Annotated in this window: 184 protein-coding genes, 2 tRNA genes and 2 riboswitches (1 of these 188 only partly in view); of the genes, 60 read left to right on the forward strand and 126 right to left on the reverse strand. The window is 40.8% G+C overall.

Annotated elements, in window-relative coordinates:
• The 7 genes from ATK78_RS05655 to ATK78_RS05685 all read right to left on the reverse strand — a co-directional run.
• On the reverse strand, window positions 1-2,806 hold the 5' portion of the coding sequence (locus tag ATK78_RS05655; RefSeq protein WP_133575056.1) for a hypothetical protein. Its footprint begins 539 nt before the window's first position; 2,806 of the gene's 3,345 nt are visible here — the first part of the coding sequence; it begins with the start codon at window positions 2,804-2,806; its stop codon lies beyond the left edge, outside the window.
• A 278-nt stretch (window positions 2,807-3,084) separates the two neighbouring features.
• Entirely contained in the window at window positions 3,085-3,729 is a 645-nt protein-coding gene (locus tag ATK78_RS05660; protein ID WP_133575057.1) for a DUF6266 family protein, read from the reverse strand.
• A gap of 367 nt (window positions 3,730-4,096) precedes the next feature.
• Window positions 4,097-5,647: a DUF6850 family outer membrane beta-barrel protein gene (locus tag ATK78_RS05665; RefSeq protein WP_133575058.1), complete on the reverse strand. Its 1,551-nt coding sequence runs from the start codon at window positions 5,645-5,647 to the stop codon at window positions 4,097-4,099.
• Window positions 5,648-5,664: 17 nt separating this feature from the next.
• Window positions 5,665-6,924 carry a DUF4876 domain-containing protein gene (locus tag ATK78_RS05670; protein WP_133575059.1) on the reverse strand — a complete coding sequence of 420 codons (1,260 nt, stop codon included), beginning with the start codon at window positions 6,922-6,924 and terminating at the stop codon, window positions 5,665-5,667.
• Between the two features lie 6 nt (window positions 6,925-6,930).
• Window positions 6,931-9,765 carry a TonB-dependent receptor gene (locus tag ATK78_RS05675; protein ID WP_133575060.1) on the reverse strand — a complete coding sequence of 945 codons (2,835 nt, stop codon included), beginning with the start codon at window positions 9,763-9,765 and terminating at the stop codon, window positions 6,931-6,933.
• 33 nt (window positions 9,766-9,798) lie between these two features.
• On the reverse strand, window positions 9,799-10,416 hold the full coding sequence (locus ATK78_RS05680; RefSeq protein ID WP_208112303.1) for a hypothetical protein: 618 nt from the start codon (window positions 10,414-10,416) through the stop codon (window positions 9,799-9,801).
• A 40-nt stretch (window positions 10,417-10,456) separates the two neighbouring features.
• A complete protein-coding gene (locus tag ATK78_RS05685) occupies window positions 10,457-12,655 on the reverse strand; it encodes a HEAT repeat domain-containing protein (RefSeq protein WP_208112304.1) in 2,199 nt (732 codons plus the stop codon).
• Window positions 12,656-12,902: 247 nt separating this feature from the next.
• On the opposite strand from ATK78_RS05685, the gene ATK78_RS05690 reads away from it, so the two are divergent.
• Both ATK78_RS05690 and ATK78_RS05695 read left to right on the forward strand, forming a co-directional pair.
• The gene (locus ATK78_RS05690) at window positions 12,903-13,763 is read left to right on the forward strand and encodes a hypothetical protein (protein WP_133575062.1); all 861 of its coding nucleotides are present in this window, start codon (window positions 12,903-12,905) and stop codon (window positions 13,761-13,763) included.
• Window positions 13,756-14,934 carry an APC family permease gene (locus ATK78_RS05695; protein ID WP_133575063.1) on the forward strand — a complete coding sequence of 393 codons (1,179 nt, stop codon included), beginning with the start codon at window positions 13,756-13,758 and terminating at the stop codon, window positions 14,932-14,934. The genes ATK78_RS05690 and ATK78_RS05695 overlap by 8 nt, the downstream gene beginning before the upstream one ends.
• 86 nt (window positions 14,935-15,020) lie before the next feature.
• Here ATK78_RS05695 and ATK78_RS05700 read toward each other — a convergent pair whose 3' ends face one another.
• The 8 genes from ATK78_RS05700 to ATK78_RS05735 all read right to left on the reverse strand — a co-directional run bounded on the left by ATK78_RS05700 (window position 15,021) and on the right by ATK78_RS05735 (window position 22,527).
• A complete protein-coding gene (locus tag ATK78_RS05700) occupies window positions 15,021-16,004 on the reverse strand; it encodes a TerC/Alx family metal homeostasis membrane protein (protein WP_243732451.1) in 984 nt (327 codons plus the stop codon).
• Between the two features lie 62 nt (window positions 16,005-16,066).
• The gene (locus ATK78_RS05705) at window positions 16,067-17,029 is read right to left on the reverse strand and encodes a hypothetical protein (RefSeq protein WP_133575065.1); all 963 of its coding nucleotides are present in this window, start codon (window positions 17,027-17,029) and stop codon (window positions 16,067-16,069) included.
• A gap of 9 nt (window positions 17,030-17,038) precedes the next feature.
• A complete protein-coding gene (locus ATK78_RS05710; RefSeq protein WP_133575066.1) occupies window positions 17,039-18,136 on the reverse strand; it encodes a toxic anion resistance protein in 1,098 nt (365 codons plus the stop codon).
• A gap of 20 nt (window positions 18,137-18,156) precedes the next feature.
• The gene (locus ATK78_RS05715; RefSeq protein ID WP_133575067.1) at window positions 18,157-18,771 is read right to left on the reverse strand and encodes a TerD family protein; all 615 of its coding nucleotides are present in this window, start codon (window positions 18,769-18,771) and stop codon (window positions 18,157-18,159) included.
• 6 nt (window positions 18,772-18,777) lie between these two features.
• The gene (locus ATK78_RS05720) at window positions 18,778-19,332 is read right to left on the reverse strand and encodes a TerD family protein (RefSeq protein WP_133575068.1); all 555 of its coding nucleotides are present in this window, start codon (window positions 19,330-19,332) and stop codon (window positions 18,778-18,780) included.
• Between the two features lies 1 nt (window position 19,333).
• Entirely contained in the window at window positions 19,334-20,170 is an 837-nt protein-coding gene (locus ATK78_RS05725; RefSeq protein ID WP_133575069.1) for a phosphoribosyltransferase family protein, read from the reverse strand.
• The gene (locus tag ATK78_RS05730; RefSeq protein WP_133575070.1) at window positions 20,167-20,862 is read right to left on the reverse strand and encodes an HAD family hydrolase; all 696 of its coding nucleotides are present in this window, start codon (window positions 20,860-20,862) and stop codon (window positions 20,167-20,169) included. Before ATK78_RS05730 ends, ATK78_RS05725 begins: the two co-directional genes overlap by 4 nt.
• Window positions 20,863-20,988: 126 nt before the next feature.
• Window positions 20,989-22,527, reverse strand: a complete 1,539-nt coding sequence (locus tag ATK78_RS05735) for a SulP family inorganic anion transporter (protein WP_133575071.1) — start codon at window positions 22,525-22,527, stop codon at window positions 20,989-20,991.
• A gap of 82 nt (window positions 22,528-22,609) precedes the next feature.
• Between ATK78_RS05735 and ATK78_RS05740 the strand changes: the two genes are divergently transcribed.
• The gene (locus ATK78_RS05740) at window positions 22,610-23,446 is read left to right on the forward strand and encodes an oxidoreductase (RefSeq protein WP_133575072.1); all 837 of its coding nucleotides are present in this window, start codon (window positions 22,610-22,612) and stop codon (window positions 23,444-23,446) included.
• Window positions 23,447-23,458: 12 nt separating this feature from the next.
• On the opposite strand, the gene ATK78_RS05745 is transcribed toward ATK78_RS05740, so the two are convergent.
• From ATK78_RS05745 to ATK78_RS05755, 3 genes are read right to left on the reverse strand one after another with little or no spacing between them, the layout of a single operon-like run.
• Complete coding sequence (locus ATK78_RS05745; protein ID WP_133575073.1) at window positions 23,459-24,022, reverse strand: helix-turn-helix domain-containing protein; 564 nt, start codon at window positions 24,020-24,022, stop codon at window positions 23,459-23,461.
• A complete protein-coding gene (locus ATK78_RS05750; RefSeq protein WP_133575074.1) occupies window positions 24,019-24,231 on the reverse strand; it encodes a heavy-metal-associated domain-containing protein in 213 nt (70 codons plus the stop codon). The genes ATK78_RS05745 and ATK78_RS05750 overlap by 4 nt, the downstream gene beginning before the upstream one ends.
• A 22-nt stretch (window positions 24,232-24,253) precedes the next feature.
• The gene (locus ATK78_RS05755) at window positions 24,254-26,491 is read right to left on the reverse strand and encodes a heavy metal translocating P-type ATPase (protein WP_208112319.1); all 2,238 of its coding nucleotides are present in this window, start codon (window positions 26,489-26,491) and stop codon (window positions 24,254-24,256) included.
• A gap of 133 nt (window positions 26,492-26,624) precedes the next feature.
• On the opposite strand from ATK78_RS05755, the gene ATK78_RS05760 reads away from it, so the two are divergent.
• From ATK78_RS05760 to ATK78_RS05785, 6 genes are all read left to right on the forward strand, one after another.
• Window positions 26,625-27,857 carry a multidrug effflux MFS transporter gene (locus tag ATK78_RS05760; protein WP_243732452.1) on the forward strand — a complete coding sequence of 411 codons (1,233 nt, stop codon included), beginning with the start codon at window positions 26,625-26,627 and terminating at the stop codon, window positions 27,855-27,857.
• Between the two features lie 593 nt (window positions 27,858-28,450).
• Window positions 28,451-29,614 (forward strand): hypothetical protein, encoded by a 1,164-nt coding sequence (locus tag ATK78_RS05765; protein ID WP_133575075.1) that lies wholly within the window; start codon window positions 28,451-28,453, stop codon window positions 29,612-29,614.
• A 73-nt stretch (window positions 29,615-29,687) separates the two neighbouring features.
• Window positions 29,688-31,226, forward strand: coding sequence for a DUF4833 domain-containing protein (locus ATK78_RS22700; RefSeq protein ID WP_166664831.1), 1,539 nt, complete (start codon window positions 29,688-29,690; stop codon window positions 31,224-31,226).
• Between the two features lie 43 nt (window positions 31,227-31,269).
• Window positions 31,270-31,854 carry an RNA polymerase sigma-70 factor gene (locus ATK78_RS05775; protein WP_166664832.1) on the forward strand — a complete coding sequence of 195 codons (585 nt, stop codon included), beginning with the start codon at window positions 31,270-31,272 and terminating at the stop codon, window positions 31,852-31,854.
• A gap of 9 nt (window positions 31,855-31,863) precedes the next feature.
• Window positions 31,864-32,820, forward strand: a complete 957-nt coding sequence (locus ATK78_RS05780) for a FecR family protein (RefSeq protein ID WP_133575077.1) — start codon at window positions 31,864-31,866, stop codon at window positions 32,818-32,820.
• Window positions 32,817-34,562, forward strand: a complete 1,746-nt coding sequence (locus ATK78_RS05785) for an STN and carboxypeptidase regulatory-like domain-containing protein (RefSeq protein WP_243732453.1) — start codon at window positions 32,817-32,819, stop codon at window positions 34,560-34,562. The genes ATK78_RS05780 and ATK78_RS05785 overlap by 4 nt, the downstream gene beginning before the upstream one ends.
• Here the strand turns inward: ATK78_RS05785 and ATK78_RS05790 are convergent.
• From ATK78_RS05790 to ATK78_RS05820, 7 genes are all read right to left on the reverse strand, one after another.
• On the reverse strand, window positions 34,555-35,250 hold the full coding sequence (locus ATK78_RS05790) for an SIR2 family NAD-dependent protein deacylase (RefSeq protein WP_133575078.1): 696 nt from the start codon (window positions 35,248-35,250) through the stop codon (window positions 34,555-34,557). The two genes, ATK78_RS05785 and ATK78_RS05790, sit on opposite strands and share 8 nt — an antisense overlap.
• 178 nt (window positions 35,251-35,428) lie before the next feature.
• Window positions 35,429-36,022, reverse strand: coding sequence for a DUF6580 family putative transport protein (locus ATK78_RS05795; RefSeq protein ID WP_133575079.1), 594 nt, complete (start codon window positions 36,020-36,022; stop codon window positions 35,429-35,431).
• A 76-nt stretch (window positions 36,023-36,098) separates the two neighbouring features.
• Window positions 36,099-37,208, reverse strand: a complete 1,110-nt coding sequence (locus tag ATK78_RS05800) for a cell surface protein (protein WP_243732454.1) — start codon at window positions 37,206-37,208, stop codon at window positions 36,099-36,101.
• A 25-nt stretch (window positions 37,209-37,233) separates the two neighbouring features.
• Entirely contained in the window at window positions 37,234-38,346 is a 1,113-nt protein-coding gene (locus ATK78_RS05805) for a YncE family protein (protein ID WP_133575080.1), read from the reverse strand.
• A gap of 23 nt (window positions 38,347-38,369) precedes the next feature.
• Window positions 38,370-39,593, reverse strand: a complete 1,224-nt coding sequence (locus tag ATK78_RS05810) for a YncE family protein (RefSeq protein WP_243732455.1) — start codon at window positions 39,591-39,593, stop codon at window positions 38,370-38,372.
• 2 nt (window positions 39,594-39,595) lie between these two features.
• Complete coding sequence (locus ATK78_RS05815; protein WP_133575081.1) at window positions 39,596-41,650, reverse strand: TonB-dependent receptor plug domain-containing protein; 2,055 nt, start codon at window positions 41,648-41,650, stop codon at window positions 39,596-39,598.
• A gap of 95 nt (window positions 41,651-41,745) precedes the next feature.
• Window positions 41,746-41,945, reverse strand: a riboswitch (cobalamin riboswitch).
• A gap of 2 nt (window positions 41,946-41,947) precedes the next feature.
• Window positions 41,948-42,826 carry a polyphosphate kinase 2 family protein gene (locus ATK78_RS05820; protein ID WP_133575082.1) on the reverse strand — a complete coding sequence of 293 codons (879 nt, stop codon included), beginning with the start codon at window positions 42,824-42,826 and terminating at the stop codon, window positions 41,948-41,950.
• Between the two features lie 139 nt (window positions 42,827-42,965).
• Here ATK78_RS05820 and ATK78_RS05825 point away from each other — a divergent pair, with 139 nt between their 5' ends.
• The 5 genes from ATK78_RS05825 (at window position 42,966) to ATK78_RS05845 (ending at window position 52,278) form a co-directional block, all read left to right on the forward strand.
• A complete protein-coding gene (locus ATK78_RS05825; RefSeq protein WP_133575083.1) occupies window positions 42,966-43,349 on the forward strand; it encodes a BlaI/MecI/CopY family transcriptional regulator in 384 nt (127 codons plus the stop codon).
• Window positions 43,349-44,875 (forward strand): M56 family metallopeptidase, encoded by a 1,527-nt coding sequence (locus ATK78_RS05830; protein ID WP_133575084.1) that lies wholly within the window; start codon window positions 43,349-43,351, stop codon window positions 44,873-44,875. Before ATK78_RS05825 ends, ATK78_RS05830 begins: the two co-directional genes overlap by 1 nt.
• Window positions 44,876-44,885: 10 nt before the next feature.
• Window positions 44,886-46,325 (forward strand): TlpA family protein disulfide reductase, encoded by a 1,440-nt coding sequence (locus tag ATK78_RS05835; RefSeq protein WP_133575085.1) that lies wholly within the window; start codon window positions 44,886-44,888, stop codon window positions 46,323-46,325.
• Window positions 46,326-46,595: 270 nt separating this feature from the next.
• Complete coding sequence (locus ATK78_RS05840) at window positions 46,596-49,040, forward strand: transglycosylase domain-containing protein (RefSeq protein WP_133575086.1); 2,445 nt, start codon at window positions 46,596-46,598, stop codon at window positions 49,038-49,040.
• A gap of 67 nt (window positions 49,041-49,107) precedes the next feature.
• Window positions 49,108-52,278: a basic secretory protein-like protein gene (locus tag ATK78_RS05845; RefSeq protein ID WP_133575087.1), complete on the forward strand. Its 3,171-nt coding sequence runs from the start codon at window positions 49,108-49,110 to the stop codon at window positions 52,276-52,278.
• A 36-nt stretch (window positions 52,279-52,314) separates the two neighbouring features.
• On the opposite strand, the gene ATK78_RS05850 is transcribed toward ATK78_RS05845, so the two are convergent.
• Entirely contained in the window at window positions 52,315-52,665 is a 351-nt protein-coding gene (locus ATK78_RS05850; protein WP_133575088.1) for a GIY-YIG nuclease family protein, read from the reverse strand.
• 134 nt (window positions 52,666-52,799) lie between these two features.
• Here ATK78_RS05850 and ATK78_RS05855 point away from each other — a divergent pair, with 134 nt between their 5' ends.
• A complete protein-coding gene (locus ATK78_RS05855) occupies window positions 52,800-53,576 on the forward strand; it encodes an XRE family transcriptional regulator (protein ID WP_133575089.1) in 777 nt (258 codons plus the stop codon).
• A 160-nt stretch (window positions 53,577-53,736) separates the two neighbouring features.
• On the opposite strand, the gene rplT is transcribed toward ATK78_RS05855, so the two are convergent.
• The 8 genes from rplT to ATK78_RS05895 all read right to left on the reverse strand — a co-directional run bounded on the left by rplT (window position 53,737) and on the right by ATK78_RS05895 (window position 61,709).
• Complete coding sequence (gene rplT / locus ATK78_RS05860; protein ID WP_133575090.1) at window positions 53,737-54,081, reverse strand: 50S ribosomal protein L20; 345 nt, start codon at window positions 54,079-54,081, stop codon at window positions 53,737-53,739.
• Between the two features lie 74 nt (window positions 54,082-54,155).
• On the reverse strand, window positions 54,156-54,356 hold the full coding sequence (gene rpmI / locus ATK78_RS05865) for a 50S ribosomal protein L35 (protein WP_090783772.1): 201 nt from the start codon (window positions 54,354-54,356) through the stop codon (window positions 54,156-54,158).
• Between the two features lie 29 nt (window positions 54,357-54,385).
• The gene (infC, locus tag ATK78_RS05870; protein ID WP_133575091.1) at window positions 54,386-54,955 is read right to left on the reverse strand and encodes a translation initiation factor IF-3; all 570 of its coding nucleotides are present in this window, start codon (window positions 54,953-54,955) and stop codon (window positions 54,386-54,388) included.
• A 13-nt stretch (window positions 54,956-54,968) separates the two neighbouring features.
• Entirely contained in the window at window positions 54,969-56,894 is a 1,926-nt protein-coding gene (gene thrS, locus ATK78_RS05875) for a threonine--tRNA ligase (RefSeq protein ID WP_133575092.1), read from the reverse strand.
• Between the two features lie 76 nt (window positions 56,895-56,970).
• Window positions 56,971-57,708 (reverse strand): (Fe-S)-binding protein, encoded by a 738-nt coding sequence (locus ATK78_RS05880; RefSeq protein ID WP_133575093.1) that lies wholly within the window; start codon window positions 57,706-57,708, stop codon window positions 56,971-56,973.
• A gap of 12 nt (window positions 57,709-57,720) precedes the next feature.
• Window positions 57,721-59,043: an MFS transporter gene (locus ATK78_RS05885; protein ID WP_133575094.1), complete on the reverse strand. Its 1,323-nt coding sequence runs from the start codon at window positions 59,041-59,043 to the stop codon at window positions 57,721-57,723.
• Window positions 59,044-59,081: 38 nt separating this feature from the next.
• Window positions 59,082-59,795 (reverse strand): head GIN domain-containing protein, encoded by a 714-nt coding sequence (locus ATK78_RS05890; protein ID WP_133575095.1) that lies wholly within the window; start codon window positions 59,793-59,795, stop codon window positions 59,082-59,084.
• 21 nt (window positions 59,796-59,816) lie between these two features.
• Complete coding sequence (locus ATK78_RS05895; RefSeq protein WP_133575096.1) at window positions 59,817-61,709, reverse strand: RecQ family ATP-dependent DNA helicase; 1,893 nt, start codon at window positions 61,707-61,709, stop codon at window positions 59,817-59,819.
• 71 nt (window positions 61,710-61,780) lie between these two features.
• Between ATK78_RS05895 and ATK78_RS05900 the strand changes: the two genes are divergently transcribed.
• The gene (locus ATK78_RS05900) at window positions 61,781-65,017 is read left to right on the forward strand and encodes an amidohydrolase family protein (RefSeq protein WP_133575097.1); all 3,237 of its coding nucleotides are present in this window, start codon (window positions 61,781-61,783) and stop codon (window positions 65,015-65,017) included.
• Between the two features lie 74 nt (window positions 65,018-65,091).
• On the opposite strand, the gene ATK78_RS05905 is transcribed toward ATK78_RS05900, so the two are convergent.
• Window positions 65,092-65,547, reverse strand: a complete 456-nt coding sequence (locus tag ATK78_RS05905; RefSeq protein ID WP_133575098.1) for an SRPBCC family protein — start codon at window positions 65,545-65,547, stop codon at window positions 65,092-65,094.
• Window positions 65,548-65,610: 63 nt separating this feature from the next.
• Window positions 65,611-66,801: a BaiN/RdsA family NAD(P)/FAD-dependent oxidoreductase gene (locus ATK78_RS05910; protein ID WP_133575301.1), complete on the reverse strand. Its 1,191-nt coding sequence runs from the start codon at window positions 66,799-66,801 to the stop codon at window positions 65,611-65,613.
• Between the two features lie 57 nt (window positions 66,802-66,858).
• On the opposite strand from ATK78_RS05910, the gene ATK78_RS05915 reads away from it, so the two are divergent.
• On the forward strand, window positions 66,859-67,998 hold the full coding sequence (locus ATK78_RS05915; RefSeq protein ID WP_133575099.1) for a 5-(carboxyamino)imidazole ribonucleotide synthase: 1,140 nt from the start codon (window positions 66,859-66,861) through the stop codon (window positions 67,996-67,998).
• Window positions 67,998-68,489, forward strand: a complete 492-nt coding sequence (gene purE, locus ATK78_RS05920; protein WP_133575100.1) for a 5-(carboxyamino)imidazole ribonucleotide mutase — start codon at window positions 67,998-68,000, stop codon at window positions 68,487-68,489. Before ATK78_RS05915 ends, purE begins: the two co-directional genes overlap by 1 nt.
• On the opposite strand, the gene ATK78_RS05925 is transcribed toward purE, so the two are convergent.
• Window positions 68,486-68,992 (reverse strand): YqgE/AlgH family protein, encoded by a 507-nt coding sequence (locus tag ATK78_RS05925; protein WP_243732456.1) that lies wholly within the window; start codon window positions 68,990-68,992, stop codon window positions 68,486-68,488. The genes purE and ATK78_RS05925 overlap by 4 nt on opposite strands.
• Window positions 68,993-69,096: 104 nt before the next feature.
• On the opposite strand from ATK78_RS05925, the gene pdxH reads away from it, so the two are divergent.
• Genes pdxH through ruvB form a run of 3 tightly spaced genes read left to right on the forward strand, consistent with a single transcriptional unit; the run spans window position 69,097 to window position 71,750 of the window.
• Window positions 69,097-69,747 (forward strand): pyridoxamine 5'-phosphate oxidase, encoded by a 651-nt coding sequence (gene pdxH / locus ATK78_RS05930; RefSeq protein WP_133575102.1) that lies wholly within the window; start codon window positions 69,097-69,099, stop codon window positions 69,745-69,747.
• 53 nt (window positions 69,748-69,800) lie between these two features.
• Window positions 69,801-70,694 carry a 3-hydroxybutyryl-CoA dehydrogenase gene (locus tag ATK78_RS05935; protein WP_133575302.1) on the forward strand — a complete coding sequence of 298 codons (894 nt, stop codon included), beginning with the start codon at window positions 69,801-69,803 and terminating at the stop codon, window positions 70,692-70,694.
• A 33-nt stretch (window positions 70,695-70,727) separates the two neighbouring features.
• Window positions 70,728-71,750 (forward strand): Holliday junction branch migration DNA helicase RuvB, encoded by a 1,023-nt coding sequence (gene ruvB / locus ATK78_RS05940; RefSeq protein ID WP_133575103.1) that lies wholly within the window; start codon window positions 70,728-70,730, stop codon window positions 71,748-71,750.
• Window positions 71,751-71,767: 17 nt separating this feature from the next.
• On the opposite strand, the gene ATK78_RS05945 is transcribed toward ruvB, so the two are convergent.
• Window positions 71,768-71,977: a hypothetical protein gene (locus ATK78_RS05945; RefSeq protein ID WP_133575104.1), complete on the reverse strand. Its 210-nt coding sequence runs from the start codon at window positions 71,975-71,977 to the stop codon at window positions 71,768-71,770.
• A 79-nt stretch (window positions 71,978-72,056) separates the two neighbouring features.
• Between ATK78_RS05945 and queG the strand changes: the two genes are divergently transcribed.
• Window positions 72,057-72,998: a tRNA epoxyqueuosine(34) reductase QueG gene (gene queG / locus ATK78_RS05950; RefSeq protein WP_133575105.1), complete on the forward strand. Its 942-nt coding sequence runs from the start codon at window positions 72,057-72,059 to the stop codon at window positions 72,996-72,998.
• Between the two features lie 3 nt (window positions 72,999-73,001).
• Here the strand turns inward: queG and ATK78_RS05955 are convergent, their stop codons facing one another.
• Window positions 73,002-74,009 (reverse strand): 3'-5' exonuclease, encoded by a 1,008-nt coding sequence (locus ATK78_RS05955; RefSeq protein WP_133575106.1) that lies wholly within the window; start codon window positions 74,007-74,009, stop codon window positions 73,002-73,004.
• A 227-nt stretch (window positions 74,010-74,236) separates the two neighbouring features.
• Here ATK78_RS05955 and ATK78_RS05960 point away from each other — a divergent pair, with 227 nt between their 5' ends.
• Genes ATK78_RS05960 through ATK78_RS05975 form a run of 4 tightly spaced genes read left to right on the forward strand, consistent with a single transcriptional unit; the run spans window position 74,237 to window position 82,047 of the window.
• Window positions 74,237-76,189, forward strand: a complete 1,953-nt coding sequence (locus ATK78_RS05960; RefSeq protein WP_133575107.1) for a DUF3857 domain-containing protein — start codon at window positions 74,237-74,239, stop codon at window positions 76,187-76,189.
• A gap of 8 nt (window positions 76,190-76,197) precedes the next feature.
• Window positions 76,198-78,171: a DUF3857 domain-containing protein gene (locus ATK78_RS05965; protein WP_133575108.1), complete on the forward strand. Its 1,974-nt coding sequence runs from the start codon at window positions 76,198-76,200 to the stop codon at window positions 78,169-78,171.
• Window position 78,172: 1 nt separating this feature from the next.
• Window positions 78,173-80,140, forward strand: coding sequence for a DUF3857 domain-containing protein (locus ATK78_RS05970; RefSeq protein ID WP_133575109.1), 1,968 nt, complete (start codon window positions 78,173-78,175; stop codon window positions 80,138-80,140).
• A 2-nt stretch (window positions 80,141-80,142) separates the two neighbouring features.
• Entirely contained in the window at window positions 80,143-82,047 is a 1,905-nt protein-coding gene (locus ATK78_RS05975; RefSeq protein WP_133575110.1) for a DUF3857 domain-containing protein, read from the forward strand.
• Window positions 82,048-82,054: 7 nt separating this feature from the next.
• On the opposite strand, the gene ATK78_RS23050 is transcribed toward ATK78_RS05975, so the two are convergent.
• The 7 genes from ATK78_RS23050 to ATK78_RS06005 form a co-directional block, all read right to left on the reverse strand.
• Window positions 82,055-82,177: a hypothetical protein gene (locus ATK78_RS23050; RefSeq protein WP_262712164.1), complete on the reverse strand. Its 123-nt coding sequence runs from the start codon at window positions 82,175-82,177 to the stop codon at window positions 82,055-82,057.
• On the reverse strand, window positions 82,177-82,698 hold the full coding sequence (locus ATK78_RS05980) for an NlpC/P60 family protein (protein WP_133575111.1): 522 nt from the start codon (window positions 82,696-82,698) through the stop codon (window positions 82,177-82,179). Before ATK78_RS05980 ends, ATK78_RS23050 begins: the two co-directional genes overlap by 1 nt.
• A gap of 6 nt (window positions 82,699-82,704) precedes the next feature.
• Window positions 82,705-85,317, reverse strand: a complete 2,613-nt coding sequence (gene mutS, locus ATK78_RS05985; RefSeq protein ID WP_133575112.1) for a DNA mismatch repair protein MutS — start codon at window positions 85,315-85,317, stop codon at window positions 82,705-82,707.
• A gap of 86 nt (window positions 85,318-85,403) precedes the next feature.
• The gene (locus ATK78_RS05990) at window positions 85,404-86,129 is read right to left on the reverse strand and encodes a menaquinone biosynthetic enzyme MqnA/MqnD family protein (RefSeq protein ID WP_133575113.1); all 726 of its coding nucleotides are present in this window, start codon (window positions 86,127-86,129) and stop codon (window positions 85,404-85,406) included.
• Between the two features lie 6 nt (window positions 86,130-86,135).
• Window positions 86,136-86,744 carry a histidine phosphatase family protein gene (locus tag ATK78_RS05995; RefSeq protein WP_133575114.1) on the reverse strand — a complete coding sequence of 203 codons (609 nt, stop codon included), beginning with the start codon at window positions 86,742-86,744 and terminating at the stop codon, window positions 86,136-86,138.
• Window positions 86,744-87,937 carry an aminofutalosine synthase MqnE gene (gene mqnE, locus ATK78_RS06000; RefSeq protein WP_133575115.1) on the reverse strand — a complete coding sequence of 398 codons (1,194 nt, stop codon included), beginning with the start codon at window positions 87,935-87,937 and terminating at the stop codon, window positions 86,744-86,746. The genes ATK78_RS05995 and mqnE overlap by 1 nt, the downstream gene beginning before the upstream one ends.
• A gap of 208 nt (window positions 87,938-88,145) precedes the next feature.
• The gene (locus ATK78_RS06005; RefSeq protein ID WP_133575116.1) at window positions 88,146-88,637 is read right to left on the reverse strand and encodes a lipocalin family protein; all 492 of its coding nucleotides are present in this window, start codon (window positions 88,635-88,637) and stop codon (window positions 88,146-88,148) included.
• A gap of 117 nt (window positions 88,638-88,754) precedes the next feature.
• Between ATK78_RS06005 and ATK78_RS06010 the strand changes: the two genes are divergently transcribed.
• The 4 genes from ATK78_RS06010 to ATK78_RS06025 all read left to right on the forward strand — a co-directional run bounded on the left by ATK78_RS06010 (window position 88,755) and on the right by ATK78_RS06025 (window position 94,015).
• Window positions 88,755-89,870, forward strand: a complete 1,116-nt coding sequence (locus ATK78_RS06010; RefSeq protein ID WP_133575117.1) for a trans-sulfuration enzyme family protein — start codon at window positions 88,755-88,757, stop codon at window positions 89,868-89,870.
• Between the two features lie 191 nt (window positions 89,871-90,061).
• Window positions 90,062-90,174: riboswitch (SAM riboswitch) on the forward strand.
• A 225-nt stretch (window positions 90,175-90,399) separates the two neighbouring features.
• Window positions 90,400-91,707 (forward strand): O-acetylhomoserine aminocarboxypropyltransferase/cysteine synthase family protein, encoded by a 1,308-nt coding sequence (locus ATK78_RS06015; protein WP_133575118.1) that lies wholly within the window; start codon window positions 90,400-90,402, stop codon window positions 91,705-91,707.
• On the forward strand, window positions 91,707-92,765 hold the full coding sequence (locus tag ATK78_RS06020; protein WP_133575119.1) for a homoserine O-acetyltransferase family protein: 1,059 nt from the start codon (window positions 91,707-91,709) through the stop codon (window positions 92,763-92,765). The genes ATK78_RS06015 and ATK78_RS06020 overlap by 1 nt, the downstream gene beginning before the upstream one ends.
• Window positions 92,766-92,773: 8 nt before the next feature.
• Window positions 92,774-94,015: a homoserine dehydrogenase gene (locus tag ATK78_RS06025; RefSeq protein ID WP_133575120.1), complete on the forward strand. Its 1,242-nt coding sequence runs from the start codon at window positions 92,774-92,776 to the stop codon at window positions 94,013-94,015.
• Window positions 94,016-94,091: 76 nt separating this feature from the next.
• Here ATK78_RS06025 and ATK78_RS06030 read toward each other — a convergent pair whose 3' ends face one another.
• Genes ATK78_RS06030 through ATK78_RS06040 form a run of 3 tightly spaced genes read right to left on the reverse strand, consistent with a single transcriptional unit; the run spans window position 94,092 to window position 99,482 of the window.
• Window positions 94,092-95,495: a dihydrolipoamide acetyltransferase family protein gene (locus ATK78_RS06030; protein WP_133575121.1), complete on the reverse strand. Its 1,404-nt coding sequence runs from the start codon at window positions 95,493-95,495 to the stop codon at window positions 94,092-94,094.
• A gap of 50 nt (window positions 95,496-95,545) precedes the next feature.
• Window positions 95,546-96,793, reverse strand: a complete 1,248-nt coding sequence (locus tag ATK78_RS06035) for a competence/damage-inducible protein A (protein WP_133575122.1) — start codon at window positions 96,791-96,793, stop codon at window positions 95,546-95,548.
• Window positions 96,794-96,803: 10 nt separating this feature from the next.
• Complete coding sequence (locus tag ATK78_RS06040) at window positions 96,804-99,482, reverse strand: putative LPS assembly protein LptD (RefSeq protein WP_243732457.1); 2,679 nt, start codon at window positions 99,480-99,482, stop codon at window positions 96,804-96,806.
• 98 nt (window positions 99,483-99,580) lie between these two features.
• Here ATK78_RS06040 and ATK78_RS06045 point away from each other — a divergent pair, with 98 nt between their 5' ends.
• The 3 genes from ATK78_RS06045 to ATK78_RS06055 are packed head-to-tail and all read left to right on the forward strand — an operon-like array spanning window position 99,581 to window position 102,291.
• The gene (locus ATK78_RS06045) at window positions 99,581-100,459 is read left to right on the forward strand and encodes an N-acetylmuramoyl-L-alanine amidase family protein (RefSeq protein ID WP_243732458.1); all 879 of its coding nucleotides are present in this window, start codon (window positions 99,581-99,583) and stop codon (window positions 100,457-100,459) included.
• A 14-nt stretch (window positions 100,460-100,473) separates the two neighbouring features.
• A complete protein-coding gene (locus ATK78_RS06050) occupies window positions 100,474-101,322 on the forward strand; it encodes an N-acetylmuramoyl-L-alanine amidase family protein (protein WP_133575125.1) in 849 nt (282 codons plus the stop codon).
• 15 nt (window positions 101,323-101,337) lie between these two features.
• On the forward strand, window positions 101,338-102,291 hold the full coding sequence (locus tag ATK78_RS06055) for an MlaD family protein (protein WP_133575126.1): 954 nt from the start codon (window positions 101,338-101,340) through the stop codon (window positions 102,289-102,291).
• Window positions 102,292-102,343: 52 nt separating this feature from the next.
• Here the strand turns inward: ATK78_RS06055 and ATK78_RS06060 are convergent, their stop codons facing one another.
• The 5 genes from ATK78_RS06060 to ATK78_RS06080 all read right to left on the reverse strand — a co-directional run bounded on the left by ATK78_RS06060 (window position 102,344) and on the right by ATK78_RS06080 (window position 109,127).
• Complete coding sequence (locus tag ATK78_RS06060; protein WP_133575127.1) at window positions 102,344-104,365, reverse strand: sensor histidine kinase; 2,022 nt, start codon at window positions 104,363-104,365, stop codon at window positions 102,344-102,346.
• A gap of 112 nt (window positions 104,366-104,477) precedes the next feature.
• Window positions 104,478-105,848 carry an alginate export family protein gene (locus ATK78_RS06065; protein WP_133575128.1) on the reverse strand — a complete coding sequence of 457 codons (1,371 nt, stop codon included), beginning with the start codon at window positions 105,846-105,848 and terminating at the stop codon, window positions 104,478-104,480.
• Window positions 105,849-106,005: 157 nt separating this feature from the next.
• Window positions 106,006-107,949, reverse strand: coding sequence for a sigma 54-interacting transcriptional regulator (locus tag ATK78_RS06070; RefSeq protein ID WP_133575129.1), 1,944 nt, complete (start codon window positions 107,947-107,949; stop codon window positions 106,006-106,008).
• Between the two features lie 11 nt (window positions 107,950-107,960).
• On the reverse strand, window positions 107,961-108,764 hold the full coding sequence (locus ATK78_RS06075; protein ID WP_166664833.1) for a sensor histidine kinase: 804 nt from the start codon (window positions 108,762-108,764) through the stop codon (window positions 107,961-107,963).
• 111 nt (window positions 108,765-108,875) lie between these two features.
• Window positions 108,876-109,127 (reverse strand): hypothetical protein, encoded by a 252-nt coding sequence (locus tag ATK78_RS06080; protein WP_133575131.1) that lies wholly within the window; start codon window positions 109,125-109,127, stop codon window positions 108,876-108,878.
• A gap of 52 nt (window positions 109,128-109,179) precedes the next feature.
• On the opposite strand from ATK78_RS06080, the gene ATK78_RS06085 reads away from it, so the two are divergent.
• From ATK78_RS06085 to ATK78_RS06100, 4 genes are read left to right on the forward strand one after another with little or no spacing between them, the layout of a single operon-like run.
• Window positions 109,180-109,962: an alpha/beta hydrolase gene (locus tag ATK78_RS06085; RefSeq protein ID WP_133575132.1), complete on the forward strand. Its 783-nt coding sequence runs from the start codon at window positions 109,180-109,182 to the stop codon at window positions 109,960-109,962.
• 30 nt (window positions 109,963-109,992) lie between these two features.
• Window positions 109,993-111,759, forward strand: coding sequence for an amidohydrolase (locus tag ATK78_RS06090; RefSeq protein WP_133575133.1), 1,767 nt, complete (start codon window positions 109,993-109,995; stop codon window positions 111,757-111,759).
• 29 nt (window positions 111,760-111,788) lie between these two features.
• A complete protein-coding gene (locus ATK78_RS06095; protein WP_133575134.1) occupies window positions 111,789-112,808 on the forward strand; it encodes an MBL fold metallo-hydrolase in 1,020 nt (339 codons plus the stop codon).
• 15 nt (window positions 112,809-112,823) lie between these two features.
• Window positions 112,824-113,762: an alpha/beta fold hydrolase gene (locus tag ATK78_RS06100; protein ID WP_133575135.1), complete on the forward strand. Its 939-nt coding sequence runs from the start codon at window positions 112,824-112,826 to the stop codon at window positions 113,760-113,762.
• A gap of 79 nt (window positions 113,763-113,841) precedes the next feature.
• Here the strand turns inward: ATK78_RS06100 and ATK78_RS06105 are convergent, their stop codons facing one another.
• The 4 genes from ATK78_RS06105 to ATK78_RS06120 form a co-directional block, all read right to left on the reverse strand.
• Entirely contained in the window at window positions 113,842-114,753 is a 912-nt protein-coding gene (locus ATK78_RS06105) for a ribonuclease Z (protein ID WP_133575136.1), read from the reverse strand.
• Entirely contained in the window at window positions 114,753-115,139 is a 387-nt protein-coding gene (locus ATK78_RS06110; protein WP_133575137.1) for an STAS domain-containing protein, read from the reverse strand. Before ATK78_RS06110 ends, ATK78_RS06105 begins: the two co-directional genes overlap by 1 nt.
• Window positions 115,140-115,234: 95 nt before the next feature.
• Window positions 115,235-116,185, reverse strand: coding sequence for a phosphoribosylaminoimidazolesuccinocarboxamide synthase (locus ATK78_RS06115; RefSeq protein ID WP_133575138.1), 951 nt, complete (start codon window positions 116,183-116,185; stop codon window positions 115,235-115,237).
• Between the two features lie 34 nt (window positions 116,186-116,219).
• Entirely contained in the window at window positions 116,220-117,185 is a 966-nt protein-coding gene (locus ATK78_RS06120; RefSeq protein ID WP_133575139.1) for a PhoH family protein, read from the reverse strand.
• Window positions 117,186-117,287: 102 nt separating this feature from the next.
• Between ATK78_RS06120 and ATK78_RS06125 the strand changes: the two genes are divergently transcribed.
• From ATK78_RS06125 to ATK78_RS22705, 3 genes are all read left to right on the forward strand, one after another.
• Window positions 117,288-118,067, forward strand: coding sequence for an SAM hydrolase/SAM-dependent halogenase family protein (locus ATK78_RS06125; protein WP_133575140.1), 780 nt, complete (start codon window positions 117,288-117,290; stop codon window positions 118,065-118,067).
• Between the two features lie 55 nt (window positions 118,068-118,122).
• A complete protein-coding gene (locus ATK78_RS06130; RefSeq protein WP_133575141.1) occupies window positions 118,123-118,635 on the forward strand; it encodes a hypothetical protein in 513 nt (170 codons plus the stop codon).
• A gap of 165 nt (window positions 118,636-118,800) precedes the next feature.
• Window positions 118,801-118,947: a hypothetical protein gene (locus ATK78_RS22705; protein ID WP_166664834.1), complete on the forward strand. Its 147-nt coding sequence runs from the start codon at window positions 118,801-118,803 to the stop codon at window positions 118,945-118,947.
• A 39-nt stretch (window positions 118,948-118,986) separates the two neighbouring features.
• Here ATK78_RS22705 and ATK78_RS06135 read toward each other — a convergent pair whose 3' ends face one another.
• The 10 genes from ATK78_RS06135 to rpsO all read right to left on the reverse strand — a co-directional run bounded on the left by ATK78_RS06135 (window position 118,987) and on the right by rpsO (window position 130,471).
• Window positions 118,987-120,231 carry a DUF1015 domain-containing protein gene (locus ATK78_RS06135; protein WP_133575142.1) on the reverse strand — a complete coding sequence of 415 codons (1,245 nt, stop codon included), beginning with the start codon at window positions 120,229-120,231 and terminating at the stop codon, window positions 118,987-118,989.
• 57 nt (window positions 120,232-120,288) lie between these two features.
• Window positions 120,289-121,239: a D-2-hydroxyacid dehydrogenase gene (locus ATK78_RS06140; protein WP_208112305.1), complete on the reverse strand. Its 951-nt coding sequence runs from the start codon at window positions 121,237-121,239 to the stop codon at window positions 120,289-120,291.
• A gap of 11 nt (window positions 121,240-121,250) precedes the next feature.
• Complete coding sequence (gene serC, locus ATK78_RS06145; RefSeq protein ID WP_133575143.1) at window positions 121,251-122,315, reverse strand: 3-phosphoserine/phosphohydroxythreonine transaminase; 1,065 nt, start codon at window positions 122,313-122,315, stop codon at window positions 121,251-121,253.
• Window positions 122,316-122,359: 44 nt separating this feature from the next.
• Complete coding sequence (locus ATK78_RS06150) at window positions 122,360-124,759, reverse strand: TonB-dependent receptor (RefSeq protein WP_133575144.1); 2,400 nt, start codon at window positions 124,757-124,759, stop codon at window positions 122,360-122,362.
• Between the two features lie 5 nt (window positions 124,760-124,764).
• Window positions 124,765-125,436: a ribulose-phosphate 3-epimerase gene (rpe, locus tag ATK78_RS06155; protein ID WP_133575145.1), complete on the reverse strand. Its 672-nt coding sequence runs from the start codon at window positions 125,434-125,436 to the stop codon at window positions 124,765-124,767.
• 232 nt (window positions 125,437-125,668) lie between these two features.
• Entirely contained in the window at window positions 125,669-126,910 is a 1,242-nt protein-coding gene (locus ATK78_RS06160) for an RNA polymerase sigma factor (protein ID WP_133575146.1), read from the reverse strand.
• On the reverse strand, window positions 126,911-127,258 hold the full coding sequence (locus ATK78_RS06165) for a YciI family protein (RefSeq protein WP_133575147.1): 348 nt from the start codon (window positions 127,256-127,258) through the stop codon (window positions 126,911-126,913).
• Between the two features lie 31 nt (window positions 127,259-127,289).
• Entirely contained in the window at window positions 127,290-127,742 is a 453-nt protein-coding gene (locus ATK78_RS06170; protein WP_133575148.1) for a carboxymuconolactone decarboxylase family protein, read from the reverse strand.
• 146 nt (window positions 127,743-127,888) lie between these two features.
• Window positions 127,889-130,039: a polyribonucleotide nucleotidyltransferase gene (gene pnp, locus ATK78_RS06175; protein WP_133575149.1), complete on the reverse strand. Its 2,151-nt coding sequence runs from the start codon at window positions 130,037-130,039 to the stop codon at window positions 127,889-127,891.
• A gap of 153 nt (window positions 130,040-130,192) precedes the next feature.
• Window positions 130,193-130,471: a 30S ribosomal protein S15 gene (rpsO, locus tag ATK78_RS06180; RefSeq protein WP_133575150.1), complete on the reverse strand. Its 279-nt coding sequence runs from the start codon at window positions 130,469-130,471 to the stop codon at window positions 130,193-130,195.
• A gap of 126 nt (window positions 130,472-130,597) precedes the next feature.
• Between rpsO and ATK78_RS06185 the strand changes: the two genes are divergently transcribed.
• Window positions 130,598-131,017, forward strand: a complete 420-nt coding sequence (locus ATK78_RS06185) for an acyl-CoA thioesterase (RefSeq protein WP_133575151.1) — start codon at window positions 130,598-130,600, stop codon at window positions 131,015-131,017.
• Between the two features lie 2 nt (window positions 131,018-131,019).
• A complete protein-coding gene (locus ATK78_RS06190) occupies window positions 131,020-132,447 on the forward strand; it encodes an MATE family efflux transporter (RefSeq protein ID WP_133575152.1) in 1,428 nt (475 codons plus the stop codon).
• Here ATK78_RS06190 and ATK78_RS06195 read toward each other — a convergent pair.
• Together ATK78_RS06195 and ATK78_RS06200 are read right to left on the reverse strand one after the other, a co-directional pair.
• Complete coding sequence (locus tag ATK78_RS06195) at window positions 132,437-132,847, reverse strand: DUF983 domain-containing protein (RefSeq protein WP_133575153.1); 411 nt, start codon at window positions 132,845-132,847, stop codon at window positions 132,437-132,439. The two genes, ATK78_RS06190 and ATK78_RS06195, sit on opposite strands and share 11 nt — an antisense overlap.
• Window positions 132,848-132,927: 80 nt before the next feature.
• Window positions 132,928-133,509, reverse strand: coding sequence for a Crp/Fnr family transcriptional regulator (locus ATK78_RS06200; protein ID WP_133575154.1), 582 nt, complete (start codon window positions 133,507-133,509; stop codon window positions 132,928-132,930).
• 122 nt (window positions 133,510-133,631) lie between these two features.
• Here ATK78_RS06200 and ATK78_RS06205 point away from each other — a divergent pair, with 122 nt between their 5' ends.
• Window positions 133,632-134,396 (forward strand): DUF3575 domain-containing protein, encoded by a 765-nt coding sequence (locus ATK78_RS06205; RefSeq protein WP_133575155.1) that lies wholly within the window; start codon window positions 133,632-133,634, stop codon window positions 134,394-134,396.
• Between the two features lie 55 nt (window positions 134,397-134,451).
• Here ATK78_RS06205 and ATK78_RS06210 read toward each other — a convergent pair whose 3' ends face one another.
• A complete protein-coding gene (locus tag ATK78_RS06210) occupies window positions 134,452-135,438 on the reverse strand; it encodes a D-alanine--D-alanine ligase (RefSeq protein ID WP_133575156.1) in 987 nt (328 codons plus the stop codon).
• Between the two features lie 275 nt (window positions 135,439-135,713).
• Here ATK78_RS06210 and ATK78_RS06215 point away from each other — a divergent pair, with 275 nt between their 5' ends.
• The 6 genes from ATK78_RS06215 to ATK78_RS06240 all read left to right on the forward strand — a co-directional run bounded on the left by ATK78_RS06215 (window position 135,714) and on the right by ATK78_RS06240 (window position 140,463).
• Complete coding sequence (locus tag ATK78_RS06215; RefSeq protein ID WP_133575157.1) at window positions 135,714-136,484, forward strand: PASTA domain-containing protein; 771 nt, start codon at window positions 135,714-135,716, stop codon at window positions 136,482-136,484.
• A gap of 14 nt (window positions 136,485-136,498) precedes the next feature.
• Window positions 136,499-137,554 (forward strand): endolytic transglycosylase MltG, encoded by a 1,056-nt coding sequence (gene mltG, locus ATK78_RS06220; RefSeq protein WP_133575158.1) that lies wholly within the window; start codon window positions 136,499-136,501, stop codon window positions 137,552-137,554.
• A 2-nt stretch (window positions 137,555-137,556) separates the two neighbouring features.
• Entirely contained in the window at window positions 137,557-137,964 is a 408-nt protein-coding gene (locus tag ATK78_RS06225) for an acyl-CoA thioesterase (protein WP_133575159.1), read from the forward strand.
• A 9-nt stretch (window positions 137,965-137,973) separates the two neighbouring features.
• Window positions 137,974-138,966 carry a YihY/virulence factor BrkB family protein gene (locus tag ATK78_RS06230; RefSeq protein ID WP_133575160.1) on the forward strand — a complete coding sequence of 331 codons (993 nt, stop codon included), beginning with the start codon at window positions 137,974-137,976 and terminating at the stop codon, window positions 138,964-138,966.
• A gap of 94 nt (window positions 138,967-139,060) precedes the next feature.
• Window positions 139,061-139,147, forward strand: a tRNA-Ser gene (locus ATK78_RS06235).
• Between the two features lie 80 nt (window positions 139,148-139,227).
• Window positions 139,228-140,463: a tyrosine-type recombinase/integrase gene (locus ATK78_RS06240; protein ID WP_133575161.1), complete on the forward strand. Its 1,236-nt coding sequence runs from the start codon at window positions 139,228-139,230 to the stop codon at window positions 140,461-140,463.
• Here the strand turns inward: ATK78_RS06240 and ATK78_RS06245 are convergent.
• The 17 genes from ATK78_RS06245 to ATK78_RS06325 form a co-directional block, all read right to left on the reverse strand.
• On the reverse strand, window positions 140,432-140,986 hold the full coding sequence (locus ATK78_RS06245) for a hypothetical protein (RefSeq protein ID WP_133575162.1): 555 nt from the start codon (window positions 140,984-140,986) through the stop codon (window positions 140,432-140,434). The genes ATK78_RS06240 and ATK78_RS06245 overlap by 32 nt on opposite strands.
• A gap of 169 nt (window positions 140,987-141,155) precedes the next feature.
• Entirely contained in the window at window positions 141,156-141,527 is a 372-nt protein-coding gene (locus tag ATK78_RS06250; RefSeq protein ID WP_133575163.1) for a hypothetical protein, read from the reverse strand.
• Window positions 141,528-141,998 (reverse strand): M15 family metallopeptidase, encoded by a 471-nt coding sequence (locus ATK78_RS06255; RefSeq protein WP_133575164.1) that lies wholly within the window; start codon window positions 141,996-141,998, stop codon window positions 141,528-141,530.
• 91 nt (window positions 141,999-142,089) lie between these two features.
• The gene (locus tag ATK78_RS06260; protein WP_133575165.1) at window positions 142,090-145,350 is read right to left on the reverse strand and encodes a phage tail protein; all 3,261 of its coding nucleotides are present in this window, start codon (window positions 145,348-145,350) and stop codon (window positions 142,090-142,092) included.
• Window positions 145,350-147,464: a sialate O-acetylesterase gene (locus tag ATK78_RS06265; protein WP_133575166.1), complete on the reverse strand. Its 2,115-nt coding sequence runs from the start codon at window positions 147,462-147,464 to the stop codon at window positions 145,350-145,352. The genes ATK78_RS06260 and ATK78_RS06265 overlap by 1 nt, the downstream gene beginning before the upstream one ends.
• Window positions 147,464-147,988 carry a hypothetical protein gene (locus tag ATK78_RS06270; protein WP_133575167.1) on the reverse strand — a complete coding sequence of 175 codons (525 nt, stop codon included), beginning with the start codon at window positions 147,986-147,988 and terminating at the stop codon, window positions 147,464-147,466. The genes ATK78_RS06265 and ATK78_RS06270 overlap by 1 nt, the downstream gene beginning before the upstream one ends.
• Window positions 147,988-152,043 carry a tape measure protein gene (locus ATK78_RS06275; RefSeq protein WP_133575168.1) on the reverse strand — a complete coding sequence of 1,352 codons (4,056 nt, stop codon included), beginning with the start codon at window positions 152,041-152,043 and terminating at the stop codon, window positions 147,988-147,990. Before ATK78_RS06275 ends, ATK78_RS06270 begins: the two co-directional genes overlap by 1 nt.
• A gap of 3 nt (window positions 152,044-152,046) precedes the next feature.
• Window positions 152,047-152,262 (reverse strand): hypothetical protein, encoded by a 216-nt coding sequence (locus ATK78_RS06280; protein WP_133575169.1) that lies wholly within the window; start codon window positions 152,260-152,262, stop codon window positions 152,047-152,049.
• A gap of 23 nt (window positions 152,263-152,285) precedes the next feature.
• A complete protein-coding gene (locus ATK78_RS06285) occupies window positions 152,286-152,795 on the reverse strand; it encodes a hypothetical protein (RefSeq protein WP_133575170.1) in 510 nt (169 codons plus the stop codon).
• A gap of 54 nt (window positions 152,796-152,849) precedes the next feature.
• Complete coding sequence (locus ATK78_RS06290) at window positions 152,850-153,359, reverse strand: hypothetical protein (RefSeq protein WP_133575171.1); 510 nt, start codon at window positions 153,357-153,359, stop codon at window positions 152,850-152,852.
• A gap of 6 nt (window positions 153,360-153,365) precedes the next feature.
• Window positions 153,366-153,779, reverse strand: coding sequence for a hypothetical protein (locus ATK78_RS06295; RefSeq protein ID WP_133575172.1), 414 nt, complete (start codon window positions 153,777-153,779; stop codon window positions 153,366-153,368).
• Window positions 153,780-153,808: 29 nt separating this feature from the next.
• Complete coding sequence (locus ATK78_RS06300; protein WP_133575173.1) at window positions 153,809-154,237, reverse strand: hypothetical protein; 429 nt, start codon at window positions 154,235-154,237, stop codon at window positions 153,809-153,811.
• Window positions 154,228-154,557 carry a hypothetical protein gene (locus ATK78_RS06305; protein ID WP_133575174.1) on the reverse strand — a complete coding sequence of 110 codons (330 nt, stop codon included), beginning with the start codon at window positions 154,555-154,557 and terminating at the stop codon, window positions 154,228-154,230. The genes ATK78_RS06300 and ATK78_RS06305 overlap by 10 nt, the downstream gene beginning before the upstream one ends.
• On the reverse strand, window positions 154,557-154,880 hold the full coding sequence (locus ATK78_RS06310; protein ID WP_133575175.1) for a DUF6706 family protein: 324 nt from the start codon (window positions 154,878-154,880) through the stop codon (window positions 154,557-154,559). The genes ATK78_RS06305 and ATK78_RS06310 overlap by 1 nt, the downstream gene beginning before the upstream one ends.
• A 5-nt stretch (window positions 154,881-154,885) precedes the next feature.
• A complete protein-coding gene (locus tag ATK78_RS06315) occupies window positions 154,886-155,971 on the reverse strand; it encodes a major capsid protein (protein ID WP_133575176.1) in 1,086 nt (361 codons plus the stop codon).
• Window positions 155,972-155,978: 7 nt separating this feature from the next.
• Window positions 155,979-156,572 carry a hypothetical protein gene (locus tag ATK78_RS06320; RefSeq protein ID WP_133575177.1) on the reverse strand — a complete coding sequence of 198 codons (594 nt, stop codon included), beginning with the start codon at window positions 156,570-156,572 and terminating at the stop codon, window positions 155,979-155,981.
• A gap of 10 nt (window positions 156,573-156,582) precedes the next feature.
• Window positions 156,583-157,224, reverse strand: a complete 642-nt coding sequence (locus tag ATK78_RS06325) for a hypothetical protein (RefSeq protein ID WP_133575178.1) — start codon at window positions 157,222-157,224, stop codon at window positions 156,583-156,585.
• A 101-nt stretch (window positions 157,225-157,325) separates the two neighbouring features.
• On the opposite strand from ATK78_RS06325, the gene ATK78_RS06330 reads away from it, so the two are divergent.
• A complete protein-coding gene (locus ATK78_RS06330) occupies window positions 157,326-157,715 on the forward strand; it encodes a hypothetical protein (protein WP_133575179.1) in 390 nt (129 codons plus the stop codon).
• Here the strand turns inward: ATK78_RS06330 and ATK78_RS06335 are convergent.
• The 7 genes from ATK78_RS06335 to ATK78_RS06365 form a co-directional block, all read right to left on the reverse strand.
• Window positions 157,705-158,757, reverse strand: a complete 1,053-nt coding sequence (locus ATK78_RS06335; protein ID WP_133575180.1) for a hypothetical protein — start codon at window positions 158,755-158,757, stop codon at window positions 157,705-157,707. The genes ATK78_RS06330 and ATK78_RS06335 overlap by 11 nt on opposite strands.
• A gap of 2 nt (window positions 158,758-158,759) precedes the next feature.
• The gene (locus ATK78_RS06340) at window positions 158,760-158,966 is read right to left on the reverse strand and encodes a hypothetical protein (protein WP_133575181.1); all 207 of its coding nucleotides are present in this window, start codon (window positions 158,964-158,966) and stop codon (window positions 158,760-158,762) included.
• Between the two features lie 78 nt (window positions 158,967-159,044).
• Window positions 159,045-159,116: transfer RNA gene (locus tag ATK78_RS06345), tRNA-Met, on the reverse strand.
• Window positions 159,117-159,163: 47 nt separating this feature from the next.
• Window positions 159,164-160,540 carry a phage portal protein gene (locus tag ATK78_RS06350; protein ID WP_133575182.1) on the reverse strand — a complete coding sequence of 459 codons (1,377 nt, stop codon included), beginning with the start codon at window positions 160,538-160,540 and terminating at the stop codon, window positions 159,164-159,166.
• A complete protein-coding gene (locus tag ATK78_RS06355) occupies window positions 160,540-160,860 on the reverse strand; it encodes a hypothetical protein (protein ID WP_133575183.1) in 321 nt (106 codons plus the stop codon). Before ATK78_RS06355 ends, ATK78_RS06350 begins: the two co-directional genes overlap by 1 nt.
• A 5-nt stretch (window positions 160,861-160,865) precedes the next feature.
• The gene (terL, locus tag ATK78_RS06360) at window positions 160,866-162,317 is read right to left on the reverse strand and encodes a phage terminase large subunit (RefSeq protein WP_133575184.1); all 1,452 of its coding nucleotides are present in this window, start codon (window positions 162,315-162,317) and stop codon (window positions 160,866-160,868) included.
• On the reverse strand, window positions 162,314-162,766 hold the full coding sequence (locus ATK78_RS06365) for a hypothetical protein (RefSeq protein WP_166664836.1): 453 nt from the start codon (window positions 162,764-162,766) through the stop codon (window positions 162,314-162,316). Before ATK78_RS06365 ends, terL begins: the two co-directional genes overlap by 4 nt.
• A gap of 256 nt (window positions 162,767-163,022) precedes the next feature.
• Here ATK78_RS06365 and ATK78_RS06370 point away from each other — a divergent pair, with 256 nt between their 5' ends.
• The 10 genes from ATK78_RS06370 (at window position 163,023) to ATK78_RS06415 (ending at window position 166,815) form a co-directional block, all read left to right on the forward strand.
• Entirely contained in the window at window positions 163,023-163,349 is a 327-nt protein-coding gene (locus ATK78_RS06370; protein ID WP_133575186.1) for a hypothetical protein, read from the forward strand.
• Window positions 163,350-163,390: 41 nt separating this feature from the next.
• Window positions 163,391-163,876 (forward strand): XRE family transcriptional regulator, encoded by a 486-nt coding sequence (locus ATK78_RS06375; RefSeq protein ID WP_133575187.1) that lies wholly within the window; start codon window positions 163,391-163,393, stop codon window positions 163,874-163,876.
• Complete coding sequence (locus tag ATK78_RS06380; protein ID WP_133575188.1) at window positions 163,873-164,202, forward strand: hypothetical protein; 330 nt, start codon at window positions 163,873-163,875, stop codon at window positions 164,200-164,202. The genes ATK78_RS06375 and ATK78_RS06380 overlap by 4 nt, the downstream gene beginning before the upstream one ends.
• On the forward strand, window positions 164,199-164,624 hold the full coding sequence (locus ATK78_RS06385) for a hypothetical protein (protein WP_133575189.1): 426 nt from the start codon (window positions 164,199-164,201) through the stop codon (window positions 164,622-164,624). The genes ATK78_RS06380 and ATK78_RS06385 overlap by 4 nt, the downstream gene beginning before the upstream one ends.
• On the forward strand, window positions 164,621-164,860 hold the full coding sequence (locus ATK78_RS06390; RefSeq protein ID WP_133575190.1) for a hypothetical protein: 240 nt from the start codon (window positions 164,621-164,623) through the stop codon (window positions 164,858-164,860). Before ATK78_RS06385 ends, ATK78_RS06390 begins: the two co-directional genes overlap by 4 nt.
• 22 nt (window positions 164,861-164,882) lie before the next feature.
• Window positions 164,883-165,164, forward strand: a complete 282-nt coding sequence (locus ATK78_RS06395) for a hypothetical protein (RefSeq protein WP_133575191.1) — start codon at window positions 164,883-164,885, stop codon at window positions 165,162-165,164.
• 99 nt (window positions 165,165-165,263) lie between these two features.
• On the forward strand, window positions 165,264-165,593 hold the full coding sequence (locus tag ATK78_RS06400) for a hypothetical protein (RefSeq protein WP_133575192.1): 330 nt from the start codon (window positions 165,264-165,266) through the stop codon (window positions 165,591-165,593).
• Between the two features lie 49 nt (window positions 165,594-165,642).
• The gene (locus tag ATK78_RS06405) at window positions 165,643-166,335 is read left to right on the forward strand and encodes an SOS response-associated peptidase (RefSeq protein WP_133575193.1); all 693 of its coding nucleotides are present in this window, start codon (window positions 165,643-165,645) and stop codon (window positions 166,333-166,335) included.
• Window position 166,336: 1 nt separating this feature from the next.
• Window positions 166,337-166,546, forward strand: coding sequence for a hypothetical protein (locus tag ATK78_RS06410; RefSeq protein WP_133575194.1), 210 nt, complete (start codon window positions 166,337-166,339; stop codon window positions 166,544-166,546).
• 2 nt (window positions 166,547-166,548) lie between these two features.
• Entirely contained in the window at window positions 166,549-166,815 is a 267-nt protein-coding gene (locus ATK78_RS06415; RefSeq protein ID WP_133575195.1) for a hypothetical protein, read from the forward strand.
• Here ATK78_RS06415 and ATK78_RS06420 read toward each other — a convergent pair.
• The 31 genes from ATK78_RS06420 to ATK78_RS22715 all read right to left on the reverse strand — a co-directional run.
• The gene (locus tag ATK78_RS06420) at window positions 166,805-167,023 is read right to left on the reverse strand and encodes a DUF6965 family protein (RefSeq protein ID WP_133575196.1); all 219 of its coding nucleotides are present in this window, start codon (window positions 167,021-167,023) and stop codon (window positions 166,805-166,807) included. The two genes, ATK78_RS06415 and ATK78_RS06420, sit on opposite strands and share 11 nt — an antisense overlap.
• 24 nt (window positions 167,024-167,047) lie before the next feature.
• Window positions 167,048-167,185 (reverse strand): hypothetical protein, encoded by a 138-nt coding sequence (locus ATK78_RS22710; protein WP_166664837.1) that lies wholly within the window; start codon window positions 167,183-167,185, stop codon window positions 167,048-167,050.
• A 6-nt stretch (window positions 167,186-167,191) separates the two neighbouring features.
• Window positions 167,192-167,539 (reverse strand): hypothetical protein, encoded by a 348-nt coding sequence (locus ATK78_RS06425; RefSeq protein ID WP_208112306.1) that lies wholly within the window; start codon window positions 167,537-167,539, stop codon window positions 167,192-167,194.
• 25 nt (window positions 167,540-167,564) lie between these two features.
• Window positions 167,565-167,762, reverse strand: coding sequence for a hypothetical protein (locus ATK78_RS06430; RefSeq protein ID WP_133575198.1), 198 nt, complete (start codon window positions 167,760-167,762; stop codon window positions 167,565-167,567).
• A 2-nt stretch (window positions 167,763-167,764) separates the two neighbouring features.
• The gene (locus tag ATK78_RS06435) at window positions 167,765-168,217 is read right to left on the reverse strand and encodes a hypothetical protein (RefSeq protein WP_133575199.1); all 453 of its coding nucleotides are present in this window, start codon (window positions 168,215-168,217) and stop codon (window positions 167,765-167,767) included.
• A gap of 49 nt (window positions 168,218-168,266) precedes the next feature.
• Entirely contained in the window at window positions 168,267-168,479 is a 213-nt protein-coding gene (locus ATK78_RS06440) for a hypothetical protein (RefSeq protein ID WP_133575200.1), read from the reverse strand.
• Between the two features lie 152 nt (window positions 168,480-168,631).
• Window positions 168,632-168,826, reverse strand: coding sequence for a hypothetical protein (locus tag ATK78_RS06445; protein WP_133575201.1), 195 nt, complete (start codon window positions 168,824-168,826; stop codon window positions 168,632-168,634).
• 10 nt (window positions 168,827-168,836) lie between these two features.
• Window positions 168,837-169,187, reverse strand: coding sequence for a hypothetical protein (locus tag ATK78_RS06450; protein WP_133575202.1), 351 nt, complete (start codon window positions 169,185-169,187; stop codon window positions 168,837-168,839).
• Entirely contained in the window at window positions 169,184-169,720 is a 537-nt protein-coding gene (locus ATK78_RS06455; protein ID WP_133575203.1) for a hypothetical protein, read from the reverse strand. The genes ATK78_RS06450 and ATK78_RS06455 overlap by 4 nt, the downstream gene beginning before the upstream one ends.
• The gene (locus tag ATK78_RS06460) at window positions 169,717-170,085 is read right to left on the reverse strand and encodes a hypothetical protein (RefSeq protein ID WP_133575204.1); all 369 of its coding nucleotides are present in this window, start codon (window positions 170,083-170,085) and stop codon (window positions 169,717-169,719) included. The genes ATK78_RS06455 and ATK78_RS06460 overlap by 4 nt, the downstream gene beginning before the upstream one ends.
• 374 nt (window positions 170,086-170,459) lie before the next feature.
• Complete coding sequence (locus ATK78_RS06470) at window positions 170,460-170,906, reverse strand: ASCH domain-containing protein (protein ID WP_133575206.1); 447 nt, start codon at window positions 170,904-170,906, stop codon at window positions 170,460-170,462.
• Window positions 170,903-171,541: a hypothetical protein gene (locus ATK78_RS06475; RefSeq protein ID WP_133575207.1), complete on the reverse strand. Its 639-nt coding sequence runs from the start codon at window positions 171,539-171,541 to the stop codon at window positions 170,903-170,905. The genes ATK78_RS06470 and ATK78_RS06475 overlap by 4 nt, the downstream gene beginning before the upstream one ends.
• The gene (locus ATK78_RS06480) at window positions 171,538-171,741 is read right to left on the reverse strand and encodes a hypothetical protein (protein WP_133575208.1); all 204 of its coding nucleotides are present in this window, start codon (window positions 171,739-171,741) and stop codon (window positions 171,538-171,540) included. The genes ATK78_RS06475 and ATK78_RS06480 overlap by 4 nt, the downstream gene beginning before the upstream one ends.
• 310 nt (window positions 171,742-172,051) lie before the next feature.
• Window positions 172,052-172,669, reverse strand: coding sequence for a hypothetical protein (locus tag ATK78_RS06485; protein WP_133575209.1), 618 nt, complete (start codon window positions 172,667-172,669; stop codon window positions 172,052-172,054).
• Window positions 172,670-172,850: 181 nt separating this feature from the next.
• Complete coding sequence (locus ATK78_RS06490) at window positions 172,851-173,261, reverse strand: hypothetical protein (RefSeq protein ID WP_133575210.1); 411 nt, start codon at window positions 173,259-173,261, stop codon at window positions 172,851-172,853.
• A gap of 166 nt (window positions 173,262-173,427) precedes the next feature.
• A complete protein-coding gene (locus ATK78_RS06495; RefSeq protein ID WP_133575211.1) occupies window positions 173,428-173,916 on the reverse strand; it encodes a DUF1643 domain-containing protein in 489 nt (162 codons plus the stop codon).
• A 14-nt stretch (window positions 173,917-173,930) separates the two neighbouring features.
• Complete coding sequence (locus tag ATK78_RS22985; RefSeq protein ID WP_243732459.1) at window positions 173,931-174,263, reverse strand: hypothetical protein; 333 nt, start codon at window positions 174,261-174,263, stop codon at window positions 173,931-173,933.
• Window position 174,264: 1 nt separating this feature from the next.
• The gene (locus ATK78_RS06505; protein WP_133575212.1) at window positions 174,265-175,128 is read right to left on the reverse strand and encodes a P-loop NTPase family protein; all 864 of its coding nucleotides are present in this window, start codon (window positions 175,126-175,128) and stop codon (window positions 174,265-174,267) included.
• Window positions 175,052-175,894: a hypothetical protein gene (locus ATK78_RS06510; RefSeq protein ID WP_166664838.1), complete on the reverse strand. Its 843-nt coding sequence runs from the start codon at window positions 175,892-175,894 to the stop codon at window positions 175,052-175,054. Before ATK78_RS06510 ends, ATK78_RS06505 begins: the two co-directional genes overlap by 77 nt.
• Window positions 175,895-176,074: 180 nt before the next feature.
• Complete coding sequence (locus ATK78_RS06515) at window positions 176,075-176,308, reverse strand: helix-turn-helix domain-containing protein (RefSeq protein ID WP_133575214.1); 234 nt, start codon at window positions 176,306-176,308, stop codon at window positions 176,075-176,077.
• Window positions 176,309-176,430: 122 nt separating this feature from the next.
• On the reverse strand, window positions 176,431-177,363 hold the full coding sequence (locus ATK78_RS06520; RefSeq protein WP_133575215.1) for an adenine nucleotide alpha hydrolase family protein: 933 nt from the start codon (window positions 177,361-177,363) through the stop codon (window positions 176,431-176,433).
• A complete protein-coding gene (locus ATK78_RS06525; protein WP_133575216.1) occupies window positions 177,360-179,267 on the reverse strand; it encodes a DNA cytosine methyltransferase in 1,908 nt (635 codons plus the stop codon). Before ATK78_RS06525 ends, ATK78_RS06520 begins: the two co-directional genes overlap by 4 nt.
• The gene (locus tag ATK78_RS06530) at window positions 179,267-181,780 is read right to left on the reverse strand and encodes a DNA methyltransferase (protein ID WP_133575217.1); all 2,514 of its coding nucleotides are present in this window, start codon (window positions 181,778-181,780) and stop codon (window positions 179,267-179,269) included. The genes ATK78_RS06525 and ATK78_RS06530 overlap by 1 nt, the downstream gene beginning before the upstream one ends.
• 36 nt (window positions 181,781-181,816) lie before the next feature.
• A complete protein-coding gene (locus ATK78_RS06535; protein WP_133575218.1) occupies window positions 181,817-183,508 on the reverse strand; it encodes a DEAD/DEAH box helicase in 1,692 nt (563 codons plus the stop codon).
• A 222-nt stretch (window positions 183,509-183,730) separates the two neighbouring features.
• Window positions 183,731-184,072 carry a hypothetical protein gene (locus ATK78_RS06540; RefSeq protein ID WP_133575219.1) on the reverse strand — a complete coding sequence of 114 codons (342 nt, stop codon included), beginning with the start codon at window positions 184,070-184,072 and terminating at the stop codon, window positions 183,731-183,733.
• A 68-nt stretch (window positions 184,073-184,140) separates the two neighbouring features.
• The gene (locus ATK78_RS06545; RefSeq protein ID WP_133575220.1) at window positions 184,141-184,794 is read right to left on the reverse strand and encodes a hypothetical protein; all 654 of its coding nucleotides are present in this window, start codon (window positions 184,792-184,794) and stop codon (window positions 184,141-184,143) included.
• A 13-nt stretch (window positions 184,795-184,807) separates the two neighbouring features.
• A complete protein-coding gene (locus ATK78_RS06550; protein WP_166664839.1) occupies window positions 184,808-185,248 on the reverse strand; it encodes a KTSC domain-containing protein in 441 nt (146 codons plus the stop codon).
• A gap of 4 nt (window positions 185,249-185,252) precedes the next feature.
• A complete protein-coding gene (locus tag ATK78_RS06555) occupies window positions 185,253-185,666 on the reverse strand; it encodes a DUF7448 domain-containing protein (protein WP_133575222.1) in 414 nt (137 codons plus the stop codon).
• A gap of 1 nt (window position 185,667) precedes the next feature.
• Window positions 185,668-185,850, reverse strand: a complete 183-nt coding sequence (locus ATK78_RS06560; RefSeq protein ID WP_133575223.1) for a hypothetical protein — start codon at window positions 185,848-185,850, stop codon at window positions 185,668-185,670.
• Window positions 185,850-186,542, reverse strand: coding sequence for a hypothetical protein (locus ATK78_RS06565; RefSeq protein WP_133575224.1), 693 nt, complete (start codon window positions 186,540-186,542; stop codon window positions 185,850-185,852). Before ATK78_RS06565 ends, ATK78_RS06560 begins: the two co-directional genes overlap by 1 nt.
• A gap of 158 nt (window positions 186,543-186,700) precedes the next feature.
• Window positions 186,701-187,200: hypothetical protein (locus ATK78_RS22715; protein ID WP_166664840.1), on the reverse strand; the 500-nt coding region annotated here is incomplete at its 5' end.

A 187,200-nucleotide genomic window follows, 5' to 3' on the forward strand; every position in this document is an offset into this window, starting at 1 on the left:
AATTTCCGTCAAATCCGACAGGACCGGTTTCAAAACTTTTATGGTAAACTTCATTTGGAGAGGCGTTCTTTACTTCGGTCAGCAAATTACGGCCTGTGGCCGACCAGGTTAAATTGGTTTTTGTACCGCGGTCATTCATATATGACAATAAATTACCAGCGTAATCATAGTCCACAAACTTAACCCTGAGTTCCTCCGGCTCGTTCATATATTTTGTTTTAATCAATGAAGGAAGGATCAGATTGGCATTACTGGGCCAGTACTTACCAAAAGTACTTGTAGTGGTTTGCTGCAAAACGTTATTTACATAGGTCTTTTCAACAATCGGCTCATCGATCATGTTCCGGCCAATCATATCGATGTACGGATCAGTTATACCGAGTGAATCGATCATTTCATGTGGAAAAAATTTCTGCACCTTTTTTATCAGTCCATTGCTATTTACAGAAATGGTCTGTGTTGGCTGGTTTATAGATGCATTGGTGTAATTATAATTGTTCACCTGCTCCATCACATTGCTACCAGCATAAACCCTGGTGGTATCGGCAATCAGCATGCTGTAGCCGGCCTGAAAATCCCTTCTGTAGATCATGTAGTGGGAAGCAGCACCAGTCCCTATAAACTCATCCCCGCCAACCTGCACCACATCGTTAAAGATCTGGCTGGACCTGACAGTATCAGTATCCACATTCGGGTAATAGGTATTGATGGTTTCCTGCAGCATCGAATATTGACCTGGTGAGGTGGTTTTATAAGTTGCATAAGAAGCAAGGTCACCAAATCTCCAGTCCGAGCGGTCATCATAAGAAATCGTTGTCCCGTTCATATAGTAAGGCGTAGAAAAAGGATTGTTGCCACCGCTATTGCCCAGATTGTATGTATAGACCGTCTTGCCTGCAACACCGAAATTGGTATATTCTGAAACCTCCGGATAAACCACCGCATTACCCTTAATGGTAATGTCAAAATTCGGATTTGACGAAATGACCCGCTTCCTGTAAGTAGCCGGGTTATAATAAGTGTTGTTTATAAAAAAGCAACCATGTTCATAGTCGTACGCAATGGCCGGAACATGTTCAATTACGGTTTGCTGAAGAAAATACGGATTGTTTGCACCGCCATAGATCCAGTTTTTCAGGTAACCGCTGCCATTCTCGTTTTTTCCGTAACGGAATTCACGCACCTTGTTTTCAGTACCGCTGGTTTCTTCCCTGATCTTATAGATCCTTAAGCCCCCCACATTTTTAAGCTGACCGGCATAGTCATCCATCGCCTGGTTTAGCTGGTACTCAAAATGCATCACGCCACCTGTTGGATAAGTAATACCGATCAGCGCCCGCGCCTGGGCATATTCCAGGTAACTGTTCCGGTTTGCATCACCAAAGGTATGGTTGGCATTTACATAGTTCTCATCCGTTGAATTATTTAACAAATGGATGGTCTGGGGCTGGATCAGGGTGGTATTGGTGGTTATACCGTTATAATAACCCCAAAGATCTATTCCGTAGTTTGCATGAAAAGGGAGATGGTTACCATTATAGGTAAAGGTATATTTTTCAGGGTTCAGGGTCTGTGGGTCTAAGACTGTAACCGAGTTCAGCATCGTCCGTCCCTGCTTCTCGGTACCATTAACCGGGTTCATCGCCACATCTTCGGTATAAGAGAGGTTGATCTCCTTAACCAGTTCATTAGCCAGGTTGTACACCAAAATACGTTTGATGCACAAATTAGAAAACTGGGTACCCGGTACATAATCCCGCTCAAACACGACTTTGCCCTGGTCAAAATTGATCTCATGCAGGGTCACTACATCGGTAAGGGTAGGTATAGCGCCGCTACTTGCTGGAAAAGCACTGGCCAGCGGCTCTGGATTATTTGGGTCAACATAAGCATACCGCTGGCTCATCCCGGCGATGGTTTTAATCACCATCGGACGCTTCATCCGGATGGTAGGCACATCATACAATGCACCGCCACAAAGTATCAGCTGTGGTGGATGAACTGTATTATAAGCATCCATACTGGTAGAATCCAGGATCTCGTAACTGTGCGACTGCGGGGTCCTGGCCAGGATCGGCTCTACCGTTTTGGGATAATAACTGAATGATACTGAATCCGTTGAATTGGCATTCACGATCTTCCTTGCTTTCCAGGCCGAAGTAGTGATGAAGTAATTGTCACGCTCCACAAAATCCCCGCCACCAAAGTAATATTTAAGGCCTTTGTCATCAGTGATCTGAAAGTCGTAACCAGGCACGCCATATCTGACCTGCACCGGTTGAAAAGGTATGGTTTTAATGGTATAATTTGAGTTACTGCCCCAGTTCTTACAGAAATAAAAAGTGCCCGAGCGGGTCGGTGTAGAGAAATAAAAATCATCAGGCTGTTCGTCTGCGGCACCAAGGGCCCAGGTATGGACATAACTGGTATTGTACCAGCTGCCAAGCTGTGCGTTGTTCAGTAATTTCTCTTCATCGGCAGGGCCGTTCCTGCTCCGGCTCAGCTGAGGCTCGGCCTTTAATGACCAGCCAAGTCCGAACATGCCTGAAGGGTCATGGACCTTGATCCCTGAGGAATGGTAATTCAAACTGATCGGGATCTCAATATCCCCCTGTTTAATCGTCCATAAAGGAATAGAAATTGGTACCAGCCCACGAGAATAATCTACCGGGTAGTTGATCGATTTGATCAGGCCGGCCGTTTGTGGTGATGCCGGTGCAGCGGATTTAAAGAAACTGGTTTGAGCCAGGGCTGGTAAAACAACTAAAGCGGGTAAAATGGTGAGACAAATGGCTCTGAGTTTCATTAGTGGTAAGTTTAATAACCTCACACACTAAAAACTGTTCTTTTCAGAAGAATTAAAAGAAATGAGACGTTAATTTTTAATACGCTAAAGGTAAATACATTAGAAACAAATACCAAATAAATTATAAAAAAATATGCTTATGTGAGCATCGCATAATACGATATCCACATAAGCATAAATTTGAATATAATCTGTTTATTTAATAATCTATCTTCTGCATTTTTAAATTATAAAACCAAGTTTTAGGAAAATATATTTTAATTATTTTTTTTACCCCCCTAAAAAACAACAGCATGCCCCGCATATACGCTATTCGAAATGCCCAGCTTATCGTCAGAAATAAAAGAAATATAAGCATGCAGTTTATGACCCTTGAAAGATGAGGGTAGCTCCATTACATCACTGCCTTCATTTCTGCGGGCACCACTAAGGGTGTAATAAGAACTTTTTAGTGCAGGTACATAGACAAGTAACATGGCCCGGGTCCATTGCTGATCAAACCTGTTGCGTTCATCAACATCCCAGCTAAACTTTAACCCATTTTCTACCGCTGCTACTCCAGGGTTTTCCGCAGCGGGAAGATCTCCTTCGGTTAGCCTTACTTTGGGATAATCGATAGTCTGATCCGGGTACGTTCCAGTGATACTGTTTCGAATCTGGTATGATTTTGCCGCATTGTTTGCGGTACGGGATAAACCCTTTACCGCCTGGTCAAAGCCCAGTGCAACAAATGGGGTCATGCTGTTGATCATCTCATTCGCAATAATAAGCTTTTGACATACGCCCAGTTGCTTTGGTGAAAGAGGGACTGTTCGTTTTTTCTTGCATGGTTTAACAAATGCTTCGCCATTCCTGATAAAACATTCAACTGGTCCCAGTTTACCCGATACCCCTCCAAGAATTCCATTTCTAATTCGTGCCATAATTTTAAGTTTAATGATTAATTAAAACACAACACACTGACAACTAATTTGTTTCGATCTGAATTCTACCATAAAGAAAACATATTTCTTTTTGTAGCCTGGGTATAAGTACACAATCATTGGGTTTTTACGCCCAATGTCCGAAGACTCTCCAAAGATTCTCCGGAAATAAGGCACTCATTTATAATTACCTTATAGGAAATTTTCAGATGGTATAAAATCCTTAATCAATTAAAAGATGAGATTCAGATGTTAATAAAAGGTCAAACAAACAAGAATATACTACGCTAAATTTAAATTCCATAAAAATTACCACAAAAAAAGGATGCCTTTTCAGACATCCTCATAACCTAAAATACGTAATACTTTAAAAGTTTACACCAACATTAAAGCCAGCAAAAATCCGATCGTTAAATTGGTAGCTATTGGTAAACTGAGCCTGGATCTGTGCCTTTATAAACAACATATTCTGACTATCGTTTTTAATTTTCTGAGAATAAACCAATGGCACACCGATCGACGCATAACTGGAGGTTAGGTACCGGAAATCATTTTGTTCCAAGCCGGTAACCGTTGGATAGTCCGCATGTGCCCCTCCGTAATTATAAACACCAGAGATATTGGCGTTATAACCCAAATCCAATCCAACAAGTAATTGCTTTGATTTCTTATCAGCCAATGCAAGGTTCTTTTTAATACCAGCATTAAACAATACGTTTTCCGCCTGCTTTACAGAATTTGGCAACAAGTACTCATCGTTTAATTTCTCATAAACTGCCCCTGCACTTAATTTCCAGGAATAAGCATTTCCTTTATTGCTTGTCAAATGATATTGTACCCCAGCCTGCTCCGTAGAATAGGTAGACCGTACACTTTTAAACAAAGTTTGCCATCCCATCTGACTGGAAGAATTATCACGCTGTGTAACATACTGGATCCCATCCATATTGCGGTTGCAATAATTAAAATCCAGGAAATGTGAGGTTTGGGTACCCTCCTTAATAAACGCCAATTTGGCTTTCCAAATGTGACGCAGCACAGATGCTCCATCTCTGGGCACTTCGAAAGATACCTGCAGGTCTTCTGCTTCTACACTGTAGTCTGCACTCAGTAAAACATTTACGTTGCCGGCATATTGGTATTGAAATCCTCCACCCAAGGCATCACCTATGTAGTTGTTAGAACGGCCGCCACCTAAATAATTCACAGCAGTACCCAAACCCAGTAATTCATAATATTGCTGGTCTACACTGTTATTTACATTACTGCCATAAGATTCTTCTTTGACATTACTGTAGACAAAATTAAGTCCTAAATGGTGCTTTTCTGATGGCGTATACACTACACCCGGTGAAAGGGACAAATTATAGAAATAATTTTCAGAGCGGATGTCCCGCTGTTTTGCACCACTTGAAACTTTATAAGACCCTGCAAATCCGAAAGAGAACTGGTCGTTATAGGCCGGACTTGCTATGTTAAACTGCATCTCATAATGCTGGTTGTTCCAATCGCTTGGGTTCAGATCCGCAATGATGTAAGGCATTCCCCTAAAAGGATCAATAATGGATGCATTGTAATTCGCATCTTTGATCTGGTCTCTGCGGTAATCAAAGCTACCACTCAAATAATAATCCTTGATCCGGTAATTTCCTTCTGTATGCACGGTCTGGCGATTCCCTGAGCCGCCTTGTTGCGGACGGCGAAAGTTGCCATCATAAAGCTCATAACCTACGCTCAGCGTCGAGTATTGAAAGGGTTGATCAAACTGCAGACCAGCAGGGTTTGAAGTTTTTTTCCAAAGGCTTCTTTGACTGAGCATTTCAAGAGCAGCCGGACCTGTTGTCTGTTCTTGTGCAATGGCCAGCTGACTGGAAAATACAACTAAAAGGCAGGCACATGTATTTTTTATATATTTCATTCGAATTCTTTTCATTACTATTTAATTGTATGGTTCCACGATGGCATTCTTGAGCCGTGACGCCTGAATTGAGGCACCACACCCCGTTCAAAATCATTAGTACTGTTGTTGGTATCCATCAGGATCGGCGTACCGTCAGCATTTACTACAGCCACCTTACGGGCTACTCCCAAAGAATTATAAGTAGCGCCAACATAGGTCATACCCGCATCCAGTACGGAAGGAACACGTTTAGCATTGATTAAATTTTCATTATTACCTGCTTCAACAGCGTCCAGGATATAGCGGATCGGCACCTTGGCATATTGCATGGTAGCCGTACCGGCCAGGTTCCTCGTACGCAGGTTTGCATTGTTTACAGGATCATAGGTTTCTCCGGCTGGTACTTTGAAAATGACATACGCCCCGCCAAAAACCGAAGTAAGGTATTGCGGCAAGGTACCTTTAGAAGCACTTGCATTGTAGAATACATGTTCCATATCTACAGCCGGCTGATCCGGGAAGTTTGCATTGTTCATGTTGAACTCAAATTCTGAAGATGATCCGTCAACAGGAGAATTGACATTGTACTGCGGCAGTTTATGGTTGGCCGCGAATTGCGAGATCACAAAGGATTCTCCAGCCTGCAGCGGGTATTGCGTACCCGTTCCCGGCACTTTCCAGATCCGTTCTGCATACGCATAGTCACTGCCATCTGCCGCTGGCCACAATGGCAAAGTAGTTGTAGCTGTGGTTGGTGTTAAGTTGGCAAAGCAAAGTCCATCCAGATAGATTACCTTATCAGAGTTGTTATAGATCTCATAAAATTGATTCCTGAAATAGGTTCCTGTTCCCGGAACCGGACTTGCGCCAGTACCTGCATAAAATATTTCACTAATGATGAGCGGACTAACCTTAAGTCCGTTTACAGGGATCTCTATAGCCTCACCATTCTTTACAATGGCATAGTTGATCTTGCTGCCGCTCAGGTAAAATGCATCACCTGCACCATCTTCTACCCTGCCGGATATATTGATGCTGTAAATGCCGGGAATCAGCCCGTCGATGGTTGTAATATTGGCACCAAGTTCCTTCTCCAGTTTAAAGCCTTCAGCAAAGTTTTCAAAAACGATCTTAAGTCCCTGCGTGCTGGTTACCCCAGCCAATTGAGAAGGGGCGGTAATGTTTACTTGATAACTACCTGCCTTTTCCGCATCACCTGCATTATTAATCTTCTTACAGGAAGCAGAAAACAGGGTAAGGATGGCGAGCGCAGTAATGATATGAATTGATTTCATGACCTCTTATTTTATTTTAAGTGATAAACCCAAACCGAAGAACAACCTGCTGTTACGCTTAATGAAAGTACCTGGATTTCGTTTAGATTCTGTAATTTGATAATACCTGAACATGTTGTTGGCAAAGAAGGATACCCGTAGATAGTCTTCGATCTCCTTGGTCAGGTTAAAATTGAAGTTCAATAGTGGAGGATAGGATTCCTTAATGGCCTGACTTGGATTGGTTGGACGGATCAATGTCTTGAATTGATCTTCTCCTGCCCTGCTTGCATCAAAGTCGTAGATCTGTCCATCAATTTTTGAAATGTATTTTACCGGGATAGAATCATTACCAAACTTAGTTTGATTGCTTTCATTCCAGGTAACCTGGGTAGTCAGCGTAACCACAAAACCCAGTTGAGGAATATTATGCGTACTTCTGAGTGCAGTTACAAAACTTTGATTGTATTCTTTGGCCATACCTTTTTCATACAAGCCGATATGGGTTCTTCCTGCACCGCCAGTTGTACTCTGGCCATCATAAAAGAAATAATCATTGCTATAGCTTTCGGTTCGTATATAAGCACCGTTTAGCGTAAAAGCACTCCTGATCGCATCAAAACGACCTAAGTTTAGATCGGCTTCAATCCCTTCGGTATTAGCCACCTGCGCATTATTAGGCATATAAAATTTAGCCAAAACCGGGTTGCTTTGACTCAGCTGGTAAACAGGTTGTGCAGCATTTGCACGTACATACTCATTGTAGGTTACCGGTTTATACCCATTAACCGTATTACTCAAGGCATATCCATTATTCAGTCTTTCTCTAAATCCGGTAACTTTTAAGGTAGCCTGGCTTACCTTTAAGGTGAAACCTATTTCAGACTTTTTATTCTTTGCAATTTTAAGATCCGGATTTTCTGTACTAAAAACACGTGTGGTCGTCATATAAACCTGCTGGTCTGCAGGGATAGCTGATGCCGTCTCATTGATGTTTACATATTCAAAGTAAGCATCTTCCGGAGATAAATGCAGAATGGCAGGAGCCTTTGCCAGCTGCCCATAAGCACCATTGATACTGAAAACACGGGGAACAATATCCAATGAGGCATTGATCCGTGGAGAAAGGGCATTTCTATTTCCAGAAAAACGATCATAACGTAATCCTGCCACCAATAGCAAATGGTTCTCGCCTATTTTGGCGTTCAGCTGATCTTCAGCAAATAAACCAAATTGATCCAGTCCTGCAATATCCTTATAGACCCTTTGTCTGAATGAGGCATTTACAGCACTTAGATTCCGGTATGGAGGAGCTGTATCTGAAAAGGTCTTTCCATCACCGTAATTTTTATCAGACTTGAAATCAGCACCCAGTAACCACCTGTGATTAGTAACACCAACTCTATTGAAAAAGGTAGCTACAGTTTTAAAGTAAGTATTGAATTCTTTACCATTGATATCATACCTGCCCAAATAAGCACTTGGCAATGCAATGGCATACAGCGACTGATCTGCAGGACTGATATTTGTCAATTGTTGTCCGTTTGTATCAAAAACAGGGGTATTTGGCTTATTGGTAAGGATGGCTCCATCCGTATAGGTCATGGAGTATGGCGAAGTTGCTGAAGTGTACAGGGTTTCGTAATAACTATCCTTAACCGTATAACCTACACGAGCTACATAATTAATTGCACGCAGCCATGCATTATCGAAACTGAGGTTTCCGCGGGTATTAAAAATGAACCCCAGATCCTGCCCTTTTGAACTGATCTGATTAACCAGATCATCCGGGTTTGGCTTCCTGGTATCTTTCCCGTACAGGAGGTCTAATGAAGTGGTAGACTTCAGGTTATCAAAAAAAGTATTGCTGTATAAAGCGGTTCCGGTAATTTTTTTATAGTTGAGATAGCTTTGCACCGGACTGGTTACATTGCTCGCATAGTCAATACCCAGGTTTAAAGCTCCTTTCTTAGCACCAAGATCTAAGCCTTTGGTAGCAGAGAACTGATATAAATTGGAATTGGTCCTTACGTTGATGTTCAATGGCTGTGCACCGGCTTTGGTATTAACCAGCATTACGCCAGCGGTTACGTCGCCATATTGAACACCAGGAACACCCCTGATAATTTCAACCGATTCTACATTGTCGAGCGAAACCGTCCTTACATCAAAACCTGCACCTGGAGATGCACCACCGCCTAATGAACCCGAAGCCCCACTAACTGCAGGCGACATGGTTTGGAGGTTGGCATTGTTAGAAACAGGTGCTCCGTTTATGATAATCGAGGTACCAAATGCATTCAGGTCCTGTGTAGGTGAACCCACATTACGCAGCGTAATCTGCTTCGCATTGGCCAGGTTTGGATTGATGGTTGGGCCGCCAGGCAATAAAGAAAGCAGATCGGTTAAACTCGCTGCCTGCAAGTGATCTATCGCACTCCTGGATATCTTTGAAGAAGTACCATTGCTATTGTCGGTATTGCTTGCCGTTACATTCACTTCCTTTAATCTGAAATCGGCCTCGGCCAAATAAAACTTCAGATCCAGATCAGATTGAACATCAATTAAAGTGTCTAATGTGATCTTTCCTAAATAACTCAAACTAAGTTTTACCTTACCAGAAGGAACCCTGGTAAAAGAAAAGCGGCCATTGGTACTGGTAGCAGCGTTGATCCCATATTCGCTGATAGAAACAGTAGCAGAAGAAATTGGTGTTACCGGTCCCTTATTTCCTTTTTGTTCATAAACAGTTCCGCCAATCGTAAAGTTTCTTTTTGTATCCTGGGCAAAGGAATTGATCCCTGCCAGCAGGCACAGAAAAACCAGGATTAAATGTTTAAAGCAGGATAAATATTTTATCATAAATTGTATATAATTTTAAAAATGGTTAACTGATTACATTCCATGTTCATGACCCATACTTTCCGGGTTTAACATGATGTGTGCTTTATAGGTACCTCCATTCATCAGCCAGGGCATACCCGGAACAGATGGTAAAGTAGGCAGACCAGTGCTTTCTCCTGTGGCATAAGGCACATAGACCACATATCTGCGCAATGCATTTTTGATCTCTCCGGTTGCCGGATCAAGGTTTTTTTCATCACCCCAGTATCCATACAAAACCGTCGGGTCTTGAGGAAATATCAGTTTGCCTGATTTGATTTCTGCCTCGCGCGCATCGTTCTTTTCTTTAGTTCCTTTACCTGCCAGCGTAAGCTCGCGGCCGCGTGCCATGAAGGGGTCTAATCTTTTAGGATAGGCGTATACAAATAATCCAGCCTGTTTTGGATTTGGAGCCAAACAGATCATATCATTTGTCCCTTCCCTAAGCAAAATAAATTTACCCTCCGGTGTGTAGCCATATACGGTTGCTTTAGCCCGGTCTTCTGTAGGTGCCGCCATTACAGCAAGGCGAACCTGAACATCTGATGGTAAAACCGTACGTTTGGATTGCTGCCCAAAAGCCATGCTGGACAACATCAATAGTGCAGCACTGATAGTTATTGTTTTCATTATATTTTATATTTATGTGTTGGTTCTTAGATATTAGGGACTATAAAAAGATCCCGATATTTTTCTTTGCCTGTTTTTTCAGTTCCTGATTATAGCTTTCGCCCTGCTCAATTTCTTTGCACAATGCGATGATCTCTTGTTTTTTGTAGGATCTGGGAAACCAGCTTAATACTTCCAGTGCAGCTATTCTAATGGCATCGCTGTTTGTCTGATCTTTTACGGTTTGAATTAAAGCAGGAATAGTCTGATGATAGCGGTAGGCGCGCATGGTCATAATATCATAAAGACGTACTTTATCAGCCTTGCTTTTATCAAGTATGGTATCAATTATTCCCTTTACCTTAACCTCACTGTAGTTCACCAACTTTAGGAGGTCTGCCTTGCTTTTTTCAAAATGAACCAGGCGATCTGCATTTACCTGATCTTCCAGTTGTTTTTTGGATGTTTCTGCGTCCATAAATGGCAATGTGGTGCGAATCTTATAACCTATCCTTTCTGAGTGATAGTCATCTACAACCATATTGATCAGGGCAGGTATAAATTCCTTACCTCCACGCTCGCTGATCTCATTAACCGCATTGCGCCTGATAAATTCATAAGGGTCTTTAGTGGCTGAGATCAGGATCTCCTGGTAATCTGCATTATCCAGTCTTTCTAGCAATTGAAAAGCCTGCATCCTGGTAGTTTCATAAGGAGAATTTAAATAGGTTTTCTTTAGCAGTGCAGAAAGCGCTTTACTATCCAGTAGCCTGGCCAGGTAAACCAATGAAAGTGCCTGCAGATCTGCATCAGGTTTTGAAAGCAGTGTCTTCCAGTAAGCCACAGAATTTTTTCCGGTAATGGCTTTATTAACGTCAAAGTCGGTATTGGCTGTAAAGCTGAAAGTGGGATCACCCATGATGTGGCTTTCCAGGTAGGCGGTATGCTTAAACCAGTTACCTACCCTGCTGCCATGCTGCAAAATACCCATCAGCTGATCCGGCCAAAGATCTTGCAAAACGCCGATACTGTTCGCAATGGCTACGATGTTATTGCCACCAGAGAATGGATAGTAACCGGCCAGGTACTCGTCTAAATGAAATGATCCTGTTAAGCAGTTGTCCAGCATAACGAACCTGGCATTTGGCTTGGCAGATAAGATGTCCTTAACATGAATATCCAGATCATCGTTGAATATAGAGTCGGCCTCAATCACTTTAGGATCAAATGCATTGTCCATCCATCCCATAGAAACACCCAGTGATTTGACAAATCCTTCTTTAACTTTCTCCACATCACGCTTGGCGTCTTTAGCATCCCTTACTTTTGCCCGAAGATACCTGGTCAGGTTTTCAATGGAACCCTGCGGATTGGACACATATGGATATCCATTGACCAGCTGGATGTCTGTATCGCCGTGACCATGCATAATGGCAATGTCAAGATCTTTGCTTTTTAAAGCAGACAGAAGATTAAACTTTAAAAAAGTTTCATTGAGAAAGGAGAAGAACTTAACCTGGTTACCCGGACGGAATAAATCTGGAAACTGACCTTTAAACGCCAATTGTTCCCCAGCCCAGGCGTTAGATGATTCTGAATTATAACCATGACTGGTGGAAATAAAGACATCATTAATTTTATTTTCACGGCTCTTTTCTATAACTACCTTATTCAGGTATTCCCTGATCAGCTGGTATTTATCTTTCCCTGCTATTACGGGCGGTTTAATCCGCGCAGAATAAATACTCATGTTGATCTTTTGAGATCCGGCAGGACTAATAGAATAATAGAAATAGTCTTTCCGCGCAGTATCCTGTTTTATAAAGTCAAATTCAAGTTGAAAATCATCATAAAAACGATCAGATGGTACAGAAGAACGCTGCCAGTTGACCTTTTGATTCATTTTGAAGGTAGATGTCAGGTATTGGGCATCCCGAATCATTGCAATGGGTATATCCCCAACCAGCACAGCGCCCTCTAACGACTGCTTCTGGTTATACAGCTTTTTTAAAACGGATCTGATCTCTTCAGGGTTTTTCCAATTGCTGCTGATGATATAGGTACCTAAACCATCTTTTTCGACTGCATTTTTATAGCTGTCAATTTCTTTTTTTGCTTGAGAATAGGTGTTTTGGTCGACTACAATCGCAAAACTCGTTGGAGAATTCACTCCTGGTTTCTGGATGTCTTGTGCCCCGGCAACGCCAGCTGAAAGCAACAAGGCGATCATCAGGCTTAGTCGGGAGGAAAGAATGTTCATTTGCATGTGTGTTGGTTAATAATTAATTTTTTTCCATGACCGTCATGGCGCGTTTTGGGAGCGCTAAAAAGCTTTTATTAAGATGTTTTTACAGGAGGGATGATTTATTTGCAAACATAGATATTATTAAGACTAATTATAAATAGATTTGTAAATATTTTAAATTTCACAAATAAGCACGATTTGAGCAATCATTTTCGCAACTTTGTTGCAAATGTAAATACTAAACCGAAAAAACCAAACATTCATGAAAAGAAATTTTACTTTACTATCAGTCATCCTGATCACGATCATATCAGGCTGTGCATCAACGAAACAATTGCCTGTTAGGCAACTTCAGTCTTACAGAACACTGAGCGTTGAGGACAGGATGCTCGCTGATACGCTAATTAAGGCTGTGCTTGAAAATGAGGGATTATACACCGTTTCAGGTAAGTTGAAAACGATCAGCAGTGTTAGCAATTTATATTTGAAAATTGCAGATGCCGATCCGGTAGCCTCAGGTAAAAGAGAAGTAACAGATACTGCATCAGCAGATTTCAAGAAGTTAAAACACTACCAATATCTCATTAACGCACTCAACTTTGGTGATTTGCGGTTCTCGATAAGTCCGTTTAAGCTGCACACCAAAGAAGAACGGACGATGCAGATCACCATTCACAGGATCAGTTTAATGGATTCACTGGTTCAGGCCAATCAGGAATTTTACGGACAGTTTGGTTTTAGTCCGGGTACAGATCCCGAACTGCTCATCAATACCACAGAATATGAGGACAAAAACAACCGTTTCAGATCGTATGGCTACTTATTCGGGTACCCTGAACACGCCGTTACTTTCTTTTTGGAAGCGGCTAAGCATGAAGAAAAAAACAAGGGCGAACTGTTGAAACGTGATTTTTTCCAAATTCCGGTCTACAGCGGAAAAACCGGTCATTTTGTGTATGCTGTACCAAAAGGTTATCAAGCTACATCGATAGATTCTGCTATTTATAAACGCGCAGAATACACGCTGGAAAGGTTTAAAAAAGAGCGGGCAAAACATCTGAGAAAAGATGGCACCGTGCAATATTATGAGCTGCTGTTGGCAATGATCCGCCTGGATGACTAGTCAGAAAATAGGTTTCGGTACGGCAACTGCCCTCGTAATTGCCAACATGATTGGAACAGGGGTATTCACGAGTTTAGGGTTTCAGGTAAAGGGGCTTCCCTCCGGGCCTTTGCTTATTTTTCTTTGGTTTTGCGGTGGCGTTCTTGCCTTATGCGGGGGTTTGAGTTACATTCAACTGGCAAAACGTTATCCCGGCTCTGGTGGTGAATATCATTATATTAAGGCCGCTTATCATCCGGTATTCTCCTATTTTACGGGCATCATTTCTGTTTTTGCAGGTTTCGCCGCGCCAGTAGCATTGGCTACCATGGCGCTTTCCTCCTACCTTTCGCAGGTATTTCCAAAAATACCGCTGAAAATATCAAGTCTTGGGATCATTACACTGATTACTTTAATCCACTGCTTTAGCATTCATCTAAGCAAACGTTTTCAGTTTATATCTACTGCAGTTAAATTGCTGCTGATCCTTCTGTTTATCGGATACGGGTTGTCCAGTTCTGCTGCAGGTACTTCCTTCCTGTTCCATGCAGATGACCTCAAGCTGATCACTAGTCAGGGATTTGCCACTTCCCTGATCTATGTCTCATTTGCCTATTCAGGCTGGAATGCCTGTGTTTATATCTTTAATGAGATCAAAGACCCGGAGCGTAATATTAAAAAAGCAATCCTGACAGGAACCATCATGGTAACCATCATATACATGCTGCTCAATTACGTATTTTTAAGAACCGTACCTATAAAAGAGCTGGAAAATGTAATTGAGGTAGGTGCCCGATCAGCAACAGCGATATTTGGCTATTCAGGTGGGAAAATAATGGCCGGTGTGATCAGTCTTCTATTGATATCCAGTATCAGTGCAATGGTGTGGACAGGATCCAGGGTGGTTTCAAAGATGGCTTCTGAACTCCTGCCAGCTAAATCGACATTAACCAATCAAGAGATCCCGCTAATCCCGATACTGGTTCAATTTCTGATCACTGTAGTACTGATCATGACAAATTCTTTTGGAAAGATCCTGATGTATACGAGCATATTACTGATGTTTACTTCCTGTTTAGCTGTGGGTACGCTGTTTAAAAGAAGCAACCAGGCAAAGATCATACACCTGGTACCGGCAGTAATATTTATCCTGCTCAACGCATATGCGATTGTTGTGGTAATGGGTTCATGACAGATCGCTTCTCAAAATATTTAAATAAAAAAAGACTGGCCATCTATAAAATGACCAGTCTTTTTTTATGTCCGAAAAACGGATAACTATTTCGCTTCCGGAGTTTCTTTCGGAACAAATATCAATGAGGCAATAACCGATAAGATCAGCACCCCTCCTACTATTGATAAAGATAAAGGCGAAGAAATGTGATAGATTGGTGCAACGACCATCTTAATCCCGATAAACGTTAAGATAATAGCCAAACCATATTTCAGTAAGCTAAACATGTGTATAAAGTTAGCCAGCAGGAAATAAAGCGCCCTTAAACCAAGGATTGCAAAAATATTGGAGGTATATAAGATCAATGGATCATCTGGTGCAATTGCGAAAATTGCAGGGATAGAATCTACCGCAAACAGCAGATCCGTAAACTCAACTACGGCAACCACTACCAATAATGGAGTAGCCATTTTTATACCATTTTCTATGGTAAAGAAATTGCCGCCATCAAACTCCTTGCTTACCTTAAAAAATCTATAGATCAGTCTTGCGCCAGCACTTTTACTGAAATCCTTATCATCATCGTCGTCTTCTCCACCTGCCCATGATTTAATTCCGGCATAGATCAGGAACAAACCAAATAATAACAGCACGATATTAATTCTAACATTGTGGCCAAACAATTCCATTTCAGGCAAATAAGTAAGATTGATCAAGCCTACACCTGCAAAAATGAAGATTGCACGGAAGAGTAAAGCTCCGATAATACCCCAGAAAAGCACTTTATGATGATACTCCTTCGGTACATTAAAAAACCCGAAAACTAAAATAAAGACAAAAAGATTATCTACAGATAATGCCTTTTCAATCCAATAGGCCGACTGGAACTGGGTAAATTTCTCAAATCCTGAGATGTAATAAACCACACCGCTAAATGCCATGGATAAGGTAATCCATACCACAGACCATATTGCAGCTTCTTTACTGCTCACCGCATGAACTTTCCGGTTAAAGACCCCAAGATCCAGCAGCAGCATAACCACTACTAAAACTGCAAACCCTACGATGACGCCAGGGTGATTAATCATATTACTATTATCCATTTCTAATTCGTGTTGTATTTACGTTTTAATAAATTTTCTTAAAAATGCTAAAAAAGATCGGTTTTAAGCATTGCTTTTAAAATATTTGCCTGAACATCAAAATTATTTAAATGATCCAGGAAGTTAATATCAGATATTTTAGTGTAATTCTCTTTAAGCAGGTCAATGATCTCGTTTGGAATGTAGGTCTTTAATGCCGCGGCACTACTTTCCAATGTATCATTTTTATAAGACAGCTCCTGGATGATCTTCGCTTTTTCAGAAAGATTGTTAGAAAAATCAACCCCGCTCAGCTTAACCAGATCACAGAACAGAAAAAGATTCCTGCTTGGAAAGAATAAGAAGTATTTGTCCATATCCATGAACTTGTACACCTCAACAATCAGCTGGCCGGATTTTAAACCATAGAAGAATTCTGTTTTAAAACCATATTTATTCAACTGGCCCATCAGCTTTTTTTCTATGGTTGCATGCGTATCAACATATACATTTTTAGGATCGTAATCAATGATGGAACCCAGCTGCCCTGAAGAAATATCATAATAGAAATCATTCGCATACCTGGAACTAAATGCATTGATATTTTTGGAAAAAGGGAATTCTTCCGAATGATCGGAAAGCACCTTGAATAACCTTCTTAAGGATTGGTTGACTTTGAGCGACTGCTGCTGCTTATCCAGGTTAAAATCCTTTTCTGAATGAACCTGGCTGCTCATTTTATCTATAAGTTCCTTATTGAGCTGGATCTCGTCATAGATGAGACTAACATTCTTCTCATTGCTTTTTTTGATCTTTTTTAAAAGCTCGATCAGTGTAGCTGTAAACTGGATGTGGAAGATTTCCAGCTTATCAATATCCAGCTCTTCGTTGTTCTCAAAAAGCTGGTGAATGACCTGGCTGCGCAAATATATCTTATAGAGGGCTTCCTCTTCAAAAAACACAGAGAGCAGCTGTAAACGGCCGATCTCTGTGCGTGATGTTCTTAATATAGTTGCATGTCGTTCATCCATTTGTTAAAATTAATTAACGCGGGTCACGTTTTTCTTTAATTCAGCTTCCAGCGTTTTCAATTCTCCATCAAGAACCCTTCTGCTCTGTGCGCCTTCCTCATGAATTTTCTTAACCTCGTTCAGGGTCTCGATCAGTGAGCTTGTTGTCATTTTCAGCGTCTCTAACGAAACCACTGTTTTCTCATTCTCTTTAGCCACATCAATGCTGTTTTGTTTCAGCATCTCTGCATTCTTCTGCAGAATGGTATTGGTGGTATCCGAGATCTTTTTCTGCATTTCCACATTGGCCTTTTGCCTTTGAAGCGCAACAGCAATGGTCAACTGGTTTTTCCACACCGGGATCGTTGTTGAAACGATCGATTGTGCTTTTTCAGCAATCGATGTATTGTTATTTTGAACCACCCTGATCTGTGCAAGCGACTGCAGCATGATAAAACGAACGATCTTCATGTCTGCCAGTCTTTTATCAAGCCTGCTCATAAAGTCTCTCAGATCGGCTATTTCATAGTCCTCATAATCTGCCGGACGGCCTTCCATCTCTGCAAGCTTTAAACTCAGCTCATTATATTTAAGCTGACCAGAAATGATCAGCTCTTCCATCTGGTTGATGTAGCCAATATTACTGTCAAACATCGTTTGCAGGGAGCTGTTATCCTTAATGGAATTTAACCGGCCTGCCTTGATCTTATTGGTAATTTTATCAATGTTATTAACTACTACATCATATTTTTGAAATAGCTTCTTCACATCAACCACCAGGTTTTTAATAAAAGGTATTTTGGAAAGAAATGACTTGAAGCCGCTTTGTTCAAGCTCACCAACATCAATATAATTTAATTCGGTAAGCAGTTCATTGATGAGTCCGCCTACTTCACCACTGTTATAAGTACGTACAGAAGACAAGAAATCATTACTGTATTTCTCCATCGAATTCTGTGCATCAACCCCATAATTAAGGATAGAATTTACATCAGAAGGCTCTAAAGATTTACCGATCTCTTTGAATTTTGCTTCTTCTTCCGGTGTAATTACGGTAAGGTCTACATTGCCTTCTTTATCAAGCTTTACCGGAGTTAAACTTTGAGTTGGATTTTGGTTCGTTTCCATAGTTTTTATCTAATGCAGTATTAAAGATAACTTTGTGTTACTGTTTTAACGGTTTCTTCGAGTTTCTTATCTTTTGTAGGCTCCCCGATCGCATTGAATTTCCATTCCCCGCTTTTTTTATAGAACACGCCTAAAACCATAGATACATGGCCGGCAAAGCCTGCTTCGTTTGCAATATCATACTTTGCAAATACTTCATTTACCCGTTTCGGACTTCCTTCATAAATACGGATCGATGCAAAAGGAATGGTTCCAAAATCATGACCTCTAAAGCTGTTCAGTACAAAAGCGACGTAGTTTACAGCTGGATTTAACCTCGAAAAGTCAAGTGTGATCACTTCATTATCCAGGCCGTCATCACCGCCCATATCTCCGGTCAGGTCATCGCCACTGTGCTTAACTGCACCATCCTTTGATCCCAGGTTACCAAAATAAACAACCTCTGTCAATTGTTTATTTTCGTTGTATAAAGCACAGCTTCCATCCAAATCAACCGCTTCTTTGCTTTTACCAAAGCCGAACATGCCTTTTTTCTCTATAGCACCCCAGTTTATACCTACACAGATATTCTGAAGTTTATTACCATTGCTTTTCTCGAGACTGATGCGCTGTCCCTTTTGAAGATTGATTGCCATAATTTTTTATTGATATTTATTTAAATAGTCCTGTAAGCCACCTTTCATACCCATTCCAACTGCTTCAAATTTCCATTGACCTTCACGCTTGTAAATTCTTCCGAATTCAACAGCAGTCTCGATAGAAAAATCTTCTTCCAGTTCATATTTTAAGATCACTTCATTGGTAGCGGCGTCAAAGATACGTACAAACGAATTTCTTACTTGTCCGAAATTCTGTCTTCTGGCTTCGGCCTCATGGATCGTTACCACGATACAAATTTCAGAAACCCGGGCATCAGCCCTGGTCAGGTCTACCTTAATTTGTTCATCATCACCATCACCATCTCCGGTTAAGTTATCGCCTGTATGTTCTACGGATTCATCCGGAGATTTTAAATTATTATAAAAGATCAGGTGTTCATCCGAAACCAGCTTTTTATTTTGGTCCAGCATAAAAACAGAAGCATCCAAATCAAATGCACTACCTGTTGTAGAGCTGTTGGTATCCCATCCCAAACCTATAGTAAATTTTGGGGCATTGATATTTTCACGCTGCCCTTTTTGCAAGTTAATGGCCATATTATGTTAGTTTAAGGTTATTATTTGTAATGTACTTTTTTAAATGTGTTAAGTTCTTTGAATAACATGCTATTGTGTGGTAGCTATTGCCTAATGCCAGGTTGTACAAGCTATGTATAAAATCATCAGACTGACGCTCCAGGAAAATAGAGAAGCTATTAAAATCGCAATTTAAGATATATTTAACAATCCTCGTATTAAAACAGAAATTACCTCCCTGAATAATTTCATCCAGATCAAATACAGACTTGATCTGGTGATAGTTCAGAAAGTTTTCAATGTTCGGATGAATATCATGATTGACAAGCTCAGCAAAATACAGCATAAAAATATCATTCTTCAACCCATATTCCTTCACCATCCTGAGAATCATCTTCTCGTGACTTCCGGTAATCTTAATGTCGTCTAAAAAGAACAGGATCTTATCCTTTAGAAAGTCCTTATCAATATGAAAGGAGTCGTTTCCAATCAGTTTCATTCTTTCTTCGGCATTCAGTTCACCATAATCATCTTTATAGGTAATGGTACGGTGGATCTTTGCTTCCTGAACAACCAGCCGGCCCTGATCTACCAGCCAGTTGTTTAACTGGTATACAAAGTAGTTCTTCATGGCAAAGGTAGCCGTCGGAATGAAACAATACGGACTGGATATGACCACAATTTGTTCAGATGCCAGGTTGTCTTCTAAAAAATCTTTGATAAAACCATTGGCCAGTTGTTTGCCAAATGCTTTGGCAACCAGTTCATCTCCAAACTTAAAGCGGCTGTAATCATCCGCATGAAATCCGAAATTGATGTTATTATCAATCTTGTGTAACGCATAGGTGTAAGGAATCATGAGATTAGGTGTGCTATGGTTAAATGATTCGAGTTAATTAAAAGGCTCTTGATCCCAATTGCTTCAGCACCTTTTACGTCTGCAAACGGGTTATCGCCAATGTGTATAATTTCACTTAAATTTAGGTCAGCATGTTTGGTTTTGTCGATCTGGTCCAGCATCATCTGAAAGAACTTCAGATTGGGCTTAGACATTCTAACTTCATCAGAATATAGCTGAAAGTCCAGCAACACGTCCAATTCCAGGTGATTTAATATTTTACGCAGGGTTTTACCTTTAATAAATCCCGTATTACTCAATAAACTGGTGGTGCTCAATCCGGATTCTTTTAATTTATATAAAACATGAATGCTATCTGAACAATAAACAACAGGCATATGTTTTAACAACAACACTTCCATCTCATCATATAAACCGTCAATATCAATATCCTGAAAAGCTGTTGAAAAATCGTTGATGATACTGATCACCATCAGGTACATCTCTTCTGCATCAATGTTCTTACCCGTGCGCTCATTAATATGATTCACCATCAGATCTACCTGTCTGAAAATAACAGAGATCTCTTCTATGGTCTTATTTGATGCATTAAAGTGAGCATGAAAGTATTTAGCCCTTTCGATCTTAAAAGCCGGGTTTGATTTGATCAGCGTTAACCAAAGGTCAAAAGAGTAATGTTTATAAAAAAGCATCTCTAAGCGTGTTTTTTTTACTATTAGTCCCAATTTGAGTCTTAATGTTACGAATTTTCGGATATACTCCCAAATTATATAGCGGAATTAACGTTAAGATAATATGAGCCAACCCATTAAGGCCGGTTATTTTTTATCTGTAGCAATACCATATTCCGGGTCTTCCAAAACATTGATCACGATCACATCTGATGCATTTTCGAGTAACCGCCGGCAGTCTGCACTTAAGTGCTGCAGGTGTAGTATCTTACCTGCTTTATGATAACGTTCCGTCAGTTTATTCAAGGCTTCAATGCCCGACATATCTGCTACCCTGCTTTCCTTAAAATCAACAATTACTTCCATAGGATCATTTAATACATCAAACTTCTCATTAAATGCAGCAACAGATCCAAAAAACAGCGGACCAAAGATCTCATAATGCTTCGCTCCTGCATCATCAATAAATTTCCTGGCCCGTATTCTTTTTGCACTTTCCCAGGCAAATACCAGTGCCGAGATCAGTACACCAATGAATACGGCAAGTGCCAGATTATGCAGCCATACGGTGATGCCTGCAACCAGGATCCCTACAAATACATCCTGTCTGGGCATTTTATTGATGATCCGGAAACTCATCCACTCAAATGTTCCAATAGCAACCATGATCATCACCCCCGTTAATGCAGCCATAGGCACCTTTTCAATAACCGGCGCACCAAACAATATAATTAACAATATCGTTATCGCAGCAATGATGCCCGATAAGCGGCTTCTGGCTCCGGCAGAAAGGTTAACCAAAGTCTGGGCAATCATCGGGCAGCCGCCCATGCCAGAGAAAAACCCATTTAAGATATTGGCACTTCCCTGGGCAATGCATTCTTTATTTCCATTTCCCCGTGTTCCTGTGATTTCATCGACCAGGTTTAAGGTAAGCAGACCTTCTGTTAACCCCACGCTGGCCATGATCAATCCGTATGGAAAAACAACCTGCAGCATCTCCAGGTTAAAAGGAACCTTCGGAATATGAAATGGCGGAAAGCCACCACCAACAGCGGCAATATCTTTTACCGTCCTGGTATCAATCCCAAAACCAAGTACCACCAGAAAGACCACAACAATAGCAACTAAAGAAGCGGGAACCGCTTTTGTAAATTTTGGAAGCAGCATAACAATCGCAATGGTCAATGCAACCAGGCCCAGCATGATCCATAATGCATTTCCGGTTAACCATACCGTTTCATTGTTGACTATCGTTTTAAACTGTCCCAGTTGCGACATAAATATCACTATGGCCAAACCATTTACAAAGCCGAACATAACCGGTTGCGGCACCAGCCTGATAAACTTGCCGAACTTAAAGATCCCTACTGCAATTTGAATACAGCCAGCCAGAAAAACCGCAGCGAATACGTATTCAATGCCATGAGACCGCATTAAAGCAATCAGTACAATGACTGTAGCACCAGCTCCGCCAGAGATTAAACCCGGTCTGCCGCCAAAAATGGCCGTAATCAGTCCCATAATAAACGCAGCATATAACCCGGTTAATGGGGGTAAACCTGCTAAAATTGCAAATGACAGTGACTCCGGCATCATCGTCATGGCCACCGTTAAACCGGCCAGTATTTCTATTTTATAATTGATCTTTTGTGAAAAATCGAAAAGTCGCGATTGAATATTCATAGGATAAGCAAACTTATGATTTTCTGACTGAAACTAAATCCTTAAAAAATTGTTATTTAAGCTGAAATTAGAAGGATATATTATGGATAAAGTATGGTTAATAACCGGTTGTTCAACCGGATTTGGGCGCGAGCTGGCAATACAGGTATTGGCACGGGGATATAAGGCAGCTGTTGCTGCACGCAATATTGAAGATATTGAAGATATCGTAAAAGCATATCCCGAAACGGCTATACCAGTTACGCTCGATGTAACCAAATCTGATCATATTTCTGATGCGGTTAAACAGGTAACCGAAATATTTGGACGGATAGATGTGCTGGTGAACAATGCGGGTATTGGTTATTTTGGCTCTGCTGAGGAAAGTGATGACCAGGAAACGCGCAGAATGTTCGACATCAACTTCTTCGGACTCGCGAATATGATCCGTGAAGTGCTTCCAATCATGAGGAAACAACGCAGCGGGCATATCATCAACATCGCATCGATTGGTGGATTAACTGCCTTCCCTGCGCTTTCCTACTACCATGCTACAAAATTTGCAGTAGATGGATTTTCAGAATCCTTAGCCAAAGAAACCGTACCATTGGGTATTAAAGTAACCGTTATTGCACCGAGTGGATTTCGTACAGACTGGGCCGGACGTTCGGCAAATGAAGCGAAGAGTGAGATCGAAGACTATAAGGCAACTGCAGGGGCAAACATGGCCAGCATCAGGGCCTATAGCGGCAATCAGCCCGGCGACCCTGTAAAAGCTGCTGCAGCAATCATTAAAGTAGCAGAAGCAGAAAACCCGCCTTTACGGTTATTGCTTGGTGCCGCCGCCCTTAAAAATGCACGCAGAAAGATTGAAGAATTAAATCATGATTTTGATACCTGGCAGGATACGACAGTTGGCGCCGACTCACCCAAATCCTAAAAAAATATAGCATCACAGCTTATCCAGGGATCTCCTGGATAAGTTAGCTGATGATTTGTATTTACTTGGAGCTATGCCCGTAACCAGTTTAAACTGGGCCGATAGATGTGCATTGCTGCTATAGCCCATTTTATACGAGATCTCGTTCAGATTAAGTTCTCCATATTCCAGCAGCTCTTTCACTTTTTCAATCTTCTGCTGAATGATATACCGCTCAATGGTTAGTCCTTCAGTATCAGAAAACAACCTGCTTAAATAGCTATAATCTTTATTTAACCGTTCTGCAATCAAGTGCATCAGGCTATGCTTTACTTCATTCAGATCCGAATAATGTACAAAATTGATCACCTCGTTCTTAATTTGTTCTACCAGCTGATCTTTCTCTTTATCGATCAGTTCGAACCCTAAAACATGGAATGCGGATGCAATATCCTGCAGTTGTGCGGCATTGGGATCCGGATGAATGGTGACCTTACCCAGCGAGATCTCCTCAACCCTAAACCCGAGGTTCTGCATTTGCTGGTTAACAATCAGAATGCAGCGGTCGCAAACCATATTTTTTACATGGAGTATCATATTTTTTCAGCCTGGTAACCGGCACGGTCCAGCGCATTAATTACTTCTTTAGGATTTAAAGCTTCTTCTGCATCGATAGAGAGTACCTTATCCGGCGTCTCTGTATCTACTTTCCAGCTTTCAATTTGTGTTAATTCATTCAGGAAAGGGGTTACGGCTGCAATGCAGCTGCCACATTTAATATTTGTCTTGAACTTCAGCGTAGGCATAGGGTATATATATAATTGTGAATTAAGTATTCAAATTTGCGAATTTTAAACGTAAACTATTGCCGACTACAGATACAGAGCTTAGCGCCATAGCTGCTCCGGCAATCATCGGATTCAGTAAAAAACCATTTATCGGGTATAGCAATCCTGCAGCAACCGGAATTCCGATCAAGTTATAAATAAAAGCCCAGAATAAGTTCTGACGGATGGTCTTAACAGTTAACTTCGACAATTTCAAGGCTTTGGGTACCTGCTGCAGATCTGATGAGATCAAAGTGATCTTTGCTACATCTATGGCAATGTCCGAGCCTTTGGCCATAGCAATAGACACATCTGCTTGTGCAAGTGCCTGACTGTCGTTAATTCCATCTCCAATCATGGCAACAACTTTCCCTTCTTGCTGTAGTTTTTCAATAAATACGGCCTTATCCGTTGGAAGAACTTCCGCTTTAAAGTCAACAATACCCATATCAGCAGCTACAGCTGCTGCAGTTTGCGCATTGTCTCCGGTTAACATATAAACGGATATATTTTGATGCTTTAAAGCGAGCACTGCAGCTTTTGATCCGGGTTTAATCTGATCTGAGATCGCTGTAACAGCTAAAACATGTTGTCCATTGGCAAAGTAGATCACAGTTTGAGCCTGCTCCTGCAGCAACTTTGCCTGTTCTGCCAAATGACTTGAAATTTCCTGGTTATTTTCTGCCAATATCTTATGGCTCCCCGCAAAGTAGGGTTTGTCTTCATAATAGGCAGATACGCCTTTTCCGGTCAGGCTTTTAAACGCGCTGATAGATACCGGGCGTACCTGGTCCCGTTCAAATTGTTTGACTATAGCGGCAGCAAGCGGATGTTCAGAATTCTGCTCCATGGCCATAAATATTTGTTCAAACAAATCCTGGTCTTCAGAAAACAAACCTTGTTCCCATTCCATTAACGTAACCTCGGGCTTACCTGCCGTAATGGTCCCGGTTTTGTCCAGCACTATTGCATCTACCTTATAGCTAAGCTCAAGTGCTTCCGCGTCCTTGATCAAAATTCCATGCGCTGCCCCTTTTCCAATACCTACAATGATTGCTGTAGGCGTTGCCAATCCCAATGCACAGGGACAAGCGATAACCAGTACGGTAACCATTGCCATCAGCCCATTGGCAAATGCATTTGTTCCGCCAATCAAAAGCCAGATTCCCAATGTGAGTACAGCAATAAGCATCACCACCGGAACAAAGATCCCTGCCACCTGGTCTACCAGCTTTTGAACCGGTGCCTTTGATCCCTGGGCATCTTGCACCAGGCGGATGATATTTGACAGCATCGTATCATGACCTACTTTTTCTGCAGTAAAACGAAAGCTTCCTTTTTGGTTGATCGTGCCTGCAAAAACACGATCACCTGTCAATTTAGCAACCGGAACCGGTTCTCCGCTGATCATACTTTCATCCACATACGATTCACCCGCATACACTACCCCATCAACCGGTATCTTCTCTCCGGACCTTACCAGCAAGCGGTTTCCCGGAACAACGTCATTGATATTTATTTCCTGCTCTGCAGTATCTGTGATTAAAATTACTGTTGAAGGCTGTAAACCCATTAGTTTTTTGATCGATGCTGATGTTCCCGACTTTGCACGTTCTTCAAGCAGTTTACCCAGCATGATAAAAACAATAACTACTGCGGCTGTTTCATAATATACATGCGGATGCAACCCCCTGCTGTGCCAGAATTCGGGATAAAAGGTATTAAACAGGCTAAATAAAAATGCAATTCCTGTACTTAAAGCCACCAGCGTATCCATATTTGCGCGGCCATGTGTTGCCTGTTTATAGGCATTGACAAAGAAGTTTTTTCCAAAATAGAAAACTACCGGTGCCGTAAGCAGGAGCATGATATAATTTGCATAGGCGATGTCCATAAAGAACATACCAATAATCACAACAGGCATACTGAGTAATGCAGAAGCGATCAGTCGTTTCTTTAATGCATTATATGCTGTATGCTGAGCCTCTTCCTGTTTACTATCCGCCTCTGCATCCAGGATCAGGTCGTAACCGACCGATTGTAATGCTTTTTGAAAACCTGCAGGCTGAATGGTATTTTCATGATAAATCACTTTAACCTTTTGAGTTGCATAATTAACCGATGCACTTTCCACTCCAGGCTGCCTGGCAAGCACAGACTCTACACTTGATGCACATCCTGCACACGTCATTCCTAAAACCGGAAGTGTAATGGTATCTGTTTTTTCCTGTAAGGCCATTTGATTTGATTTACCTGTCAAAGGTACACTCAAGGTACCGGTTTAGCTTACAGAATCTTGTATAAAAATTACATAATTTGGTCAAATAACAGCTCAAACACGAAGGTACAATGGTTATCTTTGCCGGCATCCAATGACATTCAATTCAGATCTCAGATCTGATCTCTACAGACCAATGACGAACAAAAAATACTTTTCTCTAATTTTAATACTGGGCTCACTCACTGCACTTGGTCCTTTTTCAATAGATATGTATCTGCCGGGATTTCCTGCAATTGCAAAAGATCTGGACACTACTGTTGGGAAAGTCGCCTTGTCCTTATCCAGTTTCTTTATCGGCATTTCTGCAGGCCAGCTGTTATATGGTCCGCTGCTTGACCGTTTTGGCAGAAAAAGACCATTGTATGCTGGTTTAAGCATTTACATACTTGCTTCTGCAGGATGCATTTTTTGCACCAGCATAGACATGCTGATTGCACTTCGGTTTATCCAGGCCATTGGAAGCTGTGCGGCTGGTGTTGCATCCATTGCCATGGTGCGCGACTTATTTCCGGTTAAGGACAATGCCAAAGTATTTGCATTGCTGATGCTTGTATTGGGAGTTTCGCCCATGATTGCTCCGACTGTAGGCGGATATATCACCGTTTCTTTTGGATGGCATATGGTTTTTCTGATCCTGATGGCTATTGGCATATTTAATTTAGTGGCAAGCTGGCTTTGGCTGCCGGACAGCTACAAGCCAGATACTACGATGTCTTTAAAGCCGAAACCGATCATTGCTGGTTTTATGACCGTATTAAAAGTTCCGCAGTTTTACACTTACGCCTTTACCGGTGCAATGGCCTTTGCAGGTTTATTTGCTTATATAGCAGGCTCACCCCTGCTATTTATGGATATCTTTGAAGTAAAAGAAGAAACCTATGGCTGGATCTTCGCTTTGCTTTCTATTGGTCTTATCGGCTCCAGCCAGATCAATACCATGCTGCTTAAACGCTTTAAAAGCGAACAGCTTATATTTGCTGCATTAATGGCGCAGGTACTAACTGTTATATTTTTCCTGATCGGCAGCATCTATGGTTGGTTTGGATTAGAGGCTACTATCTTTTTGCTATTTATATTTCTGTGTTGCCTGGGCATTGCCAGTCCCAACTCTTCAGCCCTGACACTTGCTCCTTTCACTAAAAATGCAGGAACTGCTTCTGCCTTAATGGGTGCTGTACAAATGGGACTCGGTGCATTGGCATCGGTGTGCGTAGGAATTTTTGATGTGCGGTCTGCCATTCCCATGGTTGCAATTATGACTGCAACATCCATCACTGCATTTACGATTCTTAACGTTGGCAGAAAACGGATCCCTAAAATTTAACATCTCGTTTTATTTCTGCCTTACTTCTTAGTAAGATCTGATGTAAAGCTGAAGACAAACGTTACCTGTCTCAGATAACTAAGGTCATGCCTAACTATTTTCTGAAATACACATACTTTGTTTAAGGTTTTAAACCCATTTATGGCCAGACCAGAAGCATGCTGTTTGTATATCTCAAACAGGAATAACAAATTCAAAATGTATTTGAATTCAAAATTAACGAAGTGCTAATTGCAGCAAAATTCTGTAAGACAGGACATAGTCTGAAGGCACACGTTCTGCACATAAGTGTACATTGAATCCAAGTGTTATCCAAGTTCTATCCAAGTATTCCCGTAAATACCTGGAAGGAACGTGGATTTACCCTGTATTCAAGTTGTATTCAATCTAGCCTCATATCGAGGAGTTGTGCCGCTGTATTCGACCGCTAATTACGGAGGATCTAAGGCTAAATTTAATGATGGGCACATTCAACAATACGAAATGCAGACACTAATCTGGTTTTTTATAACCCAATTTTATATCCATAAAAATTTTAATCCCGCATAGGGGTAAAAGTTAATCCCGTTGTCTTACACTAAAACAGACAACAAATGAGCTTTAAAAATAACATCAAAAAAACACGTGTTCAGCTAACCAAAGCTATAGCAATCTTTGCATTTCTAACTGAAGGATTGACGGCATCCGCACAAACGCACTCTTCAGAGAAACTACACTTCGGACTCGTTTATCCAATCAGCTCGAACGGCACACATGCCCCGCTGGATACCAACAATCTATCTGTAAATCTAATCGCCGGAATATCAGCTTCAGAAAAAGGTTTATCGTTTGCCGGTTTCTCCAATGTAGTGCGCAATGGTGCTAAGGGGATTCAATTTGCCGGTTTTTCAAATCACATTGGCAAAATGGCAGAGGGTGCACAATTTGCAGGATTTATGAATACCTATGGTGAAAGCAATGGCGTTTCTTTTGCAGGATTTACCAATATTGCGTCCGGTAATGTTAAAGGTGCACAATTTGCGGGATTTTCGAACATTGCGAAGCATGTCTCCGGAGCACAGTTTGCAGGTTTCCTCAATAAATCAGCGAACCTCACCGGATCCCAGTTCGCGGGTTTTATCAATATTGCCGGTAAAAAAGTAGGTGCTTCTCAGTTTGCCGGATTTATCAATATTGCCGAAAATGTCAAAGGCTCACAGTTTGCCGGGTTCATCAATATTGCAAAAAAAGTAAAGGGATCTCAAATTGCTGGATTTATTAATATTGCCGATAGCAGCGACTACCCCATTGGAATTATAAATATTGTGAAGAATGGTGAAATGAGCATTGGTGTAAGTACAGATGAGAACCTGACCACCATGGCAACATTCAGATCTGGCGGTAAAGTCCTGTATGGCATCATTGGGATCGGGTATAATTTCGAAAACACAGATGAGGTGTATGCGGCCGAAGCAGGCCTTGGTGCGCATTTCTTCAACGCTAAAACATTCAGCCTGAATACAGAGCTTACCTCAAGTATGCTGGAAAGTTTTAAGAAAGGCGAGTACTTTAAAGCAACGCTGCGTGTATTGCCGACGCTGAAAATCACTCCATTTTTAAGCCTGTCTGCCGGTCCGTCGCTGAACTATGTAAGTACAGATACAGCAGAAGGCCGGGCGCTAACCAAAAAATACATCACGTCAAAAGAAAACAAGCGGGGAACGAATTTCTATGGCTTATATGCCGGTTATAATGCTGGTATCCAGGTGATCTTTTAAAACCCTTTTTAACTGGTTTATCCCCCTCATCGTCTTTAAGATATTGATCTATTAAACTTTAACTTATACCCCCATGGCAGCAATTAAATCTACACTGAACGATCTCATTTCCATATTTGGTGCAGACCAGATCCCTATGGAAAGTATTCATCACTTAGAAAAAAGTGCACCGGATGTATTGGTCTATGCGTTGCCTGCTGTGTTCTTTTTCACGGCATTGGAATGTGGCATCTCCTGTTTTGGTGAACACAAAACTTATGAGGCCAAAGAAACTTTTGGCTCTCTACTGATCGGCATTGGAAATCTCGCCGTTAACCTGCTCATGAAAATGGTGTTGCTTTACGGTGCAATCTGGATCTATAACCTGCTGCCATGGCGTATCACCTTAAATTGGTGGACATTAATACCCTGCTTTATTGTGTACGACTGCTGCAGCTACTGGTCACACCGTACCTCTCATTTTAACCGATTCTTTTGGGCAACACATGTAGTGCATCATTCTGCGGAACATTACAACCTTACCGTGGCATTCAGACAAAGCTGGGTGCAACATGTTAAAACCATATTCTTTATTCCGGTAGCCTTAATGGGCTTCCATCCCCTTGTATTTTTTGTAATAAGCCAGTTGAGTACCCTGTATCAGTTTTGGGTACATACCGAGAAAATTGGAACCCTGCACCCTTTTATAGAGAAATACCTGGGTACACCATCCAATCACCGTGTTCATCATGGGAGTCAGGAAAAATACCTGGATAAGAATTTTGGGGCAACCCTGATGATCTGGGACCATTTATTTGGCACCTTTCAATACGAAGAAGAAAAACCCATCTATGGTCTGACTACGCCTGTTGAGAACAAAACCAACCCTTTTGTACTGAACTTTCATGAGTACCGCGATATGGTACACGACCTTAAACACAGCGACGGCTTAAAAGAGCTTTTCTTTTTTATGTTTGCCAGCCCCGGAAAGATCTATACCCATAAAGTAAACCAGCTCAAAAAGAAGCAGAGAGGACAAAGCGAAATGCAGGCCAATATTAACAATAGATTAAAGATTAACGGTAAGGATAAATGGAAGATCACTGCCTGCCTGCTATTGATCATAATGGGTTTTAATCAGCCTTTACACGCACAAAAGGAACCTGAGGCAACATTGCCTACCCCAAAAGGAAATAACCTGCTGTTCTTTCTGCAAAGAAATCCGGATGCCAATACGGTAATCTATGAACTCAACTACAACGAAGACGGCACGTTAAACCCATCAAATCCGGTTAAAGGTTCATGGATCAGGTATGAAGAAAATGAGCGTTTTAAAGAACTGACTGCCATTGAGAAAAAGTTCGCTTACGGTGTTAAATGCAAATCTTTGGGTAATGATGAATTTGAGATCCGTCTGGTAGCCTATAAAAAACTGCCCCTATACTTATTAAAGTCTGATTCAGATCATAAATACAGGATCTATATTAAGGATGAGGGCAAAAACCTGTTGCTAAAGCGGGTATTTGTACGTGTTAATGGTGGTTCGTTTTGGTTCCCAAAAGTACAGTATATCGATCTGATCACTACAAACAGCGCCTCAGGCATGGAATTTTTGAAACGGATTAACCTATAAGAATAGAAAACCAATACCTTTATAAAGATTTAAAACCTTGAAATTGAGTGCTCCAACTTTAGAAATATTTCAGCAGCCGTTTTCCGATGAAGCATTTGAACTTTTGTTTAAATCGCATTATAAGGCACTTCATGCGTATGCAAGTTTGATGCTGAGGGATGAAGATGCATCCGAAGAGATTGTCCAAAATATGTTCCTTAAATTCTGGGAAAAACGGGATCTGCTGAATATACAGACCTCTTTGAAAGCATATTTGTATAAATGTGTACATAACGACAGCCTGAACTACATAAAGCATCAAACCATCAAGGCCAAATACCAGGATCATGCGGCTTATTCCAGGAATGACCATCATGAAGCTGCATCCTCAAAAGTAGAATTATCTGAGCTGGAGGTTAAGCTTAAGGAAGCACTGGATGAGCTTCCGGAGGGCTGCAGAACGATATTTCAGATGAGCAGATTTGAAGAATTAAAATACAGGGAAATAGCCGAACAACTTGGACTGTCTATAAAAACTGTAGAAAATCAGATGGGAAAAGCGCTAAAAGTTTTGCGGCTAAAGCTGGCAGACTTTATCGCCCTGATCATGCCGGGAATAATCATGTATTACAAGGATTTTTTTAATTAAGAGACAAAGATGACTGACGAATTATTGATAAAGTTTCTTTTAAAAGAAGCAAATGAAGAAGAAAATACGGAGATCGTTGAATGGCTGTCTGCTGACCCTGCCAACAGGGATAAATATATTCAGCTGGAAAAGATCTGGGATGCCAGTAAAAAATTGGCCTTAGCAAGTGATATTGATGAGAACCAGGCCTGGCTAAAATTCAAAGCTAAGGCCACACCAGCACAAACTGCTGTGATACGTCCGTTAAGACAGCCTTATCCCTGGTTAAAAATAGCAGCAGTATTCATTGCCATATTTGGTGCATGGATGGCTTACTCGCTATTTAACCCAAAATATACTGCGTTAATTGCAGGAAACCAGGTGGTTACCGAGCAGCTTCCAGATGGTTCTGAGATCATTTTAAACAAGAACTCAGAGATCAGCTATGCACGTAACTTTAAAGAACACCGCAGCATCCGCTTAACTAAGGGTAATGTATTTTTTAATGTTGCCCCCGATAAAGCAAGACCCTTTGTGATCGATGCAGATAAAGTGTCGGTAACAGTGGTAGGTACCTCATTTAATGTGAAACACCTTCAAGATGAAACTGAAGTCATTGTAGAAACAGGAATTGTAAAAGTCAGGCTGGGCGCAGAAGAAATTGTTTTGGTAAAAGGAGAAAAAGCTTTGATCAAAGGATCTTCAAAAAAGCTGATCAAAGAGAAAAACACCGAACTCCTCTACAATTATTACAGAAGTAAAGTTTTTATTGCCAACAATACCCCGCTGATCTTACTCATTGATGCACTGAATGAGGGCTATAATGCAGATATTGTACTTGATCCTACGCTTAAAACGGAAAAGATCTTTATTACCCTGAAACAGGATAAGCCGCTCGACTATAATTTAAAATTAATTGCTGATGCGGTAGCAGGACTTAAAATTACACGTAACGGTACTCAAATCTTTTTGTCTAACGTCAAATGATGAAATTTAGACTCTTATTGATCCTGCTGGTTCTAACCGGTTTCTGTTACGCACAAAACCCGGCAACTCCAAACAGGAGGAATTTAGACCGCTATGTTAACCTGGACATCAGGCAGCAGCCAATATCCGGCGTGTTGAGTAAAATGAGTAAAGACTGCAATTTTTACTTTGCGTACAGCACCTCCATCCTGAAACAGGACAGCATCGTAAACATTAAAGTAAAGGACATGCCGGTTAGGGATGTCCTTGATCAGCTTTTCGATGGAAAGGTAGATTATAAGGAAAACGGGGAATACATCATCCTGCGATATGCAGCAAATCACCTGACCATTGAACCGGAGAACATTACTACGGCCGACAACCTATACCTGATCAGCGGGTTTATTGTGGATACCCGAACCGGGAAAAAAGTTAAACAGGCCAGTGTATACGAAAAACGCTTAATTCAATCGACCCTTACGGACGATAATGGTTTTTTCAGTCTTAAGTTTAAAGGGGATTACAATGCAGTGGTATTAACTGCCAGCAAAGAATCTTACCGCGATACTTCTCTTGTTTTTTTATCGGATATTGCCATTAAGCCCGAAGGTGTTAAAGACGGTGGTATGGGCTGGGGCACTGCGGTTTTCAATTCCATAGAAAATTCGGGCATCAGCAGGTTCTTTATTTCATCCAGGCAACGGATCCAAAGTTTAAACATTCCATATTATCTCGCAAACAGCCCTTTTCAGGCATCAATCCTTCCTGGCTTTAGTTCTCATGGCATCATGAGCTCACAAGTTGTGAATAAGCTGTCTTTGAATATCCTTGGCGGTTATACTGCCGGTGTAGATGGTGTTGAACTGGCCGGACTGTTCAATATTAACAAAGGAAATGTGAGGTCTGTTCAATTTGCCGGATTGTTTAATACAGTGGGTGGTTCTGTAGAAGGTGTGCAGGGTGCCGGTTTAGTAAATGATGTACGGACAAATATGGAAGGCATACAAATGGCAGGCCTGTTTAACCATGTCATAAAAAATGCAAAAGGTATACAGCTTGCTGGTTTAGGAAATGTAGTGTCAGATTCTTTAACTGGCATTCAGGTTGCCGGATTGGGCAACATTACCAGTAAGGCTACAGACGGAATACAAATTGCAGGACTTGGGAACATTACCTCCAAAAGCCTGAATGGAATGCAGATTGCCGGCCTGGTTAACTACGCTACGGATATGAATGGGGTTCAAATCGGCCTGATCAATATTTCTGGCAGAAATACAGGTTATAGTATTGGCCTGATCAATTATGTGCATCATGGCTATCACAAGATCAGCCTGTCCTCCAATGAAACGATCCATGCGAACATCTCTTTAAAAACGGGCAATTCGAAATTGTACAATATTATACTGGCCGGTAAAAATTACGGCGACTCTGCCCGCATAGAAACTGCGGGTTTAGGATTTGGTCACGACATTATATTCAATAATACCCTTTCTGCAGCGGCAGAAATAACCGGGCAATTCCTGTACCTTGGTAACTGGGACTATACCAACACGTTAACCAGGATTCAAACCAACCTGCAATTGCAGGTCTTTAAGGGACTTACGTTATACGGCGGACCAGTATACTCCATTTACTCGAGTAATGCCCCTACAGGCTCCAGTGCGAAAGGATACAAACAACAGATTGCACCAGCAAAGCACCACAGTTTTGATCCGAATGTTAAAGGATGGCTTGGCTGGAACGTTGGCATTACCATTATGTAAGATCATTAAGCAGCAGGCCTGCTGCTTCTGCAACACCGGAGGTAGCCTTTTTTTCGATCTTAATGACATTCTGGTAGCGTTTAACATCAGGGCTCTTTGGATCTATAATGTATTTTGGTGTTAACCGCGGAACAAAATCTATGAGGCCTGCGGCAGGATAAACGGCTAAGGAAGTGCCGATCAGCATAAAGATATCTGCTTCAGAACAAATCTCTGCAGCCTTCTGGATCATTGGCACTGCTTCTCCAAACCAGACCACATGTGGCCTAAGCTGTGAACCCAATTCGCAGAATGTCCCCATTTCAATTTCCCAGCCTGTAATTGGATAGGTCAGCTGAGGATCGAGATCCGATTGCGAACGCGTAATTACCCCATGCAGATGGGTAACATTGGATGATCCCGCACGCTCATGCAGATCGTCTATGTTTTGGGTAATGATCAGTACCTCAAAATGTGCTTCGAGTGCGGCCAATTGCCGGTGTGCCGCATTAGGCAAGGCATCAATTACCTGCCTGCGTCTTTGATTGTAAAAGTCCTGTACCAGGGCCGGGTCTTTTTGCCAGGCTTCCGGAGTGGCTACATCGTAAACATTATATCCTTCCCACAGGCCATCGCTGTCCCTGAAGGTTTTCAATCCGCTTTCTGCGCTGATCCCTGCTCCGGTAAGCACCACCAATTTCTTTTTCATAACCATAAAAAATTAAGGACGAAAAAGGCGCCTGTTGGGCGCCTTTTCTATATGCCGTTTACTGCTAAACGCTTTTTAAAGTTCTTTAAATGATTTCTGATTTGATCTGATTGCGTTTCAAACGTTCTCAAACGTTTTCAGAATGTTCACTAACGTTCTCAAACGTTCTCAACGTTCTCTAAATGGCTCTTTCCTTAGCCAGGCTTAAGTATGGATATTTTACTTTTAACAGTTCAAAAGAACCGAACATTAATATACCATAAGCAATAGTTCCATAAACGAACCTCAGTTCAAAAGGTATTGCGCTGTATAAGCACAGCCAAAAACCGGATAAGGTTTGAGGATACATGGAAGAACCAAGCCAAACGCCAAAGTCGGTAACGATCCAGTGGATCAATACCACTGCAAAAGTACCCAGAACAAAGTTCAGCACATTTACTTTCTTAACGATCAACCTGCCTGCAAGAACCATTAGTGCAAAAGCAAGGTATGTCCAGTACCAGCCTTCATACAAAAAGCCGGTGCTGTATTCCTTATAGATGGTTAAGGAAAGGATCAGATCAGTTATTAACAAGGTAGCCAATGGTATGCCAAACGATTTAAATGCATTTTTAAAATATGCACCACTGAATAATGTAATTGCCCCTACCGCAGAAAAGTTTGCGATATCCTTAAAATTATCGGAAAAAGGAGCTACTGTACGGAGTACAGTGATCAGCAGTACGATCAGCAAAAGAATTGCTGTACGTTGATTGAATTTAGATTCAGACATATTTTTAATTTATGATGCAAAGTTATAGTATTTCCTTCGGAAAATAAAACGCGGCATTTTGTTTAAACCGCAATTGTTATTTAACCAGGCTTAAGTCGGCAATACCTACAACTTCAGTAGACAGCTCGCCAAGTATAGTAAGATCTGCCATAATTCCAGTCTGGATCTTAATAAAGTCGATCCCTTTCAGTGTTACTTTCTTTCCATCTTTATCTATTGCATTTGCAATATCTACTTTATCACTTCCTGCTTTATTGTTATCTGCATAACCATATTCAAAAGCTGCAGAAACACTGCCTTTAATTCCTGTAGAAGGCAATAAGGTACCAGTACGGGTAAATTCATTTTCAGGGATCCATAGCGGATAGTGTACCAGTTTATGGAAACTTTGTTTAACTACACCCGTATTTCCTTTATTGTCTTTCCACGATACGCTTAAAACCGGTGGCGTTGGCCTGGTATAGGTCACTGCATAATCTCTTACATATCCAGGTTTACCAAACTCACTTCCTGCAAGCTCATACCAGGTATCATCCGGCTTACCATTGCCATTTTCATCCTGCATTACCCAAACCACACCTGGTTCAGAAAAATTAGCGAATGCGTTGCCATAAACAATGATGTCTTCCTTATCTGCCTGGTTGATTACCGTATGGTCAAAACCATAAACGGCAAAACCACCAAAAGAACCTAAGCTTACGCCGGTAGTTGCTTTTTTACCGACAATGGTTTCTGCACTGGTTTGCGCACCCCAGCCTGCTTCATTCATAAACTGACCGGCTGCAGGTCCGAATTCGAAGAATTTAGTCACATACATATTGCTGTTTGCAGTTACAGGAACTTCAGGAACACCTACAGTCACCGTATATTCATGTGTAAATGATCCGGCAGAATTCGTTGCTTTATACTTGATGACATACGTTCCCGATTTTGGTGGTGTAAATTCAAAGATCGAAGTATTGCTTTTCACTTCTCCATTCAGTGTCCATTCCTGATCATAGCTATTGCCAAGCTGATTTTCAGCCTTAAGGACAACCATTGTCGCAACCTGCCCGGTAAATGCAGTTACTCCAACCGCCATTTTAACATTGGGTGCTAAAATTACTTCCTCTTCATCTTTCTTACAGGCTGTCAAAATACTTAAGCTTAATAAAGCCAGCAGCAGGTAGTTTTTTACGCTCATCATTATGTATTAGTTTGTTAATTTATTTCTATTTGTAGCTGTAGTTGAATACGGCAGTTTGTGGTGCAGATCCGGTTTTAAATTCAAATTTCTTCACTCCTGCAGCAGTAAAACCAATTACTTTTCCTTCGGCGCCATAGAAATTTGCATCAGATACCAAAACCTCATTGTTAAATGTGTTGATCGTTACGCCATAAGGGCTGTTAATTACGGTGGCATCGGTAATGAAATTCGACTCCAGTTCTCCAGTACCCAGGTTGAAAGATTTAAAGTAAGGATCCAAATAATCTCCAATCACAAAACCTTTGGTTCCGGTCACTCTTAAAAACTCCAGGCTAACTTTATCGTTTGTACCCGTTTTAGTATCAGATATACTGTTTATTTTGTCCAGAGATGGCTTAATGTCAGCGTAGTTACCTTTGGTAAGTACAAAAAGGTCTCCTGAGTTTGTTGCTGAAATGCGGGTTGGGTTAAATCCTACAGTGATGTCTTTGGTTTTCGTAAAGGTATTCAGGTCTACTACAGAAACCGATGAGTTGTCTGCTGTTCCAAATTGAAAGTGCGCCGAGTTTGTTACGTATAACTTGTTGTTTACTACCGCAACTTCTTCAAGGGCACCACCTACTTTAAGTCTGCCATCAATGGTCAGGCTTGCGGTATCAATTTTCGTGATGCTGCCGTCGTAACCGGAAACATAAGCCTTATTTTTATTAAATACGATGAACCTTGGCAAAAAGCCAGCTGCTGCATCAGATAATGAGATCCTTTTAATGGACTTACCAGTAGCAATGCTGATCACTTCCAGGTAAGAGTCTTTTGCTTCAAATGTTGTTCCTGTAATTACACAGTACATTTTGCTGCCATATAGTTTAAGGTCATTGGCATTGGTACCAAGATCTGTATTGTTCTGTTTTTTGAAGTAATCTTTGTCGGAAGTTCCCGTTGCAGCATCATAATAGGTGATGGAGCTGTTATTTGCAGTTCCGTAGGGTCCTTCACACAGCACATATATACCAAGCGTTGATGTCGGTACCGGCTCCAATACGACCAGGCCCCTGTCTTTCTTACAGGAAGTAAATGTTGAAATACCAATCAGCGACATAGCGATCAGTTTTCCGTAATTTAGAGTTGTTTTATTCATTGTATTTAATTGTTTTTATTATTCTATTTATAAATGAAGGCAAACTGAGCAGGGATATCCCCTGTTTGAACGGACCATTTTTTCTTACCACTGGTATCGAAGCAATACAACACACCAGGCGTTATGTAGTCTGTGGCATCGGTTACGAAAACATCTTTTGTGATTGGATGAATGGCAATTCCATAAGGCTTTTTAATCAGTTTATCGGTACCATCCGTAATAAATTTCCGGGTAAGCAATGTCTCGTCCTTTACATTCAGCATTGCATAAGAAACCGTAGACTGCCCGGTAATTACATTAAACTCATCACTGTAGATATAGGCCAGATCATCAGATATGACCAAATTACCGGCTGCAATATCAAATGTCTTTTTAACCCGATCGGTTTGTGTACTGATCACAAATAACTTCGATGGAATATCGCCGTAATCACCTCTTGAGGTTACATACAGATCTCCATATTTATCTGCCTTTAACCGGTGCAGGTTAATCCCCACATCAATTCGCTTAGTTTCAGTAAATGTGGCCAGATCAATTACCGATACCGTATGTTCATAGTTTGAAGGTGTATATCCGCCTGAATTTGCGACGTACAATTTGTTGTCCACTACAGCCATTTCTTCCGGCTGTCTGCCCACATCTATTCGTTTGATCTCTTTTAAAGTACCCGTATCTATTTGTGCTACAATACCATTGGGCGAGTTCGGATCACCGATTGTACCCAGGTAAGCACTTACATAGGCCTTGCCATTACTAAACGTAATGTAGCGGCAATTGGTGATGTCTATTTGCTGAATTCGCTTACCCGTATTCACGTTCAATACTTCTACCTTATTTGAGTTATTTACAATTACATACAGCTTGGAGCCATACACACCAATATCATTTCCAACATCACCGAGACCTTTAGTCACCTCTGGATTGGCCTGGTTGTACACATTTCTGCGGTATTGGCCTTTAGTAAAATCTACATAATCCAGAGAGGCCTTATTCATGTCCATATTACCTTCATTTACCAGGTAAAGTCCTTTTACAACTGCATTTGGTTCTGCAGGGAAAAGTGTGTCTACCACTTCCTCAGGAATCGGCTGGGCTTCTTTACGGCAGGATATGAATGTAACCGAAAACATGATCGAAATTACAACAAGAAACTTTTTTGATAGTCTTCCTCCATTTGAAAGTATGGCTTCTAAAAATAGAAGTGATGTTCGTCTGTATTTTAAAATATCCGATTGGCTTATTTTCATTTTTAATAGGTATAGGTTAATGTAAAACGATAGGACCGCCCCGGCATAGGAAAATTGGCTATAACATCATAATATTGATTCAACAGATTATTTACTTCTGCCGTTATTTTTATTTTATGCATAGCTGATCTTACCTGGTAATGTAAAGCGAGGTCATGTGTATACCAGGGCTCTACATAATTTGCTAAAATATTGGCCTTTTGATTGTACCGTTGTCCGGTGTAAATAAAACTATAGTTTAAAGCCAGGGCACGCCAGCCAGCTCCAGCCAGGAATGATCCGCTATGAACCGGGATATATGGGATCTGACGTTTGTAAGTCGAAGTTTCATTTGGCGTTACATCCACTGCATCCTGGTACGTATAATTAATTCCTGTAGTCAGCTCAACCTCCGGGTTAATCTGCCAGATATTCTGTATGTTGACATCCAGTCCACGGATTTCCACTTCTCCTATATTCTCTATGCTCCAGCGCTGTGGATTATTGGCTGGAACGGATACAATTTTATCTTTCACTTTATTATAATACACATCAGCCTGAACGGAGAATTGTTTAAGGACCAGTTTATCGAAGGCTTTGATATACGTTACTCCCAAGTCGTACTGCACTGTGTTTTCCGGGCGTATATAATTCCGTCTAAAATCGGTGTAATACAAATCGTTGAATGTTGGCATTCTAAAAATATGTTTATAGAATGACCGGATGCGGAATTCCTTACCGCTAAATGGCTGCCATGAAAGCATCACTGTAGGCGTTAGTTTCTGTTTGGTACCTGCAGGTGTGCCGTCTTTTACACGGTCGTACACATACGTTCCAAGCAGGTTGGCCTGTATGTCGAAACTATTAAAATTTAACCGGGTTGCCAGTGCGGCCAAAACATTCTGCCTGTCTGGATAAGCAAAGCTAAATAGATTGGCATCCAACGTATTGTACTGGTAATCTGTAGAAAGTACCACATCCCAAAAGGGATTGATCTGATACTGATTTGCGAGAGAAAGGTAAAGTTCCTTTTGATGGAACCTATTGTCTAAGATACCGTTTAAGGATACATTTTCAGGGTTAAGGTACCGGTTATAGTCGTAGGCAAATTTTGCTGCAGCCAGAATGCTGTACCTTTTGCTAACCATTTTCTGATAAGCAGATTGTACAAAGACATTCCGGTTCCAGGTTCTTTGCAGATAATCAAATTTATTGCTGATGATGGCTCCGGGCAGTCCCATTTCATCGTTATAGATATAAACCTTTGCACTAAAGGAACTGCTGTCTGCAAAATTACCATTCAGCCCAAGTTCCAGCCGCATTCTTTCCACATCTCCGTTGCTGCGTATGGCTGTGGTATCGTATACCCCATTGGTATACCTGAATTTATACTTTCCGGTTGCCTGGGTATACGCTGCGCTAACGGTACTGCTTAAACTATTGCTGAGCTTGCTTTGCCACAATACAGAAGGATTAACCAGTCCGAATGACCCCGTTTTAACTCCTGCGCGCAGATTATTGTTTCTGCCTTTTTCAAAAACAGGCTGTTTCGCTTTCAGGTAGAGTGAGCTGGCCGCGCTAAATCCTCTTGCAGATTGCAGGATCGTACTTTTCTGACCATTGTACAATTCAATTTCTTCAATATTATCCAGGCTGTATTTACCAAGATCTACCTGTCCGTTCTGTGCATTTCCGAGTTGAACGCCATCATAAAATACGGCGGTATGATTTGTTCCGAGACTTCTTACATTGATGGTTTTTAAACCGCCTATCCCTCCGTAATCCTTTAACTGTACGCCTGAAAAAAAGCGAACTGCATCGGCAACAGATAAACTGTTCAGCCGTTCCAGATCGGCCCCTGATAATATTTGAAGTGGTGTAGAAGAAGTTTGCCGCCTATTTAGCTTTTGTGATTTAATCTGTACTTCCTTAAGTCTGTTGATAGAATCGGCTAACCTGGTGGCAGTCGTATCGGTTTGTGCATACAAAAAAACAGGCATAAAAAGGCATGACCCCAATAGGGTTAAAAAAGCAGAAAGATGACACAGGCCGGTTAAGGCTTTTTTGTTTCTTCTCATTTTTGATGTGAGCAATTACCCACAGCAAACAGTTAGATCAAGGAAATGAAATACATGTATAAAGCACTCACTCCTAGCTTCAATCCCCGAAAGCTATGAAATTATACTTTATGGCAGGTCTTCTGACTTACTCCCGGTATCCTTCCTTCCCAACACGTCTTTTAAAAAGAATGGTCAGTGGTTTTGATTTGAATACCGTTCTAGAGCTTACAGCTGCGGGACAGTTACGGATTTACGCCGTATTCCCTTTTAATCCTGATTTATGAGATCAGGAACCAAAAAGCGATGCAAATGTACTCAATTATTAAGTAATTGTTCTTTTATCTCATCCAATTTTTGTTGTTCATCCTTTTCCAAAACCGGAAATTTGAGCTTCAATTGATCAAGGGTATCTGCTAAAATCTTGCTAATGACCAATCGGGCATACCATTTTTTATCTGCCGGAACAATGAACCATGGTGATTGTTCGGTTGATGTTTCTGTAATTGCGTCTTCATAGGCTTTCATATATTGCGGCCATAGCTCACGCTCGGTAATGTCTGATGAAGAGAACTTCCAGTTCTTTACCGGGTTATTGATCCGTTCCAGAAAACGCTCTTTTTGCTTGTCTTTAGATACATGGAGAAAGATCTTAATGATGATGGTTCCGTTTTCATGGAGATGCTGTTCAAAATTGCGGATACTTTCATAACGTTTCTTCCAGAACTTACCGTCAATCTTCTTTTCATCCCGGTATTCAGGAATTTTTTCGTTGAGTATATATTCCGGATGAACCTTGCACACCAGCACATTTTCATAGTGTGAGCGATTATGAATGCCAAGCCTGCCCCGTTCGGGCAATGCTTTATAATGACGCCATAGAAAATCATGTTCATATTCTTCAGAAGTTGGGGTCTTAAAACTATAGACCTGACAGCCCTGCGGATTTAATCCCGACATTACATGCTGTATGGCACTATCCTTACCGGCAGCATCCATCGCCTGAAAAATGATCAGTACAGAATTTGAATTTGCAGCGTATAAAGTTTCCTGGTAAGAACTCAGCTCACATTTGATCTCCCGCAACTCTTCTTTTCCTGCATCTTTTTCAATGGGACCTTTATAAGTAGTTGAATAGTTTTTAAGGGAGACCTTTTTTCCTGGCGTAGCCAAATACTGCGTTAATTCATCTCTCATAAGGTATTTTACTTTTATTTATATGTAGCGTAATAAAATTTTAGCATGAATTGTTTACAATATGATAAAAAATATAGAATATTTCTTTGATCTACGATATTTATCGTACTATTGTACGACAAATATCGTAGATCAAATTATGAAATTTAAACCAACCGAAAGTGAACTGGAAATATTACAGGTAATTTGGGAGAAAGACCATTGCACCGTTCGCGAAGTACATGAAGAACTTGCTAAAACCAAAGATTCCGTGTATACCACTACTCTAAAGCAAATGCAGGTCATGTTTGACAAGGGCATGGTAGAACGGGATGCAAGTTCGAAAACCCATATCTATAAAGCTTTGATCAGTCGCGATGAAACTCAAAAAACATTCCTGGATAAACTCATCTCTACAGTATTTACCGGTTCGGCATCCGACCTGGTCATCCAGGCACTCGGCAGGCATAAAACCTCAAAAGATGAAATAGAGACCATCAAAAAATATCTGGAACAATTTGATCAAAACAACAAGAATACGTAATGGAAAACTTCACACAAGCTATAAGCCACATTCTTGGAATGTCTATTGTTCATTCGTTATGGCAAGGACTATTGATATTTTTATTATTAAAAATCATATTGGTTTGCTTCCCGTCAATTTCAGCGGCTAAAAAGCATAATCTGTCTCTGGCGGCACTGTTTACTTTAACCGGGTGGTTCATATTCACTATAAATGATGAAGCAAACACGGTTAAACCACTTGTATACGCAGGCAATTCAGTGGTGTTTCCTACTGTCAGTGAGTCAGGGCCGATCCTATCGGTTAATGACGCTGCCTACCCTTATATTCATGTTATAGACGATTATCTGCCCTATATCACACTGGTTTACCTTATCGGTTTACTATTTCAGCTTGTTAAGCTTGGATTTACATGGAATGCCATCAGGCGCATCAGAGGTTCATTATCGCCGGTTCCCAATTCCATTGCTGAGCTTGTTAAACAGTTGACCACCAAGTTTGGCATTAAAAAACAGGTAGCCGTTATGCATAGCCGTCTGGTTAATGTGCCAGGCATTATTGGTTATGCCAGGCCATTGATTCTCCTGCCCTTTTCCTTTACCTGTAACCTATCTACTGATGAGGCCGAAACCATTCTGCTTCATGAGCTTGCGCATGTCAAAAGGAATGACTTTGTCGTTAATCTGATCCAGCGGTTTATTGGCATCATTCTTTTCTTTAATCCCTTTGTTCAGCTGATCAACACCATTATTGAGGGCGAGCGGGAAAACAGCTGCGATGATTTGGTGGTTAAAGTCACCAATAACCCTTTACTCTATGCCCATGCCCTTTTAAAACTCGAACAAACCGACAATGGGCATTTAAGCCTGGCACTGGCTGCTAAAAGTAAAAAGTACAGGCTGCTCACCCGGATCGACCGGATCATGAAAGCTGAAAAACTGACGATAAGTGCCCGAAATCTGCTCTTTGTAGTCCTTCTTTCTATTGGTTCTATTGGTAGTGTAGCATGGATTAGCCCGCTGTTTAACAATGGGGCCATTTCCAAAGGGGAAGAAAACGATTCATCTATTGATGAAAGTTTGGCTCTCCATAAAAAGTTACAGGTTAATCAAAGTTCAGCGACAGCAGAAGGCACTTCTTCGGCGGTTAAAAATCCAGATCCGGCCATAAGCAGCAATGGTTACTTTGATCCTGCGCTTGAAAAAATGTACAAACAAGCCCGTTTACATGTCAAAAACCTGGAAGGGGTTTTAAAGAGTCCAAGATATGGCAGCCCCGAAATAATAGCTGACATGGTTGCAGTCGAAGCGCAGCTTAAAAAAGCAGGATTCAGGTACACGCCTGAATTTCAAAAGAGAGCAGATAGTATTACAACTGAATTTGATGGATACCCGCTGGTGAAAAGAGAATACATATTTATGCATGACAGACTCAATCAATTGGCACTTTATCTGAGCAATCCGGAATACCAGCAGAAGATCCAAAAGATGTCTGTAGCAGAATATAAAAAGTACCTAAACTATATGAAAAAATTCGAGAACCTATAACCTGTTTTTTATGAAGTTAAGCTGTAAACTACTTACCCTTTTAATGTTCCTGACCGGGTTTAACCTGATTGCTCAATATCAGAATACCCCTGCTTCCTATCGTGATGGCTTTTTGAACTATTATCATAATAACCCGGATTCAGCTTTATTTTACGCTAAAAAACTGGCTGAAAATCCTGAATATGCCGGTTATTTGAAAGAAGCGCTGCATATGGATGTTTTCACTTATTTTTTGGAGTCGACTAAACAAAAAATGAAGGAGAAAGTTGATAAAAGCAACTATACAGTTTTTGAAGAAGACTATAGCAAAGTGGTAAAAAACTGTTATGAAACCATACGCTTACTGCATCATGACAACAATTCCACGCTTGTTAAAAGCGTGGAACCACTATATCTTTTTGCTGAAATAAAGCAATCGTCAGCTGATCTTACCAAACTGTCGAGCTTAACCAGCACTTTTATTGAATTGGTTCGATCTCAAAAAGATGGGTATCAGAATCGGTCGGCAACCTATGGTCTGCTAATCTACAGCGCCGTTGAGCCCGAAAAGAAACTGGAGAAGCAATCAGAAGCACTTCTTTCGGTACTGATTGGTAAATTATCTGATGAACAACCCATCATCAATATAAATAATTCTACCAATCTGCTGCTTGAGCGTCGTGCATGGTACCGGTACATGTATGCCGCTGCCAATCATTTCAAGGCCAGCAAACTGATCCGGTCCGGCGACCTGAATGGATCTTTATCCTATTTAAAAACCGCTGCAAAATACAGCCCGGACCTTACAGATATTCATAAATACAATGCGTATTTCAACGAAGCGTTCTATTTTGCCAATAGCCAAACCAACCGTTTTCAAATTGATTATTTAAATCGGCTAAACACACAAAACGGTGATAAAAATGAAAGATTGAATACGCTCCTCGATCTGGCCATTTCCAATCCCGTTCCATTTAAGGATAGTCTGAGAACATTTTACGCGGAGCACTTTTCTAAAAGAGAAAGTTTTGAGAAATTTTGGCGCGAGCAAATCAATGCTAGTTTAGATAAAGTACCTGCTTTTAACATGAAAGGCATGAATGGAACTATCTATTCATCTGCTGCGCTTACCGGAAAATGGATGCTTATTGATTTTTGGGGTACCTGGTGTGGTCCATGCAGGGAAGAACATCCCGTTTTACAGAAATTTTATCAAAGCAGTCAATCAGATCTTTCAGGCCGGATTGACCTGTTAACCATTGCCTGCAACGATTCCAAAGAAAATGTGAACTCCTACATGAATCAGTTTAACTATTCGTTTCCGGTGGCGATGGCAGATGACAGCATTGCAAAACGCTTTAACATCCTTGGATATCCTACAAAAGTGCTCATCACTCCTGAAGGCCATTACCTGAATATTCCTTTCGGTATAGACTGGGTGAATTTTGTGAAGCAATATGTTTCTCTTTAAATAAACTTCTATTTTATTATCTTTGTTTTACGCCTTTAAAACGTATCATCTAAATTTAGGTGCGTTTTAAAGGCGTATACCGTTTGATCCTTTTTTCTGTTATTATTGAGCTTTTATGAAATTAATAGTGCCTTTATTTTGTATCTGCAAGACCTGCAAATCTTGTTCAATTATAAATAGGGCGATCAACGAATTAATACGTTAATTTGCACTGTAAGTTTTAACACTTTTTAACATTAACTGTTTTACGTTTTTTTGATCTTTATCTCCATGTTTAAAGAAATTCCCAATAAATATATCCGTTACTTCAGCATATTTATTTTCTGTATCATTATCTTCTTCTGTGCGCTGCAGCTCAACTTCTTATGGTTATTTGGCTATTCTCCTACCCGTCATGATGTTCAATCGCCTACCCAGCGTGTAGGCTCTGAATTGTATACTTCAGACGGAAAACTGATCGGACGTTATTATAAAGAAAACCGTACACCTGTAAACTTCAGTGAAATTTCGCCAAGCGTGATCAATGCATTGGTGGCTACAGAAGACGTTCGTTTCTATAAACACATGGGCATAGATTTCCGCTCCCTGTTATCCAGTGGGATTTCCACGGCTACCGGCGATAAACGCGGTGCCAGTACCATTACCCAGCAGCTTGCAAAAAATCTATACCGAACCCGCTACAATAAATCTCAGGGTTTATTGAGCCATATTCCAGTGCTTCGAACACTGATCCCAAAACTTAAAGAATGGATGACCGCTGTAAAACTGGAATCCAATTACGAAAAGAACGATATCATTACCATGTACCTGAATACAGTTTCTTTTGGTAATAATGCCTATGGAATTAAAACAGCTTCCAGGATCTATTTCGACAAAGAAGCCAATACACTCGATGTTCCCGAAGCCGCAATGTTAGTGGGCATGCTCAAAGGAACATCCATGTACAATCCGATAAAAAACCCGGATAAGGCACTGGAAAGACGGAATGTAGCGCTGGCCCAGATGAATAAATATGATTACATCTCTGCTGCCCAGTTAAATACCTATAAAAATACACCCTTAAAGTTAAAGGAAGGGAGAATTGACAATGGCAGTGACGGAGATTCGTACTTACGCGCTGCTGTAGATAAGTACCTGGAAAAATGGTGCGAAGAAAATAATTACGACCTGTATGAGGATGGCCTGAAGATCTATACTACCATTGACTCCAAGCTGCAAAAATATGCAGAAGAGGCCGTTCAGGAACAAATGAAGATCTTACAGAAAAGGTTTTATAATGTTTGGGGCAATGAAAACCCATGGGAAGACTCTGAGGGAAATAAAGTGGACTATCCAAACCGTGCCATGAAGAACCTCCCTATTTATTCACTTCTTCAGAAAAAGTATAAGGATACACCAGATTCAGTTGATGCTTATTTTAATAAGAAAAAGAAGATGAAGATCTTTACCTGGAAAGGTGACCGCGATACCCTGTTTTCTACATTAGACTCCATCAGCTATTACGGAAAGATCATGAATACCGGAATGATGACACTGGACCCGTTTAACGGTAAGATAAAAGTTTGGGTGGGTGGTATTGATCATAAATTCTTTAAATATGATCACGTGAATCAATCTAAAAGACAAGCAGGATCTACCTTTAAGCCATTTGCTTATTTGGCTGCTCTTGAATCCGGCATGAGCCCATGTGATACATTTACAGACAAGCCGGTTAGTATAGCCTACCAGGAAAATGGCAAAACAGAATACTGGGAGCCAAAAAATGCAGACTGGAGTTATAGTTACCGTGAAATGTCATTACGTGCGGCAATGGGAAAATCTGTAAATACCGTAACGGCACAGGTTACTGAAAAAGTGGGTGCTGACAATGTTGTTAAATGGGCACATGAAACTGGCATTGAAAGCAACCTGGCTTCTGTCCCTTCCGTGAGCTTAGGTCCCAATGATGTATCCGTATTCGAAATGGTCCGCGCCTATGGTACCTTTCTGAATGATGGCATCAAAACAGACCCGATCCTGGTGGAAAAGATCACAGATCTGGACGACAATATCATCGAAGAATTTACTGCAAAAACTAAGCGGGTGTTAACCGAAGAAATTGCGTGGCTGATGCTTTATATGTTCAGAGGCGGAATGGATGAACCTGGTGGAACATCCCGTGCACTCTGGGAATGGGATCTTTGGAAAAAGAACAATCAGATTGGCGGAAAAACCGGCACTTCATCTGATTATGTAGATGCCTGGTACATGGGGATTACAAAAGACCTGGTTACCGGTGTTTGGGTTGGCTGTGATGAACGTACGGCGCATTTTAAGAATGGGGAAACTGGTGAAGGATCCAGAACAGCCTTACCGATCTTTGCTAAGTTTATGGAAAAGGTATATAAAGACCCTTCAACAGGCTATACCATGGGGCCTTTTCCAAAGTCGAAGGTGAAGATCACGCGGGACATCAACTGCCCTACGCCGGAATACAGCGTAGACACCAGTGCTACGGATAGTCTTGCGGTGGATTCTACAGAGTTTATCGTTCCGGATACCGAAGAGCAGCAGCCGGTCCAAAAAGAAGAAGTACTTCCTAAAAAGGAAGATCCTAAACCTGCAGAACCCGCGAAACAACCGGCAACTGTAGTTCCCCTGACAAAGAAAGAAGAGCGTGAACTGAAAAGAAAACAGCGTCAGGAAGAAAAAGAGAAGAAGAAAAAGGACCAGTAATTTTTTGTAAATTCAATACTATTTAATTCATTTATACTGCACATCTTTACTATATAAAATAATACATATGATATTAAGCTATACATTTTTGAAAAGATTGATCCCGCTGTTGATCTTCATAATGATATCTGCTGTGTCTGTCCAGGCTCAATATTTCGGACAGAATAAAGTGAGGTACAAAAGTGAAAAATTCAAAGTATTACAAACCCCTCATTTTGAGCTTTATTATTATTTGAAAAATGAGAAGATGATCCAAAAGATGGCTCAGGATGCTGAGACCTGGTATAAAATGCACCAGGAGATCTTTAGGGATACTTTTTTAACCAAAAACCCCATCATCCTTTACAATAACCATCCTGATTTTCAGCAAACCACTGCGCTTGACGGAGAGATTGGTATAGGAACAGGCGGGGTAACCGAATCGCTTAAAAACCGGGTAATTATGCCGGTGATGGAACTGAACAATCAAACCAGGCATGTTCTGGGCCATGAGCTTGTGCATGCATTCCAATACCATATTCTTTTGGAAAAAGATTCTCTTCCAATGGAAAATATTGGTCAGATCCCATTGTGGATGATCGAGGGGATGGCAGAGTATCTGTCGGTGGGCAAGGTAGACGCATTTACATCCATGTGGATGCGTGATGCGTTGCTAAACAGGGATATTCCATCTTTAAAAGACCTGACCAATTCTAACAAATATTTCCCTTACCGGTATGGACAGGCATTCTGGACCTTTGTAGGTTCTGTTTACGGAGATACTACCATTGTTCCCCTGTTTAAGGCAACGGCCAGATATGGCTATGAAAATGGCCTTAGATATACGTTTGGCTATGACGACAATACCTTATCTGGTTTATGGAAAAATGCCATTGAGTCACACTATCGGCCCATGCTGAAAGCCGACAGCTCACAGATTAAGATCAGCGGGACAAAGATCATAGACAATAAGAATGCAGGAAATATGAACGTGGCCCCTGCCATTAGTCCGGATGGTAAATATCTCGCTTTCTTATCTGAAAAAGACCTCTTTGGAATAGACCTTTTCCTCGCTGAAGCTAAAACCGGGAAGATCATTAAGAAGCTAAGCAGCCAGATCTCCAATTCACACATCGACGACTTTAACTTCCTGGAATCTGCAGGAACCTGGTCGCCAGACAGCAAGCAGTTTGCATTCAGTATTTTTAGTAAAGGTAAGAACCAGCTGATGATCCTGAATATAGAAAGCGGGAAGACAACCCTCCGTACGGATATGGGCGCAGTTGAACAGTTTGGAAACCTCACCTGGTCTTCAAACGGTCAGGATATTGCGTTTTCAGGTATGGTTGAGGGACAAAGCGATATTTTTTCTTACAACCTCAGCACAAAGAAACTTACACAGATTACCAACGATACCTATTCAGATTATGCACCAAACTTCTCTCCTGACGGAAAAAAGATCGCATTTTCTTCTGAACGGGCAGCTGTTAAGAAAAACAGCACGGATGCCGTTAACGCGATCAATCTAACCATGTTTGATATTGAAAGCGGTACACTAACAGATATCCCGGTATTTCCGGGAGCAAATAACCTGAATGCCCAGTTCTCCGGTGACAGCAAAAGATTATTCTTCCTATCCAACCGCGATGGCTTCAGGAACCTCTACGAATACGATCTGGTTAACAACAGTGTGAAACAGCTAACAGATTACTTTACCGGGATCAGCGGGATCACGGAGTTCTCTCCTGCAATCTCTGTTTCGAGAAATGACGACATTATTTATAGCTATTACCGCTCACAGCGTTATACGCTATACAATTCTCCATTAAGCAATTTCAAATCAAAACCGGTAGATGCCAATGATGTAAATTTTGATGCGGCAATCCTCCCTCCTAAAGAGAGCGCAGGCGTTGACATTGTCAATTCAAATCTTGGAAACTTTGAAAGGTTCGAGAAAACGTTAACGGACTCTATGAAACTGGTGCCCTATCGTCCTAAATTCAGATTGGATTACCTGGCTAACAGTGGCGTAGGTATTTCAACCAGTCGTTTTGGTACAGGAGCCCAGGGCGGTATTGTAGGGATGTTCAGTGATATCCTGGGCAGAAACCAGATCATTGCCAATCTTTCTATCAATGGAGAGATCTATGACTTTGGCGGATTGGTAGGTTACATTAACCAGGAGCACAGAATAAACTGGGGTGTGGCAGTTTCACATGTTCCTTATATTACGGGCTTTAGAGAGGTTGTTTACGATCAGCTTGAACTCAATGATGGTACTTACCTGGATGTAATCAACGACAGGACCAACCTGATCCGTACCTTTGAAGACCAGATCCAGCTATTTGGTGCTTATCCCTTCAATAAGATCCATAGGTTTGAGGCTGGAGGAGCATTCTCACATTTCGGCTACCGCATTGACCGGATCAATAACTATTATGACCTGAATTCAAATTATCTGACCTCAGATAAGGTAAAGGTGAATGCCAGTGATGCCAGTAATGAGTTTGGTGTTCCATTTAATCCATTCTCTATATTTCAGTTGAACGCTTCTTTTGTGGGCGACAATTCCCTTCAGGGATTAACTTCGCCTTTAGATGGATTTAGATACCGTTTTGGGATTGAGCAGTATTTTGGAGATTATAAATTCTCTGCGGTTACCGCTGATTTTAGAAAATACGTTCGGGTAAAGCCATTCACCATTGCAGCCAGAACATACAACTACCTTCGTATTGGTAAGGACGGTGAGAACTTATATCCGCTATATGCCGGTTATTCGTATTTCATCAGGGGATATGAGGCCAATTCATTTTACAACAGCAGCTCTGCTGAAAACGGATTTGACATCAATCAATTATCAGGAAGTAAAATGTCTGTCTTCAATTTTGAGATCCGGTTACCTTTTACCGGCCCTAAAAAATTAGCACAGATCCCTTCGGGATTGTTATTTACAGATCTGAATTTATTCTTTGATGCGGGATTGGCCTGGAATCAGGGTTCGGACGTAAAGTTTAAAAGCCAGCCTACGTACGAAACCTATGATGTACTTGATGAGAATAACCAGCCTATTGTAGATACTGAAGGAAATAAGATCACCAGTCAGCGCACGAATGAGCGCGTACCTGCACTCAGCATGGGTATCTCGCTTCGGGTAAATGTATTCGGATATTTTGTATTGGAGCCATATTATGCATTTCCATTCCAGCGCAAAGATATTAAAGCCGGTGTATTCGGTTTAACCTTCGCACCAGGCTGGTAATCCTATACTAGCCTGATTAAAGGTAATAACCTGGTGCTATGAAGCCATATTGAAAGGCATATTAACCTGGGTGATGATCTTCTTGTTGGTAATGATGTGTTCAAAATCAAGACCTATGGTCAGATCGATCCAATCCGGATTGCAGGATCTTACGATCCGTTCCTTTTGGGTTCTTGTAAACCGGCTTACCAGCTTGAAGCGGCTGAGTGCCTGGGCTTCGGTTTTAAACTCTTCAAAATAAACCAGACGGGTTAACTGGTGGCCGCTGTCCATGAATAAACAAGGCATTTGTTTATAAAAATCTAATGTTTTTAATAGATCAGAACTCATACCTACGTGTAAACTAGTACGGTTCCGGTCTGTCACAATGTATACGAATTTTTTCATGGCCTTAAGCTTTTAATTTATTAACTAATTAAATTAGTATACCTATTGTGTATTGTCATAAATATTACTAACTTTATTGGTACAATAATACTAACTATTTTAGTAAAAACAAATAAATTTTTAAATTATTTTTTATGTCAAATATTTCATCTAATCTAAAGTACCTAAGAAAGAAAAAAGGCCACACGCAGCAGCAATTCGCTGATGCTATGGAAATTAAGAGATCCCTCATCGGAGCTTATGAAGAAGACCGTGCGGAGCCGAAATATGACTTACTAAAAAAAATAGCAGAGTATTTTGACCTGACCATTGATGAATTTATCAATGAAAATATAAACGATAGCTGGAAACCGAAACCTAAAAGCCAGGGATCGAACCTACGGATCCTGAGTATATCAGTCGATAAGGATGACAATGAGAACATAGAAATGGTTCCGGTAAAAGCAAGCGCAGGTTACCTGAACGGTTTCTCTGATCCGCAATACATCCAGGCACTGCCTAAGTTCCAGCTGCCCCTGCCCTTCTTAAAGAACGGTACGTTCAGGGCATTTGAGATTGTTGGCGATTCCATGCTCCCTATTCAATCCGGAAGTATCATTCTGGCCGAATACCTGGACAACTGGAATGATGTGAAGACCGGCGACACCTATGTGATCATTAGCAAGAATGAAGGCGTAGTTTATAAAAGAGCAGGAAATCGTTTCAGGGAAAATAAAGAACTGAAACTGATCTCGGACAATAAGGTATATGATGCGTATACCATTGCTGCAGATGATATTCTTGAAATATGGAAAGCAAAAGCGTTCATTTCTTCTACCCTTCCTGATCCAACACCAGAACCGACGATTGAAACCTTAACTACCATGATGTCTCAAATGCAGAAGTCAATCTCCCAGCTGAACAAGAACTAACACCATTTTATTCTTCGGTCCCGGGGGCTAAGCCCCGGGGTTCAGATCGTCGCTAAGTATACAAAATGCAGCATAGCTGAAAAAACATAATGAAAATAAAAGACATAAAAAAAGGGAGCTAATTGCTCCCTTTTCCATTGATAACTAAATTAAGTTATATCTATTTTACTGCATCAATTACCGCTTTGAAAGCTTCTGGATGGTTCATTGCTAAATCAGCTAAAACCTTACGGTTTAGACCAATATTTTTAACAGCTAATTTACCAATCAATTGAGAGTAAGATATACCGTGTTGACGTGCTCCGGCGTTGATACGCTGAATCCACAATCCACGAAATTCTCTTTTCTTAACTTTACGGTCACGGTATGCATATTGCAAACCTTTTTCTACCGTGTTTTTAGCAACGGTGAAAACCTTACTTCTTGATCCCCAATAGCCTTTGGCTAAATTTAGGACTTTTTTCCTTCTTCTTCTCGAAGCTACTGCGTTTACCGAACGTGGCATGTTGTTGTTGTTTTTGATAAACGGTGTTGCGTATTACAGCAAACTTACTACCGGTTACCTGGTTAAAAATTTAATTATTTACCGATTGCAAGCATACGTTTAACGTTGCCCATGTCAGCATCTGACACCATTGAGGTGTGACCTAAATTACGCTTACGTTTAGTAGACATCTTTGTTAAGATGTGACTTTTGTATGCGTTCTTTCTAGCGATTTTACCTGTTCCAGTAAGCGAAAAACGCTTTTTAGCACTGGAATTGGTTTTCATTTTTGGCATAACCTGTTTTTATTTATATTAATTTATTATTATTTCTTAGCAACTTTTGGAGCCAGCGTTAAAAACATCCGCTTTCCTTCGAGTTTTGGCAGCAATTCAACTTTACCTACATCTTCCAGTGCCTGTGCAAATTTTAGAAGAAGGATCTCACCTTGTTCCTTATAAACTATGGCCCTGCCTTTAAAGTGAACGTATGCCCTTACTTTTTCACCACTTTCTAAAAAACTAACTGCGTGTTTTAGTTTGAACTGAAAATCGTGGTCATTGGTATTCGGTCCGAATCTGATCTCCTTAATAACCGTCTGCTTCGCATTCGCTTTAATCTCCTTCTGCTTTTTCTTTTGCTCGTAAACGAACTTGCTATAGTCGATGATTCTACATACAGGAGGGACAGCATTTGGAGAGATCTCTACAAGATCCAGTTCCAGTTCGTCTGCCATGGCCAAAGCTTTTGCCAGAGGATATATCCCTGGTTCAACATTATCCCCAGCTAACCGTACCTCTTGTGCCCTGATAAACTGATTAATATTATGTTCTGCTTCTTTTTTCTTAAAAGGAGGACGTGGTCCCCTATTAAATCCTGGTCTGCCTAATGCCAAATTTGTATGCTATTTAAACTGTTATTTCTTTAATTAATAATTCACTAAACTCCTGCAGGGTCATTTCTCCAAGATCTCCTTCTCCGTGCTTCCTTACTGACAGCTTACCTTCGGCCATTTCTTTTTCGCCAATGATCAGCATATAAGGCGTTTTCTTAACCTCTGCATCCCTGATTTTCCTTCCAATCTTTTCATCTCTAAAGTCAATCAGCCCGCGAATATCGGAATTATTTAGTTCATCTGAAACTTTTTTTGCATATTCTTCATACTTTTCAGAAATAGGCAGGATAATAAATTGCTCTGGTGAAAGCCATAACGGGAAATTACCCGCACAATGTTCGATCAGTACCGCAATAAAACGTTCCAGTGATCCGAACGGAGCCCTGTGGATCATTACCGGTCTGTGCTTCATATTGTCGCTTCCGGTATACTCCAGTTCAAAGCGCTCCGGCAGGTTATAATCTACCTGGATTGTTCCAAGCTGCCATTTTCTGCCCAGTGCATCCTTAACCATAAAGTCGAGTTTCGGACCATAAAAAGCGGCTTCCCCATATTCTACTACTGTAGGCAAACCCTTTTCTGCTGCAGCTTCTATGATCGCAGATTCTGCCAAATGCCAGTTCTCATCACTGCCAATATATTTCGACTTATTATCGGGGTCCCTTAATGATACCTGTGCAGTGTAATCATTGAAACCTAACGATTTGAACACATACAATACCAGATCAATTACTTTTTTAAACTCTTCTTTTACCTGGTCCGGGCGACAAAACAAGTGTGCATCATCCTGTGTAAATCCCCTTACCCGTGTTAATCCATGCAGCTCACCACTTTGTTCGTAACGGTAAACGGTACCAAACTCAGCAAAACGCAATGGAAGATCTTTATAAGAACGCGGTTTAACTTTATAGATCTCGCAATGGTGCGGGCAGTTCATCGGTTTAAGGAAAAACTCCTCTCCCTCCTGCGGAGTTTTTATGGGCTGAAATGAATCCTTACCATATTTCTCGTAATGACCAGAAGTGATGTACAGGTTCTTATGACCGATATGCGGGGTTACTACCTGCTCATATCCTGCTTTACCCTGCGCTTTGGTTAAGAATTGTACCAGGCGCTCCCGAAGGGCTGCACCCTTAGGCAGCCACAATGGCAATCCCATACCTACCTTTTCAGAAAAAGCAAACAGCTCAAGTTCCTTACCCAATTTGCGGTGATCTCTTTTCTTCGCTTCTTCAATCATGTGAAGATATTCAGTAAGCTCACTTGCCTTAGGGAAAGTAACGCCATAGATCCGTGTAAGCTGCTTCCTGTTCTCATCTCCGCGCCAGTATGCACCAGCAACATTCATGAGCTTAACCGCCTTGATAAAGCCTGTATTTGGAATGTGCGGACCACGGCACAGGTCAGTAAATTCTCCCTGACTGTAGAATGTAATCTTTCCGTCTTCCAGACCTTCTAAAAGATCCAGTTTATATTCGTCCCCTTTTTCAGTGAAATACCGGATTGCATCTGATTTTGAAACGTCTTTTCTGACAAAGGTTTCTTTTTGCTTGGCCAGTTCAATGATCTTCGCTTCAATTGCCTTAAAATCATCCGAAGAAAATTCCCTGTCGCCAAAGTCTACATCATAGTAGAACCCGGTTTCAATGGCAGGCCCGATGCCAAATTTGGTTCCCGGATACAACGCTTCCAGTGCCTCGGCCATGATGTGTGCCGATGAGTGCCAGAAAGTAGATTTACCAGCGGTATCGTTCCAGGTCAACAATTTCAACGATGAATCCGCTTCAATTGGCCTTGACGAGTCCCAAACTTCTCCGTTAACTTCAGCAGCTAAAACATTCCGGGCTAAGCCTTCAGATATGGATAGTGCAATTTGATGGGCAGTTGTGCCCTTTTCGTACTGACGGCTGGAGCCATCAGGCAGTGTAATGTTAATCATCTACAACTATGATTTAAAAATTAATAAAATGAGTATTATAAATCACCTACAATGTGATCCTGTTAGACAAAGTTAACTAATATTCTGTACTTTCCAGCCATCCGTTGGCCAATACGTCTGCTAAGTGCATCGTTTTTAAAGGAATATTATTTTTATCGATATAGCCCTGCAGCTGCATTAAACAAGACAGGTCTGTTGAGATGATATATTCTGCATCCTGTTCCAGCGCGTTGTTTACTTTTTGTTCGGCCATCGCAGATGAGATCGCATCAAACTTAACCGCAAAAGTACCTCCAAAGCCGCAGCACATATCGGTATCCTTCATTTCAACCATTTCCAGTCCGTGTACCTTTGACAGCAATTGACGGGGTTCTTCCCTAATCTTACACTCACGCAACCCACTGCATGAATCGTGATATACTGCTTTACCGTCCAGTTCTGCACCAAAATAATCCTTTTTCAGCACGTTTACCAGGAAATCTGAAAGCTCAAAGATATTAGCCTGTATACTTCTGCATTTATTATGAACAATGGTATTGGTAAACAGATCGCTGTATCCATTTTTAACCATGCCTACACAGGATGCCGATGGGGCAACGATGTAGTCTGTTTCTGAGAAATCATTTAAAAACTTATTACCGGTTTCCTTGGCCTGCTCCCAATAGCCGGCATTATAGGCTGGCTGACCACAGCAGGTTTGGTTTGAATTGTAGAAAACTTCACAACCTGCTTTCTCCAGTAACTTAATTGTATTAAATGCAGTTTCGGGATACAATTGATCGACAAAGCAAGGAACAAATAATTCTATTTTCATTGGGTATTCTAATTAACGTAAGGAAGGCTCCGATGTTGTCGTCGTTTTAACTTCAACCCTTCTAAGAAGCAGCAAAAATACTAAACCTATGATAAAGAACCCTGCTAAAACGATAATTGAATTCCGCATGCTTCCTGTTGCTTCTTCAATGAATGCAAAACTGAACAGCCCAATCACAATGGCCATTTTCTCTGTTACATCGTAAAAACTAAAAAAGGAGGTTGTATCCGGCGTATTTTCAGGCAGATACTTGGAGTAAGTAGATCTGGAGAGCGACTGGATACCACCCATAATTAAGCCCACTACAGCCGCTAATCCGTAAAACTGGTATTCCGTATCTACAAAATAAGCACAGAAACAGGCTGCAATCCAAATAACCACTACCCAGATCAACACATTTACATTGCCCATTTTTTTTGCAAAATAAGACATCATCATGGCGCCAAGAATAGCTACCAGCTGAATGATCAAAATGGTTATGATCAGTTTTTCTGTACCCAGCTTTAATGTTTTTTCACCAAACCCTGCTGCTGCAAGCATGATCGTCTGCACGCCCATGGAATAAAAGAAGAAAGCCAGTAAGAACATCTTTAAAAACTTCATGTTCTTAAGTTGGTTCCATACTTTAGAAAGTTCCTGAAAGCCGCTTCTTACCACGTTTTTATTGATGGATGAATAATTCGGACTTCCTGCCGGCAGCTTCTTAAATGGAATTTGGGCAAATGCGATCCACCAGATCCCTACCAGTAAAAAAGATAGTCTTGGTGGAAATGATTCATCAGTGATCCCGAAAAGTTCTGGCTTTAATACAAATACGAAACAGATGAGCTGCAAAATGACACTACCGATATAACCAAATGCATAACCTTTTGCACTTACCCGGTCCTGCTCATCAGGCGTGGCTATTTCTGGCAGATAAGAATTGTTGAATAAGATGCCCCCAATATATCCCATTGCTGCAATCATAAAGCATATGATACCCAGCTCAAGCGTTTCAATTTTGAAAAAATATAAGCCCATACATGCCAAGGCACCGGTATAGGTAAAGAATTTCATGAATACTTTCTTATTGCCCCTGTAATCCGCTATCGATGAAAGAACAGGTAATAAGATAACCATGATGAGGTAAGCGGCAGCCAGTGCATAGTTGGAAAGCGCGGTATTGGTAAAGGTCATTCCAAAAAAAGATACCTGATCGCCATGCTCGGTTGTAGTGGTGATGATGGTATAATATGCTGGAAAAATGGTTGAGGTAATGACTAAATTGTATGCAGAATTGGCCCAGTCAAAAAATGCCCATGAGCGAATGATCTTCTTGTCGTTCTTTTGTTCCATGTGTTGTTGAGGTCGCTAAATTAGATTAATTAATCGATCTAATTAACTTTTTCCAGTTTAGTTGCTCCTGATTTATTCTCTTTAACATTTTTTGGATTTCCCTTATAATAGATCTCGCTTGAACCTTCTGTTTTTACCTTAAGTTCATTCAGTACATTGATATTGGCCTTGGCACTTCCGGCAACCTCGATGTCATATACACCGGAAATAAAATCAAATGCATTCACTTCCGCAGTACCCTGGGTGATCAGTTGATGTGATCCCGCTTGTCCGGATAAACTCAGTTTACCTACCCCATCCAGCCTGGTGGTCATTTTGCCTGCGCTCAGATCCAGTACAGCATCAAATGTTCCGGCAAAATTAAGGTCAATATCACTGGCGTAGATGCGTCCTTTACTCAGCACCTTAACCGCACCGCCTGTTTTTAATTCCTTTAGCTCTCCAATTCCGGCCCTGATCACGATTGAATCTGTACCGCAATACTTACCTTCATCAAGCTTTAGCTTCAGCCTGCCGCTGCTTACATCGGCTTTCACATAACCGATCAGGTTTGAATCTGCAGAAATGGTGATGGAGTAGCTGCTGTCCTGAACTAAGATCAACTTCATTGCTCCTAAAACCTCTATTTTATCAAAGTTCTTAACTACCTGGCTTTTCTCTATATGATTTCCGGAGTCTTCAATACATTTTGGGGTACATGCAGCCAGCAGAATGATTGGAGCGGCAAATGCAATGATCTTTTTTATCAACATGTCGTTTATTTTATGGGTTATTTAAAGGTAATAATTTTTACCATCTGTTTTAATCTTTCCGGCATCAAGCAGCTCCCTGATGCGGTCAATCTTTTCATTTTCTGTTCCTGATTTAAGGGCATTGATCAGATCACCCAATATAAAGGTCTGGCTTTGCAATAAAGTGGCTATTTCAAAATCTATCTGATCTGACAACACATCCTGGTCATCCAGTTTCTTCTCTGCCAGGCAGATGTCGCACGACCCGCATTTCTCTGCATCCGGTTCATCAAAATAAGCCAGCAGCTGGATGCTCCTGCATTCTGGTTTACTGGCATAGGTCATTACTGCGTTAATTTGATCCATCTGGATCTTTTTTCTCAACTCAATATACTTCACATCGATGTCCATGTGGTTCAGGTCTACCCTTGACCGTATGTACTGCAGTTGCGGCTCATCCGTTTGCGGTAAATAAGAAATTAATCCCTGTTCCTGAAGGTACTTCAACTGCCTGACCACATCATTGAAAGAGGTCATTGTTTTCCCGGCGATTTCAGATTCCTTAATTTTCACATACTGATCAAAAGATCCGCCATAGGACCTCAATATCGTTTTAATCAATTTATCATAACCGGCATTTTCAATTTGAAAACGGTATACATCTTCATTGCCAACAATAAACAATACCCTGGATTGCAGGAAAATGTTTTCAGTTAATGTAATATATCCATCATGTTCGAGAAATTTCAATGCAGCAAGTGTTTTAATCACCCCCAGATCAAAGCGTTTACAAAAATCTGCCAGGTCAAAGCTAAAATTCAATCCTTCGCCGGCACCATAGGCCAGCTGGAAATAGCTGCCCAGATTATGGTATACTTTCCTGATCTCGTCCGGTTCCGGGAAGCTATTTTCATATTTTCCCTGAAGGGCCCGCCAGTCTGTCTTATTAGCCAGCAGTACCCCATATGCCCTTTGCCCGTCCCGGCCTGCCCGGCCTGCTTCCTGGTAATAAGCTTCCAGGCTTTCCGGCAGATCCAGATGCACCACAAACCGCACATCCGGCTTATCTATACCCATCCCAAACGCATTGGTAGCCACCATTACGCGGATCTTATTTTGTTTCCAGTCTTCCTGTTTCTTAAAACGTTCATCCCGTACTATACCTGCATGATAAAAGTCTGCTGCAAAGCCGTTCCGCTTTAAAAAGGCAGCCACCTGTTCAGTTTCCCTGCGGTTGCGAACGTATACCAGTCCGCTTCCTTTTACATTGGTTACGATCGCAATCAGCCGTTTATATTTATCTTCATCGTCCAGTACCACATAACCCAGGTTTTTACGGGCAAAGCTCTGCACATAAACAGCCGGCTTACGGAACTGGAGCTGGGCAACAATATCTTCTCTGACAAACTGAGTTGCCGTGGCTGTTAATGCCAGAACAGGTACATTGGGAAGGATCTCTCTCAGGTCACTGATCTTACGGTAAGGTGGTCTGAAATCGTATCCCCATTGGGAGATGCAATGCGCCTCATCTACAGCAATCAGGTTTACATTCATATAGGAGATCCTTTCCCTTACAATTTCAGAAAGCAACCGTTCCGGAGAAAGATATAAGAATTTAATATTTCCGTAGATGCAGTTGTCCAGCAGGATATCAATCTCCCTTTTACCCATTCCTGCATAAATGGCAATGGCATTGATGCCTTTTGATTTCAGGTTTTCTACCTGATCTTTCATCAAAGCAACGAGTGGGGAGATGACGATACAGATGCCTTCCATTACCATGGCCGGCACCTGAAAGCAGAGTGATTTACCTCCGCCTGTAGGCAATAAGGCTAATGTATCGTTTCCTGTTAAAACTGAGCGGATAATATCATCCTGCAAAGGCCTGAAACTATCAAATCCCCAATATCGTTTTAATATCTCTGCTTCATTCATAAAAAGGTAGTGACCAAAACTATAAAAATGAATTCATATTATTAAATTGCGCATTAATTAAAACCAATTCCATGAGAATACCGCTACTACTCTTTTTATTACTGATATCATATACCACGATTGCCCAGAATAAGCCCTGGGACATTGAAAAATATAAGGGTACTTCCAAAACGTTTAACATTGAAACGGATGAGGGTACCTGGATGAACCTGGATGTAAGTGCTGATGGTAAAGATATCGTTTTCGATCTGTTGGGTGATATTTATGTGATGCCGGTTTCTGGCGGTACAGCGACCCTTTTAAGCGGTGGTGCAGCATTTGACATACAACCTCGTTTTAGTCCGAACGGTAAATTCATTTCTTATACGAGTGATAAAAGTGGTGCAGATAACATCTGGATCATGAACCGTGACGGTTCAAATAAAAAACAGATCACCAAAGAAACATTCCGGTTGTTAAACAATGCCACCTGGATGCCTAAAAGTGATTATATCATTGCACGCAAGCATTTTACCGGCTCCCGTTCTTTAGGTGCCGGAGAGATGTGGATGTATAATATCTATGGCGGTGATGGTGTTCAGCTTACCAAAAGAAAGAACGACCAGCAGGATGCGGGAGAGCCCAATGTATCCCCGGATGGAAGATCGCTTTATTTTAGTGAAGATGTTTCTCCGGGCCCTAATTTTGAATACAGTAAAGACCCTAACGGCCTCATCTATGCCATTCGTCAGCTTGATCTGACAACGGGTAAGCTTAGCAACCTGATTGCGCAGGCAGGCGGTTCTGCACGGCCTCAAATCTCACCTGATGGTAAGTTGATGGCCTATGTTAAACGGGTAAGGTTGAAATCTGTTCTATATGTACAGGAATTAAGTACTGGCGAAGAATGGCCGTTAACAGACGATCTTTCTCATGACCAGCAGGAAACGTGGGCTATTTTTGGGGTATATCCAAATTTTGCCTGGACTCCTGATGCAAAGAACATCATCTTTTATGCAAAGGGAAAAATCAAGAAGATCGAGCTTGCTTCGCTGGTTATCTCAGAGATCCCTTTCCAGGTAACTACCAGCCAGACTGTACAGGAAGCACTTCACTTCCCGCAGCAGGTATTCAGTAATGAGTTTACCGCTAAAATGATCCGGCAGCTAACCACTTCCCCTGATGGTAAATTTGTCATTTTTAATGCAGCAGGATTCCTGTATAAAAAGGAACTGCCAAATGGCAATCCGGAAAGGGTTACCACAGGAATCGATTTTGAATTTGAACCTAAGATCAGTCCGGATGGCAAATACGTCATTTTTACAACCTGGAGCGATGAATTTAAGGGTGCTATTAAACGTGCAGACCTGAAGTCTGGAAAGACGGTTACGCTGACCGATGAAAAGGGCTTTTATTATTCACCAAGCTATTCCAACAAAGGAGATAAGATCATCTTTAGAAAAGGCATCGGCAACGATGTTCTTGGTTATGCGTATGGCCGCGGTACGGGCATCTTTGTGATGTCTGCAAACGGAGGCGCAAAAACGCTGGTTTCTGAAAATGGAATTAAGCCGCAGTTCAATACCGATGATTCACGCATCTATTTTCAGGGAAATGAAGGCGGTAAAAGAGCATTTAAAAGTGTTGACCTTAACGGTGGCAATGAGCGTACGCACTATACCTCCACTTATGTGACCCAATTTTGTCCAAGTCCGGATGGAAAATGGATGGCCTTTACCGAACTGTTCAATGCCTATATTACCCCAATGGTTACTGTTGGTTCTGCGCTGGAGTTATCTGCGTCAAATAAATCCATTCCATTAACGCGCGTTACTAAAGATGCAGGAACATTTCTTCATTGGAGCAATGACAGCAATAAACTGTTCTGGACCATGGGTGAACAATACTACAGCCGTGAAATAAAAAATACCTTTGATTTTATTGAAGGTGCCCCTAAGGACCTGCCTAAACCAGACAGTACAGGCATATCTCTGGGTTTAAAGTTAAAAAGCGATGCCCCAACAGGAATTACGGCGTTAAAAGGAGCCCGCATCATTACCATGAAGGGTGATGATGTAATTGAAGAAGGAACGATCCTCGTAGAAAACAATAAGATCATTGCCCTCGGTAAAACTACTGATGTAACTATCCCGGAAAATGCAAGGATCATCGATGTAACCGGTAAAACCATTATGCCGGGTATTGTAGATGTGCATGCGCATTTACGGACCAGTCCGGATGGGATTACCCCGCAGCAGGATTGGTCATACCTGGCCAACCTGGCCTTCGGTGTAACCACCTCTCATGATCCTTCCAGCAATACGGAAATGGTATTCAGTCAATCCGAGATGATCAAGGCCGGCCGCCTTGTTGGTCCGAGATTATATTCTACAGGTTCCATATTATATGGTGCAGACGGTGATTCCAAAGTTGTGATCAACAGCCTTGATGACGCGTTGTCCCACCTTAGAAGATTGCAGTCTGTTGGTGCGTTTTCTGTAAAATCTTACAACCAGCCACGCAGGGAGCAGCGTCAGCAGATCCTTGAAGCGGCCAGACAATTAAAAATGGAAGTCGTTCCCGAAGGTGGTTCTACATTTTACACCAACATGAATATGGTGGCAGACGGGCATACCGGAATTGAACACAGTATTCCTATTGCCCCGGTTTATAAGGACGTTACTTCATTCTGGAACCATACCAATGTTGCCTATACACCTACCCTGATCGTTAGTTACGGCAGCCAGTGGGGGGAGAACTATTGGTATGACCGCACCAATGTTTGGGAAAACGAACGGTTAATGGCATTTACGCCACGCGCCATTATAGATTCACGTTCCAGAAGAAGAACAACTTCAGAATACGGCGATTATGGCCATATTGAGGTTGCCAAAACCACAAAACAGATTGCAGATGGCGGCACGAAAGTAAACCTTGGTGCACACGGACAGATCCAGGGACTGGGTGCACACTGGGAATTGTGGATGCTGGTTCAGGGAGGGATGACGCCATTGCAGGCCATTCGTGCGGCAACCCTTAACGGGGCTTCTTATCTGGGCATGAATGCAGAGATTGGTTCATTGGAAACCGGTAAGCTGGCCGATCTTGTGGTTATGGATGCAAATCCGCTTCAGGACATCCGGAATTCGGAGAAAATTAAATATGTGATGATCAATGGCCGGATCTATGACAGCCTGTCGATGAATGAAATTGGCGGCCGCGAAAAGCTTCGCGGCAAGCTGTGGTTTGAAATGGGTAAGGGTATGATCTATAGTTTTCCAACCGGAAATGCAGAAACCTGGACCTTTACCATTCCAAACTGCGACTAATTAAAAACATCCTGTAATTACAATGCCCCTGAAAAGTTAAACACATTTCAGGGGCATTTTTAATTCTTTTCTGCCTATTGCTGTTCTGAAATTTCTTTCATGATCTTCAGCGCAGCATCCCACATGGGACTGTATTTCTCAACATACTCTGGCGTTAATGGGCCAGACTCTATGGTTAGCATTGTCTTTCCTTCGTGCTCCGATAAGAGGTAGTGTTCTTTATACTCGCTCAGTTCATCATCAGGTCCGGCATCTGCGGAATTATAAAAACCAATTTTAAGCATTTTCGGCGCATAGTTCACTTCAACCTTCCCCTTAACCCCTGGTCCGCCATTACCACCTTTCCAAATGACTAAAGATCCTTCGTTCCAATCGGACGCTACAGAACTGCCTGCTTCAAATGCCGAAGCCCATTGACTGGTATATTCAGGATTGGTCAGGGTATTCCATACGGCATCATCAGACGCATCTATTTCAATAGATTTCTTGATCCATCCGGAGCTTTCAGTTTTTTCAGGTTCGTTTTCCATGTCTTTAACTAATTAATAAACTATTTAAAGGCTAACCGAATTTGCAGTATAAAAGTTTTAAAATTATAAATTCTGTGCAATCACGAAACCACTTGCCCATGCCCACTGAAAGTTATAACCGCCAAGCCATCCGGTTACATCCACACATTCACCACCGAAATATACATTGGGCATTCGCTTACATTCCAGTGTTTTAGAAGAAAGCTCTGCCGTATCAATACCTCCCCGCATCACTTCTGCTTTGTCGTATCCCTTATCGCCTGCCGGCTTAACCTTAAACAGATGGATGGTTTTATAGATCAGCTCCGAATCTGCCTTAGTTAACGAAGCAACCTGTTTTTCTATAGGCAGGAATTTAGCCATGGCTTCGGTAAACTTTCTGGAATAAAGACGGTTAAACAAAGTGGACAATAATGATTTTCCGTTTTGCTTACGCTCTTCATCAATCAGGCCGGTTATATCCCGGCCTGGTAAAAGATCAATATTGAATACCTCAGACTTTCTCCAATAGGAAGAAATCTGAAGAATTGCCGGACCGCTTAGTCCCCAGTGTGTAAAAAGTATGTTTTCTTCAAAAGAGATCCTGTCGTTGCTTACTTCACAAAACACCGTATTACCGGATAACTGTGCGTACCAGTCTTCATCCTTTCCGGTAATGGTTAACGGTACCAGTGCTGGTGCCGTTTCTATAATATGAAGTCCGTGCTTTCTGGCAAACCGCAGTGCAAAATCTGTTGCCCCCATTTTAGGAATGGGTAAGCCACCGGTAGCAACCACTAATTTAGGAGCCTTAAGAACCCTGGTCTTCCCTCCTTTTTCGTAATTAATGGTAAAGCCATCAGGAGTTTCTTCAATGGCAGCAACCTCTGCATTGAAGATGATCTGCTGACCAAAGTCTGTACAAAGGCTTGTAAAAACTTCAACAATATCTTTCGCATTCTTACCATCCGGAAAAAGCTGTCCCAATGTCTTTTCTTTTCCTGTAATCCCGTATGTTTCAAAAAAACCAATGGTATCGGCAACGGTCCATTGCGTAAATGCAGATTTACTAAAATGTTTATTGTTCGAAATAAACTGCTCGTCAGATGCAAGCAGGTTTGTATAGTTACATCTTCCCCCTCCAGAGATCAGGATCTTGGCACCCGGTTTATCGGCTTTTTCAAGAATGATTACCCGCTTTCCCAGGTATCCTGCCTGCACTGCACACATCAATCCGCAAGCCCCGGCGCCAATAATTATAGCATCTGCATCCATCAATTCGTTAATAATGTTTATTTTTGTGCAAAATAAGCATAACTTTCTCATATAGATATGGCAAAACAAATAAGTGATTTAAAATTAGGGATCCTTGGCGGCGGACAATTAGGACGAATGCTGATCCAGGAAGCTATAAATTACAACCTAAGCACTTTAATTTTAGATCCTGATACCGATGCTCCCTGCAAACACCTGGCAAACTATTTTGAATGTGGTTCTATTACTGATTTTGATACCGTTTATAATTTTGGCAAAAAGGCAGATATCATTACTATAGAGATCGAAAAAGTAAATATTGAGGCGCTTGAACAACTGGAAAAAGAAGGTAAACAAGTATTTCCACAGTCCAGGGTAATCCGTTTGATCCAGGATAAGGGCGTTCAAAAACAATTTTTCAAAGAGAATAATATTCCTACGGCCCCTTTTCAACTGGTAAATACGAAATCAGACATTAAAAATAGCCATATGCCTTTTCCTTATATGCTCAAACAGCGTAAGGATGGTTATGATGGTAAAGGGGTCATGCGGATAAATAACATCGCTGACATTGAAAATGCATTTGATGTACCCTGTTTAATTGAGGAACTGGTAGATTTCGAAAAAGAGATCGCTGTCATTGTTGCCCGTAACTCAAACGGGGATGTAAAGACCTTTCCAATGGTAGAAATGGAATTTAATACCGAGGCCAACCTGGTTGAGTTCCTGATCTCGCCATCTACCTATCCGGAAGCCTTACAGGAAAAAGCGGAGACCATTGCAAAGAATATTGCATCATCCTTAAATATTACCGGGTTGCTGGCGGTAGAAATGTTCATTACCAAAAACGGCGAGATCTTAGTTAATGAATTGGCCCCCCGTCCGCACAATAGCGGTCATCATACCATTGAGGGTAATTACGTATCACAGTTTGAGCAGCATCTACGTGCCATATTTAATCTGCCCCTTGGCGATACGCGTGCGGTAAACAATGCGGTAATGATCAATCTTCTTGGGGAAAAAGGTCATGATGGTGTAGCCAAATACCATGGCCTGGAAAAGATCATGGCCATTGATGGGGTATATGTTCATTTATATGGAAAAAAATATACCAAGCCTTTCCGTAAGATGGGCCACATTACTGTGGTAGATCAAAACCGTGAAAGTGCAATTGAGAAAGCAAATTATATTAAAAATACCTTAAAAGTCGTTTCCTAATGAGTGTACAAGCTGGCATTATAATGGGCAGTAAATCAGATCTTCATATCATGAAGGATGCTGCTGATGTTTTTAAAGAATTCGGGATTGAGTTCGAGATGACCGTGGTATCTGCACACCGTACACCGGAGAGAATGTTCGAGTATGCCAAGCATGCTGCAGGGCGTGGCCTTAAAGTAATCATTGCCGGTGCAGGCGGCGCTGCCCACTTACCGGGTATGGTGGCTTCAATTACTGTTCTGCCTGTAATTGGTGTACCTGTAAAATCATCCAATTCTATTGACGGATGGGATTCTATCTTATCTATTCTGCAAATGCCAAACGGTATTCCTGTAGCCACCGTAGCATTAAATGCAGCTAAAAATGCTGGTTTACTTGCTGTGCAAATCCTGGCTACAGCAAATGCGGACCTTGCCTTAAAAATGCAGGCTTATAAAGATGATCTGAAGAAGAAGATCGAAGAAAGTGCAATAGACCTTGAAAATTATTAGTTAAGGCGGGGATCATGCGGGAAGCGGCTAACGTGTGCATATTTTGGACCCAGATTAACGATCACTTCCCGCCACAGTTCTTCTTCATTGGTTGAGAAAACTGCATCCGGATGGTATTGATCGGATACGATCCAGGTATTTTCTTTAAGTTCCTGCTCAAGCTGCTTTACACCCCATCCGGAATAGCCAATAAAGAACTTGATCTCATCTGCCTGGATGCTGTTATTTTTAATCAGGATCTTTAATGTTTCAAAGTTACCGCCCCAATAAATTCCTTTTGCAATCTCTTCACCGTCATTTATCTTATCGTAACAGCGGTGTATAAAATGAATGGTATCTGTAGCCACAGGTCCGCCAATATAAACCGTAAAATCTGCATTTTCCAATTCAGGGATCAGGTCTTTCAGCAAAAGTGCGCTGGGGTGGTTGAGTATAAATCCTATGGTTCCCTGTTCCTCATGCTCGGTTACCAAAACAACGGAACGGCTAAAATTAGGATCCATTAAAAATGGTTCTGAGATTAATAATCTACCTAATGTGGGGGCTAACTGACTTAACATTTTGGAATTTTAAAGTAAAATTAAATAAACTAAAGCTATTTTTGTACATGGAACTCACTAAAGAAGATTTACAAAATTTACGCCAAGATTATCGCAGCGCACAGCTTTCTGAGGAGGATGTGAATACCGATCCGATACAGCAGTTCAAAAAATGGTTTACAGAAGCTTTAGATGCAAAGCTTTATGAGCCTAACGTGATGACGCTGGCTACAGCAAATAGTGATGGAAAACCTTCTGCCCGTGTTGTTCTTTTAAAAGGGTTTGATGAGAATGGGTTTGTATTTTTTACCAATTATGAAAGCAGCAAAGGTCAGGATCTGATTGAGAACCCGCAAGCAGCACTCGTATTTTTCTGGGCTGAGCTGGAACGTCAGGTTCGCATTGAGGGCGTAGTCAGTAAAATTGATCCGGAATCATCTACCGAATATTTCCACTCCCGTCCAGCAGGAAGTCAGATCGGTGCAATGGCATCCTCACAAAGCAGGATCCTTACAGACCGAAAGATCCTGGAAGATAAAGTAACCGAATTAACGGCACAATATGAAGGACAGGAAATTCCCAGGCCCTTACATTGGGGCGGTTACCTGGTAGAGCCTACCTATATGGAATTTTGGCAGGGCCGTTCAAGCCGGCTTCACGACCGGATCGTGTACGACCTGAAAGATGGCTCCTGGACCATTGGCAGACTGGCACCATAAGGCAGGCACCAGGTTTAGTTTCAACGAATGAATTTTCAATTCTATAGATTATGATTAAAAACGTAGCAATTATAGGCTCAGGAACAATGGGTAATGGTATCGCACATACGTTCGCACAATTTGGATACCCTGTAAATTTAATAGACATCCATACGGATGCGTTAGAAAAGGCCATTCAAACGATCAGTAAGAACCTGGACCGCCAGGTGGCTAAAGGAACCATCACGGAATTAAATAAATCAAACACGCTGAATTCGATCACTACTTTTACTGACTTGCAGACGGGCATTGCAGAAGCAGACCTCATTGTTGAGGCTGCCACAGAAAATATAGACCTTAAATTAAATATATTTAAAAATCTGGATGCATTTGCTAAGCCGGGGGCTATCCTGGCAAGCAACACTTCTTCCATTTCAATCACTAAAATAGCGTCGGTTACGAACAGAGGAGATCAGGTGATCGGCATGCATTTTATGAACCCGGTTCCGGTGATGAAGCTGGTAGAGGTCATCCGCGGATATGCAACAAGCGATGACACCACTAAAAAAGTGATGGATCTATCTTTAAAGCTTGAAAAAGCTCCTGTTGAAGTGAACGATTATCCTGGTTTTGTTGCAAACAGGATTTTGATGCCCATGATCAATGAGGCTATTTATACCCTTTATGAAGGTGTTGCCGGTGTAACAGAAATAGACACCGTGATGAAGCTTGGAATGGCACACCCGATGGGGCCATTGCAGCTGGCAGATTTTATTGGTCTGGATGTATGCCTGGCTATATTGAACGTACTGCACACCGGCTTTGGCAATCCAAAATATGCGCCTTGTCCGCTGTTGGTAAATATGGTAACTGCAGGCAGTAAAGGAATTAAGAGCGGTGAAGGTTTTTACAATTATGCAGATGGCGCTAAAGCGGCGAAGGTAGCTGCAAAGTTTAGCAAATCATAACAACTTGCACTCGTTTTATAGTAACTTTACATCATGAATGAAAATCTTGATCCTTCTTCTGAAAGCTTATCTCCTGTAGAACGTGATATAGAGCGGGTTTTGCGTCCGCAAGCCTTTGAAGATTTTACGGGTCAGGAAAAGGTAATGGAAAATCTAAAGATCTTTGTGGAGGCTGCAAAGCTTCGTGGGGAACCCCTGGATCATGTATTGCTCCATGGCCCTCCGGGACTGGGTAAAACCACTCTTTCCTATATCATTGCGAATGAAATGAAGGTGGGCATTAAGGTAACCTCCGGACCTGTCCTTGATAAACCAGGAGATCTGGCCGGATTACTTACCAACCTGGATACCGGGGATATCTTATTTATTGATGAAATTCACCGGTTAAGTCCCCTTGTTGAAGAATATTTATATTCTGCAATGGAAGATTTTAAGATCGACATTATGCTGGAAAGCGGGCCCAATGCAAGATCTGTTCAAATTAACCTGAATCCATTTACGCTGGTTGGTGCAACTACACGCTCCGGCTTATTAACGGCTCCATTGCGTGCGCGATTTGGAATTAATTCCAGACTTGCCTATTATGATGCTAAATTACTGACCACTATTGTGCTGAGATCATCCGAGATCTTAAAAACGCCGATCACGGATGAAGGTGCCTACGAAATAGCCAGACGAAGCAGGGGAACACCCCGTATTGCCAATGCATTATTGAGACGCACGCGCGACTTTGCACAGATCAAAGGCAATGGACAGATTGATACGGAAATTGCACGTTATGCATTAAATGCACTTAACGTAGATGAACATGGACTGGACGAAATGGACAATAAGATCCTTGTTACCATTATTGATAAGTTTAAGGGAGGTCCTGTTGGCTTAAAGACTATTGCAACAGCTGTAGGAGAAGATGAAGGAACAATAGAAGAAGTCTATGAACCCTTTTTAATTCAGGAAGGCTTTTTAATGCGTACTTCCAGGGGAAGAGAGGCCACAGAGGCAGCCTATAAACACCTTAAAAAGAATTTTCCTGCACAAATGGGCAAACTATTTTAATAATTTGCCCATCATTATTATTTCCTCATTACAAACCACAAAATAAGCAGTACGATCAGAATGATAGGAATGATCCATTTCATTGCTGGTCCTGCACCATCCTTATTGTCTTCCTTTACGGCCTGCGGAGATGGCCCCGGATCATTTTCATGCTTTGCATAATCATGTTCTATTGGCTTATGCGGTTTATTTGGATCTTCTGTATGTGACGAATCTGTATTTTCCATGACGTTTTAATCTAGTTTAATAGGATAACAGTTCTTTAATTAAAATGTTTTTAACCGTAAACCTTATCTTTGTATTTGCATGTACAACAATCCGGAAAAATACAGCAAGCTCATTAAGGATGAGGCCCTAAGGTTAGGCTTTATGCAATGTGGTATTGCTAAGGCTGAATTTCTGGAGGATGAAGCACCACGGCTTGAAAAATGGCTGCACAGCGGGCATCACGGTGAGATGGCCTATATGGAGAACCATTTTGATAAGCGACTGGATCCAAGGCTGCTGGTTGATGATGCCAGATCAGTCATTTCCTTAACCCTAAACTATTTCCCTCAGGAAGTGCAAACCGATCCGGATGCACCTAAAATATCCAAATATGCCTATGGCTCTGATTACCACCTGGTCATTAAAGATAAATTATTTCAGCTGTTAAACTTTATCTCAGAAAATATTGGCGAAGTAAGCGGAAGGGCATTTGTAGATTCTGCACCGGTACTGGATCGTGCCTGGGCCAAGCGTGCCGGCATTGGCTGGATTGGCAAGAACAGTAACCTGATCAACAAGAAGAGCGGATCCTTTTTCTTTCTGGCAGAGTTGATCGTCGATCTGGAACTCAGTTACGACAATCCTTTTGAAACGGATCATTGCGGGACCTGTACCCGATGTATAGATGCTTGTCCCACCGACGCGATCTTATCCCCCTTTGTCATTGATGCAAAAAAGTGCATCTCTTATTTAACAATAGAATTAAGAGATGAAATACCAAAAACCTTCAATGATAAAATGGATAACTGGATGTTTGGATGTGATATTTGCCAGGACGTTTGTCCATGGAATAAGTTTTCAGTCCCCCATTCAGAGCCCGGGTTCAAAGCCAATGAAAACCTGCTTAATATGAAACGCGAAGACTGGCTTGACATTACTGAAGATGTGTTCAGGAGCATCTTTAAAAACTCAGCTGTAAAAAGAACCAAATTCAAGGGGCTTACCAGGAACATTGATTTTCTAAAAACGCTGCCTGATTAAGATTTACTTTCCGAACTTCATTTTCAACTGCTCCAGCATATCATTGGTAACGGCTACCGCTGGTTTTTCTTTCTTAACCGGATTTTGTTGTTTAAAATTGGGTACGGGAGTTTTTGCTGGTGATGCTGCAGGTTTTGGTTGTGTTCCAGGCTGCTGCTCCTGCTGTTGTTTTTGCTGCTGTTGTTTCTCTAGTTTAAGCTGTTCTTTTTTCTTGTTCCATCTTTCCCAGATCTCGGACAATTTCTTTTTGGTATATAACGGAAAATCACCTTGCTTCATCCAGGCATAATAGCTTGGTTCCAGATCAAAAACCTGTTCAACCGTTTTTCCTTTATGTTTACCGAAGTTAAAGATCTCTTCGTTATTGTCATTGAAAACCATTCTGCCTGCAAAATCTACGGGCTTGTTCATATTTGTAAACGTATGAAGGGCATCAACATCATTGATTACGGGCTTTGAAATATTGCCTTGCTTATCTTCAAAATCAACGTCCTTATATTTTTCTATCTGTGCCAGTAAAACATGGTAAGTGGCGGTGATATCTGCTTCTGCAGAGTGTGCATTGATGATGTCCTTGTCACAATAGAATTTATAAGCGGCCTTTAAGGTGCGCTGTTCCATTTGATGAAAAATGTTCTGCACATCAACAAACTTACGATCGCCCATGTCAAAATCCACCCCAGCCCTTAAAAACTCTTCCAGTAATACCGGAATATCAAAGCGGTTAGAGTTGTAACCTGCCAGATCTGCATCACCAATAAAATCAGCAACTTCCTGTGCTGCCATTTTAAAAGTTGGCTCATTCGCAACATGCTCATCATAAATTCCATGGATCAATGATGATTGCAATGGGATTGGCATTTCAGGGTTTATTCGAAGTGTTTTTATCAATTCAGAGCCGTCAGGCATCGCTTTTAAAATAGCAATCTCTACGATACGGTCTACACCAACATTAACTCCGGTGGTTTCTAAATCAAAAAAGGCAAGCGGGCGGTTTAAATTTAATTTCATCTTCAACTATTTGTAACGCTTCAAAAGTCGTAAAAATCATCGGTTAATCATTAATTTATTTGACAATCTATTTAACCATAAACAAATCGTTTTGTATCTTGCGCCAACAATGTATCGCTCTTATCTATGATAACACTTTATTTTCCGCTGCTCTTCTTACAGATCGTCTTTTTTTCAAGAGATTTAATTGCCCGGAATTCCGTATTAGCTATCTTGAAAACTAACTTATGTCCATAAAATTTCTTCCATTAAGCCTTTTAATCTTAGCCATCAGTATGAGCGCTGGTGCGCAAAACTTCAAATATGGAGAAATAAGCTATGATGACCTTTTATTCAAAAAATCATCATTAGATAGTACTGCAAATGCAGTAGTCCTTAAAGAATATGGCTTTGCAAATATGTTAAAAGATCAGATTACAGGAGAATTATCCGTGGTTTTTGAATACCATGTACGCATTAAGATCTTAAATAAAGACGGCTACAAACATGGCAGCATTGCCATTCCTTTAAGAAGTTTCAACAGCAACTCTTTTGAAGTAATCGACAAATTAAAAGGAGTAACTTCCAGTTACACGAATGGTGAGGTTATTAAAACCGATCTTAACCCCAAAGATGTGGTGGTAGAGAAATTAAGTAAATATAAAACGGTAACTAAGTTTAACCTGCCAAATTTGATTGATGGAAGTATCATTGAATATTCTTATATACTTTATTCTCCTGACATTTTTAATTTTAGACAGTGGGTATTTCAATCAGATATTCCAAAACTAGAAAGTAAATATATCGCCTCCTTACCCAGATTATATAAATATGCCGTTTCAATCCAGGGGTCACTTCAGATCAATGCTCCCGAAGCAAAGGTTATTGCAAATTGCGTGAGTGTAAATGGGAGGCCGGTAAGCTGTTTACAGCTCACTTACGAAATGAAAGACATTCCCCCTTTCGTTGAAGATGAATACCTCTCTGCAGCAAGTAATTTCAGATCATCGGTTAATTTTGAACTTTCAGAATATGTCGTACCAAACCGTACACAAAGAAGTATAGAAAATACCTGGAAAGATTTTGACCGGGACCTGGTTAAAGACAAATCTTTTGGCTTGCAAATGAAAGAGACAGACCTTTTTAAAAGCCACATTCCAGGGGTCATTCCCGGAGCATCCAATCATCTTGACAAAGCAAGGCTGATCTATGCATATATTAAAAAAAGCATTAAGAGCAACGGGTCAAGAGAGATCTATAGCAACAGTTCCATTAAAAAAGCCATGGAATTACATAGCGGAAATGTGGGGGACATTAACCTGGCATTAATTGCAGCCTTAACATCTGCCGGACTGGATGCAGAAGCAGTAATTTTGTCTACCCGCGAACATGGCCTGGTTCATGATGTTTATCCCGTATCATCTGATTTTAATTATGTACTCGCAAAGGTCAACGTTGACGGTAAAAGCTACCTGTTAGATGCCTCAGAACCCCTGCTTCCTTTTGGATTAATCCCCTTTCAGTGTTTAAATGGTAAAGGGCGGGTAATTGGCTTAACTAAACCCTCCTACTGGTATGACTTGCAGGCTAACCAAAAAGAATCCACAACCTATACGCTAAGTGGTGCAATCGGTCAGGATGGTAAAGTGAAGGGTTCTTTAACAGTTCATTCCTTAGGATATGCAGCCCTGGATGCCAGAAAAAAAATAACCAGTGCCGTTTCTGCAGCTGACTATTTAAAAGAGATAAATGAACATCATCCAAATATAAACCTGTCATCACATCGGGTTAAAAACCTGGATAGCTTAGATCTGCCACTGGTAGAAACATTTGATGTAGCAATAGATAATTTTGAACACCTGTATTTCAATGGCCTCCATAAGAATCCATTTATATCAGATAAAAGAACATACCCGATTGATGCCGGCGTGGCAAAGGATCAAAACTGGTTGCTTTCCATTAAATTACCAGACAATTATGTTCCGGAAAGTCTACCCGCAGATGTTTTAATCCACTTACCCAATGATGGTGGAAAGTATACTGCGAAACACTCCTTTCAAGACCATATCCTGTCTGCAAACGCGGGTTTGCAAATGGATAAAATCATCTATAATCCTGAAGATTATATGGCGGTTAAAGCGTTTTTCGAGAAGGTCATATTATCTCAAAAAACGAATTTTGCATTTAAAAAAACAAATTAACATCCCTTATGAAACCGATCATATTACTTGTATTTGCCCTCTTCTTTTCTATACCTATACTTAATGCACAGGATTTTGAATACGGGCAGATCTCTAATGACGATGTCATTTTAAAGAACACCAGACTAGACAGTAATGCCAATGCAATGGTGATCAGGGAATTTGGTACCGCAAGAATGAGATTGGATGATGCCTCTGGACGTTTATTTGTTGATTTCCAGTATCATGTTCGCCTTAAGATCTTTAATAAAAATGGTTTTGAACATGGAACCATTACTATTCCGCTTCGAATTCGTAAGGAAGAAGACGACCGGCTTGTCGACTTGAAAGCTACCACTATAAATTATGCCGATGGAAACCTTACAAGAACGGATCTGGACAGAAAGAAATTCTATGTAGAAAAGTTAAATAAGTACACCTCCCTAACCAAATTTACCATGCCTGATCTAAAGGATGGAAGTATCATCGAATATAGTTACACGATCCAATCTCCTTATATATTTAATTTCCGGCGCTGGGAATTTCAATCAGATATTCCGAAGATGCACAGCGAATACATCGCTTTTATACCAGCTTATTACAACTACCATACTAGCTTACGGGGGGCACTTAAGTTTACCACTGAAAATGCCGAAATAAATAATGGATGCTTAAATATAAATGGTGTGATGGTTAATTGTTCTAAAATGAGCTATATTATAAAAAATGTTCCTGCATTTATTGAAGAAGATAACATGACTGCGCCAAGTAACTTCAAATCTTCAATCAATTATGAACTATCTGACTACATGTTAACCAACGGAACAAAATTTAATGTTACAAAATCATGGAAAGATGTAGATCGTGAATTGCTGGCAGATCATGACTTTGGTCAGCAAATGAAGAAAAAAGAGGTATTTCTACCCTTATTGCCTCAAATCCTTAAAAATACAACGGACGAATTGAGTAAAGCAAAAGCCATCTACTCCTATATTGAGAAAAACATAAAGAGCAATGGTTTTATAGGCTATTCCAGTGAGAATACCATAAAAAAGGCAAATGAACTGCATTCGGGCAATACAGGGGATATCAATCTGGCACTCATGGCTGCATTAAGTGCGGCAGGCCTTGATGCAGAAGCGGTGATCCTGTCTACCAGGGCAAATGGTGCGGTAGGAGAACTTTACCCGGTATTAAGCGACTTTAATTATGTAGTTGTCAAGGTTAATATTGCCGGACAAAGTTATTTGCTGGATGCTTCAGAGCCCTATCTACCTTTTGGATTGCTGCCTTTGGAATGTATTAATGGGAAAGGCAGGGTTTTTAGTTTAACAAAGCCTTCCTATTGGCATGATCTTACTGCAAACCAAAAAAGATCTACGAGGACAATACTTACCGGAACCTTATCTCCAGACGGAAAAATGAAAGGGACTTTGTCCACTTATTCCCTGGGATACGCGGCAGTTGATAAACGTGAACGTATTTCAAGATCTACTTCTGTTGATGACTTTGTTGAAAAACTGGATGAGCAAATGCCCAATATTAAGATTACAAGCCATAAAATTGAAAATCTGGATAGTATAAATAATATGCTCATTGAAACCTATGAAATTGAAACACAAGGTTTCGATGTTTCTAATCCTGACCAAATTTTTTACAATCCATTTTTCATTAACCGTACCAGTACCAATCCGTTTAATTTAAATGAACGGACCTATCCGGTTGATCTTGGTTCTGCACGTGAGGACCGAATCATCATGAATATAAAAATGCCGGAGAATTTCATACTTGCGGATAAACCTAAAGACATTGGAATTGCATTACCAAATGCTGCAGGAAGATATATGGCAGCAATAGCGCTTGATAATAGCACCTTATCGGTCAGCCAGACTTTGCAGCTCAACAAGCCTATATATGAACCGGACGAATATTTATCGCTTAAAGAGTTTTATAGCCGGATCATACAATCACAAAAAACAGATATTCTATTTAAAACCAAATAACATGAAACAGTTTTTACTGTTATTTTCAATACTGCTTTCTACGGTTACTTTAAATGCACAGGATTTTGAATACGGCCAAATAACCAACGACGAGTTGGCTTTAAAGAATGCCAGACCAGACAGCAACGCCAATGCAATTGTTACCAGGGAATTTGGCACTACAAAAATGAAAGTGGATTATGACGCCGGACTACAATTCATGGAGTTCCAATATCATGTACGCATTAAGATCTTTAATAAAAACGGTTATAAGCATGGAACTATTACCATTCCGCTTAGTGTAAGCGGAGCGGGAAACGAAACGCTCATTAACTTAAAAGCTACAACAATTAATTATATTAACGGTGTACAAACAAAAACGATTTTAGACAATAAGGATACTTTCACAGAGAAATCATCAAAGAATCAATCTCTTATCAAGTTTACCATGCCCAATTTGAATGAAGGAAGTATCATCGAATACAGCTATACCTTACAATCTCCTTATGTATTTAATTTTAGGGGATGGCAATTTCAATCAGCCATTCCTAAACTTCATAGTGAATATATTGCATATATTCCTGCCACCTTTAATTATAATGCCATTTTACGTGGAAAACAAAAATTAACTTATGAAAATGCCGAGGTAAATAAAGCTTGCTATAATGTTAACCATACGGTAATCGATTGCTCCAAAATGACTTACATTATGAAAGATGTTCCTGCTTTTATTGAAGAAGCTTACATGACTGCGCCCCGCAATTTTATATCTGCCATACATTATGAGCTGGCTGACCATATAGGAACAGATGGATTAAAAACAAAAATTACCAGATCATGGAATGATTTAGATCGTGACCTAATCAAACACCAAGATTTTGGTCAGCAAATAAAGAAAAAAGAGGTATTTAAGGATCTTATACCAGGAATCATCAAAAATAGTGAGACTAGCCTGGATAAAGCAAAAGCCATTTATGCTTATATAGCAAAAAATATTAAACACAATTTCTACACTGGTATTTATTCATCTGGCATCAAAAAATCATTTGAACAACATTCAGGTAGCACAGGTGATATTAACATCTCTTTAATTGCCGCCTTATCTGCCGCCGGACTTGATGCAGAGGCTTTAATCTTATCTACGCGATCAAATGGTACCTTAAATAATCTCTATCCGATACTTACAGAATTCGATTATATTGTTGCAAAGGTCAATATAGCGGATCAATGTTATTTACTGGATGCCTCACAACCTTTTCTTCCATTTGGACTGCTTCCACTGGAATGTATCAACGGAAAAGGCAGGGTAATTAACCTAACCAAACCTTCTTATTGGTATGACCTCAAAGCGAGTCAAAAAGAATCTACAAATTATATGCTCAATGCGACTTTAGATGCTGATGGAAAGATAAAAGGTACCTTGACCACCTATTCATCAGGGTATGCTGCATTAGATAAACGAATACAAATTTCAAAATCCACTTCTACTGACGATTTTGTGGAAAAACTGGATGAGCGCATGACAGGTATGACCATTACAGATCATAAAATTGAAAATCTGGATAGCCTGGATCAACCAGTCATAGAGACCTATGAAATTGAAATGAACGCATTTGACCATATGGATCAGGAACAGCTTTTTTATAATCCTTTTATTATCAGCCGGATCACAACCAATCCGTTTAACCTAAATGAGCGTACCTACCCGGTTGACCTTGGTTCAGCCAGTGAAAGCCGGATCATGATCAACATAAAAATGCCTGAAAATTTCACACTTGCTGATAAGCCTCAAGATGTTGTCATTTCTTTACCCAATTCTGGCGGAAAATATGCGACTGCAATTGCGCTGAACAACAACTTTCTATCGGTAAGTCAGATTTTACAAATGAACCGGTCGATGTATGCACCGGAAGAATACCTCTCGCTCAAAGAATTTTATAGCCGCATCGTGCAATTACAAAAAACAGACATCTTACTTAAAACCAAATAACCATGATCCGGAACCTTATCTTTTTGCTAGTTATTTTTTTGGGTACACCTGGTTTTTCACAAGTTCAGATCAATTACCGTACGGATAATATTCCCGCTGAATTGAAGAACCGTGCAAATGCCGTGATCCGCAACATGGAGACTACTGTGGATATGCGAAGTCCGGAAAATGTGATCATCACCGTTAAAAAAGTCATGACTATCTTTAATGACAATGGAAATAAAAAGGGTGCTTTAGTATTATTTTATGATAAAAATACCGCTATAAAAAGTGTTAGGGGGCAAACCTTTAACTCGTTTGGAATGGCCACCGGGAAGTTTTCACTGAGTGACTTTATAGACCAGAGTGCCGTAGATGATGGTACTTTATATGGAGATTACCGTGTAAAGGCATACCTCTTTAATCCAATTTCGTATCCATATACCATTAGTTATGAATATGAGATAAGGAACAAGCAAAATCTTGTTATACCTGACTGGTATACCAATCCCGATGCGGATGTATCCGTAGAAAAAAGCAGCTATACTTTTATCTCCAAACCGGAAGATAAAGTCCGCATTAAAGAATACAACTTTAAAGGGAATCCGGAAATACTGAAGTCAGAAAAATTTTCCAGCTACACCTGGAAGGTGCAAAATATCAGTGCGTATAAACCAGAACCCTATGCCCCTGTAGAAGATAAGTATCTTGCTCATGTAAAAATTGCTCCTGAGCAATTTACATACTATGGCCATAAAGGAAGTTATACCAACTGGGAAGAACTTGGCAAATGGTTCTACAATGACCTGATCAAAACCAGGCAAAAGCTTAGTCCACAGACCATACAGGAAGTAACCGAACTGGTCAAAGGAATCTCAGACGATAAAGAAAAAGCCCGTAAAATTTATGATTACGTTCAAAAGAAAACAAGATATATCAGTGTTCAGATTGGGATAGGGGGCTTCCAGCCTTTTGAGGCCGAAGAAGTTCACCGCTCTGGTTATGGAGATTGCAAGGGTCTTGTTAATTATACCCAAAGCCTGCTCAAAGCAGCCGGCATAAACAGCTATTATTGCCTGGTGTATGGAAGTCGCACGAAGCAGAGTTTTGAACCTGATTTCGCCAACATAGAAGGCAATCACATCATCCTTTGCATTCCATCGAAAACAGACACCACCTGGCTGGAATGTACCAGTCAGGAAAGTCCATTTGGGTATCTTGGTGGTTTTACAGACGACAGAACGGTACTGGCATGTACTGAAAATGGCGGCATCCTGCTCAAGACACCTACATTGACCACACAGCAAAACTTATTAAAACGCAACGCAGAACTTACCATTGATCAGGAAGGTAATGTAACCGGTAAAATAAAAACAGATTTTAGCGGTTCACAATATGACAACTATGCGTATTTAACACACAAATCGTATACTGATCAGTTAAAAGCATTAAAAGACGAATATGATATTGACAACATCAACTTTAGCGATTTTAAACTGGTTCAAAAAAAGGATGACAATCCGAAAGCTACAGAAACTGTGAATTTAAGTATCCAGAAATTTGCGTCTAAAACAAGTAGCCGGGTGTATCTCGTACCCAATGCATTTAACAAATCAGGAACCATCTCAGAATTAAAAAACAGAACCTTACCACTATACATTAACCGTGGGTATACCGATGAAGATGAGATTATCTATACCATCCCTGAAGGATATACGATAGAAATTAAACCCAAAGATCAGGAAATAAGATCCCCGTTTGGAATATACGCAGTCAGCATAAAACAGAATGGGAGCAAACTGTACTATACCCGTAAGATCAGCATCAACCAGGGCACTTATGCTCCCGAAAAGTATGCAGAATATGCAACCTTTATCAACCGGATAAACCAGGCAGATCACGATAAGATAGTTTTTAAGCTGAACTAGAGATTAGCTAACTTAAAATAATTATTCCAAGTGCAATACCAATGATCATAATGAGGTACATCAGGATCTCTGTGGTGGCAAAGCGCTTGTATTTTTTCCAGAATGAGATCTCTTTTTTTGGTTCAGTCATCAGTTTTCTTTAAAAGATCCCGCCTTAACCATGGCCTTTTGATAAACAGCAAGGTTTAGATCGTCTACCACTACCCCGCGACTGGTAGAGGCGTGGACAAAGAAATTATTATTCAGGTAAATCCCGACATGATCCACTTCACGGCCGCCAAAGGAGAAAAAGATCAAATCACCTTCCCTCAACTTCGAGAGGTCTTTTTCTTTAATCGTTTCTGCCTGGTCCCTTGATCTTCTTGGCAGTTGAATGCCATAAATATCTTTTTCCAGCAGCAACGCAAATCCGGAACAGTCAATGCCCTTCTTATCCAATCCGCCAAGCTGATACCTTACCCCTGTCCAGTCTGTAATGAAACGGTACAGTTGCCTGCTTTTCAGATTGGCCATCGCATCTGCCATTTTTGCGGCCGATGTATTAGATTTTACTGTTGTTTTTCTGGAACTGCATGCAGCAAAAACAAGCAGTACTATCAGAAACCACAGGGCTTTGCCCCCTTTTTTTGCATAAGTTGTGCTGATCTCCATAGGTAATTATTCTTTTATGATCCGCTGGATCTCATCCAGTTTCAATAAAGCTTCAACGGGTGTTAATATATTTACATCGAGGTTATTCAGTGTATCACGTATTTTGATCAGCACCGGATCTTCCACCGCAAACATCTGCAGCTGATAAGCCTGGTTCTGTACCTTTTTAATGCTGTCTTTGATACTTTGGCCTTCCGTTCTGTCTATCTCCAGCTTTTTCAGGATCTCATTGGCACGGTTGATCAGTTTTGGCGGCATACCGGCCATTTTAGCCACGTGGATACCAAAACTGTGTTCGCTGCCACCCGGGATCAGCTTCCGTAAAAAGATCACTTTATTTCCGGCTTCTTTTATAGATACATTAAAATTCTTGATGCGGCTCATGGAGTTTGCCAGCTCATTCAATTCATGGTAATGCGTGGCAAATAAGGTTTTAGGCCTGGCAGATGGATGCTGGTGCAGAAATTCTGCGATGGCCCAGGCAATAGAAATCCCATCGTATGTACTGGTTCCTCTTCCAATCTCATCCAAAAGGATCAGGCTGTTGTCAGAAATGTTGTTCAGGATACTTGCGGTTTCGTTCATTTCCACCATAAACGTACTCTCACCGGAAGAAAGATTATCTGAAGCACCAACACGGGTAAATATCTTGTCTACCAGGCCGATGCTCGCGGCCTTTGCAGGAACAAATGAACCCATCTGGGCCATCAGCACAATGAGGCCGGTTTGGCGCAGTATGGCGGACTTACCAGACATATTGGGACCGGTAATGATGATGATCTGCTGGGTATCATTGTCCAGAAAAACATCGTTGGTAATATATTCTTCGCCAACAGGCAGCCTTTTTTCAATAACCGGATGTCTGCCGCCTTTAATATCAAGTATCTTTTGATTGTTTATTTCAGGTTTAACGTAGTGGTTTTTAATGGCCAGCTGTGCAAAACAGAGCAGCACGTCAAGCTGTGCAATTAAAAAGGCATTCAGCTGGATCTCTTTGATGTATGCAGAAACCTGCAGCATCAGTTCATTATACATGCGCACCTCAATCTGCATGATCTTTTCTTCAGCACCTAAGATCTGCTCTTCGTACTCTTTCAGTTCTGGTGTAATGTAACGTTCAGCATTGACCAGGGTTTGCTTCCTGATCCAATCTGCAGGCACTTTATCTTTATGTGTATGTGTTACCTCCAGGTAATAGCCAAATACATTGTTGAACGCAACTTTTAAAGAAGGAATTCCGGTGATCGCCGCTTCTCTTTTCTGAATCTCTATCAGGTAATCTTTACCGCCAAAAGAGATCTTGCGTAAACGGTCCAGGTCTTCATCAATACCATCCGCAATCACATTTCCTTTAATCAGAAGCGCAGGCGGATCCTGCTGCAATTCTCTTTCGAGTTTCTCCCTGATCGGTAAACAAGGATTTAACCGGTTGGCAAGGCCAAGCAAAAAAGGATTCTTAGTATCTTCAGCTATCTTTTTAACAGACTCAATGTGATACAGTGCTTTTTTTAACTGGCAAAGTTCTCTTGGACCAACCTTTAACAGGCCAACTTTAGAGATGAGCCGTTCCAGATCACCAATCTGTTTAATGTGGGAAAGAAACTCTTCGAGCAAACTTTCTTCCTTCACTAAAAAACCCACCATTCCCAACCGCTCTTCAATGGGTTTCAATTCTTTAAGCGGCATAATGATCCACTTATACAGTAACCGTGCACCCATCGGGGTCGAAGTTTCGTCGAGCACCTGAAACAAGGTAACCGCATTGTCGTGCGGAGAACTCACCAATTCCAGGTTGCGGATGGTAAAGCGGTCCAGCCAAACATACTTATCTTCCTCTAAGCGGGAAATAGAACTGATGTGTTTCAAATTCCGGTGTTCGGTTTCATTCAGATAATGAAGAACTACACCGGCTGCCACAATACCAGCCTGTAATTTATCTACACCAAAACCCTTTAGTGAATTAACCTCAAAGTGTTTGGTTAAAATTTCATTTGCATAATCAGACGTAAAGGCCCAGTCGTCCAGGTGAAACGTATAAAATTTATCCCCAAAAAGTTCCAGGAATTCTGTACGCTTACTTTTCTGAAAAACGACTTCATTGGGTCTGAAACCCTGTAAAAGTTTATCAATATATTCTGCATCACCTTGTGCCACATGAAACTCACCGGTAGAAATATCAACAAAGGATACGCCAACAGCATTTTTATCAAAGTATACCGCAGCAAGGTAATTATTTGATTTCTGGCTAAGAATGTTATCACCATAGGCCACTCCGGGAGTAACGAGCTCGGTAACACCTCTTTTAACAATGGTCTTAGTCGTTTTTGGATCTTCCAGCTGGTCGCAGATCGCAACCCGCTGCCCTGCCCTTACCAGCTTGGAAAGGTAGTTATCTAAAGAGTGGTGCGGAAAACCTGCAAGTTCTAAAGCGCCTCCATTCGGTCCGGTTCCCCTGCGTGTAAGTACAATGCCCAGAATCTGGGCAGTCTTTACAGCGTCTTCGCCAAATGTTTCATAAAAGTCGCCTACCCTGAATAATAACAATGCACCGGGATACTTTGCTTTAATTGCATTGTATTGCTGCATTAATGGGGTTTCCTTAGTATTATCTTTAGCCAAAATGATTCTGATTACAAAATCGTAAAGATACTATCTTGATCTGTAGGCTTTATGATTTGTTGATAATTTAAAAATTGTGAATAGGTTTACAATTTCGCAATGTAAGAAAGAAATAAAGCTAAAGCTTCCCTTTTTTTATCTGTAAGTTCAAAATCCAGCTTATTGAGCAGGTAATCCCGAAGGTCTATACCTTGTTCTGCAGGCAGTTCATCTACCAGCTGGTTCCGGTAAGAAAGGCCAAGCGCCAGGGCCGCATTAAATTCATTTATAAATTCCTGAGGGATCGTTTTATTGGCTACCCAGGCTGCGTATAAAAAAGGTAACCCGGTAAAGTTCATCCATTCTTCGCCCATATCATATGCATAGGCAAAGGCCTCCTTTTTACCGAATGTACGGTCTCCAATTAAAACGATCGCATCTGTGTCCGCATCTGCATCTGTTGTAAATTCGACATCCTGTTTCCAGTAAAATTTAAACAGCACCTTAGCCAGGTTATTGGAGGTCCTGGATTCGCGGTCCAGCCTGACCGTTTTAATGGCCGAAACCTCCACATTGCTAAATATAAATACGGAGTTTACTGCACCTACAGACCCAATGCAGTAATCTGCAATGATGTTTGCATTCGGAACATTTGGAATAGCAGCAACCGGGATCAGCCCGATATCAACCTGACCGTCAATTAATTTAGCAGCACAGTCTGATGGGATGTCCAGGCTTAGATCGATCTTATGGATCAGATCAGAATGCTCGATACCATAAATAAAAGGTTTTGTATTGGTATAGGAAACGGCAGAAATTTTAACTTTATTCAAAAGGAATTATTTTAAATGATCGGTATTGTTAAACTCGGCAAGGGTAAATACATCTCCGGTAAGTTCAACTTTATAAAGGGTGGTATTTAAATGCGGGAAATCTCCCATTTCAGAAAGCGGTTTATTCATCAGGTAACATAGAAGCATGCGCATGGCACGGCCGTGCATACAGACGAGGATCAGTTTCTCCGGTCTGGATTTGATCAGATCAACCGTCTCCTTAAGCCTGGCTACTACCTCATTCGGGCTTTCGCCACCTTCAAAACGGGCATCGTAATCTCCAGACTGCCATTTCTCCATAATATCTTTAAACGCAGCAATGGCATATTCATCATTTGGTTTACCTTCCCAGATCCCCCAGGCCAGCTCATCTAAACCACTTTGTTTTTCCCATGGAATACCGGCTTCAATAAAACCCTTAACGGTTTGGTGGGTACGTACCAGATCTGAGGTGTATACTTTTTCAAAAGGAACATCTTTATAAATCGCATAAAAGGATGCTGCCTGGCTGCGCCCGGTATCGTTCAAATCACTATTAATACCTCTTCCCTGTACAATGCCCTGTTTATTTAAATCCGTTTCACCATGCCTGATGATATATAGTTCTTTATCCATTAATTGATTACAGGCAATTTATAAAATTGCGGTTTAACATCACCTTCAAAAACAACATCGGTAAAATCAGTTACTACGTTATAAAGGGTATCTCTTTCAATAGGTTTACGTTTAACCTGTCTGATCAGTTCTACAAGTTCTTTGGTACTCATTGCCGGATTCTGTTCTTCAGCACCAGCCATTGAATAGATCTTCGTCGTATCGTCAAGCGTACCATCAATATCATCTACCCCAAAGTTTAAGGACAGTTGGGCAGTTTGCCGGCTGATCATCGCCCAGTAAGCTTTAATGTGGTCAAAATTATCAAGATAGATCCGTGCAATGGCATAATTTCTTAGATCTTCAATGACAGAAACCTCAGGCACATTTTCCATTTGGTTGTGCTGGTTTCTGAATTTAAGCGGGATGAAGGTTTGAAAACCACCGGTACGGTCCTGCAGCTCACGCAGCTGCTCCATATGGTCAACACGGTGTTCAAATTTCTCTATATGACCATACAGCATGGTTGCGTTAGAGCGCATGCCTAATTTATGCCATTCTTCATGAATATCCAGCCATTGCTGCCCGGTACATTTGTCCTTCGCAATTACGTTCCTGATATCGGGATGAAAAATCTCAGCACCACCACCCGGAATAGATTCCAGGCCTGCGTCTTTCATTAATTTCATGCCTGTGGCATAATCTATTTTAGCTTTTTTAAAGATATAATGATATTCTACCGGCGTTAATGCCTTTACATGAAGCTCTGGACGGTGCTTTTTAATTGCAGTAAACAATGCAGAATAAAACGCAACATCATATTGCGGAAGAACACCGCCAACAATATGAACTTCTGTTACCGGCTCAGCATCGTATTTCTTAACCACATCAAGCATTTCATCCAGCGTAAGTGCCCAGCCTTCTTCTTTTTGTTTGATTAACCGGGAGTACGAGCAGAATTTACAGTCATAAACACAAAGGTTTGTAGGCTCTAAATGAAAATTCCGGTTAAAGTACGTTTTATCACCATGCTTCTGCTCCCTTATGTGGTTTGCTAAAACACCAAGATAGCCAAGTTCAGCGTGTTCATAAAGATAAACACCTTCATCAAAAGTAATCCTTTGCTGGTTTTGTACCTTTTGCGCAATTACCCGTAATGCGGCTGGCAAATCAGGATCATTAATAATTAACGCGAGTTTTATAGTCGTATCCATCTATAATGTATAATAGACAAATTTAAGATAAAATCAACAGATCGCGGTTCTTTAAGCCCTTTAACCTGTCAACATTGTGTAAAAGAGACAAAATAAAACGCTATACCACACTGGATCAGGTAACTAGCGACGGCATACAAAAATGTGGTTATACTAAAAAGGGACCTGATTTACACCAGGCCCCTTTTTCCCTAACCAATTAACCAAATTATTTTGCGGCCTTAGTAAAATTTAAGACGATGTAAGCTGGTGAACTTCCGTAATCTACCGGCGACTTTACAATCATATTGCTGCCATCTGTAGAAGTAAGCACCAAACGATAACCTGAGGTTACATTTTTGGCTTTATCACCTTCAAAGATCTTTTTAAACTGAAAAGTTTGATCTGCAGGACTTGCTGACCAGAATATAGTTTGTGTTTTTGCTGCACATGTGCCTCCGCCCGGCAAGGTATAGCTACCATTACCGCTATTTGTTAAGCTCCATGTACTACCCACAAAGCAAGTATATGAACCTTCATCAAATAATGATTTTACGGCAGACTGAGGTAATCCTTCAAAAGTAATGTCGTTTAAAACCCATGTTCCGGTAACATTACCTCTTTTTAAACTTGTAGTACCAGCAGCACCCTTAGGTGAACAGCTTTGCAAAACCATTAATGAACTGCACAAAATGGCTGCTATAAGGAATATTCTTTTCATATTAATATTTATTTGGTAATCCAATTACATAAATCTTGCCAAAACTTCAACAGAATATTTTATACCTTTAACTTTGTTATACAAGAAAACCTAAATTCCATATTCAATCCCATCATAATGAAGTCAGAAACCATCGCTATCCACGCTGGAAATTTATATAGATCAAGCACAAATGATGTTACCCAACCCTTAAACCTGTCTACTACTTTTTTGAGAGATGCAGATGGTGGCTATTCTGGCGGACACATGTACAGCCGCGTCAGTAACCCCAACCGGTCGGCGCTTGAAAATATCCTGGCAGAACTGGAAAAAGGTGCAGAAGCCTGCGCATTTTCTTCCGGCAATACCGCCGGCATGAGCCTGTTCCAGGCGTTAAAACCCGGCAGTCACATCATTGCCCCTGATGATATGTACTGGGGTTTTAAAAAACAGCTGCAATCTATCTTTGCAGACACCCTGGAAATTGATTTCATTGACCTTACAGATGTAGCCGGGATTAGCAGCTACATTAAAGAAAATACCGTGCTCATTTGGATTGAGACCCCATCAAATCCATTATTAAAAATAACTGATGTTGCTGCAATTGCTAAAATTGCAAAGGCAAACCGCCTTGTTCTTGCGTGCGACAGCACTTTTGCGTCTCCATGCCTGCAAAATCCGATTGCATTGGGCGCCGATATTGTGATGCATTCTTCTACAAAATATATCGGCGGGCACAGCGATGTGCTTGGCGGAGTTCTAATTACCGCAGCTAAAAATGAATTGTGGGACAAGATCCGGAACATTCAGCAGGTTGGTGGTGCAGTACCTTCCCCATTTGACTGCTTCCTGTTGATAAGAAGCATTAAAACTTTGGCTTACCGCATGCGCGGACATTGTGATAACGGGATGGCACTCGCCCTATACCTCGAGAAACATCCTAAAATAGATGCTGTTTACTATCCCGGTCTCCCTGCCCATCCACAGTATGAGATTGCAAAAGCACAAATGAGCGGCTTTGGGGGTATGCTTTCAGTACTTGTAAAAGGCGGTGCTGATGAAGCGCGGGCCGTAGTCAATAAAGTAAAATTATTTGCACAGGCCACCAGCCTTGGCGGTGTAGAAAGTTTAATAGAACACCGCGCATCCGTAGAAGGACCGGATACGAAGACGCCACAAAATTTAATTCGGATATCTGTCGGATTAGAACATATAGATGATTTAATTGCAGATATTGATCAGGCCCTGAACTAAGAATCATTTATTGTAAATGATTTAATTAGATTTCTCCCATTTACAAAACGCCAAAAAAGTGTTTTATAAATCTGAAAATCAATACATTGAAAAATATTCAGAATTATATTTTGGATATTTTAACACATAAGCCTACATTTGTTTAATTATTTAGCGAAAGCTACCAAGTCAATACCTCTTTACCAGGGTTTGATTTATAAAGAAGTGGCGAGAGACAGGCTCTTTGACCCACTGGCAACCCTCCCAAATGGAGAAGGTGCCAATTCCTGACCAATAAGCAGGGTGCTTTTTGGAACGATAAATTGAAACAAAATGAAAACAGTAAAAACCATTTCGAGCAACCTGAATTATTGTAGTCTGCAGCATACCCTTAGTATGTGCTGTTGCATGCTATAATTTAAAATCTTCCTCCTGATCACGTATTCATCCGGAAGGCCCTTTATCGGGTACGCTACACGATTTACGCCTGTCGTTTTTAACAGCTGTAAACATTAAGAAATCAGTATTTATCATTTAGTAAAGAAAAAACATGTCAGCTTCTTATAAATTCGAAACCCTACAACTACACGCCGGTCAGGAAATTGATCCGGCAACAGGCTCCAGAGCCGTTCCAATATATCAAACTACCTCTTACGGGTTTAAAAATTCCGAACACGGTGCAAACCTTTTTGCATTGAAAGAATTCGGCAATATTTATACCCGCATCATGAACCCCACTACAGATGTTTTCGAGAAGCGCATAGCCGCACTTGAAGGCGGCGTGGCAGCCCTGGCGGTAGGCTCCGGACAAGCGGCACAATTCATTGCCCTTAACAATATACTACAGGCGGGTGATAACTTTGTATCCTCTTCTCATTTATACGGCGGATCCTATAACCAGTTTAAAGTCGCATTTAAAAGGCTTGGCATAGAAGTTAAATTTGCCAATGGCGATGATGCCAATGATTTCGAGGCAATGATAGATGCCAATACCAAAGCCATTTACCTGGAAAGTATAGGTAACCCGGCATTCAGCATTGCTGATTTTGAAAAATTATCTGCCATTGCCAACAGGCATGACCTGCCTTTAATTGTAGATAACACATTTGGTGCTGCAGGCTATCTGTTTAAGCCGCTGGAACATGGCGCCCATATTGTAGTGCAATCGGCTACCAAATGGATCGGCGGACATGGAACCAGCATTGGCGGTGTTATTGTTGACGGTGGCACCTACAACTGGGGAAACGGTAAATTTCCTCAGTTTACAGAACCTTCAGAAGGATATCATGGATTGGTATTTAATGATGTTTTTGGACCAGGCGGCCCTTTTGGCAATATTCAGTTCATCATCCGCGCCCGTGTAGAAGGCTTGCGTGACTTTGGACCTGCCCTTTCTCCTTTTAATTCCTTCCTGTTAATCCAGGGCTTAGAAACTTTATCCCTTCGTGTACAGCGTCATGTAGACAATGCACTGTCTCTTGCTACCTGGCTGCAAAACCATGAAGCCGTAAAAAGTGTAAACTATCCCGGCCTGGAAAGCAGCCCATATCATGCCAACGCAAAAAAATACCTGCAGAATGGTTTTGGGGCGGTACTGTCCTTTGAATTGCATGGCGATAAAGAACAAGCATCTGCCCTGGTTGATAACCTGATACTGATCAGTCACCTGGCTAATGTTGGCGATGCAAAGACCCTGATCATCCAGCCTGCAGCAACTACACACCAGCAGCTTAGCGAAAACGAACAAATTGCCGCAGGCGTATCCCCAAATCAATTGAGGGTATCTGTAGGCATAGAACATATTGACGACATTAAGGCAGATTTTGAGCAGGCCTTTACTAAAATAAACACTAAATAATGAGTACCACTGCCACCTATACCTACAATAAGCCTTTTAAACTCGAAAACGGTAAAAAGCTTAGAAAAGTAGAGATTGCATACCAGACCTATGGTAAACTAAATGCCAAAAAAGACAATGTGATCTGGGCTTGCCATGCACTTACGGCCAATGCCGATGTGCTGGACTGGTGGAAAGGTCTTTTTGGAAACAATGATCTTTTTAATCCGGAAGAACATTTCATCATCTGTGCAAATGTACTTGGGTCACATTACGGCAGTACAAATCCTTTAAGCATAAATCCGGCTACCGGCCTTCCTTATTACCTTGCTTTTCCTGATCTAACCATCAGGGATATGGTTGCTGCACACCAGTTATTGGCAGCACATCTGGGCATCAGCTCCATCAAGGTTCTGATCGGTGGTTCATTAGGCGGCCAGCAGGCCTTAGAATGGTCAATATCTGACGCTAAAAGCATCGAAAACCTGATCCTTGTGGCATCCAATGCCGTTCATTCTCCATGGGGAATCGCATTTAATGAGAGCCAGCGCCTTGCCATATCTACTGACCGTACTTTTTATGCGCAACTACCCGAAGGCGGATTAAAAGGATTAAAAACAGCAAGAAGCATTGCCCTCCTTTCTTACCGTACCTATGAAGCTTATTCCTCTACCCAACTGGAAAGTGTAAACGATAAAACCGGTTCATTCCGCGCAGCATCCTATCAGAACTACCAGGGAGAGAAATTGTGTAAACGGTTTAATGCATATAGCTACTGGTACCTGACCAAAGCGATGGACAGCCACAATGTTGGCCGCGGAAGAAACAGCGTTCTTGATGCACTGGCTTTAGTAAAAGCAAATACCCTGGTTATTGGAATTGAAAATGATGTCCTGTTCCCATTGTCTGAACAGGAATTTCTTGGAAAAAATATTCCGGGTGCCGAATTTAAAAGCATCAGTTCTGCTTATGGACATGACGGATTCTTAATAGAAACCGATACACTTACCCGGATCATTGGCAACTTCTTAAAAGAAACTATAAATAAGAAAATAATTAAATTACATAAAACAGCATAAATACCCAGATGAGTAAGAAACTTAAGATTGGTTTATTTGGTTTTGGAGTAGTTGGACAAGGGCTGCAGGATATTATTCGCGGACAGGACCTCAACCTTGAAATCATTAAAATAGCAATCAAAAACCCGGATAAGAAACGCAGTCTTGATGCGCACCTGTTTACAACAGATCACGATGAGTTGTTGAACAATCCGGAAATCAATACCATAGTTGAACTGATAGACGATGCAGATGCTGCATTCAGCATAGTTAAAAAAGCATTGATCAGCGGCAAAAATGTAGTTTCTGCCAATAAGAAGATGATTGCCACGCACCTTGCTGAACTGGTTGAACTGCAGGAAAAACACGGGTCTTCTCTATTATACGAAGGAGCCGTTTGCGGAAGTATCCCCATTATCCGTAACCTGGAAGAATATTATGACAATGAACTTCTTCATGGAATAAGCGGTATATTTAATGGTTCATCCAATTATATCCTGTCTAAGATCTTTAATGAGAACCTGGAATATGGTGTAGCCTTAAAACAAGCACAAGATCTTGGGTTTGCAGAAACCGACCCGATATTGGACGTTGGAGGATACGACCCTAAATTTAAACTGGCCATTGCCACTGCACACGCTTACGGCTTGTTCATCAATCCCGATAAGATCCTGAATGTAGGCATCCAGAACCTTTCTGAAAATGACATCCGGTATGCAAGAGAGAAGAACTTCAAGATTAAACTCGTTCCTACAGCACGCAAAATAAGCACCAAACAAGTGGTTACCTATGTGCTTCCAAAATTTGTAAAATCAGATGATTTTCTATATAATGTAGAAAATGAGTATAATGGCGTAACGGTTCAGGCTGCATTTGCTGACAAGCAGTTTTTCTTTGGCAAGGGTGCCGGGGGCCATCCTACAGGGGCAGCGGTATTATCAGACATTGCAGCATTGCGTTATGATTACCGCTATGAATACAAAAAATATCACCAGCACAATGGTCTGGTTCATACAGACAACGTAAATATTGAGATCTACCTGCGCTATGTTCATGAATATACTGTAGAAAAGCTTAAGATCGATAACATCATAGAGCGTTTCTCCAGAAACGATTATAAATATGTGATCGGAAATGTGAGCCTTAAAACCTTATTGGCAAACCGTGACCTGCTGGAACAAAAAGATGTTTTTATTGCACACACCGGAAGATATACCTATACGGAACAACAGATCCAGGTTGTATCTGAAGAAGAAATATTGTTTAGCTAATTATTTTTGTTTTGATAAAGTAAAGGCTCCCGATTGTAAAAAATCGGGAGCCTTTCTTATGTTATCTCGTCTTTAATCAGATCTCTCTGTTGATATCCCAGTTCTCCAGGTAATCGGCAACCCTGCGCACAAATGATCCTCCAAGAGCCCCGTCTACTACCCTATGGTCGTATGACAAGGAAAGGAACATCATGTGGCGGATGGCGATGACATCTCCAAATTCAGTTTCTAAAACAGCCGGTTTCTTTTTAATGGCCCCAACTGCCAGTATGGCTACCTGTGGCTGGTTAATGATGGGTGTTCCCATTACATTTCCAAAAGAACCTACATTGGTTAATGTGAAGGTGCCACCTTGTGTTTCATCAGGCTTTAACTTAGAAGTCCGCGCGCGACCAGCAAGATCATTTACAGATTTGGTTAGTCCCACTAAATTAAACTGGTCTGCATTCTTTATAACCGGAACAATCAGGTTCCCGCTTGGTAAGGCGGCAGCCATGCCAATGTTAATGTCTCTTTTCTTAATGATCTGCGTTCCATTTACAGAAACATTGATCATTGGAAAATCTTTGATGGCTTTGGTTACTGCCTCTATAAATAAGGGCGTAAAAGTGATCTTCTCATTCTCACGCTTTTCAAATACTTTTTTAACCTTCTCTCTCCACAATACCAAATTGGTAACATCTGCTTCTACAAATGAAGTAACGTGCGGCGAAGTTTGTACGCTCATGATCATGTGATCGGCAATGAGCTTACGCATTCTGTCCATCTCAATGATCTCATCACCGCCACCTAAACTTACCGATACGGCAGGTTTTGAAGGCTGAGCAGCAGAAGGTATACCTGCAGGCTGGCTTAATGGTGTATTGGCAGATTGAGCTGCAGGAGCAAGAACCGGAGCGGCTTGTTGTTCCGTTGCCGGAGCATTGGGCTGAGCCGCATTTCCGCCTTTAGCCTGAATATAATTTAACAGATCATCTTTCGTTAAACGGCCATCAGCACCGGTGCCAGGGATGGTATCCAGCTCATTTGCATTTATATTTTCCTGTGCGGCGATATTCTTTACCAATGGAGAATAAAACCGTTCTGAACTGCTTTCCGGTGTTACTGCATCATTTGAAGGATAAGATACCCCGGTATTTTCAGCTGGCAATTGTTCTGTACCCGGAATTTGTGCAATACCAGGAACAGGCTCTGTTACAGCTGCCTGAACAGGAGCTTCATTTTCAGAAACTGCAGTTGTATCTGTTTCAATGATTGCAATTACAGCACCAACCTGAACCACCTCATCTTCCTTAAATAAATGTTTGATTAATTTACCTGCAATAGGCGATGGGACTTCAGAATCTACCTTATCGGTAGCGATCTCTAAAATTGTATCGTCCAGATCGATCATATCCCCGGGATGTTTTGCCCACTTAATGATGGTTGCTTCTGCAACGCTTTCCCCCATTTTAGGTAACAATAATTCGTATTGAGCCATTTTTAATTTTATAATTGGTATTGGACGCAAAAGTAAAGTATTTTGAAGACTTAATCCTCATCTTGCTTAAGTTCATTCAAGATCATTGTCAAAGCAGCTGTGGCAGAACGCTCTATATTTTGAAGCCTTTTGTTTCCGAAAGTGTGTAATTTCGCGATTACCCGCTTACGGCTTGCTACTGCTATCCATACTGTGCCAACCGGCTTACCGGGTATTGCACCATCCGGCCCTGCAATTCCGCTTACAGATACGGCATAGTCTGTTTTAAAATGTTCTAAAGCACCTAATGCCATCTCCTTAACCGTTTCTTCACTTACCGCGCCATACGTATTCAGTGTAGCGTGCTTAACCCCCAGCATAGATTCTTTTAGTTCATAAGCATAAGCTACTGCCCCGCCTTTAAATACAGATGAGCAGCCAGGATGTTTGGTAATCAGGTGGGCAATATAGCCACCTGTACAGCTTTCTGCGGTAGACAGGGTGAGCTTCTTTTGATCCATCAGGTTTAACATTGCTTTTTCAATCGCAATGTCTTCTTCGGCCATCACATACTTATTCAGCCTTTGAACCAGCTGTGCAGCAAAAGCAGAAATCTCTTCATGAAGCAATGCCTCATCTGTTCCGGTACCGCTAAGCCTTAAACGCACCTGCCCCAGTTTAGGCAGATAGGCAAGCTTGATGTGGGCAGGCAGGCTATCTTCAATATCCTCAATCTCTGCCGCAAGAAACGACTCACCGAGGTTGGCGGTAAGAATGGTTTTATGAACAATGAACGGAAGATTGAAGGATCTTTTTAAACGGGGAAGGATCTCTTCATCCATCAGGTACATCATTTCAAAAGGAACACCGGGCATGGATACAAAGATCCGGTCATGCTGCTCAAACCACATACATGGTGCAGTACCATTTTTATTCTGGATCACTTCACAGCCATCAGGCACATCGGCCTGTTTCCTGTTCGACTCGATCATTGGTCTCTTCAAACGTTCAAAAAGTGCCGTAACATGGTTTAGTGTTGCTTCGTCTCTTCTAAGCTCCATGTTAAAATACCTGGCCAGCGTAAGCTTGGTAATGTCATCTTTTGTTGGGCCGAGACCACCGGTAATTAAAATAACCTGTGCCCGTTTTTCGGCGAGCTGAAGGGCTTCAATGATGTGACCGGCATCATCAGACACGGAAGTGATCTGCTTTACCTTAATACCAATCAGGTTTAACTGCTGTGCCATCCAGGCAGAATTGGTGTCCACAATCTGGCCAATGAGCATCTCATCGCCAATAGTTATAATTTCAGCTAGCATAATTGATAGATTAGAACCGCGTAAAATATTGTTTCCTCTTGCTCAGCTTCAGATCCTGCAGCACAGAAGCCTTAACTTTAATGTCTATGGAATAAGACTGGTAGGTACCAAAGGGAACCCAGTTAATGCTCATGTCCCAGCAATGCAGATCACGGTAAATGGCAAATGAAGTATAAGAGAAATTATTTACCTTAAAATCCCATCCGGAGGTAAACTGAACCTTCCAGTTTGGGGTAATGTTTGCATCTCCGTTAAAGCTCAGGGTATTGGTAACCGTGCTGTTTAAGCCGGTACGGTCTGTATTATAATTGAAGGTATAGCTAAATGCAAAGTTCCATGGAATTTTAAAATCCACAAATGCATTTGGATCCCTGCTTACCAGCGCAAGTGCCTCTGCCTGTTCCGGGGTCATCGCCTTTTTGGCAATTTCCTCTTTTAAGGTTTCTTCATTCTGGCTCCGTCGCTTTAAGGCGTCCGGGTTTAAGCTGTAAGAAGTGGTAAAACCAAAACTGGTTAACCTTGGCAATTTTCCCGCCTGCCAGGTATAGCGGTCAACCAGCTCCCTGGTTAGCAGACCGGTGATCGAATCTGTTTTAGTTCTATACTGGTAAGGGTCTAATGTTCCATAAAAGTTAATCCCCAACTTATCGGTAAACTGTGATCTTCCGCTAAAGCTTAAGGTAGATAACTTATATGATTTTGCCAGGAAGTCGTAATTACCATTGATCCCAAGACCCTGAATAATCGGGATCTTCTTTTCTCCCTTTCCGGTAGTATCATTAGGCGTCAGGATCTTTGCTTCAATGGTGTTGTCTAAACTGAAGTTCATTGCTGCAGAACGGCCTAAACCTGGTCCGCCGTACCTGGTATTTTCAAATATCGAATACTTCAGATCTTCTCCCCTTGTATCTTTAACATTGGTACCATCTGTATATTTGGCATACTGATAATATCCTCTTTCTACATTGGAAAAATCCGGACGGTAAGCAAAGCTCACGGACGGGGTCATGACATGTCTAAGTGCGCTAAAATTACCAAACTTAGTAAATTGAGCGGTACTATATACCTTCGTGGATAATCCCATAGAAGCGCTGTATTCTGCATTTCTTCTAAATCCGTTTACGGTATCTGTTTTAATGACATCAGAACCATTGAGCACCCTCAAATAAGTTTTACGAATGGTTTGTACATGCCACTTTTCAATATAGGTTCCACCGAGGTTAAAATTAAAATATCTTAATACGTTAAAGCCCATATTAATAGGAATATTATGCTGTGCCCCGTTCCTGAATTTACTCAGGGTTCCGCTTTGAAACAGCTGGCTCTCCGTAGTAGATAATGTGTTTTCTGCATTCAGCGTATAACCAACAGAAATTTTCTGATACCACTTCTGATCGCCAACCCGGTCCTTTGAATCAAAAGGGCTAAAAGTAGGTACACTTAAACTGATGGTTGGCATGTTCAGCGTAACCGTCTTACCGGCGGTTTCCTGTGAGCCACCTATGGTAGAGGCAAAATTGATACCGTTATCGAATACCCTTCCGTAAGCAATGGAAGACTGCATGGTATTCTGGGCAATTTGTGAAGGGTCATAACTTCCGCCACCAGCAGTTCTGGCATTAAAGCTTGATGTACCCGCATTTACAGACGCAGAGAAAGTGGTTCCTGGCTTGGAATTGGCATTCTGGTTGTGGCTCCATAGAATATTAAAATCCTGCTGTGCCCTAAAATCAGCCGTTCCTTCCGTGCCATATCTTGAATTTGAATACCGAAGGTTTACATTGCCACTGTGTTTGTAACGCTTCATGTAATTAGACATTAAGGAACCGTCGTAAGAACCCCTGGTATAAATCGTTGCCAGAAATTTAGCATCCCAATAATCATTTAATCCAAGATAATAGCCCGCGTCTCTCAGAAAAAATCCCCGGGTAAAATCTTCCCCCGGACTGGGCAGTATAAATCCGGACGTTTTCTTGTTCGGCTTTGGGAAAAATGCAAATGGCAATCCCAATGGTAAGGGAACATCTTCAATCTTTAAATAGACCGGCCCCGTTATGATATAATTTTCAGTAACAATTCCTTTGGTAATGTAGATCCCGAAATGCGGATGCGGTAAATTACAGGTACTGTAGGTCTGCCCTTTACTGTGAATCTCATCATCGGGCTGTTTCTTTGCCTTTCCACCGGAGAAAAATCCACCCTCCTGTTCGGTAAAAACACCGTAAATATTTCCGGCGCCGGTTTTGGTATTGTATGATAATGAGTCTGCATATGAAGTTCCCTGCCCCTCCATCTTTAAGATCGGGCGGCCAATATATTTACCTTTAGCATCTGTTTTACCCCTTGCATATACCTGGTTGGTATTGGTATTGAACCGGATGTACTCTGCATCAAGCTCAAAGCCCTGGTACATTACCCTTGCTTTACCATACAGGTACGCAATACCGGTTTCTTTGTCAAATTTAACTGAATCTTGTGCTGTATATTCTAGTTTCTCACTTGCCAATGTATCCGTTGGCTTATTTTGTGCGTTAATAGCATTAGGGATGGTGTCGTTCTGTTTAACAGGTACTGGTTGCTTAACGGGTATAGGATCTTTCTTTTTAGGTATGGTATCCCTTTGTTGAAAAACATGTTGTGATGAAAAACTGGAAAAAGCAAACGCCTGATTACCAACAGATGTCGACAATACAAATAGATTTAAAAAAATGATATACCGTAAAAGTTTCAATTTCGTGTGTGAATGTTATTTTTGCATTAATGTTTAATCCAAAACGTTCAAAATTAATGAAAAATATACCATTGCTCAGACCAAATGCAATTTTGATCGTATTTATTTCTGCGTTTAGCATTATGCTATCTAGTTACCAGGCATTTACGCAGGAATATAAAATAAAAACTATTGTAATTGACGCCGGTCACGGGGGCAAAGACGGGAGTACGAGAGGCCTGTATTCTACGGAGAAAGATGTTGCTTTAAAAACAGCATTAAACCTCGGCGCAGCCATTGAAGCAAACATGAAAGATGTGAAGGTAATCTATACCCGTACAGAAGATGTATTTATACCACTTTACGAGCGTATTGGGATTGCCAATAATGCAAAAGCAGATCTTTTTATCTCCATCCACTGCAATGACATGCCGGTATACCGGTCTACAGTGATTACCGGTTACAAAAAGAACAGTAAGGGCAAAAAAGTACCCATAAGAAGCACCGTTTCCCGAAAAAGTACCAACACCAGGGGGGTAGAAACCTTTGTATCCGGAATGGGAAGGGTAAATGAGCAGGATGAAGCAATAAAAAGAGAGAATGCATCTATCTTCCTGGAAGAAAACTACAAGGAGAATTATGAAGGGTTTGACCAGAGCAACCCGGAAGATGCCATTATATTGGGGCTCATGAAAAACACATTCCGGACGCAAAGCTTAAAACTGGCAAGGTTAGTGCAGGACCAGTATGTAAATGCAGGGCGCATTAACCGTGGTGTTCAGGAAAAAAGCCTGGCCGTTTTAGCCCGGGCAGGAATGCCCGCCATATTAACCGAAATTGGTTTTATCAGTAATCCTGATGAAGAAGATTACATGAACTCCGAGGCAGGTCAGAAAGAAATTGTAGATTGCCTGTTGAAAGCGATAGAGAATTATAAAAAGAACGTAGAAGGATAAAAAACAACCTGCAGATGATTAGAAGAAGAGCCATTTCCCTGTTACCCTTATTTGTGCTGTTACTGAGTTCTCAAGTTACGTTCTCACAAAATTATAAAGTTAAAACCATTGTAATCGACGCTGGGCATGGTGGCAATAAGCCCGGAGCAAAGGGAAGTTTCTCACTGGAGAAGGATGTAGCCTTGCAGGTAGCACTTAAACTGGGCAAGAAATTTGAGACAGAGATGCCTGAAGTAAAGATCCTGTACACCCGTAAAACCGATGTTGATGTTGATTTCTACAAAAGAGCAGCACTCGCCAATGATAACAATGCAGATATCTTCATTTCCATCCATTGCAATTCCATGCCAGACAATCGTGTGGTTGCAGGGTACACCACCAATAAAAGCGGTAAAAAGGTTCCGAGATACGCTTACGTTAAAAATAAAACGACACGTGGAACAGAAACTTTTGTTGCCGGTTCTCACCGTTTAAATGAACAGGATGCCGCAATTCGGGAGAACGAAGATGTGAAGCTGGAAAAAAACTATCAAAAAAACTATGATGGTTATGATCCAAAGAATCCTGAAACATTTATTATACTATCTTTGTTTAAGAATCTGTTCAGGGATAAGAGCTTAAAATTAGCCAGCTTGATCCAGGACAATTATACTAAGGATGACAACCGGGTAAACAGGGGCGTAAAAGAGCAGGGGCTTTTAATCTTGCAGAGATGCGGACTGCCGGCTATTTTAACCGAAATTGGTTTTATATCTAACCCAACTGAAGAAGAGTACATTAACTCAGATACCGGACAGGCAGAAATTGTAAACTCCATTTTCAAAGCAGTGAAAACCTATAAAAAAGAAACCGAAACAATTTAAGTAAATACATACTAAGTGAAGATAGCAAACGAAACCAAAGTGGGCATATTAGCAGCCTTTTCCATTGCCTTATTAATTATAGGATATAATTTTCTAAAAGGCAATGCCATATTTTCAAGTGAAACTGTTCTATATGCAAAATATACACATGTTGACGGGCTTGGTGTTTCTAAACCCGTTTTAATCAATGGTTTCCAAATTGGCCGTGTAGATAAACTGCAGCTGCAGCCAGACGGGTCGATCCTTGCTACCTTGAAAATAAAAGGAAAGTATGAGATCCCGAAAAACAGTATTGCTAAACTGGAAAGCACAGACCTTTTAGGAAGTAAGGCCATTGTAATGGCTTTAGGAACAGGCAACGACTTTGCACAGGATGGAGATACCTTAAATGCGAATGTAGCTATAGGCTTGATGGAAGCGGTTCAGCCGGTTCAGAAAAAAGCAGAGATGATCGTTGCAAAGATGGATTCGATCCTGACCAGTGTAAACACCATTTTAAATCCCAACTTCCAAAAGAATGTCGACAAAAGCTTTAACAGCATCGCTTCTACCCTTTCTTCGTTAGAGGCAACTTCTAAAAAGGTAGACAATCTTGTTGGTTCAGAAGGATCACGCATTTCGGCCATCCTGGCAAATGTGGAAGCCATCTCTAACAACCTGAAGCAAAACAATCAAAAGATCAATGGTATCCTGAGCAATATCAATACCATTACCGACCAGGTTGCAGCAGCTAATTTTAAACAAACAATAGATAACGCAAACAAAGCAGTAGCTGATCTGCAGTCCATTGTAACTAAAGTAAATAACGGACAGGGAACCTTAGGTCTTTTGGTTAACGATACGAAAATGTACGACAACCTGAACAATGCGTCTAAAAACCTGGATAACCTGATCATAGATCTGAAAGAGAATCCAAAAAGATATGTACACTTCTCTGTATTTGGAGGCGGTAATAAGAAAGATAAATAGCAAATGTCAATTGCAGCTTAAAAGAGCCCTATACCAATGGTACAGGGCTTTTTTATGGATTAGCCCCAAAATTTACACTAACCGATACCCCTTGGTTGCTTTCTATATAAACTTCTCCTTTAACCTGCTTTGCCAACCCCTTGATCAGGTTCATACCCAAAGATTTGCACTTGTTGATGTCAAACCCTTCTCGCAATCCATTGCCATCATCAGCAATCTTTAGCAGATACCCCTGCGCTGCTGTGTTTTGAAATGAAATTCTGATGGCTCCTTCTCTATTGTCAGGAAAGGCATATTTAATCGCATTGATAATTGCTTCATTGATGATCAGCCCGATGGGTACTGCCCTGGACACATCAAGCTGGATCTTTTCAATGTCCTTTTCAATCAGGATCCGTTTTCCAAGATCAAAGCTGCTGACCAGATTTTCGATCAGCTCGGTCATGTAATCTTTCATATCTACCATGTCCATGTTGTTAGACTGGTATAATTTCTGGTGGATGAGTGAAATGGACTGCATTCGCTGCTGACTTTCCCTAATGGCAGCAGAGGCCTTGTTGTCATCAAGATAGGCTGATTGGGTATTCAGCAGACTGATCACAATCTGAAGATTGTTTTTAACACGATGGTGGATCTCTTTCATCAACCATTCCTTCTCTTCCAGCAAGATATCTTTCTGATTGACCATATGCTGCAGGGAGTTGTTTTTTTCGACGATCTCCTCCTGTTTCTTCTGCAGGTCATGCTTCGCGGTTTTTTTGATCTTATACAGCCGTATTCCACCAAAAATGATCAATAGCAGTAAAAAGCCAATACTGGCATATCGTAAAATACTGGCCAGGTTTAATCCCTCTTCTTCAGGAAGTATTGCCGGAACTGAAGGAAAAACATCAATGATATAAGGTGCGGCAGGAACAGAGGAAATATCGAACGTTGATCCCAGCGCCGCCATTTCCCGCCCCTGTGTAATTCTGAGCAGCGAATCCCGGATGTTTAAATATTTTAGGTGATGACTGGCTTGTCCACTTTGATCCTTTGTCGCCGAATCCAGCGCAGACCAAAGACGATGGTTTTGTGCCACATCAAAACCATAACCGGATACGCGATAAAAATAATCATTGTAAATCAGGTATTTCTCTGCCAGTTCATAGCGTTTCTTCAGCAGCAGAAAGGGAATTAAGCTTTTATAGGCCTCAGCGCGTTCACTCTCATCTACGTAAGCCGAGAGTTCTGCTAAATTGCTTGCATGCTTTTCAGCACTGGGCATATCCTTTAGCAGCAAATCGGCCTCAAGCGTTCTGGCAGATACCAGGATCAAGTCACTTTTTCTCTTCAATGGATGATTGAGTTCCGTCGCATTAATCCATTCTCGGGCTTTTTTTCCATTCCGCTGCAAAATGTAAAGTGCCATCATATTGGTACTTAACAGCATGATGGCGCTTTGGTCTTTTTCGCTTTCGGCAATAGTCAGCCCCTGCTTAAAAAAGATTTCGGCCATGTAAAAGTTTTCGAGGCCAATACAGGCCAGGGCGGCACGGTTATACAAAGGCCAGGACTTCCATAAGTCGCTCACCTTTCTTTCCTCTTCCGACAAGGGGGTCTGGAAACATCCTAAAGCCTGTTCAAAAGCACCCTGTCTAAACAAGATCTGGCCTTTAATCAATAAACACGCATACACACCTTCAGTATTGATGGCCCGATTGATATTGATCGATTTATTGATATAGGTCATTGCCCTGGAAAGACGCCCCTGCCGGTTAAGTAGTTCAGCGAGCAGTGCATAGGCATCTGCTAATTTTTGTTTATTTCCAACCCGTTCAAAGCAGCTCACCGCTTTTTTGGCTGCTGCTACACCGAGTATAATTTCAGCAGGAACAGCCGTGTTGCAGGATTCAGCCTCCAGCAGACAGGCAGCTCCGCGCTGCTCAACCAATTGCGTTATATCTTCCTGCTGATGGCTGCCCACCAGCTTTCTGTTCATCCCTTCCTCAAAAACAGAAGCACTAACTTCAGCTTGAATGCAACAAGAGAGGACAAGCAAACCAATAAGCAGCGAAATTTTTCTAATGATCATGATGGGTGTGCAAGCATAAGGTACAACAACTACATATCTTATGTTAATAGCCTGTACAAAAACTATTTAGCTGATGGATACCGTGCTAATATAGCTAAAAAAAGCGATTGACCTAAAACCTGAAAGTTGCGGTAATCCCGAACATGCTGATGTTGCTTCCGGTACTGGTTTCCATCAAATACTTTCCACTGTTAAACCAGGTATATTCAGCTCTAAAATACAAAGCACTTATGGGCAGATATTCTATAGATGAACCGAGTTGTGCACCAATATATTTAGACTGCGTATTTTTTCCGGAGTAAAGCATCCGGCCGTTTACCGCATAGATTCCGTCATTTCGCTGCATTCTCCAAAAAACATCATAATCCTGTCCCAGGGTCAGTGTTTTAGATAGTTTAATCTCCAGGTAAGGATGGACATCAAAAAGATTGGCAGGCCCGATCAGCGCAGCAAGACCGAAGTAGCCCCCTCTCGGAAACAGCGGATTAAATGTATTCATTTTACCATCCCCATAGTTCCTGTCGCCGCTGATCACTTCTGTTTTAAATCCCATTTTCGGCTGGTATAAAAGACCGGCAAATGTATACGAAAGGTGAGTTGAAACTGTCCATGCCGAAATGTCGTTTCCGGCAAATTTTCCAAACTGATAAAGACCTTCTGCATCATATTGAAAACCGTTGTGTGTACCAGTGGTACGGATTCCCAGGGAGTGCCTCATTTCCTGACCTTTTCCATCATCAAAAGCCGAACTTTCCTTTTTATAACCAAAATAATAAAGATCGAGGTTATCGAATGGGAGCAGTTTTGAAAACGCACCATATGCACCCCAAAACCTGGTTCCATTGGAGAAGCCATCATCAAAAATCCCTTTTTTTGCCTGAACATAATTCGTAAAGAACGCATCTAACCTTAGTTTTTTTATATTCATTATCACTTTGGCACCATCAAACGATTGCCGGTTATTTGGCGCTTCCCTTACGGAAACTATTCTTTGCGATCCATACGACATTTCTTGCCTGCCCAATCTCAATACCAGGCCAACTTTATTTAATGGAAGGTTAACATCAACAAATGCCTGGTGCAGATCCAGTGGATTTTCATTTACCGGTGATGAAGCTTCAATTTCGCCATTGCTCAGCCCGCTTTGCAGCTGCACAAATGCCCGCAAGCCTTTACCCAGATGCAGATCTGCATGAAACAGGTATCTTGCCAGTGTAAATCCATCCTTATCCTGTAGTGCATCGCCCCATTCTGGATTGGTATATTTAAAGTATTGGGTCCGGAATTCACCGCCTAAACTTAGATAATCTTTTTTATCAGGAGAAAGCGGAACGAACTTAAACCTATTGTACCAGGTACTTGTATCTGTTGCCAGGTATCGATAATCTTCATCATACCGCATGGGTTTAAAATTGATTTTCTGGGCCTGAAGCACTCCTGATAAAAACATCAGAAATACAAAGATTAATTTCTTGGTCTGCATGGTTATGGATAGTTATGGTTTCCAATAACTATCCAATCTGCATACCGTTGGCAAAAGCCCGCTTTCGTGATCATACGGGCCTTTTCAAAATATGAGGTTACTATATTTGGTAAACTACGACATCAAATAACGATATCCGGTGAGTTGCTTCGCTAACTTAGCCTACGTGTTTCCTTACAATACCAAGTCTTTTCATCTTTGAGTTGAGGGTAGTAGCAGGCACATCCAGCAGATCTGCAGCACCGCCAGGCCCCGAGATTCTGCCCCCGCATTTTTTAAGCACCGATAGTATGTAATCTCTTTCATTTTCATCAATGGATTTCACATAACCATCTTCGGTTTTAACTTCGGGAACATGGGTTACCCCATTAGGCAGAATGAGCTTATCAATGCTATTGCCCCTGCTTAAAAGCACATTTCTTTCAATGATGTGCTCCAACTCCCTCACATTACCTGGCCAGCTGTAGTGTTCCAGTTCCTGAAGCGCATGGCTGGAGACAACCATTTCTGATTTTCCGGCCATTGCCGCGTACTTTTCAAGGAAATGGGCAGCCAGTATCGGAATATCCCCTTTTCTATCCCTTAATGGCGGCAGAATGATTGGAAAAACATTTAACCGGTAATAGAGATCCAGTCTGAAACGACCTGCAGCAACTTCCTTTTCCAGGTTGCAGTTCGTGGCCGCTATAATCCTTACATCTACCTGAATGGTTTCTCTTCCGCCAAGTCTTTCGATTTCCTTTTCCTGAAGGACCCGCAATAATTTAGCCTGCGATTCCAGGGGAAGCTCTCCCATTTCATCGAGAAATATGGAACCGCCTGATGCCTGTTCGAATTTCCCTATTCTACGATCAACAGCCCCGGTAAAGGCTCCTTTTTCGTGTCCAAACAGTTCAGATTCTATCAGGTGCGTTGGCAACGCAGCACAATTTACGACAACAATTGGCTTTTTGTTTCTCGAAGAGAGCTCATGTATGGATTTGGCAAACCTTTCCTTTCCTGTACCACTTTCTCCAAGGATCAGAACAGATGTTTCCATTGGCGCTACCAGTGTTAAATGGTCCAGGGCTGTTAGCAAGAGGTGACTTTTACCAATAATACCGGCAAAGCCGGCTTGTTTAACTTTGATCTGCCGCCCTTTCGATACTTCATCTGGTATGTTGTTTTTCATAGGCTTACCGGATCCGGCCAGAACGCCTTCAAACGTTTGCGACATTGGTTTTTGTAAACGGTTAACCAGTGCCAGATGGCGATTGTGATAGGCTGCTCCCTTTCGGTTATAGAAAGACAGCGTAAATCCTGCCCGTCCATCAATTGGGATAAACATGACCAGGTTGGCAGACATACCAAATGTTTTTGCGACCAATTTTTTCGATGGGTTAATTTTACAGACTTCTTCAAAATCAACCAGGTTGTAGATGGAAGATTTGGTATCTTCATTTCCGGGAACCTGATATTTAGGCAGGTCTGACGCCTTTATTCCAGTCATATTCATCAGTTCCTGGGTCCCGATCGCCTGATATTCATTATAGCTTAACCGTAAAAAACAAACCCCATGATAAGGAATATTATCTAAGTTTTTCATGCCGATGGCAACAAAATCGAAGGGAATGTGGGGCTGGATGGCCTTTGCAATTTTCAAAAACCGATCCTCCCAGTTAACATCCTGTGCAATAATATCGGTAATTACCGATTCCAGGGCCAGTTCGGTATCGCGCTTAAGCGCAAGATTTTGATTGTGGAGATACTGTGCAATCTCCAGGCTGACCAATACGTCTTTTTCTCTGAAAGGCTTTACTAAAAAACCGTAGGGTTGTGTATTTTTTGCCAGTTCCAATATTTTTTGATTTGAATTGGCAGACAGGTAAACGAAGGCAATGTTGTCTTCCAAAAGCTCCTTTGCCAGATCAATACCAGTTAAGGTGCCTTCAAGATGGATATCCAGTAAAACCAGCTGGGGCTTTTGTTTAGCGATGATTGTTCTGGCTTCGGCAACTGAGCTTGCTATATCACAAACACTATAACCGGCCTTTTCCAGGATCATTGAAAGATCATTGGCAACAATAAATTCGTCTTCGACAATTAGTATTCTGATACCCATAATGAGATGTTTTAATTTAGAAATTGTAATATATTGTTGTTTGTGAGTTCATCACTAAAGCGGATACTGATCACAAGTCCGCCTTCATTCTTTATTTTAAGTGTACCCTTGATCTGCTTGCTTAGCCCTCTTATTAAACTCATGCCGAGAGAGGTATCTCCGGATCGTTCATTTACCGAGGCATCTCCCACTCCGTTATCTCCAATGATCAGCTCATAATCAATCTTATTGTAATTTAGCAATTTAATGGTAATCAACCCCTTTTCTTTCTTTGAAGGAAAAGCATATTTGAGTGAGTTGGTAATGGCTTCATTCAGGATCAATCCAATGGGAACAGCCATCCTCACGTTAAATTCTGCATCATGGATATCAAGTTCAAAAGAGATCCGTTCGTCTGCATCGAAACTATCACTAAGATAAGCCACAAGATCGGTAATATATGGTTTCATATCTACAGTTGCGAGGCTCCCGGACTGATATAGTTTTTGATGGACCAGTGAGATCGACTGCATCCTGTGCTGGCTTTCCTTAACCGCATTAAAGGCTATATCATTTTTTAAATACGCAGATTGGGTATTCAAAAGACTGATCACGATCTGAAGGTTATTTTTAACCCGGTGGTGAATCTCTTTCATCAGCCATTCTTTTTCAGCAAGCAGCCCATCATTCTGCTCAGTCAGCTTCTTTAAACTAAGGTCCTTCAGCCCCAATGCTGCTGCATGATGCATCAATTGCTTATTTAACCGTTGTTTAAGATACAGCCTGCTCAAGCCTATGATTACTATAAGCAGCAACACAAAAGCAATGTTTATCATGGTTTGTCCCGGTACTTGCTGAATACTAAAAAAAATCATACTTCTAATGGATCGAAGGTCAAGTTTCAGGATTTAATAGTTAATGGGCTGCAAAATGTATGCCCCCGCAAATTAGGCCGAATCCGGGTCAATAAAACCAATTACCTGATTTTCAACTGACTGTTTTTCGTTTAATGGCGAGATATCGTCAGTTGACGATACCTTTTGATCTTTACCCGCTCCGGCACTACCAAAAGAATCAAGTGTGCCAGACAATACCCAAAAAAATAACCGTACTGTATTTCGCCGTATCACATCGCCAGTCAACGAAATAAAGTTAACAGATTCTTCTAAATAATAATCAATAATCTGTAAATCAAGCATTTAAAAACAAGGCATAACGGTTGTAATTAACTAATCACATAAATATTGTGAGATGAAAAATTTAACACCAAAAACCATTGTATTCATCACCGGCGCTTTTGTAAGCAGTAACAGCTGGGACGAGTGGCAGCTTTTCTTCCAGGAAAAGGGATTTGAAACTGCTGCACCGGCATGGCCATTCAAAGGATCTTCTGCCAATCAGCTTCGTTTAAAGCATCCAGATCAGGACATTGCGTCCATCAGGTTACAAAGCCTGGTCGATCATTATACAGACTATATTGCCAAACTCCCTGAAAAGCCAATTCTGATCGGACATTCCATGGGCGGACTTTTGGTGCAGCTCCTTATTCAAAAAGAACTTGCCTTCGCGGGCATTGCCATCCATTCCCTGCAGCCACAAGGCGTTTTTACTTTTAAGTTTTCCTTTTATAAAGCAGGATGGGGCCCCTTGGGGTTTTTCACATCTGCAAAAAAAACGTACCTCATGTCTTTTAGAGAATGGCAGTATGCATTTACGAATTGTATGCCCTACGAAGCGCAAAAAGAGGCCTATTACAAGTTATTGGTACCGGAGTCTAAGCTGGTGGTCCGTGATGCGATCACCGATGTGGCCAGAGTCGACTTCAAAAAGCCGCATGCCCCGCTCCTCTTTATTTCCGGAAGCATCGACAGGTTCATCCCCGCATCCCTAAACTATTCAAATTATAAGAAATACAGCCATAGCGGTTCAACTACAGACTATAAAGAATTTGAGGGGAGAAACCATTTTGTTCTTGGACAGCCAACCTGGAAGGAAAATGCAGGTTACATCGCCAACTGGATAGCAAATCTTTAACAAAACATCACCGCAACTAATTTTAAGATCATGAACAGCAAAATCAAGTTATTTGGCTTACTGATATGGAGCCCCTTTCTATTGTTTGCCCAGAAGGCCGACCTCATCATTATCCATGGAAATATCGCTACGATGAACAAGCCCAATGAATTCAAAGCGGCCGTAGCCATTAAAGATGGAATCATTCAGGAAGTGGGCAGCTCAAAAAGTATCCTGTTCACCTACCGGTCAAAAATGACCAGGGTGATCGACGCGCAGGGAAAAACAATCATACCCGGACTCAACGACAGCCACATGCACATCATTAGAGAAGGACTGCATTTTAACAGCGAACTTCGATGGGACGGTGTTAAAACACTCAAGCGGGCAATGGAGATGCTCAAAGAGCAGGCACAGCGCACGCCTCCGGGAGTTTGGATCAAGGTGATTGGCGGATGGAACGAGTTTCAGTTCGCCGAAAAGAGGCAACCTACCATAGCAGAGATCAATGAAGCAGTGCCCGATAAACCTGTTTTTATCACTTATCTATATGGCAAGGCATTTCTTAACAAAAAGGGGATCGAGGTATTGAAGTACAATGCGAATACCCATTATGAAGGCAGCCTTCTGGAAAAGGACAATGCCGGTAATTTAACCGGGGTCATGTTCGCAAAGGAAACGCCAAAAGCCATTTATACCACACTGGCATTGACCACCATGCTCAATCCTGAAGAAAAGATGAATAGTACACTTCAGTTTTACCGTGAACTGAATGGCTTTGGTCTTACCAGTGCGGTTGATGCCGCTGGTGGTGGACAAAATTATGATGGTGATTATGCCATTGCGGCCGAATTGGCCAGGCAGGGTAAGCTAAACCTAAGAACTTCCTACTATCTTTTCGCCCAGAAAAAAGGAGCCGAACTCCAGGATTACGAAAAGTGGGCAGCCGCAACCTATCCCAATAAGAACGACCACATGCTGATGGCCAACGGCTATTCAATGGAAGGTGCCGGTGAAAATATTGTTGCCTCTGCCGCAGATTTTGAAAATTTCCTGGAGCCGCGGATTGTGCTGTCAGACAGTATGGAAACCGACCTGGAGCCAGTGATCCGTTTACTGGTCAGGAACAGATGGCCTTTTCGGCTCCACGCTACTTATGGCGAATCGATAGAAAGGATGCTGAACGTATTTGAAAAGATAAACCGTGACACGCCGTTTAATGGATTGAGGTGGATTTTTGACCATGCCGAGACCATAACCAATCCACAGCTGCTCCGGGTTAAGCAACTGGGCGGAGGCATAGCCGTACAGTTCAGAATGTATTTTCAGGGCGAGCTTTACACCAAAATGTATGGAGCGCCTGAACGGCAGCTCCCTCCCATTAAGCAGATGCTCAAATTGGGTATTCCTGTTGGCGTAGGCACAGATGCACCCAGAATTTCAACCTACAACCCCTGGATGTCGCTGCACTGGTTATTGACCGGAAAAACAATTGGCGGAATGCAATTTTGGCCAAAGGACCAGGTATTGGACAAATATACCGCACTTCAATTGTATACCTCCGGCAGTGCCTGGTTTTCTGGAGAGGAAAAACTAAAAGGCAGGATTGAAAAGGGAATGTATGCAGACCTCGTGATCCTTTCGGACGATTATTTTAAAGTTCCCGCAGATGAGGTCAGAAAAATTACCGCAAAACTGACCATAGTAAATGGCAGGATCGTGTATGCCAGGGATGAATACAAATCGCTGGATCCTGGTATTGCTGCAGTAATTCCTTCCTGGTCGCCGGTAAAATACTACGGAGGATACCAAAAGTAAAAACTACAAACCCATATTATCAAAACAAAATGAAAGCAATTAGATTATTTACGCTGATGCTCTTACTGAGCTATCTCGGCCCAACCGGCAAACTCATGGCGCAGATGCCATTGCCACCACATGTACCCATCTGGGACGCAAATACCGTGGAACTGAAGCTCCATAAAATCACGGCAGATACCTATGCCATCATCCCGTCAACCGCAGCCGCTGAAACCTCAAAAGGCATTCCACAAGCAACGACAGGCGGATTCATTGTTGGCGAAAAGGGCGTACTGCTCATTGAGGTAATGATGACCAGGCGTTTGTATGAGCAGCAGATTAAACTGGTACGTTCGGTAACGGACAAACCCATCCTGTTTGCGGTAAATACGAGTGACCACGGAGATCATTGTTTCAGCAACTATCTGTTGCCAGCTACTACAGTCATTATCCAAAATGAATTTGCAAAAGACAACCTTGCTGCAAATTATGATGGCATCAAACAGTTCATGGTGATGCTTTTTGGCGCTAACCGCGGGATCGAAAACACCATATATCGTCCGGCAGATATCGTAATCCCTAAAAACAGCAACTTAAAGATAGATTTAGGAAAGGGCAAGATCATCGAATTCCTGAATGTGGGCACCGCCCAATCTCCTGCTGATCTATTTGTATGGATGCCGTCAACCAAAGTATTTTGGGCAGGAAATCCGTTCATTGCTGAAAGCCCCGCTATTCCATGGTTATTTGATGGTTTTTTTCTGGAACCGGCTATGAACCTCAAAAAAATCTATAATTTCCTGCCAGATGACGCCATCGTAGTGCCTGGCCACGGGCGGATCACCAATAAGGCAGGCATCAAATATACCATCGATTATGTGGAAGCATTAGAAGCCAATGTGAAAAAGGCAGTTGAAAACGGACTGAGTCTTGAACAGGCAAAATCAACCATCAAAATGTCGGAATTTAACCAGGGGTATGTCCTTTTCGATTGGCTGCATTTCAATTTCAATCTTCCAAATGCCTATAAGGACATCACTGAGAACAAAAAATCAATTATCAAATAACCTAATTATAAGATCATGAAAAAAACAACAAAATGCCTGATGCTGCTTGCAGCTATCTATTTCCTAATGTTTATAAGTACAGACAAAATTCTTGCAGCTACAACCGTGAAGGCCGCAAATCCCCCTGCTGGCTTTAAACACCAGTATGCTACTGTAAATGGGATAAAAATCCATTATGTAATTGGTGGAAAAGGAGCTCCTTTATTACTTGTTCATGGCTTTGGCCAGAATTGGTACATGTGGAACCGCTTGCTGCCCGAGCTATCCAAACACTTTACAGTAATTGCCCCGGATTTGAGAGGTGTAGGAGAATCTGGCAAACCTGCTGGTGGCTACGATAAAAAAACGATGGCCCGGGATATGCACGAACTGATGAAAAAACTTGGCTATAACCACATCAACCTGGCCGGACATGACATCGGCCTGATGGTTGCCTATGCTTATGCTGCCCAATATCCAGGTGAAATTAAAAAACTAGCCTTAATGGATGCCCTGCTCCCCGGCGTTGAACCGGTGTGGAGCCAGGTCAAAGCTGGCGCCTGGTGGTTTGGTTTTTTCGGAATGCCAAATTCCGGCGAAATCGTAGCCGGAAAAGCACGACTTTTCCTAACCAGTTTCTGGCCATTGGTAGGTTATGTCAAAAATCCATTTACTGTTGCTGAAAAGAACGAATTTATCAGGGCCTATAGTGTTACAGGGGCAACTACCGGAGCATTCCATTGGTTTGGGGCCTTTCCGCAGGATGCGAAGGACAATGTAGAACTGATGAAAACCAAGTTAACCATACCGGTACTGGCTATGGGTTCACAACACTTCGCGGCTCCATTTTTGGCAGACCATTCCAAACTCGTTGCCACGAATGTAAAGGAATCCATCATCAGTGATTCCGGACATTGGATTGTACAGGAACAGACTGCGCAAACCCTGAAAGGGCTGCTGGATTTCTTTCTATAAATTAAGTCAAACAAAAAAAGCTGTATCAAATTACGATACAGCTTTTTTATAGGAAACCTGATTCAATGAGAACCTGTCCTTATATCGAATACGTAATTCCTTCAATGGCAAGCTCGGTATTTTCAAACACGGATTTGGCTTCTTCTAAAAGAGGCTGTAAGATCTTGTACCTCGATGAGAAGTGACCGATGAGTAATTTAGTGGCGCCGGTCAGTTGAGCGATCTGAGCCGCCTGTAATGCAGTAGTATGATGCGTCTGATTTGCCCGTTCTATCATTTCATGTAAAAAGGTAGCTTCATGATACAGGGTATCACAATCTTTGATACTCTCAAAATAACGTTCATCAAATAACGTATCTGAGCAATACCCATATTTTCTTGGTTTATCAGAATCTATGGTGTAATCCTTATTCAGGATTACCTGTCCATTTGGAAGATCCAGGTCTACCCCTCTTTTTAGCAATGGATAATACTCAATTGGAATATTTTCAGCTTCGAGTTTCTCTACCATAAGCTTGCGCAGGCGTTTCTTCTGTGTAAACTTAAAACCTGTACAAGGAATCCTGTGGTTCAGAACAATGGTTTCTACAATGACGTCTGCATTTTCAAAGATCTTTACCGGTTCACTGGCTTCGGTTACCACAAATTCTATGGGATACCTGATCACTGTTTCCGAGTGTTTAAACTGAAGGGCAAGGATTTCCTGCAATGCAACAGGAGCAAATATTTTAATGGGTTTAATGCGTCCGTTTAAATGCAGACTGGAGAGCAGCCCGATCAGGCCAAAGTAATGGTCGCCATGAAGATGGCTGATAAATATAAAATCTATTTTATTGGCTTTAAAACCAAAGCGGATCAATTGCTGCTGTGTACCTTCGCCGCAATCTATTAAGTAAAACTTTTCATTACAGTTTAACAGTTGAGCCGTTGGATTTCTATTGTACACAGGCGTTGCAGAACTACTGCCTAAAATAGTAACCTCAAATTTCATTAATCTCTTTCCACCCCGCCTAATAGTTCTTTCTCAATTTCTTCCATAAAGATCAGATCTGTTGCCTCATCCAGTTTATTAACGATGGTTAATGCCTTGTCAAGGTTTGACATCTTTAATATTCTTGCAACTACATCATTGATGCCGGTTACAATAAATAAACCATTCGCTTTTTTACACAACCGGTCTCCAACAAGCAAACTGCTCAGATCCTGTGAATCGTCACATTGTTTAATAGATGAGATATCTACAACGATATTACAATATCCTTCTGCGTTCAATAAGATGAATTCAGATTTTAATTTAGGGGCATTATCATTTGTAAACTTAGATTCTTTAAGTTTTAAAACAACATACTTGTCATGTTTATCAACTGAGAATTTCATATTATTTGTTTAAGTTGTCTTGCTAAAAGTACTAATTTAATCTCTTATACACTTCATCGGGCTACAAAATTAACCCGGATACAGATGCCGTGCATTTACCCGGCAAGCTTTGTTAACGCCTTCGCTACATTAGCCTGGATCCTGTTCACTACATCACCTGAATCGTTCTTAACAAACTGATCGCCGGTAATTTGTTCATAAAGTTCAATGTAACGGTCAGAGATCGAATTGATGATCGGTTCGGTCATTACCGGAACGGTTTGACCTTCTTTACCCTGAAAACCGTTTTCAATTAACCACTTACGTACAAACTCTTTAGAAAGCTGTTTTTGTGGTTCGTTACGCGCTTGTCTTTCTGCATAGCCTTCCGCATAAAAATAACGGGAAGAATCAGGGGTATGGATCTCATCGATCAAAAAGATCTCATCACCTGCTTTGCCAAATTCATATTTGGTATCAACCAGGATCAGGCCGCGTTCAGCAGCCATTTCAGTTCCGCGTGCGTACAAGGCCTGTGTGTATTTTTCCAGGTAGGTATAGTCGGCCAGAGAAACGATCCCTTTAGCCAGAATATCTTCCTTAGAAATATCTTCATCATGTCCTACAGATGCTTTCGTAGTTGGTGTAATGATGGGCTCAGGTAGTTTATCATTTTCCTTTAACCCATCTGGCAAGCTCACACCGCAAACACTGCGCTTACCAGCGCTGTACTCTCTCCAGGCATGTCCGGCCAGGTAACCTCTAATCACCATCTCTACCTTAAATGGCTCGCAAATACGGCCAATGGTTACCATTTCATCCGGAACGTCAATTACCCAGTTGGGAACGATGTCACTGGTAGCTGCTAAAAATTTAGCGGCAATCTGGTTAAGCACCTGCCCTTTAAACGGGATGGCTTCAGGTAAAACAACATCAAATGCAGAGATCCTGTCAGTTACCACCATCGCCATATATTGATTGTTGATGGTATAAACGTCACGCACTTTTCCTTTATAAAAATTTGTCTGCTGTGAAAAATTGAAATTTGTTTCTTTAATTGCTGTCATGGTATTTGCCAAAAAGCTGTATTGTGTTTTAAAATTATTGGATATCGCCGTAGGCTTTTAATATTCGTTTAACCAGTTTATGCCGCACCACATCTTCACCCGTTAAATAGATGATCTCAATTCCGGGAATGTCTTCCAGGATGCGCAGAGCATTGAACAGGCCTGACATTTGTTTTTTCGGTAAGTCAATTTGCGTAACATCACCGGTTACGATGAACTTTGCCGATGGGCCCATACGGGTTAAGAACATCTTCAGCTGAAGATCCGTTGAGTTCTGCGCCTCATCCAGGATCACAAAGCAATTGTCCAGTGTTCTTCCGCGCATAAATGCAAGGGGGGCAATTTCTATGGTCCTGTTTTCAAGGTACAGTTTCAGCTTCTCGGCAGGGATCATATCATCAAGGGCATCGTAAAGCGGACGAAGGTAAGGATCTACCTTTTCTTTCAGGTCGCCCGGCAAAAAGCCAAGGCTCTCCCCTGCTTCAACAGCAGGTCTGGTTAAGATGATGCGTTTAATTTCTTTATTCTTCAAGGCACGTACAGCAAGTGCTACGGCAGTATATGTTTTCCCGGTTCCGGCAGGGCCGATTGCAAAAAGCACATCATTCTTAAGAATGCTGTCTACCATTCTGCGCTGATTGGCTGTTCTGGCCTTGATCATTAAACCATTGGTACCAAATACAATTACCTCACCGCCACCACCATTTACTGGTTTTTCAGGAGCAGATTCATCGGCAGTATCAATCTTCTTTAACGCAAGGATGGACTCCACATCGTTAGCTGTTAAAGCACTATACTTCTCCAGCTGACCAACGAGCTTATTGTACTTCTTTTCAAAAGTTTTTAGTTCCTCTTCTTCGCCAAGAACCTTCACTTCATTGCCCCGTGCTACAATTTTCAGCTTCGGAAAGGCTCTCTTTATCAGCTCATAGTGCTCATTGTTAGTGCCCCAAAACTGTACCGGATTTACGGATTCTAGTGTTAATTTAAGTTCGTTCAAAATATTGTTTTTTTGATAGGAGTGTATATTTTGATATAAAAGTTGAATATTTGTACGCGGCTTGCCGCTTACGCAAGATTAAGAATAAATATTCACTTTTTAATGGCAATAATAACATTAACAACAGATTTAGGTTCTAAAGATTTTTATCAGGCTGCCCTTAAAGGAAGTATCCTGAGTATCTTGCCTACAGCTAACATTGTTGATGTTACCCATGAAGTGCCATCCTTTAATATTTCGTATGCGGCATTCGTTTTAAAGAACGTTTATCCTTATTTCCCTAAAGGTACCGTTCACCTGATCGGGATCGATTCTGTGTTCAGTGAAAATACAAAATACATCGCATTAAAACACCATGACCATTATTTTGTTGGCGCAGATAACGGGATCTTCTCTTTACTATTTGAAGAGAAGCCTGAAGAGATCGTGGAGTTAAATATTATGCAGGATCTTAAATATCTCCATTTTCCACTGGTAGATATTTTTGTTAAGGCAGCTGTGCATCTTTCCAAAGGAGCCAAACTAAAGGACATTGGTGTTCCCACTGACAATATTGAGCAGCGCATGCTGCTTAACCCGGTTATTGAGCGCGACATTATTCGCGGAAGTGTGATCTACATCGATACCTTCTGCAATGTAATTACCAACATTACCAAAGACCTGTTCACTAAAATTCAAAGAAACCGGGACTTCACCCTGTACTTTAGAAAAAGTGAAACCATTACCCAGCTCAGCTGGCATTACAATGAAGTGCCTGAAGGAGAAAAACTCTGTCTTTTTGGGATCAGCAACCATTTGGAAATTGCGATCAATAAAGGAAAAGCCAGCGGACTTCTTGGGCTGCACCTCAGTGATATTGTGCGCGTTGAATTCCATCCTTAGACTGCCATTTACTGCCGGGGCATGGAGTTTGCTGGTACCTTAGAAACCCGATGCCATGATCAAAAATTTATTGCTCTTTCTATTCGTCAGCTGTTCATTATCTGCAGCAGCAATCCAAACAGACACAAGTGCCTATCAGACCCAGCGTTTAAAGGTAAATGCGTTACTGTCTGAGCGCAGTCAGAAATTTGGACAATATGATCAAAGTCTCAGTACAAGGACCGGGATATTCGGACTTCAGACCAAAAAGGACGTAGAGAACTCTAATGAGATCTTAAGACAGATCGTGCTGAATGATAACAACATATTTAAGGAACTTAAAATATTAATGGAATATAAGGACCAGCAGGTAAAGGCTGTTCAGGAGGAAGCCAATTCAGTAAACAGCCGTGCACAGAATTATATGAATGCCATTAAAAAACTGCAGGATGAGAACCAGACATTAAGAAATGAAACGGGAAAGAAGGAAAACTTCAGCTACTATGTAATTGCATTCCTGGTACTGGTTCTTGCCGGATCCACGTATTTCTTTCTTAAAAAGTTAAAAGAGCAAGGGTTAACACGATAATCACCTTAGAAATCAGAATTAAGAAGAGATCTGAATCGACGCATTTATCCCTGATCGCGTACCGTCTCAATTCTGGATCTTATCAATCTGGGAAAGATGCAATACCAGATAAAGAACTAAAAATTGATTAAATAACAAAGAGATAAACCATAGAAAGGATTAAAAATGAAGAAGTTGTTTTTTAAATCTTTGGTAAAGATCAACAATGTCCTATTACCAAGCCTGTATAAGAAAGACCCGATGAAACTCAGTACGTTTCAAAAAGCAATATTGGGTTACAGATACTGGGCACTTACAAACTCCCTTAAATAGAGAATGTATCCACTAAATGAAAAATTAATATCAAATGTATCAGTTAAAGTAATTGGTTAGTAAACCAACGAGGAACTTAGGTTCCACCCAGGTAGATTTTGGCGGCATTACCCCATTTACATCTGCAACGGCAATAACCTGATCTATAGATGGCGGATACAATACAAAAGCCACTGCAAAAAGTCCGTTGTCAACCTTTTTCTGAAGCTTGGAAACCGGGGTCCTTCCGCCCTCAAAACTAATTCTTGCATCCGTTCTCGGATCTTTAATGTGAAGGATGGGATCCAGAATAAAATCCTGCAGGATGCTCACATCTAACACACCCACCGGGTCGTTGTCATTGTAAACATCGGGCTTCGGAATAAGCCGGTACCACTTACCGCTTACATACATGCCAATCTGGTGCAGGCCATCCGGCTGTACTACAGAAGCAGATTCATGGATTAAAAAAGATTCGCTCACAGCGGCAATAAAAGACTCAGGATTTAAAGACCCCAGATCCCTTACCAGGCGGTTAAACTCCAATACCTTTACTTCATTCGTATTCATGTAAACAGTAGTGAAATAATTATAGGCTTCCTGGCCGGTATGCCGGTGTGCATTTAATGCTTTCTTTTGAACACCCATCTTAGCCATTGAGGCGATCCGGTGATGTCCGTCTGCAATATAAACCGCAGGCATCTTTTCAAATACCGCTACGATCCCGGCCAGGTGCTGCTGATCTGAAATTGCCCAAACCTGGTGTTCGGTACCATCGGCAAAAACAAAGTCAAGATCGGCTTCGAGCTGAACGTACTGATCAATGATCTGATCAACCACCTGCTCAGGATGATAGGTAATCAACACCGGATTTGCATCCAGACCGGTTTGCTGTAAATAATCAGCCAGCAGCTTTTCCCTGCGTTCTACGGTAGATTCATGCTTTTTAATCCTGCCCTGCAGGTAATCGTCAATGTGTGTCAGTGCCCAAATGCCGGTTTGAACTACGCCATCGTGCTGAACCCGGTAAATATAAATGGCTGGTTTAGCCTGTTTAACCAGAATGCTGTGCTCAATAAATCCCTCCACATTCTCACTGATCTTTTTAAATACCAGTTCCTGCCTGGTACCCCTTAAATATTGGTTATCAAGTTCAGGATTAATCAAATGAAGAAAGCTACACTCATTCTCAGACGCAATAAGTCTGGCTTCACCGGTACTATAATTTTCAAGTGGCATGGTAACCACATTTGCTTGTAGGTCTGCAGCAGGTTTGAGCGCGCAAAAAGGCTTTATAACAGGCATAATTGGGCTATGAAATAAAAGGGCCGTTCTATTTACACAGACGGCCCCTGTTATATTTTATTTATTAAAATGCGCAATGATCAAAGATGCCAGTTCAGCACCGATGCGCTCCTGAGCTTCATTCGTTGAAGCCCCGATATGAGGTGTTAAGGAAATCTTTGCATGCTGTAAAATAGCAGCAGAAGGCGTCGGTTCGTTGTCGAATACATCCAATCCGGCAAAAGCAACCTGACCATTATCCAAAGCAGTAATTAAGGCCGCTTCATCAAGGGTACCGCCACGGGAGCAGTTGACCACACCAACACCCGGTTTCATTTTAGCGAATTCTTCAGCGCCTAAAATTGGCTTATCCGCAAATGGTGTATGCAGACTGATAAAATCGCTGTTTTGGATCACCTCATCCAGTGAAACGGTCTTAACCGGAATATCTACGGTAATGCCCGCCTGGAAAGTTAATTTAAGGCTGCCATCAAACGGAAAAAGATCATAAGCCAAAACATTCATTCCTAAGCCCAGGGCTACAGTGGCTGTTTCTCTTCCTATTCTTCCGAAGCCAATGATCCCAATCGTTTTTCCCCTAAGCTCGGTACCTTTGGCATATGCCTTTTTCAGCGCATTGAACTTAGTACCGCCTTCAACAGGCATTTTACGGTTGGCATCCTGTAAAAATCGAACACCGGTAAACAGGTGTGCAAAAACAAGTTCAGCAACAGATAAGGAAGAAGCTGCAGGGGTATTCACTACGTTTATACCTTTACTGCGGGCGTATTCTACATCGATATTATCCATACCAACACCACCACGACCAATTAATTTAATGGTTGGACACTGGTCAATCAGTTCCTGACGAAGCAAGGTAGCACTCCGCACTGTAATGGCATCGTAATTCTTTAACGCATCAACCAGTTTATCCTGGGCAACGGTTTCGGTATCCACCACAAAACCGGCTTCTTCCAATAACGCTTTACCGATGGGATCAATACCATCGTTTGCAAGTATCTTAATCATTAATCTAAATTTTATTGGTGTTTTTCTGCAAAGATCTGCATTAATTCAACTAAGGTATGAACGCTTGTAATTGGAAGGGCATTGTACATAGATGCTCTAAAACCACCTACGCTACGGTGTCCTTTAAGACCTTCAATTCCATTTTCTTCGGCAAACTTCAGAAAAGGTTTTTCCAGCTCAGGATTCTCCATTACAAAACAAATGTTCATTCTTGAGCGGTCTTCAACAGCACAAGTACCTTTAAATAACGGGTTTCTGTCAATCTCGGTATACAAGGCATAAGCTTTCGCTTTATTCTCTTTTTCGATCTCGGCAACACCGCCTTTAGATTTGAGCCATCTCAGGTTTAACATTGCGGTATAAATAGAAAATACCGGAGGGGTATTGTACATAGAACCACCTTCAATGTGTACGCTATAATCAAGCATGGCAGGAATTTTACGACCTGATTTGCCTAAAATTTCATCTTTAACAATGACAATGGTTAAACCGGCAGGGCCAATATTTTTCTGGGCACCAGCATAGATCAGGTCAAATTTAGACACATCGATCTCTCTGCTCATAATGTCTGATGACATATCGCAAACTACAGGAACCTTAGTATCCGGAAAGCTGAACATCTCTGTACCGTAAATGGTATTGTTAGAGGTACAGTGAAAATAAGCACTGTCTTCAGGAATACTGTAATCTTTAGGAACAAATGTAAAGTTTGAATCTTTTGAAGAAGCAATGATATTTACCTTACCAAAGTTAGGCACTTCTTTGATGGCCTTATTTGCCCATACACCTGTTTCCAGGTAACTTGCCGTTTTTCCTTCAGGTAACAGGTTCATCGGAACCATTGCAAATTGTAAACTTGCCCCACCCTGTAAAAGAAGGACAGAATACCCGGAAGGAACGTTTAATAATTCCTTAACCAACCTTGTGGTTTCTTCAACCACGGCTTCAAATTCAGGAGTACGGTGAGAGATCTCCAGAATGGACAACCCGTCTTTAAAGTCTAAAACTGCCTGTGATGCTTGCTTAAATACTTCCTGCGGTAAGATGCAGGGGCCTGCGCCGAAATTGTGTCTCATTTTTTATATTTTTATTGGTTGTAAATGTAATAGTTTTATAGTATTTATTGTCTTGAATTTTTGAATTTCATAATTAGTTTTAAATTAAGTTGCCTTCCAGTTAAATAGTTAGGGATTGCGTACTGCACATCAGAAACATCTTTCAGCCATAAATAAGAAACCGTATTATTGATATTCAGCAAGTTAAAAACCTCGGCATGCACAGAAAAGGAATTGAAATATTTTTCAAGGAACCTGGGTTTGCGCTTCGCCACATCGTCTAAAAAATCTTTAGAGAAGCCAATATCCACCCGCTTATAGGCAGGAATGTTAAAATCATCATTATAGCGCTGAACCAGAGGCGCTCCAACGGGCAGCCTGGAACCATACAGCATATTTAAATGCACCTTGTAAGTCGGACTGTTTAGCAAGCGGTCCTGAAAATAAACGGAGAAGTTTACGCGCTGGTCTGTCGGCCTTCTTAAAAAGCCAAGTCCATCTTTCAAAATGTTTTGATTGGCCTTCATCAAAGAAACCCGGAAATAGGAAAGCAGGTCTTTCACAAATTCGCCACCAATGCTAAAATCAGCACCATAAGTGTATCCCTGCGCTTCGTTATCTGCAAGGTATTTAACCCGTACATTGTCCATCATATATGGAATAAGCCGATCCTGGTATTTAAAATACAGTTCCGATGCAAACTTTAACCGTGTACCTAAGCCATCAAAAGCGTAATCCATGCCGACTGAAGTATTATAAGAACGCTGTGCTTTCTGATCCAGGTTTAGCAAGCCGTTAAAATTCCGGATGCTCCTGTAATCAGGAGCCTGCTGGTAAACGCCGGCAGTAAAGCGAACGATCTTCGTATTGTTAATGGAACGGTAGGCGATCAGTAACCTCGGACTAAGCAACAGCTGACTGCTCAGCGTATTGAAATTGGCCCTAACGCCCAGCTGCAGATCAGATTGCGGAGACAACTGGTAACTGTCCTGGATGTATGCCGTATAATACTGGATCGAAAGTTTGTTCTTAACACTGATCAGGTTATCCTGGTAAAAGTTCTTTAAGCCCTGCAAAATATATCCGGCAGAGTCAATCAGGCTATACTCATTCAGATCATCGGTATAATCTTTCTGTTCAAAGCGCATCCCAAACGCAAAGGTATGGTTGCTATAGGTCTGGTCTATTTTTATACCAGTACTGAAACTCTGTGATTCCAGGTTATTCCTTGCATAATTAAAGTAGCTCCCCCGCCCCTTGTTGGTTCGGATGGTTCCAAAATTACCATTTCCAAAGCTGTTGTTGAGCTCAGCAAAGATGTATTGTCCCTCAATATCAATATGCTCCCTTTCAACGGTATTAAAATAGCTGCTGATCATCCTGATCACCAGGTTCGGTTTAGGGATGTACGTAACGGTTACTGCGCCACCTGCGGTTTGATAATCATCAACTTCCTTACCCGCATACACAGTTTGTAAACGGAGCAGGGTATTTAATGTACCAAACTGGGTTTCGCGGTCTTCCGGAATCAGCTTAAAGATCCCGCTGTTAAAGCTGCCTAAAAAACTCAGGTTAAATTTGTCCGACAGATTTTGATGGTAGATGGCCTGTACATCGGTAAAATTGGGCGCATAACTCCCCCTGTTATCCTGTGTATTGAGTACGCTCGAATTATTTTTATAACGCAGTCCGGCTAACAGGTAGCTGTTCTTATTTAAGATCTTTGAACTAAAAGAAGCACCAAGCAAACCCATGTTAAAAATGGCCTGGCTACTGTCTGGTTTATCGTACCTCACATCCAGCACTGAAGACAGCTTATCCCCATATTTGGATTCAAAACCACCGGCAGAGAACTTCGCAGAACTGAGCAGGTCGCTGTTGATAAAACTAAGCCCTTCCTGCTGACCGTTTCTGATCAGTACCGGCCTGTTAATTTCCACATCATTCACATACACCAGATTTTCATCAAAACTACCCCCGCGAACACTATACTGGGAACTCAGCTCATTATTGGTAGACACGCCGGGAAGGGTTTTAAGGATGACTTCAAAATTTCCGGATACAGAGGGCATAGATGCCACTTCATTTACATTGAGAATGGTACTGTTACTAAGCTGGTTGGTTTTGCTGGTTATGGTAACTTGTTCCAGCTCATTGCTGTTGATGTTTAACTTTACATTGCGCAAGATCCTGCCGGCCTTATCACTTTTAATTTCCAGCAATACGGGTTTATAGCCCAGCAGGCTAAATTTAAGGGTAAAAGCAAAGGTAGATGAGTAAATGTTGTAAAGGCCGTTGTCGTCTGAAATGGTAGACTGGCTTTGGCCAAGTACCGTTACAGTTACCTTAGACAGCGGGTTTTTAAAGTCGTCTGTAATGAGGCCTGTAATCTTTACCAGGGGTTGGGCACTTACGCCCGGAAAGCCCAGAAAAAACATACATAATAACAGGCGTAGCTTAAGCATTACAGTTAGATGATCACCATTCCCGGATCAATGTTTTTAAGTGCGGCGATCATATCTGATGGAGATTCAGCAGCAAAAACGGCACTACCGGCAACCAAAACGTTAACACCAGCAGCAACAAGACTTGCGGTATTGTCTACAGATACCCCGCCATCCACTTCAATAACCAGGTTTGGATTTACAGCCTGTGCCATTGCACGCAATTCTTTAACCTTATGGAGTGTATTTGCAATAAATTTCTGTCCGCCAAAACCCGGATTAACTGACATGATCAGCACGAGGTCCAGATCAGTCAGGATATCTATTAACAAAGAAACTGGCGTATGCGGGTTTAGGGCCACACCAGCTTTACAACCAGCTGCATGGATTTGCTGTACTGTACGGTGTAAATGTGTGCAGGCTTCATAATGAACTGTAATTCCATTGGCACCGGCAGCGGCAAATCTTTCAATATAATGCTCTGGATTAACCATCATGAGGTGCACATCCAATGGCTTTTTCGCGTACTTTTTAACCGCTTCAATAACCGGAAAACCGAATGAGATATTCGGAACAAAAACGCCGTCCATCACATCCACATGAAACCAATCGGCTTCACTGGCATTGATCATTTCAACATCACGCTGCAAGTTTGCAAAATCAGCAGAAAGTATAGAAGGGGCAATCAGGTGGTTCATGTTTGTAAATATAATTAAATAACCCATTTTAACTAAACCGGCCTAAAATAAGTTGACGCTTTCATTACACAATACACCTAAACTGCATTTATTAAAATATAGCGCAACCTTGTACAGCGCAGCACTAAAATCTAACAATCAGGAGGATCATTGAATGACCAGACATGAACTGGGTTACAAGACATGAACTGGATTACAAATCCGGATTGAGACCCCGGCCAATTTAAAGGGATTACTTTTGCCCTGCCCTAATCTGGTCAATATTTTTGCTGAGCAAGATCTGTTCAGCGGATGAATTGGTCAGTTTTAATGCCGTCTCATAATGCTGCACAGCCCTATCTGCGTCAATATCAGTATATAAATTGCCCAGCAGGGAATAATAAAATGGGTTACTGGTTAGATTCAGCTTTTCAGCTTCTAGGATTGCCTCCGGCTTACCATTCGTTTTTGCGAGTGCAAAAGTTCGGTTTAAAGCGGCAATGGGCGAATATTCTAAGATCAGCAATTGGTTATATAGCTGCAAAATACTTTCCCATTTTTCATTGGTATCAGCTTTTTGGGTATGCCAATAAGCGATGCCCGCCTCCAGGTGATATTTAGAAATAATATTCCCCGTCGCTGCTTTATTTAAAAAGTAAGTACCCTGGTCAATCAGTTCTTTGTTCCAAAGTGATTCATCCTGGTCCTGGTACAAAATGATCTCTTCGCTTTCGTTAGATCTTGCTTCAAAGCGCGAAGCGTGAAAACACATTAAAGCGAATAAAGCGTTAACAGCAGGTTGGTTTGTGCTTTTGTTCTCAAGCAGCAAATAATTTAGCCGCATGGCTTCAGCACAGAGGTCTTTCCGCAGGATGATGTTTTGGGAGGTTGAGTAATAACCCTCAGAAAATAGCAGATATAACGTGGTCAGCACGGTTTCCAGGCGACTGTTGATCTCAGCAGCGTTAGGCTGCTCAATTTTAATACCCTCCATTTTCAGTCTTTCTTTGGCGCGGTTAATCCGTTTATAGATTACCTCTTTATTGGTCAAAAAGGCATCAGCAATTTCCTGGATCCCGAAACCACACAGCAGATTTAACGCAAGGGCAACCTGGGCCTCACTGGAAATACAGGGATTACAAATGGTAAAGATCATGGCCAGCTGGCTGTCGGCTATGTTTTTAACAGACAGGTCAATTTCAATCTCTTCCGTTTTATCTGCGGTATACCTGATCTCGGCAGAAAGCTTTTGTTCAAACAGGGTGTTGCGCTTTAAGTAGTTCTTTGTTTTATTCTTGGCCACCGTATACAGCCATGCGGTAGGGTTTTCGGGCATCCCTTTTAAGCTCCATTGCTCTGTAGCAGAAAGAAAAGTATCGCTTACAATATCTTCTGCAATTTCGATGTGATCGATCCCAAATAAATAACAGAGTACCGAAACTATTTTCCGGTACTCTCTTCTAAATAAATGCGGCAAGAGTTCTCTCTCTTCCATTTAATCAATAGTAGATGCCATACGGATCTCTACGTTTCCGCCAAGTTCAAGGATTGGACATCCATTTGCAATTTCTACGGCTTCGTCATAATCTACTGCTTTAATAAAGATCAGACCACCGATAGACTCCTTAATTTCTGCATAAGGACCATTGGTAATGTTTTTATCCTTTCTAACCACTTTACCTTCGCCATCCCAGCGCTGCAGCGGGCGAGCTAATCTGTCCTGAGCAGCAATACCACCCAGCCAATCCTGCCATGGCTTAATAGACGCCTGTAGCTGCTCTGGAGAAGGCTGGTCTTCTTTATTGATAAAGTCTCTGCGGAATATTAATAAGAAATCGTTCATATCGTTCTAATTTAAAAATTAATCGTGTTAATTATCCGAATTGGCCAACAAAATAAGTTCCCGGAGTATTTGGAAAAGCCAGGTTAAGCCGGTTCCAGGTATTGATGGTAGTTATGGCAAAGGTAAGATCAATTAGCTCCTCGTCAGAAAATTGTTTAGTAGCATCGCCGTAAACCGCATCCGGCACCTGGCAGCTGGTAACCGCTTCGGCCCAGGCCAGTGCGGCACGTTCACGTTCGGTATAATACGGGGTTTCGCGCCAGGCACTTAAACCATATAAGCGCTGTTCAGTTTCCCCATTGGCGCGTGCATCCTTTGCATGCATATCCAGGCAGTATGCACAGCCGTTCATTTGTGATACCCTAAAGTTGACCAGTTCAAAGAGACTCTTTTCTATGGTTGATTTTTTTAGATAGCCACCAATACCATACAAAGTTTTTAATGCATTTTGTCCTTTCTCGTGGACGTTGATCCGTTGTTCCATTTTTTGAAGTTTTAATTGTTTTAAAAACTAATGACAACCGCATGTTCCGGATTGGACAAAATATAGAAACTATTTTTTCATTTCCCCTTAAAACGCAAAAAGCTCCCGGTAAACCGGGAGCTCTCTTATAAATTTGCTGCTTAAAATTAAGCAGGCTTGTTTTCAGTTGCAGCAGCTTCTGGTCTTGGCGGACGAGGCAACAATGCTTTTCTTGAAAGCTTCATTTTTCCTTGTTTGTCAATATCCAAAAGTTTAACCTGGATCTTATCACCTTCTTTAAGCACGCCATCCATAGTTTCTAAACGCTCCCATGCAATCTCAGAGATGTGCAACAGACCGTCTTTACCTGGCATGATCTCAACGAATGCACCAAATGGCATGATTGATTTCACTTTACCATCATAAGTAGCACCTATGTCTGGTTTAGCAGCGATGGCATTGATCCGGCTAACCGCAGCATCAATTGCCGCTTTATTATCAGCGAAGATCTCAACGATACCTTTGTTACCAACTTCTTCGATAGAGATTGATGCGCCGGTTTCACGTTGCATTTCCTGGATAATTTTACCGCCGGGCCCGATTACAGCACCGATAAATTCTTTATCAATACTTAGGGAAACGATACGCGGAGCGTGGTCTTTATAATCTTCACGAGGTGCAGAGATCGTTTTCTTCATCTCATTTAAGATGTGTAAACGAGCTTCTTTAGCCTGGATCAACGCGTTGGTTAATACTTCCCATTTCAAGCCATTGATCTTTAAGTCCATCTGACAGGCAACAATACCTTTTTCAGTACCGGTTACTTTAAAGTCCATGTCACCTAAATGATCTTCATCACCTAAGATATCTGAAAGGATTGCATATTTACCAGTTTTCTCATCCGTGATCAATCCCATTGCAATACCTGAAACAGGCGCTTTGATCTTAATACCAGCATCCATCAGTGCAAGCGTACCTGCACAAACAGTAGCCATAGATGATGAACCATTTGATTCTAAGATATCAGAAACGATCCGGATCGTGTATGGATTTTCTTCCAAACCAGGCAATACTTTTTTCAAAGAACGCATGGCCAGGTTACCGTGACCAATTTCGCGGCGACCAGCACCTCTGTTCGGACGAACCTCACCAGTTGAGAAACCAGGGAAATTGTAGTGTAACAAGAATTTGTTATAACCATTAACAAAAGCACCATCAATCATTTGCTCATCATCTTTAGAACCTAAAGTAACGGTAGTTAATGATTGGGTTTCACCACGTGTAAATACAGCGGAACCGTGGGCAGCAGGTAAATAACCAACTTCACTCCAGATTGGGCGTACCGTACGTACATCACGACCGTCTAAACGAATTCCTTCGTCTAATACCAGGTTACGGATGGCATCATACTGTACATCGTGGAAATATTTTTTAGATAAGAATCCGGTTACGTCATCAATATCTTCACCAAGGGTAGCAATGAAATCCATTAAGATTGCTCCAAATGCATCACCACGTTCTTGTTTACCTGTATTGCTTTTAGCTATTGCATATACTTTATCATAAGTAGCGGCATAAACTTTTTCTTTTAATTCAGGATTGCTGTCTTCATGAGAGTACGTACGTTTAACGGTTTTACCAACCAGTTCAGCAAGTTCTTTCTGAGCCTGAACCTGAATAACGATTGCTTTGTGTGCAAACTCAATCGCTTCAACCATTTCTGATTCAGAGATCTCATCCGCTTCACCTTCAACCATCACGATGTCGTTTTCAGTACCTGCAACAAGGAATTCCATGGTAGCACGCTCTAAATCACTCACATAAGGGTTGATTACAAATTTACCATCAATCTTAGCAACACGAACTTCAGAGATTGGCCCGTTGAAAGGGATATCTGAAACCGCGATAGCCGCAGAAGCAGCTAAACCAGCCAAACAGTCTGGCATTATATTTTTATCAGAAGAGATCAGGGAGATCATTACCTGTGTATCTGAGTGATAATCTTCAGGGAACATCGGGCGTAAAGCACGGTCAACCAAACGTGAAATTAAAACTTCATAATCTGATAACCTCGCCTCGCGACGTAAAAAACCACCTGGAATACGGCCTGCGGCAGCATATTTCTCCTGGTAATCTACAGATAAGGGTAAAAAGTCAACACCAGATTTAGCACCTACTGTAGAAACTACAGTTGCTAAAAGCATGGTATCACCCATTCTAACCACTACGGAACCATCAGCTTGTTTCGCTAATTTACCAGTCTCGATTTCAATTGTTCTTCCATCGCCCAGATCGAACGATTTTTTTATTACATTCATTTAATAATAGTTGTGGTGTGTTTTCCTCTTTCTACACACCGGATTTATATATATTTATTTACTTTTTTCAAACATAGATAAAATTACATTTAATTTTACCTGGGTATTAAAAAAGCCATTCCTAAAGAATGGCTTTCGTTGATATAAATAGTACTATTTAATGATATCCCTTAAGCCTAAAGCTTTAATGATAGCACGATAGCGCTGTATATCTTTTTTAAACAGGTAAGCCAGGATACCACGGCGTTTACCTACTAATTTCTGAAGAGACAACTGGGTAGAGAAATCTTTACGATTTTTCTTTAAGTGTTCTGTTAAGTGCGCAATACGGTATGTAAATAACGCTACCTGACCTTCTGCAGAACCCGTGTTTGTTTCTACTTCGCCGTGTTGTTTAAAGATTTCGGCTTTCTTTTCTTTACTTAAATACATTTCTTGAATGATACTAAAGTGTGTATAATTAATTAATTGAGTGCAAAGATAGTTTAAGTTTTAAAGATTAGCAAGAGTCCCCGCTATAATTCAATTTTGTTTAAGTTTGTAAATCAACCTACAGCAATGGAAAACAATCAGTACAGCATCTTCGAGTCTGAATTAAAGGTAAGACCAGACGATATAGACATGTTTAACCACGTCCATAATAGTAAATATTTTGACTATGTGCTTGCTGCCCGTTACGACCAGATGGCTGAATTTTATAAAATGCCGATGGAATCTTTTTTAAGCAGCGGCTATGGCTGGGTGGTACGCACCGCTCTGGTCGATTTTAAACGCCCCCTTATTCTGGGTGATGTGATCGGCGTCCGTACCGGGATCCTGACCATCAATGAAAAGGGCTGCAGGGTCCAGTTCGAGATCATCAACAAGCGGACCGGCAAAGTTGCATCAGACGGATGGTTTGATTACGTCATGATCGACACCAACACTGGAAAGGGCTGTAGGGTAAATGAAGACATGATCAAAGCCTATAGTATATAAGTATGTCAGTACAGCAAACGGCTTCATCAGGTAAGCTATCTAAAATATTCTTAGTGATCAAACAATCCCTTAACGGCGAAGAACTCGATTTTACGCAGGGGAGCATTCGTAAAGCAGTCATTTTACTGGCCATCCCAATGATGCTGGAAATGGCTATGGAATCTGTATTTGCATTGGTAGACCTCTATTTTGTTGGCCATCTCCACAACAGCAGTCACGCCATACAAACCGTGGGCTTAACCGAATCCGTATTGACCATCATTTACTCACTGGCCGTTGGGATGAGCATGGCTGCAACCGCAGTAGTGGCCAGACGCATTGGTGAAAAAGATCCGGCAGCAGCAGCAAAGGCCGGAATGCAGGCCATTATAATAGCCGTTAGTTTTAGCCTGTTACTTAGCGCTATTGGTTTTATATATAGCCCTGAAATCCTGTTGCTGATGGGTGCAACATCAGAAACTGCCGCACAGGGAACCACATTTATGCGGCTCATGATGGGCAGCAGCACCGTCATCGTCCTGCTTTTTCTCATTAACGGGATCTTTAGAGGAGCGGGTAACGCTGCCATAGCGATGAAAAGCCTTTTTATTGCCAACATCGCCAACATCATCCTCTGCCCTATCCTGATTAACGGACTGGGCCCGATACCTGCATTCGGACTAACCGGTGCCGCGCTGGCTACCTGCATCGGCAGAACATTGGGTGTGGGCTACCAGGTATATCATTTAGCGAATGGGAAAAGCACCTTAAAGATCCACCTGTCTTATTTCAAACCGCATTGGGAACAGATCAGAGCGTTACTGAAGATCGCAACCCCGGGTATCTTTCAATTTATTATTGCCTCCTGCAGCTGGATCTTCCTGGCGCAGCTGGTTGCAACCACGGGCGGTGATCATGGATCTGCAGGTTACCAGACCGCCTTGCGATTGATGATGTTCTTTATGCTCCCGGCCTGGGGAATGAGTAATGCAGCAGCAACGCTGGTTGGACAGAACCTGGGGGCCAAACACCTGGAAAGAGCAGAGCAGTCGGTGCTAAAGACTGCAAAATATGTAATCATATATATGATGGTGGTTATGGTGTTAACCTTTGGCCTTTCGCAGTACTTCATTGCATTTTTCACCAATGATGCACAGATCCAGGAGGTTGCAAGAACAGCACTCCACACCATGAGCATAGGTTATATTTTTTATGGCATCGGTATGGTGCTGATCAGTACGTTTAACGGAGCTGGTGACACCTGGACACCTACATGGGTTAACTTATTTGGGTTCTGGTTATTCCAGATCCCTTTGGCTTATGTGCTGGCCAGGTATTTTGAACTCGGACCAATGGGCGTATTCATTGCCATTCCTGTCGCAGAATTTGGCATTGCCACTGCGGGCTTTATTTTATTTAAGAAGGGCAAGTGGAAAACCATTAAGGTTTAATTTTAGGATCCTGCGTTATGCCGGGAACATATCCAAGGCCGGGTGTTAGCCAGTGCAGCAGAAAAACCCTGGAATACCGGTAATTAAGCGGTGCAAATAAAAACACCCCCACCACAATGATGGCAATGTATGCCCACAGGTTCTCATAAGTAAGGGCAACACCAAGCACATAGGCCGCAACGCTGATACTGATCATCTCGGCAACGTTCATCGCATAGCTGATAAACATAGAGACGTAGAAAAATCCGGGTTCCCGTTCAAAGCGAAGGTTGCAATACGAACAATATTCATTGGTAACCTGGCCTTTAAAAGAATAGATCCTGCCAGAAAATATGGGGCCTTTACGGCATCGCGGACATTTACATTCCGCTATTGCTCTTAGTTTAGATATGGGTGTCATTTGATGTCGTCTTTATATGAAACAATCTGCAGACAAAGATACACAGCCGTTCAGCGGCAATTTATGATGCAGATCATACTTTATAACTTAACAACTTTCCCTTTCATTAGTTTAATTTCTTGTTGACTGGCTAGTTTCTTAACGATCCTGATTACCGTTTCAACCCTCAATCCGCTCATATCTGCCAGTTGCTGCCGGGTAATCTTCAGCTCTTCGCCCTGCGCTGCATCCTTAAACAAATAACTGATCAGCGTCCTAATCCGGTGTTCGGCCTGTTCATTGGCCAGTTCTTCAAGCATCATTGACTTATAGAACAGGCGGTTGCTCAGTGTCTGGATCAGCTTCATGCTAAAGCCTTTAAGATCTTCAATCAATTTAAGGAACTCTTCTTTTCTAACGGGAATTATTTCAGTATCCTGCGTAGCGATGGTATAGGCCAGGTAAGGTTTATTGAGCAGCAGGGCCGGCTCACCAAAATACTCGCTGGCTTTAAAGATGCCCTGAATAAATTCTTTACCATCGTCATTAACCGTCACCATTTTAACCCGTCCGCTTTTTATAAAATAAACGGCCTTAGGGTGCATATCCGGCTCATAGATCACTTCACCCTTTTTATAGGAGGTCACTTTAAAATTATTTTCCAGCAGGTACTTAACGGTCATCTTCACAATTTGGCAAAATATAAGTTAAATAAAGGATAAAAAAAATACCGGATTTCCGGTATTGTAGGGAGAGTAGCTTTATGTAACTTTGAGTGAAACAAACAACTGCTAAAAGAACAACTATGAAACAAAACTTTACTAATAATTTCCTTTTACTGGCTATCCTGATGGTAGTTTTTTCTGTAAATGCATTAAAGGCGCAGGAAAAATCTACTTCATCATTTGACACGGATAAAAAGAACCTGATTAAAATGAATGTTGCTGCGCTGGTATTGAATAACTTTTCCTTTCAGATAGAACGGGCAGTTGGCAAAAAAATATCCGTAGCACTTGGCGTTCGGTTTGCACCGGAGAAAGGGTTGCCATTAAAGTCACAGCTGGAAGATGCGATTGACAATGATGATACCTGGCAAAGCATCAAAGATTTCAACATCGCAAATTTTGCCATCACTCCAGAGGTCAGGTTCTATTTGGGTGAGCGCGTATTCAAGGGCTTTTACATTGCACCATTCGCCAGGTATTCAACCTATGACATTGCAGGACCGTTTAAATTCGACACCCCGGTATCTTCAGAAATTATTCCGTTGGACGGAGATATAAAAGCATTAACCGGAGGTCTGCTTTTTGGCGCACAATATAACCTTGGTAAAAGTTTTTCATTAGACCTGTTCTTAGGTGGCAGTTATGGTACACCATCCGGGTCAATGTCTGGAAGACGGACTTTAAATACCCAGGAACAGCAATATTTAAGAGAATCACTAGAAGATCTGGAGGAACTTCCGCTAATCACCACCACCTATACGGTTGATGGCGATGGCGCAAAAGTAGACTTTGGCGGAAAATTCGTTACCGTAAGGGGCGGAATCTGTCTGGGTTTTAGATTTTAACCTATATTAACCAGGCGGTTGTTTACGGAACAGCTCCGTAACAACCGCCTCTCATTTACCCGATGGTCTCTCTAACCAGCTTCGTATAAAAATCATTTAGCTTCATACCCATTGCAGCAACCTGCTGAGGGATAAAACTGGTAGCCGTTTGGCCGGGAATGGTATTGATCTCTATGAAATAGAAATCTGCCTCATCACCAGAAAGAATAAAATCAATCCGTACCACCCCTTTACAGTTTAATTTCATATAAACAGCTTCCGCAATTTTCGCTACGCGGTCGCGGGTTTCAGGCCGTAGTTTAGCCGGTGTAGTTTCAGTAGCTACCCCAGGAGTATATTTAGCTTCAAAATCAAAGAACTCCTTGGCGGTTTCCACTTCTGTAGCCGGAAGCACAGTGATCTTTCCATCCAGCTTCACCACACCAACGGTAAATTCCCTTCCGGATATAAATTCTTCAATTAAAATCTGGCTATCCTCATTAAATGCCTTATCAATGGCGGCCTGCAAATCATCGGCATGGTTAACCTTGCTCATTCCGATGCTGCTGCCACCGTTATTGGGCTTCACAAAATAAGGAAGCTTCAGGTCTCTTTTCAATTGCGCAATATCGTATGGGGAACTTTTAAAGATCTGTGCAGACCTGGCCACATTCAGCTGGTCAATATCCTGAACAATAGCCTTGGTATAACCCTTATTCATGGTAATGGCCGAGGTCATTGCATCGCAGGTGGTATATGGCAGACCAAGCATATCAAAATAACCCTGTAGCTTCCCATCTTCACCCGGAGAACCATGGATTGCAATGAAAACACCGTCAAACTTGATCTTCCTGCCCTGAATGGTCAATGAGAAATCATTGCGGTCTACCTCAATCTTTACCGAATCTGCAGGCTCATAGAACCAGCCCTGCTGGGTAAGCATGATCTTGTAAACCTCAAATTTATCTGCATCTAAATTCTGACCTATAGTTGCTGCACTTTTAACCGACACTACCCACTCACCGGTAGTACCTCCCGTTAACAAGGCTATTATTTTTTTCATCTGTTTATAATTTGTTTCTATCTGTGATGAAGCTATCAAGATCTTAATCTCCCCATAGTGACTTTAAAAGATCATGATGGTTCACACAATATTTGACTCATTAATCCGAATTTATTCCGGCATTCAAACTTATATAAAACTGTGAAGCATTTCAGAACAATTTAAAAAAAATCATTTGATCCGCAACCATTCAATTTGGAAGATGTTATTTTAATTCCAATAAAATATTTTTTTAATCTAAATTTGGGCGATATACCCTCAGAAAAGAAAAAGCAATGAGCAAATTCATATCCTACTTAAAGACCAAATCATTCCGCAACAATTTAATTGCAGCTGTAGTAACTGTAGCTGTACTTTTATTTGTTGCCTTCTTTAGTCTGAGGTATTATACCAAACACGGGCAGGGCTTAAACGTACCAGCGTTAAAAGGTTTATCGTTTACACAGGCAGTAAGCAAGCTGGAAGAGCTTGGACTGCGTTATGAGGTAGATTCGGTTTATATTATGGACAGTCCTGCCGGAACTGTAATTGATCAGGATCCCAATGCCAATACGTTTGTAAAAGACAACCGCACCATATACCTAACGGTAAGCATGAATACGGCACCCAATGTAAAATTCCCTGATGTGGAGTTTAAATCATTGAGACAGGCACAGGCATTAATAGAAAGCTTTGGTCTGAAACTTGGAGACACTACCTATAAATCTGACGTAAGCAGGGATGTTGTGCTGGAAGCTACCTTTGGCGGCAACCCGATAAAATCCGGAGATGTGATCCCGAAAGGATCACGGATCGACTTTTTACTTGGAGATGGAAAAGGAAATGAAGAAGTAGATATCCCTGATCTGATTGGTTTAACCAAAGATGAGGCTGTATTCGCATTAAAGAACGGTGCCATGCTGACCTTAGGAAGCATCATTTGGGAAGGACTGATCACAGATTCTGCCAATGCAGTGATCATTAAACAAGATCCATTTTTAACAGATTCTGTGACGAAGGTTAAAATAGGTACACCAGTAAATATTACGTTATCAAATAAAAAATAATACGATCATTCTCTATGTCAAACGCGGAAAACAAAAGCACTAAAAAAGGAACTAAAGTAGTGTTGGCCTTATTGCTGGCTATTTTAGTGGTAGGTGGTTATTACGGATTGAAATTTTACAAGGTATACTTTGCAGCCAATACAACAGGCAAATCGAAATACATCTATGTGCGTACAGGTGCAGACCTGGATGATCTGTTCCAGGAGATCCGCCTTAAAGACGTACTTACCGATATCGGAACATTTAGCCAGGCAGCAGCAAAAATGGAGCTGGCACGTTCTTTAAAACCGGGCCGTTATAAGCTGGCGAATGGGATGAACAACCGCAGCATCATCAACATGCTGAAATCTGGCAACCAGGATCCGGTAAAATTGAAGTTCCAGAACATCCGTAAAAAAGAAAACTTTGCTGCATACCTTTCCAATAACCTGGAACCGGATTCATTAACCTTTATCAACCTGCTTGATTCCGCAGCACTGATCGAGAAATATGGTTTCAATAAAGAAAACAGCTATGTGATGTTTATTCCGAACACGTACGAAATGTACTGGAATACATCTGCCTCTGAGTTCTTTGACCGGATGCATACCGAGTATGATAAATTCTGGACGGCAGCACGCAAGCAAAAAGCAGCAGCATTGAACCTTACTCCGATCCAGGTTTCTATATTAGCCTCTATTGTAGATGCGGAGGCGTTGTACGACAAAGAAATGCCCATTATAGCTGGCCTGTACCTAAACCGTTTAAACAAGGGGATTTTACTGCAGGCGGATCCAACGGTGATCTATGCCAATGATGATTTTACGGTAAAACGTGTAACCAATTCTTTATTGCGTGTAGATTCCAGGTACAATACCTATAAATATGCTGGTCTGCCTCCCGGACCAATCATGATGCCGAGTATCAATGCTGTTGATGCCGTATTGAATAAACAAGACAACAATTACATCTATATGTGTGCTAAGGAAGACTTTTCAGGCTACCATAATTTTGCAGTAACCGTTCAGGAGCATGAAAAGAATGCTAAGAAATACAGGGACGCACTAAATAAACGCAACATTTATAAATAGGGATGTACACGCATACAACGAAGGTTAGGGTCAGGTATGGTGAAACAGACCAGATGGGTTATGTTTATTACGGCAATTATGCAGAGTACTATGAAGTTGGCCGTGTAGAGATGCTGAGAAGTTTAGGCATGGATTATGCCGCAATGGAGAAAGATGGCGTCATGCTTCCGGTATTAGAGCTGCACTGCAAGTTTATTAAACCTGCTTTTTACGATCAGGAGATCACCATTAAGACCACCGTTGCAGAATTACCGGGAATCAGGATCCATTTTAAATATGAACTCTTTAACCAGGCTGAGGAACTGATCAACATTGGATCGACCACATTGGTATTTATTGATATGGTCAAAAATAAGCTCTGTTCCCCACCTGCTGAATTCATGAAGCGGTTAGAACAATATTTTCAGTAGATTTGATCAATGGAATGGGTACATAAGCAACTGTTAAAACTTAAGCTTTACGCAATGCTGATAGACTGGACAAAAGTCTATGTATTGCCTGGTTTTAGCCCCCTGCCTATCTATACCGTTGCCACGTTCTTTTTTACCGAGATCGGAAAAGATTCACTGGTTAATAAGGCCTCTTCCCTGGCTTATAATTTTATGCTGGCTATATTTCCCGGCATCATCTTTTTATTCACGCTGATCCCTTTTATTCCGAAGCGTATCGGCTTCCAGGACCAACTGATGAAACTGATCGTACTGGTATTACCGGGCGATGCCTATAATGCGTTCAGTGCTACGCTGGATGAGATTGTGAACAAGCAAAACAGCAGCTTGCTCTCCTTTGGTTTCATCTTGTCGTTATTCTTCGCTACAAACGGTATTCACAACCTGATGATGGCCTTTAACAAATCATCATTGATCATAGAAACCCGTAGCTGGGTAAAGCAGCGCTTCATTGCCATCGTGCTCACGCTTGTTATTGTCCTCTCTGTGATCATTTGTATTACAGCGATGACTATTGGTGAGCTTGCACTGAATTACATCGACACAGAGCTTAATATTAAGGATGGACTCACCAAGTTTGTGATCCAGCTTACCCGATGGGCATTGCTTGGCGTCTTATACTTTGTCACGATATCCATTTTGTACCGTTATGGTCCGGCGCACTCCAAGAAATGGAAGTTCTTTAGTGCGGGTTCCTGGCTGGCAACCATCCTTGCATTTTTAACCATTTGGGGATTCTCCTTTTACATCAATAATTTCAGTTCTTACAATAAAGTGTACGGATCTATCGGCACTTTGATCGTGATTATGATCTGGCTTTATTTAAATTCCCTGATACTTTTGGTGGGATTTGAGCTAAATGCGAGTGTAGATCTGTCTAAACGGAGTGTAAAGATCATCAAGCCGAACTTCAATTTGTTCAAAAAATCGGCTCCAGCAGAAGATAAGTTAGAGAGGAAGTAAATTTTTCTTATTCATTTCTAAGCATTTATCACTTTCTATCAAAAAAAACTTAATCATAGTTTGCAGAATCAAGTCCTATTTGTACTTTTGCGCCGGAGAGTTGGCAGAGTGGTCGATTGCGGCAGTCTTGAAAACTGTTGACTTGTCAAAGGGTCCGCGGGTTCGAATCCCCCACTCTCCGCGAAACCTGTTCCTTGCATAAAGGAGCAGGTTTTTTCATTTAAAGTACAAAAACGGGACAAAAAGGGTACATTCAAATTCATGCTTAAAAACTACAAATGGGCTAAGGGTTACAAAGGACCAACAGGCGATCCAAATGAAGAATGGTTTGCTTATTATTCATTTATCAACCCAGGTACCGGCCGATTTGAAAGGATTAAAGTAAAAGAGGGATTAAACTATTATCACGACCTCAAAGAGAAAGAGACTTTCTTAAAAGAACTCGTTGACGAGATCAATAAAAATCTTAAAGCTGGATATAACCCGTTTGACGTACCAAAAATTGAAAAGGATATTGTTCAAGAGATAGTGGATGAAAAGCATCGGGAAGATAATCCAAAGTCACCATTACTTACTCACGCCTTCATTGACTTCTTAAATAACAAACGCGGTAAAGATTTAGCGAAACCTACAATTGATGCCTATGAGGGATACGTAGGTAAGTTTGAGAATTATTTGTTTGAGGCTAAAAAGGCTGACATCAGACTTGATCAGATTGACGCTAAGTTTATTTCCGATATGCTGGAATGGCTCAAGGTACATCATGACTGGAATGGAACCACCTATAACAATCACCTGAACTACTGGGTTACGCTTCTGAACTGGTTTGCAAAGAAACCTCGGTTCTGGATTAAACGTGAGGAATTTGATATAGGTACAGATGGTGAGATTGAGCACAAGAATACCAAGCCTATGAAAAACCAATACTTTGGTGATACCGTTGCTGAAAATGTTAAAAAGGCGATGTTGAAATATCCCAAAGTATTATACTTCTCCCAGTTTATATACTTCAGCTGTATGCGTCCGGATGAGATCAGGAATCTTAAGGTTGAAAATGTAGATATCAAAGGGAGGTATATTAAGATCATTGGTAAGACGAAAAGTAGAACCGTTCCTATTTGCGATGAGCTGGCAGAAATGCTGACTAGTTTACGTCTTGAACAGTTCCCGGCTAATTATTACGTGATCGGATACCAGGCAGAAGTTAGCGACCAGATGCACAGTGAGAATTATTTCACGCGCGTATTTCGTGAGGACATTAGAAAACCGTTAGGCTTGTCTGATAACTTTACAATGTACGGATGGAAGCATACCCGTGTCGTTGATCTGCTAAATGCCGGTTATACTGATGCTGAAATAATGAACCTTACAGGCCATAGAGATACAGCGAGCTACGATAAATATAAACGTGAACTAATTGGCCACATGAATACCAGGCTACGGGGTAAAACGATTGGATGGGATGCTAAATCTTTGGTTTTGACATCTTTACCATAAATAATACGGCTAATACCACAACAAAGAAAGCGACCAGCCAAACGCCCATTTTTGCCGGTTCTTTTTGAACGGTGCTATTCTTTTCCAGTGAAGTTTTTTCTTCTTTCTGGTTGCTGTTGGATGAACTTTGCTGCGTGATATCGTTTAGAACTGTTGTCGTTCTATCAAACTTAAATGGTATCTTATTTGGATGAACCGTTGCCTTTGTGGTAAGGATTCCTGTTACAGGATCCAGCATTAACTTCACATCAACCAGATCGCTTTTGATAGCCATTATGCCATTAACGATACTATCCATATTTAAATATGTATCCTGGGTAACCGTTTTTTCAGGAACAACAACTGCAGTATCAATTTTCTCGACTGTTGTTATCTTTGTTTTATCAATGGTAAGTCCTGTGCTGTCCTTTTTCAAAGTAGTTGAAGATTCAACTTTCTTTAATTCCTTGGTTTTAAAAACCTTCCTAAAGGTTCCGCATCCGGAAAGGATGATCATGATCCACAAAATAAATACTATTCTCATAATTGTTTCATTAAATCTCGTAACTGGATCACCTTGACGTTTACGCTGTCGAGCCTGGTGTTAATAGGCGAACTATATTCTTTGATAAGAATCGGTTGAGGTTCTACTTTACTGGATGTTACACCAGCTGAGAACAAAAGAATTAACGCGGGTATTATGAATAGCTTTTTCATTTCTTTTTATTTTTGTTAAAATATTGTTTAAGAGATTGAAGCGTCTGATCAAGATTTACCAGGGATGTATCTAACTTGCTTGTATTGCTATCTTGCTGCTCTTTATATGGAGCGAGCTGTTTAGGTAGTTCACTCTGAACACCTTTACGAACCTCTATAACGATCCGTTCGTTGAAGCTGGTAATATCTGCAATACGCAACCTGTTAACTTCGTTATTGATGTTGTATTGCCATAAATTAAGGGCAACGGAAAGAACCAGAAGCGCGGCAAAAGGATTCTTTTGTATCGCTGTAAATAAGCGATCAAACATCCTTTCTATCCAAGCAGCTTTTCTATCAAACATATCTTGTTTTTGATTCTCTTCCATTTATGCAGCGATCTCAAAGTGCATCCAGTCGTAATTCTTTTCCCGTCCAAGGGAAACAAAACCATGCTTATAAAATATATCAATCATCGCTTTGTATTCAGGACGCGCAAACCGTGCGGTCTTTGAAGTTTCTTTTAGTAAATTACGATCAGGATCAAGATCAATAGCAGTACCCCATGAGTGACGTGATAGTGTTGTCGTGCTTCCCCTCATAAGACGGTAATTAAAACAGCCACCGTATAGATCAATACCGAGCTCAACAATTTTAGCATATCCATAATGGGAAAGGATATCAGTGAAAACCGCTTTCAACCGATCAGCAATCAGCTTGTGACATTGAATTTTGGTAACGTAAGAATTTCTCTGCCATGCAACACGCATTTTAAACGGAAGGGTGATGGTAGTTAAGTACCCGGATCCTGTGGCATTTGGTATCCCATATTTTTTGTTTAACTGATCTGTAGTAATCATCGTGTTACCATTTTAAAGTGTAACACAAATTTACCTCCGTACTTAAGGAGACTGGTTTTTAATACTTTACTATTCGTATTTAGTAAGATATTTAAGCTCTGTATAAATTACCACTTGCATCTATCCTTACAGCAGCATCCCCAGCTGCGCCAGCAAGATTTGCTATGATACCACCTTCAGAAACAATACCTCCGGATCCTACTTCTAATTTCGATGATGCTTTCAAAGTATTGAAGTAACCCCCGTAGCTTTTACTGGGTCCATCACCTGAATCTGTTTGATCAATGCCAACAACAGCTGCCGATAAACCAGACGGATCAGTATTTCTTTTTTGTAAAAGACCTACCACACTTCCATTAGAAGAAATTCCGGTTATTAGAGGTATGAATATGAGACCACTTCCATTAGCGAAGAAGCCATTACCTGTACCATAAGACACTTGTCCATCCGGGGTTTTCATTCTTATACCTCCTAATGGTGTGCCAGCTGAATCTGAATCAATATCATCATCTAACCTAAATACCTCAACATCATCAGCATTATAAAAGATCATATTATTATTAGCCCCTGATATTTCGATCCTTAATCCGGAAGTACTGGTTTTAACATTTTGAGCAATCAATAAAGCTGTCTCAATCAAACTGTTTTTGAGATAACCACCTTCGATTATTGTAGTCCCTAACTTTGCAAATTCTACAGCATCCTCGTACGCCATATCTCCAAGAGTTGTAATCAAAGCGTTTACTATTGTATCATCAGTGTATTTTGATGCTTTACCCCAATCAGTCGCGCTGTACGATCCAGTAGCGCGGGCGATAATACATTTCATGAGTTCACCGGATGGCCCTTGTGACCATAGATCACCAACATCATAAGGTGTTGTAGGTGTGACAACAAATACGCGCCTTTTTCCATCTGCGGTGTCTTGCGCATTCTGTGCCGTCTGTAGCGCAAGAACAACATCAGTATCCATGATCCTAAACCATGAAAACACTGAACCATCTTTCATATAACGGTATGCGTATCCTGTTGTATTGTCATAAAATAAATCTCCTAAATGGGTATCACGAACAGCATCAGTGGTCCAAGTCGATGCTGGTAAATTAGTGTTATCCGGCACGTAATTGTAAAACCAGGCGGTGATCTGTCCATCAATTTGATTTTGCAGATCATCTTTAACGGCATTTACAAAGTCCTGACTGGCTAATCCTGATAGATCAGGCTTATCATCGATGTTTTCATATCCAGTAGACCCTGCACCAAAAATAACTTTACCGTTGATCATGAGCTCACCATCACCATCTTTATTATACCGGAATCCTCGACCTTCAGGAGCACTCCCAAAATTTATAGATCCTATAGTAAGGTTGATATAATTTTGGCCGCTAATATCCTGAATGATGCCAGATGTAATTTGACCACCAACAATTGTGGTAACTCCCTTAGTAGGATCAAACGTCCGGTACCCTTTAACATTTACCTGGTTAAGCTGACCAAGGTTAAACGCCCAGTGACCAGCAATATCATTTACAAATACCGGTGTTTCAGAAATCTCCCATGTACCGGTTAATGCTGTTTTGCTACATTTTGCGTATACATAATAAAATTTAAGCGGATCAAGTCCGGCCCATGATCCAGGAGCCATCACCCAGTCATATCCTAAGCCTTCAATCTCGTAAATGTTATGGACCAAGTGACCGCCGGTTATAGTTAAAGCATTTGCGTTTGCTGCCACATTTGGTGATATGGTAACATCAATCAGTCCATAGTTTTGTGAATCGAAACCAAACTTTGCCATTGCAGCAAAAAGCGTCTCATCACCCTTTGCAAGATTGCCGTCCGGATCAAATACCCGACTTGACAACTGGTTTAAACTACGGCTATTCATACGGGCCCGCTCGGTATTTGTACGATCCACGTATTTAATTTCATTCTTATTGTCAATGGTATCACTGATCACTCGCTCTGTACGAGTATACGGAATGAAGTTGGCGATCTCACAAATGATCTTTGTATCCGGTGTAATTACATCTGGAAATTGGTAAGGATAGACTGTCTTTGTAACACGGATCATCTCATCGATTCCAAGATCAGTATCAATGATTCTTATTTGATCACCGGGATATAGCATGATGTTATTATCACGAGCATAAAGCGGATCCATTTCTAAAGAGTATAAGACACGAGGCACACAGTTTTCGTTTAACCAGGCTTGCGTTGCTACCTTCAATCTTAACTCTGCAGCAGCAACCACCTCTGCCGGCAGGTGCATATCGAACAAAGTGAAAGTGTCACCTATGGCCGGTTGAAATACTGTATTCGGAAGTTTATTATCATTACTATCCTGAAATACTTTTAAGGTGATCGTTTTTGTAGTATGATTGTATTTCTTAATTTCAAAATCCTGTCCCTGCAATTCTCCTGACTTGAAAGATAACTTAGGAATTTCTACAGAAAAATAATCGTTCAGGTTGAAATCTAAAGTTGAGGCAGATATCTCGAATATATCAGATTCATCATCATAAGCACTGAATGCAGAAACTAATCCATTGATCTCCGGATATATCTCCGGATTCTCATAATCGCCTTCGCGGACATCATACAACTTCGTTACACCATCTGGCATAAATACGTTCTTGTCGAGGTACTCGCCATCGAACATTAGTTGCTTCGCGCTACCTCGATATCCTTCCGGAAGATTTTTGATGCTCCCATATCCTGTGGCCCTGGTAACAATGTTCTTATCGCTTTGGTATTGGTATGATAATGAATATAGTCCTTTACCCATTCCATACTGAAATACCAAAGATGTAACTGAGCCGACCTGCTTAACGAAGCTGATCGTTTTTCCTTCAACACCACTTAAGAACCATTCACAAGTAAACTTTTCTGCCACAACATCCAGTGCATTCCTGCAACTTTGGCCGGAAAAGTCAATCTTAATCTCTGGAAGAGTATCACAAATACCTACGTTCCAGCCTGAATCAATCTCATTGATGTTGTCAACAATCAGTTGAGCATAATTAAGAGGAGCACCGTAATATTGGAAGGTTTTATTTTTTAGGTGCTTAAGTTGCTTATCGTACAACCGGTACAAAACACTTTCAAACATCACCGAGTATTTAAATAACCGGTTGCTTAACTTTTCCACTTTTAATGGAGGCGTATTAACAGTAAATTTCTGCCCCCGGTATTCGATGGATGATCCAATAGGGGATAATAAAACACCAGGCAAATCAATATCTGCCTGTGTTTCCCTTGCGCCCATCAGCTCCGAGGTGACAACCATTGTGCTGTATATCGGAAGCTGAGATATCTCTACACCGTTTTTTTTGATTGGAACTAAGTGCATTAATTAAGGATTCTATAGATGAGCGGTTTTGATTCTATTTCAGCATATATATCATTTACAACTGTCGTAGCTGTTGAGAGGTCCCAATGAATGGTATCTAACGTGGTAGTTCCTGTTGCCGGGACGTAAGCAACATTCTTAACATCTGTCGATAACTGTGCTTTTGCACCTTCGATTACTGAGCTATATTGAGCTGACGTTGAATTAACACCGACTATTATAACCGGCAGCAGCGGGTTATTGACTACACCTCTCATGTAGTAGATAAAATTCTTACAGTTTTGATAGAAGCTATCAGCATCATTTCTATCGCTTTCTCCAATTACGATAATAAGCAGTCTATTCTCGAAGTTTATCCCTTCAGCTGTAGTCATCGCATTTATCCTACTTTCCAATACAGAAGCAAGTTTTGTTTGTCCGGATGAAAATGCCGTAATGGCATCAAAATCTATGTTCCATTTACCAGCACCTTCACCTTTTAGAATACTGAATGAAGTGCCTCCTAAACTGGTTTTTGTTACATATATATTATCCGTGGAATGCCCTGACACGCCTCGGTTATGAGTAATTATCTTTTGATATAGAAGTATTTCTGGCGACCATCTGCTTGGTGATACTTGTAAGTCTGTGGAATTGTAAGTATGTATGTTAGAAAAATTCGTCAGCGTGAGGCTATTATTTATAATACAGCCAGGAATCGTATTACCAGCACTAACAAATTCTGCAGGTAATGGTATAGTAGAGACAGGCAGCCTCCCATCAAATTGAGATTGGCTGGCTATAATTATTCCTGGCTTTTTCGCAGATGTATCCACTTTCGTTTTTCTTCCCTGTAGATATGAAAAGTTAGCCTCTGAGTTTGATTTACCCGTTATATCCTGCGTTATCAGATCTGATTTGACTTTCTTCTTTATGACAAAAGATCCATATTGCACTCCAATGTTTGGAAGATCTGCAGATTTCACGTTCAACGCTGCAAACGCAACTGTAGGATAGGTAGAGACTGGAATAGCCAGCCTATATCCTTTTGAAATGCTATTGAAATGAGTGGGAAGTATGTTCCCAAGGACCGAGCCTGTACCATCTAAATATCTTCCTATTTGAGTGGCCGTGATGTCTGTTAATCCTTCCACAGCGAGAAAGTCACCTGCTACGACTGCAATTTTGTTAACCGCACTGTTTCCGGAAATTGGAGCCAAAACTGAAACACCTGAACCTGTCCAAAATTGACCAGAATATTTATTCGTGACCAACTGTGCGGGGTAAGAATCATACAAATCACTTCCTGGAATAAAGCCAGAATCGTTAGATAATTCAGAAACCTTTGTTTTCATGATTCCTGTAGGCAAAGCTTCTAACTTCACTTTGGTAGGGTCAATACTTCCAGGAGAAACGTAAACCGAACCCTTAATTACACTCAAACCCGCTAAATCAGCATTAACTACGTTTAAAACAAACATTGAAGAACCAGAGGGGATAACTATTGAATACCCGCCTGTGATCGGTGTAAATGATGCAGATGTCAAACTGGATAGATACCCACCTGCGGAATTTAAGAACCTACCTGTATTCGCGCTAGCTATATTTGACAACCCAGATATAGCAAAAATATCACCAGGAACCCCTGATATTTTATTGGTTGAGCCCTGGGTTGTGCTTGTTATTAAAGATGATGGACTAGTGGCCGTCCACAACTGACCTACATTTCTTGTGGTTACCAACTCAACAATTGGCGCATTGAATACATCTGTTTTTGATACATAATTACCAGTGAAATCAGGAGCATCAAATAATTCATATTCAATATTCCAGTTTCCGTAACTCCAAACAAACCTAGAATTACCGGCATATTTATCACCCACCTTAATAGGAGGTGTTATATTTCCAAAGTTTGGAAAAGCTACACCATAATTGGTTGTCGATATTGGCCATGTCTCACCTGGGAACCGATCACCAGTTGGAACAGTGACAGGATAAGCTATAGGCTTTTCTGACCTAACAATATTAGCCAATGGAAACTGTGCATCTATACCTTCTGCTGTTAATCCAACAATCTTCGCCCCCGTTAAATCAGTAACTATCGGTAGCTGATTTGTCTTTACCGTTTTTGCCATTATATTATAAATAATTTATCATCCTGTGTACTATAAAAACTATTTTCATGATCAACCAGGTAGGTTAAATCCAGTGTGCCATCATCTTTAAAAGGAGCTGATTGCCTAACCTCATCAAACTGAATTTCTATTGAAACCGCTATCTTATTCGCTATAAAATTGGTAAGCCTGTTCCATTGAATTGTACCAGGTTTGTATCTGGCATTTACTTTTATATCGAAATCTACCTTTTCAAGGGTTACATAATTTTGCTGAATAAAGTCTCCAATTGCCGATGCCGTAACCTTATAATCTGAAATAGAATCAACCAGAAGTATTCCTTTGATAATGAATACCCTTGCTTTTGTGTTTACAGTGGATAATAGGTCATATTCAATAATCCCATCTCCCCAATCCTTCGTAAAAACCTGGATGGTGTCAGATGGAACCTCGAAGCTGTCAGCTGTAGTCTTATCGCTATGCGGTAAAATTCCAACACCTAAGAAAAGATCGTATCCATTTATCCTGTAATTAGATAATTCCATTAAATAAGCCCCCCGCCTCTAAGTGATCCGCTATTTGTGTTCTTTGCAATGGCCTTTAATTCGACTACAGCACTTTTCAATTCAACTACTGTTTGAGCAGTGTTAGCTTCGATTTTAAGAACTGAATCAAAGTTAGCTTTGGCGATATTGAGAAGCTCGATGGATGTCTTACCAATTGGATTTAATAAGGTATTTGTCTCTGTACCGTTGACCACAACCCTTTTCGTTAGATCGTAAGTACCTCGCGTGATTCCTTCGAGTGCATTAGCCTGATCGCTGGTGATCTGCTTGATATTTTTGTTAAGTGCCGATGAGCTATCACCGGAATCAGTCAAATCAATACCGGTAGCCTTACCTAAGTTTTCGATATCCTTTTTTGCTTTTTCAGCAGCAGTTAGATATGAATCACGAAGCTTAGCAATCTCATCTTCTGTTAATCCTCCTTGTGATAGGTTTGCAAACTCATCATAAAACTTCTGCAGCTGGGTTTTAATCAGCTCACCTTTGAATCCGTTAAGAATTGATTTACGGATAGTATCTTCAAAGCTTTTACCGAAATCCTGGGTTCCATCAGTCAAAGTTGCAATAAACTGATCAGCGATAGTATCTAATGAAGATCCTACATTTTCAGCATTGAGATTATTTACTAACTCCCTAGCAGTTTCGGCCGCTTTGATCAAGTTTTCAACTATAAGAGCTGTTTGCGCATCCAGTTTGTTCTCTGCCAGCAACGTCCTTAATGCTTCAATGTCAGTTGGTAACGAGGTTAGTTCAGATTTTTTGATTTGCGTACCATTATTCGCGAATTTTTCACCGTTATTGATTTTAGCAATAATATCATCTAAAGCCTTGTTTCCGGTTAAGGCATATCTTCCTGTAAGTTGAGATTGATACTTCTCTTCGTTTGCCCTGGCTTGTGTAATTGCTTCATTATACTTTACGATCCGATCGGTGCCATAAGCGTCGTTGAGTAAAGCAATCTGCCTTTCCAAGGCTTTATTTAATGCCTCGGTTTGCTTATTCTGTAAATCACGAGAATAAGATGCTTGAGCCTCCCTTTGAGCAGAACGATCAAACAAACTGAACACTGATTGAAAGATAGAAATACCGGCACCTAAGATTCCAAGACCGGCTGTAAGTTTTCCAAGGCCTGTATCGGAATCTTTAAAATCGTCCATGCCCTTTTTTATGTTACCTACCTGACCTGCGACATTAGCAACAGTTGATAACACTTTACCAAATACAGAATCCATTGCGCCTATAGAAGAAACAATACCATCTATGGTATTAGCCATCTGAATGAGTTCTTTTCCAGCCCCCTCTTTTATTCCTTTCTCAACATCACCCAGGTACTTCCTTATTTTTTCGATTTCAGCAGGGTCGATAATCCCGCCCTCCTTAACATTTTTTTCAAATTGCTGTTTCGTATCAGCCAATAACTTTAAAGCACTTGTTTTCGATAAATCTTCTATACCTGAAAACAGGGCCTGATAAGATTCCAATTTCTTCAAATTAGCATCATCAAGTTCTTTCAATTCCTTATCCAACTGTTTTTTTCTTTCAGCAATAGCAGTTGGATCGTTTTCTATCAGTGCAATATCTTCGTTATATTTCTCAATTTTAGCTTGTCGTTCTTGCTGATAACTAACTAATGATTTCATTAGATCATCATACTTTTTAGCTTCAACTGCGGCTTGTTCATCTATCAATTTATCATAAGCCCTTAACCGCTCGATTTCAGGACCAGTCATATCCATAGGATCCTTATCTAAAATCTTACCTCTTTCAGCTTCAAGCTTCTGTAAATAATTTACTGAAGTATCAATCTCGTTTTTATAGCGTTTTTCAGCAGCGTCTTTACCCAAAGAACTTTTGTATGCTTCGAAATCATCATAAAGCGCCTTTTGCTTTACAAGTTCCGTTTCCAGCAGTTCTGTATCTTGCCTGTATTTGATTGCACCGGTTTCGGCAATTTCTACATTATTGATCCTGGTAATTGTTTCAGGTTTCAGACCGAGCTTGATGGCGTTCTTTCTTAACTCTTCAGCTTTATCTTGCGCTGCCTTAATTTCTTCTTCGTTTTTGGTTAAGCCTTTTCTTGACGCTTCTGCCTCAATTTCACTAAGCTTATTTAAGAATTTTTCCCGTTCACTTATCTCCCTTTTATCTGCAGCAGTTTGCTTACCGGTTATCCTTGCTTTTTCCTCTTCAAGTTTCTTGATTTGCTTTTGGTACTCGTTGTACTGCTTTGAAGTTTCTGAAACAGCTTTTTGTTCCTCGGTCAACTTTTTAATTTCAGCATCTATTGTATCGACTGACCTTCTTTTGGTAGCGGTAGTGGCTGCTTCATCACTTACTCCTTTAGTTAGCTCATTCGTAATCTCTGAACCGTATTTTTTAGTGAGATCATCTAATTGCTTTTGTAAGTTTGCTTTTTGTTGTTTTACTAATGCATCATTACCATCACCACCGTAAAGAGCGATACTTCTGGCAGCATTATACTGTTCCCGCTCGCTTTCAGGAAATCCACTAACTGAATAATTAATATAGGCACCCAAACCTTTCGCTCTTAAAGCTGCCTTATCCATCATAGATATGGCTTTTATCCCTTTAACCTCTAATTCAGCAAGTTGATCATTGATTTTCTGAAACTCGGAAAAGGCAGTTCTTGCAACAGCAGCATCTTGAATACTTTTGATATATAACTTAATAGCATTTGTAGCCTTACCAGCTGCAATCTCTTCCTGGCTAAAACCAATTAAAACGCCTTTGGTCGTTTCTTGAAGTTTTTTATAGGCGGCTGCTCTTTGATCGTTAGTCGCTGTCTGGCTTTTGATTACGTCAACTAGGGCCTTAATGCTTCGGGCTTCCTTAACTGCAGAAGTGCTGCTTTCCTCCTGGATTCTATTGAACCTTTCCTGTGTCGCTTCCGCTGCACTCACATATTGCGAAAGTGAATATATAACTGCTCCCAATGCAGCCAGTAGAGCGATGGTTGCTCCAATTGGAGATGCTGCAAGAACCGCATTATATGTAGCCTGTAATGATATAAGCATTCTCTTACTTGCTGCAAGTAAAGTCTCCATCACAGTCAATTGACGAACTGATAATCCATGAACTACAACTGATGCCGTAGCTAAGGAGTTGGCAACCGCGTAAGCGATAACAGCTGCCCTGTATGCTCCGTATGCATAAATAAGTAAGCCGATAATATCAAGGAGCTCTTTGTAATTCTCCACCATGGCAGTAGCCGATTCGATACCTAACGAGAACAAACCCTCCTGGCTCATCGCAATATCATTAAGCATGATATCCCACGCATCCTTGAAACGTTCGATCATACCACCCCATGATTTTGATTGAGCTTCCATTAAACCGCCAAACATACCGCCTGCAGCTGTCATGTTTTTAAATGCTTGTTCTACTTGAGGGAATCCGACCTTACCAGCCTCAACCAATCCAGCTACCTCATCTTTACCGACCTTAAGGACTTTAGCCAGTTCAGCATAGATCGGGATACCACGGCCGGCAAATTGCCGGATATCCATAGCATAAGCTCGCCCCTGTGTTTTCAAGGTACCATACAGATAAACCAGGTCGCCAATAGGGACGGACACACCAGCCGCGACATCACCAAGCATTCTTAATTCACCGACTACCGTTTTAGCCGTAGATCCGTAAGCAAGAAGTTGTTTAGCAGCACCCGCAGCCTCTTTCAATCCAAATGGGGTTGTACCAGCAAATACGATGAGTTCCTTCATTAAGGTATCGGCAGCCGCTTTGCTTTTCAGCATTGTTGAGAATGCAATATCCAGTTGCTGGAACTGATTCCTCACATCTACCAGCGAAGAAACAAAGCTTGTAGCCGCCTGAACAGAGAAGTATGCAGCTACAGCTTCACTCGCTTTTTTTGCATAATTTTCTATCTGGTTACTTTGCGCTGTTATACTGGAAGTGGTGCGGTTAACCTCCCGCTCCATTCTTTGAATAGATCTATGGAATTCGGAATCGTTAATTGTACTTATCCAGTTTAAATCACCGCCTGCTACATTCATACTTTATTTTGATAAGAGTTCTCTTAATTCTTTTTCTTCATCTTCAGGTGATACCACTTGATCTTCATCTTCTTTTTTGGAATCAGATTCACTGGAAGGGATTGTAGCGAGATCCATTAAGAAATTGATCCAACTCATTCCCCATAAAACTTCTTCCCTGCTGCATTTAAAATATTTTCGGTATGATCCGATTAGTGACCATGGGCTATCAACTCCCACATTCTTTTTAGGCTCGTCTGGCTTTAATCCTGTTCCTTTGCAGGTTTCACAGTGTTCTCCGGCTCCGGCACATTCAATACACTTTGGCCGCTTATCCAGACGATAGATTTCATAAAATTTGGTAGTCCGGCCATAGTCAACGAAGCATCCATTAGCTTCATAAATTCAGGATCCGGCATCCAGCGTAATTCTTCAATTAAAGCCTTTGACGGCTCAGCTTTTCTGTTTTCAATACAGACAGCCACTACGTAAATAAAATGGTCGGTATGATCATCAACAGCCTTCCATGCTTTCATTGTATTGAGAATGCCGTTGTCCCAGCTATCTTTGGGAAGCCTAACTGCGATTGATGATACCCTTTTACGATTACCAACTAAAATTGGTGTAATCTCAAAAATCTTTGTTGATTTCATAAATCCTTTTTTAATCAGGTACTTATGAAGCCAATTCTTTGGTCTTATTGTGATCTCAACTTGTTTGGTTTTTTCGGTGAGGGTATCGGCCGCTAATGACAAAGTATCTTGAATATTCATTATAAAATAGTAAAGGGGCACCTGATACAAGTGCCCCTGTTAAATTATTTAACCTTATACGAACACGATCTCCATCGCTGGTGTAGCAGCCTTGTCAGGAGCTAACATCTTAAGCGTGAAGTCCAATTGACCAAGCTTAGCTTTATCAAATGCGATGGTCGGTACACCTGATAATTTCATTTTCACGAAATTAAATTTGATACCGGATCTTGATTCAGCCGTTACTGATTGATAAACATTCAGAACCGCGCCACCAATTGGAGCTTTCCAGGTAAGGGCTGGAGCTGTACCGATGATGGTACCACCAAATAGCTTCTGCATTGTGGTTGCTGAAATATTGTACGTACTGGCTTTCAAGGTCCAGACAGGAGCTTTAGTTGTCAATTCGTCATAGATCGTATCTAATTCTTCGATCTCAATTTCTTCAGTTGTTGCTTCGGTAGCTGTTAGGGTTGCAGAACCCTTAACAGTCGCGCCAAATACCTCCGTTAAGGTTAGGCCCATCCCGCCATCTAAGGCAGGATCACCCATTAGAAAGGACTTAAGCCCTAATACTTTTCCCATGATTATTTAATTTGTTATGTAAAATTCAATTCTAAAATTTATGTAATGCTGATTGTTGCTATCCTCGAATACGTTATCCTGTTGTACATTAAAGCAACATGTTCCAGCTTCATTCCATATCTCTTCACCAGTACCTAAAGCGGTATTTGTGAGATTATTCAAGTAAAGGATCCTTCCGGTATCCGGTTGCGATTTGTCGCCAAATGAAGGATGGCCAAAAGGGTATTTAAGATTTGGGACATAGACATTCACATTAAAAACACCTTCCTGAACCTCTTCCCTATCCAGTCCCAATCCATTAATTACAACATCTTCACGATCAGAATTAGCAGGACGTTGGATCTTACATAGCTTACCATTTGGCTTTTTCACATCTGAAAAAAGTTCAGAATGCGTGATATGCTGATATAACATATTCATAACCGAAATCATTGTAAATCCCATCCGCTTTATAGCCCTTTCTTAAAATCTTTAATCGCCGCCTGAACCATTGCTTTTGCTTTGATGGAACTGCCTGTCAATACATCTTTACCTTTGCTCTCAACAGCTGCAGCGTAATTCATCCCTGCCACAACTATTAGCACATATCCAGACAGATGCTTTGATTTCAGTTCCTCAACGAGCTTTCTGCTTAAATCCGGAATGTTACCTGGTGAACGCTTTATGCCATCTTTAAAAACTACGTAGCAAATAGAGGATCTTAAATTACCTGTCTGATCATTAAACCCGCCTTCTGCTGCTGTTTTGCTTCTGGCATTGATAACGAACGTTTCGCCAATAAAAATAAACCGGCTAACAATAGCAGAATCAATCCTTTTGAGCTTAAGGGAGAACATCCGTTTAACATCTTCCCTGCTGTATGCTGGTTTTAAACCCACGCCCTTGCGTTAAGCTGGTCCCTACTGAAATTCAAAACCGTGCCTTTTGCAAATTCAACCCCTTTATTCAAGCCAACAACATCTATTCTTTTTGGAATATCAATCTGGTTAAGAGGCATGTAAATCATCCAACTGTAGATCACATTTTCACCATCGTTTGATGGGATTGTGCTACCTTTCGAATTCGTTTCGAATCTGCATTTAATTTCAAATACTCCAGCAGTGCCAACTGGTATTACCGTATCGCCATTCGAATCTTCATAAGGTACAGCATCCGTTACAATGGTGAATCTTAAAATATGAGGATATTGAACAATCATTACCATTTACCCTTTACAGCAGAAATCTTTGGTTTTCCTGGATCTATATCCGTCTCATTCCACTTGTTCAAGAACATTGACCGCACTTTTAGAAGTGCATTCTTATCAGACAACGACAGAGAATAACCACCTTCAGATACATTACCACTGGTACAAACAACTAATATCAGACCCGCAGCGCAAAGCTCAACGTCCTTGGTATGCGACTTGGAATAAACCTGATCGCCATCAAGAGAAGCCTCAATTAAAGCCGCTTCAAGACTTTCATCTGGAAGCGGATAATTGATTTTGCCCTGTAAGGCTGACTTTATTGTTAGTGCCATAATGATTAAGCGGCTCCTACTCTTAGGTGATAAATACTCTCAACTGCCTCTAAACCTGGTAAAGCGATAACCTCACCAGAAGTGAACTCACCCCATGGTGAACGTTCATGCCATTTAGCGATCAGGATCCTTTCAACAGTCGTGTATTCCACGTTGTCATTTGGCTCCATTTCCTCAATAGCAAATGCATTGTGGATGATCCCTAATTTACCTGCTGGGATGAAAACAAGTGTTGTGTCACTGAATGGTTTCAGTAACTTCTGTTTGCCATCTTCTTCAGTACGTGAAATAGCATCAACAATTTCAAAAGGAGGAAGATCGTTATCCACCATGTACATGTTCATGTTAGCCATGGTGAAAACTGCACGTGCATTGGAGCCCGGATTGAAATAACCTTTCATCTCATCCAAGAACTCTTTATTTACTTTGATCCTGTTCCAAAGAACACGAGATACCATGATAGAAGAGATCTCATCGCCATTTGCTTTAGCCAGCTCAACAACCTCCTTGATATAGGTTATTATTTTCGAGTTAACATCCGACAGTGGTAATGCTGAAGTGATGATGTTGTCAGCTAAGAATCCAACCGGAACCAATCCGGTAACGATACCGTCAGGGTTATTGTCAGCTGTGATCTCTAAACCACCAGTAGATAACATTTGCAAGAACATGTAATTGATCCTGAACTTTACAGCATCAGAAACGTATTTCATATCATCCAAAATGTATTTGGTGATCGCTTTAGCTTTTTCAGCATCGCTCATCGTCTTAATGCTTTGAAGCATTTTGTAATTACGATACTGCTTTTGCGTTAAACCGCGTTTTACTTTAATTGAAGGAACTTCACCTTCAACTTTGTAAGCAGCTGAACGGGACCTTAACGGGTGATTAGCGTCGATATCGACAACCGATGCCATAGAAGCCAGTCTCTCTTTACCGATTACTGTTGAGAAGTCTAGTCCAACTGTTGGAGTAGCCCAGTCTAAGAATCTGGTGTATAGCGGCTGAACTTTGGCCTTTTCTAGTGCCACAGCAACCACACTCATGTTTTCAGTGTAATTGCCAAAGATGGACTTTAATTGATCTGCCATTTGTTAATTATTTGCTTTGTGAAAAAATGATGAGCGGCAATAATGCTTGCACATCAGCCGGAACACCTGGAATTCTGCGAGCGTAAACAGTCGCACGTAATGCTAATGTGAGGGTGCTATTTGCTTCAACCAAAGTAGACTCCAATGAAGTTCCTTTAGGTACCCCAGCTAAGGATGAGTTAGTTGTACCTGTGGTAGCTGACTGATAAACAACAGAACCGATAGGTAATTCAGCGGTGTTCAATGTCGTACCCACTGTAATCGTGTCGTAAAGTGCACTGGTAGTTTTGTCGATAGCAGTTACAGCATAAGCCTTTCCTTTAAGTACTAAACCGATGTTGTCGCCAATAGCAATTTGATGCCCTTTTGCAACCTGATAAGCTACAGCGTTTGCTGCTGCTATTGCAACCAGAGTAGCACTCTTAACCGGTTTGGCTAACCTTGTGATATCATCTGGAATGTACACAGTTCCGGCTGGAAGTACGGATCCGGCAATTAAGCCGGTTGTATCCAATGTATATCCAGACTGAGATACCTCATGAACTTGTTGATAAACAGGAATGTCACCTTCGACCTCTGTCTTTTTAAATTTTAAACCCATTTTAAGTTTGTTAAACTGTTTCTACTAAACCTTTAACAGCATCTTCCATACTGGCTTTGATAGCTGCTTTTGCAGCTGGTGTACCAGAAGGGGTTTCGTCACCAAGAATGACTTTACCATCTTTCACTTCACCATTCACTGCTATTTGCTTTAATTCAGTCCATTCAGTCTCCAAGGCAGTAAGAGCAGCTTGCTGATCATAACCCTCACCAATCACGTATTTAGCAGCTAAACCTTCCGGAATACCTTTAAGCTTTGCAGCTGCTTTTAAATCGTTAATTGTTGATTTACCTTGTTCACCAGCCAACTGGGTTTTTAGAGATTCAACTGTTGTCAGTAAACCTTTGGCCCAGGCCGGTACCTCATCCTGATTGTTCTGTTGACTTCCCTTTGCCAGTTCTTCGAGACGCAACTTTTCAGCAGCTTCCGCATCGTCCTTAACTTTTTTTGCATCTGCCAAACGTTGGCGATCATCATTTTTAGCTATGTCCGAGAATGACATGAAATCATTGTACTCTTTAAGTTTTCCAGAAATTTGATCTTCTGTTGTAACCTGGGTGGCTACAAATGCAGCGATCTTGTCTTTAGTAGTCTTAGATAGGTTCACACCTGGGAAATCAATCGCCAGTTGCGCCAATACTTTGTCCTTCATACGTTTTTGTTAAGCTTTTTGAGATTAAGCCTAAAATTACAGAGGATATGAACGCCCCGATTTTTTAATACTTTATGAAGATGAACTGATAAGATTTTAGTATGTTTATAGAAAAAAACGCTATGACATTACAGGAAAAATTCGAAGAAATAATAAAAATCGACCAACAAATTTCAACTCTGGAATATGAAATCGATCAACTTTCTCAAAAGAAATACAACTTAAAAGGTCAGATAGTGGATGTTAAACACGCTCAAATTATCCTAGATGAGAAAAATTCAATAATCAGCACTAAAAATGAAATAGAGGAACTTGCTGCAAAGAGGGACGAATTGAGCAATTATATTATAGATGAGCTTAATTTAATAGAAATTGAAAAAGTAAGTATACGAGTTGAAGATAGCTATTGGACTGTTTGTAAAACTACCGAAGCTGTTAATAACGGATTGTATGATGTTAATGAAGCTACGTTAACGTATTTTATAAGTTAATTCCGTTTTCAGTTACCCAGTCTGGCTTTCTCTTCCAATTATCCATAAATCCTTTGTTTTCTTCAACATAAGTATTTAGGTTTTTTGGCATGTCATTAACCTGTCCAGTAAATACAAATTCGCTGTCAGTACCGTTTAAGATGGCCCTTTCGTATTCTCTGTATTCCTTCATAGAAGGCAGCTTAGGTGTGCAATTGCAAATACACTGATTGTGCCATTTACGCCATACAAATGTTTTCGGGTATATTCCTTTCAAGGCATCGCAGATATCGGTCACCGGGTGCATGGCTGATAAATTAACAACATATCCCAGTACAAATGCAAGGCTCTGATATTTTACCATGTCCGCTTGCCTGTAGCTATCGTTTATTGTATCCCTGGTCAATCGCATTGCATTTTTATAGCTGGATCTGTAAACACCCTTGCCAGGCTTATATTCTTGAGCTGCTTTAGATAACCTTAGAACCGTATCACCTTTTGAATTTATATATTTTACTCTTCTAAAAAGCTTATCCGGATTCTCTAAGTACTGAACATGATCACGGGCCATTGCCGCAGCAGACTTACCTTCACTTAATCCAGCGTACAGGTTATTTTCAATTTCATTTTTAAATTGGTTGGTGTATTTCCATACCCGATCAGATATACCTAATCCGTTTATTTTCCTATTGATGAACTCTTCAAGTGCGGCAGATTGTGGATCTAAAAGGATCTTGTTAACGGAATCCGATATATTTTCCTTACCGTAATTCTTATGGACTATTTCAAAGTTTTTTTCAATTGAAAGTTCCCATTCCGCTTTAATCCCATTAAAAAGGGTTATATCAAAATCCTTTGAAAACTTCAATAATGCTCGATCTATTTCAGAAGATAGAGCTGGATAATTCTCAAGTTTGAACTCTTTACCATTAAACTGCAAGCCCTGAGCCTTTTTGTAAATCTTCTCTATAACAGACAGATAATGTTTCTTAATCTGCTTTTGGTTCGCTTTTATATTCGCTAAGTGTTTAGCCTCGAATTTTTTGTTTACTTCATCTGGCATAGCTATATCCCCAAAATTAAATTATCATCTTTAGTGTCGCTCATTTCAATCTCAAAGTGATATGAACTATCAGCACCTGCAGCTAATTCATAATACGCAACTCCACCTGGACGAATGCTAAATGAAATTACCATTCTGGGTTTCTGATCAGGATCAGTTTTGAGATAAACAATATCACCATGGGTATACTTCGTATAATTGATATGCATAACAATTAAATTAAAAAGCCGGGGAGAACCACCACCCCGGCTAAACCTAAACCAAACAAACTCTCTAGCAAGAATTAGTAGCGGGAACCAGGCTCGAACTGATGACCTTCGGATTATGAGCCCGACGAGCTACCACTGCTCCACCCCGCATTATGTTTCAAATATACAATAAATGCTTAATATGTCAAATTAACATTTTAATCTTCAATAGTTGAAATTGATTCCTTATTAATCTGCAAGTTTTCCGCGTCACCATCTTTGATCAATGGATTTAATTCTACCGCTGTTTTCTGGCTCATTATCGGCTTACCACCGACTGATGTAGACAACATATCAAGGAAGTCTTTAACGTTATCAGGAAGAGGATTTCCGAACTGGTATCCGATTTTCAGTTCTTTCATCTGTTTCTTCATTTCAGGGCTTACATCAAGAATATTTGTAACCATGGCCTTAAGAATATTGATTTCTCTATCGGTCATTTCCTCAAAAAGCTCCAGCTTATCCATAGCCTTTAAAATAGCAGGAAAGAATTTCATTTCAAGTGCTTTACCGCTATCCTGACCCATGCTTTTCAGCTGTTCGCTGGTAAGATCCGGTGTGTCTGTAAAATAAAGAATATAATTATCCCAGGTCGTACGCTCATCTTTAACCATATCCATGGCCATAGATGGTGACAGATATTTTGCGTCTGCGCCTTCACCGGATAATTTAACAACCTTTCCAGTTTCTTCTTTACCAGGTAAACTTTCTACATCACCGGTAAGGACCAGAATGGAATCAGCGGTGTAGTCGTTATTATCTGAACGCTTTGAAACAAGCATTTCTTGACGCTCAATGATAGCCTGTACAATATCCCATTCTGTTTCATCCTGCTCATAATAACTGTATCTTATTTTCTTAGCAAGATTTACCTCCGACTTGATATACCAAGATCCTTCAATTTTGCTGCAGGTAATAATAACGTCTTTAAACTCCGCATGAAAATGTTCAGTGATCTTGTCACCGTTTTTAGTCGTAAATCCACGGGCAATACACTGCATGACACCATACTGATCTTTTTTATAATATAGATCGTTACCGTTATCTTTATTTAATAAAATACATTTTATGCTATTAAAGGCTTTGCTGCCATCTTCCTCAATATCTTTGTATTCAACGAAAAGCTTTGCTGAGGCTGTCTGCGAAAACAAAGCCCTGGCATTCTTACGGTTTAATGTTGCCATTCTCATTTCCGTCCAAAGATCATCAATCCTCTTAAAGGCCTTATCGGTACCTTCACTTAACTGAATGAGCTTAACGGGTTTACCAAAAAGAAAGGCTACCGCTGATTGAACGATCTTTCTTTGATAAGGCAATGGAATTTTAGCTTGCGGCACCTCTTCCATTTCTACGTATTTTTTTGGACGTTCGTGTATTTTGTGAGTAGCCACATTCCATTGCTCGGTAGCGGTAGCAACCTTATCCTTTCGGGTTGAAAAAAGGGGCTTTGCTTCATCTACCATTCCAGCTAATAAAAGCTGCTTAACATCCGTTTTGTCAATTTCCACCACTAAGGTAGTTTCAGTTATTGCCATTATTTTAAGCTATTTATATAGTGATCAATGCATTTTCTTGCTTTTTCGGTAACAGGACCAGTAACGATATCTAACTTTTTGATAACAGGATCCAGTAACAGGCCTGATATCACATCATATTCCATATTGGTTTTTACGATGAAGTAATACTTTACTTTTTCTTCCATGAAATCAGCAAGCTCCTGATTAAATTCCAGTCCGATCTTTTGGGCCCGTATTTTATCAATGGTCTGCGTTGCACAGAAATACTCAACTTGATTTTGCTTAATAGCAATTAAATCAATCTTTTTTAAATTCGGCTTAATCCTAAATCCTCTCATATATTTTAATAAAATCCCATTTTACTTTTACTTACAGTTTCACTCATTAGGTTTGTCCCGAAGAATTCAACCATACCTGTCATTGTATCTTCAGCATCATCATGCTCATTATCTCCTTGAGCCATATATTCAGTTACATCCTTGTAGAACTTAGGCCAGAATTCCTTCCAACCTACTGGAAAGAAAATCATGTTGTTTACATCAGCAGAGTTGGTAAAAATTCTCACCTCCTTATTATCAGCCTGGTGGAATGCTTTAAACTTAGTTTTAGTATTACCAAGCGTTCTAGTACCCTTTTCTACATTTCTTTTAAAGCCTTCCCCTCCGTTATTAGCTTCAATTATAGTATGCTGCACCGTATGTTTCATCATTTGTACTGACACCAGTGATTCAGTGGTCAACATACCTTCCTGAGTGTAAATCACATCAACAACGTACATTGCTGATTCAGTCTCATCATATACTATCGAACAAAGAAAGTCACGTCCTGAATCTGCCGTATCAATATAAGCTTTTCGAGTTGTCTTAACAGATACAGGCTTGATAGTGTAAGTCTTAAATGGTTCATAAAGTAATCCTACTTTAGATGTTGGGTTTTGCTGATAAAGACATTCAAAGACGTGCTTGTTACGGTGTTTTGTTTTTTCAAGCTTTTCTTTACTGTGTTTTTCCGGATATAACGCTTCACCTTCTTTACGCGGATCGTAATCGTTAGGTTCACCAACTTTTATAGCTGGATAAATAATTACTTCCCAATCATCACCCTCTATCGATAGCAATCTGCCAGCAAGATCATCAGGGTGCCACCTGGTGAAAACTAATAGTTGCTGACTATCATTGTGTAGCCTTGAATCTGCAACGGTATCGTACCAATCTTGTACATTTTCCCTTACTTTTGGTGACCATGCTGACTTTGCGTCCTTATACAAATCATCCATGATCAGCATATCAACAGGCTCGCCTGTCAATGATCCACCTACCCCAACCGATTTTAAACCACCTCTATGGTCCAGCATCTCGAACTCATCGCTAGTTCTGGCATAACCGTCAGATCCATTAGATAAGCGAGCTTCAGGGAACAAATCCTGATAGTCTGGTTCATCCATGATCCGTTGTATCTCCCTATTAAACTTTCTTGCTTTTGAAGAGTTATAACAGGCAATAGCTACCTTTTTATCAGGAACTTTACCGAGAACATAAGCAGGCAATCTCCTGGTTGATCCTTCAGATTTACCATGCTGTGGCGGCATGAAAACCATCAGCTTTTTTATCTTGCCATCTGCAAAATCATCAAGCTTCTGGTAATATGAATTGTGAAACCAGGTGGCATGAAATTGGTGAGTGAAGGTATATTTAGTAAAGTTAAGAACACTGGTAGGTGCACGCCTTCTATTTAACTCATGCTGTACCCTGATCTGCTCAATCAGTAAATTTCTTGATGGAGCAGCTACTATCATTTCATTTTAGCATTTAATTCTTTAAGTTTTTGCTCCAATTCTTCATCAGTCATGTTCTTTAAGGCCTTATTCAAGCTATCGCCTTTTGTAGTGTGGTCAATATTTACATTATTACCATAACCAAGGTGCTTACCTTGACAATTCAGGTAATATATGATGGATGTCTCTTTACCAGCTTCACAATTCAACAGAAGTTTATCGACAACGCCATCGGTGATCGTAAATCTTATATCAGATACCATTTCTTTAAAATCAGCATCATCTGTCATGTAATTATGAAACATTTTTCTGCTTAAATTTATCATTAAACAAGCATTGGTAATGTTCCCTTTACATATTTTAAGCGCGTGTAGTGCTATGCGTTTCTTTTCTTCAAAGTCCTTTAAATCCGGATCAGCATTACATTTTAACATGAAGGCCACCTTTTTTTCACTCGCTGACTTTTCCATACGTTTCACTAATACGACCGCGTTATGATTCTTCCCTGACTTTGCCATTGATATAAATGATTATGAACCCATATAGATTTCATTTGTAAAAATATGCAATTATGCGCAATATGTCAAATTAGCATTTTTTATTTAAAAATATCTCGATTAAAGTTTGTAATTAACATACTTTTTATTATATTTGTTAAGCGAAAGCGAGATAGTTATTTGAATTCTTAAAACCCGGTAGGCTCCGGAATATAAATGCCAGATCACCATGAATATAATCGAAAGATTAAAACAAATCGCCGAAGAGAATCCAAATGGATTTACGGTCTACACTACGGATCTTCAACCAGTAAAAAGCGGTTGGGTTGTAGCAAACAAAGAAACTCAAAATTGCTTCGGTGATGATGGTTTAAAAAAGGCCTTAGAGGTGGCGATAAATACCTCACAAACATTAGGAGGTTGGAAAGATAAAGAGTTGTTTTACTGGGATGCGGTTATCATCCACCACAACGAAGAAGATGCTACCAGATCAGGAATTGAAAACGGACAAATAGCAATCTACCAAATTGAAACCAACACCTTAAAATTTCTTTAACAACACAGGGAGGGTAACACCTCCCTTTAAAAAACATAATTATGAGCGTTATAAAGAACTTGCATAAGTTGCTACATTTACAATATTTTTCAACTGATCATCTTAATAAGCTTGAAGCCGGTGCTGCATTACATTTGAAATATTCGAATATTAGCTTTAAAATTATCGAAATGAATATTAAAAATAGCTCAGTAGTTGTAAAAACTGAACAAGGTAAGCACCTTTCTGAAAACTATGCTGATGAAGTTAGGCTGATTGAACTGACCAGGGAATTATTCTCTGTTTTGGATGGTGCTAAGATTTTAGTTCACCCAATCCCGTACAAACCTCCAATTATTGACGTGGTAAATCCTGCATGGATTAATGATAAGATGCTTAATAATGGGGTTAGAATTAAAGATATTCAAGCTGACACTGGTATAGATAAAACCAATCTATCAGCCTGGATAAATGGAACCCGACCTATGAGCCAGCCTGTAAAGGCAATGTTTTATTTTTATTTTAAATTAAATTCTCAGATACAATGAGCGAAAATATAAACGTAACTACCGCTGAAAGGGATATACTGGGTGCCGTAGGTGAAGCAATGTCGCTTGATCAGAAGTCTTTTGATCTGTTATTTTATGCCTATCGATCTATTAAAATTCAAGGCAATGCTTTTAAAATAGACCTTATGCAGATAATCAGTTTAGGTATTCCAATTTATAATACGCTGGCAGAATTGAAATCGGTACCTGTTCAAGAAATAGCAAAGGCAGCTAACGAAAGATCCGTCACCTACAATGAAGTTAAACAAGCATTTGCCAAAATGACATCTAAGGATGGTGTATTTTACAAACCAGTTAAATTATGAAAGCAACCGAACTAAGGATAGGTAATTTTGTTCAATCTATTATAAGTAATTTTGAACTCACGGTAGTAGGTTTTATTGGCGATCGTATATTTTACGGTAATCCGAAAACACCAGATGTAAGGCCTGATTACGAAATAGAACCAATCCCATTAACCGAAGATTGGTTGATCAAGTTGGGATTCACCAAACCTGAAGTGCCAACGGGATATCAGGAAGAGAACGATCTTTACCAAACGTTCATTGGTCGCGTTACTTTTGGCGCAAGGCTGTTTCCTGATAATACATACATATTTGAAATTGAACTGAACGTTGGATGTGGATATACTGATGTGATCCATTCGCCTGATTACGTTCACGAGTTACAAAATTTAGTGTATGCCTTGACCGGTGAGGAATTAACCATTAAAGAACCTGCAGTATGAGCCAAACGTATGATATTTTAATGCTGCAGATACGTAGACTGGAACTGATTGAGAAAATCAAACATTATAACGACAACGCTATTCAGATCGCTGATGAGGGATGTTCGTATGTTTGCATTACAGATGATTGGGAAAATCAGCTATCGCAGATCAATAAATTAATAATCGATCATAAACTGCAATATGATATACGGAGAAACACCCAGGTTAGGCGCGCCAATGTCTTTATCAGATAGAGATAGACAATTACTACGAGATATGATCAACGAGCCATTACTAGCCAACAAAGAAATGGCAGATAAAATAATGCTTAGTATTCATGCGCAAGCGAAAGAAAGGCTGGATGCCTTTTACAAGGCTATTGACGTGCAATGTAAATCTGTTTTGAAACGAGCGCAAGCAGATGGTATTATTGTAGGAAGATTATCAAAAGCCAAAGTGACTAATGCAGGATACGATACTTGTTTTCATGATGGTGTTGGTGCTTACATTAGAAGAAATGGTGTAAGAGTATCCGTGATTATAAAAATGCCACTATAAAATTGCTGAAGTTTAATAATACTATTAACGCTGCTGAAAGGTAGCGTTTTTTGTTTACTAATATTTTTAGTATAATTGCAGTCCTAAATTATTTGAGTTATGGATGTTGAGTTTATTGCAGTTTGTGGTGAACTGAAATATTTAGTTTCAGCAACGAAGATGAATCACGGATCAATTCAATTAGATATCATCAAACCTAAATTTGAGAAAGATGGCTCGTATTCATTGAATATGAGAATGGGCCGATGGTGTCTTGGAGATGTTATTGATTACACAGGTATTGGCTGGACCGTTTGTTTTCAGCATGACTATTTCGTTTTCGATCTGTATAAGGTAAGAAGTAAGGTGTTTTTTGGTGATTGCCTTACCTTGGATGATAAGCAGGCGATATTGGATCAACTTGAGGATTTTGGCATGATAAAGATCTGAACTACAATGATAAATAAAACAAAAAAGTCTTAATAATGTTTGTTAACACATGTGCGCACGATATACTTTAACGAGATCAGAGAAGCAACTCTTGGAGGCGTATAACGTCAAATTTCCAGAGTTTGAACCAAATTACAATCTGGCTCCCACGCAGAACGGATTGGTTATTACGGCTGATGAGCCTGATATCGCTCAGAAAATGCATTTTGGTTTAGTTCCTTACTGGTCAGCAGATACCAAACTTAACTTTAGTACACTTAACGCCAGATCCGAAGGAGCTGGAATGAAGAAAACATATGCTCCGCTACTTGTTCATCACAAAACCTGCTTGGTTCTTGCCGATGGTTTTTATGAGTGGGATAAAAAAAGTGGTGAATCAATACCATATCGCTTCACTTTAAAAGACCGGGAGGTGTTTGCATTTGCCGGGCTATGGTCAGAATGGAAGAGCAAATTTAATGATGATGTGTATAGATCCTTTACTATAATGACTACTGTAGCAAATGAAACTGTCGGTAAAGTACATGATCCAAAGTTCAGAATGCCGGTGATACTGGATAGATCATCAGAAAAGCTGTGGTTAAATAGACATTTCAGCGTACCTGCATTATTAAGTCTCTGCCAACCATATCCGGATGACCTGATGAATGTCTACCAGGTATCAAAGGATGTAAACACCGCAGCAGTTAAAAGCATACCTAATAATAAACAAGAATTTATACTTCCATTGAATAGCCAATAGCATGGATCCTTACGAATTAATTTTTGAGAATAAACAGTTAACAGTTCAACCATTGGAAGATGGTATGTATTCCGTGTATGAAAACGATATTAAGATAGCTGATCTATATCCTGAAATTTACGACTGCAAAATAACCTGGTACACTGCGGATCTGATCACAGCTGAGTATGCACAGGGATTGGGAGAAGCAATTTATAACCACGAGCTTTAATAATGGCAACTGATCATACGATATTCCTATTTAAAAAGTTTGGAGAGATCCTTACACCTGGAGGCTTTGAGGTTGGCGTTGGTGATCCAAATATTATCGGGTTCACATTGCCTTTGGAATCACCCACTACATCCATTGAGCGGATGGAAGCGTTTGTATATTTGATTTTAAAAGATCACAATCTTGAAATTAAAGAACCGACTGAATTTCTTTTCTACCAGAAAAATGGTGAACAGATAGGCGGTATTGAAATATCGCCTAAGAAGTAGCTTCTTTATTTTCGATTATCTCAATAAATTGCATCAAACGATCATGAGCTGGTATTGAGGTTCTTGCATCAGGTTGTCTTTTTAGAATGGTTATCTGCCGCTCAAGGAACTTTTCTACATCGCGTATAACAATCGATTCGTGTAAATATATTGGTGGTTCTGGTAAAGTAATGCCTTGGAAATACGCTTCAAACTCTTCTGCTGTCATGCCGGCAAATATAAAAAAAGCCTCTCATTTCTGAAAGGCTTTCCTCTTTTTGCTGTACTGGTTGACGTACTTAGGCTTTTCTTCCGCTGGAGGGTACACCGTTAAATATTCAGCAAAGAACATGTTAAGGCCGATACCTAAGCCAATGCAGTAGCTTTTCATAATATTTTATTTAAAAGGTGTAATACTAATATCTAAGTAATACTGCTGATCCAGGTAATCATTATACGGGCCACCTCTATTGATGTTTACAACGTACGAGCTTCGCCCACCTGGAAGTACACTGAACATGTAACCAGATTCAAAACTATCTTCGGTGTACTTGATACCTCTAACATATTCATCGATACTGCTTATCAGATCGTAATGAGTTGATGGAGTATCTGACCACGGAACTGCAACCAAATCCATGTCTCTATCCATGCTACCGTGCAACAGCAGATTATATCCGCGTTCTTTTGCAATTTTTTGCAATTCTGGAAAGCAACAAGCATAGAATATAGGCTTTGGCTTCATAGGCTTTTGAGGCTTCTGATTCATACTACTTACCGTGATGATTTAAAACATCGTCAATAGCATTTTGAATGTCGTTGATGATGTGATTACTTAGACTGCCACCGATTGTGATGATCACCCGCGGATGAGTAGTCATAACGTCTGTAGAAACTTCTGCGTTTGAAAACGCTTGACTGGTTTTCTCCCTTTCACTGGGATACTTTGGTTTAATTTGCTTTGCCATAATTAGGTTGTAAAAAAATTATTTTCTGTTTTTATGATTTCGTAAATGCGATACACTTCCTTACGGAATTTGTCGTATGCCTTAAATGCAACAATTGCATTGGCTAAATCTCCACTTAGGATCGGCTGGGAACTACCTATTAGCTTTGAAAGCTGCTTAAGCATACCAAACTTTGATCTCGATGTAGTTAGTTGCAGAAGCTTTTCCGGATGATAGAACATAAGCATAACTGCAATTAGTAGTTCCCTGTTATAATTGGACTTTCGGTTCGTCCAGCTTACCAGGCAAATGCCTTTGTCCCTTTTGAAAGTTTCGACAATCTCGCTTATATGGCAAAGGTCGTCTAGCTTCTCTTCTGGCAGCGTTTTCTTAATCCTTTCAGCTATAATATCAGCAATTTCCGGATATTCCTTACGCAGCACAGTTACCATCAAAGTTGAATTATATTCAAGCATGGTATAAAGATAGAATAAAATGCGTGAAATGTCAAAACCGCATTAATATTTAAAAAGGAAGATCATCTTCTTCGCCAGGTGGATTGGTTTTTAAGTGATCAGGGTTATGTTGCTGGTCATAATTGCTTAAGAAACTAAAAAACCATCCCATCACGGCTTCCGGATTTGTTAGATCGTGCGTATAGTAATCTTGAAAGTATTGATGATGAAATTCGGATTCATTATTATCATCGACAAACCTGACAATCACACCTAACTGCATTTCAAAAGTAAGTGATATAAAATTGTCGGTCCAACCAGTAGCTAAAGAGTATTCATTTAGCTAGTTATCAAATAACCGTATTGCTACGGGTAGCTTTTTAGTTGCTTCATCGAAAAAGTTCTGTTTGTTTAAGTTTGTTTTGATTTCCATGGTTATATGCCGTCTAAAATTAACACTGTTTCCTTTGCACTAGCACCTGATCCGTCTGGTTCTTCGCTAAAGTTGATATCCTGAACTGTAGCAGACTCAACTGGTGAATACTTGAATCCTGTCTCTACTTCCGCCATCATCATTTCGATGTGATCTGGCAAATGCTCTGTTTTCTTTTTAAATTCTCCTAATGTCATAATGTTATTTTTAATGAACTATTTTTCCGTTAATCCTGAAGCATCCTCCACGGCCTTTTTTTATAGCTTCCTTTCGCCCTTTCTCCCAATCAGAAAGAATTTTGTATTGAATTTTTACAAATTTCTTCTCATCTGCAGACTCTGATAACATAACGTCTCTTTCTTCTATCCGGATCAGTCCTGCTGTACCTCCAGATGGGTGATAAGCACAGGGTAAAGTTGCTAATCTAAATTTATCACCAATGTTTATCCATTTTTCGCTAAGGTGACATGCTGGTACACAACCTCCTTGCGCAAATTCTTGATAAAGTTCTGGTGTCATTTCGACCAGTGTGTCTGATGGTATTTCTTCTACACTCATATGTTTCTTTGGTTTATTATTGATTTGATTAAATTGATTGTTTCCATTGTGCAAAGGTCAGTTGGTGTTCTCCTGATGATCACCCAGCCCTGAGCAATTGCCAGATTGTTTTTGTCCATATCTCTTTGGATTCCGGTGCCGGATGAATGGCCGCTGTTTCCTTTCGCCCATATACCTCCCTCCTGTTCAATTGCGATCTTTAATACTTTACCATGAACATCTACCGGCACAACATAATCGAAACGGTACAGACGATCTGTGCTAAAAAAGAATTCCGGCCAAACATCTAAACCAAGTTCGATCTTAACCAGTTTCATGAACATGTCAGCTGCAGTATCTTTATTTTTGATATTACGATCATCATCAACCCATCCCGTTTTGTGGGTAATTACCCTCTTTCTCCTTTTGGATTTATTATTCAGAATCCGGATAGCTTCTGGATGGTTAGGCGGCAGTAGCTGATCGCCATTAAGCACGTATCCGCGTTCAAGGCAATCTTTGTAAACAGCTTTTAGAATAGTGGATGATTTCATTTGACAATATCCAAAGGGTGTATTCTATGCCGGTTATTGGAAATGTATCTCCATAGGCTCTTATAAGAGCTACCTTGACCAGAAAAGCTAGGGAGACTCATCTTACAAAGGTGAGGTGGTTCTTTTCTATAATATTCACCAATTGATATAAAGTGTTCTACCGCTTTATATCCAAAGTCAATGCAGTACATACCACCTGGCTCATCAAATCTTTCAGCTGGTATACCTTGCTTTATAAGATCCTCCCTTGCAGTCCAATGTCCAGCTAATGCCCTAAATTTTACCCTAATATAAACCTTTGGGATCGGTATAGCCTTAAACCGCCTTTTTCGGTTCATCAGCTTGTATCTGAATTTTACATTCATTGATTTTTTATTTTTCTTAAAGTCCGTGCCATAATTACCGCCTGCACACCCCAGGCAAACTCTACAAGCATATTACTATTCTTACCTCGAATACACTTGCCGTTTACCCTGACAGCCTTACAGGGCTGCTTTTTAAATTGGGGATCAGTGATCTTGTCACCGTGGTAGATATATTCCATTATTTCAGTTAATTTCCCTGCCCCTGTGCGTCCTTTTACCTCTCTTACTAAGCCAGGTACCGATCTCTGTGCACGAATAAATCCAGCAATGAATTGCATAGTTCGATAATTCCATGATGCGTCTATGGCCTTTACGGACATTTTTTGATTGTTGGGATGTCATATGCTAAAGTATAATAATTAACATTTTATAAATTACGGTTTCCTGTACTCCCAAAAACTAAGTGCGCCTTTAACATTTTCAATTGGCTTATCGTAAAGGACAGGATTTTCCAGCACCCAGTTCCATACGTAAGGTTGCCCTTTACGCAAGATATGTAGGCCGGTTACTGGGCACACATGATAAGCCATCTGCTCAGCCCAAACACTGGAATGATTGATAACACAGTCAACCAGATCAACCTGCCCTATTATGCAGCCGTTCGGCCATATTCCGGATAGAAACTCTGCTTGCTTAGCTTCCGGTATTTCGTTCCATTGTGGGTATGTTAGACAGGATTGAAGCTCTGTAAACGCTGGCTTTTGTGATGTGTGTATAAGGAATGTGCCGCGGTATTTGGTCCGTCTGCTCCTATTTTCGATTGATTTTATACCATGAGCGATAAGCATTGCCCACGGATTTTTTACTGATAATGCTTTCATGATTTTACGGGATGATTTCTTGTGACTTGTCTCTCTTTCATTTCCCAACTATAATCCAGTAGATGATTATGTGAATTACCAACAAGGTTATATTTGTCAGGGCTAAAGGATAATTTAAAAAAGGTTCTCATCGTTGGTTTAGCGATGTAAGCCACCTTATGAATATTGTACTGATCAAGTCTTAATAACTCACTATCTTGAAACTGATAATCATTAAGTGGTCGTGCTTGCTGGCACATTTCTTCGATGCTGATCTTATGATCTTGTGTAAGATTGAATTTACTTGTATTGAATATTGTTCCATTATTGTTAGACCAAATGTAATTAATGTCATCAGTCATAAATCCATCGGAGTGCCAGCCTTCTCGATTGAAGGAACAGCCTTCTGTTTGATACAGATGCTTTACTGTCAAATAAACATTGGACTCATCAAGCGTATCATTGCCGTAAATAAATCCAAAGTCAAACATGCACTTTTCAATTAACTGTGAAAACGGATTCAATCTATCTTCCCATACAGCAATCATCTGTCCGGCCAGCTTGATTGGTAAGTACTGATAAAACATCATTTCCTTGCAACAGACCTCAACCGTTCCTAACGATTTCGGCATTTCCCCGTATCTTCTCATGGTCATCCCTGCTGACTTAGCCAATCAAAATAAACACCTTTGACAAGATCCTGATCTTTCTGGCTCAAACCAGTACCTGCTATAAAATCAGGGAACGAAGTTTTTAACTTTAAAACTGGTGGATCAATATTTTTGAATATATCCATACCTGCAGCTTTAATTGTTTCAATTCGTTGCGCCACTTCTTCTAAACTAATATTATTCATGATCTTTCCGGTATAAAAGGATGAACAACGCTGTAGATCAAGAACGTTAATAAATAAGCAATCGCTCCGGATAGGATAATTAATGATATCGGCACCAGGCACACAATCATTTTAATGATGAATAATAGCTTCATGGTCAATATTGGTTTAAGATGTAAATTAAAAAAGCCTAGCAGCATTTCCCCGGTTGCGATCAGGTACTCTGCCAGTAGGCTCTAAATGTCTTTTAAGGCACTAACCAGGTCGCAACAGTTAGCAGACTTCAAACATAACAATTAAAATGCGTAAAGTGTTATTTTAACATATTATTTTATCTAATTCTATCAAATATTGTTTTTAGCTGCCGGTTTTGTTCATCCGTAAGATCAGCATTTATTTGAAAATAATGGAGCATGTTATACAGCTCATTGTTTCGGTGGTAATACTTACCCAGCAATATCTTATCAAAGCATTTTTTGTTTTTATGAAGGAAGGGAGCTGGTTTGACAATTTTAGCCTGGTACTGAATTGGACCAGTATAGATCAATCCAGCGTATGCCGGCACCTCTTCCAGCTTAATAAGGCCTTCCGGACAAGCATAGTAAAACTTATTTGGTAATACCTCACATGGTTTGATCCAGTGAAGCATAGATGATTTAGGAGTATGCCAGATACCTTCGATCTTTAATGGATAATGAGATTCATCATAAACTTTTTTACAGTAAGCAAGTTCTTTATGCCTGGTAAATACCGTATGCTTTGCTGGCTTATGGCTAAAGTCACGCTTAAAATCTGATCTGGACACCTTTACCTCAACCTCAACGCTGTATCCGGATTTGCTGATAGCAAAGAAATCGCTTTCCCACTCAAAGACAAAGCTATTGAACAGCGGGTAATCGTAATTACCAAACAAGACCTTAACGGCCTCATGTACTTCTCTTGTTGTCATGTTATGTAAATTTACATAGGTTTTGATCTGCGATAGAACAGTCGTACAGCATATTTTCTAATTTCTGGTTTTAAGAATTGGTTGATTATCCACTTGTTCAATTCCTTTTCCCTCACTTTCATCATATCGCAACAATGTTTGAAGTCCTTAAACATCAGTTGCACCGCTTCATCATTGCTCATTAGCAACCAAATTTTCTAAAGTAATTCCTGAATGGCAGATAAATTCCTTTATGATAGAATCCCCAGTTAAATTTGTCTTTAAACCTGATCACTAAAGTATATGCTGGTTTGTTTTCAATCAGGATAACTCTGTGAGCATGCGTAGATTTCCGGTAGATGATTGTACCCGGAAGAATCCTTTTGAAGTTAAAGGCATGCCCGTTAGGTGTAAAAGTCTGCTCGAAATATCCACGCCAAAGGATAATTGAAATGAAGTTCCAGGGATGATCATGTAAATCATCTGCATCGCTTCTGTGGAACTTATGAAAGTAGATAGCAAGCCATTTCTTTCTGAACAGTACCCATCTGGTTAGATAAGGATGATCACCATCACCTCTACCCTCACAACCTCGTATGATTATCTTTTCCATAATTAATCTTTAAATAACCAATGAAGCAATGCGAAAAATGCCATTAAACAGGCAGACCCGCCAATAACAATAAATATCATGTACCAAGGCATCTGTGTAAAGTACATCCAAGCATGGAAGACAATAAAGGATCCTAACAGCATATAGCCGATTATCTTTTTGATTTTCATGATCTTAATTTTTTTGGTGTAAGATCACCCTTAAGATAAAGCGGGTGACCAGGGTTACCGGCCTTTGTTAATTTGAGATAATGCCATCGATCATCAAACAATTCCAGCAAACATATATTGATTGCCGGATTGCCGTAAGCGAGAACATGCAAGCTGCAGATGTCTGCCATTTTATTTATGTGAACGGTATTTGAGAATGGATGACCTATAGCCACATCAAAAGGTATAGATAAAAGTTCTTTAGGATCAGTGCATCGATAGGGAATCAAATTACCAACATAAATACCACCATAGCCCCATTTCCTTGCAAATCCGATGCAACGTCTGATTGTTGGATCATCATCATTTGCATCCGCTGTTGATGGGTTGTGCATAATGAAGAGCACTTTAGGTTTCGTGTCGTCCCATACTCTTGACAGCTCATATCTGTACTTTTTACAATCAGAAATGACAGCTGTTTTCGTAATGCTATTGAATAGTTCCATTGTTCCCATCTTTACTATAACTCCCGGATTTCAAATGCCCTATACGCAGCCATTTCTGCAGAGTGAACTACCTGCAGCTTTAACGACATTGTAGCTATCAGGCATTTTGCCTTAGATATAGCATCTGGTATATCGTAAACACTCCTGATCTCAATACCGTCCTTAAGCTTCTTAAACTTTGACGGTTGAAATTTATCAATGAACTTGTTTAAATCCACCTGGCATTTAGCAGCAGATCTTTTCTTTTTGGCTGGTGACAGCTGGTTTTGTGTTGGCGTAAAAACCTTTAATGTACTCATATTTAGTGCTTTCTTTTTAATGATGTGTAATACGTGAATGTTTTTCATCCTATTTTCTTCTATCTTTTGCTTCTGGTGAAAACATCATTTGGTTGTACATTTCCCTCATTCTGCTGCGGATCCTGTTACCGTAGATAGAATCAATCTCTTTACCTCCAAGGTTTGTTGTGAGATGAAACCAGCCTGTAAGTTCTTGATCATAAACTTTGTAAATGATGTCTTGCAGTACATTAACTTGGTTTCCGAAGTTCTTTTTATCATCTTCAGTGCCCAAATCATCGAAACAATGACCTATTGCATCAAACCCAAAGTTCCTTTGCGGATATACCGGTATCAGGCTGGAATACTTATTAAGAGCATCTATACCATCCTCCTGATAGGCATCAGCTACAGACCTTACTGATGTTGTGATGAAAGGCCTGAACGTATTACTACTGAATATCTTCATGAGCTTAGTCTTACCACAACCTGTTGGCCCGTTGATCATGATCCCCTTTTTGAAACTGTATTCTCCTGACAATTCAAATGCTGGATCTTCTGAAAAATACATACAGAGTAATTCAAATATTTCTCTGTTGTCACTATCGATCAGGAAGTATTCAATATTATCCTCTTCGTATTTTTCGATCAATTCCGTTTCAGATTCATCAACGATATTGTATTTCTCAGTGAGGAAATCTTTCAGGCCATCGTAATTGAATTTGATGTAATGGCTTGGTTCAATGAGCTTTTTTGAGTACGCCAATTCTGTTAATGCGGCATCTTTCTTTTTTCTGGCAATTCTTAATGCCCATGCGGTCCATGCTTCAATTTCTTCATCGGTTAATTCGATGTGATCATAGTTTGGTGTAACTATTTGTAGGCGGGTTGAGGTGTGACCTTCTTCCAGAATTTGATTGATTTCCTTTTCCATGTTGTTTGTTTTTTTCGGTTTGTAATTTTGCTACCCAGTTATCTTCATTCCATGCTCCATCTTCAAAAAGCATTGAGTGTGTGCCTAAGAAATTTTTAAACTTATGGACATAGCTGTCGTTGATTGTTTTGTACTCGACGTATGCATCGAATTGTTGTTGAAAATAATGATGCCTGTTGTTGATGGTTAAGCAGTTGATAAAAGCTAATATGTCCCTCATTTTATCATAATTTGTGATTTCAGTAAAACCGAAAAACTTCATTATTTTATCAATGAGAATATTATCTACTTGAGGAGTGGATGAATCCGCTTCCTTTCCATTCCCTTCTATTTCCCTTTCCTTATTCCCTTCCTTTCCTTTCCTTTCCGCCACTGAATCATCAGTGAGTATTCCATGAGTATTCAGTGAGTATGCATTTAAAATACTTGTAAGTACGTTTTTAGGTATTTTAGAGGGTGTTGGTCTATTTATTTTCTGATGATCTTTGAAAGTCCTGATTAAGAAGAACTTCTCACCATTATGATCAAATGGCAATAGCATTTTTACCAATGTTAATCCCTCTAACCACACCTTTACATCAGCTATGGTTAAGTCCTCATCATAGGCAAATATCTGACCTTTTATAAAAGCCGGTGTTGCTTTCAATGCTCCCTCATCATCAGCAAGATTTAGCAATCCAAGGAACAATAACCGCTCATCACGTTTTAGTTCCCCGACCTTTTCATCGGTCCAGAATTCAGGTTTAATAGTGCGTATTCTACCCATTAGAATTGATTGATTTAATATTACCCCCACACGCCAAAGGTTGGTAGCTTGTTCACTGCAGGATGCAAATGACGGCCTGTGAGGGTAATATTTGAATGTCTTACGGCTACCAACCTGGAACCGCTAAATTAATAATTATTTTGATAATATGCGCAATATGTTAAATTAACATTTCACCAGTCATGGTAAACCCTCATTTTGCTTGAATAATGCTGCTGCTTCTTTCAGAATCTTTTGCCTTTCTTCATCTTTGGTCCTTATAAACTGGCTGGTTACTTTACTCACCAGGTAATCACTTACCCCGTATTTATCGGCTATATTTTTCATAGTTTGATTTGGGTTAAACCAGAAATCATAGATGATCTTTCTATCGGTATCCGAATATAGCACTGTACGATTTGGTTTAACTGTCATATTTTTAATATTTACATTTTGTTATACGGTGATTTATGTACGCAAGGTTTTAATCATCTGAATTTATATTCCGAATCATTATCACTAAGGATCCCCATCGCCCCACATTTCAAATGATATCTTTAATATTTGGACTTAACGCAATGTCCATGGCTCATTTTATAATCTGTAAGCATTTGATCCGTCAAATGACCAAACTTTTCAATCGCTTCTTTTAATATTTCAGGTAACAACTTTTTACCTTTTACGCCCAAATTGTTTTCGACATGTGTATTTGCATCGATTTTATTTTGTTCGATTTCAACCCACTCATACCACTTATCAGGATGAAACCTAAATAACCAAAGTATTTCCTGAAGGGATAGAAATGGGCATCGCATACAATTTGATGGATATGGTAACGGCCATGGTGTAACCAAGATGTAGTCCTGTGCCATTTTACGGTCTATTCCTTCTGTGATCATTGGATAGACCTTCTCAATGGATTTTGTCATCCATACGTTGACCGATTTTACCGGCTTAAATAAATTGAATTGACTTTTCTTTTTACTGATCTTAATTCGTTTTTCTTCACCAGACGCAATGCCAATGATAACTTTTATTTTCGAGTGATCTTTAGCAAATCTCTTAATCCATGTTCTATTTCTGGTGCTATTTGGAATGTATTCACCATAATATTCTCTCGCAATCCAAACATTAAGAAAATTATATAATGGCTTAATCTTTAGATTATCGGTACAGCTACGGCCAAACATCATCGACATTATTGTATTGTTCAACCTAAATTGAGAAATGAGACTTTGCCATGTATTCGGGTGAAATCCGTCACTTGCCTTCAAAAAATAGAATTCGATACCATTTTCTTTGCATAACTGCTCGATCCAATAAACGTGCTGATAAGTATGTTCATGTTCATCACCTGGATCTGACATAGCTACCACCAACCTGCCTTTCACAAAATTCTTTTTATATTCTTGATCACGAATCATTTTGTAAAGCATGTAGGTTCCATCCTGACCACCACCAAAGGAGAAAAATGTAAGTTCTTCTGTCATGCTGCTATTCTTAAGGTCCGGCATTTATTTGCCATGGCTAAACACCAGGAAGTAACCACATGTGGTACAACCGAGTTCCCAATGAACTTCTTCTGATCAGTTTGATTACCCTCGAGCTTGTAATCTATAGGGAAACCTTGGATAGGCAATAGCTCCGAAACTTTAAGCATTCTCATTTTGATATCTGACAAACCGTACAGGGCCATGAATTTTTTAATCCGGATCATAACCGGGCTATCTTCATCATAGATTGGAATGCTTACATCAGGATGCTTATGGAACTGTACTAAGTAAAGAGGTGCCTTATCTTGCCTGGCTACGATAACCACGCACGGAACATCCGTACCGGTGCAATGGCCACCATGAGAAGGATTTAAAATGAAAGGTTGAGCTTTCACAATACTTGCCTTTGGTACAGTCAGCAGGGCACCAAGTGGCTCGTGTATCGAAGAGCTTGTAGGTGTTTTATAATCCCGATTGATAAATACAGGCTGAATCTTGGAGAACCGATCTTTGGTTACCAATGTGCCGGCAGGCTCTTCAATGGAACTGGTATTGTCACCGTTACCATAATACTTAGCCAGAAATGCAGGATTAACAATGTACGGATGATGGCGGCTGGCCGTTAAAGTTTGAGCAGGATCCTCAATCGAACTACCAACGTTTTTAAAATTGGTGTTCATAATAAAAGGTTGTGGCGTTACAATACCCATTCTAACCTGACAAGATATGGTCGGTAAAGGATCTTCTACCGATGGAGGTATATGTACGCCTTTTTGACTTCTGGAATTGTACTTCATAATAAAGGGAGTACATTTGATTAACTGATGGCTACCGAAAGTTGTAATTGTTCCAGCCGGACCAGTCACCGGTATTACCTTGCCTTCCGGTTTTCCACTAAATGTTTTAGCTAAAAAGTATTCTGTTTGAGCAAGTGCAAACCTGTTGTTTGTAGGGATGGTATTGCATGGTGAATCCACAGACAACGCCCGATTATCCGTAGATCCACTATTGTATTGAAGCAGAAATGCCTCTTTACCACCTGCAACAAATTTAATTAGACCAGCTTCAATTCGTTCAAGAGAAGCATCAACCAAAGGCTTCTTCCTGTTGAAAATACTTAATCCTTCATCCTTAAAATCAAGAACATCCTTAACTGCTTTCCATTTCAGTTGAACACCAAACATCCCATCTAATCCGGGCTTTTTAGCATGTGTGCTTTCTGGCCATACAATTGGCAAACCAGGTTTAGCGAAACATCCGAATAAACGGTTACGAGACGTGTATGCACCGAAGTCCGCGCTGTTCATTTCTTTCCACTCATTACGATATCCGAGTGAATCAATGTACTTGCACCATTTAACCCAGTCTTTACCAGACTTCCGACTGATCGGCTTTCCGTTTTCATCGAGCGGGCCCCAGCTCATGAATTCTACTACGTTTTCAATCTGTATATAATCCGGATCAAGAGCCTTGATGTATCTGTCTAAATGTTCAGCCAGTGTACGGCTATCTGCATCACGAGCTTGACCGCCCTTTGCTTTGCTGAAATTGGTACACTCTAAGCTCGCCCAAAGGATTATCTTTGCATTTGGATAGATCATACGGTACTTAGCGATAAGATCAACTACAGGCTGTAATTCTACGGTTCTGATGTCCTCTTCAAAGTGGACTACATCCGGATAATTTAACCAGTGTGACTTTATCGCTTTCGGATCATGATTGATGCAGGCCATTACAAGGGCGACTTGATCACCACCGATAAATGCACGGTGAAATCCTGTTGAGGTACCGCCCGCTCCACAAAACAAATCGATGATCAGAAACTCAACAGCAAGAGGATCTTTAACTATAACCGGATTAAACCCGCCACCTTCTGTATATAAAAAATGTTGCTTCGCCATTATACAGCCTCCCCAATTAAGTCAAACAATGTTGGCACGTTGATCTTGTATTCAATAGATTTTAGATAAAATAACCCATCATCATAGTAATCTGGATTAAGCTCACAGGATATCGAACCTCGACCTAATTCCAAAGCTTTGTATGCGGTTGAAAATAGACCTCCGAAAGGATCATCAACTATTTCTCCTGGCATAGTGAAGCGGGTAATTAGCCTTTCTATGATATCCAATTGAAGTGGGCAAATGTGCTTTTCCTTTTTCTGATTAGCCTGGTTTGCATTTAAAGTTTTCAATCTGTTGATGTCGGTCCAAACGCATTCCTGATTCGAATGAGTTGGAAGGGTCATGAATAACTTTGATAATTTGTCTTGACCTTCGAGGTCGCGGCAGATCTGCAGGTGTTCTGCAAAATTGTAGATGTTTTCTTTATTGTATTTCTTCCAATAATTAAATATGCGCTTCATATCGGACTTCTGGATCTCTTCTGCAGATAAAAACCTATTACCATCAGTTTTCCAATAAGCATGAGCATCTAACTGCCATCTTGCGATATCGTAATCAATCTTAGAATGAGTTACAGGCTCATCAGCATAAGAATTTTCTAAGCCTGTTGGAGCTTTACGGAAAAGCAAAATATATTCAGGTAGACCTACTCCCATTTTTGAAGCGTCCTTACACTGCTCGCTCCATCCTAAACGGTAAGTCTGGTTATTTTCCTGAACTACATCAGTAGTAACCGTGATTTTGCCAATCAGATAAAATCCGTGTTTCACAAAGTGGGATACCGTTTTACCACTGAAATCATCAATGGTAGTGAACTTTGTACCGTTCTGGTAAGAATACCGGATCCTGTCTTTAACGTGAACTGCAGCTACCCGACCAGGCTTTAAAGTCCGCAACAAATTTGGGGTAAGGAAATCCATCTGTTTGAAGAATTCATCATTCCCTTTATTGTGGCCCATGTCGTTATAGTTATCGGAATATTCGTAATGATCACCAAAAGGAATTGAGGTAAGAATCATGTGTGAGCTATTGTCGGCCATGTTTTTAGGATCATGCTGAATAACCGTATCATTATTGAAAACGGTAGCGTTACCGACCACGGAGCTGCGAGGCTTAGAGAAAATCTGTCTTTTCATATCTGCTTTAATTTTATCGCTGTTCAAACCGTACTCCCTTACCAGGTTGATCATTTCGGTTTGTAACTCGATGTGTTTGGCCCACTTTGTTTTTAGGGCCTTTAATACTTCCCGCTCATTTTGAGTGAACAGGATATAAATATTTACTTCTTTGGATTGACGGAACCTGTAGACGCGATGTATTGCCTGAATGAAATCATTGAACTTATAGTCAATGCCGGCAAATATCATATTGTGACAGGCATGCTGCATGTTGCATCCGGATCCTGCAATTTTAGGTTTGGTAGAAAGTATTTTGTATCTGCTTTCCGAAAAGTCAATAAGAGCAGCTTCTTTCTCTACGTTTGTCTGTCCACCGTGAACAGATTTAAGATCAAAACCTTTGAAGGTTCTCTCTATTGCATCTTTTTCCTTGTTAAGATGGTGCCATATTATCCAATTTGAATCTGCATAAGCATTAACGATCTCCAATGCCTTATCAATCCTGATCTGAACACTGTCAGACTTTTCCCGGCTTACGTCTACCAGGCTTTTTGTTGTATCCTTAAACAGAACGATATCGCCTCTTTTATTCTGGATAACCTCATCAGTCTGATTGCTTACTTCAATTTCATGAAGGTGCATTTTTGGAAGCAGGTACCCGGTATCATCATAACCGAGATCAGACGGCTTGTTAATGAAAACGGCCCATGTAGATACCCATTTCCAAAACTCTTCTTTCTTGTTTTCGTAAAGGGTTAAGTGTCCGGCTTTCTTCGGATCGCGCTTGAAGAACCTGGTAAGTGCATGGCCCCGATCAATAACACCTAAGAAATCAGCGTAGTTCAATATCTCTATAAAATCGTTTGGTGTGGGTGTAGCTGTAGCCACAAACCGGTAATTGATTTTCTTAAAGTAAGCAAGGACATAGTTGGTGGTTTCAGTTTCTAAATTACGAAGCATTGAAGCCTCATCAAACGAAACGCCACCGAACTTTGTAGGGTCAATATCACCTTTACGGATCCGCTCGTAATTGGTCACGTATATTTTAGTTTGGTAATCATCAATCCTATCTGAATCGGTGATGTAAACCACCTCATGGCCGGTCTTAAGAAATTCATTATCCCGTTTAAATTCACCTACAACCGCAAGTGGCATGCAGATAAGAAAAGGCTTTGTGGTAAGGACCATAACCAAGCGGGCAATCTCCAATTGCATAATTGTCTTACCAAGGCCAAAACTTGCAAATATTGCCCGCCTACCACCTTCTATTGCCCAGTGCACAATATCTGTCTGGTGTGGCAGTAATAACGGGGACAATGCTGATCTGGAAATATTCAAGCCGAAACTATCTGCAACGACTATCTTTTTTTCAAGGAACTTTTTATAATTCATGATTTTAATTTATGCGTAAAATGATATTTTGACATTTTACTTAGCAAAAAGAGACATAACACTGTCTACAAAAGTCTCTTCTGTTTGATCTTCACTGCCAGTTACCGTATTGGCAATTTCACGTTTGCTGTTAATCAGCTTATAGTTCCATTCATCGATAGTGCTTTTACCAAGGAAGTAGGTGCACATGACGTTTGAGTGTTGACCGGTCCTGTACAATCGATCTTCTGCCTGATCCATTATCGCGGCATGCCAGCCAAATTCTATGAAGCAAATCTGTGTGGCTACATTCTGCAATCCATCCACACCAGTTCCGCCAGCTTTTAGATTTAAAACTATTACGTCAATTTTAGGATCTGATTTAAACCGGTCAACAGCCGCTTGTTTTTGTTTGCCATCTTCTGCACCTGTTATACGAACAGAACGCGGGAACCGCTCCTGAACTTTGGCAATTACCTCTTTAAGGCTGGCAAAAACAACGATCTTTTGTCCGTTGTCAATGATATCCTGAATGAAAGAAAAAGCATCAGCCAGCTTACCGCGGGCACTTATGTTTTTAAGTATTCCGATCCTTACCATCACTTCACCCTTCATAGATTTCTGAACTGATTCTTCAGACTGCTTTTTGATGTTGATCATGTAAGATTCAAGATCCGCTTGAGCATGCATGTATTCTTTTCTGTGAACAGGATCAAGTTCGCAGCTGATCACCTGCCTTGCTTTATCCGGAAGGAACTTCTTAATATCCGGATCAGTTTTATTCCTCCTATAAAAGCAGATCGAATTGAGCTTGTAATTAAGCTCTTTTAAATTGCTGGCTTCCTTTGGTCCTGAACAATAACGCTTAACAAAGGCCGTGTAACCTCCAAAGTCTGCCATCCTGTTCATGATACCTAATTGAGAAACTAAGTCCATAGGCTTATTTACAATAGGTGTACCGGTTAACAAAAGGATAGTTTCTTTTCCAATACAAATTCCTTTAGTAAATTTTGTACTTTGAGACTTGATTGATTTCACTTTATGGCTTTCATCAACAATGACTGCTTTGAAAAAGTCCAAGTACTTTTTGTTGAAGTGAATATGCTCCAGGCGTAACTGCTTTCCTTTGGGTACTTCATCAATGTGATCAACGAAGTACTTTTTAAGCGATTCAAAATTGACAATAAAGAACTGAGACATGCCAACCCTAAAGTATTCCATGAAAGTATTCTTGATGCTGTTTTGCAGAACGATACCCTTTTTGCTAATATTCTGGTTGATCTCTTTTACCCAGTTCTCTTTAACTGCTGATGGGCAAATTATCAAACAAGGGTAAGAGGCTTCACCAAGCTGATGCAACCCTTCAATAGCAATAATAGCCTGGGAAGTTTTACCAAGGCCCATATCGTCGCCAACAATCACACGTCTATTTTTCAAGATGTACGCCACGCCACCCGGCTGCCATGGTAACATAGGCCGTTTAGTTGGAATGTTAATTGTCAGTTCCGGAAGAGGTGGAATAACAAAGTTCGTTACCGGCTCTACCCCTGTTTCAATATGAAAATCGAGATCATACTTTTTTGCAAAAGCTTTCACCGCAATATGATGCTGAACAGGCACCTCCCAGATTTTATCTGCATATCTGAATTGTCTATCTGGAAGTTCTTTGACTGCTGCAGTTATTGCCGGCCGGTATGCGAATTCTATTTTATAGACTTTACCTACTTGCATTATGGTTCCTACGCTCATATTTTGTAAACTCCTTTCTTGTGTAATGCTGCTTGTAGCCTGGTTATGTGAGATTTCAATCCCCGGACCTTATTGTTAAGATGAATGATATCCTTATCTTTCCTTTTCGATGATTCTTTCCAGTACTGTACATCACGCTTAAGGTTAAGCTTTTCTTTACTGGTTAGGTCTGTTTCAGTATCATGAACGGTTAGAATTGCACCAGACGGCCATATTTTCTTTTCACCCATTGCGCACCTCATCTTCCGTATTTGAGAAATACTCAATTATTCCAGGATAGCTGTATGCCTTTTGTGTTTCTGGAAGGTTTTTTAAGAACCGGATGGCGGTGGCGGCTGTGTGAATGGCTTCTGTTTTAATATCTTCAAAAGATCCTTGACCTTCATCCAGCAAGTTACCGGCACGAACAAGCTCACCGGATTCTTCAGCTACAAAAGCAATCTGTTTAACATGGCATTCTGGCCATTTCGGATGCTTGCTCTCAGCTCCGTCTACTTCCATTAAAATAGAAATTATGATTGCTGCTAATTCAGGTGAATTGGTTTTAAATTTTACTTCTGTCATGATTATAGGTTTAAAAAACAGATAATGCGAAAAATGTTAAATTCGCATTATCTGAATCAAATTTTTAATTATTCCATGTCACTGGCAGCATCATCAAAGTCTAATGAATACTGGGAATCAGGCGCGATCTTTCCGTTGTAATACAATAGCACTTCGTTTCTGGCATGCTTGATTACGTGGTAAGCCTCATCGCCAAATTCATAGGCGTTTTCACCACCATGGAAATCCAGGTATTGTGACAATGGCAAAGTTGCTGAACCACGTGTAAATCGCAATCCTGTCAGTGTCACGCCAGTTTCACTATCATTGATGGCGAAACCAGTAACCTTAAATCGGCTTAGTGGGTTATCTTGATCTTCACCGACAAAACTTTCAAATGTAACAGGTGAAATAAGGTCACCATACGCATCATAAGCTTCCTTTTGCTGACAGGCCAATAACAAGTGCGGGCGTAATAGATCAAATGCTAGAAGCAAATCAGGGTGCGGAAGGAACGGCATTTTTTCAGCTCCAGGATTCTCGAACTCTCTGAGTTCCATTTCTCCTTTTATGTTTTCAAAGTCCCTTGTAACCACTTTCCAGTACTTCAGGTTGATACCTGATTTACCAAGGCTGGCCTCAACAATCTTGACCTTGGTCCCAGCCTTTAGCTCATGTGCCTCTTCGGCCACAGCCTTCTTTGCTTCCAGTTCTTCGCTGGTAATTGATTTTGTGATTTTCATATATTGGATTAAATTAAAACTCAGGATCATTGTTACCGGATTTCGGTTCGATATATTCCATCGTTGCACCTTCAGACATTTGGAAGATTATACCTGCTTCTGATTTTGCAGGAAAATCTTTAATGTCACCAGTAATGATTAGAACGGGATCACCCATAATCTCTTCACCTTTGACAATCAAAGCGTTTTCTTGCTTCACGCTTGGAAAATGTTTTACGACTTTTGAACTGATGAACTTACCTATGCTTTCCGCAATAGGGACGAACGATAATGTGTCTGCATCAACCTCTGAATAAATATAACCGGATCCGTTTTTAAACTGGACATACATTTTGCCAGCGAGCATGTCGGTGCCGACAAACGCAACGTTACTGGATGGTTTTTCAATAATATCGAATCCATCAAGGATAGGATCAACAGCGTACGTGCCGCTGGTAAGTGTGATTGTTCTCATAGATTTAGTTTTTAGCACACACTGAAAATCCACCATAATAACCGTTATGCTCGTTATGGTTTACCATTTGAAAAGGGCCTTTGTCGGTTATAACTTCAAACCATTCGATATCGTGACAATCACCATATTCATCTTCTATGCTTGGAGCATCCTTGATCTGATAATTAAGTACAACAGCTCCAGCGAAATCAACTAGATTATCATCAGTAGTCATATACCGATGTTCACAGCACGATTGCCCCTCATCTGAAATAAACAACTTTGTTTCATCTGTGAATTCAAGCACTAATCTATCGTTAGCCTCATCTAAAGTGGCTAACTTTATAATTTTACCGATAGAGGCTTTTAAACAGTTAACTGTTTTTTCGTTGCCACCTAATAAATTGAGCATTACGCCCATTCCTAAATTTACGCTCATGTTAAAATAGTTTTTGTTGATTTATAATTCTGTCTGGTCCGAGGATTGATTCAGTAGCCTCGTCTACAAGTTTTTCCAGTTTGATGGAAACACTCATGGCAACTTGTGCCCGGGTACGGAAATACTCATTCTGAGCTATCCGCATTCGCTCTACAAGAGCTGCATATTCCTTAAGGTCTTCCATTATGCTGATATTTTAAGGCCATCAAACATGAGCCAATATTTAAATGCTAAATCTTCGTATTGAGATTTTCCATGCTCATATAACTTCCTACTCATATCGGTTAATGGCGCGTTCCGATCAACACAGATCTTGAATATCTTCTGGTTCTTTTTGCTGATTCCTATAAGCATATCTTTATTAGTGCCTTCAATATCCATGTACCAAGCTCGAGAACGGAAATAACCGAAATGCTCACAAGCCGCCTCAAATTGACTTTGTGTTTCTGCTGCAGTAGACTTTATGTCGCCTCCCATCTTCCAGGCTCTAACCAGAAGATCCCATTTGCAACGGGTACCAGCTGACAATGTGAAGTCAAAGCCGTTATAATTCATTAACCAATTGTACCTGGTGGATATCGCTTGGAAATCGGCAGCATCACTGATCATCTTTGCAAATGGATCTTTATAGTATGCGCGCTTCATAGCTTTGGCTAGTTCAAAATCATCTGCCGTATAGCGGTAGGTTTGATATTTCACGGTCAGATTGAACAGGTCTACTTTATCAGGTTCAGTGATCATATTATCCAGCAGTGTACCGAAGGCGTATGCATATTCTTTATCTCCAAATTGAGGCTTTGGATGAAGCATTTCCTGTAAGGCACTAAGATCAGAGTTACTGATCTCAGGCCTGCCAAAGTATGGATCTTGTGCCATTACTGAGGTTTATTTTCAGATAAAAAATCTATCAACTGCTGAACTGAAAAACAGTAGTCCTTTCCTAAAGTATCCACAACCTTCTTAAGGTAAGTAAGACTGATATTATCAGGTAGAATAACTTGGACGGTTTTATATCTAATTTTCTTTGCCATGATTTAAAAAGCTACCAATGAAGTGAACCTATCTAAACCGTATGCATTTTTCTTTTTTAGAATAGGCAGAAGCTTTGAAGCTTTGATTCCATTTTCAGCAACATCAACCCTTTCCTTTTCTGTAAAGGTATTTTCCATCCAAGAATTTACGCCCATTTCACAGGCACCAGTTATTAACCGGTAATGATTAATAGTGATCACCGTGTCTGGAAGAATCGGCTCGTTCTTTAATTTCTCAGCGACGATTTTAAACTGAACATCCGATATTGCTTTTTTAACAGTTTCACCATGGGCGTAAAAACCATCTTTCTCAGCTACGAAAGCATCTTGACGTTTGATTTTTTTGTTATCAATATTTACAAGGTTATATCCTGAATAAATCTTAATCCCTTTTGTGGACTTCGTTTGTTGAACTACAAAGCAGTAACCATCAACATCCTTCACTTGTAAGGTAACCGCTCCAAGGCTGATCTCCGTTAAAGCTTGGTTGTAGCTAAAGCAAT

This window comes from Pedobacter metabolipauper, assembly GCF_004362715.1.
GTDB classification, from domain to species: Bacteria; Bacteroidota; Bacteroidia; order Sphingobacteriales; family Sphingobacteriaceae; genus Pedobacter; species Pedobacter metabolipauper.

Coding starts and splice junctions, on each gene's coding strand:
- ATK78_RS06520 (WP_133575215.1), bottom strand. CDS start 177,363: ATGACAGAAGAACTTACATTTTTCTCCTTTGGTGGTGGTCAGGATGGA.
- ATK78_RS05720 (WP_133575068.1), bottom strand. CDS start 19,332: ATGGCCATTAACTTGCAAAAAGGGCAGCGTGAAAATATCAATGCCCCA.
- ATK78_RS06010 (WP_133575117.1), top strand. CDS start 88,755: ATGAAGTCAGAAACCATCGCTATCCACGCTGGAAATTTATATAGATCA.
- ATK78_RS06540 (WP_133575219.1), bottom strand. CDS start 184,072: ATGACAGAAGTAAAATTTAAAACCAATTCACCTGAATTAGCAGCAATC.
- rplT (WP_133575090.1), bottom strand. CDS start 54,081: ATGCCACGTTCGGTAAACGCAGTAGCTTCGAGAAGAAGAAGGAAAAAA.
- ATK78_RS06115 (WP_133575138.1), bottom strand. CDS start 116,185: ATGACAGCAATTAAAGAAACAAATTTCAATTTTTCACAGCAGACAAAT.
- ATK78_RS06085 (WP_133575132.1), top strand. CDS start 109,180: ATGAAAAATTTAACACCAAAAACCATTGTATTCATCACCGGCGCTTTT.
- ATK78_RS06065 (WP_133575128.1), bottom strand. CDS start 105,848: ATGCAGACCAAGAAATTAATCTTTGTATTTCTGATGTTTTTATCAGGA.
- ATK78_RS05750 (WP_133575074.1), bottom strand. CDS start 24,231: ATGCCTACGCTGAAGTTCAAGACAAATATTAAATGTGGCAGCTGCATT.
- ATK78_RS06250 (WP_133575163.1), bottom strand. CDS start 141,527: ATGGAAGAGAATCAAAAACAAGATATGTTTGATAGAAAAGCTGCTTGG.
- terL (WP_133575184.1), bottom strand. CDS start 162,317: ATGATAGTAGCTGCTCCATCAAGAAATTTACTGATTGAGCAGATCAGG.
- ATK78_RS05980 (WP_133575111.1), bottom strand. CDS start 82,698: ATGGAGATCAGCACAACTTATGCAAAAAAAGGGGGCAAAGCCCTGTGG.
- ATK78_RS05660 (WP_133575057.1), bottom strand. CDS start 3,729: ATGGCACGAATTAGAAATGGAATTCTTGGAGGGGTATCGGGTAAACTG.
- ATK78_RS06430 (WP_133575198.1), bottom strand. CDS start 167,762: ATGGCAAAGCAAATTAAACCAAAGTATCCCAGTGAAAGGGAGAAAACC.
- ATK78_RS05820 (WP_133575082.1), bottom strand. CDS start 42,826: ATGAGAGATGAATTAACGCAGTATTTGGCTACGCCAGGAAAAAAGGTC.
- mltG (WP_133575158.1), top strand. CDS start 136,499: ATGTCAAACGCGGAAAACAAAAGCACTAAAAAAGGAACTAAAGTAGTG.
- ATK78_RS06490 (WP_133575210.1), bottom strand. CDS start 173,261: ATGGAAAAGATAATCATACGAGGTTGTGAGGGTAGAGGTGATGGTGAT.
- ATK78_RS06505 (WP_133575212.1), bottom strand. CDS start 175,128: ATGGAAAAGGAAATCAATCAAATTCTGGAAGAAGGTCACACCTCAACC.
- ATK78_RS06530 (WP_133575217.1), bottom strand. CDS start 181,780: ATGAATTATAAAAAGTTCCTTGAAAAAAAGATAGTCGTTGCAGATAGT.
- ATK78_RS06275 (WP_133575168.1), bottom strand. CDS start 152,043: ATGAATGTAGCAGGCGGTGATTTAAACTGGATAAGTACAATTAACGAT.
- ATK78_RS22700 (WP_166664831.1), top strand. CDS start 29,688: ATGGCAGCAATTAAATCTACACTGAACGATCTCATTTCCATATTTGGT.
- ruvB (WP_133575103.1), top strand. CDS start 70,728: ATGAATGAAAATCTTGATCCTTCTTCTGAAAGCTTATCTCCTGTAGAA.
- ATK78_RS06160 (WP_133575146.1), bottom strand. CDS start 126,910: ATGGAAGAGAGAGAACTCTTGCCGCATTTATTTAGAAGAGAGTACCGG.
- ATK78_RS06545 (WP_133575220.1), bottom strand. CDS start 184,794: ATGAAAATCACAAAATCAATTACCAGCGAAGAACTGGAAGCAAAGAAG.
- ATK78_RS06205 (WP_133575155.1), top strand. CDS start 133,632: ATGAAACAAAACTTTACTAATAATTTCCTTTTACTGGCTATCCTGATG.
- ATK78_RS06470 (WP_133575206.1), bottom strand. CDS start 170,906: ATGAAAGCATTATCAGTAAAAAATCCGTGGGCAATGCTTATCGCTCAT.
- ATK78_RS05955 (WP_133575106.1), bottom strand. CDS start 74,009: ATGAAATTAAATTTAAACCGCCCGCTTGCCTTTTTTGATTTAGAAACC.
- ATK78_RS05815 (WP_133575081.1), bottom strand. CDS start 41,650: ATGAGAAGAAACAAAAAAGCCTTAACCGGCCTGTGTCATCTTTCTGCT.
- ATK78_RS06030 (WP_133575121.1), bottom strand. CDS start 95,495: ATGGCTCAATACGAATTATTGTTACCTAAAATGGGGGAAAGCGTTGCA.
- ATK78_RS05960 (WP_133575107.1), top strand. CDS start 74,237: ATGTCCATAAAATTTCTTCCATTAAGCCTTTTAATCTTAGCCATCAGT.
- ATK78_RS05845 (WP_133575087.1), top strand. CDS start 49,108: ATGATATTAAGCTATACATTTTTGAAAAGATTGATCCCGCTGTTGATC.
- ATK78_RS05725 (WP_133575069.1), bottom strand. CDS start 20,170: ATGATTCCTTACACCTATGCGTTACACAAGATTGATAATAACATCAAT.
- ATK78_RS06395 (WP_133575191.1), top strand. CDS start 164,883: ATGATCAACGAGCCATTACTAGCCAACAAAGAAATGGCAGATAAAATA.
- ATK78_RS05880 (WP_133575093.1), bottom strand. CDS start 57,708: ATGAAAATAGAATTATTTGTTCCTTGCTTTGTCGATCAATTGTATCCC.
- ATK78_RS06285 (WP_133575170.1), bottom strand. CDS start 152,795: ATGAATATTCAAGATACTTTGTCATTAGCGGCCGATACCCTCACCGAA.
- ATK78_RS06330 (WP_133575179.1), top strand. CDS start 157,326: ATGTTTATAGAAAAAAACGCTATGACATTACAGGAAAAATTCGAAGAA.
- ATK78_RS06240 (WP_133575161.1), top strand. CDS start 139,228: ATGCTTAAAAACTACAAATGGGCTAAGGGTTACAAAGGACCAACAGGC.
- ATK78_RS05835 (WP_133575085.1), top strand. CDS start 44,886: ATGAAGTTAAGCTGTAAACTACTTACCCTTTTAATGTTCCTGACCGGG.
- ATK78_RS06425 (WP_208112306.1), bottom strand. CDS start 167,539: ATGAAGCCAAAGCCTATATTCTATGCTTGTTGCTTTCCAGAATTGCAA.
- ATK78_RS06190 (WP_133575152.1), top strand. CDS start 131,020: ATGTCAGTACAGCAAACGGCTTCATCAGGTAAGCTATCTAAAATATTC.
- ATK78_RS06110 (WP_133575137.1), bottom strand. CDS start 115,139: ATGAAATTCTCAGTTGATAAACATGACAAGTATGTTGTTTTAAAACTT.
- rpe (WP_133575145.1), bottom strand. CDS start 125,436: ATGAACCACCTGATTGCCCCTTCTATACTTTCTGCTGATTTTGCAAAC.
- ATK78_RS05695 (WP_133575063.1), top strand. CDS start 13,756: ATGACTAGTCAGAAAATAGGTTTCGGTACGGCAACTGCCCTCGTAATT.
- ATK78_RS05735 (WP_133575071.1), bottom strand. CDS start 22,527: ATGAATATTCAATCGCGACTTTTCGATTTTTCACAAAAGATCAATTAT.
- ATK78_RS06035 (WP_133575122.1), bottom strand. CDS start 96,793: ATGCTAGCTGAAATTATAACTATTGGCGATGAGATGCTCATTGGCCAG.
- ATK78_RS05895 (WP_133575096.1), bottom strand. CDS start 61,709: ATGAATGAAGCAGAGATATTAAAACGATATTGGGGATTTGATAGTTTC.
- ATK78_RS06550 (WP_166664839.1), bottom strand. CDS start 185,248: ATGAGAACAATCACACTTACCAGCGGCACGTACGCTGTTGATCCTATC.
- ATK78_RS05915 (WP_133575099.1), top strand. CDS start 66,859: ATGGCAAAACAAATAAGTGATTTAAAATTAGGGATCCTTGGCGGCGGA.
- ATK78_RS05945 (WP_133575104.1), bottom strand. CDS start 71,977: ATGGAAAATACAGATTCGTCACATACAGAAGATCCAAATAAACCGCAT.
- ATK78_RS05715 (WP_133575067.1), bottom strand. CDS start 18,771: ATGGCAATCAATCTTCAAAAGGGACAGCGCATCAGTCTCGAGAAAAGC.
- ATK78_RS06440 (WP_133575200.1), bottom strand. CDS start 168,479: ATGCAGTTAGGTGTGATTGTCAGGTTTGTCGATGATAATAATGAATCC.
- ATK78_RS05755 (WP_208112319.1), bottom strand. CDS start 26,491: ATGGCCTTACAGGAAAAAACAGATACCATTACACTTCCGGTTTTAGGA.
- ATK78_RS06315 (WP_133575176.1), bottom strand. CDS start 155,971: ATGGCAGATCAATTAAAGTCCATCTTTGGCAATTACACTGAAAACATG.
- ATK78_RS06510 (WP_166664838.1), bottom strand. CDS start 175,894: ATGGGTAGAATACGCACTATTAAACCTGAATTCTGGACCGATGAAAAG.
- ATK78_RS05705 (WP_133575065.1), bottom strand. CDS start 17,029: ATGGATGAACGACATGCAACTATATTAAGAACATCACGCACAGAGATC.
- ATK78_RS05890 (WP_133575095.1), bottom strand. CDS start 59,795: ATGTTGATAAAAAAGATCATTGCATTTGCCGCTCCAATCATTCTGCTG.
- ATK78_RS06405 (WP_133575193.1), top strand. CDS start 165,643: ATGTGCGCACGATATACTTTAACGAGATCAGAGAAGCAACTCTTGGAG.
- ATK78_RS06070 (WP_133575129.1), bottom strand. CDS start 107,949: ATGGGTATCAGAATACTAATTGTCGAAGACGAATTTATTGTTGCCAAT.
- ATK78_RS06270 (WP_133575167.1), bottom strand. CDS start 147,988: ATGGAATTATCTAATTACAGGATAAATGGATACGATCTTTTCTTAGGT.
- ATK78_RS23050 (WP_262712164.1), bottom strand. CDS start 82,177: ATGACTGAACCAAAAAAAGAGATCTCATTCTGGAAAAAATACAAGCGC.
- ATK78_RS05995 (WP_133575114.1), bottom strand. CDS start 86,744: ATGGATAAAGAACTATATATCATCAGGCATGGTGAAACGGATTTAAAT.
- ATK78_RS05670 (WP_133575059.1), bottom strand. CDS start 6,924: ATGAAATCAATTCATATCATTACTGCGCTCGCCATCCTTACCCTGTTT.
- ATK78_RS06140 (WP_208112305.1), bottom strand. CDS start 121,239: ATGATTAAGATACTTGCAAACGATGGTATTGATCCCATCGGTAAAGCG.
- ATK78_RS05785 (WP_243732453.1), top strand. CDS start 32,817: ATGATGAAATTTAGACTCTTATTGATCCTGCTGGTTCTAACCGGTTTC.
- ATK78_RS06185 (WP_133575151.1), top strand. CDS start 130,598: ATGGAAAACAATCAGTACAGCATCTTCGAGTCTGAATTAAAGGTAAGA.
- ATK78_RS05790 (WP_133575078.1), bottom strand. CDS start 35,250: ATGAAAAAGAAATTGGTGGTGCTTACCGGAGCAGGGATCAGCGCAGAA.
- ATK78_RS06195 (WP_133575153.1), bottom strand. CDS start 132,847: ATGACACCCATATCTAAACTAAGAGCAATAGCGGAATGTAAATGTCCG.
- ATK78_RS22985 (WP_243732459.1), bottom strand. CDS start 174,263: ATGAAAAACATTCACGTATTACACATCATTAAAAAGAAAGCACTAAAT.
- ATK78_RS05970 (WP_133575109.1), top strand. CDS start 78,173: ATGAAACAGTTTTTACTGTTATTTTCAATACTGCTTTCTACGGTTACT.
- ATK78_RS05800 (WP_243732454.1), bottom strand. CDS start 37,208: ATGATGAGCGTAAAAAACTACCTGCTGCTGGCTTTATTAAGCTTAAGT.
- ATK78_RS06515 (WP_133575214.1), bottom strand. CDS start 176,308: ATGACAGTTAAACCAAATCGTACAGTGCTATATTCGGATACCGATAGA.
- ATK78_RS05910 (WP_133575301.1), bottom strand. CDS start 66,801: ATGGATGCAGATGCTATAATTATTGGCGCCGGGGCTTGCGGATTGATG.
- ATK78_RS06435 (WP_133575199.1), bottom strand. CDS start 168,217: ATGCTTGAATATAATTCAACTTTGATGGTAACTGTGCTGCGTAAGGAA.
- ATK78_RS05760 (WP_243732452.1), top strand. CDS start 26,625: ATGACATTCAATTCAGATCTCAGATCTGATCTCTACAGACCAATGACG.
- ATK78_RS06335 (WP_133575180.1), bottom strand. CDS start 158,757: ATGCCAGATGAAGTAAACAAAAAATTCGAGGCTAAACACTTAGCGAAT.
- ATK78_RS06215 (WP_133575157.1), top strand. CDS start 135,714: ATGAGCAAATTCATATCCTACTTAAAGACCAAATCATTCCGCAACAAT.
- ATK78_RS05675 (WP_133575060.1), bottom strand. CDS start 9,765: ATGATAAAATATTTATCCTGCTTTAAACATTTAATCCTGGTTTTTCTG.
- ATK78_RS06095 (WP_133575134.1), top strand. CDS start 111,789: ATGAAAGCAATTAGATTATTTACGCTGATGCTCTTACTGAGCTATCTC.
- ATK78_RS05730 (WP_133575070.1), bottom strand. CDS start 20,862: ATGCTTTTTTATAAACATTACTCTTTTGACCTTTGGTTAACGCTGATC.
- ATK78_RS05765 (WP_133575075.1), top strand. CDS start 28,451: ATGAGCTTTAAAAATAACATCAAAAAAACACGTGTTCAGCTAACCAAA.
- ATK78_RS06450 (WP_133575202.1), bottom strand. CDS start 169,187: ATGAGTGTAGAAGAAATACCATCAGACACACTGGTCGAAATGACACCA.
- ATK78_RS05690 (WP_133575062.1), top strand. CDS start 12,903: ATGAAAAGAAATTTTACTTTACTATCAGTCATCCTGATCACGATCATA.
- ATK78_RS06150 (WP_133575144.1), bottom strand. CDS start 124,759: ATGCTTAAGCTACGCCTGTTATTATGTATGTTTTTTCTGGGCTTTCCG.
- ATK78_RS06385 (WP_133575189.1), top strand. CDS start 164,199: ATGAAAGCAACCGAACTAAGGATAGGTAATTTTGTTCAATCTATTATA.
- ATK78_RS05810 (WP_243732455.1), bottom strand. CDS start 39,593: ATGAAAATAAGCCAATCGGATATTTTAAAATACAGACGAACATCACTT.
- ATK78_RS05855 (WP_133575089.1), top strand. CDS start 52,800: ATGTCAAATATTTCATCTAATCTAAAGTACCTAAGAAAGAAAAAAGGC.
- ATK78_RS22705 (WP_166664834.1), top strand. CDS start 118,801: ATGAAGAAGTTGTTTTTTAAATCTTTGGTAAAGATCAACAATGTCCTA.
- ATK78_RS06255 (WP_133575164.1), bottom strand. CDS start 141,998: ATGATTACTACAGATCAGTTAAACAAAAAATATGGGATACCAAATGCC.
- ATK78_RS05965 (WP_133575108.1), top strand. CDS start 76,198: ATGAAACCGATCATATTACTTGTATTTGCCCTCTTCTTTTCTATACCT.
- ATK78_RS06260 (WP_133575165.1), bottom strand. CDS start 145,350: ATGCACTTAGTTCCAATCAAAAAAAACGGTGTAGAGATATCTCAGCTT.
- ATK78_RS06230 (WP_133575160.1), top strand. CDS start 137,974: ATGGAATGGGTACATAAGCAACTGTTAAAACTTAAGCTTTACGCAATG.
- ATK78_RS06480 (WP_133575208.1), bottom strand. CDS start 171,741: ATGAATAATATTAGTTTAGAAGAAGTGGCGCAACGAATTGAAACAATT.
- ATK78_RS05710 (WP_133575066.1), bottom strand. CDS start 18,136: ATGGAAACGAACCAAAATCCAACTCAAAGTTTAACTCCGGTAAAGCTT.
- ATK78_RS06355 (WP_133575183.1), bottom strand. CDS start 160,860: ATGAGAGGATTTAGGATTAAGCCGAATTTAAAAAAGATTGATTTAATT.
- ATK78_RS05740 (WP_133575072.1), top strand. CDS start 22,610: ATGGATAAAGTATGGTTAATAACCGGTTGTTCAACCGGATTTGGGCGC.
- purE (WP_133575100.1), top strand. CDS start 67,998: ATGAGTGTACAAGCTGGCATTATAATGGGCAGTAAATCAGATCTTCAT.
- ATK78_RS05745 (WP_133575073.1), bottom strand. CDS start 24,022: ATGATACTCCATGTAAAAAATATGGTTTGCGACCGCTGCATTCTGATT.
- ATK78_RS22710 (WP_166664837.1), bottom strand. CDS start 167,185: ATGAAAAGCTACTGCATTGGCTTAGGTATCGGCCTTAACATGTTCTTT.
- ATK78_RS06125 (WP_133575140.1), top strand. CDS start 117,288: ATGGCAATAATAACATTAACAACAGATTTAGGTTCTAAAGATTTTTAT.
- ATK78_RS05795 (WP_133575079.1), bottom strand. CDS start 36,022: ATGTCTGAATCTAAATTCAATCAACGTACAGCAATTCTTTTGCTGATC.
- ATK78_RS06210 (WP_133575156.1), bottom strand. CDS start 135,438: ATGAAAAAAATAATAGCCTTGTTAACGGGAGGTACTACCGGTGAGTGG.
- ATK78_RS06410 (WP_133575194.1), top strand. CDS start 166,337: ATGGATCCTTACGAATTAATTTTTGAGAATAAACAGTTAACAGTTCAA.
- rpmI (WP_090783772.1), bottom strand. CDS start 54,356: ATGCCAAAAATGAAAACCAATTCCAGTGCTAAAAAGCGTTTTTCGCTT.
- ATK78_RS06370 (WP_133575186.1), top strand. CDS start 163,023: ATGAATATAATCGAAAGATTAAAACAAATCGCCGAAGAGAATCCAAAT.
- ATK78_RS05680 (WP_208112303.1), bottom strand. CDS start 10,416: ATGAAAACAATAACTATCAGTGCTGCACTATTGATGTTGTCCAGCATG.
- ATK78_RS06565 (WP_133575224.1), bottom strand. CDS start 186,542: ATGGCACAAGATCCATACTTTGGCAGGCCTGAGATCAGTAACTCTGAT.
- ATK78_RS06320 (WP_133575177.1), bottom strand. CDS start 156,572: ATGGGTTTAAAATTTAAAAAGACAGAGGTCGAAGGTGACATTCCTGTT.
- ATK78_RS05975 (WP_133575110.1), top strand. CDS start 80,143: ATGATCCGGAACCTTATCTTTTTGCTAGTTATTTTTTTGGGTACACCT.
- ATK78_RS06475 (WP_133575207.1), bottom strand. CDS start 171,541: ATGACCATGAGAAGATACGGGGAAATGCCGAAATCGTTAGGAACGGTT.
- ATK78_RS06080 (WP_133575131.1), bottom strand. CDS start 109,127: ATGCTTGATTTACAGATTATTGATTATTATTTAGAAGAATCTGTTAAC.
- ATK78_RS06325 (WP_133575178.1), bottom strand. CDS start 157,224: ATGAAGGACAAAGTATTGGCGCAACTGGCGATTGATTTCCCAGGTGTG.
- ATK78_RS06060 (WP_133575127.1), bottom strand. CDS start 104,365: ATGATCATTAGAAAAATTTCGCTGCTTATTGGTTTGCTTGTCCTCTCT.
- ATK78_RS06100 (WP_133575135.1), top strand. CDS start 112,824: ATGAAAAAAACAACAAAATGCCTGATGCTGCTTGCAGCTATCTATTTC.
- ATK78_RS06200 (WP_133575154.1), bottom strand. CDS start 133,509: ATGACCGTTAAGTACCTGCTGGAAAATAATTTTAAAGTGACCTCCTAT.
- ATK78_RS06535 (WP_133575218.1), bottom strand. CDS start 183,508: ATGAGCGTAGGAACCATAATGCAAGTAGGTAAAGTCTATAAAATAGAA.
- ATK78_RS06380 (WP_133575188.1), top strand. CDS start 163,873: ATGAGCGAAAATATAAACGTAACTACCGCTGAAAGGGATATACTGGGT.
- ATK78_RS05665 (WP_133575058.1), bottom strand. CDS start 5,647: ATGAAATATATAAAAAATACATGTGCCTGCCTTTTAGTTGTATTTTCC.
- ATK78_RS06555 (WP_133575222.1), bottom strand. CDS start 185,666: ATGAGCGTAAATTTAGGAATGGGCGTAATGCTCAATTTATTAGGTGGC.
- ATK78_RS05925 (WP_243732456.1), bottom strand. CDS start 68,992: ATGGATCCTAATTTTAGCCGTTCCGTTGTTTTGGTAACCGAGCATGAG.
- ATK78_RS06105 (WP_133575136.1), bottom strand. CDS start 114,753: ATGAAATTTGAGGTTACTATTTTAGGCAGTAGTTCTGCAACGCCTGTG.
- ATK78_RS06305 (WP_133575174.1), bottom strand. CDS start 154,557: ATGATTGTTCAATATCCTCATATTTTAAGATTCACCATTGTAACGGAT.
- ATK78_RS06415 (WP_133575195.1), top strand. CDS start 166,549: ATGGCAACTGATCATACGATATTCCTATTTAAAAAGTTTGGAGAGATC.
- ATK78_RS06340 (WP_133575181.1), bottom strand. CDS start 158,966: ATGCATATCAATTATACGAAGTATACCCATGGTGATATTGTTTATCTC.
- ATK78_RS05885 (WP_133575094.1), bottom strand. CDS start 59,043: ATGGAACAAAAGAACGACAAGAAGATCATTCGCTCATGGGCATTTTTT.
- ATK78_RS05900 (WP_133575097.1), top strand. CDS start 61,781: ATGAGAATACCGCTACTACTCTTTTTATTACTGATATCATATACCACG.
- thrS (WP_133575092.1), bottom strand. CDS start 56,894: ATGATTAACATTACACTGCCTGATGGCTCCAGCCGTCAGTACGAAAAG.
- ATK78_RS06045 (WP_243732458.1), top strand. CDS start 99,581: ATGAAAAATATACCATTGCTCAGACCAAATGCAATTTTGATCGTATTT.
- ATK78_RS06090 (WP_133575133.1), top strand. CDS start 109,993: ATGAACAGCAAAATCAAGTTATTTGGCTTACTGATATGGAGCCCCTTT.
- mqnE (WP_133575115.1), bottom strand. CDS start 87,937: ATGGATACGACTATAAAACTCGCGTTAATTATTAATGATCCTGATTTG.
- pdxH (WP_133575102.1), top strand. CDS start 69,097: ATGGAACTCACTAAAGAAGATTTACAAAATTTACGCCAAGATTATCGC.
- ATK78_RS06560 (WP_133575223.1), bottom strand. CDS start 185,850: ATGGAAGACCTTAAGGAATATGCAGCTCTTGTAGAGCGAATGCGGATA.
- ATK78_RS06495 (WP_133575211.1), bottom strand. CDS start 173,916: ATGGAACTATTCAATAGCATTACGAAAACAGCTGTCATTTCTGATTGT.
- ATK78_RS06265 (WP_133575166.1), bottom strand. CDS start 147,464: ATGGCAAAAACGGTAAAGACAAATCAGCTACCGATAGTTACTGATTTA.
- ATK78_RS06400 (WP_133575192.1), top strand. CDS start 165,264: ATGGATGTTGAGTTTATTGCAGTTTGTGGTGAACTGAAATATTTAGTT.
- ATK78_RS06455 (WP_133575203.1), bottom strand. CDS start 169,720: ATGAAATCATCCACTATTCTAAAAGCTGTTTACAAAGATTGCCTTGAA.
- ATK78_RS06350 (WP_133575182.1), bottom strand. CDS start 160,540: ATGGCAATAACTGAAACTACCTTAGTGGTGGAAATTGACAAAACGGAT.
- ATK78_RS06460 (WP_133575204.1), bottom strand. CDS start 170,085: ATGAATGTAAAATTCAGATACAAGCTGATGAACCGAAAAAGGCGGTTT.
- serC (WP_133575143.1), bottom strand. CDS start 122,315: ATGAGACACAATTTCGGCGCAGGCCCCTGCATCTTACCGCAGGAAGTA.
- ATK78_RS06135 (WP_133575142.1), bottom strand. CDS start 120,231: ATGCCTGTTATAAAGCCTTTTTGCGCGCTCAAACCTGCTGCAGACCTA.
- pnp (WP_133575149.1), bottom strand. CDS start 130,039: ATGAATGTAATAAAAAAATCGTTCGATCTGGGCGATGGAAGAACAATT.
- ATK78_RS06245 (WP_133575162.1), bottom strand. CDS start 140,986: ATGAGAATAGTATTTATTTTGTGGATCATGATCATCCTTTCCGGATGC.
- queG (WP_133575105.1), top strand. CDS start 72,057: ATGTACAACAATCCGGAAAAATACAGCAAGCTCATTAAGGATGAGGCC.
- ATK78_RS06310 (WP_133575175.1), bottom strand. CDS start 154,880: ATGGCACTAACAATAAAGTCAGCCTTACAGGGCAAAATCAATTATCCG.
- rpsO (WP_133575150.1), bottom strand. CDS start 130,471: ATGTATTTAAGTAAAGAAAAGAAAGCCGAAATCTTTAAACAACACGGC.
- ATK78_RS05825 (WP_133575083.1), top strand. CDS start 42,966: ATGAAATTTAAACCAACCGAAAGTGAACTGGAAATATTACAGGTAATT.
- ATK78_RS06445 (WP_133575201.1), bottom strand. CDS start 168,826: ATGACATTAGGAGAATTTAAAAAGAAAACAGAGCATTTGCCAGATCAC.
- ATK78_RS06075 (WP_166664833.1), bottom strand. CDS start 108,764: ATGATAAACATTGCTTTTGTGTTGCTGCTTATAGTAATCATAGGCTTG.
- ATK78_RS06375 (WP_133575187.1), top strand. CDS start 163,391: ATGAGCGTTATAAAGAACTTGCATAAGTTGCTACATTTACAATATTTT.
- ATK78_RS06165 (WP_133575147.1), bottom strand. CDS start 127,258: ATGAACGATTTCTTATTAATATTCCGCAGAGACTTTATCAATAAAGAA.
- ATK78_RS06225 (WP_133575159.1), top strand. CDS start 137,557: ATGTACACGCATACAACGAAGGTTAGGGTCAGGTATGGTGAAACAGAC.
- ATK78_RS06050 (WP_133575125.1), top strand. CDS start 100,474: ATGATTAGAAGAAGAGCCATTTCCCTGTTACCCTTATTTGTGCTGTTA.
- ATK78_RS06170 (WP_133575148.1), bottom strand. CDS start 127,742: ATGGAACAACGGATCAACGTCCACGAGAAAGGACAAAATGCATTAAAA.
- ATK78_RS05850 (WP_133575088.1), bottom strand. CDS start 52,665: ATGAAAAAATTCGTATACATTGTGACAGACCGGAACCGTACTAGTTTA.
- ATK78_RS05830 (WP_133575084.1), top strand. CDS start 43,349: ATGGAAAACTTCACACAAGCTATAAGCCACATTCTTGGAATGTCTATT.
- ATK78_RS06025 (WP_133575120.1), top strand. CDS start 92,774: ATGAGTAAGAAACTTAAGATTGGTTTATTTGGTTTTGGAGTAGTTGGA.
- ATK78_RS06020 (WP_133575119.1), top strand. CDS start 91,707: ATGAGTACCACTGCCACCTATACCTACAATAAGCCTTTTAAACTCGAA.
- ATK78_RS05780 (WP_133575077.1), top strand. CDS start 31,864: ATGACTGACGAATTATTGATAAAGTTTCTTTTAAAAGAAGCAAATGAA.
- ATK78_RS06420 (WP_133575196.1), bottom strand. CDS start 167,023: ATGACAGCAGAAGAGTTTGAAGCGTATTTCCAAGGCATTACTTTACCA.
- ATK78_RS06525 (WP_133575216.1), bottom strand. CDS start 179,267: ATGGCGAAGCAACATTTTTTATATACAGAAGGTGGCGGGTTTAATCCG.
- ATK78_RS05685 (WP_208112304.1), bottom strand. CDS start 12,655: ATGAACATTCTTTCCTCCCGACTAAGCCTGATGATCGCCTTGTTGCTT.
- ATK78_RS05905 (WP_133575098.1), bottom strand. CDS start 65,547: ATGGAAAACGAACCTGAAAAAACTGAAAGCTCCGGATGGATCAAGAAA.
- ATK78_RS06290 (WP_133575171.1), bottom strand. CDS start 153,359: ATGGGAAAAGTATTAGGGCTTAAGTCCTTTCTAATGGGTGATCCTGCC.
- ATK78_RS05805 (WP_133575080.1), bottom strand. CDS start 38,346: ATGAATAAAACAACTCTAAATTACGGAAAACTGATCGCTATGTCGCTG.
- ATK78_RS06130 (WP_133575141.1), top strand. CDS start 118,123: ATGATCAAAAATTTATTGCTCTTTCTATTCGTCAGCTGTTCATTATCT.
- ATK78_RS05840 (WP_133575086.1), top strand. CDS start 46,596: ATGTTTAAAGAAATTCCCAATAAATATATCCGTTACTTCAGCATATTT.
- ATK78_RS05700 (WP_243732451.1), bottom strand. CDS start 16,004: ATGATTAATCACCCTGGCGTCATCGTAGGGTTTGCAGTTTTAGTAGTG.
- ATK78_RS06485 (WP_133575209.1), bottom strand. CDS start 172,669: ATGACAACAAGAGAAGTACATGAGGCCGTTAAGGTCTTGTTTGGTAAT.
- ATK78_RS06390 (WP_133575190.1), top strand. CDS start 164,621: ATGAGCCAAACGTATGATATTTTAATGCTGCAGATACGTAGACTGGAA.
- ATK78_RS06365 (WP_166664836.1), bottom strand. CDS start 162,766: ATGGAAAAGTCAGCGAGTGAAAAAAAGGTGGCCTTCATGTTAAAATGT.
- ATK78_RS06015 (WP_133575118.1), top strand. CDS start 90,400: ATGTCAGCTTCTTATAAATTCGAAACCCTACAACTACACGCCGGTCAG.
- ATK78_RS06295 (WP_133575172.1), bottom strand. CDS start 153,779: ATGAATATGTTATATCAGCATATCACGCATTCTGAACTTTTTTCAGAT.
- ATK78_RS06005 (WP_133575116.1), bottom strand. CDS start 88,637: ATGAAAAGAATATTCCTTATAGCAGCCATTTTGTGCAGTTCATTAATG.